Consider the following 225967-nt stretch of genomic DNA (forward strand, 5'->3'; position numbering starts at 1 on the left):
ACGACGGCGCCTGGGTCGAGGCCGAACCGCGCTTCCTGCACCGGGCGTTGCAGAATCTGGTGAGCAACGCGATGCGCCATGCGCGCTCGAAAGTCACGGTGAGTTATCAGGTCGGGCAGTTGCGCTGCCGGGTCGATGTCGAGGATGACGGGCCGGGCGTGCCGGAGGTGGCGTGGGAGCGCATCTTCACGCCGTTTCTGCGTCTGGATGACAGCCGTACCCGTGCGTCGGGCGGGCATGGGCTGGGGCTGTCGATTGTGCGGCGGATCATCCATTGGCATGACGGCCGGGCGCTGATCAATAAGAGCAAGAGTCTGGGCGGGGCCTGCTTCAGTCTGAGTTGGCCGCGGAATCAGGAACGCCGCTGAGTTTTGTGGTGGCAGGGATGATGCCTTCGCGAGCAAGCCCGCTCCCACAGGGGAATGCATTTCAAGGGTGGGAGCGGGCTTGCTCGCGAAGGCGGCGGGACAGGCTGAAAAATCCTCAGGCCGGAATGCTGACCAGACTCAGCAACTGCCCATCCTGCACCCCAAATTGCGCTTCCAGCTCGGTGCCATGACGCCATTCGCCAGACAAGTCAGTCAGCAAACGCAACCGAACCTGCCCTTGCTCTGTCCACTCCAGCACCTCGGCGTGCTCGAAATAAAAGCGCTTCTGCACAATCGGGTACAACGCCTTGAACAGGCTTTCTTTCACCGAAAACGTCAGCGTCACCAGCAACGCCAGTTGTTCCCTCGAACCGGCGGCCATGCGCTGCAGTTCCGCAGGCGTCAGGATCTCCCCGGCCAGGCGTTCGGCGCGGTCGGTGTCGAGCAGGTTTTCCAGGTCCATGCCCAAGCCACGCCAATGCTGCTTGTTGGCGACAATGGCCGCCGCACGCCCGGTGCTGTGGGTGATCGAGCCGCAGATGTGCGCCGGCCACACCGGTGCACGGTCTTCGCCAATCGCCGGAATCACGCTTGAGCCTTCCAGTTGCTGCAACGCCGCCCGGGCGCAAATCCGCCCGGCAAGAAACTCTGCCTGGCGCTTGGCAACCGAACGCTGAATGCTCGGCGGCGGCTCGATGGCGCTGCGCTGGAAGTCATCGCCGAGCAATTGTTTCGGGTCGAAACGGGTGCTCAGCAGGACGGTCTCGCGCAGCACGCTGGGCAACGGCCAGTGAGCGTCGAGCGCGGTGCAGCAGGTGGGGAGGGGCGGGCTGGAATTCATGGCGGGCATTTTGCCGGTTCGCAGGGGCAAGGTCGAGATCGGCGGTGCGGCTTTCGCGAGCAGGCTCGCTCCCACATTTGGAACGCATTCCCATGTGGGAGCGAGCCTGCTCGCGAAGGCCGCGCTGCAATCTATCTGATCAGCCAAAGATTTTCTGGAAGAACGCTTTCATGTCCGCCCAGGATTTTTCATCGGCCGCTTTGTTGTAGCCGATATCCGGGCCACCGTGTTCACCGTGGCTCAAACGATCGGCATCGGGATTGGTGAAACCATGCTTGGCGCCGTCGAGGCTGACGAATGTGTAGTCGGCGCCGGCCTTGTCCATCTCGGATTTGAATGCGGTGACGTTGGCCGGGGTGACCATGCTGTCCAGCGCACCATGCTCGACCAGAATCTTCGCCTTCACACTGCCGGGCGTCGCCGGGGTGGTGGTCGCCAGCGCACCGTGGAAACTCACCACGCCCGCCAGCGGCTCGCCCTGACGCGCCGCGTTGAGCACCACGCCGCCGCCGAAGCAGTAACCGATGGCAGCGATTTTATTCACGTCGGTCTGTGGCTGCTTTTTCAGCAGGTTCAGCCCGGCCTCGAAGCGCTTGCTGGAGGCGGCGGCATCCTGGGTCGCGGCCTGCATGAATGCCATCGCATCCTTGGGGTGCTCGGTGTTCTTGCCTTCGCCGTACATATCGATCGCCAGTGCGCTGTAGCCCAGCTCAGCGAGGTCGCGGGCGCGGCGTTTGGCGTAGTCGTTCAGCCCCCACCATTCATGCACCACGACGATCCCCGGGCGCTTGCCCTTGATCGCGTCGTCGTAGGCGTAGTAGCCGATCAGTCTGGTGCCGTCGGCACTCTGGTAGGGAATCTCCTGGGTCTTGATCGCGGCGTTGGCCAGGCTGCTGGCCGCGAGCAGGGTGAGGGCGAGGAACAGGCGCATGGTCGGTCTCCTTATCGAAAGTGGTCAGGACAGCCTAGTCGATTTGATTCAGTGCAGGTTCAACGAGCGTTCAGGGCAGGTACAGGGGCGGCTTGCTAACCTTGCATCCAGTCGAACAGCAATGAGAAAGTTGTCGCCCGTGCCGTCGCCTTCGCGAGCAGACTCGCTCTCACAGGTATGCTGTTGAAGTTGGAGCTTTTGATTTACCCGGGAGAGCGTTATGAAACTGTTGGTCGTCGAAGATGAAGCGCTGTTGCGCCATCACCTGCAAACCCGTCTGACGGAGAGCGGTCATGTGGTCGAGTCCGTGGCCAATGCCGAAGAGGCGCTGTACCAGACCGGGCAGTTCAACTTCGATCTGGCGGTCATCGACCTCGGTCTGCCGGGCATGGGCGGTCTGGACTTGATCCGGCAGTTGCGCTCGACCGGCAAGACGTTTCCGGTGCTGATCCTCACTGCGCGCGGCAACTGGCAGGACAAGGTCGAAGGCCTGGCCGCCGGTGCCGACGATTACGTGGTCAAGCCGTTCCAGTTCGAAGAACTCGATGCACGACTCAACGCCTTGCTGCGTCGCTCCAGCGGGTTCACCCAGTCGACCATCGTCGCCGGACCGCTGTTGCTGGACCTCAATCGCAAGCAGGCATCGCTGGATGAAGAGCCGCTGGCGCTGACAGCCTACGAATACCGCATCCTCGAATACCTGATGCGCCACCACCAGCAAGTGGTGCCCAAGGATCGTCTGATGGAGCAGCTCTATCCGGACGACGACGAGCGCGATCCGAACGTGATCGAAGTGCTGGTCGGCCGCCTGCGCCGCAAGCTTGAAGGCACGCGCGGGTTCAAGCCGATCGATACCGTGCGCGGTCTCGGCTATCTGTTCAATGAGCCTTGCACTTGATTCGTTCTCTTCGCGTTCGCTTGATGCTCGCCGCCACCACGTTGGCGGTGTTGTTCATGCTCGGCTTGCTCCCCGCCATGCAGGGCGCGTTCAGCCTGGCGTTGCAGGACTCGATCGAGCAGCGGCTGGCCTCGGACGCCACCACGCTGATCTCTGCCGCCCGCATCGAGAACGGCCGCCTGATGATGCCGTCGCAGTTGCCCGATGAGCGTTTCAACCTCACCGACAACCGCTTGCTCGGCTACATCTACGATCGCGAAGGCAAACTGGTCTGGCGCTCGAAAGGCACGCAGGAAGAGCAGATCAACTACAAGCCGCGTTACGACGGCATGGGTAACGAGTTCGCGCGGATCCGCGAGAGCGACGGTCAGGAGTTCTTCGTCTACGACGTCGAAGTCAAACTGCTTGGCGGTAAAAGTGCCGCGTTCAGTATCGTTGCCCTGCAACCGGTGCGCGAATACGAAAACACCCTCGAAGGCCTGCGCGAAAATCTCTATCTGGGCTTCGGTGCCGCATTGCTGGTGTTGCTGGCGCTGTTGTGGATCGGCCTGACCTGGGGCCTCAAGGCGCTGCGCCAGCTCAGCCAGGAACTCGACGAAATCGAAAGCGGCACCCGCGAAAGCCTCACCGAGCAGCACCCGCGCGAACTGCTGCGCCTGACCGGCTCGCTCAACCGTTTGCTGCTCAGCGAACGCCAGCAGCGCAGCCGCTACCGCGACTCCCTCGATGATCTGGCGCACAGCCTGAAAACCCCTCTGGCGGTGTTGCAAGGGGTCAGCGAAGACATGGCGAAACGTCCCGAAGATCGTGATCAAGCCTGGGTGCTGCAAACCCAGATCGAGCGCATGAGTCAGCAGATCAGCTACCAACTGCAACGTGCCAGCCTGCGCAAAAGCGGGCTGGTGCGCCACCAGGTCCGTCTGCAGCCGGTGCTCAAAAGCCTGTGCGACACACTGGACAAGGTCTATCGCGACAAACGTGTGCGTGTGGCCTTCGATCTGCCGGAGCACTGCTATGTGCCGATCGAGCAGGGCGCTTTGCTGGAGATGATGGGCAACCTGCTGGAGAATGCCTATCGCCTGTGTCTGGGCGAAGTGCGCATCAGCGTTCGCGAGAGTCTGGCCGGGACCGAGTTGTGCATCGAAGACGACGGCCCGGGCGTACCGCCGAATCAACGGGCGCGGATTCTCGAGCGTGGCGAGCGTCTGGATCGACAGCACCCGGGGCAGGGCATCGGGCTGGCGGTGGTCAAGGACATTATCGAGAGCTACAACGCCAAACTGATGCTCGGGGATTCGCCGATGGGCGGGGCGGCGTTCAGGATTCAGTTTCCTGCGGTTTAGGTGTTGGCAGTTCTGACGTCATCGCGAGCAGGCTCACTCCTACAAGGGGAATGCATTCAAATGTAGGAGTGAGCCTGCTCGCGATAGCACCGGTCAGTTCACCGCAGGTCTTACTGCTCCTGCGCCCGATACGCCCCCGGTGTCAGCCCCGTCCATTTCTTGAACGCCCGGTGAAACGCCGACGGCTCGGAAAACCCCAACTGCTCGGCAATCTGTTGCAACGACAGATCCGCCCGTCCCAGATGATAAATGGCGATGTCGCGGCGCAACTGATCCTTCAATTCCTGAAAACTGGTGCCTTCCTCACGCAAATGCCGACGCAGGGTTTGCGGGCTGATGTGCAGGTGCGCGGCCACCGCTTCCAGATCCGGCCAGTGCGCGCTGTCGCGGCTGAGCAAGCGGCGCAGGCGGCTGCTGAGACTGTCGCCGTCGTCCGGGCGTGACAGCAGGTCGGCGGGGGAGCGTTCAAGGAAGTGCTTGAGGGTGCGTTCGTCCTGCAACAGCGGCATGTGCAGGTAGCGGCTGTGAAACAGCAGGCTGCTTTGGCCCTCGGCAAACACCAGCGGGCAGGGGAACAGCAGGTCGTACTCGGCACCGTGCGCCGGTTTCGGGTAACTGAAAGTGGCCTGCTCCAGACGAATCCGCTGGCCGATCAGCCAACTGCCGAGCCGATGCCAGATCACCAGCAGGCTCTCGCTGAGAAAGTGATCCGGGTCCCATAGCTGCGAATCATCGAGGCTCAGGCGCACCCATTCGTCTTCGCGGCTCAGGTCCAGGCGCGGGGCCCCCGGGAATAGGCTATAAAACAATAAACCGCGTTGCAGTGCCTTCTCCAGGTTGCGGCAGTGGATCAGGGCGTGGCACATCATCGCGAAGCTGCCGGGTTTGCTCGGTACGTTGCCGAAGCCCAGGTACTCATCATCCAGCGCCAGCCACAGGCTCTGGATCAGTTGGGTGAATTGCTCCGGTGCAATTCGCGCCCGCGGCTCATCCAGCAACTCGGGACTGATGCCCAGTCGCTGCAGCAGTGGCGAATAGTCGAAGCCCGAACGGCGTGCGCCACCGAGGGCGGCACGGGCGAAATGGCTGGCGATGGTGCGTTCGCGCATAAGCGGCAGATCCTTCCTCAGGCGCCGGATGGTAGCCGGGGCATGCGCAGGGCAACAAGGCGGATTTCCGCCAAATTGTAGGACGAGAACCAACGAGTTGGCGGAAATCCGCCACACTTACGTCACCGGGCAGTGACAAAAATTACCCTGCACTCCCTGATATCAAAAGGCTTGTAGCGAATTGCACCAATGTGGCACGGCGTTTGCGATAAGAGCGACAGAAGTGTGCGTCTATCCCGCCGGAGAAGCGCCGCTCGACACAACAAATCCCTCCAGTGCAGGAGGGTTCGCAATTCAGGTTTTGCGCTCGACAGATGGATGTTGCCCGCAGGACGCTTGAGGAAACTTGCAATGACGACTCGTCAGCCACTGTACAAATCCCTGTATTTCCAGGTGATCGTCGCAATCATCATCGGTATTGCACTCGGTCACTACTACCCGCAGTTCGGTGTCGCGGTAAAGCCGCTGGGTGACGGGTTCATCAAACTGATCAAGATGATCATTGCCCCGATCATCTTCTGCACCGTGGTCAGCGGCATCGCCGGCATGCAAAGCATGAAATCGGTCGGCAAGACCGGTGGTTACGCACTCCTGTACTTCGAAATCGTTTCGACCATCGCGCTGCTGGTCGGCCTGATCGTGGTCAACATCGTGCAGCCGGGCAACGGCATGCACATCGACGTCAGCACTCTGGACGCTTCGAAAGTTGCCACCTACGTGGCTCAAGGTGCTGATCAGAGCGTTGTCGGCTTCCTGCTCAACGTGATCCCGACCACCATCGTCGGCGCGTTCGCCACCGGTGACATCCTGCAAGTGCTGATGTTCTCGGTGATCTTCGGTTTCGCCCTGCATCGCCTGGGTGACTACGGCCGTCCGATCCTCGACTTCATCGATCGTTTCGCCCACGTGATGTTCAACATCATCAACATGATCATGAAGCTCGCGCCAATCGGTGCCTTCGGTGCGATGGCATTCACCATCGGTGCCTACGGTGTCGGCTCGCTGGTGCAGCTGGGTCAACTGATGGCCTGCTTCTACATCACTTGCGTGCTGTTCATCCTGATCGTGCTGGGTGCCATCGCCCGCATGCACGGCTTCAGCGTGCTGAAGATGATTCGCTACATCCGTGAAGAGCTGCTGATCGTACTGGGTACTTCTTCGTCGGAATCGGTACTGCCACGCATGCTGATCAAGATGGAGCGTCTGGGCGCGAAGAAATCGGTAGTGGGTCTGGTGATCCCGACCGGTTACTCGTTCAACCTCGACGGTACCGCGATCTACCTGACCATGGCCGCGGTGTTCATTGCTCAGGCCACCGACACGCACATGGACATCACACACCAGATCACCCTGCTGGTGGTGTTGTTGCTGTCCTCCAAAGGCGCAGCCGGTGTGACCGGTTCGGGCTTCATCGTGCTGGCAGCTACCCTGTCGGCGGTCGGTCACCTGCCGGTGGCCGGTCTGGCGCTGATCCTCGGTATCGACCGCTTCATGTCCGAAGCCCGCGCCCTGACCAACCTGGTCGGCAATGCTGTAGCGACCATCGTGGTTGCCAAGTGGGTGAAAGAGCTGGACACCGACGTGCTGCAATCCGAGCTGGCTTCGGGCGGTCGCGGTATCGCGGATACCCGTCCGGAAGATGACCTGGGTGTGGCTGAAGGCGTGGCTCCGAGCAACGTCAAGTAATCTGAATTGGCTCCAGTGTAATGCTGGAGTCTGAGAGCCCTTGTGGTGAGGGGATTCATCCCCGATGGACTGCGCAGCAGGCCCTTTCTATCTAAAGAAGGGGCCGCTGCGCGACCCATCGGGGATAAATCCCCTCGCTACAGGGGTTTTTTATTGCCTGCGATTTGAGCATTACGGTCACTGCCGCTGATGCATCCGGTGATTGCCGTGCGCGGCAGCGCTGCCTAGGCTGGGTGTATCCCCCAAGGAGATCGCCCATGTCTGCGCCGCTGGCCTCACTGAAAATTCTGGATTTCTCGACCCTGCTGCCGGGGCCGTTCGCCTCGCTGTTGCTGGCGGACATGGGCGCCGAGGTGCTGCGCATTGAATCACCGACGCGCATGGATCTGCTGCGGGTGTTGCCGCCGCACGATCAGGGCATGTCGGCCAGTCACGCTTACCTGAACCGCAACAAGCGCAGTCTGGCGCTGGATCTCAAACAGCCGGAAGCGCTAGAGGTGGTCCGGCAGTTGCTGGCCGAATACGACATCGTCCTCGAGCAGTTTCGTCCTGGTGTGATGGAGCGTCTGGGCCTGGGTTACGAGGCACTGAAGGCAATCAACCCGAAGCTGATTTACGTGTCGATCACCGGCTATGGCCAGACCGGCCCGTACAAGGACCGCGCCGGGCATGACATCAACTATCTGGCGCTGGCCGGGCTTGCCAGTTACACCGGCCGCGCCGACAGCGGGCCGTTGCCGCTGGGCATGCAGGTGGCGGATATCGCGGGTGGTTCGCTGCATGGCGTGATCGGCCTGCTGGCGGCGGTTATCGCCCGGCAGCAGACAGGGCAGGGCACGCACCTGGACGTGAGCATGACCGATTGCGCCTTCAGCCTGAACGCCATGGCCGGTGCCGGGTATCTGGCCTGTGGCGAGGAGCCGCATTGGGAAGAGCAGATGCTCAATGGCGGCAGCTTCTATGACTACTACCGCTCGCGCGATGGACGCTGGCTGTCGGTGGGCAGTCTGGAACCTGCGTTCATGCAGCAACTGTGCACGGCGTTGGGCCGGCCGGAGCTGGCGGCGCAGGGCTTGTCGCCGAAACCCGAGCAGCAGCGGTTATTGAAGGAGGCGTTGAAAGTTGAATTCGAGAAGCACGACTTTGCCGAGCTGTGCGAGTTGTTTGCCGGAGTTGATGCCTGTGTCGAGCCGGTATTGAACCTGAGCGAGGCGGTGCAGCATCCGCAGTTGCAGGCGCGTGAATTGGTGACCCAGGTGCCGCGGGGGGACGGTACGACGCAGGCGCAGATTGCCTGTCCGCTGAAGTTCTCCGAGGCGCTGCCGGCGCCGTGGCATGTTGGTGCGGGGTTGGGGCAGCATACGGAACAGGTGTTGGGGGAGTTGGGGTTTAGTGCTGAGCGGATTGCCGAGTTGCGGCGTGCCAAGGTGATTCTCTAGCGTCTGTGCCGCCCCTTTCGCGAGCAAGCCCGCTCCCACATTTTGAAATGCGTTCCCCTGTGGGAGCGGGCTTGCTCGCGAAGGCGTCGGCGGCGACAACACCAAACCGGCTATTCCACCCGCATCTCACCACTGAACACCAAGGTGTTGCGGCATCTACGGCACAAATACCGTCGCCCCTGCCGCACCAGGCTATGGCGCTGCGCCGAAAACGGGAAATCACTGTCGGCGCACGGGCATTTGTAGATATAGCGGGTCACGCTGCGGCGTTTGATTGCGTAGGTGTGGCAGCGATCCGGCGGCAGTTCGTAAACCCCGCGCATGATCAGTTGCCACTCCTCGCCATGCGGCTGGATGCGGTCGCCGAACAGTTGGTGGGCGATCAGGTGCGCGACTTCGTGGGCCACGGTCTGCTTGAGGAAGTGTTCGGTGTTTTCCCGGTACAGCTGCGGATTGAAGCGCAGCAGATTCTCGTGCAGATGCGCGACACCGGCTTTTTGCCCGCGCAGCTTGAGGCTGACGACGGGGCGTTGGAAATGACGTTTGAAAAAGGCTTCAGCGAGTTGGTAACAGTCTTCGACGCGGGTATTGAGTTGCTCGGGCATGCTTGATGGATCTCCAGAGGCGTCGAGTATGCCGCAACCTCCCGGACTTGCGAATCGCTGACCTGCCGAATGGTCATCCGCCATACGAGAAGGCCGCCTTGCGGCGGCCTGTATTGGCAGATCTTGTTGTTCTCGGGGGTGAATCATGTCAGTTGGTATACACCGGCCCCACGCCGAGGCCCCAGACAATCACGGTGAACGCCATGATGGCCACCAGTACCACCAGACCCACCGCCAGCACCGAGCTGGAAAACAGGAAGCCTTCGTCCGATGGAATGTTCATGAACGTCGGCAACCCCACATACAGCAGATAAACCGTGTAGCAGATGGCCGCCGTGCCGACGATCATCCCCAGCCACATATGCGGATACAGTGCCGCCAGTCCGCCGACGAACAACGGTGTCGCGGTGTAGGTGGCGAAGGCCACGCAACGGGCCAGGCTCGGATTGGCGTCATAGGTGCGGGCCATCCAGTGCACGAACGCGCCCATCACCGCGACGCCGCCGAGCATCGCCAGGTACGACATTACGGTCATCCAGATTGCGCTTTCCACGGTGAGCATCACCGGCGCGCGGCTGCCGATCACCCAGCCGACCTGAGTGGTGCCGATAAACGCCGAAACGGCCGGAATCGCCGCCAGGATCAGCGTGTGCGTCAGGTACATGTGGCTGATGCTTTCCTCTTGGTCGCCACGGATTTCCTTCCATTCCTGATCGGGGTGGGTAAAAAGTCCCACTACGTGATGGATCATGCCAGTCACTCCTCTTGTTATTGCCATCGCCCCCCAGCGGAGCGCCTACGGGCCAAGGTGGCCGAGCAAATACAGGTCTTCAGATGTGTGCGACCTTATGTCGCAGTATAGAAAGGACTTAACCGCACAGGTGATAGGGGCTTAGAGCAAATCGCGCTGTAAACACGGGGGGTAATCGCGGCAGGGTCTTGCACGGTTGAGGCCGGATCACCTCTGTGGCGAGGGAGCTTGCTCCCGCTCGGCTGCGCAGCAGTCGCCAATCCTTCCGGTTCGGTGCGTCAGGAAAATAGCGGCTGCAGGTTTGGGGGCGCTTCGCACCGCAGCGGGAGCAAGCTCCCTCGCCACAGGGGATCGGGTGAAAGGGACAGACCCACGGCCCTTCGCCCCCAGCGGGTTTTTTGCGTAAAATGCCCGCCTTTCGTCACACCTCACGGATTTCGCGTCATGGGCACTCTTACGGTCAACCAGAACAAACTGCAAAAGCGCCTGCGCCGCCTGGCCGGCGAAGCGGTCGCCGATTTCAACATGATCGAAGACGGTGACAAGGTCATGGTCTGCCTGTCCGGAGGCAAGGACAGCTACACCATGCTCGACGTACTGCTGCATCTGCAGAAGGTTGCACCGATCAAGTTCGAGATCGTTGCCGTGAACATGGATCAGAAGCAGCCGGGCTTCCCCGAGCATGTGCTGCCGGCCTATCTGAAAGAGCTGGGCGTCGAGTACCACATCGTCGAGAAGGACACCTACTCGGTGGTCAAGGAACTGGTGCCGGAAGGCAAGACCACCTGCTCGCTGTGCTCGCGCCTGCGTCGCGGCACGCTGTACACCTTCGCCGACGAAATCGGCGCGACCAAAATGGCCCTCGGTCACCATCGCGATGACATCGTCGAGACGTTCTTCCTCAACATGTTCTTCAACGGCACCCTCAAGGCGATGCCGCCGAAGCTGCGCGCCGACGACGGCCGTAACGTGGTGATCCGCCCGCTGGCCTACTGCAACGAGAAAGACATCCAGGCCTACTCGGACTTCAAGGAATTCCCGATCATCCCGTGCAACCTCTGCGGTTCGCAGGAAAACCTGCAGCGTCAGGTGGTCAAGGAAATGCTTCAGGACTGGGAGCGCAAGACTCCGGGCCGAACTGAAAGCATCTTCCGCAGTCTGCAGAACGTGGTGCCGTCGCAACTGGCCGACCGCAACCTGTTCGACTTCACCAGCCTGAAGATCGACGAGACGGCGGCTTCGCGCTTCGTCAACGTGGTCAATCTGTAAACCCATTCCAGGTGGGAGCGGGCTTGCTCGCGAAGGCGGTGTATCAGTCGCTATATGCGCCGACTGACACTCAGTCTTCGCGAGCAAGCCCGCTCCCACATGGGTTTCTTCGTTTCATTCAATAGGAGAGGGCATGCGCGATTACAAGTGGCTGCACGAATACTGTCTGAACCGCTTCGGTTCGGCGGCTGAACTGGAAGCCCATCTGCCCGTTCCCAAGACTCCCGCGCAATTGCGCAAGATCAGCGACGATCGTTACCTCTCGACCATGGCCCTGCGGGTATTCCGTGCCGGGCTCAAGCACAGCCTGGTGGATGCCAAGTGGCCGGCCTTCGAAGAAGTGTTCTTCAAGTTCGACCCGGAAAAAGTCGTGCTGATGAGCGCCGAGCACCTCGAACGCCTGATGCAGGACGCGCGAATCATTCGCCACCTGGGCAAGCTCAAGAGCGTGCCGCGCAATGCGCAGTTCATTCTTGATGTGGAGAAAGAGAAGGGCAGTTTCGGCGCACTGATCGCTGACTGGCCGGTGACCGATATCGTCGGTCTGTGGACCTACCTGAAAAAGCACGGCCATCAGTTGGGCGGGCTGTCGGCGCCACGCTTCTTGCGCATGGTTGGCAAGGACACCTTTGTGCCGAGCTATGACGTGGTCGCGGCACTGAATGCGCAGAAGATCGTCGACAAGGTGCCGACCAGTCTGCGCGATCTGGCGATTGTGCAGAACGCGTTCAACCAGTGGCATGAACAGAGTGGTGGACGGCCGATGAGCCAGATTTCGATGATGCTGGCTTACACCGTCAATCATTAAGACCGCATCGCTCCATTCGCGAGCAAGCCCGCTCCCACAGGATCCTTGTTGAAACACAATATTGTGATCGACACAAAAACTGTGGGAGCGGGCTTGCTCGCGAAGGCGTCAGCTCAGGCGACGGAAATCTCGCCCTCGCCAGCCAGCTTGCGATTCAACTGATACCGCCACCGCACATACAGCAACGCCGAGCAGAACAGCGCCAGGCTCGCGACCATCTCCAATACGCCAAACAGCTGCCGGTTCGGGTCATACGCCGCCAGTGCGCCTTTGATGAAATACAGATTCACCACAAAACACATCCACGAATGCCCACGGGCGCTGCCCATGATCATCGCCGGGGCGAGAACGATCCACGGGATCAGCTCGACCAGCAGAATCACCCACGGTCGGGCGCCATGCAGGTCGGCGAATACCAGGTAGTAAGCGGCGAGCAGCCCGGCGAGGCCGAAGAAGCACAGCAGGCTGAGGGCCCGCATCGCCCTGACGCGGGGTTCGAGCCACTCCACCGAGGGCAGGATTTTCGCCTTCTTCGCCACCCTCAGCCCTCCAGTTTTTGCGCGGTTTTCGCCAGGCGGGCGCCGAGTGCGCGACACAGCGCCATCTCGTGCTGATCCAGACCTTTCTTGCCATCGGCGCCAGCGTGATGACTGGCGCCATACGGCGTGCCGCCGCCCTGGGTTTCCAGCAGCGCGGACTCGCTGTACGGCAGGCCGGTGATCAGCATGCCGTGGTGCAACAGCGGCAGCATCATCGACAGCAGGGTGGTTTCCTGGCCGCCGTGCAGGCTGGCGGTGGAGGTGAACACGCCGGCCGGTTTACCGACCAGTGCACCGGTCAGCCAAAGGTTACTGGTGCCGTCGAGGAAGTACTTGAGCGGTGCGGCCATGTTGCCGAAACGCGTCGGGCTGCCGAGTGCGAGGCCAGCGCAGTTCTTCAGATCGTCGAGGGTGGCGTAGAGCGCACCTTCTTCCGGGATCTGTGGGGCGACCGCCTCACATTCGGTGGAAATCGCCGGCACGGTACGCAGGCGCGCTTCGAGGCCGGCCTGCTCGACACCGCGGGCGATCTGCCGGGCCATCTCGTTGGTCGAACCGTTGCGGCTGTAATACAGAACCAGAATGTATGGCGCGCTCACGGCAACAGCTCCAGGATCTGCTCCGGAGGACGGCCGATCACGGCCTTGTCGCCGACTTCGAGAATCGGCCGCTCCATCAGTTTCGGGTGTTCGGCGATGGCGGCGATGAGTTGGGCTTCGCTGAGGCTCGTGTCCGCCAGCTGAAGCATTTTGTATTCATCTTCTCCCGTGCGCAGCAGTTGCCGTGCGCTGATGCCGAGCTTGCCGAGCAAGGCCTTGATCTGCGCGGCGTCCAGCGGCGTTTCCAGGTAACGCACCACGTTCGGGGTCAGGCCACGGGCCTCGAGAAGTTCCAGTGCGCCGCGGGATTTCGAGCAGCGCGGATTGTGATAAAGCGTCAGATCGGTCATGGCGGGTCGCTTCTGGCGTAAAGTGGCGGCTATTCTAACTGTGCAGCGCGCAATCCAGAACCTTCAGAGGCGATGGGTCGCAGGCGCATCCAATTTTTGACCAGGGAACACGACATGACACGGCGATTGGCAGCAGCATTGACGATAATCGGGGCGTTGATGCTGGGGGGCTGCGGGAATGACTACGGCATTGACCAGAATGGTCAGAAGGTGGCGTCCGAGCGTCTGGACAAGCAATGGGTAGTCATCAATTACTGGGCCGAATGGTGTGGCCCGTGCCGCACGGAAATTCCTGAACTCAATCATTTGGCTGATGAGTTGAAAGGCAAGAACATCGGGGTGTTCGGGGTCAACTTCGACAACGTGCAGGGTGAAGACCTGAAGAGCGCCAGCGAGAAGCTGGGCATCAAGTTCACCGTACTGGCGCAGGATCCGGCGGACCTGTTCGACCTGCCGCGCAGTGAGGCCTTGCCGGTGACCTACATCATCGACAACAAGGGCAAGGTGCGTGAGCAACTGATGGGCGAGCAGACGGCGGCGGGGGTGATGGCCAAGCTGGAGGCGTTGCAGGCGACAAAGTGAGTTGAATGGGCTTTTGTGGCGAGGGAGCTTGCTCCCGCTGGGCCGCGAAGCGGCCCCAAAACCTGCTGACTCGGTGTCTCCGGCAACGCGCGGTTAACGGTTTTGCGACTGCTGCGCAGCCGAGCGGGAGCAAGCTCCCTCGCCACAGTAACCTCAGTGTGCGTCTAAGGGGGTTAACCCTCTTCCAGCCACCAGCGCAACGGCTTGCCTTCCGCCGGCCAGAAGCGCATCTGCTCGATCGGCGAGATGTCCCAGCGTTCCACGCCTTGCAGCGCCTGCAGGAAGCGTTGTTCCTGCTCCATCAGCGCCGGGGCGCAGAGTTTGCGGGTCTTGCCGATCGGGCCGAAGCTCAGCTTGTCACCCTCGAGGGTGTACGGTGCGAACCAGTGGTTGCAGCCGCCATTGCCATACGCGCGGCCATCGTCACCGAGGGTCACGGTCAGGTGGCTGTAATCCATCAATGGCCGCTCGCCGATCCACTCCAGAATGTAGCTGCGGTTCTGTTGCAACTGCACTGGCTCTGCGGCGCAGCCCACCAGACCGGCACCGACCAACAGGGGCAGGGCAAGGCGTTTCATCACGCAGGCTCCTGGCATTTCGGGCACAGGTGTTTGTCGCCGACGGCTTTCCAGCCCAGCTCGGCGATGCGCGCCGTGGCGGCCGGTTTCTCGGCAGTCTTGCCCAGCTTGGCGTCCACCGCGAACTCGAAGCTCAGCTCTTTGGCGCAGCTGTCGCAGTTGACCTGCCAGGTGTGGATTGCCAGTTCGCCGAATACCGGGCCCGTGGTCATCGCGGTCCATTGGCCCGGCGGATTGATCAGGTGGCGCACGGAGTCGACGGTCAGGCGCATGGACAAATCCTTGCTGCCTTTGAGGGTGACCAACAGGACGTCACCGTTACGGATCGAGCCACCGTTGCCGGTGACCTGATAGCGGCCCGGTACGAGGGCGCGGCATTCGGTGAGGGTGTGTTGCGGGTTCATCAGGGTGTAGCGGAAATCGTGTTCGACCATGGGTCCTCCAAATCTGCGCGACATGCTAGCACGGGCAGGATTGCAGGATGGCGTACGTGTGCGACCTTCGATCCGGTTCAAATTGCTCGGCGCTCATGGCAAACTGCCGCCCTTCAATCTGAGGGAACGGAACATGGCGCTGATCGAATGTTATGAATGCAAGCGGAGCATCAGCTCTGAAGTCAAGGCGTGCATTCATTGTGGTGCTCCGATGGCGCAGCAACACGGGCACAATCCGCAGCAGGCGACGGTCGCCGCTGCCGCGACGACGATTTCATTTGGCAGTCTGCCGCGCAACAAGTCCGTGCCTGAAGCCTTCGTCCCGCCGCCAGCCCCGGAGCCCGAGCCGAAAGTGACACCGGCAGCAGTCGGTCGCCGTCGTCGGCAGCCCGAGCCAACCCCTCAACTTCAGCCCAACGCCGACGGTTCTCGTCCGGTGGAAGGCTGGTTGAAGATCATGGTGTTTCTGTTGCCGATGGTCTTTGTCTGGTTCCTGCTGCGTAACGGTCATTCGATGAAGCAGCGTTTTTTCGGTTTCGGCTGGCTGGCCCTGCTGATCCTGGCCTCGTCGCTGTCGCCGAAATAAGCCGGTAATCCTCAGCCTTCGACCTGGTTCTGCGGCGCGCCTGCAGCCCAGGTCGCGATGTTGTGCAGGGTGGTCGCGGCAATCGCGCCCAGCGCCTCGTGGGTCAGAAACGCCTGATGCGCGGTGATGATCACATTCGGGAAGGTCAGCAGCCGCGCCAGCACATCATCCTGCAACGGCAAGTCGCTGCGATCCTCGAAAAACAACTGCGCCTCTTCCTCATACACATCCAGTCCCAGATAGCCCAGTTGGCCGTCCTTCAAGGCGTCGATCAGCGCGGGTGTGTCCACCAGACCGCCGCGTCCGGTGTTGATCAGCATCGCCCCCGGTTGCAAATGTGCCAGTGACTCACGGTTGATCAAGTGTTTGCTCTGCGCGTTGAGCGGGCAGTGCAGGCTGATGATCCGCGACTGCGCGAGCAATTCCGGCAGGCTCAGATAACGCGCGCCCAAGGCCACAACCTCGGGGTTTGGATACGGGTCGTACGCCAGCAACTCACAACCGAAGCCGTGCATGATTTTCGCGAAGGTCGCGCCGATCTGCCCGGTGCCGACGATGCCGACGGTCTTGCCCACCAGATCGAAACCGGTCAGGCCGTGCAGCGTGAAGTCGCCTTCGCGGGTGCGGTTGTAGGCACGGTGCAGGCGCCGATTGAGCGCCAGAATCAACGCCACCGCATGTTCGGCCACCGCATGCGGCGAGTAGGCCGGCACCCTCACCACGGACAGCCCGAGGCGTTTCGCCGCGACCAGATCGACATGGTTGTAGCCCGCCGAGCGCAGCGCGATCAGCCGCGTGCCGCCGGCCGCCAGCCGCTCCAGCACCGGCGCACTGAGATCGTCATTGATGAAGGCGCAGACCACCTCGTGCTGTTCGGCCAGGGCGGCGGTGTCGAGACTGAGCCGGGCCGGCTGAAAGTGCAGTTCTATTCCGGCCGGGCAATCGACGGCGAGGAAACTGTCGCGGTCGTAGGTCTGGCTGCTGAAGACGATCGTGCGCATCAATTCCTCCTGGAACGGGGTGGCGAGTCAGCGTTGACGGCCACCACTTTAACGACGAATGCCGCTGCCGGCATTGCCGTGGATCAGGCGCTGATCCTGGCCTGAGTGGCGAGGCGATTGATCGCCCGCTCCAGCTCTTCCAGCGCTGCCACGGCTTTGGGATCGCCCTGTTTGAGCAGGGTTTCACTGCGCTGACAGGCCGCGCGCAATTGCGGCACGCCACAATATCGGGTCGCACCGTGCAGGCGATGCACGCGCTCAATCAATGCGTTCTGATCACGGGCTTCGCTGGCGGCACGAATCGCTTCGCGGTCGGCTTCCAGCGACGCGAGCAGCATTGCCAGCATGTCGGCGGCAAGGTCCGCCTTGCCGGCGGCCAGGCGCAGGCCTTCCTCATGGTCGAGCACCGGCAGCTCATTGCTGCCTGCTGCGCTGTCGCTGGCGCGCTCCGGGCCTTGATTACGCAAGGCCAGACCGGTCCATTTCAGCACCACTTGCGCCAGTTGCCGCTCGCTGATCGGTTTGGTCAGGTAGTCATCCATGCCGCTTTGCAGCAAGGCGCGTTTTTCGTTGGCCATGGCGTGGGCGGTGAGGGCGACGATCGGCAGCGGCGTGCAATGCCGTTCGCTTTCCCATTGGCGGATGGTTTCGGTGGTTTGGCGTCCGTCCATCCCCGGCATCTGCACGTCCATCAGCACCAGATCGAAGGATTCGCTCTGCACCGCTTTGACCGCCGCATAGCCGCTTTCTACGGCTAGAACCTTGGCGCCCATGTCTTCGAGCAGGGTCTGCACCAGCAACAGGTTGGCCGGGTTGTCGTCGACGCACAGTACTTTCGGCGCGCGACTCGACAGCGGTTCGCCCGGTTCGCTACGTGGTTGGCGCGGGTTGGCCAGATCCGCCAGCGCCCGGCGCAGTTTGCGCGTGCAGGCCGGTTTGGCCTGCAACTGGCTATGCGGGTTCGGTACCGAGAGATGGAACAGCGTCTGTTCGGTGGTCGGGCACAGCACCAGTACTTTGCAGCCCAGGTGCTCCAGATCCCAGATGTGCTGGTTCAGACGCTCCGGGAGCATGTCGTTGCTGGTGATGCCGAGCACCGCAAGATCGATGGCCTGATCGGTCTGGTGCGCGCCGGTGACGCCGTTGGTCAGGCTCTCCAGCGTATTGAACGGCGTGACGTCGAGGCCGCAGTCTTCCAGTTGATGCTGTAAGGCCTGGCGCGCCAATTCGTGATTTTCCAGCACCGCCACACGGCGTCCGAGCAGCGGCGGGGCCGGCAGGTCTTCGGTGTCGTCGCGGGCTTTGGGCAGGCTCAGGCTGATCCAGAATTCCGAGCCTTCGCCGGGGGTGCTGTCGACGCCGATTTCGCCGCCCATCTGTTCGATCAGGCGCTTGGAAATCACCAGACCCAGACCGGTACCGCCAGGCTGGCGCGACAACGAGTTGTCGGCCTGACTGAACGCCTGGAACAACGCGCGCACATCCTGACTCGACAGACCGATGCCGGTGTCCTGAATGCTGATGCGCAGTTGCACGCTGTCTTCGTGTTCTTCTTCGAGCATGGCGCGGGCGACGATAGTGCCTTCGCGGGTGAACTTGATCGCATTGCTGACCAGATTGGTGAGGATCTGCTTCAGGCGCAGCGGGTCACCGACCAGCGACAGCGGCGTGTCGCGATAGACCAGACTCACCAGCTCCAATTGCTTGGCGTGGGCTGCCGGCGCCAGGATGGTCAGGGTGTCCTGCAACAGGTCGCGCAGGTTGAACGGAATATGGTCGAGCACCAGTTTGCCGGCCTCGATCTTCGAGAAATCGAGGATCTCGTTGATGATCCCGAGCAGGCTGTCGGCGGACTTTTCGATGGTGCCCAGATAGTCGAGCTGGCGCGGGGTCAGCTCGCTTTTCTGCAACAGATGCGTGAAACCGAGAATGCCGTTGAGCGGCGTGCGGATCTCGTGGCTCATGTTGGCAAGGAACTCGGATTTGATCCGGCTCGCCTCCAGCGCCTCTTTGCGTGCCAGATCCAGTTCGATGTTCTGGATCTCGATGGTTTCCAGATTCTGGCGCACGTCTTCGGTGGCCTGATCGACGCTGTGCTGCAGTTCTTCGCGAGCGTTCTGCAGCGTGCCGGCCATGCGGTTGATGCCCGAGGCGAGCTCGTCCAGTTCCTGACTGCCGAGCGGTGGCAGACGGGTTTCCAGATGACCGTCCTTGAGCTGGGCGACCGCGTGTTTGATCTGGCTCAGCGGGCGGTTGATGGTGCGACCCATGCGCAATGCGAGCAGGGCCGCGCCGGCAAGGCCAGCGGCAATCAACAGCAGGCTGGCAAACAGGCTGCGATAACCGCGCAGCAGCATGCCGTTGTGCGACAGCTCCAGTTCGACCCAGCCGAGCAGACGGTCGGACTCTTGCGGAATCACGTCGCCGGCAAGATTGCGATGCTTGCCGAACACCGGCATCAGGTAACGGGTGGCGTCATTGCCGCTGCGCCGTTGCAGTTGCGCACTGTCGCCGCTGGGCGCCTGATTGAGCATGGTCGGACCGGCGTGCGCCAGCGGTGTGCGGTCGGGGGCGAGGAAGGTGACGGCACGCACGTCGGGTTGTTCGAGAGACTGGGTGGCGATGCGTTCCAGCAGATCGGTGTTGCCGTGGCCCATGGCGGGCGCCACCAGCGGCGCCAGTTGCTCGGCGATCATCTCGCCGCGCTGCATCAATTGGGTCTGCAGGTCGGACTGTTGCATCCAGGTGAAATAACCACCGAGAACCAATGCCATCAGGCTGGTCGGCAACAGGGTCAGCAACAATACGCGACCTTTGATTCCCAGTTTCTTGAGCACACCCATCTCCTGCATCCCGCTGAACTGTTGACTCTTACGTGCATCCGGCACGCGACATTGGCGCAGTGTAGCGATTTGCAGGCAGGCAATCTCCGGAAAAATGATGTCGTCATCGGTCGACGGCGCATGGCGCGTTTGTCCGCCAGGTCAACCTTGGGTTGCCCGATAGCGGGCAATCTTGAATAATCGGCCAACTGAGAATTATTTGCAGATACTCATGACGCTTGCCTCCAACGATTTCCCACGCATTCTTGCCATCGAGGACGACCCGGTTCTGGGCGCCTATGTTCACGAACATCTGGGGCGCAGCGGCTTTAAGGTGACCTGGTGCCAGAACGGTCAGGAAGGGCTGAACATCGCGCGTCGCCAGCCGTTCGATGTGGTGCTGATGGACATACTGTTGCCGGGGCTCGATGGCCTGAATGTGCTGACCCAATTGCGCCAGAGCCATTCGACGCCGGTGCTGCTGATGTCCGCCCTGGGTGCCGAGGCCGATCGCATCAGTGGCTTTCGCCTGGGGGCCGATGATTATCTGCCAAAGCCGTTCAGCATGGCCGAGCTGCATGTGCGCATCGAGGCGATTCTGCGGCGGGTGGCCCTTGATCGGCGCCCGGCGGCAGTTACTCCGGCGATGGCCAGTGGCACGCTGCGCTTTGACGATGAACAGTGCGAGGTTTTCTATAACGCGCAAGCCGCCGGCCTGACCCGCAGCGAATACCGCCTGCTGGAAACCCTCAATCGCAACGATGAAGAAGTGTTGAGCAAGGCCTTCCTTTATCAGCACGTTCTGCAACGCGGTTACGCCGCCCACGACCGCAGCCTTGACATGCACATCAGCCAGATCCGCCGCAAACTCAAGGCCATCGGTTACCTCGAGCGTGAAGTGCGCACGGTGTGGGGCAAGGGCTACGTGCTGAGTGCGCCCGATGAAAATCTCTGACCTGCCGGGCCGGCATTCGCTGTTCTGGAAACTGGCGTGCCTGCTGGTGGCGTTCTGTCTGCTGATGATCTGGCTGAGCTGGTCCTGGGGCCGCTACATGGAGGAGCGCAACCAGTTTCTCTCCGACGAGGCGCGCGGCACGCTGAGCCGTTATGCCGCTGAAGCCGAACGGGCGTGGCAGCGCGGTGAGCGTGACGGGGTCGATAACTGGTTGCAGAGCATGGAGCTGCGCGAGGCGGGTTGGGTCGGAGTGATCGATCGCAATCTGCAGTCGTTGAGCAGCGATCCGCTGAATGAACAGGAAATCCAGCACCTGACTTTTTTGCGCGGGCTCGACTGGCCGATCCACAAGCAGGGCCGGCCGTGGCTGCGGGTGCCGTTTCCCCAGGACCCGTCTGCCGGCAGTCTGGTGATCGAGTTGCCCGAGCGATTCCTGCCGGGTAAATACCGGGTGTTCTGGAGGGTGATCACCAACGGGGTGATTCCGGGATTGTTCACCTTGCTGCTGTGTGTCGGCCTGTATCGCTTGCTGGTGGTGCCGCTGAACAACCTGCGCGAGCAGGCCAACGCCTGGCGCGCCGATCAACTGAATGTGCGCCTGTCGAGCGGCATCACCCAGCGCCCGGACGAACTCGGCGAGCTGGCGCGGGCTTTCGACTCGATGTCCGAGCGCCTGCAATCCACTGTCGCCCTGCAACAGCAACTGCTGCGCGACCTGTCCCATGAGTTGCGTACGCCGCTGAGTCGATTGCGGGTGGCCAGTGAAAGCGAACAGGATCTGCGGCAACTGCGCGAGCGCATCGGCCGTGAAGTCGACGGCATGCAACGCCTGGTCGAGGACACCCTGCAACTGGCCTGGCTCGACACCGAGCGTGCGCCACTGCCGGAGGAGGCGATCCAGATTCAGGCGCTGTGGGAAATGCTCACCGACAACGCCTGTTATGAAAGCGGCTGGCCGAGCCTGCAATTGCAGTGCGCGGTGCCGTCGTCGTGCTGGGTGCGCGGTAATCTCAATAGTTTGGCGCAGGCGCTGGAGAACATTCTGCGCAACGCCATTCGTCATTCGCCCGTGGGCGGCATCGTGTGCCTCGATGGACGGCGTGACGGCGATTACTGGCATCTGTGGCTGGAAGATCAGGGCGGCGGTGTGGCTGAAGCGGATCTGGAACGGATCTTCTCGCCGTTCACCCGCCTCGACGGCTCGCGCCCGGGGGATGGCGGGTTTGGTCTGGGGTTGAGCATTGCGAGGAATGCGGTGCAAAGGCAGGGTGGGATGTTGTGGGCGGAGAATAGTGGGGCGGGGTTGCGCTTGAATTTTCGGCTGATTGCCGATGACGGCGGCGTGACGGCTGACGCCTTCGCGAGCAAGCCCGCTCCCACAGTGGATGTGGGGCGTCCGCAGATTGTATAACCAACATCGTCACCCTCCTGTGGGAGCGGGCTTGCTCGCGAAGGGGACCTTCGATTCAACTAATAGTCTCACCACTGGTGAGACTGTTACTGCTTATTCCCAGAAACCATAAGCACCGCACTTTGCGTGATATGGCCTGCGAACGTTTGCCGGTATGATAGGCGCCCCCGCACGTCTGGATTGCGAATACGCCATGACCCTGCAGTACCCAACCATCGCCGATTGCGTCGGCAACACTCCGCTGGTGCGTTTGCAGCGCCTGCCCGGTGCCACCAGCAACACCCTATTGCTCAAGCTCGAAGGGAACAACCCGGCGGGTTCGGTCAAGGATCGTCCGGCGCTGTCGATGATCACCCGTGCCGAACTGCGCGGGCAGATCCACGCTGGTGACACGCTGATCGAAGCGACCTCGGGCAACACCGGGATTGCGCTGGCCATGGCCGCCGCGATCAAGGGTTACAAGATGATCCTGATCATGCCGGACAACTCCAGCGCCGAGCGCAAGGCGGCGATGACCGCTTACGGTGCCGAGCTGATTCTGGTCAGTCAGGAAGAGGGCATGGAAGGCGCTCGTGATCTCGCCCAGCGCATGGAAGCCGAAGGCCGTGGCAAGGTGCTCGATCAGTTCGCCAACGGCGACAACCCCGAGGCGCACTACACCACCACCGGCCCGGAAATCTGGCGTCAGACCCAGGGCACCATCACCCATTTCGTCAGTTCGATGGGCACCACCGGCACCATCATGGGCGTGTCGCGCTACTTGAAAGAGCAGAGCGACAGCGTGCAGATCATTGGCCTGCAACCGATGGAAGGCTCGGCCATTCCGGGCATCCGCCGCTGGCCGCAGGAATACCTGCCGAAGATCTATCAGGCCGACCGCGTCGACCGCATTGTCGACATGGCGCAAAGCGAGGCCGAAGACGTCACCCGGCGTCTGGCTCGCGAAGAAGGTATCTTCTGTGGCGTGTCCTCGGGCGGTGCGGTGGCAGCGATGCTGCGCCTGTCCAAGGAAGTTGAAAACGCGGTGATCGTCGCGATCATCTGCGACCGTGGCGACCGTTATCTGTCGACCGGCATTTTCGACGCGCCCAACTGATGGCCAAGCACGAGAGAGGTCTGCGCTTCCAGCCCACCGGCGGCAGCAAGGCCGCGCAAATCCCGACCGGCAAAAAACAGCGCTTGAACATCGAGCGCCTGGCCAATGACGGTCGCGGCATCGCGTTTTTCGAAGGCAAAACCTGGTTCGTCCTCGGCGCCCTCGCCGGTGAAGAAGTCGAGGCGCGGGTGCTTGGCGCCCGCGGCAAAGTGGTCGAGGCGCGCACCGAGCGCGTGTTCAAGGCCAGCGAATTGCGTCGTCCGGCAGCGTGTCAGCACGCCGGCCGCTGCGGCGGTTGCAGCGTGCAACACTTGCCCCACGCCGAACAGCTTGCCCTGAAACAGCGCATGCTCGCCGAGCAGCTGTCGAAGGTTGCCGGGGTCGAGCCTGAAGAATGGGCGGCGCCGTTGACCGGCCCGGAGTTCGGCTATCGCCGCCGCGCGCGGATCGCCGTGCGTTGGGACATGAAGGCGAAGAAGCTCGAAGTGGGTTTCCGCGCCGCCGGCAGCCAGGACATCGTCGCCATCAACGAATGCCCGGTGCTGGTACAGCCCTTGCAACCGATCATGACCCGTTTGCCGGAGATGCTCCGTCGTTTGAGCAAACCGCAGGCGCTGGGGCATGTCGAGTTGTTCAGTGGTTCATCGCTGGCGGTATTGCTGCGACACATGGCGCCACTGTCCGAAGCCGACCTGACGATCCTCAAGGATTTCTGCCAGTTCCATGCAGCGCAACTGTGGTTGCATGGCGAAGGCGAGCCACAACCGGTGGATGCCACGCAGGCGCTGGGCTATCGCCTGGAGCAGTGGGATCTGGATCTGGCCTGGCGGCCGGGGGATTTCATCCAGGTCAACGCCGGGGTCAATGAGGCGATGGTCGCGCAGGCGCTGGACTGGCTGAAGCCGACCGGTGACGAGCGCGTGCTCGACCTGTTCTGCGGTCTGGGCAACTTCGCCTTGCCACTGGCCAAAAGCGTGCGTGAAGTGGTGGCGGTGGAGGGCGTGCAGACCATGGTCGACCGTGCCGCTGCGAACGCCGCTAGTAACAATTTGCATAACACAAAGTTTTTTCAAGCCGATTTATCCCAGCCTTTGACCGATGCTCAGTGGATCGGAAACGGCTTTTCTGCGGTACTCTTGGACCCACCGCGTGACGGTGCTTTCGAGGTGGTGCGCAAGCTCGCGACCCTGGGTGCCAAACGGTTGGTGTATGTGTCGTGCAACCCTGCAACTCTGGCGCGCGATACGGTCGAATTGATCAAGCAGGGCTACCGGTTAAAACGTGCCGGGATTCTCGATATGTTTCCTCAGACGGCGCATGTCGAGGCCATGGCGTTATTTGAAGCGAGCCAGGATGGCTCGTCTGAATCCGTCTGACCTGTCCGGGCGGCGCTCGCTTTAGCCCCGCGAGCGCATCCGGGCATTGGGGGTCAGCGATTTGACGCATTGAATCTGCGTCGTAGGGAAGGTAAAGCAGCATGGTACAGGTGAGAGCACACCAGCCGATCAACACTGACGGCAGTATCAATCTCGAGGCTTGGCTCGATCACGCGGTCAGTGTCGACATGGCGCTGGATCGCGAAGCCTTGAAGGAAGCCTGCGAGTTCGCTCGCGAGGCCGAACAGCAGTCCAACGCCGCGAAGAATCTGTGGGCCGAGGGCAGCGGCAGTTTCAGTACGGGACTTGAGATCGCCGAGATCCTCGCCGACCTCAAGCTCGACCAGGACTCGCTGGTCGCGGCGGTGCTGTATCGCGGCGTCCGCGAAGGCCAGATCGAACTCGCGGCGGTCAGCCAGCGCTTCGGTCCCGTGGTGGCCAAACTGATCGACGGCGTGCAGCGCATGGCGGCAATCAGTGCCAGCCTCAGCCCGCGCCAGTCGATGGTGATGGGCACTCAGGGCCAGGTGGAAAACCTGCGCAAGATGCTGGTGGCAATGGTCGACGACGTTCGCGTCGCGCTGATCAAACTGGCCGAACGTACCTGCGCAATCCGCGCGGTGAAAACCGCTGACGACGAAAAGCGCAACCGCGTCGCCCGGGAAGTCTTCGACATCTATGCGCCGCTCGCGCACCGACTCGGCATCGGTCATATCAAGTGGGAGCTGGAGGACTTGTCCTTCCGTTACCTGGAACCCGATCAATACAAACAGATCGCCAAGCTGCTCCACGAGCGGCGGCTGGACCGTGAGCGGTTCATCGCTGACGTGATGACCCAGCTCAAGGACGAATTGCAGGCCACCGGTGTCGACGCCGACATCAGCGGCCGCGCCAAACACATCTATTCGATCTGGCGCAAAATGCAGCGCAAGGGGCTGGAGTTCAGCCAGATCTACGACGTGCGCGCCGTGCGCGTGCTGGTGCCGGAAATGCGCGACTGCTACACCGCGCTCGGCATCGTCCACACCCTGTGGCGGCACATCCCGAAAGAATTCGACGACTACATCGCCAACCCGAAAGAGAACGGCTACCGCTCGCTGCACACGGCGGTAATCGGCCCGGAAGGCAAGGTTCTCGAAGTGCAGATCCGTACGCACTCGATGCACGAAGAGGCCGAGCTCGGCGTCTGCGCGCACTGGCGCTACAAGGGCACTGACGTCAAGTCCGGTTCCAACCACTACGAAGAGAAAATCTCCTGGCTGCGGCAGGTGCTCGAGTGGCACGAAGAGCTGGGCGATATCGGTGGTCTGGCCGAACAGCTGCGGGTCGACATCGAACCGGACCGGGTGTACATCTTCACCCCCGACGGTCACGCCATCGATTTGCCGAAAGGCGCGACGCCGCTGGACTTCGCCTACCGCGTGCACACCGAAATCGGTCACAACTGCCGTGGCGCGAAGATCAACGGGCGGATCGTGCCGCTCAACTACAGCCTGCAGACCGGTGAGCAGGTCGAGATCATCACCAGCAAGCACGGTACGCCGAGCCGCGACTGGCTGAACCCGAACCTGGGCTACGTCACCACCTCGCGGGCGCGGGCGAAGATCGTTCACTGGTTCAAGTTGCAGGCGCGTGACCAGAACGTTGCGGCCGGTAAAACCCTGATCGAACGCGAACTCAATCGCCTCGGTCTGCCGGCGGTGGATTTCGACAAGCTGGCTGAAAAGGCCAACATGAAAACCGCCGAAGACATGTTCGCCGCCCTCGGTGCCGGCGACCTGCGTCTGGCGCAACTGGTCAACCTGGCGCAGCAACTGGTCGAGCCGGAACGCGGCAACGAACAGCTGGAACTGATCCCGCGCAAAGCCACCGGTTACAAACCGGGCAAGCGTGGTGACATTCAGATCCAGGGCGTCGGCAACCTGATGACGCAGATGGCTGGCTGCTGCCAGCCGCTGCCGGGCGACGCGATCGTCGGCTACATCACTCAGGGTCGTGGCGTGAGCATTCACCGTCAGGACTGTGCCTCGGTGCTGCAACTGGCCGGGCGCGAGCCGGAGCGGATCATCCAGGTCAGCTGGGGCCCGGTGCCGGTGCTCACCTATCCGGTGGACATCGTCATCCGCGCCTACGACCGTTCCGGTCTGCTGCGTGACGTCTCGCAGGTGCTGCTCAACGAGCGGATCAACGTGCTGGCGGTCAACACCCGCTCGAACAAGGAAGACAACACCGCGCTGATGTCGCTGACCATCGAGATTCCCGGGCTGGATGCGCTGGGACGCTTGCTGGGGCGGATTTCGCAGTTGCCGAACATCATCGAGACGCGGCGTAACCGTACTCCGTGAAGATGGCTTCGTTCGAATGTGGGAGCGGGCTTGCTCGCGAAGAGGGCGTGTCAGTCGATATTTACGCTGAATGACACACCGCATTCGCGAGCAAGCCCGCTCCCACATTGGTTTTGTGTAGAGGCATGACAGATGTATTCACTTGAAGACCTGCTCCACCTGATGAACCGCCTGCGCGACCCGCAGTTCGGTTGCCCGTGGGACATCAAGCAAACCTACGCGACCATCGTCCCGCATACCCTCGAAGAAGCCTATGAAGTGGCTGACGCCATTGAACGCGGCGACTTCGATCACTTGCAGGGCGAGCTGGGCGATCTGTTGTTCCAGGTGGTCTATTACAGCCAGTTGGCCCGGGAAGAAGGGCGCTTCGAATTTGCCGGAGTGATCGACAGCATCACTCGCAAGCTGATCCGTCGTCATCCGCACGTGTTCCCCACCGGCGATCTGTACGCGCCGCTGGATGTGCCGCGCCTGAGCGAAGAACAGGTCAAGCAGCGTTGGGAAGAGATCAAGGCCGAAGAACGCGCCGAGAAATCCGCCGCGCCCGAGCAGCTGTCACTGCTCGATGATGTACCTGCCGCGCTGCCGGCACTGTCGCGTTCGTCCAAGTTGCAAAAGCGTGCAGCGCAGGTCGGCTTCGACTGGCCGGATGCACTGCCGGTGCTGGACAAGGTGCGCGAAGAGCTCGACGAAGTGCTCGAAGCCATGTCCGAAAACGATCCCGACGCGGTGGCTGACGAGATCGGTGATCTGCTGTTTTCCGTGGTCAATCTGGCCCGGCATCTCAAGGTCGATCCGGAAACCGCACTGCGCGGTGCCAACGGCAAGTTCGAACGACGTTTCCGATTTATCGAACAGGCATTGCGCGACACCCGTCGTCCCATGGAAGATTGCACCCTCGAAGAGTTGGACGCCCTGTGGGGTGAAGCCAAACGCCAGGAAAAGAATGTGCCCAGCTGCGGCTGAGCCGTTGCCCAAGTGAGTAAGCATTAATGAGCCTTTCCCTTCGCGACCAGTTGCTCAAAGCAGGCCTGGTCAACCAAAAGCAGGCCAAGCAGGTCAGCAAAGACAAGCAGAAGCAACAGCGTCTGGCCCACAAGGGGCAGGCCGAGCTGGATGATTCGCAGCAACGCGCCGCTCAGGAAGCCATGGCCGAGAAGGTCAAGCGCGACCAGGAGCTGAACCGTCAGCAGCAGGAGAAGGCCGAGGCCAAGGCCCGTGCCGCGCAGGTCAAGCAGTTGATCGAAGTGACGCGTCTGCCGAAGCTCAATACCGAGGACTACTACAACTTCGTTGACGACAAGAAGGTCAAGCGCATCTGCGTCAACACGCTGATGCGCAACAAGCTCAGCAACGGTTCGCTGGCGATCGTGCACCATGCCGGTGGCTACGAAGTGATCCCCCGTGAAGCGGCCCTGAAGATCCAGGAGCGTGATCCGCAGCGCATTGTGCAGCTCAACGTGCAGACCGAAGAGGTCGCAGCTGAGGATGATCCGTACGCGGCCTACCAGATCCCTGATGACCTGATGTGGTAAACCGATAAAGCTGTAACAACGACAAACTGTGGCGAGGGAGCTTGCTCCCGCTGGACTGCGTAGCAGGCCCCTGCTCTTGAGTTGTAGAACAGGGCCGCTTCGCGCCCCAGCGGGAGCAAGCTCCCTCGCCACAGGTTCAATATTCGCCTAAGCGGATTTCAGATCCCGTTGCTGTTCCTGCAGTTCGAGTTCGGCCTTGTAGTTGTGGGCGTCGATCTCGTTGTGGAACATGCCGACCAGCAAGTCTTGTTGATGCACATCCCAGATCCGTACACCGGCGGCTACGCCTTCATGGGACATGTGTGAATCGTCGCGTTCAGTTACTTTTACAGTCATCTGCTAGCTCCAAATCTCAAGTTATCTGCAGCAAGGCGTGTGCAGGACTCTTTTATATGATTTGTTAGCTTGCTAAGTAAACGCTTGATTTGTGCAAGGTGTTGTTGCGGTTTTTGCAACAGTGCTGCAGCCCGCTAAATCCGCGACATTCGGTCGCAGGGCGGGAAGTTGCATGACAGAAGTTTCATTTTCAGGCGCACTGACATCCTCTGTGGGAGCGGGCTTGCTCGCGAAGGCGGTATATCAGACAGACTGATGTCGACTGACACGACGCTTTCGCGAGCAAGCCCGCTCCCACAGGGTTTTGCGCTGTGGCTGCTGGTTTCAAGCCGGCCAAAAAAAACGCCCCGAACCAGTCGGGGCGTTTTCATGTGGAGCTCAGCAGCGGGGAATTACTTGCCTTCCCAGCGCTTCAGCACCAGCGTGGCGTTGGTGCCGCCGAAGCCGAAGCTGTTGCTCATCACGGTGTTGATGGTGGCGTTCTCGCGGGTCTTGGTCAGCACCGGCAGATCGGCCACTTCAGGGTCCAGCTCGTCGATGTTGGCGGAACCGGCGATGAAGTTGCCTTCCATCATCAGCATGCAGTAGATCGCTTCGTGAACGCCGGCGGCGCCCAGGGAGTGACCGGACAGGCTCTTGGTCGAGCTGATCGCTGGCGCCTTGTCGCCGAACACTTCACGCACACCTTTCATTTCCGCGACGTCGCCGACCGGAGTCGAGGTGCCGTGGGTGTTCAGGTAGTCGATCGGGGTGTCGACGGTGGACATTGCCATCTGCATGCAGCGGATCGCGCCTTCGCCACTTGGGGCAACCATGTCGTAGCCGTCGGACGTTGCGCCGTAGCCAACGATTTCGGCGTAGATCTTGGCGCCACGGGCCAGCGCGTGTTCCAGCTCTTCAACCACGACCATACCGCCACCGCCAGCGATGACGAAACCGTCACGGTCGGCGTCGTAGGCGCGGGAAGCTTGTTCCGGGGTGTCGTTGCGCTTGCTGGACAGGGCGCCCATCGCGTCGAACAGGAACGACTGGCTCCAGTGCTCTTCTTCACCGCCACCGGCGAAGACGATGTCCTGCTTGCCCATCTGGATCTGTTCCATGGCGGTACCGATGCAGTGAGCACTGGTGGCGCAGGCAGAGGCGATGGAGTAGTTCAGGCCCTTGATCTTGAACGGTGTGGCCAGGCACGCGGAAACGGTGCTGCTCATGGTCCGCGTTACACGGTATGGGCCGACGCGCTTCACGCCTTTCTCGCGCAGGATGTCCAGCGCTTCCATCTGGTTCAGGGTCGACGCGCCGCCGGAGCCGGCGATCAGGCCGGTACGCGGGTTGGACACTTGCTCTTCGGTCAGGCCGGAGTCAGCAATGGCGTCTTTCATGGCCAGGTAGGCGTAAGCCGCTGCGTGGCCGACGAAACGATAGATCTTGCGATCGATCAGTTCTTCAAGGTTGAGGTCGATGGAGCCGGAAACCTGGCTACGCAGACCCATTTCAGCATATTCCGGGTTGAACCGGATGCCAGGGCGGCTTGCACGCAGGTTAGCGGAGACGGTCTCTTTGTCATTGCCCAGGCACGAAACAATGCCCAGACCAGTGATAACGACGCGGCGCATGCGAATAACCCTTAGAAGTTGTCAGTGGAGGTGAAAACGCCGACGCGAAGGCCTTCGGCGGTGTAGATTTCGCGACCGTCGACAGTCACCGAACCATCGGCGATGGCCAGGTTCAGCTTGCCCTTGAGGACGCGTTTGATATGGATGTTGTAGGTGACTTTCTTGGCGGTCGGCAGGACCTGGCCGAAGAATTTCACTTCGCCCGAACCCAGCGCACGACCACGGCCCGGCAGGCCTTGCCAGCCGAGGAAGAAGCCGACCAGTTGCCACATGGCGTCCAGACCCAGGCAGCCCGGCATCACCGGATCGCCCTCGAAGTGGCACGCGAAGAACCACAGGTCAGGGTTGATATCCAGCTCGGCGACCAATTCACCTTTGCCGTACTTGCCGCCTTCTTCGCTGATCAGGGTGATGCGATCGACCATCAGCATGTTCGGGGCGGGCAGTTGCGCGTTACCTGGGCCGAACAGCTCACCGCGACTGCAGCGCAGCAGGTCTTCCCGAGTAAAGGCGTTTTGTTTGGTCATGCGAGCTCCTCAATAATCCCATGCGGCAGGTGGGGCAAATCTTCCCGGCCGATCGACGCGTTCATGCCTCGTACCGGCAGCCTACTCATAGACTATTGCGTTGTGGTGAAAGTCACAGCACCAAGGACATGAATGTACACTTGTGCACTGAAATTTTTATTCAAGCCTCTTTTGAGGCTCGTTCGGGTGCCTAAGACTGCCGCACTTTCGCTTTTCACGCCAGTCGCAGATGGTCGAAAAACCGTCACTACTGCACCCAGCGCTGCAGAATCTGTTGTAGGTCATTGCGTTTGAACGGCTTGGCCAGATAATCGTTCATGCCCGCCGAAAGGCAAGTTTCGCGGTCGCCCTGCAACGCGTTGGCGGTCAGCGCGATGATCGGCACCTCGCGGCGTCCGGGCAGTTGGCGGATCTGCCGGGTCGCCTCGTAGCCGTCGATGATCGGCAGCCGGCAATCCATCAGAATCACTTCGAAATCATTGCCTTCAGCACTGCGCACCGCTTGCGCGCCATCGGTGGCGACGCTGACGGTAAAGCCCAGACTGCGCAGCATCGCTTCGATGACGGTCTGGTTGACCGGATTGTCCTCCACCAGCAGCACATTGCGCCCCTCGCCATGCCCGTTGCCATTGGCCGCGCGCGGCGCCGCCAGTGTCGGCAGCGTCTGCTTATATAGCGCCAGCGGGATTTCCAGGGTGAACACCGAACCCAGGCCTTCTTCGCTCTGCGCCCGCAACGTGCCGCCCATGCGTTCGGCCAGGGTGCGGGCGATCGGCAAACCGAGACCGGTGCCGCCATAGCGCCGGGAAATCGAACTGTCGGCCTGCTGGAAGGCGTTGAACATCAATTCCAGACTCTCAGACGAAATGCCGATGCCGCTGTCGCGCACCGAACAGGTGAACCACAGCAATTCGTGATCCAGCGACTGCCACTGTGCCTCGATGCTGACCCGACCACGCTCGGTGAACTTCAAGGCGTTGCCCACCAGATTGACCAGAATCTGCCGGATCCGCGTCGGGTCGCCCTGCACCTGCAAGTCGCGCATGTCCTCGGGAATCTGCAGGTTCAGGGCGAGGCCACGCTGCACCGCGCTGTGCTGGAAGGATTGGGCGCAAGCACCGATCAGGTCGGCGAGGTTGAACGGAATGTGCTCAAGCTCCAGCTCCGAGCGTTCGATCCGCGAGAAGTCGAGAATGTCGTTGATGACTTTCAGCAGGTGTTCGGTGGACTCGGATGCGAGCGCCGCGTACTCGATCTGCTCCTCGGTCATGTCGGTGGTTTCCAGCAACTGCAACATGCCCAGCACGCCGTTCATCGGTGTGCGCAGTTCATGGCTCATCATCGCCAGAAAATCGGATTTGGCGTTGTTGGCCTTTTCCGCTTCTTCACGGGTCTGGATCAGTTGCGCCATCGCCTGATGCTGTTCGCGGCTGGCCTGCTCCAGTGCCTGGGCGAGGTTGTTGATGTGCTGCGACAGGGCGCCCAACTCGGTGTCATCGACGATCGGCAGCGGGGTCTTGTAATCGCCTTGCTGAATCGCCTTGACCGCGTTGCCGATATCGCGGATCGGCGCCGACAGACTGCCGGCCAGACGCCGCGCCAGAACAAAGGTGAAGAGCAGGGCGAACAACGCCAGAATCCCGGCCTTGAGCAGAATTTCCTGTTGGCGCTGACTGAAGGCATCGTTGGACAGACCGACGATCACCCGGCCCAGGTAATCCTCGCTGGTCACGTTGTTGCTGGCTTTGGCGTCGTGGAAAAAATCGCTGTTGAGGGCGATTCGTTGCAGGCGCACCGGGGCCTGGAACACCTCGACCTGATGCGGGCGGTTGTGCGCGTCGGCGGCTTGTTCAACGTAGGCCAGAATCCGGTTGGCGCTGTCCTGCACTTCCAGAAAGCGTACGTTCGGTGTTGCGAGAGTCGCCTTGAGCAGGCTTTCCAGCACTTCGTTGTTGCCGGAAATCACCCCGTACTCGGTGGCGGGCGCCAGTTGATTGGCGATCAGTTGCCCGGTGTGATTGAGCTCCTGACGCAAATCCTGAATCCGCACGAAGGTAAAGAAACTGATCAGCAGCAGCGTGAGCAGCAGGGCCGGGCCGAGGCTGATCAATTGCGTGCGGGTGTTGATGTCCCAGCGGCGACGCAGATTCATGGGTGGCTTTCTCCTTCAGCCAACTGGCGGGCAACAGACGCTTCATCGATTGGCTCGATACCGAGGGAACGAGCGACCTGCACATTACTTGAGACTTTGAAACGATCGGGGTAGAGCGAGCGCGGCCACGTCGCCGGGGGACGATCCAGCAACCGGTCAAGGATCGCCAGCCAGTCGGGCTGATCGCTGTAAGTGCTGGCGAGGCTGCCGGCACGCACGAACGCCGCGTTCGGCCCGATCAGCGCCACTTGCCGGGAGTAGCTGCTGAGCAGCAGGTTTTTCGCGGTTTTCGGGTTGTACAGATCGGGATCGTCGAGGCCCAGCAACACGTCACTGTTTCTCAGCACGGTTTGCAACGGGCGACTGTCCTGGGTGTTGTCCCAACGCTGACTGACGATTTGCAGGTTCAGCGGTGCAGCAGCCTGGTGCAGCTCCTTGAGCAGGAATTCGCTGTGCTGGTCGAACAGCACGCCAACCCGCCGCACCTGCGGCAGAATCCGCCGAATCAATTGCAGTTGGCGGCCCAGCGGCGGGTCGCTCCACAGCAGACTCAAGTGCGGCGGTTGTGCGCCACCCAGGCGTTGCCGCGCTTGCAATCGGCTGATGCGCAACACCAGCGTCGCCGGCCCCTGAGACTCTTTCAGACGCCAGTCGAGGCTGGGCAGGTCGAGCAGAATCATCCGCAGATTGGCCGGCAACTTGCCCGGTGCCGGCAGGCTGGCCAGTGGCTGGAAACGTACGTTGTCGGTGGGGCGCAGCTCGCTCAACGCCTGGACGAAGGCCTGCACACCGGGACTTTCTTCTGCGCCGGTCAACAGAATGTCGGCGGCCTGCACCGCCACCCCGTGCAGCCACGCGGTCAAAAACAGACACGCACCGGCCAGCCAGTGGCCCAGGGTTGGTGTCTTGTTTGCCGTGCCGAAGCGCACCCTAGAACTCCAGCTCGGCGCTGAAGTACAGCACCCGGCGTTCGTCGTAATTGTTGTCGACGAAAGTGGTCGGTTCGTTGTCGAGCCGTTGTTGCAGCACGCCGGCCAGTTGCAGTTGCGCCTTGCCCAGCGGGAGGCGTTTGGCGATGCGCGTGTCGACCCGTTCGAAGCGGTAGCCATTGAGCGCGTTGTCGCCGTAATAGAACAGGGCGCTGTTCCAGCCATGGCCCCAGTCGCGCAGCCAGCCGGCAGAACCGCTGTTGCGCGAGGTGAATTGCTGATCCAGCGGATTGCTCGCTTCGGCGTCGACGAAGGCGTAGGTGAAGCGCAGGCGATCGATCATGCTCAGACGCCAGTCGAGCTGGGTTTCGGTGCCGCGAAAGCGTGAGCTGTTGGCGTTGCTGGCGATGTATTGGTTGTTGCGCAGTGGCTCGCTGATCATCCCGGTGATTTCGTCGTAGAACAGCTTCACGTCCACGGCCAGCCCGAGTTCGGCGAAATAGCCGTTGTAGCCCAGTTCGCGCGAGCGCATGTGTTCCTGATCGAGATCGCCCGGGCCACGGGTCTTGACGAAGTAGCGCGCCGAGGACTGACCGTAGGCCGAGGGCCGCAGGTTGCTCACCTGATAGCTCCAGTTGACGTTGTTCTCGAACATGTCCGGCGAACGGATCGCCTCCGAGTACACCGCGCGCAGGCCATGACGCGGGTTGATCAGATAGTTGACCGCAAATCTGGGCGTCAGCGAACTGCCGATCAGTTGGGTGTTTTCGAACATTGCGCCGCCCTGCAACAGCCAGTGTTCGCTGGCGCGCCACTCCAGTTGGCCGAACGCGCGCCAGGTGGTGTCGTCCAGTGTGCCGTTGAAGTAGGTTTCGGAATCGGCCCGGTCATAACGATAGTTCATGCCGCTGACCAGCCGCAGGCTGTCGGACAGGCTGAGGGTGTCCTGCAATTCCAGGTCGTAGCGCGACTCGCGGGCGCTTTGATCGATGTCGCCACACAGGGTCTGGCTGGCACCGTTGCGCCATTGGTCGAGCACCTGATTGGCCAGGGCCATTTCCTGTGGCGTTCCGGCTTCCGGGCCGGGGCCAGTGAAACGGGTGATGTTGCGCGCGAGGCGTTCGGTGTAGTTCGGGTTGAGCTGCCACAGCTGGGTCAGTTGCGGGCTGAACGACACTTCGGCATCGCAGGCGCGCCACACTTGCTGACGATCCCAGTGCTGGGCCGAACCTTGTATATAAAGGCTGTGTTCGGGATTGATGTCGAGATTCCAGCGCACCGAACCGGCGTAATCCTTGGCGACCACGTCGGAATTGTTCCCGGCAGCGGTAATCCCCGAGAACACCGGGCGGTAGGTGTAGGGCCGCTGATTGCTGCCGTCCTTCGCGTTGATCTGCCAGTCGAGGCTCTGGTTGTCGCTCAGGGTCTGGCTGACGGCGAGGCTGAAGCGGTTCAAGCGGCGGCTGTCACGGTAATCGGCGCCGGTGCGGTCGCTGTCGAAGCCATCGTCTTCCTGGCCGGACAGCGACAGACGCAGGTCGCCGCCATTCCACCCCGTGCCCTGGCTGGCATAGAAGTCGTTGATGCCGCGCTGGCCTCGGGTGACCTTCAGGCGCGTGCCGTGGCTGTCCGCCGGGTTGCGGGTGATGATGTTGACCACCGCCATCAGCGCGTTGGCGCCGTAGCTGACGGTGTTCGGCCCCCGAAAAACCTCGATGCGTTCGATGTCTTCCATGGCCACCGGAATGTCGCTCCAGTCCACCGTGGCCAGGCCTGCGCGGTACACCGAGCGGCCATCGATCAGCACCTGCATGCGCCGCGCTTCGCTGGCGTTGGTCCCGTGATAGTTGACCGCCGCCTGATTGCCGCTGATGTTGCCGACCATCATCCCCGGCACCAGCCGCAGCAACTCGCTGATGTCCCGCGCGCCACTGGCACTGATCAGCTCACTGTCGATGACGGTCATGCTCCCCGGCACTTCCGCCGGCGTCTGTTTCAGGCGCGTGGCCGTCAGCACCTGCGGCAGCGTTTCGCTGTCGACAAACAGGTCGTCCGCCTGCAACACCGGGCTGAACAACAGCGCCAGCAACAGCGACGAACGCGAAGGGGCAGAGGCAAAAGACACAACACAGCCTTGATCACAAAGAATTGGCGCGCATGTTAACCGAGGACAGTGACTTTTCCAGTCACGATGCGGGCATTTTCCTCGGTTTTATTGGTCTTCTTCCTACAAGTGCCGGTAATTGACGCAGGGGCTGGCCGCGCTTCGGTCGCCCCGTATAATGCCGGCATCGTCACTGGTATGGATTAACGGATTGCATATGACTGAACAGCGCCCGATTGCGGTCCTGGGAGGCGGAAGTTTTGGTACCGCCGTGGCTAATCTCTTGGCCGAGAACGGCCATCAAGTCCGGCAGTGGATGCGTGACCCCGAGCAGGCCGAGGCCATCCGGGTCAACCGCGAGAACCCGCGTTACCTCAAGGGCATCAAGATTCTGCCGGGGGTGACTGCCGTCACTGATCTGCAGGAAACCCTCGACGCCTGCGAGCTGTGCTTCGTCGCGCTGCCCTCGAGCGCATTGCGCACGGTGCTGGCCGCCCACGCCGAGCGCCTGAGCGGCAAGATGCTGGTCAGCCTGACCAAGGGTATCGAAGCCCACCCCTTCAAACTGATGAGCCAGATCCTCGAAGAAATCGCCCCGCAGGCGCGCATCGGCGTGCTGTCCGGACCGAACCTGGCGCGGGAGATCGCCGAGCACGCGCTGACCGCCACCGTGGTCGCCAGCGAGGACGAAGATTTGTGCAAACAGGTGCAGGCGGCGCTGCACGGTCGCACCTTCCGTGTTTACGCCAGTGCTGACCGATTCGGCGTCGAGCTGGGCGGCGCACTGAAAAACGTCTACGCAATCATCGCCGGCATGGCGGTGGCGCTGGAGATGGGCGAGAACACCAAGAGCATGCTGATCACCCGCGCACTGGCCGAGATGACCCGGTTTGCAGTGAATCAGGGCGCCAACCCGATGACCTTCCTCGGTCTGGCCGGGGTAGGGGATTTGATCGTGACCTGCTCGTCGCCGAAGAGCCGCAACTATCAGGTCGGGTTTGCCCTCGGTCAGGGCTTGAGCCTCGATGAGGCGGTGTCGCGCCTGGGCGAAGTGGCCGAAGGCGTGAACACCCTGAAGGTGCTCAAGGCCAAGTCCCAGGAGGTGGGCGTGTACATGCCGCTGGTCGCCGGGCTGCATGCGATCCTGTTTGAGGGGCGCACGCTGGAGCAGGTGATCGGTCTACTGATGCGGGCCGAGCCGAAAACCGACGTCGACTTTATTTCCACCAGCGGTTTCAACTGATTCAACAGGAAGCGAGCCATGAACGATCCGAAAACCGAAGCCAAGTACGAATCCATTCTCCTGCGGGTGCTGTGGATGATCGTCTATGTGCTGGTCTGGCAAGTGGCGCAGTTCATCCTCGGCGCCGTGGTGCTGGTGCAGCTGATCTATCGTTTGATTTATGGCGCGCCGAGCGCCGGCCTGATGAATTTCGGCGACAGCCTGAGCCAGTTTTTGGCGCAGATCGGCCGTTTCGGCAGCTTTCACAGCGACCAGAAACCCTGGCCGTTCGCCGACTGGCCAACCCCGCGTACTCCTGAAGGCGAAGCACCGCACGCCGTGCCGCCAGCGCCGCACCCGGCCCGCGATGAGGAACCCAAGCTATGAAACTCTGGGTGTTGCGTCACGGTGAAGCGGTGCCTTATGGCTCGTGCCCTGACTCCGAGCGGGAACTGACCGATCACGGTCGTCAAGAAGCCTTGAAGAGTGCGGCCCGGCTGATTGGTCAGCCGCTCACGGCGATCTACGCCAGTCCTTACCTGCGTGCGCAACAGACCGCACAGATTGTCCGCGAAGCCCTGGGTTTCGAGCCGGAGATTCGCACGGTCGGCTGGCTGACGCCGGAGAACGATCCGGACAAGGTGGCGGATCAACTGGTGTCGGTGAGTGATGTGCTGCTGGTCAGTCACAACCCGTTGGTGGGCAATCTGCTGAGCTATCTGCAGCATGGCGCCGGGTATCCGCCGGAGAAGGTCGGCACTGCCGGTCTGGCTGAGCTGGAAAGCCCTGAACTGCTGATCGGCTCGATGACCCTCAACAGCCTCAAGCATCCCTGACGCTGATTCCTTGTGGGAGCGGGCTTGCTCGCGAATGCGCTGTGTCAGTCACTGTAAATGTCACTGATAGACCGCATTCGCGAGCAAGCCCGCTCCCACAGGGCCCTCATTTTCAGCTGAAATTATTTGTTGGAATTTTCCAACCAAGCACTTGCTTGGTTGACTACGCTTGCTCCAGACCAAAAAAACAGGAGCGAGTCGCATGTCTGCCGCATTCCGTTTGCCGCTGGACGTGTTTTACGAGCGTGAGGCCCGGCACCCGCGCCAGCGTTTTCTGGTGCAGCCCATCGGCGGCGGGCAGGTCGAGACTCTGACCTGGGCCGATGTCGGTCATCAGGCCCGTTGCGCCGCGCACTGGCTGCGCGCGCGGGAACTGCCGCAAGGCAGCCACATCGCACTGATCTCGAAAAACTGCGCGCACTGGATCATTGCCGATCTGGCGATCTGGATGGCCGGGCACGTCTCGGTGCCGCTGTATCCCAACCTCACGGCAGACTCGGTGAATCAGGTCCTGACGCATTCGGAAAGCGTGCTGGCGTTCATCGGCAAACTCGATGACTGGCCGGGCATGTCGGTCGGTGTACCGGCGGATTTGCCAACCATCAGTCTGCCGCTGCATCCTCCGGGCGAGTTCGCTTTCAGTTGGGACGACCTGCAACGCAGCTCGCCGATCCAGGACGATCCGCGCCCGGCTGCCGAGCAACTGGCGACGATCATTTACACCTCCGGCACCACCGGCCAGCCCAAAGGCGTGATGCATAGCTTCGCCAATCTCGGTTTCGCCACGACCCACGGCACCCGGTTGTTCGGGCTCAATGAGCATGACCGGCTGCTGTCCTACCTGCCGCTGTGTCATGTCGCCGAACGGATGTTCGTCGAGCTGGCGTCGATCTACACCGGGCAAACCGTGTTCTTTGCCGAAAGTCTCGACACCTTTATCACCGACCTCAAGCGAGCACGACCTACCGCGATGTTCGGCGTGCCGAGAATCTGGACCAAATTCCAGATGGGGGTGTACGGCAAGATCCCGGCTAAACGCCTGGATTTCCTCCTTGGCCTGCCGTTCATTGGCAAACGGGTCGGGCGCAAGGTGTTGGCGGGGCTGGGGCTGGATGCCTTGCGCGTGGCGCTGTCCGGCGCGGCACCGGTGCCGCAGACCCTGCTCGACTGGTATCAGAAACTCGGCCTCGATGTGCTGGAGGTCTACGGCATGACCGAGAGTTGCGGCTACTCGCACATCTGCCTGCCGGGCCAGTACAAACAGGGCTGGATCGGCAAGCCATGTCCGGAGGTCGAGGTGCGGATCGACGAGTCCGGAGAGGTGCAGGTGCGCAGTCAGGCAAACATGCTCGGCTATTTCAAGGAACCGCAGAAAACCGCCGAAACCCTCACCGAGGACGGCTTTCTGCGTACCGGCGACAAGGGCGAACAGGATGCCGAGGGGCGCTTGCGCCTGACCGGACGACTCAAGGAAATCTTCAAGACCAGCAAAGGCAAATATGTGGCCCCGGCGCCAATTGAAAACCGTTTGGCGGTGCATTCGCGAATCGAGCAGGTCTGCGTGGTTGGCGATGGTCTGAGTGCACCGCTGGGCTTGTGTGTACTGTCGGTGGTCAATCAGGAGGAAGCGCGGGGCAGTCTGCATTCGAGTCTGGAAAAACTGCTGGAAGAGGTCAACGCCGGGCTCGACAAGCACGAGCGTCTGCGGCGGCTGGTGGTGGTCAAGGACAGCTGGGCGGTGGAGAACGGCTTTCTTACACCGACGTTGAAGATCAAGCGCAACGTCATCGAAGACACCTACGGTGCGCGGTTTGAGGAATGGAGCGCGCGCAGCGAGGTGGTGCTGTGGCAGGATTGAGCGACGATCAAAACAACAAAGGAAGCCTGCGATGACCTTGTGGCGCACCACTCCGAACATCGAGCAGTTGAATGCAATCCAGAAAAACACCATCGGCGAAGTGCTGGATATCCGTTTTGAAGCCTTCGACGAAGCGTCGCTGACAGCGAGCATGGTCATCGACCACCGCACCCACCAACCCTACGGTCTGCTGCATGGCGGCGCCTCGGTGGTGCTGGCGGAAACCGTTGGCTCGATGGCCAGTTACCTGTGCATCGATGCGAGCAAGTTCTACTGCGTGGGGCTGGAGATCAACGCCAACCATTTGCGCGGTTTGCGCAGCGGGCGGGTGACCGCCGTGGCCAGGCCAATTCACATCGGTCGCACCACCCACGTCTGGGATATCCGCCTGACCAGTGATGAAGGTAAGGCCAGTTGTGTGTCGCGGTTGACCATGGCGGTGGTGCCATTGGGCGAGCAGCCGCCGGCGCGCTGAGGTTCGATGTGCCCATAGCCATGACCGGACTGTCATCATTCCTGGCAGTTACGGTCATTGCTGCGGGGCGCGGTCTTGCGGACAATCAGCGGCATGTTTTCCGCTCATGGATTTACCGGCATGTCGCAACCGATCTTTTTCGCCCACGCCAACGGGTTTCCCTCGGGCACCTATGGCAAGTTGTTCGCGGCGCTGGCGCCCGAGTATCGGGTCGCGCATCTGGAGCAGCATGCCCATGACCCGCGTTTCCCGGCGGACGACAACTGGTACAACCTGGTCGACGAACTGATCCACCATTTACAGCAGCAGGATCAACCGGTGTGGGGCGTCGGCCATTCGTTTGGTGGTGTGTTGCACCTGCATGCGGCGTTGCGCTGCCCTGAGTTGTATCGCGGTGTGGTCATGCTCGACTCGCCGGTACTGACCCGCACCGATCAGTGGGTGATCCGCGCTGCCAAGCGTTTCGGCTTCATCGACAAACTGACCCCGGCCGGACGTACGTTGGGCCGGCGCGAAGAATTCGCCGACCTCGACAGTGCGCGCAGCTATTTTGCCGGCAAGACGCTGTTTCGCGGTTTCGATCCGGAATGTTTCGATGCCTACCTGCAACACGGGCTGCATGCGGTCGGCGACAAGCTGCGTCTGCGCTTCGACCCCGCCACCGAAATCAGTATCTATCGCGGCGTGCCGCACACCAGTCCGGGCCGCACGCGCCAATTGCAGGTGCCGCTGGCCGTGGTGCGTGGCCACAAGAGCCGCGTGGTCATGCGTCATCACACCCGATTCGTCGGGCGCCTGCCGCAGGGTGAAGCGCTGAGCATGCCCGGCGGGCACATGTTCCCGCTCGAGCGTCCGCAAGACACGGCGCGCCTGCTCAAAGAGCTGTTTACGCGCTGGGAGCGCCGCCAACAGAAGGATTGCGCATGAACCCGACCTTCGAAGAAGTGCGCCTGAGCCTGCCGCATATCGAACTGGCGGCGCACTTGTTCGGTCCCGAGGACGGCCTGCCGGTGATTGCCCTGCATGGCTGGCTCGACAACGCCAACAGCTTCGCGCGCCTGGCGCCCAAGCTCCACGGCTTGCGCATCATCGCGCTGGACATGGCCGGGCATGGGCATTCCGGGCATCGACCGAATGGCGCCGGTTATGCGCTGTGGGATTACGCCCACGACGTGTTGCAGGTCGCCGAGCAACTGGGCTGGAAACGCTTCGGCCTGCTCGGGCATTCGATGGGCGCGATCGTTTCGCTGGTGCTGGCCGGTTCGTTGCCGGAGCGCATCACTCACCTGGCGTTGATCGACGGGGTGATTCCTCCTACGGACAAAGGCGAAAATGCCGCCGAGCGCATGGGCATGGCCCTGCAAGCGCAGCTGGATCTGCGCGAGAAGCGCAAGCCGGTCTACAACACCCTCGATCGTGCCATCGAAGCGCGGATGAAGGGGCTGGTGGCGGTCAGTCGCGAAGCCGCCGAACTGTTGGCGCAACGCGGCCTGATGCCGGTGCCCGGCGGTTATACCTGGCGCACCGACAATCGCCTGACCCTGCCATCACCGCTGCGCCTCACTCAGGAGCAGGCAATGGCCTTCGTCCAGCGCATCACCTGCCCGGCGCAACTGGTGGTGGCCGCCGACGGCATGCTGGCCAAACATCCGGAGTTGCTGGAGCGTCTACCCTTTAGCCAGGAACAGTTGGCGGGCGGGCACCATTTGCACCTGAACGATGAGTCCGGTGCCGACCTTGTCGCAGACTGTTTCAATCGCTTCTTCGCCATTCCTTGACTTGCACCGGGCAACTGTCGAGGCTGGGCGGGTTGAAATGGGAGACAACCACGATGGATTTCTATACCGCTGCGAACCCGACCCGCCAAGCCATGCCGATCCGATGAGCCTGACTATGCGGTCACTCAGTCTGTTGGCGCTGTGCTGCTTCAGTTCCGTTTCGTTCGCCGCCGACGTGCCCGGCAGCCAGGATCTGCAGATCGTGCCGCGTCTGGCCGATGCGCAGATCGTCGACTATCGCCCTCCCGTGGAGCTTGAGCGGATCTATCCGCTGGGTTCGATCCGCAAGATCAGCGGCCAGTTACGCTTTGACGGCCAGGTCACGGCGCGTGGCCAGACCACCTCGGTCACCTATGAGTTACCCCCGGAGCATTCCGCCACCGAAGCCTTCACCGCCGCTCGCGAAGCCCTGCAAAAGCAGGACGCCGAGTTGTTGTTCTGGTGTCAGGCCCGCGACTGCGGCGAAAGCAGCCTGTGGGCCAATGAAGTGTTCGGCAATTCCAAGCTGTACGGCGCCGATGAGCAACAGGCCTATCTGCTGTTGCGTCTGGCCGCGCCGAAGGACAACACCCTGGTGGCGCTCTACAGCATCACCCGCGGCAATCGCAAAGCCTACCTGCATGTCGAACAGTTTGAAGCGGGCGCACCGTTGGGCGAGTTGCTGCCGACGTCGGCCACGCTGTTGCGACAGCTCAAAAGCACCGGTGAGCTGGACTTTCCCAAGCTGACCGGGGATCCGGATGACACCTGGCTACGGCTGATTTCCCGTGGCTTGAACCTCGACACCACCCAGCGCGTGACGATTGCCGGACCCAAGGCCGAGGCCTGGCGGCAGGCGCTGATCGGTCAGGGTGTGCGCGCGGCGCGGATGGAGGCGGGGAGCGCCGACGGCTCTGGCCTGCGCATCGATCTGTTGCGATAAGCTGCACCGGGCGTGCGCGCGTGGCGTGTTCGCCTACTCTTTGACGAACTGAATTCTTCGAGACTTTACATGCTCAATAACGATCGGCTGTTGGTGCAAATCCTCCTGCTGGTGCTGTTCGGTGCCAGCCTGTGGGTGATGGCGCCGTTCTGGTCGGCGCTGTTCTGGGGTGCGGTGCTGGCCTTTGCCAGTTGGCCGCTGATGCGCCTGTTGACCCGTTGGCTCAATGGCCGCGAATCGCTGGCCGCAGCCATTCTGACTCTGGGCTGGATGTTGCTGGTGGCGGCGCCGCTGGTGTGGCTGGGGTTCAACCTGGCCGATCACGTACGCGACGCCACGGTCTTCATCAAGGACGTGCAGGTCGACGGTCTGCCTGAGGCGCCGGTCTGGCTCGGGACTATCCCGTTGGTGGGCGAACGTCTGGTGGGCCTCTGGAACAGCATTGATGAGCAGGGCGCGGCGCTGATGGTATCGATCAAGCCCTATCTGGGGCAGGTGGGTAACTGGTTGCTGGCGCGCAGTGCACAGATCGGTGGCGGCATCCTTGAACTGACCCTGAGCATTGTCTTCGTGTTCTTTTTCTATCGCGACGGGCCGCGATTGGCGGCGTTCGTTCACAGCCTGCTGCAGCGGCTGATCGGTGAGCGTGCCGGGTATTACATCGAACTGGTGGCCGGTACGGTGCAGCGGGTGGTCAACGGGGTGATCGGTACGGCGGCGGCGCAGGCGATTCTGGCGTTGATCGGGTTTCTGATTGCCGGGGTTCCGGGGGCTCTGGTGCTGGGGATCGTGACCTTTCTGTTGAGTCTGATTCCGATGGGGCCACCCTTGGTGTGGATTCCGGCCACAGCCTGGCTGGCGTGGAAGGGTGAGTATGGGATGGCGGTGTTTCTCGGGATCTGGGGGACGTTCATCATCAGTGGCGTGGATAACGTGTTGAAGCCTTATCTGATCAGCCGCGGTGGGAATCTGCCGTTGGTGATTGTGTTGCTTGGGGTGTTTGGCGGGTTGATTGCTTTTGGATTTATCGGGTTGTTTATCGGGCCTACGTTGTTGGCGGTGGCTTATAGTTTGTTGACGGATTGGAGTAAGAGTCAGGCTCGGGTTTAGGCGCCCTGGTTTTTTTGGGGTTGTGGGCATATCCGTTGGTTTGGGTGTGGCGGCTGGCGGTTTCGCCCTTACGGCGAGTCACTTTTTACAAACGCCTAAAAAGTAACCCAAAACGCTTGCCCCGACGTTCGGCCCTCGCCGTGGCTCGGGTTCCTTCGCTCCGTGATTCATCCGGGGGGCATCGCCTCCGGTTTGCTTCGCTGCACCTCCTCTCGATGTGTTTGGCTGCGCCAAACGGTCGCTGCGCTCCCACCCCCCGGATGAACCCCTCCACTCAGCCTGCCGAAGGGGCCGGCACGGCAAGATCAAGAGCTGCAGCCGAGCTTGCGCTCATCCTGTTGAGTGGTGAAAAGCATGTGGTCGGCTTTTGCTTTTCTGTAGGAGCCAGCCTGCTGGCGATGGCGGCCTGACAGCCGACCAATCTGCAACTGAATGGCCTCAATCCCTGTGGGAGCTGGCTTGCCAGCGATGGCGGCCTTACAGCCAGCCAACCTCTAACTGCCTGCGCTTGATCCAATTGTAGGAGTGAGCCTGCTCGCGAAGAGGCATATCAGGCAACCAGCCTCTCACGGCCACACCCAAATGACCGTTCCCACACCGCTGCATGGAAACGATCACCCATCACGACATCATCTCAGGTCGCCACATTCAGGTATTTGCCCACCGGCGCGGCATTGTCGAGCGAGTATTGTTTGCTCAAGTTGGCAATCATCCGGTTCAGCGCTTCGCTGGTGGTCTGGGTGCTGGCGGTCTGCTCTTCGGGCGGGCGTTCCCGACCTGCTTGTAGCGCGGCTTTCAGTTCGTCGCTGCTCACGCCACCGCTGCTGTCGCTGTCCAGTACTTTGAGCAGTGCGGCACTGGTGTCGGTGCTGGTTGTCGAGGTGTTGTCGCTGGTCTGCAGGGCACTGCTCAGTTCGGTAGCGCTGATGTTGCCATCACCATCGGCATCCAGTTGGCTGAACAGTTCGTCGCTGGAGGCTTGTTGCGGGGGCGGAGGTGGGGTCAGGCTGGCGGAGAGTTCGTCCTGGCTGACGGTGCCGTCCTTGTTCTTGTCCAGGGCCGAGAATATTTGGTTGCTGTCGGCGCTGCTGCCTGCGCTGGTCAGGCCGGTGCTCAGTTCGTCGCTGCTGATGGCGCCGTCGCCATCGGTGTCGAGGGCGCTGATCAGGGCGTCGGCGAGGTCGGTGTTCGGTGCTTGATCCTGCGGAGGCGGCGGGGGTGCCATCGCGGTCATTTCTTCGGCGCTGAGGCTGCCGCTGTCGTCGCTGTCCAGATCGCCGAATTGCTTGCTCAGGTTGACCAGCAGGCCATCGTCGGATTTCTGCGACAGAGCACTTTTCAGTTCGTCCTGATCCACCGCGCCGTCGCCGTTGCTGTCGAGTTTGGCGAACAGTTCCTTTTGCAATTGCTGGCTGCGGGCGTTCTGGGTGGTGCTGCTGGTGCTGGTATAGCTCGTGTAGTTGCTGACGCTACCGATCATGGGCTCACTCCTTGGACTGTCAAACCGGTTCGCGTACCGGCTTGTGCAGACTCAAGGGGCAAGTTGTCCTGGGTATTTGGGATTTGTACCGGTGGGTATACACGATGGAGTGAACACCACTGAAACCTGTGGGAGCGGGCTTGCTCGCGAAGGCGGCCGATCATTCAACACAGAAGTCGACTGACACACCGCTTTCGCGAGCAAGCCCGCTCCCACGGGGGATAGGTGTGTTTCTTAAGTGCGCGGCAGGCGGATGATTGCGGTCAGGCCGCCACCCGGGGTTTCTTCCAGATTCAACTGGCCACCCAAACGCTGCGCTGCCTCGCGGGCGATGGTCATGCCCAGGCCGACGCCGCCGGAGTTGCGGTTGCGCGAGCCTTCCAGGCGATAGAACGGTTCGAACACCGCCTCGCGCTTGTCCTCGGCAATCCCCGGGCCGTGGTCGATCACGCGGATCAGCAGTTGCTCGCGTTGATCCTGCAGTTCGATGCGCGCCTGCCCCGCATAGCGCAGGGCGTTGTCCATCAAGTTGTTGATGCACGAGCGCAGCGCCATCGGCTGCACCTGCAGCGGTGCGCAATGGCCGCTGACGTCAACGTCGGCGCCCTGATCCTGAGCGTTTTCGCACAGCGATTCGACCAGCGCCTGTACGTCCATCAACTGCAACGCTTCGCTGGTGCGCTGTTCGTGCAGGTAGGTGAGGGTGGCGTCGAGCATGCCGATCATGTCGTTGAGGTCTTGGCGCATCTGGCCTTGCAGTTTTTCGTCGTCGATCTGTTCCAGGCGCAGCTTCAACCGCGACAGCGGAGTGCGCAGGTCGTGGGAGACGGCGCCGAGCATGCGTGCCCGTTGCTGCACCTGTTCGCGAATGCGTTGTTGCATCAGGTTGAAGGTGTGCGCCGCCTGCCGCGCTTCACGCGGGCCGGATTCGTCCAGCGGCGGGCTGTCGAGATTTTCGCTGAGGCGTTCAGCGGCGTCGCTCAGGCGCTGGATCGGCCGGCTGAGCAGTTTGGCGCCGTACCACGCGGCGATCATCAACGAGATGAACTGGAAGGTCAGCGGCACAAGCGGCCCGCCGAACCACGGACGCGGCGGGCGATGGGCGAAACGTGGATCCGGTGGTGGCCGTTGGCCGTCGACGCCCTCGGCAAACTCCGGCGGGGGCGGCGGTGGGGGTGGGCCATAGTGATGAAACCAGGCAAAGGCCAGCAGGTGCGCCAGGACGATCGCCACGAACAGCATGCCAAACAGGCGGCCGAACAGCGTGTCGAAGCGCCCTCGCATCAGCCGATGTCTCGTGCGTCGAACAGGTAACCTTCACCGCGCACGGTTTTGATCAACTGTGGGGCTTTCGGGTCGTCGCCGAGTTTTTGCCGCAGGCGCGACACCAGCAAATCGATGCTGCGGTCGAACGCTTCGATCGAACGGCCACGGGCGGCGTCCAGCAGTTGTTCGCGGCTGAGAACGCGGCGCGGGCGTTCGATGAAGACCCAGAGCAGGCGGAATTCGGCGTTGGACAGCGGCACCACCAGGCCATCGTCGGCGATCAACTGGCGCAGGACGCTGTTCAGGCGCCAGTTGTCGAAGCGGATGTTGGCCCGCTGTTCGGTGCGATCGTCACGTACCCGGCGCAGGATGGTCTGAATCCGCGCCACCAGTTCCCGAGGTTCGAACGGTTTGGCCATGTAGTCGTCGGCGCCCAGTTCGAGGCCGATGATGCGGTCGGTGGGTTCGCAGCGGGCGGTGAGCATCAGGATCGGGATGTCCGATTCGGCGCGCAGCCAGCGGCACAGCGACAGGCCGTCTTCGCCGGGCAACATCAGGTCGAGGACCACCACGTCGAAATGCTCGGCCTGCATCGCCTGGCGCATGGCCGCGCCGTCGGTGACGCCGCTGGCGTGGATGTTGAAGCGGGCCAGGTAGTCGATCATCAGCTCGCGAATCGGCACATCGTCGTCGACGATCAGCGCGCGGATGCTCCAGCGCTTGTCGTCTTTCTGCTCATCAATCACGGTCGTTTGGGTGTTGTGCATGGGGCTGTTCATCTGCCTGTAGGCCCGCCAACCACAAGATGGGCGCGAGGTGGTGGTTTCAGCATAGGCGTCCGGCCGTAAAGCGGGAAGTGCTGATGTAAGGACGTGTTGCGGCTGGCGAGGCTAGCGCGCACGCTTGTTGGCCGCGTGTCGGTTGTGTATCGCATTCGACACAATAACGCCGCAGGCTAAGCTGATCACGCCAGCGGCGACGATTTACCGATCATCGGGTGCCGCGCCGCCGCCGCTTCCGCTACAATGCGCGCCGATTTCGACTTGCCTGAGAGCCCATCCATGTCCGCCTGCCAGACTCCTATCATCGTCGCCCTGGATTTCCCTACCCGTGACGCCGCACTGAAGCTGGCCGACCAGTTGGACCCGAAACTGTGCCGGGTCAAAGTGGGCAAGGAACTGTTCACCAGTTGCGCCGCGGAAATCGTCGGCACCTTGCGTGACAAAGGCTTCGAGGTGTTCCTCGACCTGAAATTCCATGACATCCCCAACACCACTGCGATGGCCGTGAAAGCTGCTGCCGAGATGGGCGTGTGGATGGTCAACGTGCATTGCTCCGGTGGCCTGCGCATGATGGCGGCCTGTCGTGAAGAGCTGGACAAGCGCAGCGGCCCGCAACCGTTGCTGATCGGCGTGACCGTGCTGACCAGCATGGAACGTGAAGACCTGGCCGGCATCGGTCTGGATATCGAGCCGCAGGAGCAGGTGCTGCGCCTGGCGGCACTGGCCGAGAAGGCCGGGATGGACGGTCTGGTGTGCTCGGCGCTGGAAGCCACCGCATTGAAGTCGGCGCACCCGTCGCTGCAATTGGTGACTCCGGGGATTCGTCCGGCGGGCAGTGCGCAAGATGACCAGCGCCGTATCCTGACGCCACGTCAGGCGCTGGATGCCGGTTCCGATTATCTGGTGATCGGCCGTCCGATCAGCCAGGCGGCAGATCCGGCCAAGGCACTGGCTTCGGTTGTGGCCGAAATCGCCTGATCAAACACGCAAGATCCAACAATGTGGGAGCGGGCTTGCTCGCGAATGCGGTGGTTCAGTCGAAATTGATATCGACTGACACGGCCTCTTCGCGAGCAAGCCCGCTCCCACAGTGGTTTTAGGGTGTTGTCGAGTTAAGTTTCAGACCTTCAGCACCAACTTGCCGAAATTCTCCCCGCTGAACAACTTCATCAGCGTCTCCGGAAAGGTCTGCAGACCTTCGACGATGTCTTCCTTGCTCTTGAGCTGCCCCTTGGCCATCCAGCCGGCCATTTCCTGCGCGGCGCTGGCGTACTGTGCGGCGTAGTCCATCACCACAAAGCCTTCCATACGTGCGCGGTTGACCAGCAATGACAGGTAGTTGGCCGGGCCTTTGACGGCTTCCTTGTTGTTGTATTGGCTGATGGCGCCGCAGATCACCACCCGGGCTTTCGGGGCCAGGCGGCTGAGCACTGCGTCGAGGATGTCGCCACCGACGTTATCGAAGTACACGTCCACCCCTTTCGGGCACTCGCGCTTGAGTCCGGCCAGTACGTCCTCGTGTTTGTAGTCGATGGCGCCGTCGAAGCCCAGTTCATCGATCAGGTATTTGCACTTGTCGGCACCACCGGCGATACCGACGACCCGGCAACCTTTGATCTTCGCGATCTGCCCGGCAATGCTGCCCACCGCACCCGCAGCCCCTGAAAGAACCACGGTGTCGCCAGCCTTCGGTGCGCCCACGTCGAGCAGGGCGAAGTAAGCGGTCATGCCGGTCATGCCAAGGGCGGACAGATACACCGGCAGCGGCGCCAGTTTCGGATCGACTTTGTAGAAACCTCTGGGTTCGCCAAGGAAATAATCCTGCACGCCGAGGGCGCCGTTGACGTAGTCCCCGACGGCAAAGCCCGGATTGTTCGAAGCGATGACCTGGCCTACGCCCAAGGCGCGCATGACCTCGCCAATCGCCACCGGCGGGATGTAGGACTTGCCCTCGTTCATCCAGCCGCGCATGGCCGGGTCGAGGGACAGGTATTGGTTTTTCACCAGTATCTGGCCTGCGCCCGGCTCGCCGACCGGGACTTCCTGATAAGTAAACGTCTCACGGGTCGCCGCGCCCACCGGGCGTTTGGCGAGGAGGAACTGGCGATTGGTCTGGCTGGTCATGGCAGGCACTCGAACTGAATGAAGCCTTGTTGATAGACCCTCGACGCCAATGCTGCAAGGTTGGCTGATGCGGCGAATGCGCAATGATCCAGTGCAGTGATAGTCCCCCGACAGGTTTTATCACTGCGACGGATGAAGGCATAAACAGCCTTCTGATAGTGCTGACGGCGCGCGCGCCCCGGTGGCTATGCTGCGACTCTGCAAATACCTCCTGCATCTCTCCCTTCGAGGACATAACAATGAGCATGACGTTTTCCGGCCAAGTGGTCGTAGTCACCGGAGCGGCCAACGGTATCGGCCGGGCGACCGCCCAGGCATTCGCCGCCGAAGGCTTGAAAGTGGTGGTGGCCGATCTGGACGCGGCAGGGGGCGAGGGGACGGTGGCGCTGATTCGTACAGCCGGTGGCGAAGCGACCTTCGTGCGCTGCAACGTTACCGTCGAAAGCGAAGTGAAGAATCTGATGGACGAGGTGATCAATACTTACGGTCGCCTGGACTACGCCTTCAACAATGCCGGGATCGAAATCGAGCAAGGCAAACTGGCCGACGGCTCGATGGACGAGTTCGACGCGATCATGGGCGTCAATGTCAAAGGCGTGTGGTTGTGCATGAAATATCAGTTGCCGTTGTTGCTCGCTCAGGGCGGCGGAGCGATCGTCAACACCGCGTCGGTGGCGGGGCTTGGTGCGGCGCCGAAGATGAGCATTTATGCGGCGTCGAAACACGCAGTCATCGGCCTGACCAAATCGGCGGCGATCGAATATGCGAAGAAGAAAATTCGCGTCAACGCCGTCTGCCCGGCAGTGATCGATACCGATATGTTCCGTCGCGCCTACGAGGCCGATCCAAAGAAAGGCGAGTTCGCCAATGCGATGCACCCGGTGGGCCGCATCGGCAAAGTCGAGGAAATCGCCAGCGCCGTGCTGTATCTGTGCAGTGATGGCGCGGCGTTCACCACCGGTCATTCCCTGGCCGTGGATGGCGGCGTCACTGCTTTCTGACGTCTTGCCGCAAGTCCCAGGAAAACCCGCCTTCGTGCGGGTTTTCTCGTTGTTGCCTGTCAGTTCCGTGAAACCATTAAACAATTTGTATCAAGCGGTTAGAACGGTCGCTTTTGACGGCGTTGTCGCACAGCCTGCAGGACGTGGCTGTGATTTACTGCCGCCAGCAAAACGGACAGGAGTTTGCGTGCTCATGGAATTGAGAATTGACCGACAGGCAATGGTGCCGGTCGTACAGCAGATTGTTGATGGCATGACCGAGTGGATCTCGCGAAGTGGTGTGGCGCCGAGCACGCGGCTGCCCTCCGTCAGGCAGATTGCGCGCGCCAATCTGCTCAGTCAGTCGTGTGTGGCGGAGGCCTGCGAGCGCTTGGTGGCGCAAGGCATTCTGGCCTCGCGCCAGGGCGCCGGATTCATGGTGGCCGCGCACGGCAGCGGGTTGCTCGGAATTGACTGCGGGCCGGCAGAAAACTGTTTGAAGCTCGGCGAAGGTGGCTTGCCGCAAAGCTGGCGGGAGTCCGATGACCTGAGTTACGCGATCCGTGAGGTGGCCCGTACCGACATGGCGAGCCTGTTCAATTACAGCAGCCCGCTGGGGCTGCCGGCGCTGCGCGAGCAGATCGTCAAGCGCCTCAGGCTGATCGGCGTCCAGGCCCGGGAAGAACAGGTCCTGACGACTTCCGGTGCCAGCCACGCGCTTGATCTGCTGGTACGCACGCTATTCAAGTCCGGGGATTGCGTTGTGGTCGAGAGCCCCGGGTACGCGCCGTTGTTCGAGCTGTTGCGCCTGCATGGCGTGCAATTGCTGGAAGTGCGTCGCACCCCGAGCGGGCCTGATCCTCAGGCGCTGGAGACGCTGTTGAGGCAATTTCGGCCGGTTGCGATGTTCATCAACAGCCACCACCACAATCCCACCGGCTCGTGTCTGACACTGGGCGTGGCGCAACAGATCCTGCAGTTGTGCAACGCCCACGATGTGCGCGTGATCGAAGACGATGTCTACGCCGACCTGCACAATGGTAACGGCACACGCCTGGCGGCACTCGATGAGCGAGTGATCTATGTCGGCAGTTTTTCCAAGACGCTCAGCAGCTCGCTGCGCGTCGGGTTCGTGTACGCCGAACCCTCGCTGATTGCGCGTCTGGCGCGGGTCAAGATGATCAGCAGCATGGGCTCCTCGAGCTTCAACGAGGCGGTGCTGGCCAGTCTCCTGGCCAGTGGCGCGTACCGCAAAATGGTCCAGCGTCAGCGTCAGCGCCTCAATACTGATCGGATTGCCGCATTACAGGCGTTGGAAGATGCCGACTGGGAGGTTTTCGGCAAGCCGTGCGGCGGGCTGTTCATCTGGGCCCGCGCACCGCTGAGCGATTTTGCCCGCTTGCACAGTCAGGCGCAGTGCAGTGGCGTGCGCCTGTGTGCGCCGGGGGCTTTCAGTCCGAGTGGCGAAGTCGGTGAGTGGCAGCGAATCAATGTCGCCTATGCCTGTGATCCGCGCGCCCGACAGTTTTTTCGCAGCACCCGTGTGAATCGACCTCAAGCGTTCTGAAAACGACGCGTGCGTAGCTTTTTGCCATTATTCCGACGCCAGAGACTTGTGCTGCTCCATGGCCGTTGCGAATCTTCGGCAACAGACTTTGGCAGGGGACTAAGCGCAATGATTTCCGCCGTGCAAGGACGTTTTGCCAACCTCGGTATGGCGAAGAAACTGGGTATCGGGTTCGTGCTGGTGCTGCTGTTGACTGCGCTGGTGGCTGCCATGGGTGTCTGGTCTTTGCAGACCATCAGTCATCGTTTCGATGGGCTGAAGCAGATGTCGTCACTCAACAGCGCGTTGCTCAAGGTGCGACTGCTGGAGCAGGACTATGCGCTGCACAGCAACCCGAAAACCGTCGATGCCTTGCACGAAGGCGTCGACGGTTTGCTGGCCCAGGCGGCGCAACTCAAGGCGCAATCCCCGGCCAACGTGGCGGTGATGGGCGATGTCGAGCAGGCATTGGGTGCCTATCGCAAGGCTTTCGATGAGTTCGTCTCGCTGACCCAGGCCAAGGATCTGGCGCTGGAAATGGCCAGTTGGTCGGTGTCCAGCGTGGCCAACAACCTGGATGTGCTGCAAGCCGGGCTGGCCGATGATGGCGCGTATATCTTGAAGGACACCGAAGGCAAGGACGGTGCGCAGTTCATCGAACAGGCCAGTCAGGTCAGCCAGGTGTCGCGGTTGATGCTGCAGGCGATGAACGAGGCGCGGATTCGTCTGGACCAGAGCCGCAAGGGCGATGCCGACAGTGCCGGCAAGGGCAATATCGAGCAGGCCGCTCAGGCCCAGGCTCAGGCCGAGCAGTTGAAGACCACGGTCAAGGATGAGGGCTACCTGACAGTCCTTAATGAGGTGTCCGGGCACATCGCCGGTTTCAACGACAAACTCGCCGAGTACACCGGCCTGCTGGCCCAGGAAAAAACCGTCTACGAACAGCTGCACCAGCGCGCGGCGCAGGTGATGGAGCGCGTGGATCAGGCGTATGGCGCAGAGGATGGCGCGATGCAGGCGGAACTGAAGAAGAACTCGGTGTTGATCATCGGTTCTTCGGCGCTGGCATTGCTGGTCGGGCTGATTGCCGCGTGGGTCATCACTCGATTGATCGTCGCGCCGTTGCGCAGTGTGATGCGGGTTGCACAGCAGATTGCGGCCGGGGATTTGAGTGCGAGGGTAGAAGTTACCCGTCGTGATGAAATTGGCCAGCTGATGCTGGCGATGCAGCAGATGGGCGCCGGGCTGAGCGCGATCGTCAGCGGTTTGCAGGCGGGAATTGAACAGTTGGCCAGTTCAGCGCAATCGCTGTCCGCAGTGACCGAGCAGACCAACCTTGAGGTCAACAGCCAGAAGGAAGAAACCGAGCAGGTGGCCACGGCCATGAACCAGATGACCGCCACCGTGCATGACGTGGCGCGTAACGCCGAGGAGGCGGCGCTGGCCGCGCAAACGGCGGATGGCAAGGTCGAGAGCGGGCAACAGGTGGTGCGCCAGAGCATGGCGCGGATCGAGCAGTTGGCGGATTCGGCGACGTCGGCCAGTTCGAGCATCGAAAGCCTCAGTGCGCAAATTCAGAACATCGGCACGGTGCTGGATGTGATCAAGAGCGTGGCCGAGCAGACCAATCTGCTGGCGCTCAACGCTGCGATCGAGGCGGCGCGGGCTGGGGAGCAGGGCAGGGGGTTTGCAGTGGTGGCTGATGAGGTTCGTGCGTTGGCGCGGCGTACCCAGCAATCGACCGAGGAGATCGAGCGGCTGGTCAGTGCTTTGCGTTCGGCAGCGCATTCGTCGGTGCAGCAGATTCAGAGCAGTGGTGAATTGGTGAAGCTGGCGGTCAGTGATGCGCTGCAGACCGAGAGTGCGCTGGGCAGTATTGCGGCGGCGGTTTCGTTGATTCAGCAGATGAATCAGCAGATTGCGGCGGCGGCGGAGGAGCAGAGTTCGGTGGCTGAGGAGATCAATCGCAGTGTGACGAGTATTCGCGCGAGTGCGGATCAGTCTTCGATTGCGATGCGGGGGAATGCGGTTTCGAGTGTTGAGCTGGCGCGGTTGGGGGGAGCTCAAGGGGATGGTTGGGCATTTTCGGCTTTGACTTGGCGGCCTCTGGGCCGACCATGTTTTGGGGGGATTGGGTTGCTTATCCGTTGCTTCGGGGGTTGCGGCTGGCGGTTTCGCCCTTACGGCGAGTCACTTTTGCAGACGCCCAAAAGTAACCAAAACGCTGGGCCCCGGCGTACGGCCCTCGCTTAGGCTCGGGTTCCTTCGTTGCGGGATTCATCCGGGGGCATCGCCTCCGGTTTGCTTCGCTGCACCTCCTCTCGATGTGTTTGGCTGCGCCAAACGTCGCTGCGCTCCCACCCCCGGATAAACCCCTCCACTCAGCCTGCCGATGGGGCCGGCACGGCAAGATCAAGAGCTGCAGCCGAGCTTGCGCTCATCCTGTGTAGGAGCTGCCGAAGGCTGCGATCTTTTGATCTTGATCTTGATCTTGATCTTGTGGGAGCTGGCTTGCCAGCGATGGCGGCCTGACAGCCGACCAATCTCCAACTTAATACCCTCAATCCCACTGTGGGAGCGGGCTTGCTCGCGAAGGCGGCCTGACTGCCAACCAATCTCTAACTGAGTGTTCGCAATGGCAGTCAGCCCATCACCCACAAAAAAGCCACCTCTCGGTGGCTTTTCTTCAGCTCTCGACAATCAGTCGTAGATCACTTTCTTTTTCCAGTCCGCATCGGCTTCGACTTCCTTGAGGCCTTCGGTCAACTGGTTCACTTCGCCTTCGACTGGAGCAATCTTGTCCATGACCTGGGCGTTGGCGCGGGCCAGCAGTTTTTCCAGGTATTGCAGTTGTTCCGAGTACATCTGCGGGTCTTGCTGTTTGCGCAGGTATTGCACGCCGCGTTCGAAGGCGAGGCGGGCCTGGCCGGGCTGGTTTTGTTGCAGGGATTGTTGGCCGAGGTTGTTGAAGAATTCGATGTGCAGCAGGACCAGGATGTGGCGGACTTCTTTGATCCAGTGTTTGGCTTCGTTTGGTGGCAGGAAGCCGTCGTGGGCGGCGCGGGTGATCTGGCCGTGCAGGGCTTCGAGCAGGAAGCGGACGTCCTTGGCTTTGGCTTCGGTCAGGATCGGTGCCGGTGGGTTGTTGACCGGGATCGATTCGCCCTGGGCCACCAGTGCGCTCAGTTCGGTGATTCGTGCTTTGGTCGTGGCGCTGGTTTTTTCCAGGTTCAGCAGGCGCTGGCAGACGTTCAGTTCCAGACGGGTCAGCAACAGCTTGAGCGCCGGGGTCATGAACTGGCCGGGGAAAGTTTCGGTCAGTTCGCCGCAGCGGCGCAGGCGATCGTTGAGTTCGATCTTGGTGCGGGCCTTCTCCAGTTTGTTGTTTTCCACCACATGGTTCATGTAGCCAATGGCGATCAGAATTGCGATCCCGGCTACGACTAGCAGGGTGATCATGAGTGGTGTCACCGGTAAGACCTCTTTATAGGGTTCGCGTGCGAGTTTAGTGGCTGGGCATTTAGGCGCCTAGCGCCGCTCGACGAGTTGGATCGGCAGCTTCAATCTGTATCGGCTGCGCACTGCTTATATGAATGCTGGCGCTGGAAGTGCAGATTGCCATCACTGAGCGGTGGACTATAGCGTCTTGGCGAGTGGCGGAATATAGGCGTCAATCGTCGGGCGACGGAAAACCCCGAATGCTCCCGTAAAGCAGGTCGAAGTCATTGATTTAAATAAATTTATATTCGGGGGTTGACGACCTCTCAAACCATCCATAGAATGCGCGCCACTTGCAGCGTAAAGCACACAGCGAAACGCCGCAGGGAGTGAATGTTGTAGCGTGTCCCCTTCGTCTAGTGGCCTAGGACACCGCCCTTTCACGGCGGTAACAGGGGTTCGAGTCCCCTAGGGGACGCCAATGCGGGAATAGCTCAGTTGGTAGAGCACGACCTTGCCAAGGTCGGGGTCGCGAGTTCGAGTCTCGTTTCCCGCTCCAATTTTAAACGGCACTGCCTTCGGGCGGGGCTGAGTGAAACCAGAGCCAAGTCTTCGGATGTGGATCTGGACACCGAAACACACACCATGTGTTCCGGGTAGCGTGTCCCCTTCGTCTAGTGGCCTAGGACACCGCCCTTTCACGGCGGTAACAGGGGTTCGAGTCCCCTAGGGGACGCCATTTGCGGGAATAGCTCAGTTGGTAGAGCACGACCTTGCCAAGGTCGGGGTCGCGAGTTCGAGTCTCGTTTCCCGCTCCAAATTCTAAAAGTGCCGCTCAGTGAGCGGCGTTTTTATTAGTGAAAGTTGTAGCCTGTCCCCTTCGTCTAGTGGCCTAGGACACCGCCCTTTCACGGCGGTAACAGGGGTTCGAGTCCCCTAGGGGACGCCATTGCGGGAATAGCTCAGTTGGTAGAGCACGACCTTGCCAAGGTCGGGGTCGCGAGTTCGAGTCTCGTTTCCCGCTCCAATTTCACAAAAACGCCGATCAGTGATGATCGGCGTTTTTGTTTGTGCAGCATTTTGCACGCCACAAAAAAGGACCTTCGGGTCCTTTTTTGTTTTCACGTCAGGCCCGCTAAATCACGGGCCCGTGTCCTATCAGAGCTTCGGCAGTTGCCCGACACGCCCCATCATTTCCGTGACGATCTGCAGGTCCAGCAGGAACTGGTCAACCGTCTTGAACTCGCCATCGGTATGGCCGGTGTATTTGACTTCAGGTCGGGCCAGGCCGAATTGCACGCCGTTCGGCAATTCATGCACCGAGGTTGCGCCGGCAGACGTGCCGAACTCGTGCTTCATGCCCAGGTTTTCAGTGGCAACTGCCAGCAGTGCTTTCACCCATTCGCCTTCCGGATTGCGGTACATCGGTTCGGCGATCGAATAGGTGAAGTCCACGGCGACGTGAGTTTTCTTGCTCCAGGCCGTGAGTTTGTCAGCGATTTCCTTCTTCAGTACCTCCGGTGATTTACCCTTCGGCACGCGCAGGTTGACCGCCAGTTTGAAGGTTTTGTCGTCCACGCCCACATAGGTCAGGGAAGTGGTCAACGGGCCCATGAACGAATCGGAGAAACCCACGCCGAGTTTCTTGCCCAGGTAATCCAGGCCCCAATTGTTGGACGCATAGCGTGCAGCGTCGGTGATCTGGTTGTGCTTGAGCGCCACCTTGCCGTCGAGGCTGTTGATGAAGTCGAGCATCCGCGCGACCGGATTGACGCCGGACTCGGGCTCGGAGGAGTGCGCGGACACACCGGTAATCGTCAGTTTGACGTCTTTGCCGTCAACCTTGGCCGCGACTTCGAAGTTGCCGCCGTGTTTTTTCGCGTACTCGTTGCCGGCCTTTTGCAGGCTCGCCGCCAGTTGGTCAGGCTTGTCGGTGACGAGGGTAGCAACCGAAACCGATGGAATCTGGTTGGTTGCCAGGCCGCCAGTCATCGAGATGATTTCTGCGCCACTGCCTTCAGCCTTGCGCAGCGGGAAGTTGGCCATGACGATGCCGTAGCCTTTTTCGGCGATAACCACCGGATAGCCGCCGTCCAGCGCCATGTTGTAGTTCGGCGTCGGGTTGTGTTCAAAGTAATACGGGATCGCGTCGCCGGAGGTTTCTTCGGTGGTGTCCACCAGCAGTTTGAAGTTGCGTGCCAGCGGCAGCTTTTCTTCCTTGATCACTTTCATCGCGTACATCGCGACGACGATGCCGTTCTTGTCGTCCTCGGTGCCGCGGCCATACATGCGGTCGCCGATCAGCGTGACTTTGAACGGATCGAGTTTGGTGCCGTCCTTCAGCACCCAGTTTTCCGGGGTGACCGGCACCACGTCGGCATGCGCGTGAATGCCCACAACTTCGTCGCCGCTGCCGTCGAGGGAAATTTCATAGACGCGGTTGTCGACGTTGCGGAACTTCAGGTTGAACGATTCGGCCAGGTTCTTGATCTTTTCGGCGATCTTGATGAACTCCGGATTGTCGTGCTGGGCCACGCCTTCTTTCTGGAAGGTCGGGATTTCCACCAGTTCGCGCAGGGTTTCGAGGGCGGCTTTGCCGTACTTCACGCGGGTGTAGATGCCCAGCAGGCGATAGATCTCGTTCTGCTGTTCGGCGGTCAGGGTCTTGTTGTCGAGAAAGCCATTGATCGCCGGGGCGAGGTTGTCGGTCTTGCTCAGATCACTCTTGGCTACGGTACCGAGAAACTGACGAAAATCGCTGACCGTCGTATCGCTGAAGGTCTTGAGGAGCGCAGCGCTTTGCTCGGGGGTGATGTTGGCCTGAGCAGGCAGGGTGAACGACGAGAGACTGGCCAGAACCAGGCTGGCAGCAGCCAGACGCTTGAGGGAAAAATGCATTGCGATGGGCATTCCTTTGCAGGCAGTTGAGTGGGAAGTGTTTGAAAGATGAAACAAATCTTTTCCAAACTAACACCGCGAAGGTGTTGAAGGGGAGCCCCTGAAGTGGGATCCGTCGCACAGAAATGCAAAAGCGGCGCACAAACGAAAAAGGCCCGATCGGCGTTCAACCGATCGGGCCTTTGCTTTGAACGCGGCTTTTACATCGACAGCACCAGCCTGCCGGCGAACAGAATCAGGATCACGCCCATGCTGCGTTCGAACCAATGGCCCATGCGCATGAACAGGGTTCGCACCCGGCTGCTGGAAAAAAACAGCGCGACGATCACAAACCACAGCGCATTCACGAAGCACATCCACACCCCGTACAGCGCCTGGATTTCCAGCGGGGTGCTGGCGCTGATGATGGTGGTGAAGATCGCCAGGAAGAACAGCGTGGCCTTGGGATTGGTGGCATTGGTCAGAAAACCGGTGCTGAACGCCTTGAACAGCGACTGCTCGACCAGTGGTTCGTCCGTGCTTTTCTCGCCCTCAAGCGTGGTTTTCGGTTTACTGCGAATCAGGCTGATGCCGAGGTAAAAGATGTACGCGCCACCGATCACCTTGGCCACCGTCAGCAACCACGGTGTGGTGTGCATCAGAGCGCCAACGCCGAGCAACGTGTAGAGAACGTGCACGGAAATGCCGGCGCCGATCCCCAGTGCGGTGCAGATCCCCACCAGTCGGCCGAAGCGTACGCTCTGGCGGATGGTGACAGCGAAGTCCGGGCCGGGAGCGACCACGGCCAGAAAGTGAATGGTGGCCAGCGCCAGAAACTCGCCCAGGTAGTTCGATAACATCTCAGCTCCAGAAGGTCAGGGGTGAAGCATTGCCGCGATAGCCGACAAAGAACGAAAGGCTCAGTCGCGGATCCGCCACGCCCGGGGTGACCGAGTGCATGCAGCGCGAATTGAACATGATGAAGTCTCCCGGTTGCGGCCGCACTTCAAGGGTCGGTGGGCCAAGCAGCGCCGGGTCGATGCCGTAACTGTCACCGCGCATCTCGTCGAACTGATCCGGGGTGATGTCGTCGTCCCACATCTGCAGCGCGCCGCCTTCGGTCGGCATGTTCAGGTAGACGTTGCAGGCGAACTGCGCCTCCAGGCTGCGGGCCTGAAAGCTGTCCGGGGCGTCTTTGGCGAAAATGTCGTGATGGGCAAGAAAGCACACGCCGGGTTTGACCACCCGTGACAGGCCGACGTACATCTTGCGGCCGTAGAGGTTTTCCAGATGGGCACCGGCCGGCCATGACTCATCGAGCATGCAGCGCAGGGTGTCGACCGGCGAGGAGTAGGGCGCACAACGCTCGCGCAGTTCGGCGATGTTACTGGCGGCGCGTTCGAAGTAGTCCTCGATCAGCAATGGCTGGTTTTCCGCCTCGTAAAACGCCATGCCGATCCGGCCGATGCTCGGCGCGTTGATGTAGCCTTCGAAGCCCGGAGCCAGAATCTTGTCGCCAATCTGGATCGCCAGCGGCTCGGGCAAAAAGCCTTTGACGCGGATGGCGAGGACTTCTTCGTTGGCCAGTTTTTTTATGCACGTCTCATCGAGACGCTCGACGTCTAGCATCATTGTTTTTAGGTCCATCTATCGATAGTCAACGGAACCAGCGAATGCGGTTCCCCCGGCGTCGGACGCTGCGTGGCGCAACGCCCGAGATGCTTAATCCACGCTGTAGTGGACGGATAACGTGCCTTTCTTCTGCGAAAGGGAGGCGATCGTGACTGTGCCCAAATCCTTCAGGCTGCGTACATGGGTGCCACCGCAACCGTAGGCCGGCAGTTCGCCAAAACCGATTTCCCGCGCGCCCTCGCGCAGCGAGGTCAGGCGCGGCAGATCGTGCTCGATCCACTGACTTATTCCGTGTTGAACGGTTGGTGCGTCGACTTCCTGAGCGGCATCGCCCGGCTTGAACTGCACCCGGCCTTCGTCTGGCCAGTGGTGCGCCTTGATCGGTGTCCAGCCCATGGCCTGGACGAAATGCCCGATCAAATGCCCGGCAGAATGCATGCGGGTGTTGTAGCGGCGACGTTGTTCATCGACGTGAATACAGGTCATGCCCAGTTTCACCGGACGATCGACGTAATGCACGATCCGGTCGGGTTCCTGCACCACGCGCAGCACTTGGCTTTCGCCGATCATGCCGGTATCACAAGGCTGGCCACCGCCTTGCGGGTGAAACAGGGTGGCGCGCAGCACCACGGCAAATTCGTTCTCGTGGGGCGTGCAGTCGAGGACTTCCACATTAGCCTTGAGGTCATCACTATGGAAAAAGAGGCGAAGCGTCATATTCCATGCCCTTATTAAAGTTTCTATTTTTATTATATGAATCGTGCAATAACGTGATAATCCGTTCAAACATCAAAGGACTTGTGCGCTGTGAGCATCAATCTACCGCTGCCACTGCTCGGTGAAATGGCGATTTTCGTCAAGGTCGTAGAGACCGGCAGTTTCTCCGAGGCTGCCCGCCAACTCGGTTCGTCGCCGTCCGCGATCAGCCGCAGCATTTCCCGTCTGGAAAAGGCCTTGGCCACGCGTTTGTTGCAGCGCACTACCCGCAAATTGCGCTTGAGTGACGGTGGCGAGGAAGTGTTCAAGCGCTGTCAGGAGATGGTCAGCGCCGCCAAATCGGTGATGGAGATCAGCGGGCAGTTCACCCACGAGGCGGAAGGGCTGGTGCGGGTCAGTGTGCCGAAAGCGGTCGGGCGTTTCGTGATTCATCCGCACATGCCCGAGTTTCTCCGGCGTTATCCCAAGGTCGATGTCGAGTTGCTGTTGGAAGACCGGCAGGTTGATTTGATTGACGATCATGTCGATCTGGCGATTCGCATCACTGATCGACCACCGGCCGGGCTGGTCGGGCGGCAGTTGCTGACCATCGACCATTTGCTCTGCGCCACTCCGCAATACCTGGCCGAACACGGCACCCCGACCCACCCGCATGACCTGCTTGATCACAGTTGCATCTATCTGGGGGAAACCCCGAGCGATGCACGCTGGAAATTCAAGAAGGGCAGTAAAGCGGTGACCGTCGGCGTGCGTGGTCGTTATGCCGCCAACCATACCGGCGTGCGGCTCGGGGCAGTGTTGCAGCACATTGGTATTGGCAGCTTGCCGTATTTCACCGCGCGCTATGCGCTTGAGCAGAAGTTGATTGTGCAGGTGCTGCCGGAGTGGACGTTCCTTGCTTCCTACCACGGTGGTCTGTGGTTACTGCATTCGCCGACGCGTTACCTGCCGCCGAAGCTGCGGGTATTCATCGATTATCTGGTGGAGTGCCTGGAGAAGGAGCCGACGTTGAGCAAGCCGGGGAAGGCGGGGGCGCCGAATAATCTGGCGATGGCGTATGAATTACCGGAGAGCGAGGGGCTGCTTTAAAAGCAAAAGATCGCAGCCTGCGGCAGTTCCTACACAATCCCTGTAGGAGCTGCCGCAGGCTGCGATCTTTTGATCTTCAAACCATTAAATCAGTGCTTGCTGTCCTGAGCAGACATCGCCATCAGCTGTTTTTCCTGATTCCAGTCGAACGGTTCGTCGTTCTGTTCGGCTTCGTAGCGACGTTCTTCCAGTGCCTGATACAGATCGATTTCTTCATCAGACAGATAGTGCAGGCAGTCGCCGGCGAAGAACCAGAGCAGATCCCGTGGAATCAGGTGGGCAATTTGCGGATAACGGGTAATCACTTGGGTCAGGATGTCCTGGCCCAGGTACTGGCTTTCGATCGGGTCGATCGGCAGGGACGCCAGCAGTTCGTCGAAGCGCTCCAGGAACAAGGCATGGCTTTCTTCGGGAACCTGTTCGGCCTCACCTACGGCGACCAGGATACTGCGCAGATGGTCGAGCAAAACAAGATGATCGGCAACGACGTTGGACACGAGATAAGTCCTCAAGAGCAAAACGGGCGCGGGAGTATAAAGCTCTCGCGCCCGTTTTTCATAAATAAACAGCTACACGGTCGTCAGGATCAGCGGACTTTACCCTCAGCCAGCTTCAGCTCTTCCTTGTCGAAATCATCGACGTCGATCACCTTGCGCCGTGCCGCTTCGGCATCGCGCAGGGTCTGCGTTTCCGCCGCTTGCAAAACCCCGGCCTCCAGTGCAGCGTCGATGGCGTGTTCGCCAGCCACCGGTTTGACCTGACCGCTTTTCAGCGCCGTGTGCAGTTTCTTGTGCAGCGGTTGCGCGGCAGTCAGCAGATCGCTGGCGTGTTGCAGAGCACCGACAGCGTCGTCGGCAGACTGCGGGCGATAGCAGCCGGCGAGCAATTCTTCGAGGGTCGGATCGCCTTTGGCGCGACCGATCACAGCTGCCACTTCGGCACCCAGTTTGTCCGAAGGGCCTTTGTGGCGACGACCGAACGGGAACACGATTACCCGCAACAGATAGCCGAACACTTTGTTCGGGAAGTTGCTCAGCAGTTCGTCCAGCGCTCGTTCCGACTGACCGAGGCTTTCTTCCATGGCCCAACGGAACAACGGCTCCATATGCGCCGGCGAATCCAGGTCGTGATAACGCTTGAGCGCGGCGGAGGCCAGATACAGGTTGCTCAGCACATCGCCCAGACGCGCGGACAGGCGTTCGCGACGTTTCAGTTCGCCGCCCAGCAACATCATGCTGAAGTCGGCGAGCATGGCAAATGCTGCGGCCTGACGGTTGAGTGCGCGGAAATAACCTTGGCTGATCCTGTCCCCAGGCGCATGTTCGAAGTGGCCGAAGCCCAGGTTCAGCACCAGGGTGCTGGCCGCGTTGCCAACGGCAAAACCGATGTGCTTGAGCAGCAGGCCATCGAACTCTTTCAGTGCCTGGTCCTTGTCCTCGCGGCCGGCGAGGGCCATTTCCTTGAGGACGAACGGATGGCAGCGGATCGCGCCCTGACCGAAGATCATCAAGTTGCGCGAGAGAATGTTCGCGCCTTCCACGGTGATGAAGATCGGCGCGCCGTTCCAGCTACGACCGAGGTAATTTTTCGGCCCCATGATGATCGCCTTGCCGCCGTGCACATCCATGGCGTGGCTGATGCACTCGCGGCCGCGTTCGGTCAGGTGGTACTTGAGGATCGCCGACAGCACCGACGGTTTCTCACCCAGATCCACCGCGTTGGCAGTCAGCATGCGCGCCGCGTCCATCATCCAGGCGTTGCCGCCGATGCGCGCCATCGCTTCCTGAATGCCTTCGAAAGCCGACAGCGGGACGTTGAACTGTTCACGAATCTGCGCGTACTGACCGGTCACCAGGCTGGTGAACTTGGCCGCGCCAGTGCCGACTGCAGGCAGCGAAATCGAACGCCCGACGGACAGGCAGTTCATCAGCATCATCCAGCCCTTGCCGAGCATTTCCTGGCCGCCGATGAGGAAGTCCAGCGGAATGAACACGTCTTTGCCCGAGTTCGGGCCGTTCATGAAAGCGGCACCCAGTGGCAGGTGACGACGACCGATTTGCACGCCGGCGGTATCGGTAGGGATCAGCGCCAGGCTGATACCGAGGTCTTCCTTGTCGCCCAGCAGATGCTCCGGGTCGTAGGCCTTGAAGGCCAGGCCCAGCAGGGTCGCGACCGGGCCGAGGGTGATGTAGCGTTTTTCCCAGTTCAGGCGCAGGCCGATGACTTCCTGGCCTTCCCATTCACCTTTGCAGATGATCCCGGTGTCCGGCATGGCGCCGGCATCGGAGCCGGCCAGCGGGCCGGTGAGGGCGAAGCACGGAATGTCGTCGCCACGGGCCAGCCGCGGCAGGTAGTGATTGCGTTGTTCGTCGGTGCCGTAATGCAGCAGCAGTTCGGCCGGGCCGAGGGAGTTGGGCACCATCACCGTGGAGGCGAGGTCGCCGCTGCGGGTCGCGAGTTTCATTGCCACTTGCGAGTGGGCGTAGGCGGAAAAGCCCTTGCCGCCGAACTCCTTGGGAATGATCAGGGCGAAGAAGCCGTGTTCCTTGATGTGGCTCCAGGCTTCGGGTGGCAGATCCATCGACTGGCCGATCTGCCAGTCAGTGACCATTGCGCAGAGTTCTTCGGTCGGGCCGTCGATGAAGGCTTGTTCCTCTTCGCTCAGTTGCGCTTTCGGATAGGACAGCAGTTTGTCCCAGTCCGGACGCCCGCTGAACAGTTCACCGTCCCACCAGACGGTACCGGCATCGATCGCGTCGCGCTCGGTCTGCGACATCGGCGGCAGGGTTTTCTGGAACCAGTTGAACAGCGGCGCGGTGAAGTGTTTGCGGCGCAGGTCAGGCAGCAGCAGAGGCGCGGCAACCGCTGCGAGCACGACCCAGAACACCAGCAGCAACCAGCCCGGAGCATGGCTGAAAATGCCCATCGCCAGCAGGTAAATGGCGACGATACCCAACGCGGGCAGGGGGGCGATGCGACGGTGGGCGAGGTACGCCACACCGACGATCAGAACCAGTATCCACAACAACAGCATATGTAATCCTCCGTGAACCAGGGCAAACCGACCCTCCAGAGCTTAGACGGCATCTGTAAAACGGGTTGGTCAGAACATGGTGATTGAACTTGTGGGAAACCCCGGATGGTTTTCGTAGGTTCGGTGGGCAACATCCGTGGGAAATCGTTCGCCGTTCCCGCGTCTTTGCGTCCATGTTTGGCCGAAACGTCGTTATCTCTGTGCTTGAGCTGTCGCTAGACTCGGGACTCACCCAGGAGAACATCGTCATGCGCGAGTATCTGAGTCCCGGCCGCTTCATCGATAGTGACCACCCGGCGGTGGTGGAGTTCGCCGAACAGCACCGGGGTGCCAGCCGCGACCCGCTCGCGCAGGCGATCAGTCTCTATTACGCCGTGCGTGAAGCGGTGCGCTACAACCCGTATACCTTCAGCCTCGACCCGCAGACCTTGTGTGGCAGTTACGCGCTGGGGGCCGGGGAAAGTTATTGCGTGCCCAAGGCCACGTTGCTCGCCGGGTGTGCGCGGCATTGCGGCATTCCCGCGCGCATTGGTCTGGCCGATGTCAGGAATCACCTGTCGACCCCGCGTTTGCTGGAGCTGTTGCGCAGTGATGTGTTCGCCATGCACGGCTACACCGAACTGTTTCTCAACGAGCGCTGGGTCAAGGCCACACCGGCCTTCAACCAGAAGCTCTGCGAATTGTTCAACGTTGCGCCGCTGGAATTCGACGGGATCAACGACAGCGTTTTCCACCCGTACAACCGTGATGGCGCGCTGCTGATGGAATATCTGGTCGATCACGGCCAGTTCGCCGATGTGCCGGAGCGATTCTTTTTCGAACACCTGGAAAAGTGCTACCCGCATCTGTTCGGCGAACACCGGGCGACGGTGCTGGGCGATCTGCAGAGTGATTTGAGCCGTGCCTGATCCGGCGTATGCTGCTTGCCCACGCATTGGAAAAGAGGCGGTCATGCTGAAGATCTGGGGACGGAAAAACTCATCGAATGTCAGGAAACCACTGTGGGCCGCCGAAGAGCTTGGCCTGGCCTACGAGGCGATTGACGCCGGTGGTGCCTTCGGTGTGGTAGACACGCCCGAATATCGGGCGATCAACCCGAACGGTCGGGTACCAGTGATCGAGGACGACGGCTTCGTGCTGTGGGAATCCAACGCCATCGTGCGTTATCTGCTGGCCAAACATGCGCCAGACACTGCGTGGTACTCGGCTGACCCGCAGGCCCGGGCCATCGCGGACAAGTGGATGGACTGGACCACCTCCAGTTTTGCCGGGCCGTTTCGCACGGTGTTCTGGGGCGTATTGCGCACACCGGCAGACAAGCAGGACTGGCCGGCGATCAACGCAGCAATCAAGGAGTGCACAGCGCTGCTGTCCATGGCCGATCAGGCCCTCGCCCGCCAGCCGTATCTGTCCGGCAGCGACATCGGCATGGGCGATATTCCGCTGGGCAGTTTCATTTATGCCTGGTTCGAGATGCCCATCGAGCGTGCCTCGCAGCCGCATCTGGAAGCCTGGTATGCACGGTTGAAGCAGCGTCCGGCGTATCAGAAAGCGGTCATGACCGCGTTGACTTGATAATAACTATCGACACACTTGACTGTACTTGTGTGGCGGCGGCAAGCACCATTGCGTTCACGCGCCGTGGTTGTTTTGTCCGCCGCCCGGCCCAATCTTTCCTCTTCTTCCCTTCTTGGTGCGTAAATCCGATATGAGTTCCGCTCTGTCCATCCGGCAGCTAACCAAAACCTACGGCAACGGGTTCCAGGCCTTGAGTGGTATCGATCTGGACGTCGCCGAAGGTGACTTTTTCGCCTTGCTCGGCCCTAACGGCGCTGGCAAATCCACGACCATCGGCATTCTCTCGACCCTGGTCAACAAGACCAGCGGCACGGTGAATATCTTCGGTCACGACCTGGACAAGAACCCCGCCGCGCTCAAGCGCTCGATCGGCGTGGTGCCCCAGGAATTCAACTTCAACCAGTTCGAAAAGACTTTCGACATCGTCGTGACCCAGGCTGGTTACTACGGCATTCCGGCGAAAATCGCCAAGGAACGCGCCGAACAGTACCTGACCCAGCTCGGCCTGTGGGACAAGCGCGATGTGCCCTCGCGTTCGCTGTCCGGCGGCATGAAGCGCCGACTGATGATCGCCCGCGCCCTGGTGCATGAGCCGCGCCTGCTGATCCTTGATGAGCCGACCGCTGGCGTCGACATCGAACTGCGTCGCTCGATGTGGACGTTCCTCACCGAGCTGAACCAGAAAGGCATCACCATCATCCTCACCACGCACTATCTGGAAGAGGCTGAGCAGCTGTGCCGCAACATCGGCATCATCGACCACGGCACCATTGTCGAGAACACCAGCATGAAACAGCTGCTGGGCCAGTTGCACGTCGAAACCTTCCTGCTGGATCTGAAAAACGACTTGAACGCCGCGCCGCAATTGCTCGGCTATCCCGCCCGGTTGCTCGATGGCCATACCCTGGAAGTCCAGGTCGACAAATCCATGGGTATCACCGCGCTGTTCACCCAGTTGGCGCAGCAGAACATCGAAGTGCTGAGCCTGCGTAACAAAACCAATCGCCTCGAGGAGCTGTTCGTGTCTCTGGTAGAGAAGAATCTGTCGAAGGTGGCGGTATGAGTTCCGAGTTCCGTCCCAACCTCGTCGCCCTCAATACCATCGTGTATCGAGAAGTCCGCCGCTTTACCCGGATCTGGCCGCAGACGCTGCTGCCGCCGGCGATTACCATGGTTTTGTATTTCGTGATCTTCGGTAACCTGATTGGTCGGCAGATCGGCGACATGGGTGGCTTCACCTACATGGAGTACATCGTGCCGGGGCTGATCATGATGTCGGTGATCACCAACTCCTACGGCAACGTGGTGTCGAGCTTCTTCGGCAGCAAGTTCCAGCGTTCCATCGAGGAACTGATGGTCTCGCCGGTGTCGCCGCACACCATCCTGATCGGCTACACCGTTGGCGGCGTGCTGCGTGGCTTGATGGTCGGGGTCATCGTGACGATCCTGTCGCTGTTTTTCACCCATCTGCAGGTGCATCACCTCGGCGTGACCTTGCTGGTGGTGATCCTGACCGCGACGATCTTCTCGCTGCTGGGCTTCATCAACGCGGTGTTTGCGCGCAACTTCGATGACATTTCGATCATCCCGACGTTTGTGCTGACCCCGCTGACCTACCTCGGTGGCGTGTTCTACTCGATCACCTTGCTGCCGCCGTTCTGGCAGACCGTGTCGCTGGCCAACCCGGTGCTGCACATGGTCAACGCGTTCCGTTACGGCATTCTTGGCGTGTCGGATATCCGGATCGGCATCGCGATCACCTTCATGCTGGTGGCGACGGTGGTGTTGTATCTCGGTTGTGCGCGGTTGCTGGTGAGTGGGCGCGGGATGCGGACCTGATCCAATGTGGGAGCGAGCCTGCTCGCGAATGCAGACAACACAAAACTAAACGGCCTCCCACTGCGGAGGCCGTTTTGCATTCAGCGCATGCGGTTTTTCTTGCGCCGCGCCCATTGCCGCGCCACCCACCAGCGCCAATAGAGCATCACCGTGAAGTAGGCGAGGATGCCGAGTAGCAGTCCGCATACCACCGACCCCAGCAAAAACGGCTGCCACATGGTCGAGAGCTCTCCGCTGACCCATTCCCAGGTCAACGAATCGGGCAGGGTACGGGCAGGCACATTCATCAACCAGGCCCCGGCCTGATAAGTGCAGAAAAATACCGCCGGCATGGTGATCGGGTTGGTCAGCCACACGAGGCTGACGGCAATCGGCATATTGCCGCGCACGGTGATTGCCAGTGCGGCGGCTACCAGCATCTGCGCCGGAATCGGCAGGAACGCGGCGAACAGGCCGACGGCCATCGCCCGGGCCACCGAGTGACGATTGAGATGCCAGAGGTTCGGGTCATGCAGCAACTTGCCGAGAAAGCGTAAGGATTTGTGTTCCCTGATGCTCGTCGGGTCGGGCATGTAACGTTTGAATAAGCGCCGGGGCATAAGGCTTCTCGGTCGGTTAAGGCGGCAAGTATGTCTGGATTCTACGAAGCGCCCATTCAGACTTTGTGACAATTGTTGACGACGCTTGTGCTCCACGCCAGCTAAGCATAGTGAGGGGACTCTCAAGGACAGGCTTATGCGCACAGGGATGATGGCGCTGGCAGCCGGTTTGCTGGTTGCAGGTTTTTTGCCGGTTTTACCGCCGGTCGGGTTGATGATGTTGTTGCCCATGGTGGGGCTGATGTTGCTGCCGTTTCGCAGCTATCCCTTGGCGTTTCTGCTGTTCGGTTTCACTTGGGCCTGCGTCAGTGCGCAGTGGGCGCTGGATGAGCGATTACCGGCGCAACTTGACGGTGAAACCCGCTGGGTCGAGGGGCGGGTGGTCGGCTTGCCGCAAACCAGCGAGGGCGTGGTGCGTTTCGAGTTGGCCGATGCCCGCTCGCGCCACGACAGGCTGCCGTCGTTGATGCGTCTGGCGTGGTACGCCGGGCCAGCGGTCAAAAGTGGCGAGCGCTGGCGTCTGGCAGTGAAACTCAAGCGCCCCGGCGGTTTGCTCAATCCCGATGCCTTCGATTACGAAGCCTGGCTGCTGGCGCAACGCATCGGCGCGACAGGTACGATCAAGGATGGTCAGCGCCTTGCCGAGGCAAACTGGGCGTGGCGCGACGGCATTCGCCAGCGCTTGCTGGCAGTCGATGCACAAGGGCGGGCTGGTGCATTGGCGGCGCTGGTGCTGGGTGATGGCTCCGGGCTCAGTCGCGAGGACTGGCAGATCCTGCAGGACACCGGCACCGTGCATCTGCTGGTGATTTCCGGCCAACACATCGGGATGTTGGCGGCGGTGATGTATCTGCTGGTCGCCGGGCTGGCGCGCTACGGCTGGTGGCCGCTGCGTTGGCCCTGGCTGCCATGGGCCTGTGGGCTGGCGTTTGCCGCGGCGCTCGGTTACGGCTTGCTTGCCGGGTTTGATGTGCCGGTGCAACGGGCCTGTGTGATGGTCGGGCTGGTACTGCTGTGGCGTCTGCGATTTCGCCATCTCGGCGCGTGGTGGCCGCTGTTACTGGCGTTGAATGCGGTGCTGTTGCTCGACCCGTTGGCCAGTTTGCGTCCCGGTCTATGGTTGTCGTTCGCCGCTGTGGGGATTTTGATTTTCACCTTCGGTGGTCGACTCGGTGCGTGGAAATGGTGGCAGACCTGGACGCGGGCGCAATGGCTGATCGCGCTGGGTCTGTGCCCGGTGCTGCTGGCGCTGAATCTGCCGGTCAGCCTCAGCGGACCACTGGCGAATCTGCTGGCGGTGCCGTGGGTCAGCCTGTTGGTGCTGCCACCGGCGCTGCTCGGCACGCTGTTGTTGCCGGTGCCTTATGTCGGTGCGGGGTTGTTGTGGCTGGCGGGTGGCTTGATCGACTGGCTGTTTCGCGGCTTGTCGATGATTGCCGGGGCCTGGCCGGCGTGGATCTCGCCGTCGCTGCCGTGGTGGGCGTTGTTGCTCGGCAGTCTCGGCGCCTTTTTGCTGCTGTTGCCGCGCGGAGTGCCATTACGACCGCTGGGCTGGCCGTTGCTGCTGATTCTGGTGGCGCCGCCTCGCGAGCGGGTGGCCGAGGGGCTGGCCGATATCTGGCAGCTCGATGTCGGTCAGGGCCTGGCGATCCTGATCCGTACGCGTCATCACACGTTGCTCTATGACGCCGGTCCACGCTTCGGCGATTTCGATCTGGGTGAGCGAGTGGTGCTGCCGACGCTGCACAAACTCGGGGTCGAGCGCATCGATCTGATGCTGCTCAGTCATGCCGACGCCGACCATGCCGGTGGTGCGCTGGCGGTATCGCGGGGCTTGAAAGTGACTCGGGTGATCAGCGGCGATCCGCCGGGCCTGCCCGCCATACTGCGGGCCGAGGCCTGCGAAACCGGGCGGCAGTGGCAGTGGGACGGGGTCCGTTTTCAGCTGTGGCAATGGTCGGCCGCCAATGACAGCAATCAGCGCTCCTGCGTGTTGCAGATCGAGGCCAATGGCGAGCGTCTGCTGCTGACCGGCGATATCGACATCGCCGCCGAACGGGTTCTGCTCGACAGTCCGCTGGCCGTGCCGACGCACTGGCTGCAGGCGCCGCACCATGGCAGTCGCAGTTCCTCCTCGATGGCGCTGCTTCGGGCATTGAAGCCGCATTCGGTGCTGATCTCCCGGGGCCAGGGTAATTCGTTCGGTCATCCGCACCCGCTGGTGCTCGCGCGTTATCGTCAGCAAGGGCTGCGCATCTACGACAGCGCGCAGCACGGCGCCATTCAACTGCGCCTGGGCAGCTTTCAGGCGCCGTGGCTGATGCGTCAACAACGGCGTTTCTGGCGTTGAAACACCATTGATCGCGGGATCGCCGAATGTGGCATCAGGTCGTCGGGGCAGCGGGTCTTAATCGCGAACCGGTATGGTAAAGTGGCGCACTTTTTCGAGGGGACTGTCACTGTGTGGGAATTGGTCAAATCCGGCGGCTGGATGATGTTGCCGATCATTCTGAGTTCCATCGCGGCCATGGCGATTGTCGCCGAGCGTCTGTGGACCCTGCGCGCCAGCCGCGTCACCCCCGAGCATCTGCTGGGTCAGGTCTGGGTCTGGATCAAGGACAAGCAGCTCAATAAAGAAAAACTCAAGGAACTGCGCGCCAATTCGCCGCTGGGTGAAATCCTCGCCGCGGGCCTGGCCAACTCCAAGCATGGTCGCGAGATCATGAAGGAATGCATCGAAGAAGCCGCCGCGCGGGTGATTCACGAGCTCGAACGCTACGTCAACGCGCTGGGCACGATTGCCGCCATGTCGCCGTTGCTGGGCCTGTTGGGCACGGTACTGGGCATGATCGACATTTTCAGCGCCTTCACCGGTTCCGGCATGACCACTAACGCCTCGGTATTGGCCGGTGGTATCTCCAAGGCGCTGATCACCACGGCGGCGGGCCTGATGGTCGGTATTCCGTCGGTGTTCTTCCACCGTTTCCTGCAGCGCCGCATCGATGAGCTGGTGGTGGGCATGGAGCAGGAGGCGATCAAACTGGTCGAAGTGGTGCAGGGCGACCGTGACGTCGATCTGGCCGGGGACAAAGCGTGAAATTCCGTCGCAAACCCCGGGAAACGATCGACATCAACCTCGCGTCGCTGATCGACGTGGTGTTCATCCTGTTGCTGTTTTTCGTCGTGACCACCACCTTCACCCGCGAGACACAGTTGCGCGTCGATCTGCCGGAATCGGTCAGCGGTTCGCCCGCCGAAGACCAGCAGCTCAAGCAACTGGATGTCGCGATCAGCGCCGAAGGCGTGTTCTCGGTGAACAACAGGATTCTGCCGAAGAACGACCTGGCAACCCTGATGGAAGCCATGCAGAAAGAAGCCAACGGTGACACCAACATGCCGTTGTCGATCAGTGCCGACGGCAAGACCCAACACCAATCGGTGATCACCGCCATGGACGCGGCCGGCAAGCTCGGTTTCAGCCATCTGCGCATGACCACGGTCGAGGCGGCGCCCAAATCCTGATGAGCCTGTCCGATCGTTTGCTCGCCGCGTGGTATCAGGGGCATCCGGCCCTGACGCTGCTGCGGCCGCTGGAAATGCTCTACCGCCGCGTGGTGGTCAACAAGCGTCAGCGTTTTCTCGACGGTGAAGGCCAGATCTATCAGCCACCGGTGCCGTTGATCGTGGTCGGCAACATCACGGTGGGCGGCACCGGCAAGACACCGATGATCCTGTGGCTGATCGAGCATTGCCGACGCGCCGGTCTGCGGGTTGGTGTGGTCAGCCGAGGTTATGGCGCCAAACCGCCGCAACTGCCGTGGCGGGTCACCGCTGAGCAGAGCGCCGAGATCGCGGGCGACGAGCCGCTGTTGATCGTACAGCGCACTGGCGTACCGCTGATGATCGACCCTGATCGCAGCGCGGCGGTCAAAGCCTTGCTCGCCAGTGAACCACTGGACCTGATCCTCTCCGACGATGGCATGCAGCATTACCGCCTGGCGCGGGATCTGGAGCTGGTACTGATCGACGCTGCCCGTGGCTTGGGCAACCAGCGCTGCCTGCCGGCCGGTCCGTTGCGCGAGCCGATCGAGCGCCTGCAAAGCGTCGATGGCGTGCTGTTCAACGGTGCCACTGCGGATCGTGAAGACGGTTTTGCCTTTCACCTGCAACCGACCGCACTGGTCAATCTGCGCAGCGGCGCGCGCAAGCCGCTGGCGCATTTTGCGCCCGGTCAATGGGTGCACGCGGTGGCCGGGATCGGCAATCCGCAACGTTTCTTCAATACCCTCGAAGCGCTAGACTGGCGAGCAGTCCCCCATGCGTTTGCCGACCACGCCGAATACAGCGTGCAGGCCTTGAATTTCACACCGTCATTGCCGTTGGTGATGACCGAAAAGGACGCGGTGAAGTGCCGTGCCTTCGCAGCAGACGACTGGTGGTATCTGGCCGTCGATGCCGTGCCGTCACCGGCCTTCGTGGCCTGGTTCGACACCCAGTTGATGCGCCTGTTGCCCGATCGTCTTTTGCCTTAACTCTTTATCCAGGGAATGTTCATGGACACCAAATTGCTCGACATCCTCGCGTGCCCGGTCTGCAAAGGCCCGCTCAAGCTCAGCGCCGACAAGACCGAATTGATCAGCAAGGGCGCCGGCCTGGCCTATCCGATCCGCGACGGCATCCCGGTGATGCTCGAAAGCGAAGCGCGTACCTTGACCACTGACGAGCGTCTGGATAAATGACCACTGCTTTCACCGTTGTCATCCCGTCGCGTTACGCCTCGACCCGCCTGCCGGGCAAACCGCTGCTGGATATCGCCGGCAAGCCGATGATCCAGCATGTCTGGGAACAGGCGAGCAAAAGCAGCGCCAGCCGTGTGGTGGTCGCGACTGACGATGCGCGCATCGTCGAAGCCTGCAAGGCGTTCGGCGCTGAAGTGGTGCTGACCCGTGAAGATCACAATTCCGGCACCGATCGTCTGGCTGAAGTCGCCGCCAAACTGGGCCTCGAGCCTGACGCGATCGTGGTCAACGTGCAGGGTGACGAGCCGCTGATCCCGCCAAGCGTGATCGATCAGGTTGCCGCCAACCTCGCCGCCCACACCGAAGCGCGCATGGCCACCCTGGCCGAGCCGATCGAAGACGTCGAAACCCTGTTCAACCCGAACGTGGTCAAGGTCGTCAGCGACCTCAATGGTCTGGCGCTGACCTTCAGTCGCGCGACCTTGCCGTGGGCCCGCGATGCGTTCGCCAAAAATCGCCAGCAGTTGCCGGAAGGTGTGCCGTACCGTCGTCACATCGGCATTTATGCCTACCGCGCCGGGTTCCTTCAGGACTTCGTGAGCTGGGGCCCGTGCTGGCTGGAAAACACTGAATCCCTCGAACAACTGCGTGCTCTGTGGCACGGCGTGCGGATTCATGTGGCCGATGCGTTGATCGCGCCGCCGACCGGTGTCGACACCGCTGAAGATCTTGAGCGCGTTCGTCGCCTGCTGGAGGCCTGATGCGCGTCCTGTTCGTGTGCCTGGGCAACATTTGCCGCTCGCCCACCGCTGAAGGCGTGTTGCGCCACAAACTGCGCGAAGCAGGGCTGGCGGATCAGGTCGAAGTGGCCTCCGCCGGCACCGGTGACTGGCATGTCGGCAATCCGCCGGACAAGCGCAGCCAGGCTGCGGCCAAACTGCGTGGTTACGACCTGTCGGCGCAACGTGCGCAGCAGGTCAGCCGTGCCGATTTCGCCAGTTATGACCTGATTCTGGCCATGGACAACAGCAACCTGCGCAACCTCAAGGCGCTGCAACCGTCCACCGGCAAGGCCGAGCTTGACCTGTTCCTGCGCCGTTATGCCGGTGTGGTCGATGAAGTGCCGGATCCATACTACGACGGCGATCAGGGTTTCGAGCAGGTGCTGGATCTGATCGAGGCAGCCTGTGACCAACTGTTGATCGAAGTGAAGGGTCGGTTATGAGTTTGCAGGTGCAACCACAGGTTTCGCTGAAACCGTTCAACAGTTTTGGTGTGGACGTTCGTGCGCAGTTGTTCGCCGAGGCCCACAGCGATGCCGACGTGCGCGAAGCCTTGGCCTATGCGACTGCCCATGACGTGCCATTGCTGGTGATCGGCGGCGGCAGCAACCTGCTGCTGACGGCTGATATCCCGGCGCTGGTGCTGCGCATGGCCAGCCGTGGCATTCGGCTGATCAGCGATGACGGCAGCCGCGTGGTGATCGAGGCTGAAGCCGGCGAACCGTGGCATCCGTTTGTGCAACACACCTTGGCGCTGGGATTTTCCGGTCTGGAAAACCTCAGTCTGATTCCCGGCACCGTTGGCGCGGCGCCGATGCAGAACATCGGTGCCTACGGCGTCGAGATCAAGGATGTGTTCGCCGGGCTGACCGCGCTGGATCGCCAGACCGGCGAGCTGCGCGACTTCAGCCTGGAAGAATGCAACTTCGCCTACCGCGACAGCCTGTTCAAGCAGCAGCCGGGGCGTTGGCTGATCCTGCGGGTGCGCTTCAAGCTTGATCGAGTTGCCCACCTGCATCTGGAGTACGGCCCGGTGCGTCAGCGCCTGACCGAGCAGGGCATCGAGCAACCGACGCCCACCGACGTCAGCCGCGCGATCTGCAGTATCCGCAGCGAAAAATTGCCGGATCCGGCCGTGCTCGGCAATGCCGGCAGTTTCTTCAAGAATCCGCTGGTGTCGGCGGCGCTGGTCGAGCAGATCAAGGCGCAGCACCCGGATCTGGTGGCCTATGCGCAAGCGGACGGGCAAATGAAGCTGGCCGCCGGCTGGTTGATCGAGCGCGCTGGCTGGAAGGGTTTCCGTGAGGCCGATGCTGGCGTGCATAAATTGCAGGCGCTGGTGCTGGTCAACTACGGCTCCGCGACCGGCCTGCAATTGCTCGATCTGGCGCAACGCATCCAGAAAGATATTGCCGAACGTTTCAATGTCGAGCTGGAAATGGAGCCGAACCGTTATTGAGGCTACGCTTTCCAGAAGCCATCCAAAGCCCTGCACTGAGCAAAAAGTGCAGGGCTTTTTTGTTAACGGTGGGTTAACTTAGCCAGCTAACGATAACCGTCATTTGCTCCACCAAAGGCCCGGTGCAGACGTTCGCGTCGGCACAAGAGAGCCTGTGCCAACCACATATCAGTCAGCGATGACCCTGTGGCGAGGGAGCTTGCTCCCGCTGGGGCGCGTAGCGGCCACGCTTTCAAGAAGGGCCTGCTCCGCAATCCAGCGGGAGCAAGCTCCCTCGCCACAGGATCAGTATTCAGCTTCACTGATGTGTATCGGCCGATTAGCCTGAGTCGATCTGCGTGAACCACCGCCAGTTCTGCTCGACCCCATAACCACCAAGAATATGCGGGCGTGCCCATGATTACCCTGAAACTCAATGGCCAGGATCACCCACTGGACGTCACCGAAGACATGCCGCTGCTCTGGGCAATCCGTGACGTCGCCGGATACAACGGCACCAAATTCGGCTGCGGCATGGGCCTGTGCGGCGCCTGTACCATTCACATCGATGGCTTGCCGGCGCGCAGTTGTATCACGCCGATCGGTTCGGTGATCGGGCAGAACGTCACCACCATCGACAACCTGCACGCCGATCCGGTGGGGCAGGTGGTGCAGCAAGCCTGGCTCGACAGCGCCGTGGCGCAATGTGGTTTTTGTCAGGGTGGGCAGATCATGTCCGCCACCGCGTTGCTCAAAACCAATCCGAACCCGAGCGACGAGCAGATCGAAGAGGCAATGGTCGGCAACATTTGCCGTTGCGGCACTTACAACCGGATCAAGACCGCGATCCGCCAGGCCTCCACTCACTTGAAGGAGGCCAAGGCATGAGCCGCTTGCCGAATGATTTCGCCCTGAGCAATCTCAGCCGTCGCGGTTTTCTCAAAGGCGTCGGCGCCACGGGCGCATTGGTGCTGGCCGCGAGCTGGGGCTGGCAGGATGCGTTGGCTGAAGACAAACCGAAGAAGTTCGGTGCCGACGGCATGCCCAATGGCTGGATCGACGATCCCAAGGTCTACGTCAGCATTGCCGCGGATGGCACGGTCACCGTGGTCTGCAACCGCTCGGAAATGGGCCAGGGCGTGCGCACCAGTCTGAGCATGGTGGTCGCTGATGAACTGGACGCCGATTGGGCCAAAGTCAAAGTCCAGCAAGCGCCGGGTGACGAAGTACGTTTCGGCAACCAGGACACTGACGGTTCACGCAGCATGCGTCACTGGTATGAGCCGATGCGTCGTTGCGGCGCGGCGGCCCGGACCATGCTCGAACAAGCCGCCGCCGCGCAGTGGCAGGTGCCGGTGGGCGAGTGCCAGGCGCAGTTGCACAAAGTCTTGCATAAACCGTCCGGTCGCGAGCTGGGTTACGGCGAACTTGCCGCTGCAGCCAGTGCGCTGGCGGTGCCGGCCCGTGACAGCCTGCGCCTCAAGCAGCCGTCAGAGTTTCGCTACATCGGCAAGGAAGGCACCAAAGCCATCGACGGTGCCGACATCGTCAACGGGCGCGCGGTGTACGGCGCCGACGTGCATTTCGACGGCATGCTCTACGCGACCATCGCGCGTCCGGCGGTGTATGGCGGCAAGGTCAAGTCGCTGGATGACAGCGCAGCGCTGAAAGTCCCTGGCGTGCTGAAGGTCATGCAGATCGAAAGCCGCCCACTGCCTTCGGAATTCCAGCCACTGGGCGGTGTAGCGGTGATTGCCAGCAATACCTGGGCAGCGATCAAGGGTCGTGAGGCGCTGAAAATCGAGTGGGACGACGGCCCTAATGCCAGTTATGACTCGATCGCTTATCGCAAGGAACTGGAAGCGGCGTCGCGCAAACCCGGCAAAGTGGTGCGCAACACCGGCGATATCGACAAAGCCCTGAGCGGCGCAGCGAGCAGTCTCGAAGCGTCCTACTATCTGCCGCATCTGGCGCAGGCACCGATGGAGCCGATGGTTGCCATCGCCCGCTACAACAACGGCGTGTGTGAGGCGTGGGCGCCGAGTCAGGCGCCGCAGGTAACTCGCGAGCGCATCGCCGAGCGCCTCGGGCTGCCGTTCGACAATGTCACCTTTAATGTCACGCTGCTCGGTGGCGGTTTCGGCCGTAAATCCAAGCCGGATTTCGTCGTCGAAGCGGCGATCCTCGCCAAAGAGTTCCCCGGCAAAGCGGTGCGGGTGCAATGGACGCGCGAGGATGACATCCACAACTCGTATTTCCACACGGTGTCCGCCGAGTACCTGAAGGCCGCCGTTGGCAAGGACGGCATGCCCTCCGGCTGGCTGCATCGCACGGTGGCGCCGAGTATTACGGCGCTGTTCGCTCCGGGCATGAACCATGAGGCGGCGTTCGAACTGGGCATGGGCTTTACCAACATGGCCTACGCGATTCCCAACGTGCGTCTGGAAAACCCCGAAGCCACGGTGCACACCCGGGTCGGCTGGTATCGCTCGGTGTCGAACATTCCCCACGGTTTTGCGATCCAGAGTTTTGTCGATGAACTGGCGCACAAGGCCGGTGTTGATCCGCTGAAATACCAGATCAGGTTGCTCGGCCCGGATCGGCAGATCGACCCGCGTACCCTGAGCGAGGAGTGGAACTACGGCGAATCACCCGAGCGCTATCCGATCGACACCGGACGCATGCGCACGGTACTGGAGACCGCCGCCAAGGCTGCCGGCTGGGGGCGCCAATTGCCGAAAGGACGCGGCCTCGGCCTGGCGGTGCATTACAGCTTCGTCACCTATGTGGCGGCGGTGATCGAAGTCGAGGTCAAGGACGACGGCACGCTGATCGTGCACAAGGCTGACATCGCCGTCGATTGTGGGCCGCAGATCAATCCTGAACGCATTCGCTCGCAGTTCGAAGGCGCCTGTGTGATGGGCCTGGGTAACGCGGTGCTGGGTGAAATCAGCTTCAAGGACGGCAAGGTCCAACAGGACAACTTCCATATGTACGAAGTGGCGCGCATGTCGCTGGCGCCGAAGGAAGTTGCCGTGCATCTGGTGACGCCGCCGGGCGACGTGCCGCTGGGTGGTGTCGGTGAGCCGGGCGTGCCGCCGATTGCGCCGGCGCTGTGCAACGCGATCTTCGCCGCCACTGGTCAGCGCATCCGCAACTTGCCGGTGCGTTATCAGTTGCAGGGCTGGCAGAAGGCGCACGCGTAATGGACAGCGTCGACCTCAACGTCCTGCGCAGCGTGCTCGAGTGGCGCCGCGCCGGGCAGCGAGTGGTGCTGTTCAGCGTGGTGCAGACCTGGGGCACCGCGCCCCGGGCACCCGGCGCGATGCTCGCGTTGCGCGAGGACGGCGTGGTGATCGGCTCGGTGTCGGGCGGTTGTGTCGAGGATGACCTGATCGCCCGCCTGCACGACGGGCGCATTGCCAGCGACGGCCCGCCGGTACAACTGATTACCTATGGCGTCACTCGCGAGGAGGCGGCGCGTTTCGGCTTGCCCTGTGGCGGCACGCTGCGTCTGACCGAGGAGCGGGTCGGTGATCCGGCGTGGGTCGCGGAGTTGCTGGCGCGTTGTGAAAACCATGAGATTGTCGCCCGTCAGCTGAACATCGAAACCGGTGAGGTTGTGCTGTCGGCGGCGAGCAAATCCGATGTGCTCGAATTCGACGGCAAGACCCTGCGCGCCATTTATGGTCCACGCTGGCGTCTGTTGTTGATCGGCGCCGGACAGCTGTCGCGTTACGTGGCGGACATGGCGCGGCTGCTGGATTTCGAGGTGCTGATCTGCGATCCGCGTACCGAGTTCGTCTACGGTTGGGAAGAGCACCACGGTCGCTTTGTCCCGGGCATGCCGGATGACGCGGTGTTGAGCATTCAGACGGACGAACGCACGGCCATCGTTGCGCTGACCCACGATCCGCGCCTGGACGATATGGCGCTGCTCACCGCACTCGATTCACCCGCGTTTTATGTCGGTGCTCTCGGATCGCGGGTCAACAGTCAGAAGCGCCGGGACAATCTGGCTCAGCTGGGCTTGTCACCCGAGGCGATCAACCGTTTGCACGGGCCGATCGGTTTGCACATCGGCAGCCATTCACCGGCGGAAATTGCCCTGTCGTTGTTGGCGGAGATCGTCGCGATCAAGAACGGCGTCGAGTTGAAACAGAAGTAAGTTGTGGAGGCGTCATGAGTCGATCCATCGCAGTGATTGTGCTGGCGGCGGGCGAGGGCAGTCGCTTTCGTCAGGTTGCGGGTGACGACAAGGACAAGCTGCTGGCCGATTGCACCGGGCGTGATGGTGCGGTGCGTTCGGTGATCGAGCAGGTATTGCTGAATCTGCCGGCCGGTCTCGACAAGCGGGTGCTGGTCACCACCGAAGCGCGGCCGCAGGCGATGCGCATGGCGCAGGCCTATGGCTGTGAGGTGGTCTCGATTGATTCGAGCGGGATGGGTGACAGCATTGCGGCGGGCGTTGCGGCTTGTCCGGAGGCGGATGGCTGGTTGATTGTGCTGGGGGATATGCCGTTTATTTTGCCGTCGAGTATTGAGCGGGTGGTGGCGGCGATTGCCGAGGATGCGGTGAGTGTGCCGGTGCAGGAGGGCGAGTTTGGGCATCCGGTGGGGTTTGGGCGTTCTTTTGGGCCGGCGTTGCAGGCGTTGAGTGGCGATCGCGGGGCCAGACCGTTGTTCAAGCAGGGGCGGGTGGTTGAAGTGGTGGTGGATGATCCCGGGGTGTTGTGGGATATCGATGTGCCTGAGGCGTTGGTGTTCACTCAATCCTGAGCCCTGCATAAATCCTCTGTAGGAGTGAGCCTGCTCGCGATAGCGGTGGGTCAGTGTCATTTGTGGAGGCTGATACACCGCTATCGCGAGCAGGCTCACTCCTACAAGGGGTCGGGGTGATGCTTGAATTGGATGAGATAAAAAAGCCCCGCCTGATTGCTCAGGCGGGGCTTTTTATTGGCTTTCGGAATCAGACGAGCGGTTTAGGCTCGTGTTCTTTTTCCTGGGCCTCTTGGTGATGCTCGGCCGCGTCCTGAACGGAGCGTGGTGCTTCGGCGATCACAGACTCAACCACCGCTTCTTCAGTCACGGAAGCAGCAACCTCTACGACTTCAGCAGCTGGAGCAGCAGCGGCAGCCAGTTCGGCTTCCTTCTGCAGACGCTCGGCTTCACGCTTGCGGCGACGCACTTCACGTGGGTCGTTTGGCGCACGGCCGTTTGGCGTCAGGGCGCTGACCGGAGCGGCTTCAACCACTGGAGCAGGGGCTTCAGCAACCACAGGCGCTTCGACGACCGGTGCTTCAACCACTGGCGCTGGAGCAGGTTCGGCCACTTCAACCACTGGCGCGGCGGCCTTGGCTTCTTCAACCACCGGGGCTTCTGCTACTGGCGCTGGCGTTTCAGCGACGGCAGGCTCGGCAACCCAGTTGAAGGCGGTCTGTTCTTCGCGAACTTCACGCACGGTTTCGGTCACGGTTTCAGCGACGGTTTCAGCAACCGGCTCTGCGACCACAACTGGCGCCTCGACAACCGGAGCAGGCTCGGCAGCGACTTCAGCCTGAGGCTGAGCTTCGCGAACCGGTGCCACTTCGACTTCCGGAGCAGCAACCACTTCCACTGGGGTGGTGGCTTCAACGACCGGCGCTTCCACTGGAGCAGTTTCCAGAGTGGCGGCGGTGGCGCGTTCAGCTTGCTCGTGTGCCTGTGCTTCGGCTGGAGCGCTGATCACGCTGCTGGCAACAGCGGCGGTCACGGCCAGGCCGGCAGCCAGATCGGCAGCGCTTGGTGCTGTTTCAGCGTTTTCGCCGGACTCGGACTCTTCCGAACCTTCGATCACGTTGCCGTTGGCATCACGCTGACGCTCGCGACGGTTGCTGCGACGACGCTGACCACGGGAGCGACGACGTGGACGATCGCCTTCGGCGTTGTCCTGACCATCTTCCGACAGTTGCTCTTCGCCGGTGATGACTTCTTCTTCGGCTACCGCAGCAGTCTGTTCGGCACGTGGTTGACGCTCTTCACGCGGTGGGCGTGGGGCGCGTTCTTCGCGTGGCTGACGGGCTGGACGCTCTTCTGCGACAACAGCGGCAGCGGCAGCAGCTACGGGTGCGGCCGGAGCGGCGTCCAGTGGCTCGCGCAGTTCACGGACACGCTCTTCACGCTCGCCACGTGGCTTGCGGTCTTCACGTGGCGCACGTGGTGCACGTTCTTCACGCGGAGCGCGTGGTGCGCGTTCTTCGCGAGCGGCTGGCGCTTCGGTGCGGGTTTCACGCGGCTCACGGGCTTCACGAGGCTGACGCTCTTCACGCGGCTCACGTGGTGCGCGCTCTTCACGCGGTGCACGTTCTTCGCGCGGCTTGCGCTCTTCATCGCGGCGACCGTTACGGTTGCGGCTCTGCTGACGACCGTTGCGACGCTCTTCGTTGCGGGCCGGACGCTCGGTGGCCGGTTTTTCAACGACGACCGGAGCGGCTGGCTCTTCTTTGGTCGCGAACAGGCTGACCAGCGATTTCACCAGGCCTTTGAACAGACTTGGCTCTGGCGCGGCAACCGGGGCAGGTGCAGCGGCGGCAGGCGCGGCGACTTCGGTCGGCACCGGAGCGTTGGCGCGGGCCGGAGCAGTCTTGACCGCGGCTTCCTGGCGAACCAGGGTACGGGTCGCAGCGGCTGGCTGGACTTCTTCGACTTCGGCAGCGGCAGCAGCGATTTCGTAGCTGGACTGGTTGGTCGCAGCTTCCGGGCTGTCGTCACGCAGACGCTGAACTTCGAAGTGCGGGGTTTCGAGGTGATCGTTCGGCAGAATGACGATACGGGCACGGGTGCGCAGTTCGATCTTGGTGATCGAGTTGCGTTTTTCGTTGAGCAGGAACGCGGCGACCGGGATCGGCACCTGAGCGCGCACTTCGGCAGTGCGGTCTTTCAGGGCTTCTTCTTCGATCAGGCGCAGGATTGCCAGCGACAGCGATTCAACGTCACGGATGATGCCGGTGCCGTTGCAACGCGGGCAGACGATGCCGCTGCTTTCGCCCAGCGATGGACGCAGGCGCTGACGGGACATTTCCAGCAGGCCGAAGCGCGAGATGCGGCCGATCTGCACGCGAGCGCGGTCGGCTTCCAGGCATTCGCGGACTTTCTCTTCCACGGCGCGCTGGTTCTTGGCAGGGGTCATGTCGATGAAGTCGATGACGATCAGGCCGCCGATGTCGCGCAGGCGCAACTGACGGGCGATTTCTTCGGCGGCTTCAAGGTTGGTCTGCAGCGCGGTTTCTTCGATGTCGCTGCCTTTGGTGGCGCGCGCCGAGTTGATGTCGATGGACACCAGGGCTTCGGTCGGATCGATGACGATGGAGCCGCCGGAAGGCAGTTCGACGACGCGCTGGAAAGCGGTCTCGATCTGGCTTTCGATCTGGAAACGGTTGAACAGCGGCACGCTGTCTTCGTACAGCTTGATCTTGCTGGCGTACTGCGGCATCACCTGGCGGATGAAGGTCAGGGCTTCGTCCTGGGCTTCAACGCTGTCGATCAGCACTTCGCCGATGTCCTGGCGCAGGTAATCGCGGATGGCGCGGATGATCACGTTGCTTTCCTGATAGATCAGGAACGGCGCGGAGCGATCCAGCGAGGCTTCTTTGATGGCGGTCCACAGTTGCAGCAGGTAGTCGAGGTCCCACTGCATTTCTTCGCTGCTGCGGCCCAGGCCGGCAGTGCGCACGATCAGACCCATGTCGGCTGGAGCAACCAGACCGTTCAGCGCTTCACGCAGTTCGTTGCGCTCTTCGCCTTCGATGCGACGGGAGATACCGCCGGCACGCGGGTTGTTCGGCATCAGCACGAGGTAACGACCGGCCAGGCTGATGAAAGTGGTCAGGGCGGCGCCCTTGTTGCCACGTTCTTCTTTTTCGACCTGAACGATGACTTCCTGGCCTTCGCTCAGGACGTCCTTGATGTTGACGCGGCCTTCAGGGGCTTTCTTGAAGTATTCGCGGGAGATTTCTTTGAGGGGCAGGAAGCCGTGGCGCTCGGAGCCGAAATCGACAAAGGCAGCCTCAAGGCTTGGTTCGATGCGAGTGATACGGCCTTTGTAGATGTTGGCCTTTTTCTGCTCGCGTGCACCGGATTCGATGTCCAGGTCGTAGAGGCGTTGGCCATCTACCAGTGCAACACGCAACTCTTCGGGTTGAGTTGCGTTAATCAGCATTCTTTTCATGTAGTACCGTCGGTTTCCGGGCTGCCGGAAACGGCGTTCGGCACACACGACTTCTCACGGTCGGTGTCAGGTGCGTCGGGAGTGGTTGGCCATTCCCGTGTCCAGCGATGTCAGGCCAATTGGGCCGATATCGCGACGTACGCGTCCTGCTTGCTGTGGCTACTTAAGCACTCAGTCAGGAGGAGGAATCAACCAGCGGCTGTGGACGAGATGAAGCGTCTTGATAAAGCCTATTGCTACACAGTCCGGCGGTTGTGCATCTCCACCCTACACGTATCCCTGATAATTCGGGTGCTGCCGCGCGCAGAATCCGCAGCGGGTTGGCATTTACCGTGAGCTCCGAAAGGGGAGGTCACGCATCATGGCTAATTCAGGCGATGTTTCCGAAGCCTTCGCTCGGGGTCATCTGCAGCTGACTGCACTTTGTGAACTGGCCTCGAATATTTGCCTGTCAGGCGAGTGAAAACTCTGCTCGACGGTGTAATTCAGGCCTCATGTCACCTGCGCTTGTTACAACTGCAAACTCCACCGTTACGTAGCGAAAGCCCCGTAGGACGGCCTCGCGTCCTGGTGAATTGCGTTGGTCAGGGCCGGTTTTTGACCGTGGTTCCGCTGTCCAGGCCGCTTTTGGCGGCGTTCGCGACTATAGCAGCAATGATTAAGTGCTTCAATTCCATAAAAATTGTTATCATCCGCGACATGACAACTACTGCCCCTTCGACTCCAGGCGTTCAACTGCTTGAAGTCTCGCCGGAGTATGCCGGCCAACGAATCGACAATTTCCTCCTTGCCCGGCTCAAAGGCGTGCCCAAGACCTTGATTTACCGCATTTTGCGTAAAGGCGAAGTGCGTGTGAACAAGGGGCGGATCAAGCCCGAATACAAGCTGCAGGCCGGCGATATCGTGCGCGTGCCGCCGGTTCGCGTGCCTGAGCGCGACGAGCCGGTGCCATTGGCCCAAGGTCTGTTGCAGCGCCTGGAAGCCTCGATTGTCTACGAAGACAAAGCCCTGATCGTGATCAACAAGCCCGCCGGCATTGCGGTTCACGGCGGCAGCGGCTTGAATTACGGTGTCATCGAAGCCTTTCGTCAGTTGCGCCCCGATGCCAAGGAACTGGAGCTGGTTCACCGTCTCGACCGTGATACCTCCGGTCTGTTGATGATCGCCAAGAAGCGCAGCATGTTGCGCCACTTGCACGCCGCATTGCGCGGAGACGGCGTCGACAAGCGCTACATGGCACTGGTTCGCGGCAACTGGGCGACTTCGATCAAGCAAGTCCGTGCGGCGCTCGGCAAGAGCAATCTGCGCTCCGGCGAGCGCATGGTCGAGGTCGACGAGGAGGAGGGCAAGGAGTCGGTGACCGTGTTCAAGGTCCTGCGCCGCTTTGGCGACTTTGCCACCCTGATCGAAGCCAAGCCGATCACCGGCCGTACGCACCAGATCCGCGTCCACACGTTGCACGCCGGGCACTGCATTGCCGGTGACACCAAGTACGGCGATGACGGTTTCAGCAAGGAAATCCGTGATCTGGGCGGCAAGCGCCTGTTCCTGCACGCCTACATGCTGACCGTGCCGCTGCCTGATGGCGGTGAGCTCAAGTTGCAGGCACCGGTCGATGAAATGTGGGCCAAGACCGTGGAGCGATTGAGTGCGCCCATCTGATTACAAGCTGCTGATTTTCGATTGGGACGGCACCCTCGCCGATTCCATTGGTCGGATTGTCGAGGCGATGCATTCTGCGTCCGGGCGTTCCGGTTTCGAGTTGCGCGATGATTTTGCCGTCAAGGGCATCATCGGTCTGGGCTTGCCCGAGGCGATCCGCACCTTGTACCCGGAGATCAGCGATGCCGAGATGACCTTGTTTCGCGAGTACTACGCCGATCACTACATCGCGGCAGAAGCCGTGCCTTCGCCGCTGTTCGAGGGTGTAGTCGAGTCGATGGCGTCCTTTCGTGAGCAGGGTTTTCATCTGGCGGTCGCGACCGGCAAGAATCGTCGCGGACTGGATCGGGTGCTGAAGGCCAATGGCTGGGAAGATTTTTTCGATATCACCCGCGCCGCCGACGAGACGGCGAGCAAGCCGCATCCGTTGATGCTGGAGCAGATTCTCGACCACTGCGGCGTGCATCCCGAGCAGGCGCTGATGGTCGGGGACTCGTCCTTTGATCTGCTGATGGCGCGCAATGCAGGCATGGCCTCTGTGGCGGTCAGCTACGGCGCGCAGTCGATTGACTCGCTGCAGCAGTTCGAGCCGCGCCTGTCGATCGACCATTTTAGTGAGTTGCATGCCTGGCTGGGGCAGCAGGCCAAATAAGTTTTTTCTGGGGTGGACTGGATGACCGACGAATGGAAAGCACCGGCCAAGGCAAGTGCCGACGACGGTGACGCGAAAAGCTGGAAGCTGTTGGAAAAGACCTTGCTCGCCGGTGTGCAGGAGCAGCGTCGCTCGCGGCGCTGGGGGATTTTCTTCAAACTGCTGACTTTTGTTTATCTGTTTATCGCTCTGATTGCGTTCACGCCGCTGATGGACATGGAAAAGAGCGCCACTCGCGGGCCGAACTACACCGCACTGATCGACGTCACTGGTGTGATCGCGGACAAGGAGCCGGCCAGCGCCGACAACATTGTCGGCAGTCTGCGTGCAGCCTTTGAGGACAAGAAGGTCAAAGGTGTAATCCTGCGGATCAACAGTCCTGGCGGCAGCCCGGTGCAGTCGGGTTACGTGTACGACGAAATCAAGCGTCTGCGCGGTCTGCATCCGGACATCAAGGTTTATGCGGTGATTTCCGATCTCGGGGCGTCCGGTGCCTATTACATCGCCAGTGCGGCAGATCAGATCTATGCCGACAAGGCGAGTCTGGTCGGTTCGATTGGTGTGACGGCGGCCGGTTACGGTTTCGTCGGTACCATGGACAAGCTCGGCGTTGAACGTCGCACTTACACGTCTGGCGAGCACAAGTCGTTCCTCGACCCGTTCCAGCCGCAGAAGCCGGATGAAACGGCGTTCTGGCAGACGGTGCTGGATACCACGCACAACCAGTTCATCAATAGCGTCAAGCAGGGGCGTGGCGAGCGTTTGAAGGACAAAGAGCATCCGGAATTGTTTTCCGGTCTTGTCTGGTCAGGTGAGCAGGCTCTGCCGCTGGGTTTGATCGATGGTCTGGGCAATACCAGTTCGGTGGCGCGGGATGTGATTGGCGAGAAGGAGTTGGTGGATTTCACCGTGCAGGAATCGCCGTTCGATCGCTTCTCGAAAAAGCTCGGTGCCAGCGTGGCTGAGCAGTTGGCGATGTGGATGGGTTTCCACGGGCCTTCGTTGCGCTGACAGTTCGTCTGATAAACAAACCGGCCTTGATGGCCGGTTTTTTGTGCGTCACGGAATTTGCACGCCCTCGGCCAGTAGCATGTCAATCAGGCGGATGAGTGGCAGGCCGATCAGGCTGGTGGCGTCAGGCCCTTCGGTGGATTGAAACAGGCTCACACCCAGGCCTTCGGCCTTGAAGCTGCCGGCGCAGTCGTAGGGCTGCTCGAGGCGCAGGTAGCGTTCGATGCGCGCTTCGTCGAGTTGGCGCATGTGTACGGTAAATGGCACGCAGTCGACCTGGCAGAGGCCGGTCTGGCTGTTGAGCAGGGCCAGGCCGGTGAGGAAGGTCACACTGGCGCCGCTGGCCGCCAGCAGTTGCTCGCGAGCCTTGTCGAAGGTGTGTGGCTTGCCGATGATCCGCTCGCCGAGCACGGCAACCTGGTCCGAACCGATAATCAGGTGGGCAGGGTGGCTGGCAGCCAGTGCCCGGGCTTTCTGTTCGGCGAGGCGCTTGACCAGTTCGATGGCGGATTCGCCGTTCTGGTGGCTTTCGTCGATATCTGGCGAGCTGCAGACGAACGGCAGGTGCAGGCGGGCGAGCAATTCCCGGCGATAAGTCGAGCTTGAGGCGAGTAATAAAGGCAGCATTGGCGTCTCCTGAGGCAGGTGCGAATTCTAGCGGAGGCACGCAAGTGACGGACAGGGCACAATTTCCTTTGACATGGGTGGGTGCATCCCTATAATGCTGCGCCTATGTTGAATGACCCGATTCCACCTCACGTTGACCCGCGCAAATTGGCTGACCGTGGCACCACCCTTCAAGGTGAACTGCTGCTGGCCGATTTGAAGAGACTCTGCGACCCGCTTTCCGACGATGTCGGTAAGGTGCAGGCCAAATTCGTTTTTGAACGAGATGAACGTAAATCTGTGGTGATCCACAGCTTTATCGACACCGAAGTCAAAATGGTCTGCCAGCGTTGTCTTGAGCTGGTCACCCTGCCGATCCACAGCGAATGCAGTTACGCTGTAGTGAAGGAGGGTGCGAATACCCAGTCGTTACCGAAAGGTTATGACGTGCTGGAACTGGGCGAAGATCCATTGGATCTGCAGTCACTGATCGAGGAGGAGCTTCTGCTCGCCTTGCCCATTGTGCCTGCTCATCATCCGGAAGAATGCCAGCAGCCGGCGGGAGCAGATGAACCCGAACCGAGCGAGGACGAGGTAACGCGGTCCAACCCGTTCAGTGTATTGGCGCAGTTAAAGCGTGACCCAAACGTTTAGGAGTTAATCAATTATGGCTGTTCAGCAGAACAAAAAATCCCGCTCCGCCCGTGACATGCGCCGTTCGCACGACGCTCTCGAGGCTAGCACCCTGTCTGTAGAAAAAACCACTGGTGAAGTTCACCTGCGTCACCACGTATCGCCAGAAGGCGTATACCGTGGCCGTAAAGTGATCGACAAGGGCGCTGACGAGTAATCACTTGTCCGCTCAAGTCATCGCGATTGACGCAATGGGCGGGGACTTCGGTCCCCGCAGCATTGTTCAGGCCAGCCTTGCTTGCCTTTCTGCTACGCCCTCGCTGCACCTGACCCTCGTCGGTCAATCCTCCCTTCTTGAAGAACTGATCCAGGGCCAGTCGGCTGCCGATCGCGCGCGCCTGACGATTGTTCCGGCGTCTGAAGTCATCACCATGGACGAAAAGCCGACTCAGGCCTTGCGTGGCAAGCCGGATTCGTCGATGCGTGTCGCCCTGGAGCTGGTGCGTGACGGCAAGGCTCAGGCCTGTGTCAGCGCCGGTAATACCGGTGCGTTGATGGCGCTGTCGCGTTTCGTGCTCAAGACCTTGCCGGGGATTGATCGGCCGGCGATGGTGGCGGCGATTCCGACGCAGAAGGGCTATTGCCAGTTGCTCGATCTGGGCGCCAACGTCGATTGCAGCGCCGAGCATCTGTTGCAGTTCGCGGTGATGGGCTCGGTGGCGGCGCAGACGCTGGGCATCGCCCGACCGCGTGTCGCATTACTGAATATCGGCACCGAAGACATCAAGGGCAATCAGCAGGTCAAGCTGGCCGCGACTTTGCTGCAGGCTGCGCGCGGCATCAACTACATCGGTTTTGTCGAGGGCGATGGTCTTTATCGCGGCGAAGCAGATGTGGTGGTCTGTGACGGGTTTGTCGGCAATATCCTGCTCAAGTCCAGCGAGGGCCTGGCGACGATGATCGCTGCGCGCATCGAGGCCTTGTTCAAGAAAAACTTCGCTTCCCGCGTGGTAGGTGCTTTGGCCCTGCCATTGATGAAGCGCTTGCAGGCGGATCTGGCGCCGGCGCGACATAACGGCGCAAGCTTTCTCGGCTTGCAGGGCATTGTGGTGAAAAGTCATGGTTCGGCCGGGGTTCAGGGGTTTCAGAGTGCGATTCAGCGTGCACTGATCGAGATTCAGGAGAATCTGCCCGAACGTCTCCATGGTCGTCTGGAGGATTTGTTGTCTTAGGCGATTTCGTCGGACAATGCTTAAATGTGACCGCCCGGTTCAAAGGGCCATCCAACTGTCAGTTTCTTGCGTCCCTCAGTGGGGCGTCATTTTCCGACGACAAGATCATTAGGGGCTTGTTACATGTCTGCTTCCCTCGCATTCGTCTTTCCAGGACAGGGTTCGCAGTCCCTCGGCATGCTGGCCGAGCTGGGCGCGGAACATCCGCTGATCCTCGAAACCTTCAAAGAAGCATCCGATGCTCTGGGCTATGACCTGTGGGCGCTGACCCAGCAGGGTCCGGAAGAGCTGCTCAATCAAACCGACAAAACCCAACCGGCCATTCTGACTGCTTCGATCGCCCTGTGGCGCCTGTGGCTGGCTCAAGGCGGTGCGCGTCCGGCATTTGTTGCCGGTCACAGCCTGGGCGAATACAGCGCGCTGGTTGCCGCCGGCAGCCTGAGCCTGGCTGACGCGGTGAAACTCGTTGAGCGTCGCGGTCAGTTGATGCAGGAAGCCGTTCCGGCCGGGCAGGGCGGCATGGCTGCCATCCTCGGTCTGGAAGATGCCGACGTGCTGGCAGCCTGTGCCGAAGCGGCGCAAGGCGAAGTGGTCAGCGCGGTCAACTTCAACTCGCCGGGCCAGGTAGTGATTGCCGGTGCCAAGGCGGCCGTTGAGCGCGCCATCGAGGGCTGCAAGGCCCGTGGCGCCAAGCGGGCCATGCCGTTGCCGGTGAGCGTGCCTTCGCACTGCGAGCTGATGCGTCCGGCGGCCGAGCGCTTTGCCGAATCCATTGCCGCCATCGACTGGCAGGCTCCGCAGATCCCGGTGGTCCAGAACGTCAGTGCGCAAGTGCCGGCCGATCTGGAGACCCTCAAGCGTGATCTGCTCGAACAACTGTACAAGCCAGTACGCTGGGTTGAATCGGTCCAGACCCTGGCTGCCAAAGGCGCCACCAGTCTGGTCGAGTGCGGCCCGGGCAAGGTGCTCGCCGGTCTGAACAAACGTTGCGCCGAAGGCGTTTCGACTTCCAACCTCAATACCCCAGACGCTTTCGCTGCCGCCCGTGCAGCGCTGGCCTGAATCAGGAGAAACTTGCATGAGTCTGCAAGGTAAAGTTGCACTGGTCACCGGTGCAAGCCGCGGTATCGGCCAGGCTATCGCACTGGAACTGGGTCGTCAGGGCGCCGTCGTCATCGGCACTGCGACTTCCGCCAAAGGCGCCGAGGCGATTGCTGCCACCCTGAAAGAACACGGCATCCAGGGCACTGGCCTGGAACTCAACGTCACCAGCGATGAATCTGTCAGCAAGGTTCTGGCGAGCATTCAGGAGCAGTTCGGTGCGCCGGCGATTCTGGTCAATAATGCCGGCATCACCCGCGATAACCTGATGATGCGCATGAAAGACGATGAGTGGTACGACGTGATCGATACCAACCTGAACAGTCTGTATCGCTTGTCCAAGGGCGTTTTGCGCGGTATGACCAAGGCGCGCTGGGGCCGAATTATCAGTATTGGCTCGGTGGTGGGTGCCATGGGCAACGCAGGCCAAGTAAACTATGCAGCCGCCAAGGCCGGTCTGGAAGGTTTCAGCCGTGCGATGGCGCGTGAAGTCGGTTCGCGTTCGATTACGGTCAACTCGGTAACCCCAGGGTTCATCGACACTGATATGACTCGCGAACTGCCGGAAGCACAGCGTGAAGCCTTGCAGACGCAGATTCCGCTGGGTCGTCTGGGGCAAGCTCAAGAGATCGCTTCGGTGGTCGCTTTTCTTGCATCCGACGGTGCGGCATACGTCACTGGGGCTACAATCCCGGTGAACGGTGGGATGTACATGTAAGTAAAATGTGACGGATTGCTTCAAAAAAATGTCATACGAGCTGTCTAAAATCCGTTATAAAGCTGCAATCTATTTATAGGCAGAGGGCCGCAGGGTTTGAGGAGTGAAGCTTTCAGTTGAAAAGCTGAAAAGCCTTTCTATACACTTACCCACTGGCCAGCTGCCTGAATTTGTCCATTAGGAGTGAAAACAAGGTATGAGCACCATCGAAGAGCGCGTCAAGAAAATCGTTGCCGAGCAACTGGGTGTTAAACAGGAAGAAGTGGTCAACACTGCTTCCTTCGTTGAAGACCTGGGTGCCGACTCCCTTGACACCGTTGAGCTGGTGATGGCTCTGGAAGAGGAATTCGAGACCGAAATCCCTGATGAAGAAGCTGAAAAGATCACTACTGTACAAGCTGCAATCGACTACGTTACTAGCCACCAGGCGTAATAGTTTGTAATCGTTGTCTGCTGTCATGGAAAAACCGCACTGCCATCATGGCGTGCGGTTTTTTCTTTAGGCCTGATGCAAAGTCGTCATTTGAAAAAGGAGAGTGCTGTGTCGCGTAGACGCGTCGTAGTCACCGGTATGGGTATGTTGTCGCCACTGGGCACGGATGTGCCGAGCAGTTGGCAGGGCATTCTGGCTGGCCGCAGTGGCATTGGTCTGATCGAACACACCGACCTTTCTGCCTATTCCACCCGTTTTGGCGGCTCGGTAAAGGGCTTCAATGTCGAGGAATACCTGTCGGTCAAGGAAGCACGCAAGCTCGACCTGTTCATTCAGTACGGTCTGGCCGCGGGTTTTCAGGCTGTTCGCAACGCCGGTCTGGAAGTCACCGACGCCAACCGTGAGCGCATTGGCGTAGCCATGGGTTCGGGCATCGGCGGTCTGACCAACATCGAAGAAACCAGCCGTACCCTGCATGAGACGGGCCCGCGTCGAATCTCGCCATTCTTCGTGCCAGGCTCGATCATCAATATGATTTCCGGCTTTCTGTCCATCCACCTGGGTGCACAGGGGCCGAACTACGCCATTTCCACTGCCTGTACCACCGGTACGCACTGCATTGGCATGGCCGCGCGCAACATCATGTACGACGAGGCCGACGTGATGATCGCTGGCGGTGCCGAGATGGCCGCGTGCGGTCTGGGCATGGGCGGCTTCGGCGCGTCCCGTGCACTGTCGACCCGCAACGACGAGCCGACCCGCGCCAGTCGTCCGTGGGACAAGGGCCGTGATGGCTTCGTGCTGTCTGACGGTGCCGGTGCTCTGGTGCTCGAAGAACTCGAGCACGCCAAGGCCCGTGGCGCCACGATCTACGCCGAGCTGATCGGCTTCGGTACCAGCGGTGATGCGTTCCACATGACCTCGCCACCTGCGGACGGTGCCGGTGCGGCTCGCTGCATCACCAATGCCCTGCGCGATGCGAAGATCAACATCGACCAGGTGCAGTACATCAACGCCCACGGTACCTCGACCCCGGCCGGCGACCTTGCCGAAGCCAACGCGATCAAGACCGTGTTCGGTGATCACGCCTACAACCTGGCGGTCAGCTCCACCAAGTCCATGACCGGTCACCTGTTGGGTGCGGCGGGCGCGGTCGAGGCGATCTTCAGCGTGCTGGCGATCAATAGCCAGGTGGCACCGCCGACCATCAACCTCGACGAGCCGGATGAAGGCTGCGATCTCGATTTCGTGCCGCATACTGCGCGCAACATGGACATCGACGTCGTACTCTCCAACTCCTTCGGGTTTGGCGGCACCAACGGCACGTTGGCGTTCCGCCGGTTCGCAGGCTGATGGACAGCTGGGTCGACGGTCAGCCGGCTGACGCTCTGTCGCTGAAAGATCGCGGCCTGGCTTACGGCGATGGTCTGTTCGAGACCATCGCTGTGCACGGCGGCCAGCCAGTATTGCTGGATCGTCACCTGACGCGTTTGGCCGAGGGTTGCTCGCGTCTGGCCATCGCGGCGGATATCGAGCTGGTTCGCACCGAGCTGCTGGCCTATGCCGTGGCGATGGGCGAGGGCGTCCTCAAGCTGATCCTCACCCGAGGTGACGGCTTGCGCGGCTATGCGCCCGATCCTGCGGCGCAGGGCCGACGCATTCTGCAAGACAACCCGCCCGCTGCTTATCCTGCTGTGCATGGCGAGCAAGGCGTGCGCCTGTTTCCCTGCGTCACGCGGTTGGCTAACCAGCCCTTGCTGGCTGGTCTCAAACATCTGAATCGTCTGGAGCAAGTGCTCGCCCGTGCCGAATGGCGCGACAGCGAACACGCCGAAGGCTTGATGCTCGATCAGGCCGGGCGCGTCATCGAAGGCGTGTACAGCAACCTGTTTCTGGTGCGCGACGGCGCACTGATCACCCCGGATCTGAAGCGCTGTGGCGTGGCCGGCGTAATGCGTGCGGAAATTTTGTTTCAGGCCGAGTCCCTGGGGATTCACACGCAAATCACCGACATCAGCCTCGAACAGCTGCAATGGGCTGATGAAGTCTTCGTCTGCAACAGTGTGTATGGCGTCTGGCCGGTACGCGCCTACGCTGCACTGAGCTGGCCGGTTGGCAAACTCACCCGTAAACTGCAAACCATTTCCCGCGCCCTACTGGATGCCTGATTCGTGAGACGTAAACTCTTGCTGCTGCTGGAAACCGGACTGGTTCTCGCAGGGCTTTTGCTGGGCGCCAGCGCCTGGAAAATTCATTCCGCGCTGGAACAGCCGCTGAACATCACGCAGGAAGAACTGCTGGATGTGCCAAAAGGCTCGACGCCGACCCGTACCTTTCTTGAACTCGAAACCGATGGCGTCATCAAGGACGCCTTCTGGTTACGCATCTATTGGCGCTTCAACCTGACCGGTACGCCGATCCATAGCGGCGAATACCGTATGCAGCCGGGCATGACCGTCAACGGTCTGATCGACTTGTGGAAGCGTGGTGAAGTGGTGCAATACAGCCTGACGCTGGTCGAGGGCTGGAACTTCCATCAGGTACGCGCCGCGCTGGCAAAAGATGAAAAGATCGAGCAGACCCTCAAGGGCTTGAGCGACAGCGAAGTGATGGAGAAAATCGGCCATCGCGGTCTGTTCCCCGAAGGTCGTTTCTTCCCGGACACCTACCGCTTCGTGCGCGGGGTCTCCGACGTCGAATTGCTGAAGAAGGCCTTTGATCGACTCGACGAGGTATTGGCCAAAGAGTGGGAAAATCGCTCGGCCGACGCTCCGTACAGCGAGCCCTACCAGGCGCTGATCATGGCCTCGCTGGTCGAGAAGGAGACCGGTGTGCCGCAGGAGCGTGGGCAGATTGCCGGCGTGTTCGTGCGCCGCATGGCGCTGGGCATGCAGTTGCAGACCGATCCGACCGTGATCTATGGTCTGGGCGACCGCTACACCGGCAAGCTGACGCGCGCGCATCTCAAAGAGCCGACGCCCTACAACACCTATGTGATTCCGGGGCTGCCGCCGACGCCGATCGCGATGGTCGGCCGCGAAGCGATTCATGCTGCGCTGAACCCGGTGCAAGGCAACAGCCTGTACTTTGTCGCCCGTGGCGATGGCAGCCATGTGTTCTCCGATGACCTGGACGCGCACAACAGCGCGGTGCGTGAATTCCAGCTCAAGCGCCGCGCCGATTACCGCTCCAGCCCGGCACCGGCGGGGACACCGGCTGCCGCGCCAGCCGCCGAAGCGACTCCTGCGGCTTCGCCCGATACTGCACCGCAGGCGCTGCCGGAGGTTCCTCCTCAGGAACCCACACCGACACCGGATGCCGCCGTTCCGCAAAACGCGCAATGACTTTGATTAAGGACTGCCTGTGACTGGCTTGTTTATTACCCTGGAAGGCCCGGAAGGCGCCGGCAAGAGCACCAACCGCGAATACCTCGCCGAGCGCCTGCGCGCCGAAGGTATCGAAGTGCTGCTGACCCGCGAACCCGGCGGTACGCCACTCGCCGAGCGGATCCGCGATGTGCTGCTGGCCCCGGCCGACGAGGTCATGAACCCCGACACCGAGCTGTTGCTGGTGTTCGCCGCGCGCGCCCAGCATCTGGCCGAAGTGATCCGCCCGGCGCTGGCTCGCGGCGCGGTGGTGCTGTGCGATCGTTTCACTGATTCGACATACGCTTATCAGGGTGGCGGTCGCGGTTTGTCGCTGGAACGCATCGCCGCGCTGGAGACTTTCGTCCAGGGCGACCTGCGTCCGGATCTGACGCTGATTTTTGATCTGCCGGTGGAAATCGGCCTGGCCCGCGCCAGCGCCCGTGGCCGTCTGGATCGTTTTGAGCTGGAAGGTCGAGCGTTTTTCGAAGCGGTACGCAATGCGTTTCTCGAACGCGCCGAAGCCGACCCGGCGCGCTATGTGCGCATCGATGCCGGTCAGCCATTGGTCAAGGTTCAGCAATCGCTGGATACCTTGATTCCGAACTTGCTGGAGCTGATTCGTGGCTGAGGCCTATCCATGGCAGGACAGCCTCTGGCAGCAACTGGCCGGACGTAGTCAGCACGCCCACGCGTATCTGCTGCACGGCCCGGCCGGGATCGGCAAACGCGCGCTGGCCGAGCGCCTGATGGCCAGCCTGCTCTGTCAGCGTCCGACGCCCGAGGCGTGCGGCGAGTGCAAGTCCTGTCTGTTGCTCAAGGCTGGCAGCCATCCGGACAATTACATCCTCGAGCCGGAGGAGGCCGACAAGGCGATCAAGGTCGATCAGGTGCGCGATCTGGTCAGTTTCGTGGTGCAGACTGCGCAACTGGGCGGGCGCAAAGTGGTGCTGATCGAACCGGTGGAGTCGATGAACATCAACGCCGCCAACGCACTGCTCAAGAGCCTTGAGGAGCCTTCCGGCGATACTGTGCTGTTGCTGGTCAGCCACCAGCCGAGCCGTTTGCTGCCGACGATCAAGAGCCGCTGTGTGCAGCAGGCGTGTCCGCTGCCCGGTGAGGCCATGAGCCTGCAATGGTTGGCGCAGGCGTTGCCGGAGTGCTCTGAAGAGGAGCGCGTCGAATTGCTGACGCTGGCCGCCGGCTCGCCGCTGGCGGCGGTCAGCCTGCAGTCCCAGGGCGTGCGCGAACAGCGGGCGCAGGTGGTCGAAGGGGTGAAGAAGCTGCTCAAGCAACAGCAGTCGCCGACGCAATTGGCCGAAGAGTGGAAAAACATTCCGATGCTGCGCCTGTTCGACTGGTTCTGCGACTGGTCGAGCCTGATCCTGCGCTATCAACTGACCCAGGATGAAGCCGGCCTCGGTCTGACCGACATGCGCAAAGTCGTGCAGTACCTGGCGCAGAAAAGCGCCCAGGGCAAAGTCCTCGATATTCAGGACTGGATTCTCGCCCAGCGGCAGAAAGTCCTGAGCAAGGCCAACCTCAACCCGGCACTGCTGCTGGAAGCGTTGTTGGTGCAATGGGCGGGATTGCCTGGTCAAAGATAAGAATGTGTACCTAGACTCTGAACATCAGCAGTGGAGGTCAACATGAATGAAGCCATCAGCCCGGGGCCGCGCAACGGCATCCTGTCCCTGACCATCAAGGACAAATCGGTGCTTTACGCCGCCTACATGCCGTTCATCAGGAACGGTGGCCTGTTCATCCCGACCAACAAGAGCTACAAGTTGGGCGACGAGGTGTTCATGCTGCTGAACCTGATGGACGAGGCGGAGAAGATTCCGGTGGCCGGCAAGGTCGCCTGGATCACCCCCAAAGGCGCCCAGGGCAACCGCGCCGCCGGTGTCGGCGTGCAATTCAACGAGGGCGACAACACCGCCCGCAGTCGCATTGAAACCCATCTGGCCGGAGCACTGAAGTCCGACCGTCCCACTCATACGATGTAAGTTGCAGTCTCTTTTATGCTCGTAGATTCCCATTGTCACCTTGATCGCCTCGACCTCGCCGCCCATGACGGTTCGCTGGATGCTGCACTCGATGCTGCGCGCCAGCGCGGGGTAGGGCACTTTCTGTGCATCGGCGTCAGTGCCGACAACGCTGCCGACGTCAAAGCCCTCGCGGATCGTTATGACGACGTCGATTGCTCGGTCGGCGTGCATCCGCTGGATGTGCAACCGGGCGCCGCGCCGGCGCTCGACTGGTTGTTGCACGAACTCAATCACCCGAAAGTGGTGGCGATCGGCGAAACCGGTCTGGATTATCACTACGAACCGGAAGCCGCCGAGCTGCAGCAGGAATCCTTCCGCCTGCACCTGCAAGCCGCCCAGCAGACCGGTAAGCCGGTGATCATCCACACCCGAGGCGCCCGCGCCGATACCCTCGAACTGCTGCGTGAAGCGGCGTTGCCCCAGGCCGGTGTGCTGCATTGTTTCACCGAAGACTGGGACATGGCCAAGGCTGCGCTGGACATGGGTTATTACATTTCCCTGTCGGGCATCGTCACTTTCCGCAATGCCGACGCCCTGCGTGATGTGGCCAGCAAGGTGCCGGCCGATCGCCTGCTGGTGGAGACCGATTCGCCGTATCTGGCGCCGATCCCTTATCGCGGTAAGCCGAACCTGCCGCAGTATGTGCGCGAAGTGGCAGAGTTTCTGGCGATGCTGCGCGGAGAAAGCTATGAGCGGTTTGCCGAGCAGACCACCGAGAACTTCAAGCGGCTGTTCCCGTTGGCTCATGTAAAAGCCTGAATCGCAGGCAAAAAAAACCCGGGTTCTGGGGGGTGAATCCGGGTTAAGACCATTAGGAGTAAAACAAAGGCACGCGGTCCCTTGGTACCTTTATCGGCACGGCACTTGGGGGAGATGCCGTCCGACAGTTCAAGTATTGATCAGTCTGGCGTGCAGTCCAGTTGGCCGGTCGGGGTTTTTAAACAAATTTGGAATACATGCGCTTCAGATGAGTTCTCATTGCGCCACAAACGTTCCCGAAATGAACAACAAACACAGATATGGTCGGATGATCCGTGCATTTTTGCGCAAGTTAGGCATAATACGCGGCTTCGAATTTTGACCCCTACAGACCTTTTCTTATGCACAAAGAACCTCGTAAGGTCCGTGAGTTTCGTCGCCGCGAGCAAGAAATTCTCGATACCGCGCTCAAGCTGTTCCTCGATCAAGGTGAAGACAGTGTCACCGTCGAGATGATTGCTGATGCCGTGGGTATCGGCAAAGGCACGATCTACAAGCACTTCAAGTCCAAGGCCGAGATCTACCTGCGCCTGATGCTCGATTACGAGCGCGATTTGAACGAGCTGCTGCATTCGGCCGATGTCGACAAGGACAAGGAAGCGCTGTCCCGTGCCTACTTCGAATTCCGCATGCGTGACCCGCAGCGCTATCGCCTGTTCGACCGCCTCGAAGAGAAGGTCGTAAAAGGCAATCAGGTGCCGGAAATGGTCGAGGAGCTGCACAAGATCCGTGCCTCGAACTTCGAACGCCTGACCCTGCTGATCAAGGGCCGGATCAGCGAAGGCAAGCTCGAAGACGTGCCGCCGTACTTCCACTACTGCGCATCCTGGGCGCTGGTGCACGGCGCGGTGGCGCTGTATCACTCGCCGTTCTGGAGCAATGTGCTGGAAGATCAGGAAGGTTTCTTCCAGTTCCTGATGGACATCGGCGTGCGCATGGGCAACAAGCGCAAGCGCGATCCGGAAATCCCAAGCAGCTGAGCCATTCAGCTGCCTTATTGCGCCATGATTTCGCTACATGGCGCAGTAGCGCAGGAATATACTCAGGCATAGGGCTTGCTAAAACTTGATTTGTGAGTCAAGTTTTAGCCGCTCGATTTTCTATCGCCGGAGTGATCATGATCGTTGACCGTCAAGGCAGGCGTTTTCGCAATTTGCGCATCAGCCTGACCTCAGCCTGCAATTACGCCTGTACCTACTGCGTGCCCAACGGCAAGCGGTTGGTGGCTGCGCAGGATGAACTGTCGGCCGAGGCCATGGCCCGTGGCGTGGCTTATCTGATCGAAGCCGCCGGCATCGAACGCTTGCGCATCACCGGTGGCGAGCCGCTGGTCAGCCCCAAACTCGAATCTTTCATGAGCGCCGTCGGCAAGATGGGTCTGGAAGACATCAGCCTGACCACCAACGGTCAACTCCTCGCGAAAAAACTGCCGCTGCTGATGGATGCCGGGCTGCGCCGGATCAACGTGTCCCTCGATACCCTGGATGCCGGCGCCTTCCGCAGCATCGCCCGTGGCGGCGATCTGGCGACCGTACTCGATGGCATGGACCAGGCAAAAGCCGCAGGGATGAAGATCAAGGTCAACATGGTGCCGTTGCGCGGGCAGAACCTGGATCAGGTGATGCCGCTGCTCGATTACTGCCTGGAGCGCGGCTACGAGTTGCGCTTCATCGAGTTGATGCGCATGGGTCACCTCGCCACCGACTCCAACGCATTCCTGCAACAGTTCGTCAGCCTGCAGCAACTGCTGAGCCTGATTGGCGAGCGCTACGAGTACGCCCAGGCCGATGCGCCGGTGGATGCCACGGCTGTGCGCTACGCGATCCCGGGGCTGGGCCATTTCGGTGTAATCGCCAACGAAAGCGTGCCGTTCTGCCGCACCTGTTCGCGTCTGCGTCTGTCCTCGACCGGTTGGCTGCATGGCTGCCTGTCGTCGAGCAACCGCCACTATGTCGGCGATCTGCTCGACAAGCCACGTCATCAGGCGTTGCCGGCGTTGCAGCGTCTGCTGGTCAAGGCGTTGGGCGACAAGCAGGAAGTGGCGTTCTCCGGTGGCGCGACCGTCATGAAGATCATCGGCGGCTGATTCCTCTTTTCGCGAGCAGGCTCGCTCCCACAGGGTTTTGCGTAATCCTGTGGGAGCGAGCCTGCTCGCGAAATCGATTCATCATTCGACGAAGATCCTGAGCTGGCGCAAAAGCTGCATCCAACGGCCATTCGCCGGTTTTCCGTCACCGGCTTCTGGAGGATGAGGATGCGTAGCCTGGTTTTGCTGCTGGCCGTTTTGGCGCTTGGCGGCTGTATGACTGTCAGCGATATGGCCGAAGGCACTCGCTATCAGATGAGCGACGCGGGGCTGCTGGATCACAGCGACAGCCGGCGGGTGAACAACTTCCGCATTCAGCCGGACTCATTCATCTACATCGCCCAGGGTGCATTCGCGCCGCCGGGTGGTTCCTACCCGCGGCCGAACGTAGTGGCCGAAGAGGCCTTCAAGGGGTTTGTCGAATACTTCCCGATGGTTCGCCGTGCCCGTGCACCGGAAGGCCTCGATCAGGCGTTGGGCGAAGCTCGCGATGCTGGCGCCCACTACCTGCTGTACACCCGTTTCGCCAGGTCTGACGACCGCATCGGCAACTCCGATGAGTGGCTCGATCAGGAAGCCGTGGATCGCCTGGGCATCGACAGCGGCGTGATTCAGATCATGTTGATCGAGACCAGCACCCAGTATTTGATTGATACTGCACGGATCAAGAGTCGTGGCGGTTTACTGACGTTCCACGACAACAAGCCTGAAGACCTGATCGGCCCGCCGCTGGCGCAATACGCGCGCAGCCTGCTGGGGATCAGCGACCAATAAACCCAAGGAGTACGCCATGAGTGGCCCGCAAAAAGCCAATGACCTGTTGGGACAGATCCCCAAAACCAAAGGCTTGCCGCCGGTGCACTTGTGGAACCCGGACTTCTGCGGCGACATCGACATGCGCATCGCCCGCGACGGCACCTGGTATTACCTGGGCACGCCGATCGGGCGCAAGCCGATGGTCAAGCTGTTCTCCACCATCATCCGCCGCGACGGCGATGATTACTTCCTGATTACCCCAGTCGAAAAGGTCGGGATCAAAGTCGACGATGCGCCGTTCGTGGCGATTGCCGTGGAAGTCGAAGGCGAGGGCGAAGCGCAGGTACTGCGCTTCACCACCAACGTCGAGGAGACCGCCGAGGCCGGGCCGGAACATCCGATCCGCGTCGAGATCGATCCGGCGACTCAAGAGCCCGCGCCTTATGTGCATGTGCGCAGCAACCTCGAAGCGCTGATTCACCGCAATGTGTTTTACCAACTGGTGGAGCTGGCGGTCAGTCGTGAAATCGACGGGCAACGTTGGCTGGGTGTGTGGAGCGGCGGCGAGTTCTTCCGCATCGGCCTCGAACCCTGACAATGAATCGAATGTGGGAGGGGGCTTGCTCCCGAAGGCGGTGTGACAGTCACCCTATGCAGTGACTGATGCATTGCCTTCGGGAGCAAGCCCCCTCCCACATTGATCTATGTACATCCGCAAAATCTGATTTGACTCCCAATCATATGATCATTAGCGTGGACACCCATCGCCACCCGCTTTGAGGTCTCCATGTCCAGCAGCTTTCATGCATCAACGGTCGATTGGCTGGGCAGCTGGATTGCCGCCGGCCAGGTCAAGCCGGGGCAGGCGATCAAGGTCGAGGCAGATCTGGGCGAGCAGCTCGGTGTCAGCCGCACCGTGATCCGCGAAGCGATCAAGACCCTCGTCGCCAAAGGCATGCTCGAAGTCGGGCCGAAAGTCGGTACCCGCGTGTTGCCGGTGCGGCGCTGGAATCTGTTCGATCCGCAAGTCGTCGGCTGGCTGTCGCGCAACGGTCTGCCGGAAAACTTCGTCGATGACCTGCTCGACCTGCGCCGCACCATCGAACCAATGGCCGTGCGCTGGGCCTGCGAGCGCGCCACGCTTGAGCAGATTCAGGCCGTGCAACTGGCCTACAACGCGCTGGAGCGGGCTGTCGACAGCGGCATCGATTACAACCGCGCCGACCAGTCCTTCCACGAATGCATTCTGGCGGCCAGTCACAACCAGTTCATCGAGCAAATGGTCCCGGCCCTCGGCGCCTTGCTCGCCGTGTCGTTTGAAGTCTCCGCTGCCGACCCCGACGAACTGCGCCGCACATTACCGATCCACAAGGACATGGCCGACGCCATCGCCACCCGCGATGCCGCGCGCGGGGTGTGGGCCTGCATGACCCTGATCGACAACGCCGACCTGGCGATCAAACGCTTTTACCCGCAGGTGATGGCCGACAAAAAAGCCAGCTGAAAACACAAATCCCCCTGTAGGAGTGAGCCGGCTCGCGACAACGGTGGGTCAGTCACAATCGTCGTCACTGACCCACCGCTATCGCGAGCAGGCTCACTCCTACAGTTAAAACAACAACATGAAGGATTCAATATGCCGTTGACCGCCGTAACCCAACACCGCGCCAAGCTCGGTGAAGGGCCATTCTGGGACGCTCCCACCCAGGCGCTGTACTGGGTCGATATCGCCGGCCAGCAAGCGCTGCGGCTGATCGGCAACAATGTGCAGATCTGGCAGATGCCCGAGCACGTTTCGGCGTTCATTCCGTGTGCCAGCGGCGATGCGCTGGTGACCCTGAGCAGCGGCGTGTATCGCCTTGATCTCGATTCCCCCGGCCTCGAACCGCGCCTGACGCTGTTCTGCATCGCCGACCCGCAACCGGGCAATCGGGCCAACGAGGCGCGCTGCGATGCACTGGGCCGGCTGTGGCTTGGCACCATGCAGAACAACATCGGCGAAAATGGCGAAGACCTGCCAATCGTGCGTCGCTCCGGTGGCCTGTTTCGTATCGATCCCGATCAGCGCGTCACGCCATTGCTGCGCGGTCTGGGGATTCCCAACACCCTGCTATGGAGCGATGACGGCACCACGCTGCTGTTCGGCGACAGCCTCGACGGGGCGCTCAATCGCTATTTCATTCACACCGACGGCAATCTCGGCAGCCCCGAGGCCTGGTACGGCGCAGACGGGCAGGGCGGCCCGGACGGTTCGGCGATGGACGCCGAAGGTTATGTGTGGAACGCCCGCTGGGATGGCAACTGCCTGCTGCGCCTGAGCCCGGAGGGCAAGGTCGAGCGCACAATCGATCTGCCCGTCAGCCGGCCGACCAGTTGTGTATTCGGCGGTGAAGACCTGAAAACCCTGTACATCACCAGTGCTCAGAGTCCGCACAACCATCCACTGGATGGCGCGGTGCTGTCGATGCGGGTCGACGTGCCGGGCAAACTCTGCACGCGGTTCGCGGGTTAAATCCCATAATATGGGATGCAAAATTATATATTGAGATTATTCGGCGGTCGGGTTTATAGTCGGTTCCAGCAGTAACACGCACTCACACTTAAAAAGAACAAAACAGGTGAAGTGATGCAGCGAATCTCTATCGCACTCCTCAGCGGAGTCAGCGTCTCGCAACGGCCCAGCGTCGCTCGCCGCGCCTGCCTGTTTTGTTTTCACAGTCTTCCAGACCGGACATCGGCAGATGCCCGGTTTTTTTGTGCTGACGAACAGGAGTCATGATCCATGGCTGAACCTCTTTCCTTGCCGCCGGTGGCCGAGCCGCCGAAGGGTGAGCGCCTGAAAAACAAAGTCGTGCTGCTGACCGGCGCCGCTCAAGGCATCGGCGAAGCCATCGTTGCCACCTTCGCCTCGCAGCAGGCCAGACTGGTGATCAGCGATATTCAGGCGGAGAAAGTCGAGAAGGTTGCCGCCCACTGGCGCGACAAGGGCTACGACGTGCAGGCGATCAAGGCCGACGTTTCGCGTCAGCAAGACCTGCACGCCATGGCCAGACTGGCGATCGAGCTGCACGGACGCATCGACGTGCTGGTCAACTGCGCCGGGGTCAACGTGTTCCGCGATCCGCTGCAAATGACCGAAGAAGACTGGCATCGCTGCTTCGCCATCGACCTGGACGGCGCCTGGTACGGTTGCAAAGCCGTGCTGCCGCAGATGATCGAGCAGGGCGTCGGCAGTATCATCAATATTGCCTCGACCCATTCCAGCCACATCATTCCCGGTTGCTTCCCGTACCCGGTGGCCAAGCACGGCTTGCTCGGACTGACCCGGGCGCTGGGCATCGAATACGCGCCGAAGGGCGTTCGGGTCAACGCTATTGCCCCGGGCTACATCGAGACACAACTGAACGTTGATTACTGGAACGGCTTTGCCGATCCGCACGCCGAGCGTCAGCGCGCATTCGATCTGCACCCGCCGAAACGCATCGGCCAGCCAATGGAAGTGGCGATGACCGCCGTGTTCCTGGCCAGCGATGAAGCGCCGTTCATCAACGCCTCGTGCATCACCATCGATGGTGGGCGCTCGGTGATGTACCACGACTGAATGAATTCGGTTTCAGGCGATGAACTCCGTCTGAAATCCAATCATCATACGATATGACTATTTTCAACAGGCTGTGCAGCAGTACGTGTCACGCCACAAACTGTTTAATTTGCTCAAAAAAAATAACAAGGAGTCAGCTTATGAAACGTCGTTTCGGGATTCGTACCCTGTGCAGTGCCGCGCTGGCGGTCACCGCGTTCAGCCTGAGCAGCTCGCTGCTGGCTGCCGACACCGTGAAAATCGGTTTTCTGGTCAAGCAGGCAGAAGAGCCGTGGTTCCAGACCGAGTGGGCCTTCGCTGAAAAAGCCGCCAAGGACAAAGGCTTCGAACTGATCAAGATCGCCGTGCCGGACGGCGAGAAAACCCTCTCGGCCATCGACAGTCTTGCGGCCAACGGCGCGAAAGGCTTCGTGATCTGCCCGCCGGACGTCTCGCTCGGCCCGGCGATCATGGCCAAAGCCAAACTCAATGACCTCAAAGTGATTGCCGTGGACGACCGCTTCGTCGACGCCAACGGCAAGTTCATGGAAGACGTGCCGTACCTCGGCATGGCGGCGTTCGAAGTCGGCCAGAAGCAGGGCAACGCGATGGTCGCCGAGGCGAAGAAGCGCAACTGGGACTGGAAAGACACCTACGCGGTGGTCAATACCTACAACGAACTCGACACCGGCAAGAAGCGCACCGACGGTTCGATGAAGGCGCTTGAAGATGCCGGCCTGCCGAAAGACCACATCCTGACCGCCGCGCTGAAAACTCTCGACGTGCCGGGCAGCATGGACGCCACCAACTCGGCGCTGGTCAAGCTGCCCAGTGCGGCGAAGAACCTGATCATCGGCGGCATGAACGACAACACCGTGCTCGGCGGCGTACGCGCTACCGAAGCCGCCGGGTTCGCTGCGGCCAACGTGATTGGCATCGGCATCAATGGCACCGACGCCATCGGCGAGCTGAAAAAGCCCAACAGCGGTTTCTTCGGTTCGATGCTGCCTAGCCCGCACATCGAAGGCTACAAGACCGCCGAGATGATGTACGAGTGGGTCACCACCGGCAAAGAGCCGCCGAAGTACACGGCGATGGACGACGTCACCCTGATCACCCGCGAGAACTTCAAGCAAGAGCTGGAAAAAATCGGCCTGTGGAATTGATGGCTGCTCGATCGGTGTGAAGAGGTGACTCAGATGCACGCGCAAGTACAGACACATGCAAGCAGCGCCGGCGGCAGCCTGCGCTTCAACGGAATCGGCAAGACCTTCCCCGGGGTCAAGGCGCTGGACGCCATCAGCTTCGTCGCTCACCCGGGGCAGGTGCACGCCTTGATGGGCGAGAACGGTGCCGGCAAATCGACTCTGCTGAAAATCCTTGGCGGCGCCTACATCCCCAGCAGTGGCGAGTTGCAGATCGGCGAGCAGACCATGGCGTTCAAGTCGACGGCCGACAGCATTGGCGGCGGCGTCGCGGTGATCCACCAGGAGCTGCACCTGGTGCCGGAAATGACCGTGGCCGAGAACCTGTTTCTCGGCCATCTACCGGCCAGTTTCGGCCTGATCAATCGCGGCCTGCTGCGCCAGAATGCCCTGGACTGCCTCAAGGGCCTGGCCGATGAAATCGATCCGCAGACCAAGGTTGGGCGCCTGTCGCTCGGTCAGCGGCAATTGGTGGAAATTGCCAAGGCGCTGTCCCGTGGCGCGCATGTGATCGCCTTCGATGAGCCGACCAGCAGCCTCTCGGCGCGCGAAATCGACCGTTTGATGGCGATCATCAGTCGCCTGCGCGATGAGGGCAAAGTGGTGCTCTACGTCTCGCATCGCATGGAAGAAGTGTTCCGCATTTGCGACGCGGTGACGGTGTTCAAGGACGGCCGTTACGTGCGCACCTTCGATGACATGAGCCAGTTGACCCACGATCAACTGGTGACCTGCATGGTCGGCCGCGACATTCAAGACATCTACGATTACCGCAGCCGTCCACGCGGCGCGGTGGCGTTGAAGGTCGATGGTTTGCTCGGCCCGGGGCTGCGTGAGCCGGTGAGTTTCGAGGCGCACAAGGGCGAGATTCTCGGCCTGTTCGGTCTGGTCGGGGCTGGGCGCACCGAGCTGTTTCGCTTGCTCAGCGGGCTGGAGCGCAACACCGCCGGACGCCTCGAATTGCGCGGTCATGAATTGAAATTGCGCTCACCGCGCGACGCGATTGCCGCCGGGATTCTGCTGTGCCCCGAGGACCGCAAAAAGGAGGGGATCATCCCGCTGGCCAGCGTCGCCGAGAACATCAACATCAGCGCGCGCGGCGCCAATGCCAGCCTCGGCTGCCTGCTGCGCGGACTGTGGGAGAAGGGCAACGCCGACAAGCAGATCAAGGCGCTGAAAGTCAAAACCCCGCACGCCGGGCAGCAGATCAAATTCCTGTCCGGCGGCAATCAGCAGAAGGCGATTCTCGGTCGCTGGCTGTCGATGCCGATGAAGGTCCTGCTGCTCGACGAGCCGACTCGCGGCATCGACATCGGCGCCAAGGCCGAGATCTACCAGATCATCCATAACCTGGCCGCCGATGGCATTTCGGTGATCGTGGTGTCCAGCGACCTGATGGAAGTCATGGGCATTTCCGACCGCATTCTGGTGCTCTGCGAAGGCGCGCTGCGCGGCGAAGTCAGCCGCGACCAGGCCAATGAATCCAACCTGCTGCAACTGGCTTTGCCGCGCCATCGCGCTGACGGCGTGGCGAACTGAGAGGTGAACATGATGACCATCCAAAACAAGGCGTTGCCGACCCCCCGCAAACCGCTGGACCTGCGGCGCTTCCTCGATGACTGGGTCATGCTGCTGGCGGCCATCGGCATCTTCCTCGCTTGCACCTTGCTGATCGACAACTTCCTTTCGCCGCTGAACATGCGCGGGCTGGGGCTGGCGATTTCCACCACCGGCATTGCCGCGTGCACCATGCTGTATTGCCTGGCGTCGGGGCATTTCGACCTGTCGGTGGGCTCGGTGATCGCCTGCGCCGGGGTGGTTGCGGCGGTGGTGATGCGCGACACCAACAGCGTGTTCCTCGGCGTCAGCGCAGCGCTGGTGATGGGCCTGATTGTCGGGCTGATTAACGGCATCGTGATTGCCAAGCTGCGGGTCAATGCGCTGATCACCACACTGGCGACCATGCAGATCGTCCGTGGCCTGGCCTACATTTTTGCCAACGGCAAAGCGGTAGGTGTGTCGCAGGAATCGTTCTTCGTGTTCGGCAACGGCCAGTTGTTCGGCGTGCCGGTGCCGATCCTGATCACCATCGTCTGCTTCCTGTTTTTCGGCTGGCTGCTGAACTACACCACCTATGGGCGCAACACCATGGCCATCGGTGGCAACCAGGAAGCGGCGTTGCTCGCCGGCGTCAACGTTGACCGGACAAAGATCATCATCTTCGCCGTGCACGGCGTGATCGGTGCGCTGGCCGGGGTGATTCTGGCGTCGCGCATGACCTCCGGGCAGCCGATGATTGGCCAGGGATTCGAGCTGACGGTGATCTCGGCGTGTGTGCTCGGCGGCGTGTCGCTGAGCGGCGGGATCGGCATGATCCGCCATGTGATTGCCGGGGTGCTGATTCTGGCGATCATCGAGAATGCGATGAACCTGAAGAACATCGATACGTTTTATCAGTATGTGATTCGCGGTTCGATTCTGCTGCTGGCGGTGGTCATCGACCGCCTCAAACAACGGTAATCACAATTCCCCTGTGGGAGCGGGCTTGCTCGCGAATGCGGTGTATCAGTCGCCGAAAATGTTGACTGACACTCCGCATTCGCGAGCAAGCCCGCTCCCACAATGGACTGCGTCATCCCCCGCCTTCTGTCTGCCCCCGCAAATTTCCCTTGCTCGTCCGCGCCCGTTTCGGTTATCACTTTGTACATGATTAGACAGGTACGATTTGACAAGAAACAACGGGTGGTCGACGAACTCGTCCGGCGCATCGAAAGCGGCCTCATGGAGGACGGCTTTCTGTTGCCCGGCGAGCATCAGTTGGCTCAGGAATTCAACGTCAGCCGTGGCACGTTGCGCGAAGCGCTGGCCGAGTTGAAGCGGCGTAATTACATCGCCACGCAAAGCGGGGTCGGCTCGATCGTCACGTTTGACGGTGTGGTGCTCGATCAGCGCAGCGGCTGGGCGCAGGCGCTGGCCGACAGCGGGGCGTTGATCAACACCGAAGTGCTGCGTCTGGAAGCCGTGACCCGGCCCGATCTGCTCTCGCGCTTCGGCACCGAGCAATTCATCACCCTCGACCGCCGCCGTCGTTCCAACGATGGCACGCTGGTGTCCCTCGAACGCTCTTTGATGCCGGCGACCGGAGGCCTGGAAAGCCTGCCGCGCGTTGGTTTGATCGACAACTCGCTGACCATCACCCTGGCCGCCTACGGCTACATCGGCGAACGCGGTGATCAGTGGATCGGCGCCGAACCGCTGAATGCCGAAGACGCCGAACTGCTCGGGCGCCCGGTCGGTACCGTTTTCCTCAAAGCCCTGCGTACCACCTACGACCGGCAGAACCGTTTCATGGAGCAGGTCGAAAGCCTGCTCGACCCGGTGCATTTCCGCCTGCACCTGCAATTTGGAGAATCGAAATGACCGCGCTCAACCGTGCCCTCGGTGCGTTTTATGGCCTGGCCCTCGGTGATGCGCTGGGCATGCCGACGCAATCGCTGAACCGCGAAACGATCAGGACCCGCTTCGGCAAAATCACTGATCTGCAGGACGCCGGTCCTCTGCAACCGATCGCCGCCAACATGCCCAAGGGTTCGATCACCGATGACACCGAACAGGCGATTCTGGTCGGCGAGTTGCTGATTGAAGGCAAGGGCCGGATCGAACCGGCAGTCCTCGCTCAACGATTGATCGAGTGGGAAGCCGAGATGCAGGCCAAGGGTTCGCAGGACCTGCTCGGGCCATCGACCAAACGCGCCATTGAAATGATCCTCGCCGGTCACTCGCCGGAGGAGGCCGGGCGTTACGGCACCACCAACGGCGCGGCCATGCGCATTACTCCGGTGGGCATCGCGGCAGACGTCGCCGATCCCGAGCGTTTCATCGAGGCCGTGGTCCAGGCCTGTCAGGTCACGCACAACACCACACTGGGAATTTCCAGCGCGGCGGCGGTGGCGGCGGTGGTCTCGGCCGGGATCAACGGTATGGACCTGGGCGAGGCGCTGAACCTCGGCCAGCAGATTGCGCAACAGGCCGAGGCACACGGGCACTGGGTCGCCGGTGGACGTATTGCTTCGCGCATCAGTTGGGCGCGAACCATCAGCGTCGACAGTGACAAGGCACTGCTGGCGGATCTGCTGTACGACGTGATCGGCACTTCGGTGGCATCGCAGGAGTCGGTGGTGGTGTCGTTCGCCCTGGCGCAGCAAGTGGCGGTCGGCGAGATGAGCGCATTCGATGCGTTGTGCATGGCCGCCAGTCTTGGCGGCGACACCGACACCATCGGAGCGATTCTTGGCGCCATGCTCGGGGCCTGCCTGGGTCTCGAGAGCTGGCCGGCACCGATGATTGCCACGGTCAAAGCGGTCAATCATCTGGAGCTTGAACCGTTGGTGCAGGGGCTGTTGGCCTTGCGTTGACCACATAACTGTGGCGAGGGAGCTTGCTCCCGCTGGGCTGCGAAGCGGCCCCAAACCCTGCCGACACACTGTGTCAGACATACCCCATTGTTTGGATTTACGACTGCTTCGCAGCCGAGCGGGAGCAAGCTCCCTCGCCACAAAAGCAAGTTTTATTGAGTCATTGCCACAACCACAATAAAGGCAAACAGGAGCACTGTTCATGAGTTCATCAAACGCCGGGCCAAGCGCCGGGCAGCTGGAAACCCGCGGTATCGAGCCGGTACCGGAAGCCGAGTGCAACGGTCATCCGCTGCAACTGTTCTGGGTCTGGTTCGCCGCCAACATTTCCATTCTCGGTCTGCCGCTGGGTGCCACGCTGGTGGCGTTTCGCGGGCTGGCGATCTGGCAGGCGATCATCGTCGCGATTGTCGGCGCCGCCGGTTCATTCGCGGTGGTCGGGATCATCTCGATTGCCGGCCGCCGTGGCCGCGCGCCGAGCCTGACCCTGTCGCGGGCGATCTTCGGCGTACGCGGCAACATCGGTCCGACGCTGGTCTCGCTGATGTCGCGGCTGGGCTGGGAAACCGTCAACACCACCACCGCCGCGTTCGTGTTGCTGTCGTTGTGCTCGATCCTGTTCGGCTCCCCGGTGGAAGCGAAAAGCGCGCCGCTGCTCACGCTGATTTTCATCGCGATTTTCGTGCTGCTGACCCTGTCGGTTTCCGGCCTCGGCCACGCCACCTTGCTGGTGATCCAGAAGTGGGCGACCTACGTGTTCGGTGCGTTGAACATTCTGGTTGGCGGCTTCCTCTGCGCCACCATCGACTGGAGCGCGGTGTTCAACGCCACCCCTGCGCCGATGAGCGCGATGATCATCGGCATCGGCACTATGGCCGCCGGCACCGGGATCGGCTGGGCCAACGCCGGCGCCGACATGTCGCGCTATCAGCACCGCAGCGTCAAGGCTGTGCGGCTGGTCGCTTCGGCGGCGTTCGGCGCGGGGATTCCGCTGGTGTTGCTGATCACCCTCGGCGGCCTGCTGTCGGTGGGCAACAACGATCTCGCCTCGGCGACTGATCCGATCGTGGCCATCCGCGACATGCTGCCGACGTGGATGGCCGTGCCGTACCTGATCACCGCATTCGGTGGCCTGCTGCTGTCGAACAACCTCTCGGTGTACTCCGCCGGTTTGACCACGCTGACCCTCGGCCTGAAGGTCAAACGCGTCTACGCGGTAGTGGTCGACATCGTGGCGATCTTCGCCGGTTCGATCTACTTCATGCTGATTGCCGACAGCTTCTACGGCCCGTTCATCACCTTCATTTCGCTGCTGGCGGTGCCGATCACCGCGTGGGTCGGGATCTTCGTCGTTGACCTGCTTCATCGTCACTACTACAGCCCCAAAGACCTGCTCGACGTCAGCCCGAGCAGCGCCTATTGGTATCGCGGCGGCATCGAGTGGCGCGCGTTCAGCGCGTGGGCGATTGCCATCGTGCTCGGCTTCAGCTTTACCACCATCGGCACCACGGCCGAGAACGTCTGGTTCAAGGGCTTTTTGTCCGACTCGTGGCTGGGCCACAACGGCCTCGGCTGGATCGTGACCTTCGTGGTGGCCGGTGGCATTTACTGGGTTCTTGGCGGGGCAAAAGATCGTCGCGCCGCGCAAGTCGAGAATGCTCATGCCTAAGATGCTGCACACCGGCCAGGTCATCATCGACCTGGTCATGGCCGTGGATCAGTTGCCGCAAATCGGTGGTGATGTGCTGGCGCAATCTGCCGCTTTTGAGGCTGGCGGCGGTTTCAACGTGATGGCCGCAGCCGTGCGCAATGGTTTGCCAGTGGTCTATCTTGGTCGCCACGGCACCGGGCGTTTTGGTGATCTGGCGCGCCAGGCGATGACCGCTGAAGGCATCCACATCGGCATCGAACAAGCTGCGCAGCGCGACACTGGATTGTGTGTGGCGCTGACCGACTCATCGGCCGAACGCAGTTTCATTTCCTACATCGGCGCCGAAGGCGAGGTGACGCAAGACGACCTGAACAGCGTGGCCGCCGAGGCGGGCGATTATGTCTACGTCAGCGGTTACAGCCTGCTGCATGCAGGCAAGGCGCAAGCCCTGCTGGAATGGACGCTGGCGCTGCCGCAGGCGATCAACGTGGTGTTCGATCCGGGGCCGTTGGTCGAGTCGCCGGACTCAGCGTTGATCCAGGCGCTGCTGCCGCGCATCGATGTGTGGACCAGCAACAGCGTCGAAGCGCTGCGCTTTACCGAGGCGACTGACATTGCTCAAGCGCTGGACCGGTTAGCGGATCATCTGCCGAAGGATGTACTGATGGTGGTGCGCGACGGGCCGCAGGGCTGCTGGATTCAGCAGCGTGGCGAGCGTCGGCATGTGCCGGGATTTGCCGTGAAAGCGCTGGACAGCAACGGGGCGGGTGATGCCCATGCCGGGGTGTTTGTCGCCGGATTGGCGCAGGGTTTGAACGCGCACGAGGCGGCGCGGCGGGCGAATGCGGCGGCGGCTTTGGCGGTGACGCGTTGGGGGCCGGCGACAGCGCCAGGGGCTGCCGAGGTGGACGCGTTTATCAGTGAGTCCTGCGGCGATTGATCTACCGCCTTCGCGAGCAAGCTCGCTCCCACATGGGATTCGCGTCGCTCACAAGTCCCCTGTAGGCGCTGCCGCAGGCTGCAATCTGTTGCTCTTGAAAGATCACATCCTGCAGCAGCTCCTACAGCACTCAACTGCTTGCGGATCTACCGTCAGCTTTCGAGCTTTCTCGCCGCTTCAACTCCAGCCGCACTTAGCTTGATCGGCAGATTCAACGAGTGTTCGCCGGCCTCGTTGCAGGTCACATGACCATGGTGGATCAGTCCGCGATCCTGCAGGGAGGCGAGGGCGCTGGCCACGACTTTCTCACCGCGATAGTTGTCCAGCACCTCTTTGCCCAGTCCGCTCGGATGGGCATGCAGCAGACGGGTGAGGACTTCTTTTTCCAGGTTTTTATCGACGTTCATGGTTACCTCTTCATGGATGTGAATAGGACGCTCGCGTCGGCGAACTACTGGCCGGACCCTTCGGAGCCCGATCCACCGGTGGTGGTTTTGGAGCCGATTCCAGCGCCCGAATTGTCAGGCGTAGCAGGGGAATCTGGCGTATTCATGCCGCCCTGGCGACCGGGATCACTGCCTTGGGTGCGCGGATCGGTGCCGGTGGCGGGTGGCTGGTTGATCAACGGCACGCCCGAGCCATCGGTGTTCATGCCGGGGGCACTGTTGATGGCGGGCGCGCGTGGCGGTGGAACCGGGTCGGTGGGGCCTGTGCCCGCTGCGGTGGTGGACGCGGCGAACACCGCTGGGCAGAGCAGGGCGCTGAATACGAGGGCAGTCAACCTTGACGAGATCATAGGGCTTCTCCAGTGATTGGAATCCTTACCTGTTGTTGGTCTGCCCTTGAATCGGATTGGTGCCTGATGAACGACGAACGGTCGAGACACAGGACTGTCAGTCGAGGCCGATTTCTTCCTTGAACTGCTCCATGAAACCCTTCAGGCGCTGATGCCGGACCTGTGCCAGACGCTGACCGGCAGCGGTCTGGAAACCATCGGCCAGGTGCAGCAGTTTGGTCTGGAAGTGGTCGAGGCAAAAGCGCGTGTCGTCGTAGTCGCGTGCTTTGGCTTCGGGGTCGACAGGGTCATACAACGCACTGCCCATGCGCCCGGCGACGTAGAAGGTGCGCGCAACGCCGAGCATGCCCAGCGAGTCGAGACGGTCGGCGTCCTGAACCAGTTTCGCTTCGAGGGTCAGCGGGGTGATGTTGGCGGAAAAACTGTGGGCTTCGATGGCGTGGGTGACGGCGCTGATTTTGCTTTCGGGCCAATCCAGATCGGCCAGCACGTTGGCGGCTTTTTCTGCGGCGAGACGCGAAGCCTGCGAGCGCAGCGGCGAGTTTTTTTCCACGGACACGCAGTCGTGCAGCAGCACGGCGGCGAGCAACACTTCCAGGTCGCCACCTTCCTCAGCCTGCAAGGTGCGCGCGGTGTGCCAGACCCGTTGCAGGTGGGCGAGGTCGTGGGCGCCGTCGTCGCCGGGTTCGAGGGCGTGGGGCAGCAGTGCTGCTGCGAGCGCCTCCACGGGCACAAAAATCTCAGTGTTCATGAGCATCCTTTCAGATTGTCGAAGTTCCCTGTGGGAGCGGGCTTGCTCGCGAAGGCATCAATCCAGTCACCATCATTGTTGTCTGTCAGACCGCTTTCGCGAGCAAGCCCGCTCCAACATTGCATTAGCGGAGCAGGATATTCTCTGTGTTGCCATGTGACGAGCGCCGTCCAGGGCCTTAGTATGGCGTTTTCCATTTCCGACAAGGCCCGTCCATGACGATCGAAATCCGCCCGGCGACCCCCAGCGATGCACCGCAAATCCTCGCCTTCATCACCGAACTGGCAGATTTCGAAAAGGCCCGCCACGAAGTCATTGCGAGTGTCACCGACATCGAGCGCAGCCTGTTCAGCGAGGGCGCTACCGCCCACGGCCTGATCTGCCTGCGTGACGGTGTGCCGATCGGTTTTGCGGTGTTCTTCTTCAGTTACTCGACGTGGCTCGGCAGCAACTGCCTGTACCTCGAAGACCTCTACATCACCCCCGAACAACGCGGCGGCGGCGCCGGCAAAACCCTGCTGCGGCATCTGGCGAAAATCGCCTGTGCCAATGACTGCGGGCGCTTCGAATGGAGCGTGCTGGACTGGAACACCCCGGCCATCGAGTTCTACAAATCCCTCGGCGCGCAACCGCAGGAAGAGTGGGTGCGCTATCGCATGGATGGCAAGGTGTTGCGCGAATTTGCCGAAGGCTGAGGAGATGATGGCAATCCGATGCTGAAGTGATTGCCGCCACCGCTCTAGTCCGGCATTCTACGCGCCATTTTTGCGCGCTCACGGACGACACCTGCAATGCTTCTGGCAAAACTTCTCCACGCCCGTGGAGCCTTCGCTGCGTCTCTGAGTGAGCGGCGATGAGCGGACTGCGGGCGTCAATGCGCCTGTATGGCCTGGTGAAAAACTCAGGCTGCTCTGACAACCCTCAGCGTCAACCGGTAGACATCCTGTGCATCGTCAATCGCACGGGCGGCAAAGCCATTCGTGCGTTTGTGTCGCGGCTCGACGCCGAACTCATGACACGCAGCGCCGGCCTGGGTGACTACCGTGTGATCGCGTTACGCCACTTCGAGCCGAATGCGTTTATCGACGCGCATCAGGGCTGGCTGACGCTGCACATCTGTTGCGGTTTCGTCGCCCCCGCCAGCCATTCGTTGCTCAAGGACGGCGCGTTGATGCCGATGGGCTGGTACGTCTATTCCGAGATCGGCCAGTGGACCGCCGAACATCATCTGGACCTCGGCGTGCAAATGGCCGATCTGCTGCAAACGGCTTACGAGCGTAATCAACTGCGCAATTACAACGCCTGGCTCAACGAGCTCGACGACGCCGCGCCGGCCGAACTGGCCTGGCAAACCGACCAAGCCTGGCGACATCTGCAAACTGCCACATCCCCCGACAGCCGTGAGCACTGCCACGCACTGTTCGACCCTGTCGACAACCGCTGGCGCTTCGCCGCGACCGACATCGACATCCATCAGCCGCACCCGGAACCTCTGAAGCAAGGAGCTTTGAATTGAGTGGTAAACCCGCCGCCCGCGTCACCGACCCGACCGCCTGCCCATTGCCAGGCCATGGCACCAACCCGATCGTTTCCGGCTCGCCCGACGTCTTCTTCGACGGCCTCGCCGCCGCGCGCATGACCGACAAATCAGCCTGTGGCAGCCCGATCACCGGCGCTGTTTCCGGCACCGTATTCATCAACGGCCTGAACGCCGCAACCCTCGACAGCACCGGTGGCCACGGCAATGTCGTGGTCGGTGGTTCGGGCACGGTGATTATTGGACAAAGTGGCGGAGGGGCAGCGTTTAGTGGGTTGTTGCCGATGCCGGTGCATTTCAATGATCGGATGCAGGTCGTTAATGAAGCCACGGGCGAACCTATTCCCGACCACCCTTATGCGATTCAGCGAGGCGATGGGCGTGTTGAGCATGGCATCACCGATGAACAGGGCTTTACCCATATGGTCAGTTCGCATTTGGCCGAAACTATTAAACTGTTCGTAGAGTGATCGAAATGGAAGTCGAAAATCCCGCACTCAACGATTGTAAAACTGAAGTGGCTGGTCATGAGTTGACCTGCAAGACTGATCAGAGCGTAAAACAGGCTGCGGTTAAAGTAAAAAAGGTTGCAGTGTTTTTTATTGGCGGTGCTGGGGATAAGGAAGAGTACTATCAAAATGAGCCGCCGCATCATAATGTGATGAATGCATGGAAGCAGTTAGAGAAGCGTCTTACTAATGAGCAGAAAGTTGAGGTGAATCTGCCATACATAAGTTACAAAGACGTTCGCGGTGAAAAAGATATTAAAAAGTACGTCGAGCGTCCTTTGAAAGGTGATAAGTCGGTCTATATTGTCGTTGTAGGTCATAGTTTGGGTGGTTGGAATGGTGCACATCTGACTTCGATTTTGAAAGAGCGCGGTTACACCGTAAAGGTATTGGTAACGCTTGATCCTGTTGGCGGTGGCACAGGTGTCTGGATGGTGTCTGATATATATTTCACGACACCGAAGCCCTCGGCAGATTATTGGGTCAATGTATTGGCTTCGCCCAAGGTGACGGATTCATCTGATAACGTTGCAAGCATGGGCGAGCGTTGGGTTATGACATCTGGGCCAGCTATCAACGAAGCGGTAGACGCCAACCATCGTCAGGCAGGTGTCATGTTTGGCGCTACGCTACAGGGTGGTAAATCGGCTTGCGATATTGTGTATGAACGTTTGAGTCAATATTTGGAATCTTCGAAATGAAGTCGTTGTTTGTTTTTCTGACACTGCTGCTGTGCAGTTCTTGCACTAAGCAACCGGTTCTTCCGGTCATTGATATTGACTTGATTTCTGTCAGTGGTGGAGATGATCACTCATCTTTAGGTATTAAGTTTGGTTCGAAAACCGATCTGTTGAATTTTTTTCAGGATGTGACCGGGGAAAGTCAGTTGGGCGAGTCTTTGTTCTGCTCGCTGGATAAGGATGTCGAGTTTAAGGATTTTGACAAGTTGACTCAGTATTTGGTGGGGGATTTTGTTGAGCTTGATAGTTCTGGATCTAAAGCGGAGCATATTTATATGGCCAAATTGTCCTCGTTTAAAAAAGAGGATGAGGGCGTATCAAATATTTTTATGCCTGCCAGTGAATTATTGCAGGTATTAGGTCAGCGTAATGTCATCTCTTGTAAGGTGTTCACTTCTGCTTATTCATTCGGTGGATATTATTCGAAGTCAATGCTCATCCCAGCAACTGACATCGTGCGTGCGATTCAAGAGAAGCGCGATTGATGGGGCTGAGAGGATTCCGGCTGCTACTGATTGCTGGTTTTTTAACGTGTCGTCCTGCCTGCACCTAAACGGACGTCGTTCAGCGTTGGACAAAATGGACTTATTTAGTCCCAAAATATGGGATGCAAAATTACATATTGAGATTTCGCGCTTGAAAGGTCTATAGTCCGTCGCACTCACTGCCAAAAACAAAACAGGTGAAGCGATGCAGGCGCAATTGATCGCGCTCGACTGGGGGACGACCTCATTACGTGCTTATAAACTCGCGGCGGGCGGGGTGGTGCTGGAGCAGCGTGCGCTGTCGTCCGGGATCATGCAGTTACCGAAGACGCCGCGAGTCATCCACGGTGGTGAATGCGCCGACGGCTTTGAACTGGCCTTCGAAGAGGCGTGCGGCGACTGGCTCGATGCGCAGCCGGATCTGCCAGTGATCGCCTGCGGGATGGTCGGCAGCGCCCAGGGCTGGCGCGAAGCGGCCTACTGCGAGACGCCGGCGAACGTCGCCAATCTCGGAAATTCCTTACAAACACTGGTCAGTCTGCGCGGCACGCGGGTACATATCGTGCCGGGGGTGATCCAGCGTTCGCGTCTGCCCAATGTGATGCGCGGCGAAGAAACTCAGGTCCTCGGCGTACTGCAGAACCTGCCGGCCGAGGCGGGCGGCGATCTGTTGATCGGTCTGCCGGGTAGCCACTCCAAGTGGGTGGAGGTGGTCGAGGGCCGCATCACTCATTTCGACACCTTCATGACCGGCGAAGTGTTCGCTGTGCTCAGTCATCACAGCATTCTGGGTCGTACCCAACAGCACGGCGCGGCTTTCGATGGCCCGGCGTTTGATCGTGGCGTGCAAGTGGCGCTGTCGGCGGACGGGGAGCTGGGCGTGCTCTCGACGCTGTTCAGTGCCCGCACGCTGGGCCTGACCGGCGAACTCGACGCCAGTGCACAACCTGACTATTTGTCCGGCCTGTTGATCGGCCATGAACTCGCGGCACTCGCCACGGCTCAGCGCCGCCGACGCAACAGCGTGCATCTGCCTTCGATCGTCCTCATCGGCAACGCGCAACTCTGCGCCCGCTACGGCCGGGCCCTCGATGCCTGCGGTTTCGCCCGGGTCACGCTGGCCGAGCAGGCCACCGAGCGCGGTCTGTGGCAACTGGCGCTGGCCGCCGGACTGCTCGATTCCTCATCCCGTTAACCCTGACTGGAGGCCTGACATGCTCAAGCAAGCACTGGCACAAAACGGTCTGATCGCGATCCTCCGTGGCCTGCATCCGCAGGAAGCCGCTGCGGTCGGAGAAGTCCTGTATGCAGCCGGATTTCGCGTCATCGAAGTACCGCTCAATTCCCCGTCGCCGTACGAAAGTATCCGCATCCTGCGTCAGACCTTGCCCGCCGATTGCCTGATCGGTGCCGGCACGGTGCTGACCCCGGAGCAGGTCGAGTTGGTGAAAGAGGCCGGCGGCCAGGTGATCGTCATGCCGCATAGCGACGCCAAGGTGCTGCGTGCGGCGAAAGCGGCGGGGCTGTACCTGTCGCCGGGTGTCGCGACACCGACCGAAGCGTTCGCGGCGCTGGAGGAGGGCGCGGACATTCTCAAGCTGTTCCCGGCCGAGCAGATGAGCCCGGCGGTGGTCAAGGCGTGGCTCGCGGTGTTGCCGTCCGGGACGGTGCTGGCGCCGGTCGGCGGGATCACCCCGGACAACATGCAAGCGTTCATCGACGCTGGCGTGAAAGGTTTCGGCCTCGGTTCCGGACTGTTCAAACCGGGCATGAGCGTTGAGCAAGTTGCCGTCAATGCCAAGGCTTACGTCGCCGCCTGGAAAGCCCTTCGCTAACCTTTCTGGCGCATCTATAAGAGAGACAAGAAGATGAAAATCACCAAACTCACCACCTTCATCGTCCCGCCGCGCTGGTGCTTCCTCAAGGTCGAAACCGATGAGGGTGTGACCGGTTGGGGCGAGCCTGTGGTTGAAGGCCGCGCGCACACCGTCGCCGCTGCCGTTGAAGAATTGTCCGACTACCTGATCGGCAAAGACCCACGCAACATCGAGGACATCTGGACCGTGCTGTACCGCGGCGGCTTCTACCGCGGCGGCGCGATCCACATGAGTGCGCTGGCCGGTATCGATCAGGCGCTGTGGGACATCAAGGGCAAGGCACTCGGCGTGTCGGTCAGCGATCTGCTCGGCGGTCAGGTGCGCGACAAGATTCGTGTGTATTCGTGGATCGGTGGCGACCGTCCGGCCGACACCGCACGCGCCGCGAAAGAGGCGGTGAGCCGCGGTTTTACCGCCGTGAAAATGAACGGCACCGAAGAGCTGCAGTTCCTCGACTCCTTCGAGAAAGTCGATCTGGCCCTGGCCAACGTCGCCGCTGTGCGCGATGCGGTCGGGCCGAACGTCGGTATCGGCGTCGACTTCCATGGCCGGGTGCACAAACCCATGGCCAAGGTGCTGATGAAGGAACTCGATCCGTACAAACTGATGTTCATCGAAGAGCCGGTGCTCAGCGAAAACTACGAAGCGCTGAAAGAGCTGGCACCGTTGACCAGCACGCCGATTGCCCTTGGCGAGCGGCTGTTCTCGCGCTGGGATTTCAAGCGGGTGCTGAGCGAAGGCTACGTCGACATCATCCAGCCGGATGCCTCGCATGCCGGCGGTATCACCGAGACCCGCAAGATCGCCAACATGGCCGAAGCCTACGACGTGGCGCTGGCGCTGCATTGCCCATTGGGGCCGATTGCGCTGGCGGCGTGCCTGCAGCTGGATGCGGTTTGCTACAACGCATTTATTCAGGAGCAGAGCCTGGGCATTCACTACAACGAGAGCAACGACTTGCTCGATTATGTGAAGGATCCACGGGTGTTCGACTACGACCAGGGCTTCGTGAAGATTCCGAACGGGCCGGGGCTGGGCATCGAGATCAATGAGGAATACGTGATCGAACGCGCGGCGGTCGGCCACCGCTGGCGCAACCCGATCTGGCGCCATGCCGATGGCAGTTTTGCCGAGTGGTGAGTCCCTTCTGACTCACCACAAATCCTTGTGGGAGGGGGCTTGCTCCCGAATGCGGCATGTCAGCTGGAGAGATGTCGACTGATACCCCGCATTCGGGAGCAAGCCCCCTCCCACAGTGTTGATCTCCATGGACGGGAGATTTGCGTCAATGACCTCAAATAATCATAAAAAGAGGCACCCCCCCATGCCAACGCAAACCCTCACCGGGCAGGCGTCTTTAGTCACGCCTAGCCGCAAGCGGTTTTTCATCATGGTGTTGCTGTTCATCACCGTGGTCATCAACTACCTCGACCGCAGCAACCTGTCGATTGCCGCGCCCGCGCTGACCAGCGAGCTGGCCATTGATCCGGTTCACGTCGGGCTGATTTTCTCCGCGTTTGGCTGGACCTACGCCGCGATGCAGATCCCCGGTGGCTGGCTGGTGGATCGGGTACCGCCGCGCATTTTGTATAGCGTCGCGCTGCTGCTGTGGTCACTGGCCACGGTGCTGCTCGGTTTTGCCGCGAGTTTCATTGCGCTGTTCGTCTTGCGCATGGCGGTCGGTGCGCTGGAAGCACCGGCCTATCCGATCAACAGCCGCGTGGTGACCACCTGGTTTCCCGAGCGTGAGCGGGCCACGGCGATTGGCTTCTACACCTCCGGGCAGTTTGTCGGCCTGGCGTTTCTGACTCCGGTGCTGGCCTGGCTGCAACATGAGTTCGGCTGGCACATGGTGTTTGTCGCGACCGGTGTGGCGGGCATTATCTGGGCGGCCATCTGGTACGCGGTGTATCGCGAACCGCGTGATTTCAAAGGTGCCAACGACGCGGAAATCGATCTGATCCGCGAGGGCGGCGGACTGGTGGATATTCAAGCGCAAACCGCCAAGGCCTCGTTCAGCTGGACCGATCTCGGCATTGTCCTGAGCAAACGCAAGTTGTGGGGCATCTACCTCGGCCAGTTCTGCCTGAACTCGACGCTGTGGTTCTTCCTGACGTGGTTCCCGACTTATCTGGTGAAATATCGCGGCATGGACTTCATCAAGTCCGGCCTGTTGGCCTCGCTGCCGTTTCTCGCGGCTTTTGTCGGCGTGCTGTGCTCGGGGTTCTTTTCCGACCTGTTGATCCGCCGTGGCTGCAGCGTGGGCTTCGCGCGCAAGTTGCCGATCATTGGCGGACTGTTGATTTCCACTTCGATCATCGGCGCCAATTTCGTTGAATCGACACCGCTGGTGATTGCCTTCCTGGCGCTGGCGTTTTTCGGCAACGGCCTGGCCTCGATCACCTGGTCGCTGGTCTCGACCCTGGCTCCGGCGCGTTTGCTCGGCTTGACCGGTGGGGTGTTCAACTTCATCGGCAACCTGTCGGCGATTGCCACGCCGATTGTCATCGGTTTCCTCGCCAGCGGTGATTCGTTCGCTCCGGCGATCACCTACATCGCGGTTCTGGCGCTGATCGGTGCATTGTCCTACGTGCTGCTGGTAGGCAAGGTCGAGCGTATCGAGTTGTAGTCGTCTGCGTCGGGCGACCATAATGCCGCCCGTTCCCTCGCTCAACGGTAAAGGCTGGATATGCAGGAAGACGCCCCGGAAAAAACCAAGGACGCCGCGCCCACCGGCACCCAGACCCTGCTTCGCGGACTGGGTGTGGTGCAGGCGGTGGCCAGTGGCGCCCGCGATCTGAAAGAGATCGCCCGGCTGATCGGCACCACGCGCAGCACCACCCATCGTCTGGCCAGTTGCCTGGTCGACGAGCGCTACCTGCGCGTGGTGCCGCAAATCGGCTATCTGCTGGGGCCGAAGCTGATCGAGCTGGGGTTTCAGGCGCGCGAAGAGTTGCCGCTGGTGAGTCTGGCCGGACCGTACCTGGACGAGTTGTCGGCGTTGACCGGCGACACCGTGCACCTGGGCATTCGTGAAGGCGATGAGGTGTTGTATCTGCTGAAGAATCCGGGGCGTAACGGCCCGGAAATGCGGTCGCGGGTCGGCCACCGGATGCCGCTGGCGCGCACCGGGATCGGCAAGGCGTTGATGCTCGATGATTCGCCGCAGGATTGGCAGCGGCTGTACGACATCAGCCTGCCGGCGGGTGGGAAAAGTCAGTTCTGGCCGCAGCATCCGCAGCAGTCGTGGGAACAGCTCGAACAGCGCATGACCGAGTACGTGGCCGGTGGCTACGCCTTCGATCTGGAAGACAACGAACCGTCGATCCGCTGCGTGGCGGCGCCGATTCGCGATGCGAGCAAGCGGATTGTGGCGGCGATCAGCATCGCCAGCACCGTGCCGTACATGCCGCTGGAAAAAATGGCCGAGCTGATTCCCCTGATCAAAGGGGTCACAGCCCGGCTCTCGGCAGAACTCGGTCTGAAGGTTTAAAGCTTCAGCGTCGCCATGTCGATCACGAAGCGATACTTCACGTCACCGGCGATCATCCGCGCGTAAGCCTCGTTGATCTGGCGGATGTCGAGCATTTCGATGTCGCAGGTGATGTTGTGTTCGGCGCAGAAATCCAGCACTTCCTGGGTTTCGGCGATGCCGCCGATCAGCGAACCGGCCAGCACGCGGCGGCCCAGCACCAGGTTGGCAGCATGCACCGGCGGGTCGATCGGTTCGATCAGGCCGACCAGGATATGCACGCCATCAAAGCGCAGGGTTTGCAGGTACGGGTTGAGGTCGTGCTGCACCGGAATGGTGTCCAGCAGGAAGTCGAACCGGCCTGCAGCGGCAGCCATCTGTTCGGCATCGGTGGAGACGATCACATGATCGGCGCCCTGCCGACGACCTTCCTCGGCCTTGCTCGCCGAACGGGTGAACAGCGTCACTTCCGCGCCCAGCGCCTTGGCGAACTTGATGCCCATGTGGCCGAGGCCGCCCATGCCGAGAATCCCGACCTTGTCGCCGGCCTTGACCCCGTAGTGCTTGAGCGGCGAGTAGGTGGTGATGCCGGCACAGAGAATCGGCGCAGCGCTGGCCAGATCCAGCTTTTCAGGGATGCGCACGACGAAGTGCTCGCTGACGACGATGCTGTCCGAATAGCCGCCCATGGTGTTGCTGCCATCGACCCGGTCCGGGGTGGCGTAAGTCATGGTCGGGCCCTCGAGACAGTATTGCTCGAGGTTCTGCTGGCAGGCGGCGCAGGTGCGGCACGAGTCGACCATGCAGCCGACACCGACCAGATCGCCGACTTTATGTTGAGTGACGTTCGCACCAACGGCGGTGACTTTGCCGACGATCTCATGGCCAGGCATCAACGGATAAACGGCGATGCCCCATTCGTTGCGGGCCTGGTGGATGTCTGAGTGGCAGACGCCGCAGTAGAGGATCTCGATCGCCACGTCGTCAGCGCGTGGGCTGCGGCGTTCGAATTTCATCGGGGCGAGGGGAGTGGTGGCCGATTGGGCGGCATAACCGATAGCGGTGTACATGAGGAACCTCGCAGAAGCAGTGACAGGTGAGGTGGCGCATTTTGGGCGCCGTCTGCTGCTGCGGCCATGACGATTCCTCCGGGTCTCATGCCTAATCCTCCGGCATGCAGGTCTGGGCAAGCGCATTGGCAAAAGGATCTGCGATGATGCTTGCATGCCTTTTTCCGTGACTTTTTTGAAGATCCCTCCGATGCAGTTGACCCGTCACCTTGATGCCAATGCCACCCTGGTTTCGCTGATCGAGCCGCTGGCGCTTCGCGATGGTTACAGCCAGACCGGGCTGCCCGGCGTGCAGGTGTTGCGCGCCAGTTGCGACGTGGCGCGTGGCCCGCACATTTATGAGCCGAGCCTGATGATCATCGCTCAGGGCAGCAAACTGGCGTTTCTCGGCCCGCGCACCATGGAGTATGGCGCCGGGCATTACCTGATTCAGGCGCTGCCGGTGCCGTTCGAGTGCGAAACCTTTGCCTTGCCGGATGCGCCGTTGCTCGGCGTGTCGGTAGCGATTGACCGGGTGTTGCTCGGCGAGCTGGTGCTGGCCATGGGGCTGGCGCCGGGGCGGCACATTCCGGCACAGACTCCGGAATCGATGACCTCGGTGGTGCTCGACGATGACATGCGCGGCTGTGTCGAACGCTTGCTGCGTTGCCTGCATGATCCGCTGGAGCGGCAGATTCTCGGGCCGGCGCGGGTGCGTGAATTGTTATTCACCGCGCTGCGTGGGCCGCAGGCCGATGTGTTGCGCGCGCTGGTGGAACAGCAGGGGCAGTTTGCCCGGGTGGCGGCGTCGATCAGCCATCTGCATGCGCATTACACCGAACCGCTGAATGTCGAGACATTGGCCGGTTGCGCCAACATGAGTGTTTCGTCGTTCCATGAGCACTTCAAGCGCAGCACGCTGTTGTCGCCAGTGCAGTATCTGAAGCGCTTGCGGTTGCTCAAGGCGCAGACGTTGCTGGTGGCCGAAGGGCTGGGCGTGGCGCAGGTGGCGCATCGGGTGGGGTATCAGAGTACGTCGCAGTTCAGTCGTGAGTACAAGCGCTATTTCGAGCGCAGCCCTGGTGATGAGCGCGTAGCCTGATTCGACGATGATTCCCTGTGGGAGCGGGCTTGCTCGCGAAGGCTGCGTGTCAGGCAACCTATCCGTCAACTGACACACCGCATTCGCGAGCAAGCCCGCTCCCACATGAGTCATGCGCTGTGGAAAAAATCCTGGGCAACAAAAAGGCCCCCATTTCGGGAGCCTTGATGTTCAGCAGTTCAGCTTACATGTTCGGGTAAGTCGGGCCGCCAGCGCCTTCCGGCGTGACCCAGGTGATGTTCTGCGAAGGGTCCTTGATGTCACAGGTCTTGCAGTGCACACAGTTCTGGGCGTTGATCTGGAAGCGTTTTTCGCCGTCTTCCTTGGTGATCACTTCGTACACGCCGGCCGGGCAGTAGCGCTGCGCCGGTTCATCGTACAGCGGCAGGTTCTTGCTGATCGGGATGCTCGGGTCGGTGAGCTTCAGGTGGCACGGCTGTTCTTCTTCGTGGTTGGTACCGGAGATGAACACCGAGCTCAGCTTGTCGAAGCTGAGTTTGCCGTCCGGCTTCGGATAGTCGATCTTCTTGCAGTCGGCCGCGAGCTTCAGGCAGGCGTAGTCCGGCTTGGTGTCGTGCAGGGTGAACGGCAGTTTGCCGCCGAAGATGTTCTGGTCCAGCCAGTTGAAACCACCGCCGACGATCGCGCCGAACTTGTGGATCGCCGGGCCGAAGTTGCGGCTGGCGAACAGTTCGTCGTAGAGCCAGCTCTTCTTGAACGCGTCGACGTAGGAGGTCAGCTCTTCAGTGCCATCCTTCTCGGCGAACAGTGCGTCGGCCACCGATTCAGCGGCGAGCATGCCGGACTTCATCGCGGTGTGGCTGCCTTTGATCTTGGCGAAGTTCAGGGTGCCGAGGTCGCAACCGATCAGCGCGCCGCCCTTGAAGACCATTTTCGGCAGCGAGTTCAGGCCACCCTTGCAGATCGCGCGGGCGCCGTAGCTGACGCGCTTGCCGCCTTCCAGGTACTGAGCCAGCACCGGGTGGTGCTTGAGGCGCTGGAACTCGTCGAACGGCGACAGGTAGGTGTTGCTGTAGGACAGGTCAACGATCAGGCCGACCACCACCTGGTTGTTTTCCAGGTGATAGAGGAACGAGCCACCGGTGTTTTCGGTGCCCATGATGTCCAGCGGCCAACCGGCGGTGTGCACCACCAGGCCTGGCTGGTGTTTGGCCGGGTCGATTTCCCAGATTTCTTTGAGGCCGATGCCGTAGTGCTGGGCGTCGGCATCGCTGTCGAGGTTGTAGCGTTTGATCAGTTGCTTGCCGATATGACCACGGCAGCCTTCGGCGAACAGCGTGTACTTGCCACGCAATTCCATGCCCGGGGTGTACAGGCCTTCTTTCGGGTTGCCTTCGCGGTCGACGCCCAGATCACCGGTGATGATCCCGCGCACGATGCCGTTTTCGTCGATCAGCGCTTCCTGAGCAGCGAAGCCAGGGTAGATTTCCACACCCAGGTTCTCGGCCTGCTGGGCCAGCCAGCGGCACAGGTTGCCGAGGGAAATAATGTAGTTGCCTTCGTTGTGCATGGTCTTGGGCACAAAGAAGTCAGGAATTTTCTGCGCGCTTTCGGCGTTTTTCAGCACGAAAATGTCATCGCGGGTGACCGGGGTGTTCAGCGGGGCGCCGAGTTCTTTCCAGTCCGGGAACAGTTCGCTCAGAGCGCGTGGTTCGAACACGGCACCGGAAAGGATGTGTGCGCCGACTTCGGAGCCTTTTTCGACCACGCAGACGCTGATTTCCTTACCGGCTTCGGCGGCCTTCTGCTTCAGACGGCAGGCGGCGGACAGGCCAGCGGGGCCGGCACCGACGATGACCACGTCGAATTCCATGTATTCGCGTTCCACAGGCTATCTCCTACTCAAGGCTCAACAGTTTTTTTTCTAATTTGGAGGTTCGGTGTCGCATCCGTTATTGCCTTTACGTTAACGTCAAGGGTAATAATGGGAAACCACCTTTCTCTCTAGGCGGCGCATTATATCTACACCACTCTGAGCGTCCAATACAAACGTTTGTTTGAATCGGCTCCAGCCCAGAGAAATCAAAGAAGCGCGGCTTATGAACGACCATTTTGCCGTATTGACCGGAATAGGCGTTCCGGTCAAGATACGGGCGGTTTTGCGCTCGCCGTAGGCAGACTGGCGGTTTCAAGAGCACCTCTAAAGACAGGGCACAGGCAGTACAAGGTGATGCGCAGCGCAAGTCCGGCGCGCAGTTTACACACCGTGCGAATCAATGACCCGTTGGTCACCACTGACGAACGGTCATCGCCCCCAGCCGGCGTTTTTAGAGGTGCCCTTGTGCCCGATGAGCATCAACCGCCAGGTTCGCCTAGGCGACTTTCTTTTCACCGGAGAGTAACGAGGAATCCATGAAGGTTCTTGTAGCTGTCAAACGCGTTGTGGATTACAACGTCAAGGTCCGCGTCAAGGCGGACAATTCCGGCGTAGACCTCGCCAACGTCAAGATGTCGATGAACCCGTTCTGCGAAATCGCAGTGGAAGAAGCCGTACGCCTGAAAGAGAAAGGTGTTGCGACTGAAATCGTCGTCGTCTCCATCGGCCCGTCCACCGCTCAGGAACAGCTGCGTACCGCACTGGCTCTGGGTGCCGACCGCGCCATCCTCGTCGAATCCGCTGAAGACCTGACTTCGCTGGCCGTGGCCAAGCTGCTCAAGGCAGTGGTCGACAAGGAACAGCCTCAACTGGTGATCCTGGGCAAACAGGCGATCGACAGCGACAACAACCAGACCGGCCAGATGCTCGCTGCACTGAGCGGCTACGGTCAGGGCACTTTCGCCTCGAAAGTCGAAGTCTCCGGCGACAGCGTTGCCGTGACCCGCGAAATCGACGGCGGCGCGCAGACCGTTTCCCTGAAACTGCCAGCGATCGTCACCACCGACCTGCGTTTGAACGAGCCGCGTTATGCGTCCCTGCCAAACATCATGAAAGCCAAGAAGAAGCCTCTCGAAGTGCTGACTCCGGACGCTTTGGGCGTTTCCACCGCCTCCACCAACAAGACCCTGAAAGTCGAAGCGCCGGCTGCACGCAGCGCGGGTATCAAGGTCAAGTCGGTGGCTGAACTGGTCGAGAAACTGAAAAACGAAGCGAAGGTAATCTAAATGACTATCTTGGTTATTGCTGAACACGACAACAAAGTGCTGGCCCCGGCCACACTGAACACCGTGGCTGCGGCTGCCAAAATCGGCGGCGACATCCATGTGCTGGTTGCAGGTCAGGGCGCTGGCGCCGTGGCTGAAGCCGCTGCGAAAATCGCTGGCGTGAGCAAAGTCCTGAACGCTGACAATGCCGCTTACGCGCATCAGCTGCCGGAAAACGTCGCTCCTCTGGTTGCAGAGCTGGGCAAGGGCTACAGCCACATCCTGGCTGCCGCCACGTCCAACGGCAAAAACATCCTGCCGCGCGTTGCCGCTGCACTGGACGTTGACCAGATCTCCGAGATCATCTCGGTAGAAAGCGCCGACACCTTCAAGCGTCCGATCTACGCCGGTAACGCCATCGCTACCGTGCAATCGACCGCAGCGATCAAAGTGATCACAGTGCGTGCCACCGGTTTCGACCCGGTTGCCGCTGAAGGTGGTTCGGCGACTGTTGAGGCGGTTGCTGCTGCGCACGACGCTGGCACTTCCAGCTTCGTCAGCGAAGAACTGGCCAAGTCCGATCGTCCTGAGCTGACCGCTGCCAAGATCGTCGTTTCCGGCGGCCGCGGCATGCAGAACGGTGACAACTTCAAACACCTGTACGCCCTGGCCGACAAGCTGGGCGCTGCCGTCGGTGCTTCGCGCGCTGCGGTCGACGCAGGTTTCGTACCGAACGACATGCAGGTCGGTCAGACCGGCAAGATCGTTGCGCCACAGCTGTACATCGCCGTCGGTATCTCCGGCGCGATCCAGCACCTGGCCGGCATGAAAGACTCCAAAGTGATCGTTGCGATCAACAAGGACGAAGAAGCGCCGATCTTCCAGGTGGCCGATTACGGTCTGGTGGCGGATCTGTTCGAAGCGGTACCTGAGCTGGAGAAGCTGGTCTAATCCGGCGGCTTCACTTATAAAGAGCCCGGCCTTCTGGTCGGGCTTTTTTTTGTCTCGGATTTGAGTGGGAGTGTACTGCCATGGATCTGCGCCGCAGGTTGTTATTGGGATTGATCCTCTTGCCGGGGATGGCTGCGGCCGCCGGCAAATGCGAGCGCCTGGTCGTCACCGGCAGCCCGGATGCGCCGCCGTACCTGTGGCAGGACCCGCAGAATCCCAGGCACTTGATCGGCGCCAGTGCCGACCTGTTGCAGCAAGTGGCCAAGGATCTGGGGATCAAGGTCGAATTGCTCTACGCCGGCAAACGCTCGCAGGCCCTCGATGAGGTGCGCAGCGGGCGCATGGACATGCTGGCCGACACGCCGCTGATGTTCAACGAGCTGGAAAACCTCGACTACATCTATCCGCCGTTGCTGGAAAACGACTATCTGGTGTGGACACGCAAGGGCTCGACGCTGGCCTACAGCGAAGCCAAGGATCTGCACGGGCACACCGGCGGGTTGTCGGAAAAGTCTCGTATGACCCAGGCATTCGGCACTTTCGCCGAGCAGAATCTGACCCTGACCCGGACGGCAAACATCACTCAAGCCTTTCAGAAACTTCTGCTGGGTGAAGTCGAATATGTACTCGCCGGGCGCTACTCGGGCATGGCTGCCGCGCAGGCATTGGGCATGGCCAATGATCTGCTGGCCTTCGAGCAACCGATCGACCGACCGGGGCTGTTCCTCGCGGTTTCGCACAACTCGGCCTGCAACGATCCGTGGTTGCGCGGACAGCTCGCTAAAAAGATGACAGAATTGCCCGCGTCCGGACTGACCGAAGCCGCGCTGCAACGCAACGTCGAGCGCTGGAAGGCTCAGCAGCAACAGCCGCAGCCATCTGTCAGTGCCCCAAAACAGTAGGGATTCTTAGTGAGTATTCGACCTCTTTTCGCGGCCATGGCCGTTCTGGCCCTGGCCGGCTGCGCCAACGATCCGGCACCCAATGAGCAAATGCGCCTGACCGAGCAGGCCATCACCCAGGCCAAGGCTGTCGGTGCGACCGCCGAAGAAATGCCGGAAATGAAACTGGCTGAAGACAAGTTCAACCGGGCCAAGGGCAACATGGCCGACGAGTCTTACAAGAACGCCCGCATGCGTTCCGAACAGGCCGAGCTGGACGCACGTCTGGCAGAAGCCAAGGTGCTGACGCAAAAGAGCGAAGAGCAACTGAACGTGCTGAACACCCGCATCATCCGTCTGCGCAAGCAATTGGGAGATGCCCAATGAGCCTCAAGTCCAAAGCCCTTGGCGGGTTGGTTCTGGCTGGCTGCGTGAGCCTTTTCGGGTGTGCCGGTCAGCACAGTGAAAGCGCATTGCAACAAGCCAGCAGCGACTTCCAGAAGGTCAAGGAAGACTCCAATGTGCTGCGCATCGCTCCCAAGGACGTGATCCGTGCCGGTGAGTCCCTGGCCCGTGCCGATCGCCTGTCGACCTATTGGGGCAGTGGCTCCGACGTGGTGCATTACGCCTACCTGAGTCAGCGTTACAGCGAAATCGCTCGCGAACACACCAATCTGGTGCTCAACGAAGAGCGCGCGGCGAAGCTCGAGCTGGAACGCCAGCGTCTGCAACTGGCTCTGCGTGAGTCCAAACTGCTGAGCGTGCAGCAGCAGGGCAAGTGGCTCGAAGAGCAGATCGTCGCGCTGGCCACCACGCAAACCGATCGCGGGCTGGTGATGACCCTCGGTGACGTGCTGTTCGACACTGGCGAGGCGGAGCTGAAGAACTCGGCCAATCGCGTGGTGTTGAAGATCGTGCAGTTCCTGCAGCTCAACCCGAAACGCGTGGTGCGTATCGAGGGCTACACCGACAGCACCGGTGGCAAACAGGAAAACCTCAAGCTGTCGCGTGATCGCGCGCAAGCCGTGGCCGATGTGTTGATGGACCTCGGAATTGAGGACAAGCGCATTCAGGTCGAAGGTTACGGCGACGAGTACCCGGTGGACGCCAACGCTTCCGAGCGCGGGCGGGCACAGAATCGTCGGGTGGAAATTGTGTTTTCCGACGAAAAAGGCCAGCTCGGCGCCGCCCGCTGAGCGCTGCGTCTCTGGAAAGCCCGGCCTGTCATGCAGCGCCGGGCTTTTTTACGTCTGTCGAATAGCGCGCAAATCCGTACAGTTGTAGCTGACACTGCACTGTACGGTCGACTATGGTGGCAACTGTCCCAGTACACTTCTAAACTGTTCCGGTATTGTTTCACACAAGAATAAAATGCCCGTGAAATCGAGTGCTGCGTCATGACCAACCTCTTGCTCTACCAACGTATTGCTCAACAACTGGCGGAAGATATCCGGCGCGGCGTCTATCAGCCCGGCGAACGCGTGCCGTCGGTGCGCAAGATGAGTTCGCAGCTCAATGTCAGTCATGCAACGGTGTTGCAGGCTTACGCCAATCTCGAGGATCAGGGCCTGATCCGCGCACGGCCGCAGTCCGGTTACTACGTGCACCAGACCCCGGCCCTGACGGCGCCGACACCGGATATCGCCCGGGTCGAACGCCCAGGCCTGGTCACCCGCGCCAGCATTATTCAGCAAGTGTTGGTCGAATCGCGGCGCGAGGGGGTTTTCCCGTTGGGCGCGGCGGTGCCGAGTGTCGATTACCTCCCGGTGCGCGCATTGCATCAGCAGTTGGCCAAGGTCACCCGATTCCATAGCCCTCGGGCTTTCAGCTACATGTTCAGCCCCGGTTTCGAACCGCTGCGCCGGCAAGTGGCGATCCGCATGCGCGATGCTGGCGTGGTGGTCGATCCGTCGGAAGTGGTGATCACCCACGGTTGCGTCGATGCGCTGCAGATGTCGCTGCGGGTGTTGACCCGTCCGGGTGATCTGATCGCTGCCGAGTCGCCAACCTATTACGGCCTGCTGCAACTGGCCGACCTGCTGGGCCTGAAAGTGATCGAGATTCCCAGCGACCCGGCCACCGGCATGAGCCTGGAAGCCTTGCAACTGGCCGCCAACCAATGGTCGATCAAGGCGCTGGTGCTGACCACCCGGCTGAGCAATCCACTGGGCGGCACCATGCCGGAAGAACGGCAGAAGCAACTGCTGCGTCTGGCCTCGGACTTCGATATCCAGATTGTCGAAGACGACATCTATGGCGAGTTGATGTTCGAACAGGGTCGCACCAAAGCCCTCAAGGCCTACGATCGACTGGATCGGGTGATCTACTGCTCGAGTTTTTCCAAGACGTTGTCGCCGGGCGTGCGGGTCGGCTGGATGATCGCCGGTAAGTATCAGCAGGAAATCCAGCGTCTGCAGACGTTCACCACGCATTCGGCGTGCAGCGTCACGCAGATGGCGATTGCCGCTTATCTGGAAAATGGCGGTTATGACCGGCATTTACGGTACATCCGCCAGGAATACCGGAAAAACCTCAGCGCGTTCCAGCTGGCGGTGCAGCAGTACTTCCCCGAAGGCACGCAAATGACCCGGCCCACGGGCGGTTTCATCCTCTGGGTGAGCCTGCCGGGCAGGGTCAACACCCAGGAATTGCACGTCCGCGCCTTGCAGCAGGGCATCAGCATTGCACCGGGGCTGATCTTCAGTAATACCGAGCAGTTCAACCACTGCATCCGCCTGAACTGCGGCACGCCGTGGAATCGCGAAGCGGAAAGGGCGCTGATGACCCTCGGCTTGCTGGCGACTCAACTGTGTCAGGAAACGGCTGGCGGATTCTGAACGAGCGGTGCGTCATGCTTGTCTTGTGACGCTCAACAGGCGAGCATATGGCCCTCTGCCGTTAGTGTTGTAGGGCTCATGAAAGCGATTTTGCCTGCTGCCTGGATTTTGTTTGGTGTGTTGACGATGGGCCATGCGCCCGGTGTCATGGCAGCCGCCGTTCAGGAAAAGCCTGCGGCGTCAGCACCGGCGAGCAAAACGGCCAGCAACAAAGCCGTTGCGGATAAGAAAGCTCAAGTTAAAAAAGCCCCGCAAAAGAAGGCTGCCCCGGTGAAGAAACGGCCCCCGGTCGCTTCCAAGTCGAAACCGGCCAGTGAGGTGGCGAAAACCCGATTGCCGCCGGCCAAGCTCGATCTGAGCCTGCCCAAGGACATGGTGCAGCAGCTCAAACCGGCCGGTACCGTCACGTTGCCTAAACACGACGCTATCCTGCCGCAGATGTTCGGCGAGAAGAACAGCGGTTTCCAGCTCAACGGCCGTCTGCTCAGTAACGAAATGCAGCTGCAACTGCGCAACGAAGAGCGTCGTGAAGTCGAAGGCGCGGCGCTGGATTTCGAATTCAAGCAGTAAATCAAATCGATCCGTGACCCGCAGACCAGACGCTTTGTCGGAGACTGGTCAGTCACTTTCGTTTCTGCGTAAAAACCCCGGTTCAGGGAATTTGAAACAACCGTTTTAGCGGTTACTCTGTGGCCGTCCCTTTAACACATTGCCCGTCGCGAGGACTCGTCGTCATGAAATGCCGTGAAGGCTGTGGCGCTTGCTGTATTGCCCCCTCCATCAGTTCTGCCATTCCAGGCATGCCCAATGGCAAACCTGCCGGCGAACGTTGCGTGCAACTCTCGGTCGAAAACCTGTGCAACATTTTCGGTCAGCCGGAACGCCCGGCGGTCTGCTCGGGATTTGCCGCCGATGTCGAAGTCTGTGGCAGCAGCCGGGAAGAGGCGATCAGGTTGATCGGCTGGTGGGAGCAGATGACGGCGGCGTGATGTGTCAAACGAACGGAACTTCAACAATAAGGAATAAGACTATGGGTTCGCTGCATCGTATCGCTGTGTTGTGTGGTTTGACCGCTGTGCTGGCTACTTCGGTTGCTCAGGCTGAGGACTGGAAAGTCGCCAAGGAGCAGGACGGGATCAAGGTCTCGCTGGCCGAAGTGCCGGGTTCGGATTACAAGTCCTATCAGGGTGTTGCCCTGATGAAGACCACCGTTGCCAAACTGCGTGCCTTGCAGGAAGACGTGTCCGGAGCCTGCGCCTGGATTCACGAGTGCAAAACCCAGAAGCTGCTCAAGCACGAGGGCGATCAGAGCTGGACCTACACCCAGTTCAATACGCCGTGGCCAGTGACGCCGCGTGATTCCGTGCTGCACATCACCACCGTCGAAGGCGCTGATGGCAGCCTGACCCGCAACCTTGAAGGCGTGCCGAAGTACATTCCCGAAGAGAAAGGCTTTGTCCGTGTCGCCCAGGTCAAAGGCTTCTGGAGGTTCGTACCGAAAGGCGATCAGGTCGAAGTGACCTATCAAGTACACACCGAGCCAGGCGGCAGCGTGCCGAGCATGATTGCCAACAAGTTCGTGGTCGACGCGCCATTCAACACCCTGAAAGCCCTGAAAGAACGCGCCGAGAAGTAATTCGCGCGCTGACAGCAAAACGCCCCGACTGATTCGGGGCGTTTTGTTTTGTCGTTATATTGTGTTTCCAGATATGCACTGCACGAAATTTTCACAAAGCGTTCCAGACAATTCGCCCGCGCTCTCTGCAGTTGTCCCCGTATCCCCGCGCCTTGAATGAAAGAGTCCGGCGGTGGGACAGTAATCAATGGCAATGCTGCCGTTGATCGTGCAACATTTGCGCACCGCGCACGCCCCGGGGCCTGGAATGGCCAATAGAGGGCATGGCGCCGCCGTATTTTGCAACTTCAACTTCCAATGGGTCCTAAAACGACATGGCAAACCCGGACGCCCTGAATCAGCAGCGATCTTCCACTCGCCTGCTGCAACCGACCGTCAAATCGCATCTGGCCTATACACTGCTGTGTGCCCTGGTCATGATGGTGATGTTTTCCGTGCTGCGCCTCGCGCTGCTGGTCTACAACCGCGAGATGATCCTCGATACCCCGGCTTCGACCTTCCTCGAAGCTTTCGCCAACGGCCTGCGTTTCGACCTGCGCCTGGTGGTCTACATCTGCGTTCCGCTGGTGCTGGCACTGTTCAGTGCCCGGGCGATGGCCGCGCGCGGCTTTTTCCGTCTGTGGCTGACCGTCGCCTCGAGCATCGCGCTGTTCCTCGGCCTGATGGAGATGGACTTCTACCGTGAGTTCCACCAGCGCCTCAACGGCCTGGTGTTCCAGTACGTGAAAGAAGACCCGAAAACCGTGATGAGCATGCTCTGGTACGGTTTCCCGGTGGTGCGTTACCTGCTGGCGTGGGTCGTCGGCACCGTGATCCTGACCCTGGCCTTCAAGGGCGCCGACCGTGCAACCCGTCCACGTGGCCCGTTCAGCGGCGGCAACGTCGGTACGCGTCAGGTGGCGCCGTGGTACACGCGTCTCGCGGTATTCGTGGTCTGCCTGCTGATCTGCGTCGTCGCTGCCCGTGGCACCCTGCGTCAGGGCCCGCCGCTGCGCTGGGGTGACGTCTACACCACCGAATCGAACTTCGCCAACCAGTTGGGTCTTAACGGCACGCTGTCGCTGATCGCCGCCGCCAAGGACCGCATGGGCGAGGATCGCGACAACATCTGGAAAGCCACACTGCCGCAGGAACAGGCGCAGAAAGTGGTGCGCGAGATGCTGGTGATGCCGGACGACAAACTGGTCGATGCCGACATCGCTGCCGTGCGTCGTGACTACACGCCACCGGCCGACAAGACCCTGCCGATCAAGAACGTGGTCGTGATCCTGATGGAAAGCATGGCCGGTCACTCGGTCGGCGCCCTGGGCGCACCGGGCAACATCACGCCGTACCTCGACAAACTGTCGAAGGAAGGCCTGCTGTTCGACCGTTTCTTCTCCAACGGCACCCACACCCACCAGGGCATGTTCGCGACCATGGCGTGCTTCCCGAACCTGCCGGGCTTCGAATACCTGATGCAGACACCGGAAGGCAGCCACAAGCTGTCCGGCCTGCCGCAGTTGCTCAGCGCGCGCAAGTATGACGACGTCTACGTCTACAACGGTGACTTCGCCTGGGACAACCAGTCGGGCTTCTTCAGCAACCAGGGCATGACCAACTTCGTTGGCCGTAACGACTTCGTCAATCCGGTGTTCTCCGATCCGACCTGGGGCGTGTCCGACCAGGACATGTTCGACCGTGGTCTGCAGGAGCTGAAGGCACGGGAAAACGGCAAGCCGTTCTACGCGCTGCTGCAAACCCTGTCCAACCACACGCCGTACGCCTTGCCGACGCCATTGCCGGTGGAGCGCGTGACCGATCGTGGCAGCCTCAACGAACACCTGACCGCCATGCGTTACGCCGACTGGGCACTGGGTCAGTTCTTCGAGAAGGCGCGTAAAGAGCCGTACTTCAAGGAAACCCTGTTCGTGATCGTCGGCGACCACGGTTTCGGCAACGAGCGCCAGATCACCGAAATGGACCTGGGCCGCTTCAACGTGCCGATGCTGATGATTGCACCGGGCATCCAGGAGAAGTTCGGCACCCGTGACCACACCGTGGGCACCCAGATCGACATCGTGCCGACCATCATGGGCCGTCTGGGTGGCGAAGTACGTCATCAGTGCTGGGGCCGCGACCTGCTGAACCTGCCGGCCGGCGACACCGGTTTCGGTGTGATCAAGCCGTCGGGCAGCGAGCAGACCACGGCCATCGTCACCGCCGACCAGATCCTGGTGCTGCCGAAAGAGAAGGAAATGGCGCCGAAGATCTACCAGTACCAACTGGGCGCGAACCCTTCTGCCGAGATCATTCCGGACGCACCGCGTACCGCCGAACTGAAGCTCAAGCTTGAAGCGTTCCTGCAAACAGCGACCAAGAGCCTGATGGACAACACTGCCGGTGTCGTCAACGGCAAGCCTGACTGATAAAACCGCTGCATGAAAAAGAGGCCCCTGAGGGCCTCTTTTTTTTGTCTTGGGGTTTTATATCCTGCCAAGTAACAGCAAGACCAGCAGCACCACCAACACCACGCCGATAATGCCCGAAGGACCATAACCCCAACTTCTGGAGTGCGGGAAGACCGGCAGACCACCGATCAGCAACAGGATCAGGATAATGATAAGAATTGTGCCCATGTCGATTTTCCTTGTTAAAAGTGTTCGAGAAAACTGGGTGTTCAAGGGCGACTGGAGGCTAACTAATTCCAGACGGCTTACAAATTCCGACCGGTGCGAATGAAAGAAAATTCAATGTTTTTTTAATGTATTTGGGCCGCAGACTTATTTCCTTTAAGCGCAAGATCTTTTGATCCTGTATTCAGCATTCTGATGGAGCGTGGGATACCCAGGTTCCTTCGCTACACTCCGCGTATCTCCTACGAAACAACAAGGCTGTCGGCTATGCAAAATCGCATGATGATCACTGGCGCGGGTTCAGGTTTGGGTCGCGAAATCGCGCTGCGCTGGGCGCGTGAAGGCTGGCAGTTGGCTTTGTCGGATGTCAGCGAGCCCGGCCTGCTGGAAACCCTGAAACGGGTGCGTGAGGCCGGTGGCGACGGTTTCACCCAGCGTTGCGATGTGCGTGACTACAGCCAGCTCACCGCGTTTGCCCAGGCTTGCGAAGTGAAGCTCGGCGGTATCGATGTCATCGTCAACAATGCCGGTGTGGCGTCCGGCGGGTTCTTCAGCGAACTGTCGTTGGAGGATTGGGACTGGCAGATCGCGATCAACCTGATGGGCGTGGTCAAGGGCTGCAAGGCGTTCCTGCCGCTGCTGGAACAGAGCAAAGGCAAGATCATCAACATCGCCTCGATGGCGGCCTTGATGCAAGGCCCGGCGATGAGCAACTACAACGTGGCCAAGGCCGGTGTGGTGGCGTTGTCGGAAAGTTTGCTGATCGAACTGGCGCAGCAGGAAGTCAGCGTGCATGTGGTTTGCCCGTCGTTCTTTCAGACCAACTTGCTCGATTCGTTCCGTGGCCCGACGCCGGCGATGAAAGCCCAGGTCGGCAAGTTGCTGGAAAGTTCGCCGATCACTGCTGCTGACATCGCTGACTATATCTATCAGCAAGTATCCGCGGGCGAGTTCATGATTCTGCCGCACGAGCAAGGGCGCATGGCCTGGGCGATCAAGCAGAAGAACCCGCAACTGATCTACAACGAAATGACCACCATGGCCGATAAAATGCGCGCCAAGGCCAAACAAACCAACGGTTGAACTTGCCCGGCGGGTATCGCGTCGTTAGGGTGGCCGCATTGGTCACCCTGTCGAGACGCATCAATGCTCAATTACCTGTGGTTCTTCCTCGCGGCGCTGTTTGAAATCGCCGGTTGTTTCGCCTTTTTCATGTGGCTGCGTCAGGGCAAAAGTGCCTTGTGGGTGATCCCGGCACTGCTCAGCCTGACCCTGTTCGCGCTGTTGTTGACCCGAGTCGAAGCGGCTTACGCCGGGCGCGCCTATGCCGCGTATGGCGGAATCTACATCGTTGCGTCGATCGGCTGGCTGGCGGTGGTCGAGCGCGTGCGCCCGCTGGGTTCGGACTGGATCGGCGTGGCGTTATGCGTGATCGGTGCCAGTGTGATTCTGTTCGGGCCGCGATTTTCCGCCGCTTGAGGCGAGACTGTTTAGCCATTTGCAGGAAACGTCTGAAGGGCGCAGCGACTCACGGTGTAGGGCAAGACTGAATTGCTCGCGACCCATTGTAGAGCGCCCGTCCGCCGCGCATCTTCAGGGCTGGCTAACCCTGAAGGACGAACTCCATGCTTGTACTCAGCCGTGTTGTGGGCGAGTTGATTTCCATCGGTGACGATATTTCCGTGCGCGTATTGTCAGTCAACGGTTCCAGCGTGCGCTTCGGCGTCGAGGCGCCGCAGAAGGTCAATGTGCACCGCTCTGAAGTTTACGAGCGGATCCAGCGCAAACAGATCAGCGAAAAGGCTCGCTGAGGTTTTCAGTCGAACAGATGCTTGGGCACATCGTGCTTGAGCATCAACTGGCATTGCTCGCTTTCCGGGTCGAAAACAATCAGCGCCTGGCCTTTGGTCAGTGCTTGGCGGACGCGCAGTACACGGGTTTCCAATGGGGTGTCATCACCGTTGTCGGTACCGTCGCGAGTGACGAAATCCTCGATCAGGCGGGTGAGGGTGTCGACTTCAAGAGCGTCGTAGGGAATCAGCATGGGCACCTCGGCTAAATCAATGGCGGGATGCTACGGCGATTGAGGGTTGGCTGCCAGTTTTGTGTAGGCGGGTCTGGCCCCATCGCTGGCAAGCCAGCTCCCACAGAGTTTGTTGATGTACACAAACAGGTGATCCACCTCGAAAACTGTGGGAGCTGGCTTGCCAGCGATGGGGCCAGTCCAGCCACCACAGAACCCCGGATCAGCTGTCCGAGCGCTGCCCCACCAGACTGTCCACCGACGGCACCCGCGTATCGCTCTCCATCTGCGTCTCATGCTCGATCTGATGACTGAAGCGATCCAGCGAAGCATTGGCCGGCGCCGCATCGCTGGCGAATACCGGCGGACTCAGAATGTACGCCCCAAGCAAACGACTGAGCGCCGCCAGACTGTCGATGTGCGTACGCTCGTAACCATGGGTCGCGTCGCAGCCAAAGGCGAGCAGGGCGGTGCGGATATCGTGCCCGGCAGTCACCGCCGAATGCGCATCGCTGAAGTAATAGCGGAACAGGTCGCGCCTTACCGGCAGTTCGTTTTCGCTGGCCAGACGCAGCAAATGCCGCGACAGGTGATAGTCATAAGGGCCACCGGAATCCTGCATCGCCACGCTCACCGCGTGTTCGCTGGAATGCTGGCCCGGCGCAACCGGCGCAATATCGATGCCGACGAATTCGCTGACATCCCACGGCAATGCCGCCGCCGCGCCGCTGCCGGTTTCCTCGGTAATGGTGAACAGCGGGTGACAGTCGATCATCAACTCTTGACCGCTGTCGACGATGGCCTTGAGCGAGGCCAGCAACGCGGCAACGCCAGCCTTGTCATCGAGGTGACGGGCGCTGATATGGCCGCTCTCGGTGAACTCCGGCAGCGGGTCGAACGCCACCACGTCGCCGACGCTGATGCCCAGCGATTCGCAATCGGCCTTGGTCGCGCAGTAGGCATCCAGACGCAGTTCGACGTGATCCCAACTGATCGGCATCTCGTCCACCGCGGTGTTGAACGCGTGCCCGGACGCCATCAGCGGCAGCACGCTGCCACGAATCACGCCGTTGTCGGTGAACAGGCTGACCCGGCTGCCCTCGGCAAACCGGCTCGACCAGCAACCGACCGGGGCCAGGGTCAGACGGCCGTTGTCTTTCACCGCACGCACGGCGGCACCGATGGTATCTAGGTGCGCGGAGACAGCGCGGTCGGGGCTGTTTTTCTTGCCCTTGAGCGTGGCGCGGATCGTGCCGCGACGGGTCATCTCGAAAGGGATGCCAAGTTCTTCCAGACGCTCGGCGACGTAACGCACGATGGTGTCGGTGAACCCGGTAGGGCTGGGAATGGCGAGCATTTCCAGCAGGACTTTTTGCAGGTAGTTGAGATCCGGTTCAGGGATTTGAGTGGTCATGGAAACTCCTGATGAGTTGAGGCGCATCGATGGTTTCGATGAGGGGTGATTTAGGGTGTCTGTTGCGGCCCCTTCGCGAGCAAGCCCGCTCCCACATTTGGAATGCGTTCAACCTGTGGGAGCGGGCTTGCTCGCGAAGGCGTCAGTCCAGACGCCTCGGAATCAAGAAACAGCCGGCTGACTGTGCGGAAACAACAAATCGACAAAGCGCTCCGCCGTCGGCTGCGGCTCATGATTGGCCAGCCCCGCGCGTTCGTTGGCTTCGATAAACACGTACTCCGGTTGGTCCGCCGCCGGCACCATCAGGTCGAGGCCGACCATCGGAATATCCAGCGCTCGCGCCGCACGGACGGCGGCATCGACCAAGGTCGGATGCAGAATCGCCGTAACGTCTTCCAGCGTGCCACCGGTGTGCAAATTGGCGGTGCGGCGCACGAACAGATGTTCGCCCGCCGGCAGGATGCTGCTGTAGTCATAACCGGCCGCATGCAGGGTGCGTTGGGTTTCATGATCCAGCGGAATCTTGCTCTCGCCACTGGTGGCGGCTTGCCGACGGCGGCTCTGGGCCTCGATCAATGCACCGATCGAATGATGGCCGTCACCGACCACTTCCGCGGGACGGCGAATCGCTGCGGCCACCACTTCAAAACCGATCACCAGAATCCGCAGGTCGAGACCTTCGTGGAAGCTTTCGAGCAGCACACGGCTGTCAAAATGTTTGGCGGCTTCGATGGCCTGCTGCACCTCTTCGATGCTCTGCAGATCGACCGCCACACCCTGGCCCTGTTCGCCGTCGAGCGGCTTGACCACCACTCGCTGATGCTCATCGAGAAACGCCAGGTTGTCGTCGGCGTTGCCCGCCAGTTGCTGCGAAGGCAGCTTCAGCCCAGCGGCCTTCAACACCTTGTGGGTCAGGCTCTTGTCCTGGCACAGGCTCATGCTGATTGCGCTGGTCAGGTCGTTCAGCGATTCGCGGCAACGCACCCGGCGCCCACCGTGGCTGAGGGTGAACAGCCCGGCTTCGGCATCATCCACTTGCACGTCGATGCCGCGCCGATGCGCTTCTTCGACGATGATCCGCGCATAAGGATTGAAGTTGGCTTCCGGGCCGGGACCGAGGAACAGCGTCTGGTTGATGCCGTTCTTGCGCTTGATCGCGAAGGTCGAGAGGTTGCGAAAACCGAGTTTGGCGTAGAGGTTCTTCGCCTGGCGGTTGTCGTGCAGCACCGACAGATCCAGATAGCTCAGGCCGCGACTCATGAAGTGCTCGATCAAATGCCGCACCAGCACTTCACCGACGCCGGGCCGCGAGCACTGCGGATCCACCGCCAGGCACCACAGGCTGCTGCCGTGTTCCGGATCGTTGAAGGCTTTCTGGTGATTGAGGCCCATGACGCTGCCGATCACCGCGCCGCTGTCTTCGTCTTCGGCGAGCCAATAAACCGGGCCGCCCTGATGATGCGGAGTCAGCCGCGTGGCATCGATCGGCAGCATGCCGCGTGCCTGATACAGCAGATTGATCGCCTGCCAGTCGGCTTCGCTCTGTGCCCGGCGAATGCGAAATCCGCGAAACACGCGGGTGGCCTGGCGGTAATCGCTGAACCACAGGCGCAGGGTGTCGGACGGGTCGAGAAACAGTTGGGTCGGTTCCAGACCGAGAATCTGCTGCGGCGCGGCGACGTACAGGGCGATATCGCGCTCGCCGGGTTGTTCGTTGAGCAGTTCCTGCGCCAGCGTCGCCGGGTCAGGAAAGGTGTGACCGATCAGCAGTCGGCCCCAGCCGCAATGCACGGCAATGGGGTCGGCGCCGAGTTCGCTGCCGTCTTCGGCCAGACGCGCCTGCAAGCGTTCATACGACGGTGTCTGACCGCGTAACAGACGTTGGTTGATCGCCGTGGCGTGAGGTTTCATCAATCAGATTCCTTGTTCACTGAGCCACAGGTTCAGGGCCGCCAGTTGCCACAGTTTCGAGCCGCGCAATGGCGTCAGTTGGCCTTGCGGGTCAGTCAGCAGTTTGTCGAGCATGGCCGGGTTGAACAGGCCGCGATCCTGACTCGGATCCAGCAGCAGTTCGCGCACCCAGTTCAGCGTGTCACCCTGCAAATGCTTGAGGCCCGGTACCGGGAAGTAACCTTTCTTGCGGTCGATCACTTCGCTCGGAATCACCAGGCGCGCGGCTTCTTTCAACACTTGTTTGCCGCCATCGGGCAGCTTGAACTGGCCGGGAATTCGCGCTGACAGCTCAACCAGTCGATAGTCGAGAAACGGCGTGCGCGCTTCCAGGCCCCAGGCCATGGTCATGTTGTCGACGCGTTTGACCGGGTCGTCCACCAGCATCACCGTGCTGTCCAGACGCAGGGCTTTATCCACCGCCGCATCAGCGCCGGGCTGGGCGAAATGCTCTTTCACGAAGTCGCCGGCCGCGTCATTCGCGGTCAGCCATTTCGGCTGTACGGTGGCCGCGTAGTCGTCGTAGCTGCGGTCGAAAAACGCCGCGCGATAGGCTGCATACGGATCCGCTGCGCCGTCGACTTGCGGATACCAGTGATAACCGGCGAACAACTCATCCGCGCCCTGGCCGCTCTGCACCACTTTGCAGTGCTTGGCCACTTCGCGGGACAACAGGTAGAAGGCGATGCAGTCGTGGCTGACCATCGGCTCGCTCATCGCGCGGAACGCGGCGGGCAATTGCTCGATGATCTCTTTTTCGTCGATGCGCAATTGATGGTGCTGCGTGCCGTAGTGCTTGGCGATCAGATCGGAATACTGGAATTCATCGCCACGCTCGCCGCCGGCATCCTGGAAGCCGATGGAAAAGGTCGACAGGTTCTCCACGCCGACTTCGCGCAGCAGGCCAACGAGCATGCTCGAATCGACACCGCCGGAAAGCAGCACACCGACATCCACCGCCGCCCGTTGCCGAATCGCTACCGCTTCACGGGTGCTGTCGAGCACACGGTCGCGCCAGTCTTCGAGCGTCAGGTTTTTCTCATCGTCGTGTGGGCCGTAGGGCAGGGTCCACCAGGTTTTCTGCTCGGTGCGGCCATCGGCTTCGACGCGCATCCAAGTCGCTGGCGGCAGCTTTTCGATGCCTGCGAGCAAGGTGCGTGGAGCCGGCACCACCGCATGGAAATTCAGATAGTGATTGAGCGCCACCGGATCGAGGATCGGGTTGATGTCGCCGCCCTTGAGCAGCGCCGGCAGGGCCGAAGCAAAGCGCAAACGCTGGCCGGTACGCGACAGGTACAAAGGCTTCACGCCGAGACGGTCGCGAGCGATGAACAGGCGTTGGGCGTCACGCTCCCAGATGGCGAACGCGAACATGCCGTTGAGTTTCGGCAGCAGCGCTTCGCCCCAGGCGTGGTAGCCCTTGAGCAGCACTTCGGTGTCGCCACCGGAATAGAAGGCGTAACCGAGGGCTTCTAGCTCTGCGCGCAGTTCCGGGAAGTTGTAGATCGCGCCGTTGAAGGCCAGCGACAAGCCCAATTGGCTGTCGATCATCGGCTGCGCCGAGCCGTCCGACAGGTCCATGATTTTCAGGCGACGATGGCCCAGGGCAATCGGCCCTTGAGCATGGAAGCCCCACGCGTCGGGGCCGCGAGGGGCCAGGTGATGGGTGATTCGCTCAACCGCTGCAAGGTCTGCAGGTTGATGATCAAAACGTAACTCGCCAGCTAATCCGCACATAAAGTCCTTACCGGTTTTTCCGTTGGGGAGGGGTGATTCAAGTCTGGCCAAAATGGCCGCTACTCAGAAACTGACCCGCTGCAGATGTGGGAGTTTTAGAACGATGAGTTATAAGAGGGCGCGACTGACCAGCGGCCAGTCGCGATTTTTCATTTGCCGCGAATCAACGTGCGCAAGGCGAAACGGTTGGGGTGGCAGGCTTCGGCGACGCTTCTGGGCAGTGGCAGCGGCTCAGTGTCCAGCCATGCCGCGAGCAGTTCGCCAGACAGCGGCGCGGTGATCAGCCCGCGTGAACCGTGGCCGCTGTTGACGTACAGGCCATCGAGCCACGGGCAGGCGATGTCCGGCACTTGTCGTGCATCCTTGCTCAACGCGGCATAGGCCTGAACGAAAGCTGCGCGGTCGGCAAGCGGGCCGACGATCGGCAGGTAGTCGGGGCTGGTGCAGCGGAACGCGGCGCGTCCCTCCAGTGTTTCCGGGGGCAGTTCATCGATGTGCAGGCGCGCCACCAGATCGCTGGAAATCTCTTCGAGCATCGCCAGATTGCCCAGATGCTCGGCGGTGGTCGGGGTCAAGTCGTCACTGTTGAAGTCGAAACTCGCGCCGAGTGTGTGTTCGCCCAAGCGTGCCGGCGCGACATAACCTTCGGCGCAGACCACGGTGCGCAGCGCCTGACTCTCGGCAGTTTGCGGCAGGCGCGTGATCTGCCCGCGAATGCGTTTGAGCGGCAGCTCGGCACTTTGCGCAAAGCGTTTTATTTCCGCAGCACCGGCCAATACCACGACCGGGGCGCTGGCGAGCAGGCGGTCGCCGTCGAAGGCTTGCCATTGATCATCGACCCTGCGCAGTTCCAGCACGTCGTGATGCTTGAGCAGTTCGATGTTCGCTTGCGCGGCTTGTGCCTGGCACAGCGCCGGCGGATGCACCCAGCCGCCTTCGGGGTAGAACAAGCCGCCGTGCGCCACAGCAATCCCGGCTTGAATTTCGGCTTGCGGCTGATCGAGCCAATGCACCAGATCTTCCGGGAACGCCGCGGCCAGTTGCGCCTGACGCTCGGCTTCCTTGGCATTGAAGGCCAATTGCAGCACACCGCAATCGTCCCAGTCCGTGCCGCGTTGCAGGGTTTCCAGCAGACGGCGGGTGTAGCCGAAGCCGCTGACGATCAGTTGCGACAACGCGGTGCCGTGGGCCGACAACTTCAGGTACAGCACGCCCTGCGGATTGCCCGACGCCTCCTGTGCCACGGCCTCGTGACGCTCCAGCAGACTGACTTGCCAGCCGCGTGCGGCGAGGCTGGCAGCGCTCGCACAACCAGCCAGCCCGGCGCCGATCACCAGCGCCCGACGCTCGGCGGTCAGCGGGGCAGGGCGGGCGAACCACGGTTTGTCCGGTGCCGGTGGCGCAACGTCGTGTGGCCAGCCAAGAAACTCGCCGCGCAGGATCTCCCACTTGTGGCCGATGCCCGGGGTGCGTTTCATCTTGAACCCGGCGGCGTTGAGCAGGCGTCGCACCCAACCGGTGCTGGTGAAGGTGCTGATGGTCGAGCCGGGCGCAGCCAGTCGCGCGAGTTCGGCGAACAGTTCGGCGGTCCACATGTCGGGGTTTTTCGCCGGGGCGAAACCGTCGAGAAACCACGCGTCGATCTGCGCATCGAGTTGCGGCAGTTGCTCCAGCGCATCGCCGATCAGCAGCGTCAGCGTCACCCGGCCATTGCCGAGAATGATCCGCTGAAAGCCCTGATGGATCGCCACGTAATGCGCCAGCAACTGATTGGCCAGCGGCTTGAGATCCGGCCACAAGGCCAGTGCCCGTTGCAGGTCGGCCGGACTCAGCGGGTACTTTTCGACGCTGACAAAATGCAGCCGCGCACCGGCCACCGCATGCTGCTCGAACAACTGCCAGGCGCAGAGAAAATTCAGCCCGGTGCCGAAGCCGGTTTCGCCGATCACCAGTCGCCCATTGGCCGGCAGCACGGCAAAACGCTCGGCCAGACGGTTTTGCTCGAGGAACACGTAGCGGGTTTCATCCAGCCCCGACTGGTCGGAAAAATACACATCATCGAACACCCGCGAGCGCGGACGTCCGTGGTCATCCCAGTCGAGTTGGGCGTGGGGCAATACAGGTTTCATGGCAGGCTCGGCAACGACAAGGCGGCCATTCTAGCTGATCGGGCGGCGGGTGCTTGATCCATGGCAAGTGACCCTTGGGTCGAATGCAGGATCATCACCGGCTTTTGTGGCGAGGGAGCTTGCTCCCGCCGGGGTGCGAAGCAGCCCCGAAACCTGCGACCGCAATTTGTCTGGAGGACCGTGGTTGCAGGTCTTGCGACTGCTGCGCAGCCGAGCGGGAGCAAGCTCCCTCGCCACAGTTTGTTCATTCATCCCACTTGCCATGGTGAGCGGAATTTCTCCGCCGCGCCCATGCCCAATCCGCTAGTCTTGCTGAATCCTGGAAGGAGCCGTCCCCATGTTTGAATCCGCCGAAATCGGCCATGCCATCGACAAAGAGACTTACGACGCGGCGGTGCCTGCGCTGCGTGAAGCACTGCTGGAAGCGCAGTTCGAGTTGCAGCAGCAGAAACGTTTTCCGGTGATCGTGTTGATCAACGGCATCGAGGGCGCCGGCAAGGGCGAGACCGTCAAGTTGCTCAACGAGTGGATGGACCCGCGCCTGATCGAGGTGCGCACCTTCGATCAGCAGACTGACGAAGAACTGGCGCGGCCACCCGCGTGGCGTTACTGGCGGATGCTGCCGGCCAAGGGCCGGATGGGGATTTTCTTCGGCAACTGGTACAGCCAGATGCTCCAGGGCCGGGTCCACGGTTTGTTCAAGGATCCCCGGCTGGATCAGGCGATCAACGCCGCCGAACGTCTGGAAAAGATGCTTTGCGATGAAGGCGCGTTGATCTTCAAGTTCTGGTTTCACCTGTCGAAGAAACAGATGAAGGCGCGGCTCAAGGCGCTGGCCGATGATCCACTGCACAGTTGGCGCATCAGCCCGCTGGACTGGCAGCAATCGCAGACTTACGACAAGGTCGTCAAATACGGCGAGCGCGTGTTGCGCCGTACCAGTCGCGACTATGCACCGTGGCACATCATCGAAGGGATGGACGCCAATTACCGCAGCCTCGCGGTCGGCAAGATTCTGCTCGAAGGTCTGCAAAACGCCCTCAAGCGTCCGCAAGTAGAGGCCGATGAGGTCAATGCCGCGCCGCTGAGCACGGCTGTCGATCAGTTGAACCTGCTCGACAGTCTTGACCTGACCCAGCGTCTGGAAAAGAAAGACTACGAAGAACAACTGATCACTGAGCAGGCGCGGCTGTCGGGGCTGATGCGCGATAAACGCATGCGCCGTCATGCCTTGGTGGCGGTGTTCGAAGGCAACGACGCGGCGGGCAAGGGCGGGGCGATCCGACGGGTGGCGGCGGCGCTCGATCCGCGTCAGTACAACATCGTGCCGATTGCTGCGCCGACCGAAGAGGAGCGCGCGCAACCGTATCTGTGGCGCTTCTGGCGACACCTGCCGGCGCGGGGCAAGTTCACCGTGTTCGACCGCTCCTGGTATGGCCGGGTGCTGGTCGAGCGGATCGAGGGCTTTTGCAGTCCGGCCGACTGGCTGCGGGCTTACAGCGAGATCAACGATTTCGAAGAGCAGATCGCCGATGCGGGGGTGATCGTGGTCAAGTTCTGGCTGGCGATCGACAAGGAGACGCAGATGGAGCGTTTTCAGGCCCGGGAGCAGATCCCCTTCAAGCGCTTCAAGATTACCGAGGACGACTGGCGCAATCGCGAAAAGTGGGATGCCTACCGCGCCGCCGTGGGCGACATGGTCGACCGCACCAGCACCGAGATCTCGCCGTGGACGCTGGTCGAGGCCAATGACAAGCGCTGGGCCCGGGTCAAGGTGCTGCGTACGATCAACCGGGCGCTCGAAGAGGCGTTCGCGAAGTCCGACAAGCACGCGAAAAAACACAAGGACTGAAGCGATGGACGCGCATACGCGGGGTGAATGATTGTCGCGGTCGGCGGCGGGCTGGACTTATGCTCGGTTGACTCTCTCCGACAACAACAATTGAGGTATGCCATGCGTGAAGTGGTGATCGTCGACAGCGTGCGGACCGGCCTGGCCAAGTCCTTTCGCGGCAAGTTCAACCAGACCCGTCCCGACGACATGGCGGCCCATTGCGTCAACGCGCTGCTGTCGCGCAACGACGTCGATCCGGCCAGCGTCGAGGATTGCATCGTCGGTGCCGGCTCCAACGAGGGTGCGCAGGGTTACAACATCGGGCGCAACGTCGCGGTGTTGTCGCGTCTGGGCACTGGTGTTGCCGGCATGACCCTTAATCGCTTTTGCTCCTCGGGGTTGCAGGCGATCGCGATTGCCGCCAACCAGATCGCTTCCGGTTGCAGCGACATCATTGTTGCCGGTGGCGTCGAGTCGATCAGCCTGACCCTCAAGAGCGTCAACACCGATCACCTGATCAACCCGCTGCTCAAGCAGCAGGTGCCGGGCATTTACTACACGATGGGCCAGACCGCCGAAGTGGTGGCGCGCCGTTATGGCGTCAGCCGCGAGGCACAGGATCGTTACGCGCTGCAAAGCCAGCTGCGCACCGCCCAGGCGCAGGCGGCCGGGCTGTTCGATGATGAAATCGTGCCGATGGCGGTCAAGTATCGGGTCGAGGACAAGAACAGTGGCGATGTACAGATCCTCGACGGCATCGTCGATCGCGACGACTGCAACCGCCCGGATACCACTTATGAAAGCCTCGCCGCGCTGAAACCGGTATTTGCCGAGGACGGCTCGGTGACGGCGGGCAACTCGTCGCAGCTGTCGGACGGCGCGTCGATGACCCTGGTGATGAGCCTGGAAAAAGCCCTGCAACTGGGACTGAAACCGAAGGCGTTTTTCCGTGGCTTCACCGTGGCCGGTTGCGAGCCGGACGAAATGGGCATCGGCCCGGTGTTCTCGGTGCCGAAACTGCTCAAGGCCAAGGGCTTGCAAGTGGCGGATATTGATCTGTGGGAGCTGAACGAGGCGTTTGCTTCGCAATGCCTGTATGCCCGCGATCGTCTGGAGATCGATAACGGCAAGTACAACGTCAATGGCGGCTCGATTTCCATCGGCCACCCGTTCGGCATGACCGGGTCGCGGCAGGTCGGGCATCTGGTGCGTGAGTTGCAGCGGCGTGATTTGCGTTACGGCATTGTGACCATGTGCGTGGGAGGCGGGATGGGGGCGACGGGGTTGTTTGAGGCGGTGCGCTGACCCTGCAGATTTGTATTGCCTGTCAGGATGCCTTCGCGAGCAAGCCCGCTCCCACATTGGTACGGTGTACACCGATCAAAATGTGGGAGCGGGCTTGCTCGCGAAGGCTTCAACTCGGTTCATCGGTTGGAGTCCACACCCTGCATCCGCGCGATATACGCCTGAATTTCCTGCTCAGCCTTCTCGGCGCTGTCGAACGGCCCCTCAAGGGTGTTCTCCCGCGTGCAGAAAAACAGCTCTCCATTGACCCGACACATCCGCTCGCTGCGAAAGTGTGTGGCGGGGGCGCTGTCCTGGGCGCGCATTCCGTACATGATCCGGCTCCTTGAGTGATCCGTTGCAGGGATCCAATCAGCTTATGCCTGAAGCACTTGGCGCGCCTCACCAGCCGATCAACGGCAAAGCGTCAATTTAATGCTGCGACCTGCACAGTTTCATTAGCGGCCTGGCCCGAACTGTCCCTGTGTTGCATCTGGCGCCGGGCCTAGAATGATCGCTCTCGTCAGCAGGCATTGGGGTTCGCATGCACATTTCATCCGGTCGCTGGGTCTACGGTCTGTTCCTGGCACTGCTGACGGCGGTTTTGTGGGGCATCCTGCCGATCAAACTCAAGCAGGTGCTGCTGGTGATGGACCCGATCACGGTGACCTGGTTTCGCCTGTTGGTCTCCGGCGGCTGCCTGTTCATCTACCTGGCGGCCACGCGCCGCCTGCCGAGCCGCAAAGTGCTCGGTCCCCGAGGCGGCTGGCTGGTGTTGATGGCGGTGCTCGGGCTGGTAGGCAACTACGTGCTGTACCTGATGGGCCTCAATCTGCTCAGCCCCGGCACCGCGCAACTGGTGGTGCAGATGGGACCGATCATGTTGCTGATTGCCAGTCTGTTCGTATTCAAGGAGCGCTTCAGCATCGGTCAGGGCATCGGGCTGGCGGTGTTGCTGATCGGCTTCGTGCTGTTCTTCAACCAACGGCTGGCCGAATTGCTCACCTCGTTGTCGGACTACACCGCCGGCGTATTGCTGGTGCTGTTGGCCTCGACGGTCTGGACCTTCTATGCGCTGGGCCAGAAGCAATTGCTCACGGTGTGGAATTCGTTGCAGGTGATGATGGTGATTTACCTGTTCTGCGCGCTGTTGCTGACACCGTGGGTGCATCCGCTCGAAGCGCTGGAACTGAGCCCGGTGCAGGGCTGGCTGCTGCTGGCGTGCTGCATGAATACCCTGATTGCCTATGGCGCATTTGCCGAGGCGCTGGCGCACTGGGAGGCTTCACGGGTCAGTGCGACGCTGGCGATCACGCCGCTGGTGACCTTTGGCGCGGTAGCGATTGCCGCCGGGGTGTGGCCGGAATATGTGCATGCCGAGCAGATCAATGGACTGGGTTATGGCGGGGCGGTGCTGGTGGTGCTGGGGTCGGCGCTGGTGGCGTTGGGGCCGTCGTTGATTGCCGGGTTGAAGGCGCGGCGGATGAAGATGGCTGCCAGTTAAACCGCGTTGGCCTTATTCGCGAGCAAGCTCGCTCCCACAATTGACCGCGATCCCATGTCAGGAATGCGATCGAATGTGGGAGCGGGCTTGCTCGCGAAGGCGGCCTGTCAGGCGCTACAGGACTCAGCCCTTGGCGCCAGCCTCGATCATGTTCTCCGGCCGCACCCAGGCATCGAACTCTTCACTGGTCAGATACCCGAGCTGCAGCGCCGCCTCGCGCAAGGTCAGGCCTTCACCGTAAGCCTTCTTGGCGATTTCCGCCGACTTGTCGTAACCGATGTGCGGATTCAGCGCGGTCACCAGCATCAGACCGCGTTCCAGGTGCTGGGCCATGACCTGCGCGTCCGGTTCAAGACCGGCGATGCAGTGCTGCTGGAAGTTGCTGCAGCCGTCGGCGAGCAGGCGGATCGATTGCAGCACATTGTGGATGATCACCGGTTTGTACACGTTCAGTTGCAGGTGACCCTGACTCGCCGCGATGCCGATGGTGACATCGTTGCCCAACACCTGACAGGCCAGCATCGACAGCGCTTCGCACTGGGTCGGGTTGACCTTGCCGGGCATGATCGAACTGCCCGGCTCGTTGGCCGGCAGCCTCACTTCGGCCAAACCTGCGCGAGGACCGGAGCCGAGCAGACGCAGGTCGTTGGCGATTTTCATCAGCGCCACGGCGAGGGTCTTCAGGGCGCCGGACAGGCTGGTCAGCGGCTCATGCCCGGCCAGCGCGGCAAACTTGTTCGGCGCGGTGACGAACGGCAGACCGGACAGCGCGGCGAGTTCCGCGGCAATCGCTTCGCCAAAGCCGTGCGGCGAATTCAGACCGGTGCCGACGGCAGTGCCGCCCTGCGCCAGTTCACACACCGCCGGCAGTGCGGCGCGAATCGCCCGTTCGGCGTAATCCAGCTGCGCGATGAACCCTGACAGCTCCTGACCGAAGGTGATCGGCGTCGCATCCATCATGTGCGTGCGGCCGGTCTTCACCAGTTTCATATGACGTGCGGCCAGTTCGGCCAGACCGCCGGACAGCTCGGCGATCGCCGGCAGCAATTGCTCCTGCACGGCTTTGGCGGTGGCGATGCTCATGGCGGTGGGGAAGCAGTCGTTGGAGCTTTGCGAACGGTTGACGTGATCGTTCGGGTGCACCGGCGACTTGCCGCCGCGCGGGTTGCCGGCCAGTTCGTTGGCACGGCCGGCGATCACTTCGTTGACGTTCATGTTGCTCTGGGTGCCGCTGCCGGTCTGCCAGACCACCAGCGGAAACTGGTCGTCATGCTGACCGTCGAGCACTTCGTCGGCGGCTTGTTCGATCAGGCGGGCAATGTCGGCTGGCAAATCGCCGTTGCGGTCGTTGACCCGGGCAGCGGCTTTCTTGATCAGGGCCAGGGCGTGCAGGACCGGCAGCGGCATGCGTTCCTGACCGATGGCGAAGTTGATCAGCGAGCGTTGCGTCTGAGCACCCCAGTAGGCGTCGTCCGGGACTTCGATCTGGCCCAGGCTGTCGGTTTCGATACGGCTCATCGTGCACACTCCTGTTGGTCTGTTTGCGCAGTTTAGGCCCGGTCGGGGCCAGGTGGTTCCATCGAGCCGATTGTTGACCGCTGCGGCATGGCCAATCAAGCGCGGCAAGGCTCGGGGGTTGAGCCGTGGCGTTATTCAGGCGCAGAATGGGCGCCCTTGGGGTTTTACCTCGCCTGCTAGAAAAGGAAACTCGATGACTCGTCTTCGTGCCATCTGTACCGCGGTTGCACTGGTTTGCGCCAGCGGCCAGGTGCTTGCCGATACCGCCAGCCACAACGCCAGTGCCGAAGCTTTCCTGACCCTGGCGCACGCGGACAAACTGGGTACGCCGGTTTACATGCAAGTGCAGCAAATGTTCGCCCAGCGCTTTGAACAGACCAAAGCCCCGGAATCCAAGAAAGCCGTACTGGAAACCTACCAGGCCAAGGCCAATGCCGCTCTGGACCAGGCCATCGGCTGGAACAAGCTCAAGCCTGACATGGTCAAGCTCTACACCAGCAACTTCAGCGAATCCGAGCTGAAAGATCTGGTCGCGTTCTACCAGTCGCCACTGGGTAAGAAAGTCCTGGAAAAAATGCCGCAGCTGACCCAGCAATCGGCCCAGATGACCCAGGCCAAGCTGGAAAGCGCCGTGCCGGTGGTCAACAAGCTGCTCGACGACATGACCAACGAGCTGGCACCGAAAGGCGCAGCCCCGGCCAAGAAGAAGTAAGCGGAGTTCGTGATGACCATGCAACAACGCATCGAATCGACGCTGGGCCTGCTGCAGCCTGAGCATCTGCAAGTGCTGGACGAAAGCCACATGCACAGTCGCGGGTTACAGACGCACTTCAAGGCAGTGGTGGTCAGCGCGCAGTTCGAAGGCCTGAACCGGGTCAAGCGCCACCAGAAAGTCTACGGCACGCTCGGCGAGCTGATGGGCGAGTTCCATGCGTTGGCGCTGCACACCTACACCCCGCAGGAATGGGCAGAAGTCGGCGCCGCCCCGGCGTCGCCGACCTGTGCCGGCGGTAGCAAACACTGATCCTGGATGAGGCGGGATTTTGTGGCGAGGGGATTTATCCCCGATGGGCTGCGAAGCAGCCCTAAAACCACAGAACTCGATATACCTGGAAAAACGCATTCTAAGGGTTTGGGGCCGCTTCGCAGCCCATCGGGGATAAATCCCCTCACCACAGGTTTTGTGTTGTCACAGAAACTCGGTAAATCCAAAATCCACCGTGTTTTTGCTAGAATCCGCAACGCGCCGCTCAGCCGGCGCGTTTTTTTTGAATCCGGTTCACCCTTTGCGAGGGTAGCCACCTGGAGAATTACCCATGACACAACCGATTGTCGTGGCGGCACTGTATAAGTTCGTCACCCTCGAAGATTACGTTGACCTGCGCGAGCCACTGCTGCAAGCGATGGTCGACAACGGTATCAAAGGCACCCTGTTGATCGCCGAAGAAGGCATCAACGGCACGGTGTCCGGCAGCCGCGAAGGCATCGATGGCCTGCTCGCCTGGCTGAAGAACGACCCACGCATGATCGACATCGATCACAAAGAGTCGTACTGCGACGAGCAGCCGTTCTACCGCACCAAGGTCAAGCTGAAGAAAGAGATCGTCACCCTCGGCGTCGAAGGCGTGGACCCGAACAAAAAGGTCGGCACCTACGTCGAGCCGCAGGACTGGAACGCGCTGATCAGCGACCCGGAAGTGCTGCTGATCGACACCCGTAACGACTACGAGGTGGCGATCGGTACCTTCGAAGGCGCCATCGATCCGAAAACCACCAGTTTTCGCGAATTCCCTGATTACATCAAAGAACACTTCGACCCGGCCGTGCATAAGAAGGTCGCGATGTTCTGCACCGGCGGCATTCGCTGCGAGAAAGCCTCCAGCTACATGCTGGGCGAGGGTTTCGAAGAGGTTTACCACCTCAAGGGTGGCATCCTGAAGTACCTCGAAGAAGTGCCGCAGGAAGAAACCAAGTGGCAGGGCGACTGCTTCGTGTTCGACAACCGGGTGACCGTGCGTCACGACCTCAGCGAAGGCGACTACGATCAATGTCATGCCTGCCGCACACCGGTCAGTGTTGAGGATCGCGCTTCCGAACATTACGTGGCCGGCATCAGCTGCCCGCATTGCTGGGACAAGCTGAGCGAGAAAACTCGCCGCAGCGCCATCGATCGGCAGAAGCAGATCGAACTGGCCAAGGCGCGCAACATGCCGCACCCGATCGGCTACAACTATAAACAAGCATCCACCGAGGCTTAATCATGTCTGCGCGCCTGCTCTATGTGATGGATCCGATGTGTTCCTGGTGCTGGGGGTTCGCCCCGGTCGCCAAGGCATTGGTCGAGCAGGCGCAGGCAGCTGGCGTCGAGCTGCACCTGGTGGTCGGCGGGCTGCGCACCGGCAGCGGTGCGGCGCTGGAACCGACCACGCGGCGCTACATCCTCGAGCACTGGCAAGCGGTCACCGAGGCCACCGGCCAGCCGTTCAAATTCGACGGCGCGTTGCCCGACGGTTTCGTCTACGAAACCGAGCCAGCCTGCCGGGCGATCGTCACCGCGCGCAGTCTGGCGCCGGATTGTGCGTGGACACTGGTCGGCCTGATCCAGCAGGCGTTTTACGCTGAAGGCCGCGATGTCACCCAGGCCAGCGTGTTGGTCGAGCTGGCGGAGCAGGCCGGCGTGCCGCGTATCGAGTTTGCCGCGCTGTTCGATCATGCCGATCAGCACAAAGCGACTCAGGCTGATTTCAGCTGGGTGCAGGATCTGGGCATCGCCGGGTTCCCGACCCTGCTCGCCGAGCGCAATGGCCAACTGGCGCTGCTGACCAACGGCTATCAACCGCTCAGCGAACTCTCGCCGCTGCTTGGTCGCTGGCTGGAGCGCGCCGCCTGTGCCTGACCTGGCCGATGACACGCCAGCCGTAAAGCGTGTCGACCGGCTGAGCTGGGCAGAAGTCCGGCGTCTGGCACTGCATCACAAGAAATCCCTGTGGATCGCCAACGGCGTGGCCGTGCTGGCGACGCTGTGCAGCGTGCCGATTCCGTTGCTGCTGCCATTGCTGGTGGACGAAGTCCTGCTTGGCCATGGCGACGCTGCGTTGAAAGTCATGAACCATGTGTTGCCGTCGATGTGGCAACAGGCGGCGGGCTACATCGGCCTGATGCTGGTGGTCACTCTGACCCTGCGTTGCAGTGCCCTGTGCTTTGGCGTGTTGCAGGCGCGGCTGTTTGCGCGGCTGGCCAAGGACATCGTCTACCGCATTCGTGTGCGGCTGATCGAGCGCCTGAAAAGGATTTCCCTCGGCGAATACGAAAGCCTCGGCAGCGGCACCGTGACCACGCATCTGGTCACTGACCTCGACACTCTCGACAAGTTTGTCGGCGAAACCCTCAGTCGTTTTCTGGTGGCGATGCTGACCCTGGTCGGCACCGCCAGCATTCTGATGTGGATGCACTGGAAACTGGCGCTGCTGATCCTGTTGTTCAATCCGCTGGTGATCTACGCCACGGTGCAGTTGGGCAAGCGGGTCAAGCACCTGAAGAAACTCGAGAACGACAGCACCTCGCGTTTCACTCAGGCCCTGAGCGAAACCCTCGATGCCATCCAGGAAGTGCGCGCCGGCAACCGTCAGGGTTTCTTCCTCGGCCGCCTCGGTCTGCGCGCGCAGGAAGTGCGCAACTACGCGGTCAATTCGCAGTGGAAAACCGACGCTTCGAACCGTGCCAGCGGTCTGCTGTTCCAGTTCGGTATCGACATCTTTCGCGCGGCGGCGATGCTCACCGTGCTGTTCTCCGACCTGTCGATCGGCCAGATGCTCGCGGTGTTCAGTTACCTGTGGTTCATGATCGGTCCGGTCGAACAACTGCTCAATCTGCAATACGCCTACTACGCGGCGGGCGGGGCGCTGGCACGGATCAACGAACTGCTGGCGCGGGCCGACGAGCCGCAGTACCCCGGTGGCGTCGATCCGTTCAAGGGTCGGGAAACCGTGGGTATCGAGGTGCAGGGGCTGAGCTTCGGTTACGGCGATGAGTTGGTGGTGGATCAGATGAACCTGTCCATCGCCCCCGGCGAGAAAGTCGCGATTGTCGGTGCCAGTGGCGGCGGCAAAAGCACTTTGGTGCAACTGTTGTTGGGGTTGTACACGCCGTTGTCCGGGACCATTCGTTTCGGTGGTTCTACCCAACAGGAAATCGGCCTGGAGCTGATTCGTGAGAACGTCGCGGTGGTGCTGCAACACCCGGCGCTGTTCAACGACAGCGTGCGCGCCAACCTGACCATGGGCCGTGATCGCAGCGACGAAGCCTGCTGGCAGGCGCTGGAAATCGCCCAACTGGAAGCGACGATCCGCGCCTTGCCCGACGGTCTGGACAGCATCGTCGGACGTTCCGGCGTACGCCTCTCCGGTGGTCAGCGCCAGCGTCTGGCGATTGCGCGGATGATCCTCGCCGAACCGAAAGTGGTGATTCTCGACGAGGCTACTTCGGCCCTCGACGCCGCCACCGAATACAACCTGCATCAGGCCATGGCGCGCTTCCTCAGCGGCCGCACCACGCTGATCATTGCCCATCGCCTGTCAGCGGTGAAGCAGGCAGACCGCGTGCTGGTGTTCGACGGCGGGCAGGTGGCCGAGGATGGCGACCACCAGCAACTGATCGCCGATGGCGGTCTCTACGCCAAGCTTTACGGCCACTTGCAGCGCCTGTAATCAGGCCCAGAGCACTTGCAATGCGGCATCCCCGCCGTCGTGGGCGAACTGTTTCATAACGACCGAACAGGATTCGCACGGGGGCATGGTCGTTGCGATGTCGACCGAGCGGATTTCTTTCCGGTCGGGATACTTATCGCGCAATACGCTGATCAATTTGCTTTCGCTGTCCAGCGAAGTCGGGCGGCTGGTCTGCGTCGGCTGGTAAGTTTTCAGATCCTTGATGGTCAGCGGCACAGCCAGCAGTTGCCCTTGTTCAGTCACCTCCAGTGAGGTGCGCGGGAAGGCCGGATCGTAGTCGATGTTGATGTAGGTGGTCTGGCCGATACGCACGTGATCGGACCCCATGTGTCGAAACAATGGCAGGCGCTGGGTGCTGCCCTGAGCCCCGGAAACGCTGATGTAGATTTCCCGCTGGCCGCTGGTGGTGACGACTTCGGCATAGGCAATGTTGCGTGCGTTGGACGGGCGTTCGCGCACCGGCAGCAGGTTCTGCAGTTTCTGCATGGCGCCGTTGATGCGCAGCGCGGCATTGTTGCTGGCGGGGTTGATCGTCGGTGACAGGAAGAGAGTGTCGAAAATCTCTGCGGTCTTCTGCCGAAAGGCTTCCGGCGCCTCTTTGCTGCGTGCCCAGGTCGCGGCCCCCTCGGGCAGGCGGGTGACGATCATCCGGGTTGAATGATCGTACATCAGTGCCTCACCCGGGCTGGTGTCGAGCTTTATCCATTTCATGTTGGCTGGAGGATTGGCGGTGCTGCCGATGGGAATCGCAATCTCTTCCATAGTGCGCACCGCACGCTGCACTTTTTCCAGGCCGTGCAGGCGCACCATGGTGTTGGCATGCAGCGAGCCGGAGTAGGCCCTCACCAGTTCCGAGCCGCATGTGCCCTCGGCCAGCTCTTGCTCGGAGAGACGATTAAAGGTCAATCGATTGGGCGGTACTTCGCCTTTGGCGATGGTGGCCTGGTAGTTCTCCATGCGATTGACCCGGAAGAATACGTAGTCGGCCGAGTCGTCGATGGCCGGCACCAGGATTGCGCCGACCTGATGCGAATCATCGATCCCCTCATACGTGCCGCCAGTCTTGATCCGGGCAAAAATCCCTTTGCGAAACTGCTGCGTCGCTTGAATCTGCTGCCTCGGTACCAGACTGCTACTACCGAACCCAAGGTGCTTGAGGTCGCCAGTGAGCAGTTTCGGTCTGTTGTCGATGATCTGGTAAAGCTTGGCATCGACCGCGAGGAATGTGCCTCGTTGTCCGGACAAGTCGCCAGGCTCCGAGATTCGCTCGCCGAACCATGGCGCGTAGCCTTTTTCCTTGTCGATGAAGCCGAGCGGTGGCACAGGTGCCGGCTCGCCGGTGATGTAACTGACGCGGCAATCACCCCCGCTACCCGGCGCACGGCGGATTCGGCAGGGCAGTGCGGTCCAGTGCGCACTTTCGTCGAGCAGATCGACCCGGCGCAGTTCATCGCCGTCGAGTCGGTAGGGCACGTCGTCGATCAGCAACGTGGTACGCCCGTCGACCTCAGGCAGGTGCTCTATTCGGGAGTTTTGCGGCAGTTCGATGACGATCTGCTCATCGCCTTTGCGGGTGCCACTGTAGTGCGAGCGACCCAGCGACAGGTCGTGGTCCTGCACGGTCAGCCGGGGGCCGTAGGGCTGGCCAGAGAACGGATCCAGTACGTGATGGCGCGTGCCGTCCACCGCCACATTGCGCACCGGTACGTCATCAATGCCCTTGACCACCGCGAGTTGGTCGGCCTGACTCAGCGGTTTCCAGTGTCCCGCCTCAAGCGTCTGCGGCAACCCCTGCAAAAGATCATAGCTGCCGCTCCTGCCGGCGAGTCTTTTCAGGCGCGACACGGCGAGGCGTTCGGCATGCGCCACGGCCCGCACCGCACCGTGGGTGCCGCGCAACGCGAGCTTGAGCAGGGCGGGGGCGGCGTCCAGTGGATTGAGGTTGCGCAGGCTGGAAACCAGCAGGGTTTTGCTCAGTTGCGCCATGCTCGGCAGCGCCGCGCGAATCGCCAGTTTGCCGGCCGAGACCGCCAGGCGAATACTGCCGGCGACGAATTTGCCCAGGGGAATCGCGAACGAAACGATGTCGAGCAGCAAGCCGATGGCCCCCAGCAGGCGTGTGCCGGGCTTGTCCGATTGCAGATCGTCGAGGCTGCCCCAGAACGGAATGAAGGCTTTGAGTACGTGGATCCAGTGTTGCTTTTTGTCCTCTCGCTCGAAGCGGGTTTCTCCCCATGCTTCGCGGCGCAGTGCCTGCTCGTCGATGTAGAGCAACCGGGTGGCGATGAAACGGCTGATCTGTGCGGTCCGGGCCGAGGTGAAGGTCAGACTCGGCAGGCTTTCGTGATGGACGGGAGGCAGCGCTGACGCTTTGAGGGCGTCGCCCAGCGGCTCAAGAATCGCCGTGCATTTGGCGCCGGTTTTGGGGGGCGCGCCGTCCTTGTGCGCATTGCGATCGAACGGCAGCGTGCGTGCGACGATGCGGGTGATGCTCTGGCCTTTGGTTCTGCCGCGTTTTGGCGGCAGGGGCGGTATGCGTTGACCACCGATATGCCACGTCGTCACGTCCCCGCGCTTGCGGATGATGCCGGCGCGAGGCAGGCATTCGTAGAAATGTGAGACTGTCTGATAAGTCGCCTGCAGCACGAAGCCCATGCGCATGCGCAGCGGCAGGTGAATCTCGGCGGTTTCGAGGTCGGCATGCAGGTGCCGGGTCTCGTTCCTGAGGCTGAGAATCCGTACTTCGCCGTGCTCCAGGGCGCGTCGGTCGGCCGAGGGCAGGGTGACCAGCAGGCTTTTGATCAGGTATTCATAAGCGGCTCGGGTATCGCTCAGGTATTTGTCGAACTGCTCGTCGAATGCTTTTTTGACATCGGGCAATTTGCGCTTGCGTGGAAATCGCGACAGCGGCCGCCCCGGGCCTTTGCTGGCGACGAAACCGCTGTCGAGTGTGCGTTCGGCGCTCAGGCTGATCCATTCCTGGGCGGTCTTGCCGTCGTCGCTGACATACCACTTCATGTCGGGCTCGAACCCGCCGCTGGCATAGACCTCCAGCAGCGGCCAGGCGGGCTGCCTCACGTCTGGGGTGTCGATAATGCTGCGGCGCACGCGCCTGGTGTCTTGATGAGGGTGACGCTTGAGCTGAATGGTGCTGTGTTCGTACAGGTCGTTGGCCAGCGCGCGTTCCAGCATTTGTTTCGCCAGGGGCAGGCGTTGCGGTGGTTCGACATCCAGTTGCAGGATCGCCGTGTTCATCTGCTTGCGGTGATCCTCCAGCGCTTGCAGGGCGAGGGTCGCGGTGGGTGCTTCCTCTGAAGGTGCCAATGCGCCGGTGGCCAGGGCCCAGGTCTGCGCAGCCGCCACGCGTGAGACGGCGATCAGGGCTTGCAGGTCGTGGCTGGCGTGTTCGCTTTTCTTCAGCGGCAGGCCGACCAGTTGTTCAAAGTTCAGAAAGTGCAGCAGCTCTGGATCAAGGGCATGGGCGAGGTGGACGCCATGCACGAAATTGACCCAGACCGCCGAGCTGGCGTAGGGCAAGTCGTCCGGAATGTCGCGCACCTGAAACTCCAGCGGAAACCGCGTCAGGCAAAGCCATCCCAACAGGTGTTGCTCGGTTTCTGTCGAAGTCCGCTTTGAGGTATCGAGATGGAACAAAAAATCCCTGCGGATGGCTGCGTAGCTTTTCCCGTATTGCTCGCGAGATTGCGGGGCGAAACCGGCGACTTGGGGCGAGCCGCGCTCTTCGGGCACCTCGTACCACAGGCACAGCGCTTCGAGCAGCAGGCGCGCGCCGATGTCCGGAACGGTCTGTTCATCGGCTCGGGCGCCGTACCACTGCAGTTTTTGCAGCAGGCGCTGGCCCAGATCCCGGGCCTGGGCGCTGTCGAGCAGGCGTTCCAGGCAAGTGGCGGGATGCCTGGCAATCTGCATGCGCGTCAGCGAGGGGGTTGTCGCATCGGCCAGGCAATCGAGGGCCGACAGGGTTTTACCGTTGAGCCAATCGCCGATTACATCGTGGATCGCCGCTTTATCGTCCGCACTCATCAATATTGCGAGCGCAGGGGCCTGGCGCAGATTCAGGCGGTGGCTGGCGCGCTGTTCTTCCACGGCGTCGATCAGACTGGTCAGCGCCAGGGCATCCACGGTGCCCGGCAAGGTGAACCCGGACTCGCGCAACAGCTGCGACAGCGGCAGCAGCCTGTCGGAACGCAGGTGTGCGCCTATACTCAGCAACGCTTGGTGGAAGCGGCGAATCGCCGCCGATGCCTTGGCCATGTCCTTGAGGGTGTGGCTGGCAATGCTTTGATCGCGACGGGTGAAGGTAAAGCTGCATTGATCGGCCACGGCGCTGACTTGCAGCAGTGAGCCTTTGGACGCTTGCAGATGCGCGGTCAAGGCGGGTTCGCCGCTGTCTGCGAACAGTGCTTGCAGCAGGTTTTGCGCCTGGTCATGGGCTGTACCCAGGCGTGAATGGGTCTGGGGCGCGAGGTAATAGGTCTCCAATGAACTCGAAGCGCTGAGCACGGCGCGCAGGGCGCTGGTCATTGCGCGGTATTCGCTCTGTTGGGCAGTATGGCGTTGCAGCGCGGAAGCAGGTGACGGCATGGGAAACGGCTCTTGAATGATTGAAAGCCGTCAGTGTCGAAGTATCGCTGACCCGGGGTGCGGTACATATGTATCGTCGCTTGAAAGTGTTCCGGCTTGCCGGAAGGGGGATCGCCCCCTAGTCTGGCTCTAGCGGTCTCCTCTTGATGATGGCAGTGCATGTGCAAAGGACCTCATGAAGCAAAAAAGGACTCTCGGAACGCCACGGTTGTTGGGCATCGTCTGGCCATTTATTGCCGTCGTGTTATTTCAGGCTTTATTGGGGGGCGTGAGTCTTTACGTCCTGTCGGCCGTTCGCGGCTATGTCGCCGGTGAAAGTCTTTGGTCCAAGGGCCAGAAGGACGCCATCTATTATCTGAACCTCTACGCCGACAGCCGTGACGAGGCGATCTTCCTCAAGTACAAGGAAGCGATTGCCGTGCCGCAGGGTGGTCACCAGTTGCGCCTGGCGCTCGATCGTCAACCGCCGGATTTGCAGGCAGCGCGCGAAGGGATTCTCAAGGGCGGCAACCACCCCGACGACGTCTCGAGCCTGATCTGGCTGTACCTCAATTTCCGTCATTTCAGTTATCTGGAAACCGCGATCGAGCGTTGGACGATTGGCGATGCCTATCTGGTCGAGCTGGACAATGTCGCTCGCGAGATGCATCAGCGCATCAGCGACAACGCTGCGACGCCGGCTGACATTCAGCGCTGGAAGGCGCGGATTTTCGCCATCAATGACGGTGTGACACCGGCGGCCAGAGCGTTCAGCGATGCCTTGGGCGAAGGCTCGCGGATGATCCTGCGCCTGCTGTTGTTCACCAACCTGGCCACAGCGCTGGGGTTGATCGTGCTGGCATTGTTGCGCACCCACAAACTGCTCAAGCAGCGCCATGCCTTTGCCCAGGCGCTGCAGTTGGAGAAGGATCGGGCGCACATCACTCTGCAATCGATTGGCGACGGGGTGATCACCACCGATGTCAACGGCGCGATCGATTACATGAACCCTGCGGCCGAAGCCATGACGCACTGGAAGTCCGAGCACGCAGCGGGACTGCCGCTGGCCGCGTTGTTCAATCTCCTGGACGACAACGCGCAGGCCGAAGGGCTGACGCTGATCGAGCATATTCTCAGCGGACAACTGGTCGGCGGCAGCGAGCACTCCAAGCTGATCCAGCGCCTGGACGGCAGTACGGTTTCGGTGACGCTGGTGGGCGCGCCGATCCGCAATGCCGAGAAAGTCAGTGGCACGGTGCTGGTGCTGCATGACATGACTCAGGAACGGCAGTACATCGCCAACCTGTCGTGGCAGGCGACCCACGATGCCCTGACCGGTCTGGCCAACCGCCGCGAATTCGAGTATCGCCTGGAGCAGGCCCTGCACAACCTGACGCGCCAGCCCGGTCGGCATGCGCTGATGTTCCTTGATCTGGACCAGTTCAAACTGGTCAACGACACCTGTGGTCACGCCGCCGGCGATGAGCTGCTGCGGCATATCTGCACGCTGTTGCAATCGGGCTTGCGCGAGAGCGACACCCTGGCGCGGCTCGGCGGTGACGAGTTCGGTATTCTGCTGGAGAACTGCGCCCCGGAAGCCGCCGAGAAAATTGCCGAGAGCCTGCGCCAGACCGTGCAGAACCTGCACTTCGTATGGAAGGGGCGGCCGTTCCTCACCACCGTGAGTCTCGGTCTGGTGCACATCGCCCAGACCCCGACCACCCTCGAAGCGTCATTGCGCGCGGCCGACATGGCTTGCTACATGGCCAAGGAAAAGGGCCGCAACCGGGTGCAGGTCTATCACGCCGATGATTCCGAACTGTCCCTGCGTTTCGGCGAAATGGCCTGGGTGCAGCGCCTGCACATGGCACTGGAAGAAAACCGCTTCTGCCTTTATGCCCAGGAAATCGCTCCGCTGGGTTCCACGGCGGAGGGCGGCGGGCACATCGAAATCCTCTTGCGTCTGCATGACGAGGCCGGGCGGATGATCCTGCCGGACAGTTTCATCCCGGCGGCCGAACGATATGGCCTGATGAGTCAACTGGACCGTTGGGTCGTCGAGAATGTTTTTAAAGTCATTGCCCAATGTATTGCCGAACAACATGAAGGTCCGTTGGCAATGTGTGCGATTAATCTTTCAGGCATTACTATCGGAGATGACGCGTTCTTGCACTTCCTGCGTGAACAGTTTGTTGTTTACGCCATACCACCTGAAATGATTTGTTTTGAAATTACTGAAACCAGTGCAATTGCAAATCTCGGGAGTGCAATTCGATTTATTAATGAACTCAAAGGCTTAGGTTGTTACTTCTCCCTTGATGACTTTTGTGCCGGAATGTCTTCATTCGCTTATTTGAAACATTTGCCTGTAGACTTCCTGAAGATCGACGGGAGTTTCGTAAAGGATATGCTGGACGACCCGATTAACCGCGCTATGGTCGAAGTGATCAATCACATCGGGCATGTCATGGGTAAGCAGACAATTGCCGAGTTTGTCGAGACAACCCAGATCGAGCAGGCATTGCTTGAAATCGGGGTGGATTACGCTCAGGGTTATGTCATCGAACGCCCGCAGTTGTTTACCTGCGACAGTTTGCAAAGTCGGCCCGCCAGACCGCAGCCGTTGTTGTTCAAGGCGCCTGGCACGTTCCGTTGAAAGCTCTTGCCGATCCTTACAATCACAAATCAAAAGGAGCCGAACAGTGATCGACACATTCAACCGAACCGGACCACTCATGGAAGCTGCAAGTTATCCTGCCTGGGCACAACAGCTCATTACGGATTGCAGCGAGAGCAAGCGCCGGGTTGTCGAACATGAACTGTACATGCGCATGCGCGATAACAAGCTCAGCGCGAAAACCATGCGCCAGTACCTGATCGGGGGCTGGCCAGTTGTTGAACAGTTTGCGTTGTATATGGCACAGAACCTGACCAAGACCAAGTTTGCCCGTCATCCTGGGGAGGATATGGCGCGCCGCTGGCTGATGCGCAACATCCGCGTCGAACTCAATCATGCCGACTACTGGCTGAACTGGAGTCGCGCGCATGGCGTCAGCCTGGAGGATCTGCAGGCCCAGCAAGTCCCGCCGGAACTGCACGCCCTGAGTCACTGGTGCTGGCATACGAGCTCGGCCGATTCGCTGATCGTCGCCATCGCCGCCACCAACTACGCCATCGAGGGTGCGACCGGGGAGTGGTCGGCGCTGGTCTGCTCTACCGGGGTGTACGCCGCGGCGTTCCCGGAAGAAGACCGCAAGCGTGCGATGAAGTGGCTGAAGATGCATGCCCAGTACGACGACGCCCACCCATGGGAAGCGCTGGAAATCATCTGCACGCTGGCAGGCATGAACCCGAGCAAGGCGTTGCAGACCGAACTGCGTCAGGCGGTGTGCAAGAGTTACGACTACATGTACCTGTTCCTTGAGCGCTGCATGCAACTGGAAACCGCCGAGCGGGCGTTGCATGGACGTGAGCGTCGGGCGCTCGTAGAGAGCTGATCCAAGGTCTTACCCAAAGCAAAAATGTGGGAGCGGGCTTGCTCGCGAAAGCGCTGTGTCAGTCAGCAATTGTTTGACTGACACAGCGCTTTCGCGAGCAAGCCCGCTCCCACAGTGGTTTTTGGGTGTCTGGAAGAACTCAGCCAGCCATCGCCAGGCGGTTACGCCCCTCGCGCTTGGCCACATACAGCGCACTGTCGGCCCGGCGCAGCAGGCTGTCGGCCGATTCCCCGGGCAGCAGCGTCGAGCAGCCAATGCTCACGGTCAGGTCGATCAACTGGCCGTCCGCGAAGTATTCCGCAGCCTGTGCGGCATTGCGCAGACGTTCGCCCACCATGGCCGCCGCATCCCGGCCGGTGTTGGACAGCAGGATCACAAACTCTTCCCCGCCATAGCGAAACACCATGTCGACGTTACGCAACTGACCCTTGATCGACGCCGCCACCGCTTTGAGTACGCTATCCCCGGCGCTGTGCCCGTGGCTGTCGTTGACCCGTTTGAAGTGGTCGATGTCGAGCATCAGCACCGACAACGGTTGCAGGTGTCGACGTGACATGTCGATCTCGCGTTGCAGGGTCTGCTCCATGGCGATGCGGTTGCCGGTTCCGGTCAACGGGTCGCGTAGCGCACTTTGCGTCGCGGCGCGATAGAGCAGGGCATTGCGCATCGGGAACAACAGCGACGACAGCAGGGACTCGAGGTTACCCTGGTCCTGCTCGCTGAAACGCTGGTTGCGGCGAAACACCAGTTCGCCCAAGTGCTCGCCTTCGTGGCTGAGGCTGTAGCTGACCGAATGGTGACCGCGCGCACCGAATTCCAGGCGCAGATCACTGGCCGAATGCACATACACCAAGGCATCCAGCGGCACCAGGCGTTGAACTTCGCGAAAAAACAGACCGAGTATTCGTTGCGGCTCAAGACTGGTTTGCAGTTGCAGGCTCATTTGCTGACGCAATTGCGCCAGACTGGCCGGGCGATCCAGAAGCGGAGGCAGCTGACCAAAGCCCAGGCGTTGCAATTTGGCACTGTCAAAGTCAATTGCATTGGTCTGGGAAGGTGATTTCATATGGCGTGAGCCCCTAAGCAGTAAGTCTGTCTTACAGGCTGGGTGAGAGCGGCTATGGGCTGCGCGTCATACTGATCCATCAGTCCCGTAGGACATTTGGCGTAAGTTTAGTCTGCCTGATGACGATTAGTCAGCTATCGAAATCGGCCTTGCCCCAGTGCCTTCACACGGCATGCTTTGAGGAAAATTAGAGCGAAAGTCGTGCCATTCGGTTCATCTAAATTAAAACCGTTATGAATCAACAGGATGGCGTTTTTCTTTGGGGTTGAGTGGCGGATATTTGACTGGAATGTGACGCTGGCAGGCGGCAAATGTATGCCGCGACGAGAATCCGCCACGGCAACAAAAGCGACGTATGGCAGTTATTGCGCGTTGAACGCCTGGCCGTTGATGCCCGTGCTGTCCGGGCCCATCAGGTACAGATACACCGGCATGATCTCTTCCGGGGTCGGATTGTTCAGCGGATTTTCCCCTGGGTAGGCTTGAGCGCGCATGCTCGTACGAGTGCCGCCCGGGTTGATGCTGTTGGAGCGTACCGGTGCCACGCCGTCGACTTCGTCGGCCAAGGTCTGCATCAGGCCTTCGGTGGCGAACTTCGACACACCGTAGGCGCCCCAGTAAGCGCGACCCTTACGCCCGACGCTGCTGGAAGTGAACACCACCGAGGCATCCTGCGACAGTTTGAGCAGCGGCAGCAGAGTACTGGTCAGCATGAACATGGCGTTGACGTTGACCTGCATGACGCGCATGAAGTTTTCGCCCGACAGCTGTTCGATCGGCGTGCGTGGACCAATGATCGAGGCATTGTGCAGCAGGCCGTCGAGGTGGCCGAACTCGGTTTCGATCATCGCCGCCAGTTCATCGTACTGATGGGGCAGGGCGGTCTCGAGGTTGAACGGGATCACCGCTGGTTGCGGATGGCCCGCGGCTTCGATCTCGTCGTAGACCTGAGTCAGATTGGCCTCGGTCTTGCCCAGCAGCAGCACGGTGGCGCCATGGGCGGCGTAGGTTTTGGCGGCAGCCGCACCGATGCCACGACCGGCACCGGTGACCAGAATGACCCGATCCTTGAGCAATTCGGGACGGGCGGTGTAATCAAACATAAAAACCTCACAATCCATTCATGAAGACCTGCTTCCCTGTGGTGAGGGGATTTATCCCCGACCGGCTGCGAAGCAGTCGTAAACCTGCATGGCGAATCGACCTGAAAGAATGCGGGGGCTGCTTCGCAACCCATCGGGGATGAATCCCCTCGCCACAGGGGCCGTTTTCAGCAGCTGCACAGCGCGCTGTCGAGTACCTTGCGCAATTCCAGCGGATGATCCACCACCACGTCCGCGCCCCAGTGCCGCGGGTTGTCGTCCGGGTGGATATAGCCGTAGGTCACGGCGCAGGTCTTGGTGCCGGCATCGCGGCCCGATTCGATATCGCGCAGATCATCGCCCACAAACAAAACCGTCGATGGATCCAGATCAAGCATCTTGCACGCGAGGATCAGCGGCTCCGGATCCGGCTTGCTGTTCTTCACGTGATCCGGGCAGATCAGCAGCGCCGAGCGCTCGGCCAGCCCCAGTTGCTGCATGATCGGCTCGGCAAACCGTACCGGTTTGTTGGTGACCACGCCCCAGATCAGGTTGGCCCGCTCAATGTCGGCCAGCAGTTCGCCCATGCCGTCGAACAGCTTGCTGTGTACGGCGCAACCGGCCAGGTAGCGTTCGAGGAATTCCTGGCGCAGTTCTTCGAAGCCCGGCGATTCCGGGTCCATCGAGAACGTCACCGCGACCATGGCTTTGGCGCCGCCGGAGATCTCGTCGCGGATGTGCTTGTCGTTCATCGGCGGCAAACCGCGATCCGCGCGCATCGCCTGACAGATGGCGATGAAGTCCGGCGCGGTGTCGAGCAGGGTGCCGTCCATGTCGAAAAGGACTGCTCTGATGGCCATCGGCTTACTCCTCGCGCAGGGTCTGGATCATGTAGTTGACGTCAACGTCGCTGGCCAGCTTGTAGTGCTTGGTCAGCGGGTTGTAGGTCAGGCCGATGATGTCTTTGACGGTCAGGCCGGCGACGCGGCTCCAGGCGCCCAGCTCGGACGGACGAATGAATTTCTTGAAGTCGTGGGTGCCGCGCGGCAGCAGCTTCATGATGTATTCGGCGCCGATGATGGCGAACAGGTACGCCTTCGGGTTGCGGTTGATGGTCGAGAAGAACACCTGGCCGCCCGGCTTGACCATGCGGTAGCAGGCGCGAATCACTGAGGATGGGTCCGGTACGTGCTCGAGCATTTCCAGGCAAGTGACCACGTCGAACTGCTCGGGCATTTCCTCGGCCAGGGCTTCGGCGGTGATCTGTCGGTATTCGACGCTGACGCCGGATTCCAGCTGATGCAGTTGCGCGACCGCCAGTGGCGCTTCGCCCATGTCGATGCCCATGACCGTGGCGCCGCGCTGGGCCATGGCTTCGCTGAGAATGCCGCCGCCGCAACCGACGTCGAGGACTTTCTTGTCGGCCAGGTTGACCCGCTCGTCAATCCAGTTGACCCGCAACGGGTTGATGTCGTGCAGCGGTTTGAATTCGCTTTCACGATCCCACCAGCGATGGGCCAGGGCTTCGAATTTGGCGATTTCGGCGTGGTCGACGTTGCTCATGATCTATTCCTCGAAAAACTTGAAAAGGGCTGTAGCCGCGGAGTCTGCTCCGCGGTGTTTACGATTCGGTGTGGCCGCTGATGCGCTGGCCCCAGGCCCGGGCAGTGACGCCCAGCTGTTGTTCGTCCAGGCGGGTCAGGCGCCGGTCGTCGAGTAACTGTTTGCCGGCGACCCACAGGTGTTTCACGCAGTCGCGGCCGGTGGCATAGATAAGCTGCGACACCGGGTCGTAGACCGGTTGCTGGGCCAGGCCGGACAGGTCGAACGCGACGATGTCCGCAGCCTTGCCGATCTCCAGCGAGCCGACCTGCGCCTCGATGCCCAGGGCACGGGCGCCGTTGAGCGTGGCCATGCGCAGCGCGCGATGGGCGTCCAGCGCGGTGGCCGAGCCAGCGACGGCTTTGGCCAGCAGCGCGGCGGTGCGGGTTTCGCCGAGCAGATCGAGGTCGTTGTTACTGGCGGCGCCATCGGTGCCGACGGCGACGTTCACGCCAGCCTGCCACAGACGCTCGACCGGGCAGAAACCGCTGGCCAGCTTCAGGTTCGATTCCGGGCAGTGGATCACGCTGGTGTTGCTTTCTACCAGCAATGCCAGATCGTCATCGCTGATCTGAGTCATGTGTACGGCCTGGAAGCGCGGGCCGAGCAGGCCGAGACGACCGAGACGGGCCAGTGGCCGCTCGCCGCGATGTTCCAGCGATTGCTGGACTTCGAAGGCAGTTTCGTGGACGTGCATGTGGATCGACGCGTCCAGCTCTTCGGCGATCACACGGATTTTTTCCAGGTTCTCGTCGCCCACGGTGTAGGGTGCATGTGGGCCGAAGGTGATCTTGATCCGTTCGTGATGCTTCAGATCGCCGAACAGCTCGACGCCCTGACGAATGGCCTCGTCGGCACTGGCGGCGCCGGGGATCGGGAAATCGAGGATCGGAATCGCGATCTGCGCGCGAATGCCGCTGTTGTGCACGCGCTCGCTGGCGACTTTGGGGAAGAAATACATGTCGGAAAAGCAGGTGATGCCACCCTTGATCTGCTCGGCAATCGCCAGATCGGTGCCATCACGGACGAACTCTTCATCGACCCATTTGGCCTCGGCCGGCCAGATGTGATTTTCCAGCCAGGTCATCAGCGGCAGATCGTCGGCCAGGCCACGGAACAATGTCATCGCCGCGTGGCCGTGGGCGTTGATCAGGCCCGGGCTGAGCAGCACGTCCGGCAACTCGCGGATTTCCGTGGCGTTACACTTCAATGCTTCGGCGCGCGGGCCGATAAACACGATGCGACCGTCGCGGATGCCCAGGCCATGCTCCTTGAGCACAACGCCTGCGGGTTCGACGGGTACCAGCCAGGTCGGCAGCAATAATAAGTCGAGCGCAATGGCAGGTTTCGGCATCGAGGGTCGGTTCCAGTGCTTTTGTAAAGGATGGCGAAGTATACCCGAGCGTCTTCGCGGGGGGATCGCTATAATCGGCGGCTTTTGTTCATGAGTGCGGGGTGAGGGATGCGCGATCGACTGTTGGCTGCGGAGAAAGTAAAGGCCATCGATTGGCGTGACGGCGCGCTTTACCTGCTGGATCAGCGTATTTTGCCGTTCGAGGAAACCTGGATTGCCTACACCAGCGCCGCCGGCGTGGCTGAGGCCATTCGCTCGATGGTGGTGCGTGGCGCGCCGGCCATCGGCATCAGTGCGGCTTATGGCATTGTGCTGGCGGCCCGTGCCCGGGTGGCCGAGGGCGGTGACTGGTACGCGGCGCTGGAGGAGGATTTCGCGCTGCTGGCCGATTCCCGCCCGACGGCGGTCAATCTGTTCTGGGCGCTCAATCGCATGCACGATCGACTGGATCGCCTGAAGGACAATGCCGATCCGCTGGCGGCGCTGGAAGCCGAGGCCATCGCCATTCATGAAAGTGATCGCGAAGCCAACCTGACCATGGCTCAGCTCGGCGTCGACCTGATCCGCAAACACCAGGGCAATGCCCAGGCGATTCTCACCCACTGCAATACCGGCGCCCTGGCCACTGGCGGTTTCGGTACTGCGCTGGGAGTGATTCGTGCGGCGTACCTGGAAGGCATGGTCGAGCGGGTTTATGCCGATGAAACACGGCCATGGCTGCAGGGCTCGCGTCTGACCGCGTGGGAGTTGGCGAACGAAGGCATCCCGGTAACGCTCAATGCCGATTCGGCTGCTGCGCACATCATGAAAACCAAGGGCGTGACCTGGGTGATCGTCGGCGCTGACCGCATCACCGCCAATGGCGACGTGGCGAACAAGATCGGCACCTATCAACTGGCGGTCAACGCCATGCACCACGGCGTGCGTTTCATGGTGGTGGCGCCGAGTTCGACCATCGACATGCATCTGGCCAGTGGCGACGACATCCCGATCGAGGAGCGTGACGGCGCCGAGCTGCTGGAAGTCGGTGGTAAGCGCGTGGGGGCGGACGTCGAGGCGTTCAACCCGGTGTTCGACGTGACGCCGGCGGATCTGATCGATGCGATCGTTACCGAGAAGGGCATCGTCGAGCGACCGGATACGGCGAAGATGGCCCAGTTGATGTGCCGCAAGCGCCTGCATTGATGGGCTGTGGCGTCTGAAAGGACGCCATCGCCAGCAGGCTGGCTCCTACATTGATTGGTGTCGAACGCAAACCCTGTAGGAGTGAGCCTGCTCGCGATAGGGCCATCAAAGTCAATAAACATCTCCAAATCAAGCCCCAAATCTGCATTCAAAGAAGCTCTGAGCCTCTCTCGTCCCCTTTACGCCTGTCATCGGTCAACTAACTATGCTCCATGCGCATCTGGGGGATAGGTGCGTGGCGGCTCTTGTGATAACATCCGGCGTTTTCCGAGGCAGCTTCACGGAGCTGTCTTTACTGCGCAAATCCACGGTCCGAATTGTTGATTTGTCGTAAGTCGGCGCATGGCACTCAGCCTGCCCCGACGAGCTTCGTACATCCCATATGGATATGACGAAGTTTCACCAGAAAAAGGAATCAGGCTTCTCATGGGCGAACTGGCCAAAGAAATCCTCCCGGTCAATATCGAAGACGAGCTGAAACAGTCCTATCTCGACTACGCGATGAGCGTAATCGTCGGCCGTGCACTGCCGGATGCGCGCGATGGCCTCAAGCCCGTGCACCGTCGCGTACTGTTCGCGATGAGCGAGCTGGGCAACGACTTCAACAAGCCGTACAAGAAATCTGCCCGTGTTGTCGGTGACGTAATCGGTAAGTATCACCCGCACGGTGATACCGCGGTGTACGACACCATCGTCCGCATGGCTCAGCCTTTCTCCCTGCGCTACCTGCTGGTTGACGGTCAGGGCAACTTCGGTTCGGTCGACGGCGACAACGCTGCCGCCATGCGATACACCGAAGTGCGCATGACCAAGCTGGCGCACGAGTTGCTGGCCGACCTGCACAAGGAAACCGTGGACTGGGTGCCGAACTACGACGGCACCGAAATGATCCCGGCGGTGATGCCGACGCGCATCCCCAACCTGCTGGTCAACGGCTCCAGCGGTATCGCCGTGGGCATGGCGACCAACATTCCGCCGCACAACCTCGGTGAAGTCATCGACGGTTGCCTGGCCCTCATCGACAACCCTGAGCTGACCGTCGATGAGCTGATGCAGTACATCCCCGGTCCGGACTTCCCGACTGCCGCGATCATCAACGGTCGCGCCGGCATCATCGAAGCCTATCGCACCGGTCGCGGCCGCATTTACATGCGTGCCCGCTCGATCATCGAAGACATCGACAAGGTCGGTGGCCGTCAGCAGATCGTCATTACCGAACTCCCTTACCAGCTGAACAAGGCGCGTCTGATCGAGAAGATCGCCGAACTGGTAAAAGAGAAGAAACTCGAAGGCATCACCGAGCTGCGCGACGAGTCCGACAAGGACGGTATGCGCGTCGTGATCGAACTGCGTCGCGGCGAAGTGCCTGAGGTGATCCTCAACAACCTTTACGCCCAGACCCAGCTGCAATCGGTATTCGGCATCAACATCGTCGCGCTGATCGACGGTCGTCCACGTATCCTGAACCTCAAGGATCTGCTGGAAGCCTTCGTGCGTCACCGTCGCGAAGTCGTCACCCGTCGTACCGTGTTCGAGCTGCGCAAGGCCCGCGAGCGTGGTCACATCCTCGAAGGTCAGGCCGTTGCCCTGTCGAACATCGACCCGGTGATCGCCCTGATCAAGGCGTCTCCGACCCCGTCGGAAGCCAAGGAAGCGCTGGTCAGCACGCCTTGGGAATCTTCGGCGGTGGTGGCGATGGTGGAGCGTGCCGGTGCCGATTCGTGCCGACCGGAAAACCTCGATCCGCAATACGGTCTGCGCGAAGGCAAGTACTTCCTGTCGCCAGAACAGGCGCAAGCCATTCTGGAACTGCGTCTGCACCGTCTGACCGGTCTGGAACACGAGAAGCTGCTGGCCGAGTATCAAGAGATCCTCAACCAGATCGGCGAGCTGATCCGCATCCTCAACAGCGCCGTGCGCCTGATGGAAGTGATCCGCGAAGAGCTGGAAGTGATCCGCGCCGAATACGGCGACGTGCGCCGCACCGAGATTCTCGATGCGCGCCTCGATCTGACTCTGGGTGACATGATCCCGGAAGAAGAGCGCGTCGTGACCATCTCCCACGGTGGCTACGCCAAGACCCAGCCGCTGGCTGCGTACCAGGCTCAGCGTCGTGGCGGTAAAGGCAAGTCGGCGACCGGCGTCAAGGATGAGGACTACATCGCTCACCTGCTGGTCGCCAACAGCCACACCACGCTGCTGCTGTTCTCCAGCAAGGGCAAGGTGTACTGGCTGAAGACTTACGAAATTCCGGAAGCGTCCCGCGCCGCCCGTGGTCGTCCGCTGGTCAACCTGCTGCCGCTGGATGACGGTGAATACATCACCACCATGCTGCCGGTCGAGGAATACACCGAAGGTCACTTCATCTTCATGGCGACCGCCAACGGCACCGTCAAGAAGACCCCGCTGGAATCCTTCAGTCGTCAGCGCAGCGTCGGTCTGATCGCGCTGGAGCTGGACGAAGGCGACGTGCTGATCTCCGCGGCCATCACCGATGGCGAGCGCGAAGTGATGCTGTTCTCCGACGGCGGCAAAGTGACGCGCTTCAAAGAGTCCGATGTACGTGCCATGGGCCGTACCGCCCGCGGTGTGCGCGGCATGCGTCTGCCGGAAGGGCAGAAGCTGATTTCGATGCTGATCCCGGAAGAAGGCAGCCAGATCCTCACCGCTTCCGAGCGTGGTTATGGCAAGCGCACCGCGATCACCGAGTTCCCTGAGTACAAGCGTGGCGGCCAGGGCGTGATCGCCATGGTCAGCAACGAGCGTAACGGCCGTCTGGTCGGTGCGGTGCAGGTGCTCGACGGCGAAGAAATCATGCTGATCTCCGATCAGGGCACTCTGGTGCGTACCCGTGTCGACGAAGTGTCGAGCCTGGGTCGTAACACCCAGGGCGTGACCCTGATCAAACTGGCCAAGGATGAAACCCTGGTCGGTCTGGAGCGGGTTCAGGAGCCATCGGAAGTCGAAGGCGAAGAGCTGGAAGGTGAAGAGGGTGCCGGGTTCGAGGGGGATGTCGTGATCGACGACGTTGCCGAGGACCAGCAACTCGACGCCGCAGCTGACGAAGAGCCGCAGGAATAAGCGGACAAGCGAGGGGGCGGATGAAAATTCGCCCCCTTGTTATTTGTCCGGTATGAAACATCGGAGATCTCTTGTAGGAGTGAGCCTGCTCGCGATGCAGGCGCCGCGGTGCATCTGAACTACCGCAGTGATGCAATCGCGAGCAGGCTCACTCCTACAGGGTGATGCGCTTCCGGGCCGTTCCGGTGTCGACGATTAATGCGATTTAATGCGTGATATCAAATCAGAGCGAGATTGGATGTGAGCAAGCGAGCCTATAACTTCTGTGCCGGTCCTGCGGCGCTTCCTGAAGCTGTACTGCAACGTGCCCAGGGTGAACTCCTTGATTGGCACGGCAAGGGGCTGTCGGTCATGGAAATGAGCCATCGCAGTGATGAGTTCGTGTCCATTGCCACCCAGGCCGAGCAGGACCTGCGTGACCTGCTGAATATCCCGTCGAACTATAAAGTGCTGTTTCTGCAGGGTGGCGCCAGCCAGCAGTTTGCGCAGATCCCGCTGAATCTGTTGCCGGAAAACGGCAGCGCCGACTATATCGACACCGGTATCTGGTCGCAGAAAGCCATCGAAGAGGCCTCGCGCTACGGCCACGTCAACGTTGCCGCCACCGCCAAGCCTTATGACTATTTCGCCATTCCGGGCCAGAACGAGTGGAGCCTGTCGAAAGACGCCGCTTACGTTCACTACGCGCCGAACGAAACCATCGGTGGTCTGGAATTCCAGTGGATCCCGGAAACCGGCGACGTACCGCTGGTGGCCGACATGTCGTCGGACATTCTCTCGCGTCCGGTCGATATCTCGCGATTCGGCATGATCTACGCCGGCGCGCAGAAGAACATCGGCCCGAGCGGCATCGTCGTCAACATCATCCGCGAAGACCTGCTGGGCAAGGCGCGTTCGCTGTGCCCGACCATGCTCAACTACAAGGTCGCGGCCGATAACGGCTCGATGTACAACACGCCGCCGACCCTGGCCTGGTACCTCTCCGGCCTGGTGTTCCAGTGGCTGAAGGAGCAGGGCGGCGTCGAAGCGATCGCTAAACTCAATGACGTCAAGCAGCGCACGCTGTACGACTTCATCGACGCCAGTGGTCTCTACAGCAACCCGATCAACAAGTCGGACCGCTCGTGGATGAACGTGCCGTTCCGTCTGGCTGACGATCGTCTGGACAAGCCGTTCCTGGCCGGTGCCGACGCGCGCGGCTTGCTCAACCTCAAGGGCCACCGCTCCGTAGGCGGCATGCGCGCCTCCATCTACAACGCCGTCGACATCACCGCCGTCAATGCGCTGGTGGCGTACATGGCTGAATTCGAGAAGGAACACGGCTGATGTCCGAGCAAGAACTCAAGGCACTGCGCGTTCGCATCGATGCTCTGGACAGCAAGGTCCTCGAGCTGATCAGCGAGCGTGCCCGCTGCGCCCAGGAAGTCGCGCGAGTAAAGATGGCCTCGCTGGCCGAAGGCGAAGTGCCGGTGTTCTATCGTCCCGAGCGTGAAGCTCAGGTGCTCAAGCGGGTGATGGAGCGCAATCAGGGGCCGCTGGGTAACGAAGAGATGGCGCGGTTGTTCCGCGAAATCATGTCCTCGTGCCTGGCGCTCGAGCAGCCGCTGAAAGTGGCTTACCTCGGCCCTGAAGGCACCTTTACCCAAGCGGCGGCCATGAAGCACTTCGGTCACGCGGTGATCAGCAAGCCGATGGCGGCGATCGACGAAGTGTTCCGTGAAGTGGCGGCGGGGGCGGTGAACTTTGGTGTGGTGCCGGTGGAAAACTCCACCGAAGGCGCGGTCAACCACACCCTCGACAGCTTCCTTGAACACGACATGGTGATCTGCGGCGAAGTCGAGCTGCGCATTCACCATCATTTGCTGGTCGGTGAAAACACCAAGACTGACAGCATCAGTCGCATCTATTCCCATGCGCAATCGCTGGCCCAGTGCCGCAAATGGCTGGACGCGCATTACCCGAATGTCGAGCGCGTGGCGGTATCGAGCAACGCCGAAGCGGCCAAGCGGGTCAAGGGTGAGTGGAACTCGGCGGCGATTGCCGGCGACATGGCGGCAGGCCTGTATGGCCTGACCCGTCTGGCCGAGAAGATCGAAGACCGTCCGGACAACTCGACGCGCTTCCTGATGATCGGTAACCAGGAAGTGCCGCCGACCGGCGACGACAAGACCTCGATCATCGTTTCGATGAGCAACAAGCCCGGTGCGCTGCATGAGCTGCTGGTGCCGTTCCATGACAACGGGATCGACCTGACCCGGATCGAAACCCGTCCGTCGCGCAGCGGCAAATGGACTTACGTGTTCTTCATCGACTTCGTCGGCCACCACCGTGATCCGTTGATCAAGGGCGTGCTGGAAAAGATCAGTCAGGAAGCAGTAGCACTCAAAGTGCTGGGTTCCTACCCGAAAGCAGTTCTCTAAGGGCGGTAGCAAATGAGTGGCAACTTCCTCGCTCTGGCACAGCCGGGCGTGCAACAACTTTCGCCGTACGTTCCGGGCAAGCCTGTGGACGAACTGGCGCGCGAGCTGGATCTGGATCCGGCGAAAATCGTCAAACTGGCGAGCAATGAAAACCCGTTGGGCGCCAGCCCGAAAGCGCTGGCAGCGATTCGCGAAGAGCTGGCCGAGCTGACCCGTTATCCGGACGGCAACGGCTTTGCGCTGAAATCGCTGCTGGCCGAGCAGTGCCGTGTCGAGCTGAATCAGGTGACCCTGGGCAACGGCTCCAATGACATTCTTGAGCTGGTAGCGCGCGCCTATCTGGCGCCGGGCCTCAACGCCGTGTTCAGTGAGCACGCGTTCGCTGTCTACCCGATCGCCACCCAGGCTGTCGGTGCGCAGGCCAAAGTGGTTCCGGCCAAGGATTGGGGGCATGACCTGCCTGCGATGCTCGCGGCCATCGACGCCAACACTCGCGTGGTGTTTATCGCCAACCCGAACAACCCGACCGGCACCTGGTTCGGCGCCGAAGCGCTGGACGAGTTCCTGCAGGACGTGCCGGAGCACGTGCTGGTGGTGCTGGACGAGGCGTACATCGAATACGCCGAAGGCAGCGATCTGCCAGACGGTCTGGACTTCCTCGCGGCGTACCCGAATCTGCTGGTATCGCGCACGTTCTCCAAGGCCTACGGTCTGGCGGCGCTGCGCGTAGGTTATGGCCTGTCCACTGCGGTGGTGGCGGACGTGCTGAACCGCGTGCGTCAGCCGTTCAACGTCAACAGTCTGGCCCTGGCCGCGGCCTGTGCGGCGTTGAAGGACGAGGAGTATCTGGCGCAAAGCCGTCAGCTCAACGAATCCGGCATGCAGCAGTTGCAGGATGGTTTCCGTGAGTTGGGTCTGAGCTGGATCGAGTCCAAAGGCAACTTTATTTGCGTCGACCTCGGTCAGGTGGCAGCGCCGATTTTCCAGGGCCTGCTGCGTGAAGGCGTAATCGTGCGTCCGGTGGCCAACTACGGCATGCCGAACCACCTGCGGGTGACCATCGGTCTGCCGGCGGAAAACAGCCGCTTCCTCGAAGCGCTGCGTAAGGTTCTGGCTCGTGGGTGATGTCACTGCTCTGCAATCTGCTGCACCTATGATCGGTCGCCTTGTGGTCGTCGGTCTGGGATTGATCGGTGGTTCGTTTGCCAAAGGCTTGCGTGAAAGCGGTATCTGCCGTGAGGTGGTCGGGGTCGATCTCGACCCGCAATCGCGCAAGCTGGCGGTCGAGTTGGGCGTGGTGGATCGTTGCGAGGATGACCTGATCGCTGCGTGTCAGGGCGCCGACGTGATTCAACTGGCGGTGCCGATTCTGGCCATGGAGAAGGTGCTGGCCCGTCTGGCGAGCGTCGATCTGGGTCAGGCGATTCTGACCGATGTCGGCAGCGCCAAGGGCAATGTGGTGCGCGCGGCGACCGAGGCGTTCGGTGGCATGCCGGCGCGTTTCGTCCCGGGGCATCCGATTGCCGGTTCCGAGCAGAGTGGGGTGGAAGCTTCCAATGCCGAGCTGTTCCGGCGGCACAAAGTGATTCTGACGCCGCTCGAGCAAACCGACCCGGCCGCACTGGCGGTGGTCGATCGCTTGTGGCGCGAACTGGGTGCCGACGTCGAGCACATGCAGGTCGAGCGCCACGATGAAGTGTTGGCGGCGACCAGTCATCTGCCGCACCTGCTGGCCTTCGGTCTGGTCGACTCGTTGGCCAAACGCAATGAAAACCTTGAGATCTTCCGTTACGCTGCGGGCGGTTTCCGCGATTTCACAAGAATCGCCGGAAGCGACCCGGTGATGTGGCACGACATCTTCCTCGCCAACCGCGAGGCTGTCCTGCGCACACTCGATACATTTCGCAGCGACCTCGACGCCTTGCGCGACGCGGTCGATGCAGGGGATGGGCACCAATTGTTGGGCGTCTTCACGCGCGCCCGGGTTGCCCGCGAGCATTTCAGTAAAATCCTGGCCCGCAGGGCCTATGTGGACGCTATGAATTCCAACGATCTGATTTTCCTGGCTCAACCTGGTGGCCGCCTGTCCGGTCGGATTCGCGTACCAGGTGACAAATCGATTTCCCACCGTTCGATCATGCTCGGCTCGCTGGCCGAAGGCGTGACCGAGGTTGAAGGGTTCCTCGAGGGCGAAGATGCCCTGGCGACCTTGCAGGCTTTTCGCGACATGGGCGTGGTCATCGAAGGCCCGCACCACGGTCGTGTGACCATTCACGGCGTCGGCCTGCATGGCTTGAAGCCGGCGCCGGGTCCGATCTATCTGGGCAACTCCGGCACTTCGATGCGTCTGTTGTCCGGCCTGCTGGCGGCGCAGAACTTCGACAGCACCCTGACCGGTGATGCGTCGCTGTCCAAGCGTCCGATGAATCGCGTGGCCAACCCGCTGCGTGAAATGGGCGCCGTGATCGAAACCGCTGCCGAAGGTCGTCCGCCGATGACCATTCGTGGCGGTCACAAGCTCAAGGGGCTGACCTACACCATGCCGATGGCCAGTGCTCAGGTGAAGTCCTGTCTGCTGCTGGCGGGTCTGTACGCCGAAGGCAAGACCACCGTCACTGAACCGGCGCCGACCCGCGACCACACCGAGCGCATGCTGCGTGGTTTCGGCTATCCAGTAAGCGTCGATGGCGCCACGGCGTCGGTCGAATCCGGCGGCAAGCTGACCGCGACCCACATCGAAGTGCCGGGCGACATCTCGTCGTCGGCGTTCTTTCTGGTGGCGGCCTCGATCGCTGAAGGCTCCGAGCTGGTGCTGGAACACGTCGGCATCAACCCGACGCGTACCGGTGTGATCGACATCCTGCGCCTGATGGGCGCTGATATCACCCTGGAAAACCAGCGTGAAGTCGGCGGCGAACCTGTAGCTGACCTGCGCGTGCGAGCGGCTAAACTGAAAGGTATCGAGATTCCGGAAGCGCTGGTGCCACTGGCCATCGACGAATTTCCGGTGCTGTTCGTGGCGGCGGCCTGCGCCGAAGGCCGTACCGTGCTGACCGGTGCCGAAGAGCTGCGCGTCAAGGAATCGGATCGTATTCAAGTCATGGCGGACGGCTTGCTGGCGCTGGGCGTCAAGTGCCAGCCGACCCCGGACGGCATCATCATCGATGGCGGCCAGATCGGTGGTGGCGAAGTGCATGGTCACGGTGATCACCGTATCGCCATGGCTTTCAGCGTCGCTTCGCTGCGCGCCACTGCCCCGATCCGCATCCATGATTGCGCCAACGTCGCGACGTCGTTCCCGAACTTCCTCGCGCTGTGCGCGCAGGTCGGCATTCGTGTGGTTCAAGAGGCTCAGTCGTGAAAAACATTGCACCGGTCATCACCATCGATGGGCCAAGCGGTTCGGGCAAGGGCACGGTCGCCGGGATTCTGGCCAAGCGTCTGGGCTGGAACCTGCTGGATTCCGGTGCGCTGTATCGCCTGCTGGCGTTCGCTGCGCACAATCATGGTGTCGACCTGACCAATGAAGAGCTGTTGAAGAAACTGGCCGCTCATCTGGATGTGCAGTTCATCGCGGCGACCGACGGTCAGCTGCAGCGCATCATTCTGGAAGGTGATGAAGTCAGCGATGTCATCCGCACTGAAAGCGTCGGTTCCGGTGCTTCTCAGGTGGCTGCATTGCCGGCAGTCCGCGAGGCGCTGCTGCAGCGCCAGCGTGCTTTTCAGGAGGTACCGGGCCTGGTGGCCGATGGTCGTGACATGGGTACTGTGGTTTTTCCTGATGCGCCGCTGAAGATTTTCCTCACCGCCAGTGCCGAGGAACGGGCGCGCCGCCGATATTTGCAGTTGAAGGGCAAAGTCGAGGGTGTTAGTCTGTCGAGTCTGCTAGATGAGATCCGTGCACGCGACGAGCGTGATACCCAGCGCGCAGTAGCCCCGCTCAAACCGGCGGCAGATGCGATACAGCTGGATTCCACGGAGTTGTCCATCGATCAGGTGCTTGAACGCATCATGAGCGAGATCGCCATTCGCGATATCGCCGGGTGACCAAGAAGGCCGCAGGGGACCAGTCATAGTCCTGCAGCGCTTCTTTTAAATGAAACTAACCCACGCCGTCTGGGGTGTGGAGATGGGCGTATTCTTCGCCCTCATCTACAGGAATTAAAATGAGCGAAAGCTTTGCGGAACTCTTTGAAGAAAGCCTAAAGACCCTGAACCTTCAGGCAGGCTCCATCATCACCGGTGTTATCGTTGATATCGATTACCAGGCTCGCTGGGTAACCGTTCACGCTGGTCTGAAGTCTGAAGCACTCATCCCGCTGGAACAGTTCTACAACGATGCTGGTGACCTGACTATCAATGTCGGTGACGAAGTTCACGTTGCTCTGGATTCGGTTGAAGACGGTTTCGGTGAAACCAAGCTGTCCCGTGAAAAAGCCAAGCGCGCTGAATGCTGGATCGTTCTGGAAGCAGCCTTCGCAGCTGAGGAAGTGGTCAAGGGCGTTATCAACGGTAAGGTTAAAGGCGGCTTCACTGTCGACGTTAACGGCATCCGTGCGTTCCTGCCAGGTTCCCTGGTTGACGTCCGTCCAGTGCGCGACACCGCGCACCTGGAAGGCAAAGAGCTGGAATTCAAGGTCATCAAGCTGGACCAGAAGCGCAACAACGTTGTCGTTTCCCGTCGCAGCGTCCTGGAAGCCGAGAACTCCGCCGAGCGTGAAGCTCTGCTGGAATCCCTGCAGGAAGGCCAGCAAGTCAAAGGTATCGTCAAAAACCTCACCGATTACGGCGCATTCGTCGATCTGGGTGGCGTGGACGGCCTGCTGCACATCACCGACATGGCCTGGAAGCGCATCAAGCATCCTTCCGAGATCGTCAACGTTGGTGACGAAATCGACGTCAAGGTTCTGAAATACGATCGCGAACGCAACCGTGTTTCCCTGGGCCTCAAGCAACTGGGCGAAGATCCATGGGTTGCTATCAAAGCCCGTTACCCAGAAAGCACTCGCGTTACCGCTCGTGTAACCAACCTGACCGACTACGGCTGCTTCGCTGAGCTGGAAGAAGGCGTTGAAGGTCTGGTACACGTTTCGGAAATGGACTGGACCAACAAGAACATCCACCCTTCGAAAGTCGTACAAGTCGGCGACGAAGTGGAAGTCATGGTTCTGGACATCGACGAAGAGCGTCGTCGTATCTCCCTGGGCATCAAGCAGTGCAAGTCGAACCCTTGGGAAGACTTCTCTGGCCAGTTCAACAAGGGCGACAAGATCTCCGGCACCATCAAGTCGATCACCGATTTCGGTATCTTCATTGGTCTGGACGGCGGCATCGACGGTCTGGTTCACCTGTCCGACATCTCCTGGAACGAAGTGGGCGAAGAAGCCGTACGTCGTTTCAAGAAGGGCGACGAGCTGGACACCGTCATCCTGTCGGTTGACCCAGAGCGCGAGCGCATCTCCCTGGGCATCAAGCAACTGGAAAGCGATCCGTTCTCCGAGTACGTCTCGGTTAACGACAAAGGCGCTATCGTTACTGGCACCGTGAAAGAAGTTGACGCCAAAGGCGCCATCATCGTTCTGGCTGACGACATCGAAGCGACCCTGAAAGCCTCCGAAATCAGCCGTGACCGCGTTGAAGACGCGCGCAACGTTCTGAAAGAAGGCCAGGAAGTTGAAGCCAAGATCATCAGCGTTGATCGCAAGAGCCGCGTAATCCAGCTCTCGATCAAGTCGAAAGACGATGCTGAAGAGAAAGAAGCTATCCAGAGCCTGAAATCGGCTCCGGCAGCTGAAGGCGAAGCAGACACCACTATGGCTGCACTGCTGCGTCAAGCAATGGCCAAACAGAACTAAGTTCTGCTTGATCATGAAAAGGGCGACTTCGGTCGCCCTTTTTTGTGCCTGCGATTTGGTGGAGAAGGGTGCTTGAGATGTATCCGGTTTGTTGTGAAACCAATCCTTCTGCCTGGTTGTCTGTTTCTTTAATCGGATCAATCGCCTATTCGCGACTAAGCTGGGTATTAGTCGTGCAGTAGTCGGGCATTGCCTGGCATAAGGAAGTGGATGAACAGATTTATTGTCTTGATGGCGTTGTTGGTATTGGCTGGCTGTACCACGAGTGCCAAGACTCATGCTGTGCGAGGTGCCAGTGGTATAGAAATTGACTGCTCTGGTCTGGGGTCAGGGTGGGAAAAATGTCAAAGGCGCGCGGCGAAGGAGTGCAAGGGGGCGGGTTACAGGGTGATCACCCGATCTGATCAGGCGAAGGATGAAGATGAGTATCCGTTCGGCTTCAATCCCGCAGGCTACGTCACTCGAACCATGCTCGTGATGTGTCGCTGAATGCGCTCTGACCCGGTTTGGTGCTTTTTTGAGTAATGAAAACGGGTGTAACGATGCCGAGAAAGATATGTCAATCCCTGGGCTGTTCAAAATCTTCCGGGCGTGCTAAAACCTTTCAAGCGCTGATCTAGCTGCTTGAAAAAGAAGGGAAAAATATGACGAAGTCGGAGTTGATCGAACGAATTGTCACCCATCAAGGGCTACTCTCATCCAAGGATGTGGAGCTGGCCATCAAGACCATGCTTGAACAAATGTCCCAGTGCCTGGCTACCGGTGATCGCATCGAGATCCGTGGGTTTGGCAGCTTTTCTCTGCACTATCGTGCGCCGCGCGTCGGTCGCAATCCAAAGACCGGTCAGTCTGTCAGCCTTGACGGCAAGTTCGTTCCGCATTTCAAGCCGGGCAAGGAATTGCGTGACCGGGTGAATGAGGAAGAGGAGGAGGGGGTTTGACCCGCGCTGCTTATTATCAGGGGGGGGGTGTAGATGCGTAATCTCAAACGTATATTTCTTGGTGTTTTCGTTCTTTTGTTGGTGCTGGTGATCCTGGCGTTCGTGCTGGAAAATCAGCAGTCAGTGTCGTTGTTGTTTCTCGGATGGTCGGTGCCTCAGCTGCCTGTCTCCCTCGTTGTGATCGTGGCATTGCTGATCGGAATGATTGTGGGGCCGATGCTCGCCTGGTTTCTGGGGCGTTTTGCTAAAGGGGCGCGCAAGCGTTTTGTTTAAATTGTGACAATGCACTGAGGGCTGACTAAGCTCGAGGTGTGAATGATTGCTTAACGGTTGAGGCGCTCCTCTGAGTTGGTTTTAGTGGTCGTGATCTCCCGTTACGATGGCTCCGTTTTTGATCAACTGCAAGTCAGCGTTTTACGTTCTTCTATGCTAGCGGTATTGAGGCTCGCTGCTGTGTGCACGCTATGCGCATTTAAATCTTCGGAAAGTTCCTGTGCGGGCTTGTTGTCTGAGGTTTTCAGTTTTCAAGTTTAACGTTACAAGTGGGATGGCATGTCAGGAAAATTACCAAAAGTTGCGGTTTTGTTGGCCGCTTACAATGGCATGCAGTGGATTGAAGAGCAAATGGCTTCAATTTTTGCTCAGTCAGGGGTGGATGTTACCGTATATATCAGTGTCGATCCTTCCATTGATGGTACGGAAGTTTGGTGTGCGGCGTTGGCAACGAAAGTATCGAATGTCATTGTACTGCCCGAAGCTGGAAAGTTTGGGGGGGCGTCGCGCAATTTTTTTCGACTGATTCGTGATGTTGAATTCGACGGGTTTGATTTTATTGCTTTTGCTGATCAGGATGATATCTGGTGCGTAGATAAGTTGCAGCGTGCTGTGGCTGGTCTTGAGCAGCAGGAGGCTGATGCATATTCCAGTAACGTCACTGCTTTCTGGTTAGATGGTAAGACGTGTTTATTAGATAAGGCTCAGCCTCAAGCTAAATGGGATTATCTGTTTGAAGCGGCTGGTCCGGGTTGTACCTATGTCTTTAGCAACAGGTTGTCACAGTCCATTAAATCTTCGGTGCTTGCCAACTGGGAAGTTTTGCAGGGGGTGACTCTGCATGATTGGTTTTTCTACGCATACGCACGGAGCTGTGGATATCGTTGGTATATCGATCCAGTGCCCTCTATGCTGTATCGTCAGCACGATCGTAATCAAGTAGGTGCCAATACGGGGCTTCGGTCTTTAATTTCTCGATACAAAACTATCCATGATGGTTGGTGGTTCAGTCAGGTGCAATTCATTGCTCGACTAACGGGGCAGGAGTTTGATCCTTTTGTAGCGAGTTGGCTCCCACTGCATGGTATGCAACTGTTCAGGCTGTCGTTCAGTGCGTGGAGTTGCCGGCGTCGGATGCGCGACAAAGTATTATTCTTTTTTGTTTGCTGGTTAAAGATACTGGTAAAAAATAAAGGTTGAAAGTTTAAAAATCATTGTGAGCTCAGTGATGGCCTCCAAGGTGATCCGTGGTGGTGGCTCCCTTTAATTGTGCGGTGTACGTGACAGAGATGATTTATGCCTCCGCGTCCCGTGCGGCCTGTCTTTTTTGCTATCCCTGAAAGCTGTCGGATTCTCGTGGCGGGATGCGGGATTGCTTTTGTGAGCATGGCGTGCGGGGAGGGGCCGGGCTCGATACGGCTCGTTGCGATAAAGCTGCTTTAGTCTTCGCTTGCACTGCTGAGTGGAGGGGCGAGGTAAGCGCTGATGGTGGTGGCTGTCGTCGCTTTTTTAAGTGTGCGTTGCATCAATTGATGTAGAATGTAGCATTGCTTGGTAAGAACAAAAGCAAATATTGACTGGCTTTTTTATATGTGATGGCGCTCTTTGCGGAGCGACGGTTCGTGCAAAGAGGGATTTTGTGACGGTTTCCAGCCAGAGTTTTGGTACAGATAATGCCGCCCAGGTAGCTGGTGAGCGTGTTGCGGACGTCGCAATCCTTATGTGTACATACAACGGTGCATCATTTCTCGCTGAGCAACTCGACTCACTCGAACGTCAGACGTATCGCAATTGGAAGCTATATGTTTCCGACGATGGCTCTCAGGACGAGACACTGACAATCCTGCAAGCATTCCGAGTAAAGATGGGCGCAGAGCGCGTCCACATCGCGGCAGGCCCCAAGAGAGGGTTTGTAGCCAATTTCCTGTCTCTCGCCTGCCGAGCTGATATCGATGCGGACTTCTTTGCCTGGTCTGATCAAGACGACATCTGGAGGGATTTCAAGCTCCAGAAGGCGCTTGAATCGCTGCAGGGTATCCCCGGTGATGTCCCTGCACTGTACTGTGGTCGCACAGAACTGATCGGTGAATCAGGTCATTCGTTTGGGTATTCGCCCCGGTTTAACCTTCCACCAAGTTTCTCGAACGCTCTCGTTCAAAGCATTGGTGGCGGTAACACCATGGTATTTAACAGGGCGACCCAAAAGCTTTTGCTTGAGGCAGGCTATGACTTGGATGTTCCATGTCACGATTGGTGGGCTTATTTGCTTGTTTCCGGTGCGGGGGGCGAGGTTCACTACGATCCTGAACCGACGTTGTTGTATCGCCAGCACGACGAAAACCTGATTGGTGGAAACTCCGGTTGGTCTGCGCGTCTCAAGCGCATACCGCTGATTTACCAGGGCCGGTTCAGCAAGTGGAATGATCAGATCATCAAAGCGCTCGAAGCAATGCATCATCGTCTGAGCCCTGAGCACCAGGTGACGTTGGATCGCTTCAAAAAAGCACGCAAGCAGAAACTCTTCTCAAGAATCCTGGGATTCCAGCGGGCTGGTATTTACCGGCAGACACTGCTTGGAAATCTGGGGCTTATTCTCGTAGTTCTACTGAAAAAGATCTAAATTTATGACCATCTTAGTCACCGGCGGAGCCGGTTTTATCGGGGCGAACTTTGTACTGGACTGGCTGGCGCAGTCGGATGAACAGGTGATCAACCTGGACAAACTGACCTATGCCGGCAACCTGGAAAGCCTGGCCAGTCTGGACAAAGATGCGCGCCACGTATTTGTGCAAGGCGATATCGGTGACGGTGCGCTGATAGCTCGCCTGTTAAACGAGCATAAGCCTCGTGCGATCCTGAATTTTGCTGCTGAATCGCACGTTGACCGCTCTATTCATGGTCCTGAAGATTTCATCGAAACGAACATCGTCGGCACCTTCCGTCTTCTGGAAGCAGTACGTGCCTATTGGGGCGGACTCGAGTCAGGCGCCAAAGAAGCGTTCCGCTTCTTGCACGTTTCCACCGATGAGGTCTATGGCTCGCTGGCTAAAGATGATCCGGCGTTCACCGAAACTCATCAGTACGAACCGAATAGCCCCTATTCTGCAAGTAAGGCTGCTAGTGATCACTTGGTGCGAGCCTACCACCACACCTATGGTTTGCCTGTACTGACTACCAACTGCTCGAATAACTACGGGCCTTATCATTTCCCGGAAAAACTTATTCCGTTGATGATCGTCAACGCGCTCGCCGGTAAATCATTGCCTGTTTATGGCGACGGCCAACAAATTCGCGATTGGCTCTATGTCAAAGACCATTGCAGCGCTATTCGTCGCGTATTGGAAGCAGGGGTGGTTGGCGAAACCTACAACGTTGGCGGATGGAACGAGAAGCCAAACCTCGAGATCGTACACACTGTTTGCAGTTTGCTCGACGAGTTGCGTCCGCGTGCCGATGGCCAGCCATATAACCAGCAGATCGCGTATGTGACAGACCGTCCAGGCCACGATCGCCGCTACGCAATTGACGCTCGGAAGCTTGAGCGTGAATTGGGCTGGAAGCCAGCGGAGACGTTCGAGACGGGTATTCGAAAGACTGTCGAATGGTACCTCGACAATCAGGTGTGGGTAGGTAACGTCACGAGCGGTGCTTATCGAGAGTGGGTAAGCAGGCAGTACGTATGAGAAAAATTGTGCTGCTTGGAAGTAATGGACAAGTAGGTTGGGAGTTACAACGCTCTCTGTCCCCACTTGGAAACGTAGTGCCTTGTGATCGCAGCAAAGTTGACTTGACTGATCTAGAAGCCTTGTCAACTTATCTGGAGCATGAGCGCCCTGATGTTATTGTCAACGCAGCGGCCTACAATGCGGTCGACTTGGCTGAGTCTTTCGAAGATGAAGCCCAGAAAATCAATTTTGATTTAGTTAAAGTGTTAGCGGAGTATGCTTCGCTTAATAACGTTTGGCTGGTTCATTACTCAACGGATTATGTCTTTGATGGTGTGGCGGTGCTTCCGTATTCTGAGGAGGATGTTCCTAATCCTCTGAGTGCCTATGGAAGATCAAAGGCCAATGGTGAGTATGCAGTTATTACAAGTGGGTGTAATTATCTGCTGTTGAGGACGAGTTGGATTCACTCTTCGCGGGGAAGTAATTTTGCAAAAACAATACTGCGTCTAGCGGAGACCAAAGACAGTTTCTCAGTGGTGGATGATCAAACTGGTGCGCCAACAAGTGCCTCGCTCGTTGCTGATGTTACTGCACTTTGTCTTTATCGAATTGTAAATGGTACAAGCTCTGAAGATCTGAGTGGAGTTTATCACTTGGTGGCGTCGGGATTTGCAAGTTGGTATGAATATGCTTGTTATTTAGTGTCTGAAGCAATTGGATTGGGCGTTAAGTTGAGTTGTTCTGAACTCGATATCCGTGCAGTTAGCAGTTCTGAGTATCCCACTAAAGCAATTAGACCCAAAAATTCGCGACTCGATAATAGTAAAATTCAAGATGTGTTCAATATAAGTATTCCGGACTGGAAGATTTGTGTGAAAAGAACGCTTTCTGATATAGCTAGGCAGGGATGATTATGTATCGTAAAGGTATAATTCTAGCGGGTGGCTCTGGTACGCGTTTGCATCCAGCAACCCTCGCAATTTCAAAGCAGCTCCTTCCGGTTTTCGATAAGCCGATGATTTATTACCCCCTCAGCACATTAATGCTGGCGGGGATCAGAGATATATTGATTATTTCCACGCCACAGGATACGCCTCGTTTCGAGCAGCTTCTTGGCGACGGCGCAAAGTGGGGTATCAATTTAAGCTACGCTGTCCAGCCCTCTCCGGACGGGCTGGCACAAGCTTTCATTATCGGCGAGGAGTTTCTCGACGGTAGTGCATGTGCGTTGGTGCTTGGCGATAATATTTATCATGGGCATGATTTCCAGGAACTTCTGGCAAATGCCATGCAGCGTGATAGCGGAGCCAGTGTCTTTGCATATCATGTAAACGACCCTGAGCGCTACGGCGTTGTTGAGTTTGATAAGTCAGGCAAGGCTATCAGCCTGGAAGAAAAGCCAACAGTGCCCAAATCCAGCTACGCTGTGACTGGTCTGTATTTCTATGATGCCGATGTTGTGGAAATCGCTAAAAGCATCAAGCCTTCTGAGCGTGGCGAACTGGAAATCACGGATGTGAACCGCGTCTATCTAGAGCGCAACAGTCTCTCGGTAGAAATCATGGGAAGGGGCTATGCCTGGTTGGATACGGGAACTCATGAGTCTCTTCTTGAGGCGAGTCATTTCATTGCAACGCTGGAAAACCGACAAGGCCTTAAAGTCGCTTGCCCTGAAGAACTGGCATGGCGCAAGGGGTGGATTTCGGACGAGCAATTACTCGCGTTGGCGGCTCCATTGATCAAAAACGGATATGGAAAGTATCTGAAGCGTCTCTTGGAACACGAGAGTCACTGATTTGCAAACAGCAGAACAGACCAGATTTCGGCCCGTTCTGTGAAAAATATACCTGAACCAAAACTTAAAATCGCACAGCACTTGTAATTCGAGGCTAAATACATGTCAATTCAACTGTTTGTACCTAACTTTCGTGTCGACGAATGCCTTGAAGGTATTCGTGAATGTCTTGAGAAAGGCTGGACTGGATTAGGTTTTAAAACTGTTGAGATGGAAGAAGCATGGAAGTCCTACACCGGACTGCCGCACGCACATTTTCTTTCGTCGAATACTGTGGGTCTTGAATTGGCTTTCAGACTATTCAAGACAAAGAACGGCTGGGACGATGATGCAGAGGTCATTACTACTCCTCTGACTTTCGTATCCACTAACCACGCGATTCTCTGCGCAGGTCTGAAGCCTGTATTCGCGGATGTTGATGACTCGCTGTGTCTGGATCCTGCAAGCGTCGAGCAGCGTATTACTGACAAGACCAAAGCACTGATCTTTGTAGGTATTGGCGGCAATGTCGGTCAGTACCAGAAAATTGTTGAAATTTGCAAGGCGCGCAACATCGCTTTGATTCTCGATGCTGCCCACATGTCCGGTACCCGTATTAACGGACGTCACGTATGTCCGGAAGCAGACGTTGTGGTGTTCAGCTTCCAGGCTGTAAAAAATCTGGCAACCGCTGACTCCGGCATGATCTGCTTCAAAAACGCGGAAGATGACGAGCGTGTTCGCAAGATGAGCTGGCTGGGCATCAACAAGGATACTTATGCACGTACCGCCGCTCAGGGCGCGTATAAGTGGATGTATGATGTTGAAGAAGTAGGCTTCAAGTACCACGGCAACTCGATCATGGCAGTAATGGGTCTGGTGGCATTGAAGTATTTGGATCGTGATAACGCCTACCGCCGCCAAATCGCTAACTGGTACCGCGAAAACCTGGCTGGTAACGCCAAGGTACGGTTTATCGACATTAATCCAGAATGTGAATCGTCGACTCACCTGGTGCAAATTCGTGTCAAAAACCGTGAAGAGCTGATGCTCGCACTCAATGAACATCAAGTGTACCCAGGCGTGCATTACCGTGATAACACGGAATACCGCATGTACGCGCATGGTAATGGCTCTTGCCCTAAAGCAGCGCTTGCCTCTCAGGAAATCATTTCGTTGCCGGTGCATATGGGTCTAAGCAAAGCCGATGTTGACACCGTTTCTCAATTGGTAGCCAAGTACGTAAAATGAAACCTACCCTCCGCTCAACATCTGATGCAGTCGTCGGGATCCGTCTACTAGAAGTGGCTGATTTACAAGCCACTCTGGCTTGGAGAAACAGGGACGAAAACCGCCGATGGTTTATTAACTCGAACATCATTGAATGGGACAGCCACGTAAAATGGTTCGAGTCCTATCAAAAAAAGTCTGACGATTTTGTGTTTGTTATCGAGGCAGATGGTGAGTTGGTAGGGCAATGTGCTGTCTATGGCGTGGATTTGGAGAGAAAGCGAGCCGAAGTCGGCCGCTTTCTAGCTGCGCCGGACAATGCAGGTAAAGGCTATGTCAAGCGAGGGTGCCAACTGTTGATTGAAACATGTTGGCAGCAGTTGTCGCTTGAGAGTGTATTTCTAGAAGTTCTGGATGAAAACGTCAGGGCGATTAAGTTATACGAAAAGCTGGGCTTCAACGAAGTTACCCGTAACGGTAAATTAATAGTGCTTGAGCTAAATAGGCTTTAGATGATCAGTCAGAATAGTTTTATATCCGGTGCAATAAAATCGCTTCTTGAGTGGCGTGTATGGCTATACATGGGACTTCAGGATATTAAGGCTCGTTTTCGCAGATCGGCGATCGGCCCACTTTGGATTCTGATAAACCTGGCAATGATGGTTTTAGGTGCTGGTGTAGTTTATGGCGTTTTGCTAAAGCAACCTATGGAGGAATTTCTTCCTTACCTCACATGCGGCCTGATTATTTGGGGGTTTTTAGTTGCCTCGTTTGTTGAAGGTGGCTATGCGTTTGTGGGGTCTGAAGGCTATATAAAGCAGTTTTCGTTTCCAAAACAAATTTATCTGCTCCGTGTGTTGGTCGCGCTGTTCGCGGTTATGTTGGTTGGTGTTGTCGCGCTGGCGGGTACGTTATTAGTCTTTGAACGTTTCAAGCCCATAGGCTGGTTATATGCGTTGCCGGGTCTCGGAATTCTTTTGGCCGCAGGCCTGGGGCACATTACTCTCAGTGCGTATTTGTCTGCTCGTTTTAGGGATCTGCCTCATGCTTTAACTGGGATTTTTCAGGTGTTATTTTTTGTTACGCCGATTATGTTTCCTGTGACGATGCTTAAAGATCGTGGTTTGGATTTTGTTTATAAATATAATCCGCTGTATTATTTAGTGGATGTTATTAGATTTCCAATTTTAGAAGGTACATTTGCAGTCAAGCAAGACTATATTTTTTGTGCCGCTTATTTGTCGCTTCTGTGGGTCGTCTGCATTTTGCTTGCATCTAAAATGGATAAAAAAGTGGTTTACATGTTATGAGCGATATTTCTATAGATTTGCGAGATGCAAGTGTGGTGTTCACTGGTCGGACAGATTTCCTCGGACGAATGAAAAATGCAGTATTGCGTCGTCCAGGAACGGCTAATACTCAAGAATATACAATTAACGCTCTTTCAAATGTGAATCTTTCAGTAGCGCGAGGGGAGCGTGTAGGCCTGATTGGCTTGAATGGTGCGGGTAAAAGCACCTTGTTGAAGGTGATGGCTAGAATTTATCCAACTACCAGCGGCACTGCTCAAACACTTGGTCATGTATGCCCAATGTTTGAGTTCGCTACAGGCTTTGAGATGAATCAGTCTGGTTGGGATAATATAAAAATCCGGGCGCTCTTATTAGGTCTGAAACCCAAAGAAATTAAAGCCAAAATGCAAGAAATTGCGGAATTTTCGGAATTGGGTGAGTTTTTAAATTATCCAGTTCGTACCTATTCTGCAGGTATGTTTATACGTTTGGCGTTTTCTGTGTCGACAGCTATTAACCCCGAAGTCCTGTTGCTTGATGAAGTTATGGGTGCTGGTGACATAAACTTTGCTCACAAAGCCCAAGAGCGCATGAAGAAATTTATGACTCAAGGTAAAATTCTTGTTTTTTCGAGTCATTCGCCTGATTTGGTAAGTGATTTTTGTGAGCGAACAATCTGGCTGGAAAAAGGAAAAATACGCATGGATGGTGAAACTCAAAAAGTGCTAAAAGCTTATTCAGAAAATTATTCGGCAACTGTCTAAGGTTTCGAACATGAAAGTCAAAGATCTCATTCGCGAAACTCAGTGGTTGCCTGGTAGTTCTTATGTTGACGGTCCGCTCCCAATTGTCTCCGTTTTTCTTCCCACCTTTCGGCGCGCGAAGAGTGGTAAGTTTCGTAAGGCGATAGAGTCAGTATTAAGTCAAACGCTGACTGAGCTTGAGTTGATCATCGTTGATGATGCCAGTACAGACGGTAGTGCTGACATTATTGCGGAGTTCATGGAAAAAGATGGGCGTGTGAGCTGTCTTCGCCATGTAGTAAACATTGGTCTACCTGCGATTTCTGAGTATGAGGCGTATTCAAAGTCTCGCGGTCGCTACATCGCATTTGCGTTTGATGATGACGAATTCTTTCCTGATGCTCTGGAAGAGCTTTACAAGCATGCTCAAATGACGCCAGACCAAGTAGTCTATGGGTCTGTCGGTATGAGAGTAAGGGAGTTGGGCTCTGGTACTGAGCAGTTTGTGCACTTGGGCGAAAGTATTTCATCGCACAATATAAATAGCTGGAATTGCATCTCAAATAACGCAGTCTTAGTACCACGTTTCATCCTTGATGATATAGGTCTATACGATCCGCACATACTCATGACGCGCCTTTGCGATTGGGATCTGTGGAGAAGGATTTCCAGAAAGTATATTTTGCGTTATGTAGATGTTTGCGTTGGCGAAGTCGGTGGCCCTGCAACTGACGATAGTTTAGGAAAAACGTACGCGCTGGATACTTGGGCCTCGGAAGAGCAAATGAGGCAAGAGCGTGATTGGTCTCTCCGTCCAGAGAACTTTGAGGAGTATGATATCTTCGCATTGCCGGATTCAGCGGCGCATTGTACAGCTATCGCCGTGAGAGAAATGGCAGCTGCGCACGGACGAACGAGAGAAAATTTTGATATCAGTAGCTCTTTGTCCCGCTCAGATGATAATCGAAAGGTATTGGTTCTTACAGGCAATCACGATGCATGCACCAGTATATACTTCGACTTTTTGCCTGATGAATGGAAAAGCCGTGTAAGAGTTATTCGATACCCAGGTGGTTGGCCGATTTCCGAAATTGCACATGCTAGCTGTATTGTATTTGTCCGGCAACTGGATCCGTTCTTCGAATGGATTGCTGCTGCACAGAAGATGCAAATTCCTTGCTATTATTTCACCGACGATAATCTCACTCTGCTTCAAGAAAATAAGGAGATGAATTTTTTTGAGGACTTAAGCAAGAAGACGTTACGTAATAAACTGAAAGATTTTTCAGGAGTCTTGACCAGCACTCTTGAACTGCAAGAATACTTTAAAGAGCATCTTATTCATTCGAATGTAGATTTTTTTCCGCCTACATTCTGTGATCTGAAAATCACTACCAGCAAGGTTGTTCCGGTACGTGACCGGTTGGTTATCGCTTTCGCGGGAGGCAGTCATCGGCTGTCCGCTCTCCGTGATGTCATGTTGCCCGCTTTTCTCAAGTACACCGAGTCGGGTAAAACTATTCAGCTAATTGTTGGTGGAGCAGGCTCGGATTTTTCGGACGAATTCAAAAAGCATGATTTTCTTGAATTGGTAACGCTACCCTTTGAGCTGAACTGGGAAACTGCGTTATTGCAGATCTCGCGATATAGTCCAGATATTCTTATTCATGCTCCGAGCGAGTCGGCCAATAATAAGTATAAAACAACAAATGTCGCTTTGTCTGCAGATGTATTAGATGCCTTACTTGTTGTTCCAGATTACATGCCTTACTCCGACTTTAAAGAACTGAATAACGCTTATGTAGTCTCATCGCCGTTTAGCGCTCGCTCATGGCTTGAAGTTCTTGAAGGTTTGGACTTTTCCAAGTTTTCAGAAATGAAGAAAAATAACAAAAAATATTGTAATGAACACTTCTCTGGAGTTTTAACTTGCAAAGTTCTGGCGTCCATTTCTAAGCCTACTACGTTTAACGGTTTTACCACCGTAGAAGGTAGGTTGAAATTAATGTCTAAGAGCCATGGCAGCCATATATCTATTGCGGGTGGTGATGTAATAAAAGATCCACAAAAATTGCTTGAGAGTCTTGAGGAGTTAGCTCGGCTACGGCAGGCGGCTTCTAGATCTAAGCGTCTAGGGTTTTTGTCTCGTAAGCACGATTTGTGGGACAACTTGATGCCACAATTCGCAAAGTTGAAGGAGTTTTCTCAACAAGCCAAGAGCGGAAGCTCAGAGATTAAGCTGGAGCTATCCAAGTCGCTGCACGATGTTCCATATGTTGAGTACTCAATTAATTTTCCTGCGGCAATAAAGTCCGTTTTAATAGCTTTTGCCACTGATGGGATTCAGGATGGTTTAGTTGGTATTGAACTTGTTGGGGCAACCGGATCCATTGTTTTCAATGGAGTTGCATCGTTAAGCGGAGTGGATCTGTCTTTGCCTGTTGAATTCGTGGTCGATCAGGCGGCAGTTTCTTTGTCGGCTGATTATCGATTGCGAGTTTTTGCGCGTACGTCTCACCCTGTATATATGTTTGAACTGGTTAAATATCGTTATGCAGGCTTGAAGCGTTTCCCTGTGTATCCGTTCGTGGAAATATCGACTGTATAGGTATTGCCGATGAAATTAGATATAGGCTGTGGGCCAAAATGCCTTCCGGGATTTATCGGTGTCGATAGGTTTCCACTACCAGGTGTCCAAGTGATAGCGGATCTTGATAAACCGCTCCCATTTGAAGATGACTCTGTAGAGCTAGTGCATGCAGCGCACAGCTTGGAACACGTCTCAGATCTAATGTTTACAATGAGGGAGCTTTATCGTGTATGTAAACATAAAGCTCAGATCTGTATTGTCGCTCCCTATTATGAACAGAAGCTTAACGTAGCTAATCCTTATCATCTTCAGGTATTCAACGAGCACACGCCAAGATTTTGGTCTAGCTGTTCTTGGGCACCCATTGATAAAAAGGAGTATTTCCATCCCCATGCAGTCACGTGGGGATTGTCGCAGTCTGATAATTCGGATCCGGGTTTAGAAATACGACTGCTGCGGATGGAGTTTTTCTATTTTCCACGATTCAATCAGATGGAACCATCTTGTCAGCGAGAGTTGCGACAGCACTTAACTGATGTTTGCCATCAGGTTGTTTATCATCTTGTTGTTTGGAAGGATGATGATGAGAATGACTACGTTGAGCTAACAGAAAATCTGGAATCTTACCCATTTTTGGACACTCCTGCGCTGCAGGAGTCTAGGGCTGATGCAGAAGAGTATGAAGTAGAGAGTTTTTCTACCTTGTCTTTTGCTGAGGAGCGTCTAAGCGAGAGGTTGAAAGAGCAACATCATTATGTTGTTGAGTGTGAAAAAAAGCTTTTTAGAAACGAGAGGCTGATTAACTTACTTACCGCTGGGCCAGATCTGCCCGAATCTGATTCGAAGCTTTTTGATGAATATTTTTCCAAAAAATACAACACCCGCGAACCAAGGGGCTATCGGCTTGGTAAAGAAATACCGGGTACTGGATATGTTGAGTATCCAATAAGAGGGGGCGGCGAGTTCAATTCGATTTCTGTGTGTATTTACTTGGCTGCAGATACCACAGATGCTCTGTTGGGCTTGGAACTGGTCGATAAAGGCAACAATATTGTATTCAGCTCAACTGAAAGTCTGTCCGAAATAAATATTATAGGAGTTGTACGCTTTTCTATCGGAGAACCGCTTAGACAAGAAAATTTGGCCTATATTCGTTTTTTCGGTCGAAACTTGAATATCTGCGCCAAGGTTGTAGAGTGTTCGGTTGCATCTCGTTGGCCTTTACGCCCCAGCAAATTGGTTCCATACGCATGTTTTTCAAATGATGAGTGATGTTGGTTCGAGTATTGAAGTTCTACTGATTGTCGAAGCGGATATCGCGACAACGCAGTTGACTGAGCAGTTGTTGTCTGAGTGTTCTTGCCTCGGTATTAGATACAAGAAAGTATATCTTACTGAGCTCGACCAGCATGTTTTTTCAGAGTCTGCGTTACCTTTATTTGTGAGAACGGCCGATCCAGTGGCTATATCATGGATGCAATCTTTAAAGCGTAGCAATATTCCTTATTTTTACTATATTGATGATAATTTCTGGCTGATAGATGGTGATACTGCTCTGGCAAAGTATTATCAACACCCAATTATACGTCGGTCGCTAAAGTTTGCAGTTGAAAAAGCTAATGTCGTTATTACCAATTCGGTTGCTCTAAGAGAGTTCATCCTTCCGAAAAACCGCAATACCGTGCTCCTACCGGCTTTTTTTGACTTCTCGTTGCTGCCAACAGGCGACGTCAAAACTGTCTCTGAGTACCGTATCGGTTTCGCGGGTAGTGCCTCGCGTGAGGCTGATCTGGAAGTGCTCAAGGACGTCATTCCCTATTTTCTCGCACAAAGAGACGATGTGGTCTTTGAGTTCGTCGGCTGTCTGCCCAAATGGTTGGAGCAGGGCCCCAGGGTACGTTTTTTTGGGCATATGAACAGCTATGCTGACTATATAGCGTTTCAGGTGCAGCGCGGTTGGAAGATTGGTTTGGCGCCTTTGGATAACAAGACATCCAATAGATATAAGACGAATAATAAGTATCGCGAATATTCGGCGTTCCGTTGTGCGGGGATTTATACAGATTCCGAAAGCTATGTGGATTCTGTTGTAGATGGCAAAACTGGTTTGCTCATCAAGAATAATACAGCTGCATGCTGGATAGCCGCAATCGAGCGCTACTTGGATGATGAAAAGTTCAGAACTTCCATTGCTGAACGGGCGTACAGTGATGTCTACCAAAAATTTGATATCGTTGCTGTTGCAGCTCAGTGGGCCGAACTTTTCCAGCAGGGTGCGCGTGAGCTGAGTAATAGTAAAACGCTACCAGTTCGTAGTTCATTTTGGGGCGGTATTTCCAGAAAACTGACGCATTATTGGTTGTTGGTTGAGATCTCCATGTACGAGGGTGGTTGGAGACTTACATTTTCCAGAGCGTTTAGAAAATTATTGCGTCATTTTAGTCAACGAGAGAAACGCTAATCCGAAAGGTAAAATAACGATCTCCTTAACCTGGCGAGCTAGCAAGGCACGTAGTCAGCGCATATTTGTTTCTGCGCTGGATACGTGCCTTGGCATGTTCCTAGGCAACGAAGTGAAATAAATCCTCGCATTCTGCTCGCCGGTGAAGGCAATTCTGCTTGAATGATTCCCTGAGAGGACCGTGGAGCAATGTCTCCCGCCGGTTTTTCATGATAAATTGCAGTCTTGCTTTCTACAGTCTAAATTGGTTTAACATGCCAAAAAAAATACTTGTCACCGGTGCGACAGGATTTCTTGGGAGGTCCTTGGTTCGGCATTTTTGCAATTTTCCGGAGATATCTATTGTTGCTCCAATACGTAATGTAGGTGCGAGGCTATCCGAAAGAGTTGTAGTTACACATTTGTCGGATATCAATGAAAAAACAGACTGGCGCGAATCACTTGTGGGTGTAGATGTTGTTGTACACGCAGCAGCGCGAGTGCATGTCATGCAAGAGGAATCGGCGCAAGCCATTGCGAAGTTTCGGGCTGTAAATGTAAAAGGAACGCTTTGCCTTGCAAACCAGGCCGTTCAGGCCGGAGTTAAAAGATTTATCTACATCAGTTCCATCAAGGTTAATGGTGAAAGCACTCTGGTAGGTCACCCGTTCACCGCAAGCGACACGCCGCACCCTTCGGATGCTTATGGGATCTCCAAGTACGAAGCAGAGCAACAACTCATGCAGCTTGCCCAGACAGGCGCGATAGAGGTTGTCATTATTCGACCTGTACTTATTTATGGTCCTGGAGTTCGAGCGAATTTCCAGCAAATGATGCACTGGCTGGTGAAAGGGATTCCCTTGCCATTCGGGGCAATTAGTAATTCAAGAAGCCTTGTTTACGTAGACAATGTCGTCGATCTGGTGGCTACTTGTATCGATCATCCTGGTGCCGCGAACCAGGTGTTTTTGGTCAGTGATGGCGAAGACGTTTCCACGACGCAGTTAATGAGCCGTCTCCTGATTTCGCTCGGCGTGAAGACATGGCTCATCCCTATTCCTGTCGCAGTGCTGAAGCTCCTTGCCCTCTCGGTCGGACGAAGCGCTGTCGCACAGCGTCTTTTCGGGTCGTTGCAAGTCGATATCAAGAAAAATCGTGAGTTGCTTGGCTGGCGGCCACCGTTCAGTCTTAACGATGGTTTGAAAGCAACAGCGGAACATTTTTTGGAGTCTCGAAAAAGATGAGTTACGCGTGGGTCATACCTGTGGTTTTCGGTATTTCTTTTGTGATGACTGCAGTATTGCGTCGTTATGCAATATCCCGAAGTCTGATGGATGTTCCAAATGCGCGCAGTTCACATGTCGTTGCGACGCCTCGTGGCGGCGGCGTTGCAATTGCCCTGGCTTTTTTCGTATCCCTGGGTTTACTGCTTTTTACAGGCTTGATTTCTGTCGACCTGTTTTTCGCTCTGGCAGGTGGTGGCGGCACGATTGCCCTGATCGGGTTCATGGACGACCACGGTCACATCGCCGCACGCTGGCGGTTATTGGGTCATTTCGGTTCAGCTTTCTGGGTGCTGGGATGGATCGGGGGCTTGCCGCCAATCGCGGTGTTCGGTGTTTCCATCGATTTAGGCTGGACAGGTTATTTGTTGGCAGCTTTCTACCTGGTTTGGCTGCTCAACCTCTACAACTTCATGGACGGCATTGATGGTATCGCCAGCGTAGAAGCGATTTGTGCTTGTCTGGGGGCTTGTCTGCTTTACTGGTTATCGGGAATGGAAAGCCTGATTTGGGCGCCATTGTTGCTGGCTGCTTGCGTTGCGGGTTTTTTCTACTGGAATTTTCCTCCGGCAAGGATATTCATGGGCGATGCTGGCAGCGGATTTCTCGGTATGGTTTTGGGAGCCTTGTCTCTACAGGCTGCATGGATAAGTGCACCAATGCTCTGGGCCTGGTTGATTCTGCTTGGAGTATTCATTGTCGACGCGACCTTTACGTTGTTGCGCCGCATGTTTCGAGGGGAAAAGGTCTACGAGGCTCACCGAAGCCATGCTTACCAGTTCGCGTCGCGTCGATTTGGCAGGCACTTGCCGGTAACAGCGGCGGTCGGTTTGATCAATCTGTTCTGGCTGTTGCCCATAGCGTTGTGCGTCACACGCCTGGATCTGGACGGTGCCTGGGGAGTAGTTCTGGCTTACACACCGCTGATCGTATTGGCGATAAAGTTTCGTGCTGGAGATCTGGAGACTCCGGCAGTCAAGAACTAAGCAGCAATCATTGGGTCATTTAGGTTTAGAGTGATCACCGAGCGCGCCGCAAGCTGCCACCATGGTGCGTGCCGCTGAGCAGAGTGATCAAGGTAATTGAAGGGTTTATGGATAAAATCAGAGAGTACCTGGTAAGCCTGCCTCGGCGCCGCAAGAGGTTGATTCAGGTCACCACAGACATGGTGCTTGTCTGGGCCGCCCTGTGGCTGGCCTTTATCGTCCGCCTCGGCCTGGACGATATGTATAATCCCTTCAAGGTGCATTTGTGGCTTTTCGTGTGCGCACCTATCATCGCAATTCCCTTGTTTATTCGTTTTGGCATGTATCGTGCGGTCATGCGCTATTTCGGCAACGATGCGCTCATTGCAATTATAAAAGCGGTCAGTCTGTCTGCGCTGATTTTGGCGCTTGTGGTTTATTGGTACAGCAATCACGAGGCTGTCGTTCCACGCTCGATTGTCTTCAACTATTGGTGGCTGAGTCTCGTCATTCTTGGCGGATTACGGCTTTGTATGCGGCAGTATTTCATGGGCGACTGGTTCGCCGGCGCTCAACACGTGCCTTTTACAAACCGCGATGACGGCCTGGTCAAAGTCGCGATCTACGGTGCCGGTGTTGCTGGCAATCAGCTGGTGGCGGCCTTGCGCATGGGGCGAGCCATGCGCCCTGTGGCATTTATCGATGATGATCCAAGTATCTCGGATCGGGTGATAGCAGGCCTGCAGGTTTACAAACCAAAACACATTCAACAAATGATCGATGAAACCGGGGCTCAGGAAATTCTTCTGGCTCTTCCTTCATCAACCCGTGCACGCCGCCGGGAAATTCTCACACTTCTAGAGAGCTTTCCTCTCCACATCAGGAGCGTGCCCAACTTCACTGATCTGGCCAGCGGCCGTGTGAAAGTTGAAGATATTCAAGAGGTAGACATCGCTGATCTGCTTGGACGCGATTCCGTACCTGCGCAGGCGGATTTGCTTGAACGTTGTATCAAAGGCAAAACGGTTTTGGTCACTGGCGCGGGTGGCTCGATTGGGGCGGAACTGTGCAGGCAGATTTTCGCACTCGGTCCGACGACTCTATTGCTGTTCGATCACAGTGAATTCAATCTCTACAGCATTCTTTCGGAGTTGGAGAAGAGAGTGTGTCGAGAGTCGGTAGCGGTCAGGTTGTTGCCGATACTTGGCTCTATTCGTCATCCACACAAGCTATTGGATGTGATGAAAACCTGGAACGTTGAAACGGTCTATCATGCCGCTGCATACAAGCACGTACCCATGGTCGAGCACAACATTGCCGAAGGGGTGTTGAACAACGTCATTGGTACTCTCAACACTGCTCAGGCTGCGTTACAGTCGGGGGTGGAAAATTTTGTGTTGATCTCCACTGACAAGGCTGTTCGCCCGACAAATGTCATGGGCAGTACAAAACGCCTTGCCGAGCTCACGCTGCAAGCGCTGAGTCGGGAGATTGCGCCGGTACTATTCGGCGACAAATCCAATATCTCCAGAGTCAACAAGACTCGCTTCACAATGGTACGTTTCGGCAATGTTCTGGGGTCTTCCGGTTCAGTGATTCCGCTGTTTCACAGTCAGATCAAATCCGGGGGACCTTTAACCGTTACTCATCCCAAAATAACCCGTTATTTCATGACTATTCCTGAAGCTGCGCAACTGGTGATTCAGGCTGGCTCCATGGGGCAGGGCGGCGATGTATTTGTGCTCGACATGGGAGAACCGGTGAAAATTGTCGAGTTGGCGGAGAAGATGATTCATCTGTCCGGGTTGAGTGTACGCTCTGAAAAGAACCTGCAGGGCGACATATCGATCGAGTTCACTGGATTGCGCCCTGGCGAGAAACTCTACGAGGAATTGCTGATTGGCGATAACGTATCGGCGACTGAGCATCCGATGATTATGAGTGCAAAGGAAGATCATCTTTCCTGGGACTCACTCAAACTGCGTTTGACGGAATTGATGGCTGCCGTCGAGCAGGACGATTATTCCCGCGTCCGCCAGCTCTTGCGCGAAACCGTCAGCGGCTACACCCCCGAAGGCGAAATCGTCGACTGGATCTATCAGCAACGCCGTCTCGAACCCTGATTGTTTCACATCCTGTAATAGACGAATTTTTGACACCCGCCAACCATCGCCTAAGTTTGGAGAGCAGCTTCGGAAAAGCTGCTTTCTCAATCGATGTCATGGAGCGTCTATTATGCGTACCGGTTTCTTCAGTTCTCTTGTTTTTGCCCTGCTCACCAGCGCCTCAATTGCAGCTATTGCGGCACCTGCCAACGTACCTCAGGCCGACAAGGCCGTGATGGTGACGGAGAGCATCGCCCCATCTGCGAGCGAGAAAGTCGATCTCAACGGCGCCGACGCAGCAACTCTGCAAAAACAGTTGTCCGGAGTAGGCGAGGCGAAAGCCAAAGCGATTGTTGCGTATCGTGATACTAATGGGCCATTCGCCTCGGTGGATGAGCTGCTGGAAGTGAAGGGCATCGGCAAGGCGATCCTGGATCGCAATCGCGACAAGCTGGAAGTGAACTAAGCTGATAATTCAACGCCAAGGGGCCGGTCATTGACCGGCCTTTCTGCTTTCTAGTGGCAGAGATGCGACAGAGGGAGCGGCGTCGCGTTTGTCGGTGAGCTGAAAATTATGGGTATCATATTGTCGTTAGATTATGCCTATAATAATTTCCGCCGCCTTCATGCAAACAGCGCTGAGGGCCAATCCAAAAGTATTTCAGGAGCGCTCTCATGAGTTCAGTCCAGTCTCAAGGTACGGCCGTCGTCACCGGGGCATCATCAGGTATCGGTGCCATCTACGCGCAGCGGTTGGCAGCACGTGGTTTTGATTTGCTGTTGGTCGCTCGCGATCAGCAGCGTCTGGAAAACGCTGCGAGCCAGTTGCGCGAGGTCCATGGTGTTCAGGTCGAAGTGCTTAAAGCCGATCTGACACAAAAGGACGATGTCCTCAAACTCCAGCAACGCCTGCGCAGTGATTCAAGTATCACCCTGTTGGTGAATAACGCAGGGGTCGCAGCCGATGGCTTGCTGGCCAATTCCGACGCCGAGCAACTGGAGCGTCTGATCCAGTTGAACGTCACCGCCGTTACGTTGCTGGCCTCAGCAGCAGCCGCCAGTTTCGCCAAGGCCGGACGCGGCACGATCATCAACATCGCCTCGGTGGTGGCGCTGTTTCCGGAGCGCTTCAACGCGACCTATAGCGCGAGCAAAGCCTACGTGTTGAGCCTGACTCAATCGCTCAACGCCGAACTCGAAGGTACTGGCGTGAAGGTGCAAGCGGTGTTGCCCGGCGTTACCCGTACTGAAATCTGGGAGCGCTCGGGCATCGACGCCAGCGGCATTCCGGCGGAGATGGTGATGGAGGCCGGTGAGATGGTGGATGCGGCGCTGGCCGGTCTGGATCAGGGTGAGTTGATCACCATCCCGTCGCTGCCTGACGAGGGTGAATGGCAGGCATTTGTACGTGCACGGCATGTCATGGCGCCGAATCTGTCGCGCAGTTCGGCGGCTGAACGCTACAAAAATTGATCAGAGGTAACTGCGGTATGAGTCAGCGTCGAATTGTTGTCACCGGTATGGGCCTGGTTTCTCCTTTGGGCAGTGACGTCGAGGTTGTCTGGCAGCGCTTACTGGACGGGCGCTCCGGCTTGCGCAATTTGCCGGACGCGGTGAGTGCAGATCTGCCGACCCGGGTCGCCGGGATGGTGCCAACGGCGGCAGAGGACGTCGAGGCCGGTTTCGATCCGGACCTTGCCACGCCACCCAAAGAGCAGAAGAAGATGGATCGCTTCATCCTGTTCGCCATGGAAGCGGCGCGCCAGGCGTTGGCGCAGGCCGAATGGCAGCCGTCCGAGGCCAGGGATCAGGAGCGCACCGCAACGATCATCGGCTCCGGTGTTGGCGGGTTCGGTGCAATAGCCGACGCTGTACGCACCACCGACAGTCGTGGCCCGCGTCGTCTGTCGCCGTTCACCATCCCATCGTTTCTGGTCAATCTGGCGGCCGGACACGTATCGATCCAGCATGCTTTGAAAGGCCCGTTGGGTGCACCGGTGACTGCTTGTGCTGCCGGCGTCCAGGCGATCGGCGATGCTGCACGGATGATTCGTGCCGGTGAAGCGGATATCGCGGTTTGCGGTGGAGCGGAAGCCTGCATCGATCGGGTCAGCCTGGCCGGTTTTGCCGCCGCGCGAGCGTTGTCCAGCGGCTATAACGACACTCCCGAGCGCGCTTCGCGGCCCTTTGACAGCGGTCGCGATGGCTTTGTGATGGGGGAGGGCGCGGGTTTGCTGGTGATCGAGTCGCTTGAGCATGCGCTGGCACGTGGTGCACAGCCATTGGCCGAGTTGGTGGGTTATGGCACCAGTGCCGACGCCTATCATCTGACCGCCGGTCCGGAGGACGGCAGTGGTGCACGACGGGCGATGCAGTTGGCGCTGGCTCAGGCTGGTATCGCGCCGGATCAGGTGCAACATCTCAACGCACATGCCACCTCCACCCCGGTCGGCGATCTGGGAGAGTTGGCGGCGATCAAAAGTGTGTTTGGCGAGCAGAACAAAATCGCCGTCACTTCTACCAAGTCCGCTACCGGGCATTTGCTCGGCGCGGCCGGCGGGCTGGAGGCGATCTTCACGTTACTGGCCATCCGCGATCAGGTGGTGCCGCCGACGCTCAATCTGGAAAACCCTGACCCGGCAAGTGCTGGTGTGGACATCGTTCACGGCCAGGCGCGGTCGATGCCGATTGAGTATGCGTTGTCCAACGGCTTCGGTTTTGGCGGGGTGAATGCCAGCGTGCTGTTCAAGCGCTGGGAAGGCTAGTCCTGATCTTTCTTCAGGGCGTCACGTGTGACGTCGAGAATCCGTTGGGCCAACTGCGGATTTTCGACGCTGCGTGCGAGCACCAGTGCACCAACCAGTGTGGCCATGATGACAATGCTGCGATCAGCGGCGGATGGGCCTTCCAGCGTGTTTTGCACTTGTTCCAGTCGACTGTTGAGCACCGCGTCGGTGGTCGGGCTGGGCTGACCGCGCAGACCCATTTCCGAGGACATGGTCGGCAACGGGCAGCCTTCGTGCGCAGAGCTGTAGTGCCATTCGGAGAGGTAACTGTCGATGAACGCCTCCAGCGGGCGTTCCTCGGAGAACAGCATGGCGCAATGCGCGTCCAGCTGCGCGCCAGCCTCCTGCAAGGCTTTTTCCACCAATTCGTCCTTAGACTTGAAATGTGAATAGAACCCGCCATGGGTCAGCCCGAGCGCTTTCATCAATGGTTGCAAACCGGTGGCGCCGATACCGTCCTGGCGAAAGCGTGCCGAGGCTTCCTTGATGATGCGCTGATGGGTCTGGGCTTTGTGATCCTGCGAGTAACGCATTTCGACTCTCCGCGACAAGGCCACCATCTTAACCACGGAAAATTAAATGGTGACTGTACTTCTACTTCTAAAAAGCGTGCGGATAAGTCCAAAGCCATAAAAAACAAACCCCGCCGATTCAGGCGGGGTTTTTCATTCAGCGATCCTGCGCGTCCTTGATGTCCGCTTCGGCGTTGCGCTGCGCAACGCGTTTGCGTTCTTCATCGGTCAGTTCAACCTTGTTGGCGGTGTCGCGCAACATCATCAATCCGCCAACGATCGAGCCGATTGCAACGACCAGAATCAACCAGGCATACCAGGGCATAACGGCTCTCCTTAAGGGCAGTTCGACGGGCGAGGATTTCGCCGTGCGACGCTGCATACCACTTTGAGCGAAGTGAGTTCGCAGTGGTTCCATTCTAGGCTGGTTATGCCCGGTGTATCTGAAATCCCTCAGCGGCCGGTCAGCATCGCATCGGCCGGAGCGTCAGCGCGCAACTGCCCGGTGAGCAAGAAGTAGCCGAAGCCGACCGCCATGAAACCGAGGAAAATCAGCCCGATCAGTGCGTTGAACCAGGCCATGGCGATCAGGCACACCACTGCCAGCACCAGTGCGATCAGCGGAATCAGCGGGTAGCACGGCGCACGGAAAGTACGCTCGAGATTCGGTTCGGATTTGCGCAGTTTGAACAGGCTGAGCATGCTCATGATGTACATCACGATCGCGCCGAACACCGCCATGGTGATCATCGCCGCAGTGAGGGTCATGCCGCCGAGATTGATCAAGCCGTCGCTGTAAATCGCGGCGATGCCGATGATGCCGCCGGCGATGATCGCCCGGTGTGGAGTCTGGAAGCGCGAGAGTTTCGCCAGCGACGCCGGCAGGTAACCGGCGCGGGCGAGGGCGAAGAACTGCCGCGAGTAGCCGAGGATGATCCCGTGGAAACTCGCCACCAGACCGAACAGGCCGATCCACACCAGCATGTGCAGCCAGCCGGAGTTGTCGCCGACCACGGTTTTCATCGCCTGTGGCAACGGGTCGTTGATGTTCGCCAGGGTGCGCCAGTCGCCGACACCACCCGCGAAGAACATCACGCCCATTGCCAGCAACACCAGGGTCAGGATCCCGCTGATGTAGGCCTTGGGAATCGTGCGCTTGGGATCCTTGGCCTCTTCGGCGGCCATTGCTGCGCCTTCGATGGCGAGGAAAAACCAGATCGCAAACGGAATCGCGGCGAACATCCCGGCAATCGCCGGCACACCGAACACATCGGAACCGGCCCAGCCATTCAGGGCAAAACTGCTGAAGCTGAACGCTGGTGCGACCACGCCCATGAACACCAGCAATTCGATCACCGCCAGCACGCAGACGATCAGCTCGAACGTCGCGGCCAGTTTCACACCAAGAATGTTCAAACCCATAAAGACGATATATGCGCCGACCGCTGCATGTTTCGGATCGAGCGCCGGAAACTGCACATTCAGGTAGGCGCCAATCGCCAGGGCGATTGCCGGCGGCGCGAAGACGAATTCGATCAGCGTGGCCAGCCCGGCAATCAGTCCGCCTTTTTCACCGAAGGCTCGGCGACTGTAGGCGAACGGCCCACCCGCATGCGGAATCGCGGTGGTCAGTTCGGTGAAGCTGAAGATGAAGCAGGTGTACATGGTCGCGACCATGAACGAGGTCACCAGAAAGCCCAGTGTACCGGCCACGCCCCAGCCGTAACTCCAGCCGAAATACTCGCCGGAAATCACCAGCCCGACGGCGATGCCCCACAGGTGCAAGGTGCCCAGCGTGGGTTTGAGTTGTGTGTTCATGCGCATGCTCCCTGAACGGTTTGGAAAGCTCGGGGGAGGGCGTGTGCAGTGGGCGTGCCATTGCTGTGAGTCAGGTCGTAATGTGAAGAAAGCTGTCGTATCGGGGATGTTCGCGGTGGGATAGCGGCTTGCAGTGCGCCAGTTGGGTGCGATGTTGTCGGTTATGCCGTCTTCGCGAGCAGGCTCGCTCCCACAGGGGAATGCATTTCAAATTGTGGGAGCGAGCCTGCTCGCGAAGAGGCCAGCCCATACGGCGCAAAACCCACCTGTAACGCCAGCATAAACCCACTCTTTACGCTTTCTTTATGCCCAGCCGACCCCCTCGGTCTCGCGCCTTTACAGCCTCCTTTCCGACAATGCCCCGACAAGCGGCAATACGCCGTAACACGGAGATCTTCCATGAGCGTTCTGGACGGGGTGTCCCTGCTGTTGGCAGCCGGGCTGTTCATTTATCTGTTGGTTGCGCTATTGCGCGCGGATCGGGGCTAGGAGCGGCTATGCACAGTTATGACTATTGGCTGATCCTCGCGTTTTTTGCGGTGGTGTTGTTGCCGGCGCCGTTCCTCGGGCGCTTTTACTACAAGGTGATGGAAGGTCAGCGCACCTGGCTGACGCCGATTCTGGGCCCGGTCGAACGTGGCTGTTATCGCATTTCCGGGGTTGATCCGCAGGCTGAACAGAGCTGGCAGAAGTACACGCTGGCCTTGCTGGCGTTCAACCTCGCCGGTTTCCTGCTGCTGTTTGCGATCCTGTTGTTCCAGGATCACCTGCCGCTGAACCCGCAAAACCTGCCGGGCCAGGAATGGACTCAGGCGTTCAACACCGCGGTCAGTTTCATGACCAACACCAACTGGCAGTCCTACAGCGGTGAAGCGACCCTCAGCTACCTGAGCCAGATGGTCGGCCTTACCGTGCAGAACTTCGTCAGCGCCGCTACCGGCCTCGCCGTGCTGGTTGCACTGTGCCGTGGCATCGGTCGCAAGTCGGCGAAGACCCTGGGCAACTTCTGGGTCGACATGACCCGCGCCACCCTCTACGGCCTGCTGCCCCTGTGCCTGCTGCTGGCGCTGTACCTGGTGTGGCAGGGCGTACCGCAGACCTTCGCGCAATATGTGAACGCGGTGACGATGCAGGGCGTTGATCAAGTGATCCCGCTCGGCCCGGCGGCCAGTCAGATTGCGATCAAGCAATTGGGCACCAACGGCGGTGGCTTCTTCGGTGTCAACTCGGCGCACCCGTTCGAGAACCCGACCGCGTGGAGCAACCTGTTCGAAGTCACTTCTATCATCCTGATCCCGGTGGCGCTGGTGTTCACCTTCGGCCACTACGTCAAGGACCTGCGTCAGAGCCGCGCGATCATCGCCTGCATGCTCGCACTGTTCCTGATCGGTGGCGCGACTTCGCTGTGGGCCGAATATCAGCCTAACCCTGCGCTGAACAACGTTGCCGTCGAGCAGACTGCACCGCTGGAAGGCAAGGAAGCACGCTTCGGCACCACCGCCACCGTGCTGTGGTCGGTGACCACCACCGCGGCGTCGAACGGTTCGGTCAACGGCATGCACGACAGCCTCAATCCGCTCAGCGGCATGGTCGCGCTGGTCAACATGATGGTCGGCGAAGTGATCTTCGGCGGCGTCGGTGCCGGGCTCTACGGCATGTTGCTCAACGTGCTCATCGCGGTGTTCCTCGCCGGCCTGATGATTGGCCGCACCCCGGAATACCTCGGCAAGAAACTGCAGGCGCGGGAAGTGCAATTGCTGGTCGTCACCCTGCTGGTGATGCCGGTCGGCGTGCTGGTGCTCGGTGCGATTGCGGCCACTCTGCCTGGCCCGGCGGCGACCATCAGTAACCCCGGCCCGCACGGTTTCAGCCAGTTGCTCTATGCCTACACCTCGGCCAGCGCGAACAACGGTTCGGCCTTCGGTGGCCTGAGCGCCAACACGCCGTTCCACAACCTGATGCTCGGTCTGGGCATGTTGATCGGTCGCTTCGGTTACATCCTTCCGGTACTGGCTTTGGCCGGCAGCCTGGCGATGAAGAAAACCGCACCCATCGGCCAGAACAGCTTTCCGACCCATGGCCCGCTGTTCGTGACTCTGTTGACCGTGACCATTTTGCTGGTGGGCGGCCTGACGTTCTTGCCGACGCTGGCGCTGGGTCCGATTGCTGAACACCTGAGCATGGGTTTCTAAGGAATAGATCATGAATATGCCTGCAATCAAACCCGCTGCCGTCAAGGCACCGGAACAAGCGAAAACCGCGATCTCGGCCCTGTGGCGTCCGGCGCTGCTGCAAGCCTTCGTCAAGCTCGACCCGCGCCAGCTGGTGCGTTCGCCGGTGATGCTGGTGGTCGAACTGACGGCGATCTTCACCACCGTGCTGTGCTTCATCCCGGACAACGTCGTGCCGACGTTCGTCGCCGCGCAGATTGCCCTGTGGCTGTGGTTCACCGTGCTGTTCGCCAACTTCGCCGAAGCCTTGGCCGAAGGTCGCGGCAAGGCCCGCGCCGACAGCCTCAAGGCTGGCAGCGAAGGCCTCAGCGCACGACGCAAGATGGCCAATGGCAGCTTCCAGGTGGTGCCCGCCGCCAACCTGCGCAAAGGCGATGTGGTGCGCGTCGAAGCGGGGGAGATGATCCCCGGTGACGGCGAAGTCATCGAAGGCATCGCCGCGGTCAACGAAGCGGCGATCACCGGTGAATCGGCGCCGGTGATTCGCGAGTCCGGCGGCGACCGCTCGGCGGTCACCGGCAACACGCGCCTGGTGTCCGATTGGCTGCTGCTGAAGATCACCGCCAACCCCGGTGAATCGACCCTCGACCGCATGATCGCGCTGGTCGAAGGCGCCAAACGTCAGAAAACACCGAACGAAATCGCGCTGGATATCCTGCTGATCGGCCTGACCCTGATCTTCCTGCTGGTGGTGGTGACCCTGCAACCGTTCGCCCACTTCGCCAACGGCAGCCTGCCGCTGGTGTTCCTGGTGGCGCTGTTGGTCACGCTGATTCCGACCACCATCGGTGGCCTGTTGTCGGCTATCGGTATCGCCGGGATGGATCGACTGGTACGGCTGAACGTGATTGCCAAATCCGGGCGTGCAGTGGAAGCGGCCGGTGACGTGCACGTGCTGCTGCTGGACAAGACCGGCACCATCACCTTCGGTAACCGCCGTTGCAGCGCGGTGTATGCCGCGCCGGGCGTGAGTGGTCGCGAGTTGGCCGAAGGCGCGTTGTTCGCCTCGCTGGCGGACGAAACCGCCGAAGGCAAATCCATCGTCGAATACCTGCGCGGTCTGCACCCGCAAACCGAGCCGGCGCTGGATAGCCTGACAGCGGTGCCGTTCAGCGCGGAAACCCGCTTGTCCGGTATCGACTATCAGGGCCGCGTGTACCGCAAGGGCGCAGTCGATTCGCTGCTGGCGTTCCTCGGTCAACAACGCTCCGATCTGGCTCCGGCGCTGTCGCGGGAAATCGACAAGATCGCGCAGAGCGGCGGTACGCCGTTGCTGGTTTGCGCCGACGGCAAACTGCTGGGTGCGATCCACCTCAAGGACGTGGTCAAGCCAGGCATTCGTGAGCGTTTCGCCGAGCTGCGCAAACTGGGGATTCGCACGGTGATGGTCACCGGTGACAACCCGTTGACCGCTGCGGCCATTGCGGCAGAAGCGGGCGTCGATGACGTACTCGCCGAAGCCACCCCGGAGAAGAAACTCGCACGCATCCGTCATGAGCAGAACGATGGTCGTCTGGTAGCGATGTGTGGCGACGGCGCCAACGATGCTCCGGCGCTGGCCCAGGCTGACGTCGGCATGGCGATGAACGACGGCACGCAAGCCGCACGCGAAGCCGCAAACATGGTCGACCTCGACAGCGACCCGACCAAGCTGCTGGACGTGGTGCAGATCGGCAAGGAATTGCTGGTGACCCGTGGCGCGCTGACGACTTTCTCCATCGCCAACGACGTCGCCAAGTATTTCGCGATTCTGCCGGCGCTGTTTGCCGCGATCTATCCGCAACTGGGCGTGCTGAACATCATGCACCTGACCAGTCCGCAGAGCGCGATCCTTTCGGCCATCGTCTTCAACGCCCTGATCATCGTGGTGCTGATTCCACTGGCATTGCGTGGCGTGCGCGTACAGGCAGCGAGTGCCGCGGCACTGCTGCGGCGCAATCTGCTGATCTACGGACTGGGCGGGATTCTGGTGCCGTTCGTGGGGATCAAGGCGATCGACATGCTGCTCACGGCTTTGCATTTGGTTTGAGGTTGGAAGAGCCCCTCACCCTAACCCTCTCCCGGAGGGAGAGGGGACTGATCGAGGTGTTTGTAAGAGGCGTACCGACCTGGGATAGCGAGCCGAACTCAGGTCTGGAAAAGCGCAGAGATCGGCTCCCTTTCCCCTCGCCCCCTTGGGGGAGAGGGCTGGGGTGAGGGGGAAAAGATCTCCCTGGCACCCCGCAAAAGTTTGCCCAACGAATTCGAGGATTTTGCAATGTCCACAATGATACGTCCGGCCCTGAGCCTGCTGGTGCTGATGACCCTGATCACCGGCGTGGCCTACCCACTGTTGGTGACCGGCGTTGCGCAGGTCGCTTTCCCTGAACAGGCCAATGGCAGCCTGGTGCACGATGCCGACGGCAAGGTGCGCGGCTCGTCCCTGATCGCTCAGGATTTCGTCGGTGATGCGTGGTTCCATCCACGTCCTTCGGCGGGCGCCTTCGCGACCGTTTCCAGCAGCGCCAGCAACCTGGCGCCGAGCAATCCGGCACTCGCCACACGAGTGATCGACGATGCCAACAAGTTGCAGATGCCCGGCCAGGGGCCGGTGCCATTGGCGCTGCTGACCACCTCCGGCAGCGGCCTCGATCCGCACTTGCCACCGGCGGCAATTGCCTATCAACTGGCGCGTGTCGCGCAAGCGCGCAATCTCCCGGTGTCGACCTTGCAGCAACTGCTCGATGCGCACATCGAACAGCCGCTGGTGGGGCCACCGGTGGTGAATGTGCTGGAGCTGAACATGGCGCTGGAAAAACTGTAATTCTGCGGCGCTGCCATTCGCGAGCAAGCTCGCTCCCACAAGAGCAACACTGAACCTGTGGGAGCGAGCTTGCTCGCGAAGAGGCCATAACTGGCAACACATCAACATCTGACTGAAGAGATCAAGCATGAGCGACGCCGGCCGCGCCGACGCACTGTTAGCAGAACTGCCCCGTGACGGCCGTGGCCGACTCAAGGTTTTCCTTGGCGCCGCCCCCGGTGTCGGCAAGACCTACGCCATGCTCCAGGCGGCGCACACGCAATTGCGTCAGGGCGTGAAAATCATTGCCGGCGTCGTCGAAACCCATGGCCGAGCGGAAACCGAAGCGCTGCTCGGTGGTTTGCCGCAGCAGCCGCTGGTGCGCTCGGAATACCGTGGCGTGATGCTCGAAGAAATGGACCTCGACGGCTTGCTCGCGGCCAAACCGAAACTGGTGCTGGTGGATGAACTGGCGCATACCAACGCCCCCGGCAGTCGCCACGCCAAGCGCTGGCAGGATATTCAGGAACTGCTCGCCGCCGGAATCGACGTGTACACCACGGTCAACGTCCAGCACCTGGAAAGTCTCAACGATCAGGTGCGCGGGATCACCGGTGTGCAGGTGCGCGAAACCCTGCCGGACTGGGTGTTGCAGGAAGCCTACGAACTGCTGCTGATCGACCTGCCACCGCGTGAATTGCTGGAGCGTCTGCGCGAAGGCAAGGTCTACGTGCCGGAACAGGCGCGGGCGGCGATCGATGCGTTTTTCACCCAGACCAACCTCACCGCGCTGCGTGAACTGGCGATGCAAACGGCGGCCGCGCAGGTCGATAACGATCTCGCTCAAGGCTATCGCCAACTCGGTCAGGCGGCGCCGGCGGTGCGCGGGCGTTTGCTGGTCGGCGTCGATGGCGATGCGCATGCCGAACGCCTGGTGCGCCACGCCAGCCGGGTGGCCCAGCGTCGGCATCTGCCGTGGAGTCTGGTGCATGTCGACAACGGCACGGTGCGCGACGAGCAATCGCGCCTGCGCCTGCAAAATGCCCAGCAACTGGCCGAACGCCTCGGCGGCGAAGTGGTGTTGTTGCGCGCCGGCGAAGTGGCGAAAACCCTGATCCAGCATGCCGCCGAACGCCGGGCAAGTCTGGTGCTGGTCGGCCAGTCGCGGCCGAGTCTGCGCCGTCGCCTGTTCGGTGGTGGTCTGGCGGCGCGTTTGCTGCGTCAGGCCCACGGTCTGGAAATCAACGTGCTCGACAATGATCGCGAGCAGCCTGCGCCGCGCCTTCGCGTCACGCCGACGCTGGTGTGGTTCGATTACGCGCTGGCATTGGTCGCTACGGTATTGGCCAGTGCGCTGGCGTGGGCGGTGTCGAGTATTTTGCCGCTGCCGAATATCTCACTGGTGTTCCTCGCAGCGGTGTTGCTGGTGGCGGTGCGCAGCAGCCTGGGGCCAGCGCTGGCGTGCGCGGCGCTGTCGTTTCTGACCTACGATTTCCTGTTCATTCCGCCGAATTTTTCCTTCGCCATCCAGCGCGAAGAAGACGTTCTGACCTTGCTGTTCTTCCTGCTGATGGCGGCGCTCACCGGTAATCTCGCGGCGCGCCAGCGCCGCCAGTTGCAGGCCCTGCGCGACACACAGGAGGAAACCAGCGAACTGCTCGACCTGTCACGCAAACTGACTGCCGCGACGGATCGTCAGGCGGTGATCAGCGCTGCGGCGCAGCACCTCAATGGCTGGAGCGATTTGCAGTTGTGCCTGCTCAATCGGGACGGGCAGGGCGGCTGGAAAGTCGAGACCGGCGGGCCGCTGGAGTTCACCGAGTCGGAACGGGCTGCGGCCGATTGGGCCTGGCAGCACGATCAACCGGCCGGCATGGGCACCGGCACGCTGCCGTTCGGTCGCTGGTGGTGGTGGCCGCTGTCGGTGGAGGACGGGCCGCTGGCGCTGCTCGGGGTCTGCGCCAAAGAGGGCCAGACCTTGAGCGGCCAGCGCCGACGCCTGCTCACCGCGTTGAGTCAGCCACTGGCTCAGGCATTGTCCCGGGCGCAACTGGCCGATGATCTGGAGGCCGCGCGCCTGCACGGCGAAACCGAACAACTGCGCAGTGCGCTGCTGGCTTCGGTGTCCCACGATCTGCGTACACCGCTGACGTCCATGCGCGGCAGTATCGACAGCCTGTTGGCCCTCGGCGAAGCCATTCCGCTGGAGGATCGCCGCGAGTTGCTCGAAGGCACCCGCGATGAAGCCGAACGCCTTGATCGCTATATCCAGAATCTGCTCGACATGACGCGCCTCGGCCACGGTGCGTTGAAGCTGGCGCGGGACTGGGTGTCGCCGGCAGACATCGTCGGCAGTTCGCTCAATCGCCTGCGTGCGGTGCTGGCGCCGCTGCAGGTCAGCACCGACGTGCCCGCCGAGCTGCCGCTGCTGTTCGTGCACGCGGCGCTGATCGAACAGGCGCTGGTCAATGTGCTGGAAAACGCTGCGCGGTTCTCGCCGGCCCATGGGCGTTTGCAACTGCGTGCCGGCGCCAGTGACGAAGAGATTTTCTTCTCGGTCAGCGACGAAGGCCCGGGGATTCCCGAGGACGAGCGGGCGAAGATTTTCGACATGTTCTACACCGCCGCGCGGGGTGATCGCGGAGGGCAGGGCACGGGGCTGGGGCTGGCGATCTGTCAGGGCATGGTCGGCGCGCATGGCGGGCGGATCAGCGTGGCCGACGGCATCGACGGCCGCGGCACTTGCATCACCCTGCACCTGCCGTTGCAGACGCAACCGGGGATGGACAATGAAGCCTGATCGCGACTGCGCTACTCTCTTTCAATCTTTTGTGTCGATGTGAATTCATGAGCCAGACCGCGACCATTTTGGTCATTGATGACGAACCACAGATCCGTAAATTCCTGCGCATCAGCCTCGCCTCGCAAGGCTACAAAGTGCTGGAGGCCGGCACCGGCGCCGAGGGCCTCGCGCAGGCGGCGCTGAACAAACCCGACCTGCTGGTGCTCGACCTCGGCTTGCCGGACATGGACGGCCAGCAGGTGCTGCGCGAGTTTCGCGAGTGGGCCACCGCGCCCGTGCTGGTGCTCTCGGTGCGCGCCAGTGAGGGGCAGAAAGTCCAGGCGCTGGATGGCGGTGCCAACGATTACGTGACCAAGCCGTTCGGCATTCAGGAATTTCTCGCCCGGATCCGCGCGTTGTTGCGTCAGGCGCCGGCCGGCGAGGCCCAGCAAGCGGCGCTGACGTTCGGCCCGCTGACCGTGGATCTGGCTTATCGGCGGGTGCTGCTAGACGGTGTCGAAGTGGCGCTGACCCGCAAGGAATACGCGGTGCTGGCGCAACTGGCGCGGCATCCGGGACGGGTGATCACCCAGCAGCAATTGCTCAAGGATATCTGGGGGCCGACGCATACCGAGGACAGTCATTACCTGCGGATTGTGGTCGGGCATTTGCGTCAGAAGCTGGCGGATGATCCGACCCGGCCGCGGTTTATTGTGACGGAGGCGGGGGTTGGGTATCGGCTGTTGAGTGAGAACAGTCTGTAGGTTTTGTGTGGTCTGGTCTGGCCCCTTCGCGAGCAAGCCCGCTCCCACAGTGGTCGGTGTGATACACAAATTTCAATAACACCCCAGAACCCTGTGGGAGCGGGCTTGCCCGCGAAGAGGCCCTGACAGGCAACCGAGAACTTCAAGGCTCTCTGCTCTGCTCACTTTCATACCGATCCAGCGTATCCCGCGCAATCTCCCGTCCCAGTGCGATCAACTCCGGCGCCTTGTAGAACTCGAAAAACCGGCACACGCGCTTCGGCACGTTGATCAGGATGTCCGGCGGATAGCCGGCGATCTTGTATTGCGCCAGCGAGGTCTGCATCACCTCGAAACTCTGGTTGATCAGGTCCAGCAGTGACGCCGGTCCGACGTTGTCGATGATGAACGAGCCGGTGGCGGATTTCGGCGCGCCTTCGCGTTCGGGAGCCGCTGCCGGTTGCTGGCTCTCCGGTTCGCTGCCTTCCAGCCACGGGTTGATCTCGCCCGCTTCGGCGCGCAGCGCTTCCTGCTCCAGTAACAACAACTGCTCGGCCTGTTTGCGGCGGAACGGCATTTTCGAACCCAGCGAACTGAGCAGGCTGTCGAAGCGCGAACGAAAGGCTGGCGGGCGCTGGATTACCGGCAATTTGTAATGCCGCTGGTTGGTCGCGTTGAGGTTGACCGCGATGATCAGATCACAGTGGCTGGAGACCACCGGCACGATCGGCAACGGGTTGAGAATGCCGCCATCCACCAGCATCCGGTTACCCTGCATCACCGGGGTGAACAGGCTGGGAATCGCCGCCGAGGCGCGCATCGCCTGATGCAGGCAGCCTTCCTGGAACCAGATTTCCTGCTGGTTGGTGAGGTCGGCGGCGACGGCGGTGTAGGGAATGCGCAGGTCTTCGATATTGATCTCGCCGACGATCTTGCGGATCTGCCCGAAGACTTTCTCACCGCGAATCGCCCCAAGGCGAAAGCTCACGTCCACCAGACGCAGCACATCCAGATAATCGAGCGTTTCGATCCAGGTGCGGTACTCGTCGAGTTTGCCCGCCGCATAGATCCCGCCGACCACTGCGCCCATCGAACAACCGGCAATGCAGGCAATGTCGTAACCGCGTCTTTCGATCTCCTCAATGACCCCGATATGGGCGTAGCCCCGGGCGCCTCCGGAGCCCAGCACCAGTGCGACACGCTTTTTCATCAAACTTCCTCCCCCGACAAGGCACCACAATGCACCCATCCATGGGCGGGCGACAATCGCCAGAGTCGTTCGGGGCGGCAGCAGAGTCGTTTTCCGATACTGTGTGACCCGTCGGGGTTATCTTTTCGTCACCGCAGATTCACCGGGCGCCAAGGCACTTTTTTCGCGCCGTAACGTCTTACCTGCACGACTGTTGACCTATTTGAGGAGTTAGTGATGAAAGCCTGTATCTGTGTGCCGTTGATCGCGCTGGCATTGGCCGGTTGCGCTGGCAAGACTGCTTATCGCGACAGCTGCGGCAGTCAACTCGATGCGGCGTGGCATGAACTGGATCTGGCCAAGGCCGAAGGTTTCGCCGGCACGGTCAGTTACTCCAAGGCGCTGTCGTTGCTGACGGCGGCCAAGACCCAACAGCAATTCGAAGGTTTCGAGGGCTGCAGCAACAAAGCCGAGAAGGCACGTTTCTATATTCGCGAATCCCGCGCCGGGCGCTAAGCTGCTGACTTGACGCAAGGATGCGCCTGCCTTCTCACGGCAGACTCATCCTTCAAGCCATGTGAATCAGGAGCAAGCGATGTCTGCGTTGGTGGATCGGTTGGTGGCTCATGTCCTGAGCCTGGAAGTGCGACTGCTGGCCTGTCAGGCGCGCCTGACTGCGCGGACCGACCCCGAGGCGCTGCACGACTTGCGCACCACGGTACGGCGCTTGCGCAGCCTGTTGCGACCCTTGCGTGGTTTGCCGGGTGTGGAACAACTGGAGGGCGCGGCGTCGGCAGTTGGTCAATTGACCACACCGTGGCGTGATCGCGAGGTGTTGGGGGCGTATCTGCTCAAGCATGATCAACCGCAAGCGGCGCAGCGCCGCATGGCGCAGATGGCGGAAGCGTATCCGACGCTGGCGGCGAGTGCCGAGGTGGCTTCGCTGCTGATCATCCTCGACGCTTTCCCGCGATTCCTGCGCGCCTCCGAGCGCCAGGGATTGCTCAAGGGCCTGGCCAAACGCATCGAAAAACGCCTGCACAAACAATGGAAAAAACTCGACCAGGCCCTGCACGATCCTGCCCACGATCGGCATCGCCTGCGCTTGCTGATCAAGCGAGTGCGCTATGGCATCGAAGCCTATCCGGAACTGGATCGCCTGCCTGAAGCGGCGCTGGCACGGCTGAAGTCGGCGCAGGGCGCGCTGGGCGACTGGCACGATTGCTGGCAGTGGCTGGCGCGGGCCGAGCTGGAAAGCGATCTGCAACCGTGCGTCGCGACTTGGCAGGCGGGACTGATCAAGGCTGAAGCCAAGGCGGATCGGGTGCTCGACAAACTCAGCACTGCCTGCTTCAAATCCTGAATTCTCCATAGACCCTTTGTGGGAGCGGGCTTGCTCGCGAAAGCGCTGTATCACTAGACACATCGGTGACTGACACAGCGCTTTCGCGAGCAAGCCCGCTCCCACATTCGAATATCTTCCTGACCTTAAGGCCTTTCTGTCAGTCCATTTGACCGGAATAGACGCTGCGGCGCTCTCTCATGCTGGTTAAGATCGCAGCATTCAATTTTCGCTTGCTGAGGTTGTCATGCGCTTTTCCGATCTGCTCGATGCGGTCCGTCGCGATCCAGAACTGACCATTCCCGCCGAGTGGGGCCAGGGTCGGGCCAGTTTTGGTGGCCTGGTCGCGGCGCTGCAATACGAAGCCATGCGCGCGAAAGTGCCAGCCGAGCGCCCGGTGCGTTCGCTGGCGATCACCTTTGTCGGCCCGGTCGAGCCGGAAGTACCGGTGAGTTTCGAGGTCGATGTGTTGCGCGAAGGCAAAGCAGTCAGCCAGGTGTTGGGGCGGGCCATGCAGAACGGTCAGGTGGTAACGATCGTGCAGGGCAGTTTCGGCGCTTCGCGGCCCTCGGAAGTGGCGGTTGAGGCCTATCCCGCTGCCGAAATGAAACACTGGGATGAATGCCAGGAGTTGCCCTATATCAAAGGCGTGACCCCGGAGTTCATGCGGCATCTGTCGATGCGCTGGAGTGTCGGCGGCATGCCGTTCACCGGCAATAAATCGCGGCAGATGGGCGGTTGGGTGCGTTTGCGTGGCGATGTGAAGGAAGAGCCGGTCAATGAGGCGCATCTGTTGGCACTGGTGGATGCATGGCCACCGGCATTGTTGCCGTATCTGAAGAAACCGGCACCGGGCAGTACGCTGACCTGGACCATTGAATTCGTGCAGCCGCTACGCGACTTGAGCACCCTGGACTGGTGCAAATATCTGGCAGACATCGAGTACGCCGCCGACGGTTACGGCCATGTCGCCGCCAAGCTGTGGAGTGCGGAGGGGGAGTTGATCGCCATGAGTCGTCAGACCGTAACGATTTTTGCCTAAATCAATGCCGACGGTGCCGCTCCCGCCAGGCGCGCCACCAGCCACCGCTGAGCAAGAACCGCGGAAAGGTCAGGAACTGCTCGACCAGCAAGCGTGACACTGCATCCTGGCGGTCGCTGAACGGCTCGGAGGCTTGCGCCTCCAGACTGTGGCCGTGGCGCTGCAAAACCAGCGCCGCGACAATACCAATCACGCCGATGGCGACACTGGCCAGACTCAGGCTGAACACGCCAGAGACGATCAACAGAAACGCGACGATGAACAACGGTACGGCAATCAGGTGCAACACCAGATTGGTCGGGTGCTGGTGATTGTTCGGGTACGCGCGCCATTGCCACGCGGGAAGGTTGGGGTGACGTTTGCCCATGTTGGCTACTCCTCGATCCATGTTGAACACATGGTTGGAGAATAGGCCGGGGCGGGTGGGGCGGCGAATCAAGGTTGGCTATGGCGGTGATAGGCGTCATCGCCGAATTCGATGTTGACCCGGTTGACGCCTTCGCGAGCAAGCTCGCTCCCACAGGGGATTGGTGTACGCCACAGATTCCCTGTGGGAGCGAGCTTGCTCGCGAAGGCGTCGTCAGAGTTTCAACTGACCAATAGCCTTGTTGAGCTCCCCGGCCAACGTCGCCAACTCATTACTGGTGGTCGCCGAATCCACTGTCTGCTGCACGGTATTCTCGGTCACATCACGAATGCTCACCACCGCCCGATTCATCTCTTCCGCGACCTGACTCTGCTGCTCCGCCGCCACCGCAATCTGCGTGTTGCTCTCGCGTATCTGCGCCACGGCGCCAGTGATTTCCGCCAGCGCCTCGCCAGCCTCCTGCGCCTGCTGCACGCAATCGTCGGCCTTGTACGAACTCTCCTGCATGAAGTCCACCGCATCGCGCGTGCCGGCCTGCAGTGCCGAGACCATGGTGGTGATTTCATCGGTGGAGGTCTGCACACGCTTGGCGAGGTTGCGCACCTCATCGGCGACCACCGCAAAGCCACGGCCCATCTCGCCGGCGCGGGCCGCTTCGATGGCGGCGTTCAGCGCCAACAGATTGGTCTGCTCGGCGATGCTGTGAATCACGCTGACCACACCGTTGATTTTCTGGCTGTCCTCGGCCAGACGCTGAATCATCTCGGCGGTTTGCTGCACGCCGCTGGAGAGTCCGGCAATCGACTGCTGCACGCGGCTGACCACTTGCTGGCCGCTGCCGGCCAGACTGTCGGCGGTTTGCGACAGGTCGCGAGTGGCACCGGCGTGCTGCGCGATGTGATAAACCGTGGCGGTCATTTCGTTGATCGCGGTGGCGGCCTGATCGGTCTCGCTCTGTTGACCGAGCATGCCGTGGCGCACGTCGTTCATGCTCGCCGCCAGACGTGCGGCACCGACGTCCAGTTGCCGCGCGGTGTTGGCGACGGTGGTGACCACGCGTTGATAACCGGCCTGCATCGCGTTGAACGCATTGGCCATCTGCCCGACTTCGTCCTTGCAGGCCAGAGGTACGCGGGCCGAGAGGTCACCGCTTTTCTCGACGTGCAGCATCACGTCTTTCAGCGTGTTGAGCTGACTGAGCAGGAAACGGATCAGCAGCTGTGAGGCGCAAAGCATGGCGAACATCAGGATGAACACCGCCACGGCGTAGTTGGCAAAACGCTCGCTGAACACTTGCGCCAGGCTTGGGCCATAGGCAATGACCGCGACTTGCTGGCCGTCGGCGCGACTGAACACTTCGGCACCCATCAGCGGGTTGTTGCCGAACAGCGGCAGGTGATTGATCTCGTTCCAGCCGTTACTTTCGCTGATCTCCAGCACAGGTTGGTCGTTGAGGCGCGGCGCTTCACCGCGTTTGAACGTCAGCACCTGGTCAGCCTTGGGCAACGCCTGCCCGGCCGGCCAGGCCTTGAGCAATTGCGCCTGAGCCTGAGCAGACGCTTGTGAGGCTTGGCTGCGGGCTTGCTGCTCGAGTTGCACGGCGTACAGCACCAGCAGCAGGGTGGTGACGAAAGCGACCGCATTGACCGCCCAGAATTTGTATTTCAGCGAGATATTGCTAAGCCAGGCACCCATGGAGGTCTTCTCTGATAGCGGAAACAGTTTTGGCAAGGTGCCAGTATTGTGCCGCTATGCAGATATCGGGATGTTGATATGGGTCAACAGGTTCTACGCTGATCCCCTGTGGGAGCGGGCTTGCTCGCGAATGCGGTGTGTCATTCAGCTCATTTCTGCCTGACACACTGCTTTCGCGAGCAAGCCCGCTCCCACAATGGGATGTGTGGTGTGTCAGGGCAGGGTGGGCAGGTTGAAGAATGCGCGGGCGCACGCTGTGGTATGTGCTGCCAGATCTTCCTCTGTCTCGCCGCGATGCAGCGCCACTTCGCGCAGCACTTCGGTCAGATACGCTGGTTCATTGCGGCCGTTCTTCGGCTTTGGGCGCAAGGTGCGGGGCAGCAGGTACGGCGCGTCGCTTTCGAGCATCAGCCGTCCGCGCTTGATCTCCTTGACCAGCGGATGCAGGTGCGTGCCCCGGCGCTCGTCGCAGATCCAGCCGGTGATGCCGATGTGCAGGTCCAGATCCAGGTAACTGAACAAGGCTTTTTGCTCGCCGGTAAAGCAGTGCACCACGGCGGCGGGCAATTGATCGCGAAAGTCCCTGAGGATTTCCAGCAGACGCTGACTGGCGTCACGCTCGTGCAGGAACACCGGCAACTGCAGTTCTGCGGCCAGCGCCAGATGTTCTTCGAGGACTTTTTCCTGCTGCGGGCGCGGCGAGAAATCCCGGTTGAAATCCAGCCCGCATTCGCCCACGGCGACCACGTTTGCTTCTTGCAGCAGACTGCGCAAACGGCGTGCGCTGTCAGCGTTCCAGTCACTGGCCGAATGCGGGTGAATGCCGGCGGTGGCGAACAGTCGTTGGCCGCTTTGATCCAGTTGCTGGCACAGCTCCAGCGCCTGTTCGCTGCCCTCGACGCTGGTGCCGGTCAGCACCAGTTGGCAGACCCCGGCAGCGTAGGCGCGGTCGAGCACGGCCTGATGTTTTTCGGCGAAACTTGGGTTGGTCAGGTTGACGCCGATATCGATGAGTTGCATGGTTGCTACCTCGGGCCGAAGGCCGGAAAGCATACCAGAGCTGTAGATTCATAAGAAAAGCCAAGAACTACAACGAGTTATAGCTGTCTTTTGATGCCGCGAGACTGCTCGGGTTGGCGCAAATGCCATCCTCGTGCCAGTCTCTTGCACTTTGTCAGCGCTCCAGGCGCTCTGTTTTCGTCGGCGATTTCAACCGTTCAGCGGTTAGAAAACGCCCCCGTATTCTTTCCGGAGAGTGGATGCATCGTCCCTCGGTTTTGCTCCTGTTGTGTGCGTCGCTGCTGCTGCCGATAACGGCGGTTGCGCGCTTGCCCGGGCCTCTGCAAGCCGTGCCGGCCGCCAAGGTCCGCGACTTGTCGGAGATACGCAGCAGTCGCGTGTTGCGCGTGCTGGTCAACCAGAGTCGCAACAGCTCCGGTGAAGTCCAGGGCCAGGCCATCGGTGTCGAATACCATCGCCTGCGCGCCTTCGAGCAATACCTCAATGGCCACGCCCGCGATGGCCAGGAAATCACCCTCAAGATCATTCCCAAAGCCAAGGATCAACTGCTCGGCGCGTTGCAGCGCGGCGAAGGTGATCTGGTCGCGCCCGGCGAACTGCTCGATCTGCAACCCGGCCACGCGGTGGCCAGCAGCGAGCCGATCGCCAGCAACGTGCCGCTGGTGCTGGTCGGCATCAAGGGCGAGCGTCGCTACACCAAGGTCGAACAGCTTTCCGGCAAGACCCTGGCCTTGCCGACCGGCAGTGCGGCGGGGGAGGCGGTCAGCCAGCTCAATCAGAAACTGGCGCTGCGCAAACTGGCACCGATCAAGATCGAATGGGTCGATCCGACCCTGGCGGTCGAGGACGTGCTGGAGATGGTGCAGGGCGGGATTTTTCATCTGACCATCGTCGAGCAACCGATCGCCGAACGCTGGGGCAAGATCCTGCCCAAGCTGCGTTTCGATCGGCAATTGATGATCAGCGAGCCGGGTGAGGAATACTGGTTTGTGCGCCGTGATGCCTCGATGCTGCGGGCAAGCATTGATCGCTTCCTGGTCGGCTACAAGAAACCGGCGAACGAGGATGCCGAGTTTCTGCGGATCTATCGGCGCCTTTACCAAGTGCACTATCCATTGGCCAAGGCTGATCGTCAGCGTCTGGAAAAACTGCGCCCGACCCTGCAAAAACACGCCGACGCGCAAAGCATGGACTGGCTGAATCTGGCGGCGCTGGCCTTCAAGGAATCGGCCCTGCAACCCAGCGCCCGCAGCGGCAGTGGGCCGACCGGGCTGATGCAGATCACCCCGTCCGCCGCGCAGCGGGTCGGGGTGAACAACATCCAGAATCTTGATGCGAATGTGCAGGCCGGGGCCAAGTACCTGGCGATGATCCGGCGCAAGTTCTTCAACAGTCCGAAGCTCAATGAGCGTGAGCGCATGGCGTTCACCCTGGCGGCCTACAACATCGGCCCGGAGCGTGTGCAAGGCATGCGCGCCGAGGCACGGCGGCGCGGGCTGAATCCGAACCAGTGGTTCTTTCAGGTCGAGCGCATCGCCATGGAGCAGGTGGGCATGGGGCCGGTCAGCTATGTTAATAGCGTGAACAAGTATTACCTGGCGTTCGACCGGGAGCGGGAGTCGTTGGAGCCCCGGGGACAGAAAGTAGCCTCACGCAAATAATCAAATAAATCGATTGGTATGGTGGAATATTTCCGCTTTTAACATGAAATTAACTGATTAATATGGCGGCCAACCAACACACTTCTCCAAAAGGAATGACCCACATGAGCTCTCTGATCAACAAGGTACTGTTCACCCGCGCCGGTTACGGCCTGACCATTCTGCGTATCGCTGTTGGCGTGATCTTCGCCGCCCACGGTTCGCAAAAGCTGTTTGGCCTGTTTGGTGGTTACGGTCTGGCGGGGACTGCGCAGTACATGGACAGCCTCGGTCTGCACCCGGGTTACCTGATGGCCACGCTGGCCGGCGGCACCGAGTTCTTTGCCGGTCTGGCGCTGATCATCGGCCTGCTGGTGCGTCCGGCGGCGCTGGGTCTGACCTTCCTGTCGCTGGTGGCGATCTTCACCGTTCACATCAGCAACGGTCTGTTCATGGCCAACAACGGTTACGAATTTGCTCTGGCGCTGCTGGGTGGCAGTCTTGCGGTGATGATCGAAGGCGCCGGCAAACTGTCGGTGGATCGCGCCATCGCCGGTTGAGCGCTCTGGCTCAAGCAAAAGGCCCGCATTGTGCGGGCCTTTTTTGTTGCGGCCGATTCTTGACACTCATCGGTCACGTTATCTAGGATGTTGCTCATGCGCCGATTTAAACAGCTACTTGCGGGGCGCCAGGTGACTTCTACAGTTGCCGTCAGAAGCCGGAACAGGGCTTCGAAATACCGCTAAAGCGCTGGTTCGGTGTTGCCTCTCACCTGCCATGCAGACTTTTGAGGCAGAGACACGACACGATGAATGCACTACGCCCTCCAGCACGTCCCGCGCCGATCACGGCTCATATCACCCAGCGCAACCCAAAAATCCTGCTTGGCGGCAAACACCAGCCGACGCTGTTGCGTTATCTCGATGGCTGGCCACGTCGCAGCGGCGGTCCTGCCGCGTTCCTGATCCAGTTCGTTGAAGACGGCGAGTCGCTGGCGCGGTTTGCCAGTGACAGTTTTGATCTGGCAGTGATTCAGGCACCGACCCAGGAAGACGCCCCGGAAATGATCAAGCAACTGGTCCGCGTTGCGCGGCAGGGTTTGATCACCCGCCGCTGAAACGCTCAGGGATAGTCGATCGCCACGATATAGACAAATTGCTCACCGGTGGGCGTCTGCACCCGGACTTCAGCGTCCAGCGCTTTGCCGATCAAGGCGCGGGCCAGCGGTGAGTCGATGCTGATCAGGCCGAGTTTCAGATCCAGTTCATCCGGGCCGACGATGCGGTAGCGCGACTGCTTGCCGTCTTCGTCCTCGATGGTCACCCAGGCGCCAAAGTAGACCTTGTTCGGATCGCTGGGTTTTTCGCTGACGACCTTCAAGGCTTCGAGCCGCTTGGTGAGAAAACGCAC

General features: G+C 59.9%; 210 protein-coding genes, 6 tRNA genes and 1 pseudogene (2 of these 217 cut by a window edge). 158 read left to right on the forward strand and 59 right to left on the reverse strand.

All coding sequences use genetic code 11. The annotated features are described in order from the left end of the window. Positions 1 to 368: the end of an ATP-binding protein gene (locus JFU48_RS15000; RefSeq protein WP_003227208.1), read on the forward strand. 1243 nt of this gene lie to the left of the window's left edge; 368 of the gene's 1611 nt are visible here — the last part of the coding sequence; its start codon lies off the left edge, out of view; its stop codon occupies positions 366 to 368. A gap of 115 nt (positions 369 to 483) precedes the next feature. On the opposite strand, the gene JFU48_RS15005 is transcribed toward JFU48_RS15000, so the two are convergent. Then, a complete protein-coding gene (locus tag JFU48_RS15005; protein WP_201136846.1) occupies positions 484 to 1209 on the reverse strand; it encodes a 4'-phosphopantetheinyl transferase family protein in 726 nt (241 codons plus the stop codon). 139 nt (positions 1210 to 1348) lie between these two features. After that, entirely contained in the window at positions 1349 to 2140 is a 792-nt protein-coding gene (locus tag JFU48_RS15010) for a dienelactone hydrolase family protein (protein ID WP_201136847.1), read from the reverse strand. Positions 2141 to 2360: 220 nt separating this feature from the next. Here JFU48_RS15010 and JFU48_RS15015 point away from each other — a divergent pair, with 220 nt between their 5' ends. Next, positions 2361 to 3038 (forward strand): response regulator transcription factor, encoded by a 678-nt coding sequence (locus JFU48_RS15015; RefSeq protein ID WP_103485452.1) that lies wholly within the window; start codon positions 2361 to 2363, stop codon positions 3036 to 3038. Continuing rightward, entirely contained in the window at positions 3035 to 4381 is a 1347-nt protein-coding gene (locus JFU48_RS15020) for an ATP-binding protein (protein WP_201136848.1), read from the forward strand. Before JFU48_RS15015 ends, JFU48_RS15020 begins: the two co-directional genes overlap by 4 nt. Before the next feature lie 110 nt (positions 4382 to 4491). Here JFU48_RS15020 and JFU48_RS15025 read toward each other — a convergent pair whose 3' ends face one another. Beyond that, a complete protein-coding gene (locus JFU48_RS15025) occupies positions 4492 to 5490 on the reverse strand; it encodes an AraC family transcriptional regulator (RefSeq protein WP_103485453.1) in 999 nt (332 codons plus the stop codon). Between the two features lie 351 nt (positions 5491 to 5841). Here JFU48_RS15025 and JFU48_RS15030 point away from each other — a divergent pair, with 351 nt between their 5' ends. Together JFU48_RS15030 and JFU48_RS15035 are read left to right on the forward strand one after the other, a co-directional pair. Then, positions 5842 to 7176: a dicarboxylate/amino acid:cation symporter gene (locus tag JFU48_RS15030; protein WP_103485454.1), complete on the forward strand. Its 1335-nt coding sequence runs from the start codon at positions 5842 to 5844 to the stop codon at positions 7174 to 7176. Between the two features lie 257 nt (positions 7177 to 7433). After that, positions 7434 to 8615, forward strand: coding sequence for a CaiB/BaiF CoA transferase family protein (locus tag JFU48_RS15035; protein ID WP_201136849.1), 1182 nt, complete (start codon positions 7434 to 7436; stop codon positions 8613 to 8615). A 110-nt stretch (positions 8616 to 8725) separates the two neighbouring features. On the opposite strand, the gene JFU48_RS15040 is transcribed toward JFU48_RS15035, so the two are convergent. After that, entirely contained in the window at positions 8726 to 9220 is a 495-nt protein-coding gene (locus JFU48_RS15040) for a SprT family zinc-dependent metalloprotease (RefSeq protein ID WP_003227192.1), read from the reverse strand. Between the two features lie 148 nt (positions 9221 to 9368). Further along, complete coding sequence (locus tag JFU48_RS15045; RefSeq protein WP_003227189.1) at positions 9369 to 9971, reverse strand: Yip1 family protein; 603 nt, start codon at positions 9969 to 9971, stop codon at positions 9369 to 9371. A gap of 444 nt (positions 9972 to 10415) precedes the next feature. On the opposite strand from JFU48_RS15045, the gene ttcA reads away from it, so the two are divergent. Both ttcA and JFU48_RS15055 read left to right on the forward strand, forming a co-directional pair. Next, positions 10416 to 11240 carry a tRNA 2-thiocytidine(32) synthetase TtcA gene (gene ttcA / locus JFU48_RS15050; RefSeq protein ID WP_007968702.1) on the forward strand — a complete coding sequence of 275 codons (825 nt, stop codon included), beginning with the start codon at positions 10416 to 10418 and terminating at the stop codon, positions 11238 to 11240. A 133-nt stretch (positions 11241 to 11373) separates the two neighbouring features. Further along, complete coding sequence (locus JFU48_RS15055; RefSeq protein ID WP_003227185.1) at positions 11374 to 12048, forward strand: DNA-3-methyladenine glycosylase I; 675 nt, start codon at positions 11374 to 11376, stop codon at positions 12046 to 12048. A gap of 113 nt (positions 12049 to 12161) precedes the next feature. On the opposite strand, the gene JFU48_RS15060 is transcribed toward JFU48_RS15055, so the two are convergent. From JFU48_RS15060 to arsC, 3 genes are read right to left on the reverse strand one after another with little or no spacing between them, the layout of a single operon-like run. Further along, positions 12162 to 12587 (reverse strand): DUF2069 domain-containing protein, encoded by a 426-nt coding sequence (locus tag JFU48_RS15060; protein WP_201136850.1) that lies wholly within the window; start codon positions 12585 to 12587, stop codon positions 12162 to 12164. A 2-nt stretch (positions 12588 to 12589) separates the two neighbouring features. Next, the gene (wrbA, locus tag JFU48_RS15065) at positions 12590 to 13186 is read right to left on the reverse strand and encodes an NAD(P)H:quinone oxidoreductase (protein ID WP_003227181.1); all 597 of its coding nucleotides are present in this window, start codon (positions 13184 to 13186) and stop codon (positions 12590 to 12592) included. After that, positions 13183 to 13536, reverse strand: coding sequence for an arsenate reductase (glutaredoxin) (gene arsC / locus JFU48_RS15070; protein WP_201136851.1), 354 nt, complete (start codon positions 13534 to 13536; stop codon positions 13183 to 13185). The genes wrbA and arsC overlap by 4 nt, the downstream gene beginning before the upstream one ends. 114 nt (positions 13537 to 13650) lie before the next feature. Here arsC and JFU48_RS15075 point away from each other — a divergent pair, with 114 nt between their 5' ends. Further along, a complete protein-coding gene (locus JFU48_RS15075; RefSeq protein ID WP_103521843.1) occupies positions 13651 to 14118 on the forward strand; it encodes a TlpA family protein disulfide reductase in 468 nt (155 codons plus the stop codon). Positions 14119 to 14291: 173 nt separating this feature from the next. Here the strand turns inward: JFU48_RS15075 and JFU48_RS15080 are convergent, their stop codons facing one another. After that, positions 14292 to 14696, reverse strand: a complete 405-nt coding sequence (locus JFU48_RS15080; RefSeq protein WP_003227175.1) for an META domain-containing protein — start codon at positions 14694 to 14696, stop codon at positions 14292 to 14294. Continuing rightward, positions 14696 to 15130, reverse strand: coding sequence for a hypothetical protein (locus tag JFU48_RS15085; protein WP_103485460.1), 435 nt, complete (start codon positions 15128 to 15130; stop codon positions 14696 to 14698). Before JFU48_RS15085 ends, JFU48_RS15080 begins: the two co-directional genes overlap by 1 nt. A gap of 133 nt (positions 15131 to 15263) precedes the next feature. Between JFU48_RS15085 and JFU48_RS15090 the strand changes: the two genes are divergently transcribed. Next, entirely contained in the window at positions 15264 to 15716 is a 453-nt protein-coding gene (locus JFU48_RS15090; RefSeq protein WP_201136852.1) for a hypothetical protein, read from the forward strand. Positions 15717 to 15727: 11 nt separating this feature from the next. On the opposite strand, the gene JFU48_RS15095 is transcribed toward JFU48_RS15090, so the two are convergent. Next, entirely contained in the window at positions 15728 to 16717 is a 990-nt protein-coding gene (locus JFU48_RS15095; protein WP_201136853.1) for a 2-hydroxyacid dehydrogenase, read from the reverse strand. Between the two features lie 83 nt (positions 16718 to 16800). Continuing rightward, positions 16801 to 19554, reverse strand: coding sequence for a response regulator (locus tag JFU48_RS15100; protein ID WP_003227166.1), 2754 nt, complete (start codon positions 19552 to 19554; stop codon positions 16801 to 16803). A 217-nt stretch (positions 19555 to 19771) separates the two neighbouring features. Here JFU48_RS15100 and JFU48_RS15105 point away from each other — a divergent pair, with 217 nt between their 5' ends. The 7 genes from JFU48_RS15105 to JFU48_RS15135 all read left to right on the forward strand — a co-directional run bounded on the left by JFU48_RS15105 (position 19772) and on the right by JFU48_RS15135 (position 28257). Continuing rightward, on the forward strand, positions 19772 to 20494 hold the full coding sequence (locus tag JFU48_RS15105; RefSeq protein WP_003227164.1) for a response regulator transcription factor: 723 nt from the start codon (positions 19772 to 19774) through the stop codon (positions 20492 to 20494). Continuing rightward, positions 20481 to 21905 (forward strand): sensor histidine kinase, encoded by a 1425-nt coding sequence (locus JFU48_RS15110; protein ID WP_201136854.1) that lies wholly within the window; start codon positions 20481 to 20483, stop codon positions 21903 to 21905. Before JFU48_RS15105 ends, JFU48_RS15110 begins: the two co-directional genes overlap by 14 nt. A gap of 193 nt (positions 21906 to 22098) precedes the next feature. After that, complete coding sequence (cysM, locus tag JFU48_RS15115) at positions 22099 to 23001, forward strand: cysteine synthase CysM (protein ID WP_027612303.1); 903 nt, start codon at positions 22099 to 22101, stop codon at positions 22999 to 23001. Then, the gene (rlmD, locus tag JFU48_RS15120; protein ID WP_201136855.1) at positions 23001 to 24377 is read left to right on the forward strand and encodes a 23S rRNA (uracil(1939)-C(5))-methyltransferase RlmD; all 1377 of its coding nucleotides are present in this window, start codon (positions 23001 to 23003) and stop codon (positions 24375 to 24377) included. Before cysM ends, rlmD begins: the two co-directional genes overlap by 1 nt. Positions 24378 to 24478: 101 nt before the next feature. After that, positions 24479 to 26722 carry a GTP diphosphokinase gene (gene relA / locus JFU48_RS15125; RefSeq protein WP_003227159.1) on the forward strand — a complete coding sequence of 748 codons (2244 nt, stop codon included), beginning with the start codon at positions 24479 to 24481 and terminating at the stop codon, positions 26720 to 26722. Between the two features lie 132 nt (positions 26723 to 26854). After that, positions 26855 to 27688 carry a nucleoside triphosphate pyrophosphohydrolase gene (gene mazG, locus JFU48_RS15130; RefSeq protein ID WP_201136856.1) on the forward strand — a complete coding sequence of 278 codons (834 nt, stop codon included), beginning with the start codon at positions 26855 to 26857 and terminating at the stop codon, positions 27686 to 27688. A 26-nt stretch (positions 27689 to 27714) separates the two neighbouring features. Next, positions 27715 to 28257: a DUF2058 domain-containing protein gene (locus tag JFU48_RS15135; protein WP_003227155.1), complete on the forward strand. Its 543-nt coding sequence runs from the start codon at positions 27715 to 27717 to the stop codon at positions 28255 to 28257. Between the two features lie 147 nt (positions 28258 to 28404). Here the strand turns inward: JFU48_RS15135 and JFU48_RS15140 are convergent, their stop codons facing one another. The 6 genes from JFU48_RS15140 to JFU48_RS15165 all read right to left on the reverse strand — a co-directional run bounded on the left by JFU48_RS15140 (position 28405) and on the right by JFU48_RS15165 (position 35939). Then, positions 28405 to 28593, reverse strand: a complete 189-nt coding sequence (locus JFU48_RS15140) for a hypothetical protein (RefSeq protein WP_003227153.1) — start codon at positions 28591 to 28593, stop codon at positions 28405 to 28407. A 392-nt stretch (positions 28594 to 28985) separates the two neighbouring features. Next, entirely contained in the window at positions 28986 to 30206 is a 1221-nt protein-coding gene (fabB, locus tag JFU48_RS15145; RefSeq protein ID WP_003227152.1) for a beta-ketoacyl-ACP synthase I, read from the reverse strand. A gap of 11 nt (positions 30207 to 30217) precedes the next feature. Next, a complete protein-coding gene (gene fabA, locus JFU48_RS15150; protein ID WP_003227150.1) occupies positions 30218 to 30733 on the reverse strand; it encodes a 3-hydroxyacyl-[acyl-carrier-protein] dehydratase FabA in 516 nt (171 codons plus the stop codon). Between the two features lie 247 nt (positions 30734 to 30980). Next, positions 30981 to 32885 carry a response regulator gene (locus JFU48_RS15155; protein ID WP_003227145.1) on the reverse strand — a complete coding sequence of 635 codons (1905 nt, stop codon included), beginning with the start codon at positions 32883 to 32885 and terminating at the stop codon, positions 30981 to 30983. After that, positions 32882 to 33814, reverse strand: a complete 933-nt coding sequence (locus tag JFU48_RS15160; protein ID WP_003227144.1) for a hypothetical protein — start codon at positions 33812 to 33814, stop codon at positions 32882 to 32884. Before JFU48_RS15160 ends, JFU48_RS15155 begins: the two co-directional genes overlap by 4 nt. Position 33815: 1 nt before the next feature. After that, a complete protein-coding gene (locus JFU48_RS15165) occupies positions 33816 to 35939 on the reverse strand; it encodes a TonB-dependent receptor domain-containing protein (RefSeq protein WP_201136857.1) in 2124 nt (707 codons plus the stop codon). A gap of 196 nt (positions 35940 to 36135) precedes the next feature. On the opposite strand from JFU48_RS15165, the gene JFU48_RS15170 reads away from it, so the two are divergent. The 9 genes from JFU48_RS15170 (at position 36136) to JFU48_RS15210 (ending at position 44119) form a co-directional block, all read left to right on the forward strand. Continuing rightward, positions 36136 to 37161 carry an NAD(P)H-dependent glycerol-3-phosphate dehydrogenase gene (locus JFU48_RS15170; RefSeq protein ID WP_201136858.1) on the forward strand — a complete coding sequence of 342 codons (1026 nt, stop codon included), beginning with the start codon at positions 36136 to 36138 and terminating at the stop codon, positions 37159 to 37161. A gap of 18 nt (positions 37162 to 37179) precedes the next feature. Further along, complete coding sequence (locus tag JFU48_RS15175) at positions 37180 to 37527, forward strand: DUF4389 domain-containing protein (RefSeq protein WP_003227139.1); 348 nt, start codon at positions 37180 to 37182, stop codon at positions 37525 to 37527. Then, positions 37524 to 37976 (forward strand): phosphohistidine phosphatase SixA, encoded by a 453-nt coding sequence (sixA, locus tag JFU48_RS15180; protein ID WP_103522003.1) that lies wholly within the window; start codon positions 37524 to 37526, stop codon positions 37974 to 37976. The genes JFU48_RS15175 and sixA overlap by 4 nt, the downstream gene beginning before the upstream one ends. A gap of 202 nt (positions 37977 to 38178) precedes the next feature. Further along, a complete protein-coding gene (locus tag JFU48_RS15185; protein ID WP_201136859.1) occupies positions 38179 to 39834 on the forward strand; it encodes an AMP-binding protein in 1656 nt (551 codons plus the stop codon). 31 nt (positions 39835 to 39865) lie between these two features. After that, the gene (locus JFU48_RS15190) at positions 39866 to 40309 is read left to right on the forward strand and encodes a hotdog fold thioesterase (protein WP_103522001.1); all 444 of its coding nucleotides are present in this window, start codon (positions 39866 to 39868) and stop codon (positions 40307 to 40309) included. 120 nt (positions 40310 to 40429) lie between these two features. Continuing rightward, the gene (locus tag JFU48_RS15195) at positions 40430 to 41236 is read left to right on the forward strand and encodes an alpha/beta fold hydrolase (RefSeq protein ID WP_003227131.1); all 807 of its coding nucleotides are present in this window, start codon (positions 40430 to 40432) and stop codon (positions 41234 to 41236) included. Then, positions 41233 to 42087, forward strand: coding sequence for an alpha/beta hydrolase (locus JFU48_RS15200; RefSeq protein WP_103485471.1), 855 nt, complete (start codon positions 41233 to 41235; stop codon positions 42085 to 42087). Before JFU48_RS15195 ends, JFU48_RS15200 begins: the two co-directional genes overlap by 4 nt. Before the next feature lie 115 nt (positions 42088 to 42202). After that, positions 42203 to 43009, forward strand: a complete 807-nt coding sequence (locus tag JFU48_RS15205) for a DUF4892 domain-containing protein (RefSeq protein WP_103485472.1) — start codon at positions 42203 to 42205, stop codon at positions 43007 to 43009. Between the two features lie 69 nt (positions 43010 to 43078). Beyond that, complete coding sequence (locus JFU48_RS15210) at positions 43079 to 44119, forward strand: AI-2E family transporter (protein WP_103485473.1); 1041 nt, start codon at positions 43079 to 43081, stop codon at positions 44117 to 44119. 634 nt (positions 44120 to 44753) lie between these two features. Here JFU48_RS15210 and xopAW read toward each other — a convergent pair. From xopAW to JFU48_RS15225, 3 genes are all read right to left on the reverse strand, one after another. Continuing rightward, complete coding sequence (gene xopAW / locus JFU48_RS15215) at positions 44754 to 45599, reverse strand: EF-hand domain-containing protein (RefSeq protein WP_201136860.1); 846 nt, start codon at positions 45597 to 45599, stop codon at positions 44754 to 44756. 234 nt (positions 45600 to 45833) lie between these two features. Then, entirely contained in the window at positions 45834 to 46883 is a 1050-nt protein-coding gene (locus tag JFU48_RS15220; protein WP_201136861.1) for a sensor histidine kinase, read from the reverse strand. Beyond that, entirely contained in the window at positions 46883 to 47632 is a 750-nt protein-coding gene (locus JFU48_RS15225) for a response regulator (protein ID WP_003227123.1), read from the reverse strand. The genes JFU48_RS15220 and JFU48_RS15225 overlap by 1 nt, the downstream gene beginning before the upstream one ends. Before the next feature lie 294 nt (positions 47633 to 47926). Here JFU48_RS15225 and pyrF point away from each other — a divergent pair, with 294 nt between their 5' ends. Next, a complete protein-coding gene (pyrF, locus tag JFU48_RS15230; protein ID WP_003227121.1) occupies positions 47927 to 48625 on the forward strand; it encodes an orotidine-5'-phosphate decarboxylase in 699 nt (232 codons plus the stop codon). Between the two features lie 141 nt (positions 48626 to 48766). On the opposite strand, the gene JFU48_RS15235 is transcribed toward pyrF, so the two are convergent. Beyond that, a complete protein-coding gene (locus JFU48_RS15235) occupies positions 48767 to 49771 on the reverse strand; it encodes an NADP-dependent oxidoreductase (protein WP_003227119.1) in 1005 nt (334 codons plus the stop codon). A 239-nt stretch (positions 49772 to 50010) separates the two neighbouring features. On the opposite strand from JFU48_RS15235, the gene JFU48_RS15240 reads away from it, so the two are divergent. The 4 genes and pseudogenes from JFU48_RS15240 to JFU48_RS30605 all read left to right on the forward strand — a co-directional run bounded on the left by JFU48_RS15240 (position 50011) and on the right by JFU48_RS30605 (position 54550). Next, positions 50011 to 50772 carry an SDR family oxidoreductase gene (locus tag JFU48_RS15240; RefSeq protein WP_003227117.1) on the forward strand — a complete coding sequence of 254 codons (762 nt, stop codon included), beginning with the start codon at positions 50011 to 50013 and terminating at the stop codon, positions 50770 to 50772. A 193-nt stretch (positions 50773 to 50965) separates the two neighbouring features. Further along, a complete protein-coding gene (locus tag JFU48_RS15245) occupies positions 50966 to 52318 on the forward strand; it encodes an aminotransferase-like domain-containing protein (protein ID WP_201136862.1) in 1353 nt (450 codons plus the stop codon). Positions 52319 to 53431: 1113 nt separating this feature from the next. Continuing rightward, positions 53432 to 53485, forward strand: a pseudogene (locus tag JFU48_RS30600) (hypothetical protein); the annotation flags it as partial. Between the two features lie 204 nt (positions 53486 to 53689). Beyond that, positions 53690 to 54550: a methyl-accepting chemotaxis protein gene (locus tag JFU48_RS30605; RefSeq protein WP_446739777.1), complete on the forward strand. Its 861-nt coding sequence runs from the start codon at positions 53690 to 53692 to the stop codon at positions 54548 to 54550. Between the two features lie 447 nt (positions 54551 to 54997). On the opposite strand, the gene JFU48_RS15255 is transcribed toward JFU48_RS30605, so the two are convergent. Continuing rightward, positions 54998 to 55756 (reverse strand): hypothetical protein, encoded by a 759-nt coding sequence (locus JFU48_RS15255; RefSeq protein WP_177434685.1) that lies wholly within the window; start codon positions 55754 to 55756, stop codon positions 54998 to 55000. Between the two features lie 384 nt (positions 55757 to 56140). Between JFU48_RS15255 and JFU48_RS15260 the strand changes: the two genes are divergently transcribed. The 6 genes from JFU48_RS15260 (at position 56141) to JFU48_RS15285 (ending at position 56762) form a co-directional block, all read left to right on the forward strand. After that, a tRNA-Glu gene (locus tag JFU48_RS15260) sits at positions 56141 to 56216 on the forward strand. A gap of 2 nt (positions 56217 to 56218) precedes the next feature. Beyond that, positions 56219 to 56294: transfer RNA gene (locus JFU48_RS15265), tRNA-Gly, on the forward strand. A gap of 104 nt (positions 56295 to 56398) precedes the next feature. Beyond that, a tRNA-Glu gene (locus JFU48_RS15270) sits at positions 56399 to 56474 on the forward strand. A 3-nt stretch (positions 56475 to 56477) separates the two neighbouring features. Beyond that, positions 56478 to 56553 (forward strand) — tRNA-Gly (locus JFU48_RS15275). A gap of 55 nt (positions 56554 to 56608) precedes the next feature. Further along, positions 56609 to 56684: transfer RNA gene (locus JFU48_RS15280), tRNA-Glu, on the forward strand. Between the two features lie 2 nt (positions 56685 to 56686). Then, positions 56687 to 56762 (forward strand) — tRNA-Gly (locus tag JFU48_RS15285). A gap of 131 nt (positions 56763 to 56893) precedes the next feature. Here the strand turns inward: JFU48_RS15285 and JFU48_RS15290 are convergent. From JFU48_RS15290 to JFU48_RS15305, 4 genes are all read right to left on the reverse strand, one after another. Beyond that, a complete protein-coding gene (locus JFU48_RS15290; protein WP_201136863.1) occupies positions 56894 to 58633 on the reverse strand; it encodes a dipeptidase in 1740 nt (579 codons plus the stop codon). A 200-nt stretch (positions 58634 to 58833) separates the two neighbouring features. Beyond that, positions 58834 to 59472: a LysE family translocator gene (locus JFU48_RS15295; protein ID WP_003227106.1), complete on the reverse strand. Its 639-nt coding sequence runs from the start codon at positions 59470 to 59472 to the stop codon at positions 58834 to 58836. A gap of 1 nt (position 59473) precedes the next feature. Continuing rightward, complete coding sequence (locus JFU48_RS15300) at positions 59474 to 60244, reverse strand: 2OG-Fe(II) oxygenase (protein WP_201136864.1); 771 nt, start codon at positions 60242 to 60244, stop codon at positions 59474 to 59476. Positions 60245 to 60334: 90 nt separating this feature from the next. Further along, positions 60335 to 60961, reverse strand: coding sequence for an alanyl-tRNA editing protein (locus tag JFU48_RS15305; protein ID WP_201136865.1), 627 nt, complete (start codon positions 60959 to 60961; stop codon positions 60335 to 60337). A 90-nt stretch (positions 60962 to 61051) separates the two neighbouring features. Between JFU48_RS15305 and JFU48_RS15310 the strand changes: the two genes are divergently transcribed. Next, the gene (locus JFU48_RS15310; protein ID WP_045122588.1) at positions 61052 to 62050 is read left to right on the forward strand and encodes a LysR family transcriptional regulator; all 999 of its coding nucleotides are present in this window, start codon (positions 61052 to 61054) and stop codon (positions 62048 to 62050) included. A gap of 89 nt (positions 62051 to 62139) precedes the next feature. Here JFU48_RS15310 and JFU48_RS15315 read toward each other — a convergent pair whose 3' ends face one another. Next, a complete protein-coding gene (locus tag JFU48_RS15315) occupies positions 62140 to 62547 on the reverse strand; it encodes a PA2817 family protein (protein ID WP_003227100.1) in 408 nt (135 codons plus the stop codon). 89 nt (positions 62548 to 62636) lie between these two features. After that, on the reverse strand, positions 62637 to 65084 hold the full coding sequence (locus JFU48_RS15320) for an acyl-CoA dehydrogenase (protein WP_201136866.1): 2448 nt from the start codon (positions 65082 to 65084) through the stop codon (positions 62637 to 62639). A 248-nt stretch (positions 65085 to 65332) separates the two neighbouring features. Between JFU48_RS15320 and JFU48_RS15325 the strand changes: the two genes are divergently transcribed. The 4 genes from JFU48_RS15325 (at position 65333) to JFU48_RS15340 (ending at position 68501) form a co-directional block, all read left to right on the forward strand. Further along, positions 65333 to 65992 (forward strand): transglutaminase-like domain-containing protein, encoded by a 660-nt coding sequence (locus JFU48_RS15325; protein WP_201136867.1) that lies wholly within the window; start codon positions 65333 to 65335, stop codon positions 65990 to 65992. A 43-nt stretch (positions 65993 to 66035) separates the two neighbouring features. After that, a complete protein-coding gene (locus JFU48_RS15330) occupies positions 66036 to 66659 on the forward strand; it encodes a glutathione S-transferase family protein (protein WP_201136868.1) in 624 nt (207 codons plus the stop codon). A gap of 133 nt (positions 66660 to 66792) precedes the next feature. After that, on the forward strand, positions 66793 to 67725 hold the full coding sequence (locus JFU48_RS15335; protein ID WP_003227092.1) for an ABC transporter ATP-binding protein: 933 nt from the start codon (positions 66793 to 66795) through the stop codon (positions 67723 to 67725). Further along, positions 67722 to 68501, forward strand: coding sequence for an ABC transporter permease (locus JFU48_RS15340; RefSeq protein ID WP_003227090.1), 780 nt, complete (start codon positions 67722 to 67724; stop codon positions 68499 to 68501). Before JFU48_RS15335 ends, JFU48_RS15340 begins: the two co-directional genes overlap by 4 nt. Positions 68502 to 68581: 80 nt before the next feature. Here JFU48_RS15340 and JFU48_RS15345 read toward each other — a convergent pair whose 3' ends face one another. Next, positions 68582 to 69100 (reverse strand): DUF2062 domain-containing protein, encoded by a 519-nt coding sequence (locus JFU48_RS15345; RefSeq protein WP_003227088.1) that lies wholly within the window; start codon positions 69098 to 69100, stop codon positions 68582 to 68584. A 136-nt stretch (positions 69101 to 69236) separates the two neighbouring features. Between JFU48_RS15345 and JFU48_RS15350 the strand changes: the two genes are divergently transcribed. The 12 genes from JFU48_RS15350 (at position 69237) to JFU48_RS15405 (ending at position 80838) form a co-directional block, all read left to right on the forward strand. Further along, entirely contained in the window at positions 69237 to 71450 is a 2214-nt protein-coding gene (locus JFU48_RS15350; RefSeq protein WP_201136869.1) for a DNA internalization-related competence protein ComEC/Rec2, read from the forward strand. Between the two features lie 111 nt (positions 71451 to 71561). Further along, the gene (locus tag JFU48_RS15355) at positions 71562 to 72197 is read left to right on the forward strand and encodes a MotA/TolQ/ExbB proton channel family protein (RefSeq protein WP_003227083.1); all 636 of its coding nucleotides are present in this window, start codon (positions 71562 to 71564) and stop codon (positions 72195 to 72197) included. Next, a complete protein-coding gene (locus JFU48_RS15360) occupies positions 72194 to 72622 on the forward strand; it encodes an ExbD/TolR family protein (protein ID WP_025112998.1) in 429 nt (142 codons plus the stop codon). Before JFU48_RS15355 ends, JFU48_RS15360 begins: the two co-directional genes overlap by 4 nt. Then, positions 72622 to 73632 carry a tetraacyldisaccharide 4'-kinase gene (gene lpxK / locus JFU48_RS15365; protein ID WP_201136870.1) on the forward strand — a complete coding sequence of 337 codons (1011 nt, stop codon included), beginning with the start codon at positions 72622 to 72624 and terminating at the stop codon, positions 73630 to 73632. Before JFU48_RS15360 ends, lpxK begins: the two co-directional genes overlap by 1 nt. Positions 73633 to 73653: 21 nt before the next feature. Continuing rightward, a complete protein-coding gene (locus JFU48_RS15370) occupies positions 73654 to 73839 on the forward strand; it encodes a Trm112 family protein (protein WP_003179363.1) in 186 nt (61 codons plus the stop codon). After that, positions 73836 to 74600, forward strand: a complete 765-nt coding sequence (gene kdsB, locus JFU48_RS15375) for a 3-deoxy-manno-octulosonate cytidylyltransferase (protein WP_103522244.1) — start codon at positions 73836 to 73838, stop codon at positions 74598 to 74600. The genes JFU48_RS15370 and kdsB overlap by 4 nt, the downstream gene beginning before the upstream one ends. Further along, positions 74600 to 75064, forward strand: a complete 465-nt coding sequence (locus JFU48_RS15380) for a low molecular weight protein-tyrosine-phosphatase (RefSeq protein WP_003227075.1) — start codon at positions 74600 to 74602, stop codon at positions 75062 to 75064. The genes kdsB and JFU48_RS15380 overlap by 1 nt, the downstream gene beginning before the upstream one ends. Continuing rightward, positions 75061 to 76080 carry a UDP-N-acetylmuramate dehydrogenase gene (gene murB, locus JFU48_RS15385; RefSeq protein WP_201136871.1) on the forward strand — a complete coding sequence of 340 codons (1020 nt, stop codon included), beginning with the start codon at positions 75061 to 75063 and terminating at the stop codon, positions 76078 to 76080. The genes JFU48_RS15380 and murB overlap by 4 nt, the downstream gene beginning before the upstream one ends. Before the next feature lie 396 nt (positions 76081 to 76476). Then, positions 76477 to 76947, forward strand: coding sequence for a (2Fe-2S)-binding protein (locus tag JFU48_RS15390; RefSeq protein ID WP_003227073.1), 471 nt, complete (start codon positions 76477 to 76479; stop codon positions 76945 to 76947). After that, positions 76944 to 79265 carry a xanthine dehydrogenase family protein molybdopterin-binding subunit gene (locus tag JFU48_RS15395; RefSeq protein ID WP_201136872.1) on the forward strand — a complete coding sequence of 774 codons (2322 nt, stop codon included), beginning with the start codon at positions 76944 to 76946 and terminating at the stop codon, positions 79263 to 79265. The genes JFU48_RS15390 and JFU48_RS15395 overlap by 4 nt, the downstream gene beginning before the upstream one ends. Then, on the forward strand, positions 79265 to 80227 hold the full coding sequence (locus JFU48_RS15400; RefSeq protein ID WP_201136873.1) for an XdhC family protein: 963 nt from the start codon (positions 79265 to 79267) through the stop codon (positions 80225 to 80227). Before JFU48_RS15395 ends, JFU48_RS15400 begins: the two co-directional genes overlap by 1 nt. Before the next feature lie 14 nt (positions 80228 to 80241). Further along, positions 80242 to 80838, forward strand: coding sequence for a nucleotidyltransferase family protein (locus JFU48_RS15405; RefSeq protein ID WP_103484739.1), 597 nt, complete (start codon positions 80242 to 80244; stop codon positions 80836 to 80838). Positions 80839 to 81028: 190 nt separating this feature from the next. Here the strand turns inward: JFU48_RS15405 and rne are convergent, their stop codons facing one another. After that, positions 81029 to 84265 (reverse strand): ribonuclease E, encoded by a 3237-nt coding sequence (gene rne, locus JFU48_RS15410; protein ID WP_201136874.1) that lies wholly within the window; start codon positions 84263 to 84265, stop codon positions 81029 to 81031. A 699-nt stretch (positions 84266 to 84964) separates the two neighbouring features. On the opposite strand from rne, the gene rluC reads away from it, so the two are divergent. The 3 genes from rluC to sppA are packed head-to-tail and all read left to right on the forward strand — an operon-like array spanning position 84965 to position 87590. Further along, positions 84965 to 85927: a 23S rRNA pseudouridine(955/2504/2580) synthase RluC gene (gene rluC, locus JFU48_RS15415; protein WP_007950779.1), complete on the forward strand. Its 963-nt coding sequence runs from the start codon at positions 84965 to 84967 to the stop codon at positions 85925 to 85927. Next, a complete protein-coding gene (locus tag JFU48_RS15420) occupies positions 85914 to 86579 on the forward strand; it encodes an HAD-IA family hydrolase (protein ID WP_201136875.1) in 666 nt (221 codons plus the stop codon). Before rluC ends, JFU48_RS15420 begins: the two co-directional genes overlap by 14 nt. Positions 86580 to 86600: 21 nt before the next feature. After that, on the forward strand, positions 86601 to 87590 hold the full coding sequence (sppA, locus tag JFU48_RS15425) for a signal peptide peptidase SppA (protein ID WP_103484736.1): 990 nt from the start codon (positions 86601 to 86603) through the stop codon (positions 87588 to 87590). Positions 87591 to 87638: 48 nt separating this feature from the next. On the opposite strand, the gene JFU48_RS15430 is transcribed toward sppA, so the two are convergent. Further along, positions 87639 to 88217 (reverse strand): Maf family protein, encoded by a 579-nt coding sequence (locus JFU48_RS15430; RefSeq protein WP_103484735.1) that lies wholly within the window; start codon positions 88215 to 88217, stop codon positions 87639 to 87641. Between the two features lie 105 nt (positions 88218 to 88322). Here JFU48_RS15430 and JFU48_RS15435 point away from each other — a divergent pair, with 105 nt between their 5' ends. The 27 genes from JFU48_RS15435 to JFU48_RS15565 all read left to right on the forward strand — a co-directional run bounded on the left by JFU48_RS15435 (position 88323) and on the right by JFU48_RS15565 (position 113118). Then, a complete protein-coding gene (locus tag JFU48_RS15435; RefSeq protein ID WP_003227058.1) occupies positions 88323 to 88850 on the forward strand; it encodes a YceD family protein in 528 nt (175 codons plus the stop codon). Between the two features lie 13 nt (positions 88851 to 88863). Further along, positions 88864 to 89046 (forward strand): 50S ribosomal protein L32, encoded by a 183-nt coding sequence (gene rpmF / locus JFU48_RS15440; protein WP_003179396.1) that lies wholly within the window; start codon positions 88864 to 88866, stop codon positions 89044 to 89046. Between the two features lie 4 nt (positions 89047 to 89050). Then, entirely contained in the window at positions 89051 to 90061 is a 1011-nt protein-coding gene (gene plsX / locus JFU48_RS15445; protein ID WP_201136876.1) for a phosphate acyltransferase PlsX, read from the forward strand. 123 nt (positions 90062 to 90184) lie between these two features. After that, positions 90185 to 91123, forward strand: coding sequence for an ACP S-malonyltransferase (fabD, locus tag JFU48_RS15450; RefSeq protein ID WP_003227054.1), 939 nt, complete (start codon positions 90185 to 90187; stop codon positions 91121 to 91123). 16 nt (positions 91124 to 91139) lie between these two features. Further along, positions 91140 to 91880 carry a 3-oxoacyl-ACP reductase FabG gene (gene fabG, locus JFU48_RS15455; RefSeq protein WP_003227053.1) on the forward strand — a complete coding sequence of 247 codons (741 nt, stop codon included), beginning with the start codon at positions 91140 to 91142 and terminating at the stop codon, positions 91878 to 91880. A 196-nt stretch (positions 91881 to 92076) separates the two neighbouring features. Further along, positions 92077 to 92313, forward strand: a complete 237-nt coding sequence (acpP, locus tag JFU48_RS15460) for an acyl carrier protein (protein ID WP_003227051.1) — start codon at positions 92077 to 92079, stop codon at positions 92311 to 92313. Between the two features lie 108 nt (positions 92314 to 92421). Further along, on the forward strand, positions 92422 to 93666 hold the full coding sequence (gene fabF / locus JFU48_RS15465) for a beta-ketoacyl-ACP synthase II (RefSeq protein ID WP_003227039.1): 1245 nt from the start codon (positions 92422 to 92424) through the stop codon (positions 93664 to 93666). Continuing rightward, positions 93666 to 94481 carry an aminodeoxychorismate lyase gene (gene pabC, locus JFU48_RS15470; protein ID WP_201136877.1) on the forward strand — a complete coding sequence of 272 codons (816 nt, stop codon included), beginning with the start codon at positions 93666 to 93668 and terminating at the stop codon, positions 94479 to 94481. Before fabF (JFU48_RS15465) ends, pabC begins: the two co-directional genes overlap by 1 nt. A 3-nt stretch (positions 94482 to 94484) precedes the next feature. Next, positions 94485 to 95657 carry an endolytic transglycosylase MltG gene (gene mltG, locus JFU48_RS15475; protein ID WP_003227036.1) on the forward strand — a complete coding sequence of 391 codons (1173 nt, stop codon included), beginning with the start codon at positions 94485 to 94487 and terminating at the stop codon, positions 95655 to 95657. 19 nt (positions 95658 to 95676) lie between these two features. Next, a complete protein-coding gene (tmk, locus tag JFU48_RS15480) occupies positions 95677 to 96309 on the forward strand; it encodes a dTMP kinase (RefSeq protein WP_201136878.1) in 633 nt (210 codons plus the stop codon). Further along, complete coding sequence (locus JFU48_RS15485; RefSeq protein WP_201136879.1) at positions 96302 to 97285, forward strand: DNA polymerase III subunit delta'; 984 nt, start codon at positions 96302 to 96304, stop codon at positions 97283 to 97285. Before tmk ends, JFU48_RS15485 begins: the two co-directional genes overlap by 8 nt. Positions 97286 to 97327: 42 nt before the next feature. Continuing rightward, positions 97328 to 97684, forward strand: coding sequence for a PilZ domain-containing protein (locus JFU48_RS15490; RefSeq protein WP_003227030.1), 357 nt, complete (start codon positions 97328 to 97330; stop codon positions 97682 to 97684). Between the two features lie 15 nt (positions 97685 to 97699). After that, entirely contained in the window at positions 97700 to 98485 is a 786-nt protein-coding gene (locus tag JFU48_RS15495) for a TatD family hydrolase (protein WP_103484730.1), read from the forward strand. A gap of 341 nt (positions 98486 to 98826) precedes the next feature. Beyond that, a complete protein-coding gene (locus JFU48_RS15500) occupies positions 98827 to 99465 on the forward strand; it encodes a TetR/AcrR family transcriptional regulator (protein WP_045122584.1) in 639 nt (212 codons plus the stop codon). 137 nt (positions 99466 to 99602) lie between these two features. After that, the gene (locus JFU48_RS15505; protein ID WP_201136880.1) at positions 99603 to 100571 is read left to right on the forward strand and encodes a GTP 3',8-cyclase MoaA; all 969 of its coding nucleotides are present in this window, start codon (positions 99603 to 99605) and stop codon (positions 100569 to 100571) included. Between the two features lie 168 nt (positions 100572 to 100739). Beyond that, complete coding sequence (locus tag JFU48_RS15510) at positions 100740 to 101345, forward strand: DUF4823 domain-containing protein (RefSeq protein WP_003227024.1); 606 nt, start codon at positions 100740 to 100742, stop codon at positions 101343 to 101345. A gap of 16 nt (positions 101346 to 101361) precedes the next feature. Then, complete coding sequence (locus JFU48_RS15515) at positions 101362 to 101922, forward strand: DUF1285 domain-containing protein (protein WP_003227023.1); 561 nt, start codon at positions 101362 to 101364, stop codon at positions 101920 to 101922. Between the two features lie 192 nt (positions 101923 to 102114). Beyond that, a complete protein-coding gene (locus JFU48_RS15520; RefSeq protein WP_103484726.1) occupies positions 102115 to 102831 on the forward strand; it encodes a FadR/GntR family transcriptional regulator in 717 nt (238 codons plus the stop codon). 132 nt (positions 102832 to 102963) lie between these two features. Further along, on the forward strand, positions 102964 to 103839 hold the full coding sequence (locus JFU48_RS15525) for an SMP-30/gluconolactonase/LRE family protein (protein WP_201136881.1): 876 nt from the start codon (positions 102964 to 102966) through the stop codon (positions 103837 to 103839). 270 nt (positions 103840 to 104109) lie between these two features. Beyond that, entirely contained in the window at positions 104110 to 104928 is an 819-nt protein-coding gene (locus JFU48_RS15530; RefSeq protein ID WP_201136882.1) for an SDR family oxidoreductase, read from the forward strand. Positions 104929 to 105068: 140 nt separating this feature from the next. Next, complete coding sequence (locus JFU48_RS15535) at positions 105069 to 106073, forward strand: substrate-binding domain-containing protein (protein ID WP_103520734.1); 1005 nt, start codon at positions 105069 to 105071, stop codon at positions 106071 to 106073. Positions 106074 to 106106: 33 nt separating this feature from the next. Then, positions 106107 to 107651 carry an L-arabinose ABC transporter ATP-binding protein AraG gene (araG, locus tag JFU48_RS15540; RefSeq protein WP_201136883.1) on the forward strand — a complete coding sequence of 515 codons (1545 nt, stop codon included), beginning with the start codon at positions 106107 to 106109 and terminating at the stop codon, positions 107649 to 107651. A gap of 12 nt (positions 107652 to 107663) precedes the next feature. Next, positions 107664 to 108632, forward strand: coding sequence for an L-arabinose ABC transporter permease AraH (gene araH, locus JFU48_RS15545; protein WP_045122821.1), 969 nt, complete (start codon positions 107664 to 107666; stop codon positions 108630 to 108632). A 186-nt stretch (positions 108633 to 108818) separates the two neighbouring features. Continuing rightward, a complete protein-coding gene (locus tag JFU48_RS15550; protein ID WP_045122582.1) occupies positions 108819 to 109532 on the forward strand; it encodes a GntR family transcriptional regulator in 714 nt (237 codons plus the stop codon). Beyond that, the gene (locus JFU48_RS15555) at positions 109529 to 110527 is read left to right on the forward strand and encodes an ADP-ribosylglycohydrolase family protein (RefSeq protein WP_201136884.1); all 999 of its coding nucleotides are present in this window, start codon (positions 109529 to 109531) and stop codon (positions 110525 to 110527) included. The genes JFU48_RS15550 and JFU48_RS15555 overlap by 4 nt, the downstream gene beginning before the upstream one ends. A gap of 202 nt (positions 110528 to 110729) precedes the next feature. Then, positions 110730 to 112196, forward strand: coding sequence for a purine-cytosine permease family protein (locus tag JFU48_RS15560; RefSeq protein ID WP_201136885.1), 1467 nt, complete (start codon positions 110730 to 110732; stop codon positions 112194 to 112196). Beyond that, entirely contained in the window at positions 112189 to 113118 is a 930-nt protein-coding gene (locus tag JFU48_RS15565; RefSeq protein ID WP_201136886.1) for a PfkB family carbohydrate kinase, read from the forward strand. Before JFU48_RS15560 ends, JFU48_RS15565 begins: the two co-directional genes overlap by 8 nt. A gap of 152 nt (positions 113119 to 113270) precedes the next feature. On the opposite strand, the gene JFU48_RS15570 is transcribed toward JFU48_RS15565, so the two are convergent. The 3 genes from JFU48_RS15570 to JFU48_RS15580 form a co-directional block, all read right to left on the reverse strand. Beyond that, entirely contained in the window at positions 113271 to 113525 is a 255-nt protein-coding gene (locus tag JFU48_RS15570; protein WP_103484720.1) for a hypothetical protein, read from the reverse strand. A gap of 44 nt (positions 113526 to 113569) precedes the next feature. Further along, positions 113570 to 113914 carry a hypothetical protein gene (locus JFU48_RS15575; protein WP_003227000.1) on the reverse strand — a complete coding sequence of 115 codons (345 nt, stop codon included), beginning with the start codon at positions 113912 to 113914 and terminating at the stop codon, positions 113570 to 113572. A 97-nt stretch (positions 113915 to 114011) separates the two neighbouring features. After that, entirely contained in the window at positions 114012 to 114665 is a 654-nt protein-coding gene (locus JFU48_RS15580; protein WP_201136887.1) for an HD domain-containing protein, read from the reverse strand. Between the two features lie 215 nt (positions 114666 to 114880). Here JFU48_RS15580 and JFU48_RS15585 point away from each other — a divergent pair, with 215 nt between their 5' ends. From JFU48_RS15585 to JFU48_RS15630, 10 genes are all read left to right on the forward strand, one after another. Then, positions 114881 to 115360, forward strand: coding sequence for a GNAT family N-acetyltransferase (locus JFU48_RS15585; RefSeq protein WP_003226995.1), 480 nt, complete (start codon positions 114881 to 114883; stop codon positions 115358 to 115360). 158 nt (positions 115361 to 115518) lie between these two features. Further along, positions 115519 to 116181 carry a hypothetical protein gene (locus JFU48_RS15590; protein WP_098965004.1) on the forward strand — a complete coding sequence of 221 codons (663 nt, stop codon included), beginning with the start codon at positions 115519 to 115521 and terminating at the stop codon, positions 116179 to 116181. Beyond that, a complete protein-coding gene (locus JFU48_RS15595; protein WP_103484718.1) occupies positions 116178 to 116672 on the forward strand; it encodes a PAAR domain-containing protein in 495 nt (164 codons plus the stop codon). The genes JFU48_RS15590 and JFU48_RS15595 overlap by 4 nt, the downstream gene beginning before the upstream one ends. Positions 116673 to 116677: 5 nt before the next feature. Beyond that, positions 116678 to 117412, forward strand: a complete 735-nt coding sequence (locus JFU48_RS15600; protein ID WP_098965002.1) for a hypothetical protein — start codon at positions 116678 to 116680, stop codon at positions 117410 to 117412. Then, entirely contained in the window at positions 117409 to 117936 is a 528-nt protein-coding gene (locus JFU48_RS15605) for a hypothetical protein (protein ID WP_098965000.1), read from the forward strand. Before JFU48_RS15600 ends, JFU48_RS15605 begins: the two co-directional genes overlap by 4 nt. A gap of 205 nt (positions 117937 to 118141) precedes the next feature. Further along, positions 118142 to 119131 carry a 2-dehydro-3-deoxygalactonokinase gene (locus JFU48_RS15610; RefSeq protein ID WP_201136888.1) on the forward strand — a complete coding sequence of 330 codons (990 nt, stop codon included), beginning with the start codon at positions 118142 to 118144 and terminating at the stop codon, positions 119129 to 119131. Positions 119132 to 119150: 19 nt separating this feature from the next. Next, on the forward strand, positions 119151 to 119771 hold the full coding sequence (locus JFU48_RS15615) for a 2-dehydro-3-deoxy-6-phosphogalactonate aldolase (RefSeq protein ID WP_003226992.1): 621 nt from the start codon (positions 119151 to 119153) through the stop codon (positions 119769 to 119771). A gap of 33 nt (positions 119772 to 119804) precedes the next feature. Beyond that, entirely contained in the window at positions 119805 to 120953 is a 1149-nt protein-coding gene (gene dgoD, locus JFU48_RS15620; RefSeq protein ID WP_003226991.1) for a galactonate dehydratase, read from the forward strand. Between the two features lie 184 nt (positions 120954 to 121137). Next, positions 121138 to 122442 (forward strand): MFS transporter, encoded by a 1305-nt coding sequence (locus JFU48_RS15625; protein ID WP_201136889.1) that lies wholly within the window; start codon positions 121138 to 121140, stop codon positions 122440 to 122442. Between the two features lie 60 nt (positions 122443 to 122502). Then, positions 122503 to 123306: an IclR family transcriptional regulator gene (locus tag JFU48_RS15630; RefSeq protein ID WP_045122581.1), complete on the forward strand. Its 804-nt coding sequence runs from the start codon at positions 122503 to 122505 to the stop codon at positions 123304 to 123306. On the opposite strand, the gene JFU48_RS15635 is transcribed toward JFU48_RS15630, so the two are convergent. After that, the gene (locus JFU48_RS15635) at positions 123303 to 124355 is read right to left on the reverse strand and encodes an NAD(P)-dependent alcohol dehydrogenase (RefSeq protein WP_103484714.1); all 1053 of its coding nucleotides are present in this window, start codon (positions 124353 to 124355) and stop codon (positions 123303 to 123305) included. The two genes, JFU48_RS15630 and JFU48_RS15635, sit on opposite strands and share 4 nt — an antisense overlap. Before the next feature lie 190 nt (positions 124356 to 124545). Between JFU48_RS15635 and JFU48_RS15640 the strand changes: the two genes are divergently transcribed. After that, positions 124546 to 125436, forward strand: a complete 891-nt coding sequence (locus JFU48_RS15640) for an AraC family transcriptional regulator (RefSeq protein ID WP_003226986.1) — start codon at positions 124546 to 124548, stop codon at positions 125434 to 125436. A gap of 184 nt (positions 125437 to 125620) precedes the next feature. Here JFU48_RS15640 and JFU48_RS15645 read toward each other — a convergent pair whose 3' ends face one another. Continuing rightward, entirely contained in the window at positions 125621 to 127285 is a 1665-nt protein-coding gene (locus tag JFU48_RS15645; protein WP_201136890.1) for a 4Fe-4S dicluster domain-containing protein, read from the reverse strand. Positions 127286 to 127809: 524 nt separating this feature from the next. Between JFU48_RS15645 and JFU48_RS15650 the strand changes: the two genes are divergently transcribed. The 10 genes from JFU48_RS15650 (at position 127810) to JFU48_RS15695 (ending at position 137251) form a co-directional block, all read left to right on the forward strand. Further along, the gene (locus JFU48_RS15650) at positions 127810 to 128559 is read left to right on the forward strand and encodes an electron transfer flavoprotein subunit beta/FixA family protein (protein WP_003226982.1); all 750 of its coding nucleotides are present in this window, start codon (positions 127810 to 127812) and stop codon (positions 128557 to 128559) included. Continuing rightward, complete coding sequence (locus JFU48_RS15655; protein WP_103484712.1) at positions 128560 to 129489, forward strand: electron transfer flavoprotein subunit alpha/FixB family protein; 930 nt, start codon at positions 128560 to 128562, stop codon at positions 129487 to 129489. A gap of 80 nt (positions 129490 to 129569) precedes the next feature. After that, complete coding sequence (locus tag JFU48_RS15660; protein ID WP_201136891.1) at positions 129570 to 130391, forward strand: substrate-binding periplasmic protein; 822 nt, start codon at positions 129570 to 129572, stop codon at positions 130389 to 130391. A 9-nt stretch (positions 130392 to 130400) separates the two neighbouring features. Continuing rightward, the gene (locus JFU48_RS15665; protein ID WP_201136892.1) at positions 130401 to 130757 is read left to right on the forward strand and encodes a DUF4398 domain-containing protein; all 357 of its coding nucleotides are present in this window, start codon (positions 130401 to 130403) and stop codon (positions 130755 to 130757) included. Beyond that, positions 130754 to 131566 carry an OmpA family protein gene (locus tag JFU48_RS15670; protein WP_103484710.1) on the forward strand — a complete coding sequence of 271 codons (813 nt, stop codon included), beginning with the start codon at positions 130754 to 130756 and terminating at the stop codon, positions 131564 to 131566. Before JFU48_RS15665 ends, JFU48_RS15670 begins: the two co-directional genes overlap by 4 nt. 201 nt (positions 131567 to 131767) lie before the next feature. Continuing rightward, the gene (locus JFU48_RS15675; RefSeq protein WP_003226969.1) at positions 131768 to 133207 is read left to right on the forward strand and encodes an aminotransferase-like domain-containing protein; all 1440 of its coding nucleotides are present in this window, start codon (positions 131768 to 131770) and stop codon (positions 133205 to 133207) included. Positions 133208 to 133285: 78 nt separating this feature from the next. After that, entirely contained in the window at positions 133286 to 133777 is a 492-nt protein-coding gene (locus tag JFU48_RS15680; RefSeq protein WP_201136893.1) for a translation initiation factor 2, read from the forward strand. A gap of 164 nt (positions 133778 to 133941) precedes the next feature. Further along, positions 133942 to 134196 carry a YkgJ family cysteine cluster protein gene (locus JFU48_RS15685; protein ID WP_045122579.1) on the forward strand — a complete coding sequence of 85 codons (255 nt, stop codon included), beginning with the start codon at positions 133942 to 133944 and terminating at the stop codon, positions 134194 to 134196. Between the two features lie 41 nt (positions 134197 to 134237). After that, complete coding sequence (locus JFU48_RS15690; RefSeq protein ID WP_201136894.1) at positions 134238 to 134843, forward strand: START domain-containing protein; 606 nt, start codon at positions 134238 to 134240, stop codon at positions 134841 to 134843. Between the two features lie 314 nt (positions 134844 to 135157). Next, positions 135158 to 137251 (forward strand): LTA synthase family protein, encoded by a 2094-nt coding sequence (locus JFU48_RS15695; protein WP_103521835.1) that lies wholly within the window; start codon positions 135158 to 135160, stop codon positions 137249 to 137251. Positions 137252 to 137308: 57 nt separating this feature from the next. On the opposite strand, the gene JFU48_RS15700 is transcribed toward JFU48_RS15695, so the two are convergent. Further along, positions 137309 to 137467, reverse strand: a complete 159-nt coding sequence (locus JFU48_RS15700; protein ID WP_169432680.1) for a DUF3309 family protein — start codon at positions 137465 to 137467, stop codon at positions 137309 to 137311. A 258-nt stretch (positions 137468 to 137725) separates the two neighbouring features. Between JFU48_RS15700 and JFU48_RS15705 the strand changes: the two genes are divergently transcribed. From JFU48_RS15705 to csrA, 3 genes are all read left to right on the forward strand, one after another. Then, on the forward strand, positions 137726 to 138541 hold the full coding sequence (locus JFU48_RS15705; RefSeq protein WP_003226958.1) for an SDR family oxidoreductase: 816 nt from the start codon (positions 137726 to 137728) through the stop codon (positions 138539 to 138541). 63 nt (positions 138542 to 138604) lie between these two features. Beyond that, positions 138605 to 138937, forward strand: a complete 333-nt coding sequence (locus JFU48_RS15710) for a YnfA family protein (protein ID WP_003226957.1) — start codon at positions 138605 to 138607, stop codon at positions 138935 to 138937. A 146-nt stretch (positions 138938 to 139083) separates the two neighbouring features. Next, positions 139084 to 139269: a carbon storage regulator CsrA gene (csrA, locus tag JFU48_RS15715; protein WP_003226955.1), complete on the forward strand. Its 186-nt coding sequence runs from the start codon at positions 139084 to 139086 to the stop codon at positions 139267 to 139269. 5 nt (positions 139270 to 139274) lie between these two features. On the opposite strand, the gene JFU48_RS15720 is transcribed toward csrA, so the two are convergent. The 5 genes from JFU48_RS15720 to mnmC all read right to left on the reverse strand — a co-directional run bounded on the left by JFU48_RS15720 (position 139275) and on the right by mnmC (position 146711). Next, complete coding sequence (locus JFU48_RS15720) at positions 139275 to 139502, reverse strand: YheU family protein (RefSeq protein WP_003192759.1); 228 nt, start codon at positions 139500 to 139502, stop codon at positions 139275 to 139277. 202 nt (positions 139503 to 139704) lie between these two features. After that, positions 139705 to 140895 carry an osmoprotectant NAGGN system M42 family peptidase gene (locus JFU48_RS15725; RefSeq protein WP_003226953.1) on the reverse strand — a complete coding sequence of 397 codons (1191 nt, stop codon included), beginning with the start codon at positions 140893 to 140895 and terminating at the stop codon, positions 139705 to 139707. Positions 140896 to 141057: 162 nt separating this feature from the next. Further along, positions 141058 to 142806, reverse strand: a complete 1749-nt coding sequence (ngg, locus tag JFU48_RS15730) for an N-acetylglutaminylglutamine synthetase (RefSeq protein WP_201136895.1) — start codon at positions 142804 to 142806, stop codon at positions 141058 to 141060. 3 nt (positions 142807 to 142809) lie between these two features. Continuing rightward, the gene (locus JFU48_RS15735) at positions 142810 to 144582 is read right to left on the reverse strand and encodes an N-acetylglutaminylglutamine amidotransferase (RefSeq protein WP_047598738.1); all 1773 of its coding nucleotides are present in this window, start codon (positions 144580 to 144582) and stop codon (positions 142810 to 142812) included. 149 nt (positions 144583 to 144731) lie between these two features. Beyond that, positions 144732 to 146711, reverse strand: a complete 1980-nt coding sequence (gene mnmC, locus JFU48_RS15740; RefSeq protein WP_201136896.1) for a bifunctional tRNA (5-methylaminomethyl-2-thiouridine)(34)-methyltransferase MnmD/FAD-dependent 5-carboxymethylaminomethyl-2-thiouridine(34) oxidoreductase MnmC — start codon at positions 146709 to 146711, stop codon at positions 144732 to 144734. Positions 146712 to 147048: 337 nt separating this feature from the next. Here mnmC and pap point away from each other — a divergent pair, with 337 nt between their 5' ends. Beyond that, positions 147049 to 148563 (forward strand): polyphosphate:AMP phosphotransferase, encoded by a 1515-nt coding sequence (gene pap / locus JFU48_RS15745; RefSeq protein WP_201136897.1) that lies wholly within the window; start codon positions 147049 to 147051, stop codon positions 148561 to 148563. 102 nt (positions 148564 to 148665) lie between these two features. Further along, entirely contained in the window at positions 148666 to 149850 is a 1185-nt protein-coding gene (locus JFU48_RS15750) for a thiolase family protein (protein WP_201136898.1), read from the forward strand. Positions 149851 to 149969: 119 nt separating this feature from the next. On the opposite strand, the gene JFU48_RS15755 is transcribed toward JFU48_RS15750, so the two are convergent. Continuing rightward, positions 149970 to 150164, reverse strand: a complete 195-nt coding sequence (locus tag JFU48_RS15755; RefSeq protein ID WP_003226944.1) for a DUF6316 family protein — start codon at positions 150162 to 150164, stop codon at positions 149970 to 149972. Between the two features lie 209 nt (positions 150165 to 150373). Between JFU48_RS15755 and JFU48_RS15760 the strand changes: the two genes are divergently transcribed. After that, a complete protein-coding gene (locus JFU48_RS15760; protein WP_201136899.1) occupies positions 150374 to 151333 on the forward strand; it encodes a DMT family transporter in 960 nt (319 codons plus the stop codon). Between the two features lie 123 nt (positions 151334 to 151456). On the opposite strand, the gene JFU48_RS15765 is transcribed toward JFU48_RS15760, so the two are convergent. Next, on the reverse strand, positions 151457 to 152851 hold the full coding sequence (locus JFU48_RS15765; RefSeq protein ID WP_003226940.1) for a class II fumarate hydratase: 1395 nt from the start codon (positions 152849 to 152851) through the stop codon (positions 151457 to 151459). 193 nt (positions 152852 to 153044) lie between these two features. Between JFU48_RS15765 and JFU48_RS15770 the strand changes: the two genes are divergently transcribed. The 5 genes from JFU48_RS15770 to JFU48_RS15790 all read left to right on the forward strand — a co-directional run bounded on the left by JFU48_RS15770 (position 153045) and on the right by JFU48_RS15790 (position 157557). Beyond that, entirely contained in the window at positions 153045 to 153563 is a 519-nt protein-coding gene (locus JFU48_RS15770) for a DUF2059 domain-containing protein (RefSeq protein WP_003226938.1), read from the forward strand. A gap of 12 nt (positions 153564 to 153575) precedes the next feature. Further along, entirely contained in the window at positions 153576 to 153875 is a 300-nt protein-coding gene (locus JFU48_RS15775) for a BolA family protein (RefSeq protein ID WP_003226935.1), read from the forward strand. Positions 153876 to 154167: 292 nt separating this feature from the next. Then, positions 154168 to 155109: an oxygen-dependent tRNA uridine(34) hydroxylase TrhO gene (gene trhO, locus JFU48_RS15780; RefSeq protein WP_027612407.1), complete on the forward strand. Its 942-nt coding sequence runs from the start codon at positions 154168 to 154170 to the stop codon at positions 155107 to 155109. Between the two features lie 35 nt (positions 155110 to 155144). Then, positions 155145 to 155747 (forward strand): DsbA family protein, encoded by a 603-nt coding sequence (locus JFU48_RS15785; protein ID WP_201137093.1) that lies wholly within the window; start codon positions 155145 to 155147, stop codon positions 155745 to 155747. After that, positions 155740 to 157557 carry an ABC transporter ATP-binding protein gene (locus tag JFU48_RS15790; RefSeq protein WP_003226931.1) on the forward strand — a complete coding sequence of 606 codons (1818 nt, stop codon included), beginning with the start codon at positions 155740 to 155742 and terminating at the stop codon, positions 157555 to 157557. The genes JFU48_RS15785 and JFU48_RS15790 overlap by 8 nt, the downstream gene beginning before the upstream one ends. Here the strand turns inward: JFU48_RS15790 and JFU48_RS15795 are convergent, their stop codons facing one another. After that, positions 157558 to 162183: a deaminase domain-containing protein gene (locus JFU48_RS15795; protein WP_201136900.1), complete on the reverse strand. Its 4626-nt coding sequence runs from the start codon at positions 162181 to 162183 to the stop codon at positions 157558 to 157560. A 175-nt stretch (positions 162184 to 162358) separates the two neighbouring features. Between JFU48_RS15795 and JFU48_RS15800 the strand changes: the two genes are divergently transcribed. Both JFU48_RS15800 and JFU48_RS15805 read left to right on the forward strand, forming a co-directional pair. Further along, positions 162359 to 164818 carry an EAL domain-containing protein gene (locus tag JFU48_RS15800; protein WP_201136901.1) on the forward strand — a complete coding sequence of 820 codons (2460 nt, stop codon included), beginning with the start codon at positions 162359 to 162361 and terminating at the stop codon, positions 164816 to 164818. Positions 164819 to 164897: 79 nt separating this feature from the next. Then, entirely contained in the window at positions 164898 to 165659 is a 762-nt protein-coding gene (locus JFU48_RS15805; RefSeq protein WP_207199023.1) for a TenA family transcriptional regulator, read from the forward strand. A 139-nt stretch (positions 165660 to 165798) separates the two neighbouring features. Here the strand turns inward: JFU48_RS15805 and JFU48_RS15810 are convergent, their stop codons facing one another. From JFU48_RS15810 to JFU48_RS15830, 5 genes are all read right to left on the reverse strand, one after another. Then, the gene (locus JFU48_RS15810; protein WP_201136902.1) at positions 165799 to 166725 is read right to left on the reverse strand and encodes a GGDEF domain-containing protein; all 927 of its coding nucleotides are present in this window, start codon (positions 166723 to 166725) and stop codon (positions 165799 to 165801) included. 362 nt (positions 166726 to 167087) lie between these two features. Then, positions 167088 to 167828 (reverse strand): YciK family oxidoreductase, encoded by a 741-nt coding sequence (locus JFU48_RS15815; protein ID WP_003226924.1) that lies wholly within the window; start codon positions 167826 to 167828, stop codon positions 167088 to 167090. Between the two features lie 167 nt (positions 167829 to 167995). Next, positions 167996 to 168667 (reverse strand): N-acetylmuramic acid 6-phosphate phosphatase MupP, encoded by a 672-nt coding sequence (mupP, locus tag JFU48_RS15820; protein WP_003226921.1) that lies wholly within the window; start codon positions 168665 to 168667, stop codon positions 167996 to 167998. Positions 168668 to 168671: 4 nt separating this feature from the next. Beyond that, positions 168672 to 169370, reverse strand: a complete 699-nt coding sequence (gene ubiG, locus JFU48_RS15825; protein ID WP_201136903.1) for a bifunctional 2-polyprenyl-6-hydroxyphenol methylase/3-demethylubiquinol 3-O-methyltransferase UbiG — start codon at positions 169368 to 169370, stop codon at positions 168672 to 168674. 58 nt (positions 169371 to 169428) lie between these two features. Next, positions 169429 to 170763, reverse strand: coding sequence for a TRZ/ATZ family hydrolase (locus JFU48_RS15830; protein ID WP_103484387.1), 1335 nt, complete (start codon positions 170761 to 170763; stop codon positions 169429 to 169431). A gap of 108 nt (positions 170764 to 170871) precedes the next feature. On the opposite strand from JFU48_RS15830, the gene mtnA reads away from it, so the two are divergent. The 29 genes from mtnA to fabF (JFU48_RS15970) all read left to right on the forward strand — a co-directional run bounded on the left by mtnA (position 170872) and on the right by fabF (JFU48_RS15970) (position 205373). Then, positions 170872 to 171948, forward strand: a complete 1077-nt coding sequence (mtnA, locus tag JFU48_RS15835; RefSeq protein WP_003226912.1) for an S-methyl-5-thioribose-1-phosphate isomerase — start codon at positions 170872 to 170874, stop codon at positions 171946 to 171948. Between the two features lie 426 nt (positions 171949 to 172374). Continuing rightward, positions 172375 to 175029 (forward strand): DNA gyrase subunit A, encoded by a 2655-nt coding sequence (gene gyrA / locus JFU48_RS15840; RefSeq protein ID WP_003226910.1) that lies wholly within the window; start codon positions 172375 to 172377, stop codon positions 175027 to 175029. A 240-nt stretch (positions 175030 to 175269) separates the two neighbouring features. Beyond that, positions 175270 to 176355, forward strand: a complete 1086-nt coding sequence (gene serC, locus JFU48_RS15845) for a 3-phosphoserine/phosphohydroxythreonine transaminase (protein WP_103484384.1) — start codon at positions 175270 to 175272, stop codon at positions 176353 to 176355. Next, positions 176355 to 177449 (forward strand): prephenate dehydratase, encoded by a 1095-nt coding sequence (gene pheA, locus JFU48_RS15850; RefSeq protein ID WP_003226907.1) that lies wholly within the window; start codon positions 176355 to 176357, stop codon positions 177447 to 177449. Before serC ends, pheA begins: the two co-directional genes overlap by 1 nt. Before the next feature lie 12 nt (positions 177450 to 177461). Continuing rightward, the gene (gene hisC / locus JFU48_RS15855) at positions 177462 to 178574 is read left to right on the forward strand and encodes a histidinol-phosphate transaminase (protein WP_003226905.1); all 1113 of its coding nucleotides are present in this window, start codon (positions 177462 to 177464) and stop codon (positions 178572 to 178574) included. Between the two features lie 28 nt (positions 178575 to 178602). Continuing rightward, entirely contained in the window at positions 178603 to 180810 is a 2208-nt protein-coding gene (locus tag JFU48_RS15860; protein ID WP_242486643.1) for a bifunctional prephenate dehydrogenase/3-phosphoshikimate 1-carboxyvinyltransferase, read from the forward strand. Continuing rightward, entirely contained in the window at positions 180807 to 181496 is a 690-nt protein-coding gene (gene cmk / locus JFU48_RS15865) for a (d)CMP kinase (protein WP_003226900.1), read from the forward strand. Before JFU48_RS15860 ends, cmk begins: the two co-directional genes overlap by 4 nt. Positions 181497 to 181615: 119 nt before the next feature. Beyond that, entirely contained in the window at positions 181616 to 183304 is a 1689-nt protein-coding gene (gene rpsA / locus JFU48_RS15870; protein WP_201136905.1) for a 30S ribosomal protein S1, read from the forward strand. Positions 183305 to 183514: 210 nt separating this feature from the next. Further along, positions 183515 to 183793, forward strand: coding sequence for a hypothetical protein (locus tag JFU48_RS29960; RefSeq protein WP_003226896.1), 279 nt, complete (start codon positions 183515 to 183517; stop codon positions 183791 to 183793). A gap of 155 nt (positions 183794 to 183948) precedes the next feature. Continuing rightward, positions 183949 to 184245 (forward strand): integration host factor subunit beta, encoded by a 297-nt coding sequence (gene ihfB, locus JFU48_RS15875; protein WP_003189779.1) that lies wholly within the window; start codon positions 183949 to 183951, stop codon positions 184243 to 184245. Positions 184246 to 184278: 33 nt separating this feature from the next. After that, complete coding sequence (locus tag JFU48_RS15880; RefSeq protein ID WP_201136906.1) at positions 184279 to 184518, forward strand: LapA family protein; 240 nt, start codon at positions 184279 to 184281, stop codon at positions 184516 to 184518. A gap of 279 nt (positions 184519 to 184797) precedes the next feature. Continuing rightward, positions 184798 to 185718 (forward strand): glycosyltransferase, encoded by a 921-nt coding sequence (locus JFU48_RS15885; RefSeq protein ID WP_201136907.1) that lies wholly within the window; start codon positions 184798 to 184800, stop codon positions 185716 to 185718. Positions 185719 to 186157: 439 nt separating this feature from the next. After that, positions 186158 to 187138, forward strand: a complete 981-nt coding sequence (locus tag JFU48_RS15890; RefSeq protein ID WP_342216038.1) for a glycosyltransferase family 2 protein — start codon at positions 186158 to 186160, stop codon at positions 187136 to 187138. Positions 187139 to 187142: 4 nt separating this feature from the next. Beyond that, positions 187143 to 188201, forward strand: coding sequence for a dTDP-glucose 4,6-dehydratase (gene rfbB, locus JFU48_RS15895; RefSeq protein ID WP_201136908.1), 1059 nt, complete (start codon positions 187143 to 187145; stop codon positions 188199 to 188201). Further along, on the forward strand, positions 188198 to 189097 hold the full coding sequence (gene rfbD, locus JFU48_RS15900; RefSeq protein WP_201136909.1) for a dTDP-4-dehydrorhamnose reductase: 900 nt from the start codon (positions 188198 to 188200) through the stop codon (positions 189095 to 189097). The genes rfbB and rfbD overlap by 4 nt, the downstream gene beginning before the upstream one ends. A gap of 2 nt (positions 189098 to 189099) precedes the next feature. Further along, positions 189100 to 189981, forward strand: a complete 882-nt coding sequence (rfbA, locus tag JFU48_RS15905; RefSeq protein WP_123587539.1) for a glucose-1-phosphate thymidylyltransferase RfbA — start codon at positions 189100 to 189102, stop codon at positions 189979 to 189981. Positions 189982 to 190083: 102 nt separating this feature from the next. Then, positions 190084 to 191211 carry a DegT/DnrJ/EryC1/StrS family aminotransferase gene (locus JFU48_RS15910; protein WP_201136910.1) on the forward strand — a complete coding sequence of 376 codons (1128 nt, stop codon included), beginning with the start codon at positions 190084 to 190086 and terminating at the stop codon, positions 191209 to 191211. Next, positions 191208 to 191702 (forward strand): GNAT family N-acetyltransferase, encoded by a 495-nt coding sequence (locus JFU48_RS15915; RefSeq protein WP_201136911.1) that lies wholly within the window; start codon positions 191208 to 191210, stop codon positions 191700 to 191702. Before JFU48_RS15910 ends, JFU48_RS15915 begins: the two co-directional genes overlap by 4 nt. Then, a complete protein-coding gene (locus JFU48_RS15920) occupies positions 191703 to 192500 on the forward strand; it encodes an ABC transporter permease (protein WP_134787039.1) in 798 nt (265 codons plus the stop codon). After that, entirely contained in the window at positions 192497 to 193246 is a 750-nt protein-coding gene (locus JFU48_RS15925; protein ID WP_167734166.1) for an ABC transporter ATP-binding protein, read from the forward strand. The genes JFU48_RS15920 and JFU48_RS15925 overlap by 4 nt, the downstream gene beginning before the upstream one ends. 10 nt (positions 193247 to 193256) lie before the next feature. After that, the gene (locus tag JFU48_RS15930) at positions 193257 to 195833 is read left to right on the forward strand and encodes a glycosyltransferase family 2 protein (protein ID WP_201136912.1); all 2577 of its coding nucleotides are present in this window, start codon (positions 193257 to 193259) and stop codon (positions 195831 to 195833) included. Between the two features lie 9 nt (positions 195834 to 195842). Next, entirely contained in the window at positions 195843 to 197087 is a 1245-nt protein-coding gene (locus JFU48_RS15935; protein ID WP_201136913.1) for a class I SAM-dependent methyltransferase, read from the forward strand. Continuing rightward, positions 197077 to 198276 (forward strand): glycosyltransferase, encoded by a 1200-nt coding sequence (locus JFU48_RS15940; RefSeq protein WP_201136914.1) that lies wholly within the window; start codon positions 197077 to 197079, stop codon positions 198274 to 198276. Before JFU48_RS15935 ends, JFU48_RS15940 begins: the two co-directional genes overlap by 11 nt. A gap of 254 nt (positions 198277 to 198530) precedes the next feature. Then, on the forward strand, positions 198531 to 199499 hold the full coding sequence (locus JFU48_RS15945; RefSeq protein WP_201137095.1) for a UDP-glucose 4-epimerase family protein: 969 nt from the start codon (positions 198531 to 198533) through the stop codon (positions 199497 to 199499). Continuing rightward, the gene (locus tag JFU48_RS15950; protein WP_201136915.1) at positions 199496 to 200524 is read left to right on the forward strand and encodes an MraY family glycosyltransferase; all 1029 of its coding nucleotides are present in this window, start codon (positions 199496 to 199498) and stop codon (positions 200522 to 200524) included. Before JFU48_RS15945 ends, JFU48_RS15950 begins: the two co-directional genes overlap by 4 nt. Before the next feature lie 107 nt (positions 200525 to 200631). Further along, positions 200632 to 202626 carry a polysaccharide biosynthesis protein gene (locus JFU48_RS15955; RefSeq protein ID WP_201136916.1) on the forward strand — a complete coding sequence of 665 codons (1995 nt, stop codon included), beginning with the start codon at positions 200632 to 200634 and terminating at the stop codon, positions 202624 to 202626. A gap of 112 nt (positions 202627 to 202738) precedes the next feature. After that, positions 202739 to 203074, forward strand: a complete 336-nt coding sequence (locus JFU48_RS15960; RefSeq protein WP_201136917.1) for a ComEA family DNA-binding protein — start codon at positions 202739 to 202741, stop codon at positions 203072 to 203074. A gap of 209 nt (positions 203075 to 203283) precedes the next feature. Then, a complete protein-coding gene (locus tag JFU48_RS15965; protein WP_201136918.1) occupies positions 203284 to 204081 on the forward strand; it encodes an SDR family NAD(P)-dependent oxidoreductase in 798 nt (265 codons plus the stop codon). A gap of 17 nt (positions 204082 to 204098) precedes the next feature. Next, the gene (gene fabF, locus JFU48_RS15970; RefSeq protein WP_103484361.1) at positions 204099 to 205373 is read left to right on the forward strand and encodes a beta-ketoacyl-ACP synthase II; all 1275 of its coding nucleotides are present in this window, start codon (positions 204099 to 204101) and stop codon (positions 205371 to 205373) included. On the opposite strand, the gene JFU48_RS15975 is transcribed toward fabF (JFU48_RS15970), so the two are convergent. The 3 genes from JFU48_RS15975 to eat form a co-directional block, all read right to left on the reverse strand. After that, complete coding sequence (locus tag JFU48_RS15975) at positions 205370 to 205927, reverse strand: TetR/AcrR family transcriptional regulator (protein WP_103519766.1); 558 nt, start codon at positions 205925 to 205927, stop codon at positions 205370 to 205372. The two genes, fabF (JFU48_RS15970) and JFU48_RS15975, sit on opposite strands and share 4 nt — an antisense overlap. Positions 205928 to 206063: 136 nt before the next feature. Then, positions 206064 to 206231 carry a DUF2897 family protein gene (locus tag JFU48_RS15980; protein WP_003226857.1) on the reverse strand — a complete coding sequence of 56 codons (168 nt, stop codon included), beginning with the start codon at positions 206229 to 206231 and terminating at the stop codon, positions 206064 to 206066. 128 nt (positions 206232 to 206359) lie between these two features. Next, positions 206360 to 207724: an ethanolamine permease gene (gene eat / locus JFU48_RS15985; RefSeq protein WP_003226855.1), complete on the reverse strand. Its 1365-nt coding sequence runs from the start codon at positions 207722 to 207724 to the stop codon at positions 206360 to 206362. A gap of 399 nt (positions 207725 to 208123) precedes the next feature. On the opposite strand from eat, the gene kdpF reads away from it, so the two are divergent. From kdpF to JFU48_RS16015, 6 genes are all read left to right on the forward strand, one after another. Further along, complete coding sequence (gene kdpF / locus JFU48_RS15990) at positions 208124 to 208213, forward strand: K(+)-transporting ATPase subunit F (RefSeq protein ID WP_003226853.1); 90 nt, start codon at positions 208124 to 208126, stop codon at positions 208211 to 208213. A gap of 8 nt (positions 208214 to 208221) precedes the next feature. Next, positions 208222 to 209916 carry a potassium-transporting ATPase subunit KdpA gene (kdpA, locus tag JFU48_RS15995; RefSeq protein ID WP_003226852.1) on the forward strand — a complete coding sequence of 565 codons (1695 nt, stop codon included), beginning with the start codon at positions 208222 to 208224 and terminating at the stop codon, positions 209914 to 209916. 10 nt (positions 209917 to 209926) lie between these two features. Next, a complete protein-coding gene (gene kdpB, locus JFU48_RS16000; protein ID WP_201136919.1) occupies positions 209927 to 211984 on the forward strand; it encodes a potassium-transporting ATPase subunit KdpB in 2058 nt (685 codons plus the stop codon). A gap of 228 nt (positions 211985 to 212212) precedes the next feature. Continuing rightward, entirely contained in the window at positions 212213 to 212758 is a 546-nt protein-coding gene (gene kdpC, locus JFU48_RS16005; protein ID WP_201136920.1) for a potassium-transporting ATPase subunit KdpC, read from the forward strand. 127 nt (positions 212759 to 212885) lie between these two features. Beyond that, positions 212886 to 215537, forward strand: a complete 2652-nt coding sequence (locus JFU48_RS16010; protein WP_201136921.1) for a sensor histidine kinase — start codon at positions 212886 to 212888, stop codon at positions 215535 to 215537. Positions 215538 to 215584: 47 nt separating this feature from the next. Further along, on the forward strand, positions 215585 to 216283 hold the full coding sequence (locus JFU48_RS16015) for a response regulator (RefSeq protein WP_201136922.1): 699 nt from the start codon (positions 215585 to 215587) through the stop codon (positions 216281 to 216283). 142 nt (positions 216284 to 216425) lie between these two features. Here the strand turns inward: JFU48_RS16015 and JFU48_RS16020 are convergent, their stop codons facing one another. Further along, a complete protein-coding gene (locus JFU48_RS16020; protein WP_003226842.1) occupies positions 216426 to 217472 on the reverse strand; it encodes a patatin-like phospholipase family protein in 1047 nt (348 codons plus the stop codon). 216 nt (positions 217473 to 217688) lie between these two features. Between JFU48_RS16020 and JFU48_RS16025 the strand changes: the two genes are divergently transcribed. From JFU48_RS16025 to JFU48_RS16035, 3 genes are all read left to right on the forward strand, one after another. After that, positions 217689 to 217967 carry a hypothetical protein gene (locus JFU48_RS16025; protein ID WP_201136923.1) on the forward strand — a complete coding sequence of 93 codons (279 nt, stop codon included), beginning with the start codon at positions 217689 to 217691 and terminating at the stop codon, positions 217965 to 217967. A gap of 79 nt (positions 217968 to 218046) precedes the next feature. Next, on the forward strand, positions 218047 to 218814 hold the full coding sequence (locus tag JFU48_RS16030; RefSeq protein ID WP_201136924.1) for a CHAD domain-containing protein: 768 nt from the start codon (positions 218047 to 218049) through the stop codon (positions 218812 to 218814). A 226-nt stretch (positions 218815 to 219040) separates the two neighbouring features. Beyond that, positions 219041 to 219835, forward strand: coding sequence for an acyl-CoA thioesterase (locus tag JFU48_RS16035; protein WP_201136925.1), 795 nt, complete (start codon positions 219041 to 219043; stop codon positions 219833 to 219835). Between the two features lies 1 nt (position 219836). On the opposite strand, the gene JFU48_RS16040 is transcribed toward JFU48_RS16035, so the two are convergent. The 3 genes from JFU48_RS16040 to JFU48_RS16050 all read right to left on the reverse strand — a co-directional run bounded on the left by JFU48_RS16040 (position 219837) and on the right by JFU48_RS16050 (position 222917). Next, entirely contained in the window at positions 219837 to 220202 is a 366-nt protein-coding gene (locus tag JFU48_RS16040; protein ID WP_201136926.1) for an Mpo1-like protein, read from the reverse strand. A gap of 213 nt (positions 220203 to 220415) precedes the next feature. After that, a complete protein-coding gene (locus JFU48_RS16045) occupies positions 220416 to 221897 on the reverse strand; it encodes a methyl-accepting chemotaxis protein (RefSeq protein WP_201136927.1) in 1482 nt (493 codons plus the stop codon). A 213-nt stretch (positions 221898 to 222110) separates the two neighbouring features. After that, positions 222111 to 222917 carry a TatD family hydrolase gene (locus tag JFU48_RS16050; RefSeq protein WP_103483843.1) on the reverse strand — a complete coding sequence of 269 codons (807 nt, stop codon included), beginning with the start codon at positions 222915 to 222917 and terminating at the stop codon, positions 222111 to 222113. 239 nt (positions 222918 to 223156) lie between these two features. Here JFU48_RS16050 and JFU48_RS16055 point away from each other — a divergent pair, with 239 nt between their 5' ends. The 3 genes from JFU48_RS16055 (at position 223157) to JFU48_RS16065 (ending at position 225674) form a co-directional block, all read left to right on the forward strand. Beyond that, positions 223157 to 224578: a transglycosylase SLT domain-containing protein gene (locus JFU48_RS16055; RefSeq protein ID WP_103483842.1), complete on the forward strand. Its 1422-nt coding sequence runs from the start codon at positions 223157 to 223159 to the stop codon at positions 224576 to 224578. Between the two features lie 104 nt (positions 224579 to 224682). After that, positions 224683 to 225117 (forward strand): DoxX family protein, encoded by a 435-nt coding sequence (locus JFU48_RS16060; protein WP_003226822.1) that lies wholly within the window; start codon positions 224683 to 224685, stop codon positions 225115 to 225117. Positions 225118 to 225365: 248 nt separating this feature from the next. Beyond that, the gene (locus tag JFU48_RS16065) at positions 225366 to 225674 is read left to right on the forward strand and encodes a hypothetical protein (protein ID WP_103483841.1); all 309 of its coding nucleotides are present in this window, start codon (positions 225366 to 225368) and stop codon (positions 225672 to 225674) included. Between the two features lie 5 nt (positions 225675 to 225679). Here the strand turns inward: JFU48_RS16065 and greB are convergent, their stop codons facing one another. Further along, on the reverse strand, positions 225680 to 225967 hold the 3' portion of the coding sequence (gene greB / locus JFU48_RS16070) for a transcription elongation factor GreB (RefSeq protein WP_003226818.1). 210 nt of this gene lie beyond the right edge of the window; only the last 288 of its 498 coding nucleotides appear in the window; the start codon falls outside the window, past its right edge; its stop codon occupies positions 225680 to 225682.

The organism is Pseudomonas sp. TH49, assembly GCF_016650625.1.
Taxonomy (GTDB): domain Bacteria; phylum Pseudomonadota; class Gammaproteobacteria; order Pseudomonadales; family Pseudomonadaceae; genus Aquipseudomonas; species Aquipseudomonas fluorescens_H.

What these genes read in the sequence shown, in the direction of transcription:
- JFU48_RS15380 (WP_003227075.1), top strand. Translation starts at nt 74,600, where the DNA reads ATGCGCGTCCTGTTCGTGTGCCTGGGCAACATTTGCCGCTCGCCCACC.
- JFU48_RS15040 (WP_003227192.1), bottom strand. Translation starts at nt 9,220, where the DNA reads ATGCCCGAGCAACTCAATACCCGCGTCGAAGACTGTTACCAACTCGCT.
- JFU48_RS15170 (WP_201136858.1), top strand. Translation starts at nt 36,136, where the DNA reads ATGACTGAACAGCGCCCGATTGCGGTCCTGGGAGGCGGAAGTTTTGGT.
- JFU48_RS15750 (WP_201136898.1), top strand. Translation starts at nt 148,666, where the DNA reads ATGCGTGAAGTGGTGATCGTCGACAGCGTGCGGACCGGCCTGGCCAAG.
- JFU48_RS15500 (WP_045122584.1), top strand. Translation starts at nt 98,827, where the DNA reads ATGCACAAAGAACCTCGTAAGGTCCGTGAGTTTCGTCGCCGCGAGCAA.
- rne (WP_201136874.1), bottom strand. Translation starts at nt 84,265, where the DNA reads ATGAAAAGAATGCTGATTAACGCAACTCAACCCGAAGAGTTGCGTGTT.
- JFU48_RS15650 (WP_003226982.1), top strand. Translation starts at nt 127,810, where the DNA reads ATGAAGGTTCTTGTAGCTGTCAAACGCGTTGTGGATTACAACGTCAAG.
- JFU48_RS15965 (WP_201136918.1), top strand. Translation starts at nt 203,284, where the DNA reads ATGAGTTCAGTCCAGTCTCAAGGTACGGCCGTCGTCACCGGGGCATCA.
- mtnA (WP_003226912.1), top strand. Translation starts at nt 170,872, where the DNA reads ATGCGCGATCGACTGTTGGCTGCGGAGAAAGTAAAGGCCATCGATTGG.
- JFU48_RS15635 (WP_103484714.1), bottom strand. Translation starts at nt 124,355, where the DNA reads ATGTACACCGCTATCGGTTATGCCGCCCAATCGGCCACCACTCCCCTC.
- pheA (WP_003226907.1), top strand. Translation starts at nt 176,355, where the DNA reads ATGTCCGAGCAAGAACTCAAGGCACTGCGCGTTCGCATCGATGCTCTG.
- JFU48_RS15245 (WP_201136862.1), top strand. Translation starts at nt 50,966, where the DNA reads ATGGAATTGAGAATTGACCGACAGGCAATGGTGCCGGTCGTACAGCAG.
- JFU48_RS15080 (WP_003227175.1), bottom strand. Translation starts at nt 14,696, where the DNA reads ATGAAACGCCTTGCCCTGCCCCTGTTGGTCGGTGCCGGTCTGGTGGGC.
- JFU48_RS15585 (WP_003226995.1), top strand. Translation starts at nt 114,881, where the DNA reads ATGACGATCGAAATCCGCCCGGCGACCCCCAGCGATGCACCGCAAATC.
- JFU48_RS16055 (WP_103483842.1), top strand. Translation starts at nt 223,157, where the DNA reads ATGCATCGTCCCTCGGTTTTGCTCCTGTTGTGTGCGTCGCTGCTGCTG.
- JFU48_RS15710 (WP_003226957.1), top strand. Translation starts at nt 138,605, where the DNA reads ATGCTCAATTACCTGTGGTTCTTCCTCGCGGCGCTGTTTGAAATCGCC.
- ubiG (WP_201136903.1), bottom strand. Translation starts at nt 169,370, where the DNA reads ATGAGCAACGTCGACCACGCCGAAATCGCCAAATTCGAAGCCCTGGCC.
- ihfB (WP_003189779.1), top strand. Translation starts at nt 183,949, where the DNA reads ATGACGAAGTCGGAGTTGATCGAACGAATTGTCACCCATCAAGGGCTA.
- ttcA (WP_007968702.1), top strand. Translation starts at nt 10,416, where the DNA reads ATGGGCACTCTTACGGTCAACCAGAACAAACTGCAAAAGCGCCTGCGC.
- JFU48_RS15140 (WP_003227153.1), bottom strand. Translation starts at nt 28,593, where the DNA reads ATGACTGTAAAAGTAACTGAACGCGACGATTCACACATGTCCCATGAA.
- JFU48_RS15885 (WP_201136907.1), top strand. Translation starts at nt 184,798, where the DNA reads ATGTCAGGAAAATTACCAAAAGTTGCGGTTTTGTTGGCCGCTTACAAT.
- JFU48_RS15705 (WP_003226958.1), top strand. Translation starts at nt 137,726, where the DNA reads ATGCAAAATCGCATGATGATCACTGGCGCGGGTTCAGGTTTGGGTCGC.
- sixA (WP_103522003.1), top strand. Translation starts at nt 37,524, where the DNA reads ATGAAACTCTGGGTGTTGCGTCACGGTGAAGCGGTGCCTTATGGCTCG.
- JFU48_RS15525 (WP_201136881.1), top strand. Translation starts at nt 102,964, where the DNA reads ATGCCGTTGACCGCCGTAACCCAACACCGCGCCAAGCTCGGTGAAGGG.
- JFU48_RS29960 (WP_003226896.1), top strand. Translation starts at nt 183,515, where the DNA reads ATGAACAGATTTATTGTCTTGATGGCGTTGTTGGTATTGGCTGGCTGT.
- JFU48_RS15235 (WP_003227119.1), bottom strand. Translation starts at nt 49,771, where the DNA reads ATGACCAGCCAGACCAATCGCCAGTTCCTCCTCGCCAAACGCCCGGTG.
- sppA (WP_103484736.1), top strand. Translation starts at nt 86,601, where the DNA reads ATGACCGACGAATGGAAAGCACCGGCCAAGGCAAGTGCCGACGACGGT.
- JFU48_RS15025 (WP_103485453.1), bottom strand. Translation starts at nt 5,490, where the DNA reads ATGCGCGAACGCACCATCGCCAGCCATTTCGCCCGTGCCGCCCTCGGT.
- JFU48_RS15925 (WP_167734166.1), top strand. Translation starts at nt 192,497, where the DNA reads ATGAGCGATATTTCTATAGATTTGCGAGATGCAAGTGTGGTGTTCACT.
- JFU48_RS15520 (WP_103484726.1), top strand. Translation starts at nt 102,115, where the DNA reads ATGTCCAGCAGCTTTCATGCATCAACGGTCGATTGGCTGGGCAGCTGG.
- JFU48_RS15655 (WP_103484712.1), top strand. Translation starts at nt 128,560, where the DNA reads ATGACTATCTTGGTTATTGCTGAACACGACAACAAAGTGCTGGCCCCG.
- JFU48_RS15590 (WP_098965004.1), top strand. Translation starts at nt 115,519, where the DNA reads ATGAGCGGACTGCGGGCGTCAATGCGCCTGTATGGCCTGGTGAAAAAC.
- araH (WP_045122821.1), top strand. Translation starts at nt 107,664, where the DNA reads ATGACCATCCAAAACAAGGCGTTGCCGACCCCCCGCAAACCGCTGGAC.
- JFU48_RS15350 (WP_201136869.1), top strand. Translation starts at nt 69,237, where the DNA reads ATGCGCACAGGGATGATGGCGCTGGCAGCCGGTTTGCTGGTTGCAGGT.
- JFU48_RS15430 (WP_103484735.1), bottom strand. Translation starts at nt 88,217, where the DNA reads ATGCTGCCTTTATTACTCGCCTCAAGCTCGACTTATCGCCGGGAATTG.
- JFU48_RS15615 (WP_003226992.1), top strand. Translation starts at nt 119,151, where the DNA reads ATGCTCAAGCAAGCACTGGCACAAAACGGTCTGATCGCGATCCTCCGT.
- JFU48_RS15055 (WP_003227185.1), top strand. Translation starts at nt 11,374, where the DNA reads ATGCGCGATTACAAGTGGCTGCACGAATACTGTCTGAACCGCTTCGGT.
- JFU48_RS15570 (WP_103484720.1), bottom strand. Translation starts at nt 113,525, where the DNA reads ATGAACGTCGATAAAAACCTGGAAAAAGAAGTCCTCACCCGTCTGCTG.
- JFU48_RS15295 (WP_003227106.1), bottom strand. Translation starts at nt 59,472, where the DNA reads ATGTTATCGAACTACCTGGGCGAGTTTCTGGCGCTGGCCACCATTCAC.
- fabF (WP_103484361.1), top strand. Translation starts at nt 204,099, where the DNA reads ATGAGTCAGCGTCGAATTGTTGTCACCGGTATGGGCCTGGTTTCTCCT.
- mazG (WP_201136856.1), top strand. Translation starts at nt 26,855, where the DNA reads ATGTATTCACTTGAAGACCTGCTCCACCTGATGAACCGCCTGCGCGAC.
- JFU48_RS15105 (WP_003227164.1), top strand. Translation starts at nt 19,772, where the DNA reads ATGACGCTTGCCTCCAACGATTTCCCACGCATTCTTGCCATCGAGGAC.
- rpmF (WP_003179396.1), top strand. Translation starts at nt 88,864, where the DNA reads ATGGCTGTTCAGCAGAACAAAAAATCCCGCTCCGCCCGTGACATGCGC.
- JFU48_RS15185 (WP_201136859.1), top strand. Translation starts at nt 38,179, where the DNA reads ATGTCTGCCGCATTCCGTTTGCCGCTGGACGTGTTTTACGAGCGTGAG.
- JFU48_RS15535 (WP_103520734.1), top strand. Translation starts at nt 105,069, where the DNA reads ATGAAACGTCGTTTCGGGATTCGTACCCTGTGCAGTGCCGCGCTGGCG.
- JFU48_RS15640 (WP_003226986.1), top strand. Translation starts at nt 124,546, where the DNA reads ATGCAGTTGACCCGTCACCTTGATGCCAATGCCACCCTGGTTTCGCTG.
- JFU48_RS15200 (WP_103485471.1), top strand. Translation starts at nt 41,233, where the DNA reads ATGAACCCGACCTTCGAAGAAGTGCGCCTGAGCCTGCCGCATATCGAA.
- murB (WP_201136871.1), top strand. Translation starts at nt 75,061, where the DNA reads ATGAGTTTGCAGGTGCAACCACAGGTTTCGCTGAAACCGTTCAACAGT.
- JFU48_RS15335 (WP_003227092.1), top strand. Translation starts at nt 66,793, where the DNA reads ATGAGTTCCGCTCTGTCCATCCGGCAGCTAACCAAAACCTACGGCAAC.
- pap (WP_201136897.1), top strand. Translation starts at nt 147,049, where the DNA reads ATGTTTGAATCCGCCGAAATCGGCCATGCCATCGACAAAGAGACTTAC.
- JFU48_RS15320 (WP_201136866.1), bottom strand. Translation starts at nt 65,084, where the DNA reads ATGCTGTTGTTGTGGATACTGGTTCTGATCGTCGGTGTGGCGTACCTC.
- gyrA (WP_003226910.1), top strand. Translation starts at nt 172,375, where the DNA reads ATGGGCGAACTGGCCAAAGAAATCCTCCCGGTCAATATCGAAGACGAG.
- JFU48_RS16065 (WP_103483841.1), top strand. Translation starts at nt 225,366, where the DNA reads ATGAATGCACTACGCCCTCCAGCACGTCCCGCGCCGATCACGGCTCAT.
- JFU48_RS16015 (WP_201136922.1), top strand. Translation starts at nt 215,585, where the DNA reads ATGAGCCAGACCGCGACCATTTTGGTCATTGATGACGAACCACAGATC.
- JFU48_RS15975 (WP_103519766.1), bottom strand. Translation starts at nt 205,927, where the DNA reads ATGCGTTACTCGCAGGATCACAAAGCCCAGACCCATCAGCGCATCATC.
- JFU48_RS15805 (WP_207199023.1), top strand. Translation starts at nt 164,898, where the DNA reads ATGGAAGCTGCAAGTTATCCTGCCTGGGCACAACAGCTCATTACGGAT.
- JFU48_RS15810 (WP_201136902.1), bottom strand. Translation starts at nt 166,725, where the DNA reads ATGAAATCACCTTCCCAGACCAATGCAATTGACTTTGACAGTGCCAAA.
- arsC (WP_201136851.1), bottom strand. Translation starts at nt 13,536, where the DNA reads ATGACCGATCTGACGCTTTATCACAATCCGCGCTGCTCGAAATCCCGC.
- JFU48_RS15085 (WP_103485460.1), bottom strand. Translation starts at nt 15,130, where the DNA reads ATGGTCGAACACGATTTCCGCTACACCCTGATGAACCCGCAACACACC.
- JFU48_RS15935 (WP_201136913.1), top strand. Translation starts at nt 195,843, where the DNA reads ATGAAATTAGATATAGGCTGTGGGCCAAAATGCCTTCCGGGATTTATC.
- JFU48_RS15625 (WP_201136889.1), top strand. Translation starts at nt 121,138, where the DNA reads ATGCCAACGCAAACCCTCACCGGGCAGGCGTCTTTAGTCACGCCTAGC.
- JFU48_RS15950 (WP_201136915.1), top strand. Translation starts at nt 199,496, where the DNA reads ATGAGTTACGCGTGGGTCATACCTGTGGTTTTCGGTATTTCTTTTGTG.
- JFU48_RS15770 (WP_003226938.1), top strand. Translation starts at nt 153,045, where the DNA reads ATGACTCGTCTTCGTGCCATCTGTACCGCGGTTGCACTGGTTTGCGCC.
- JFU48_RS15010 (WP_201136847.1), bottom strand. Translation starts at nt 2,140, where the DNA reads ATGCGCCTGTTCCTCGCCCTCACCCTGCTCGCGGCCAGCAGCCTGGCC.
- JFU48_RS15980 (WP_003226857.1), bottom strand. Translation starts at nt 206,231, where the DNA reads ATGCCCTGGTATGCCTGGTTGATTCTGGTCGTTGCAATCGGCTCGATC.
- JFU48_RS15220 (WP_201136861.1), bottom strand. Translation starts at nt 46,883, where the DNA reads ATGCGAGGGCGCTTCGACACGCTGTTCGGCCGCCTGTTTGGCATGCTG.
- JFU48_RS15775 (WP_003226935.1), top strand. Translation starts at nt 153,576, where the DNA reads ATGACCATGCAACAACGCATCGAATCGACGCTGGGCCTGCTGCAGCCT.
- JFU48_RS15210 (WP_103485473.1), top strand. Translation starts at nt 43,079, where the DNA reads ATGCTCAATAACGATCGGCTGTTGGTGCAAATCCTCCTGCTGGTGCTG.
- JFU48_RS15370 (WP_003179363.1), top strand. Translation starts at nt 73,654, where the DNA reads ATGGACACCAAATTGCTCGACATCCTCGCGTGCCCGGTCTGCAAAGGC.
- eat (WP_003226855.1), bottom strand. Translation starts at nt 207,724, where the DNA reads ATGAACACACAACTCAAACCCACGCTGGGCACCTTGCACCTGTGGGGC.
- JFU48_RS15550 (WP_045122582.1), top strand. Translation starts at nt 108,819, where the DNA reads ATGATTAGACAGGTACGATTTGACAAGAAACAACGGGTGGTCGACGAA.
- JFU48_RS15030 (WP_103485454.1), top strand. Translation starts at nt 5,842, where the DNA reads ATGACGACTCGTCAGCCACTGTACAAATCCCTGTATTTCCAGGTGATC.
- JFU48_RS15090 (WP_201136852.1), top strand. Translation starts at nt 15,264, where the DNA reads ATGGCGCTGATCGAATGTTATGAATGCAAGCGGAGCATCAGCTCTGAA.
- lpxK (WP_201136870.1), top strand. Translation starts at nt 72,622, where the DNA reads ATGAGCCTGTCCGATCGTTTGCTCGCCGCGTGGTATCAGGGGCATCCG.
- JFU48_RS15960 (WP_201136917.1), top strand. Translation starts at nt 202,739, where the DNA reads ATGCGTACCGGTTTCTTCAGTTCTCTTGTTTTTGCCCTGCTCACCAGC.
- cysM (WP_027612303.1), top strand. Translation starts at nt 22,099, where the DNA reads ATGACCCTGCAGTACCCAACCATCGCCGATTGCGTCGGCAACACTCCG.
- JFU48_RS15155 (WP_003227145.1), bottom strand. Translation starts at nt 32,885, where the DNA reads ATGAATCTGCGTCGCCGCTGGGACATCAACACCCGCACGCAATTGATC.
- JFU48_RS15505 (WP_201136880.1), top strand. Translation starts at nt 99,603, where the DNA reads ATGATCGTTGACCGTCAAGGCAGGCGTTTTCGCAATTTGCGCATCAGC.
- JFU48_RS15720 (WP_003192759.1), bottom strand. Translation starts at nt 139,502, where the DNA reads ATGCTGATTCCCTACGACGCTCTTGAAGTCGACACCCTCACCCGCCTG.
- JFU48_RS16050 (WP_103483843.1), bottom strand. Translation starts at nt 222,917, where the DNA reads ATGCAACTCATCGATATCGGCGTCAACCTGACCAACCCAAGTTTCGCC.
- mupP (WP_003226921.1), bottom strand. Translation starts at nt 168,667, where the DNA reads ATGGCCATCAGAGCAGTCCTTTTCGACATGGACGGCACCCTGCTCGAC.
- JFU48_RS15940 (WP_201136914.1), top strand. Translation starts at nt 197,077, where the DNA reads ATGATGAGTGATGTTGGTTCGAGTATTGAAGTTCTACTGATTGTCGAA.
- acpP (WP_003227051.1), top strand. Translation starts at nt 92,077, where the DNA reads ATGAGCACCATCGAAGAGCGCGTCAAGAAAATCGTTGCCGAGCAACTG.
- JFU48_RS15300 (WP_201136864.1), bottom strand. Translation starts at nt 60,244, where the DNA reads ATGATGCTAGACGTCGAGCGTCTCGATGAGACGTGCATAAAAAAACTG.
- JFU48_RS16060 (WP_003226822.1), top strand. Translation starts at nt 224,683, where the DNA reads ATGAGCTCTCTGATCAACAAGGTACTGTTCACCCGCGCCGGTTACGGC.
- JFU48_RS15580 (WP_201136887.1), bottom strand. Translation starts at nt 114,665, where the DNA reads ATGAACACTGAGATTTTTGTGCCCGTGGAGGCGCTCGCAGCAGCACTG.
- JFU48_RS15915 (WP_201136911.1), top strand. Translation starts at nt 191,208, where the DNA reads ATGAAACCTACCCTCCGCTCAACATCTGATGCAGTCGTCGGGATCCGT.
- JFU48_RS15800 (WP_201136901.1), top strand. Translation starts at nt 162,359, where the DNA reads ATGAAGCAAAAAAGGACTCTCGGAACGCCACGGTTGTTGGGCATCGTC.
- JFU48_RS15135 (WP_003227155.1), top strand. Translation starts at nt 27,715, where the DNA reads ATGAGCCTTTCCCTTCGCGACCAGTTGCTCAAAGCAGGCCTGGTCAAC.
- JFU48_RS15945 (WP_201137095.1), top strand. Translation starts at nt 198,531, where the DNA reads ATGCCAAAAAAAATACTTGTCACCGGTGCGACAGGATTTCTTGGGAGG.
- JFU48_RS15330 (WP_201136868.1), top strand. Translation starts at nt 66,036, where the DNA reads ATGCTGAAGATCTGGGGACGGAAAAACTCATCGAATGTCAGGAAACCA.
- JFU48_RS15605 (WP_098965000.1), top strand. Translation starts at nt 117,409, where the DNA reads ATGAAGTCGTTGTTTGTTTTTCTGACACTGCTGCTGTGCAGTTCTTGC.
- JFU48_RS16035 (WP_201136925.1), top strand. Translation starts at nt 219,041, where the DNA reads ATGCGCTTTTCCGATCTGCTCGATGCGGTCCGTCGCGATCCAGAACTG.
- JFU48_RS16025 (WP_201136923.1), top strand. Translation starts at nt 217,689, where the DNA reads ATGAAAGCCTGTATCTGTGTGCCGTTGATCGCGCTGGCATTGGCCGGT.
- fabD (WP_003227054.1), top strand. Translation starts at nt 90,185, where the DNA reads ATGTCTGCTTCCCTCGCATTCGTCTTTCCAGGACAGGGTTCGCAGTCC.
- JFU48_RS15560 (WP_201136885.1), top strand. Translation starts at nt 110,730, where the DNA reads ATGAGTTCATCAAACGCCGGGCCAAGCGCCGGGCAGCTGGAAACCCGC.
- JFU48_RS15340 (WP_003227090.1), top strand. Translation starts at nt 67,722, where the DNA reads ATGAGTTCCGAGTTCCGTCCCAACCTCGTCGCCCTCAATACCATCGTG.
- JFU48_RS15910 (WP_201136910.1), top strand. Translation starts at nt 190,084, where the DNA reads ATGTCAATTCAACTGTTTGTACCTAACTTTCGTGTCGACGAATGCCTT.
- csrA (WP_003226955.1), top strand. Translation starts at nt 139,084, where the DNA reads ATGCTTGTACTCAGCCGTGTTGTGGGCGAGTTGATTTCCATCGGTGAC.
- ngg (WP_201136895.1), bottom strand. Translation starts at nt 142,806, where the DNA reads ATGAAACCTCACGCCACGGCGATCAACCAACGTCTGTTACGCGGTCAG.
- pyrF (WP_003227121.1), top strand. Translation starts at nt 47,927, where the DNA reads ATGTCCGCCTGCCAGACTCCTATCATCGTCGCCCTGGATTTCCCTACC.
- JFU48_RS15075 (WP_103521843.1), top strand. Translation starts at nt 13,651, where the DNA reads ATGACACGGCGATTGGCAGCAGCATTGACGATAATCGGGGCGTTGATG.
- JFU48_RS15045 (WP_003227189.1), bottom strand. Translation starts at nt 9,971, where the DNA reads ATGATCCATCACGTAGTGGGACTTTTTACCCACCCCGATCAGGAATGG.
- JFU48_RS15405 (WP_103484739.1), top strand. Translation starts at nt 80,242, where the DNA reads ATGAGTCGATCCATCGCAGTGATTGTGCTGGCGGCGGGCGAGGGCAGT.
- JFU48_RS15390 (WP_003227073.1), top strand. Translation starts at nt 76,477, where the DNA reads ATGATTACCCTGAAACTCAATGGCCAGGATCACCCACTGGACGTCACC.
- rpsA (WP_201136905.1), top strand. Translation starts at nt 181,616, where the DNA reads ATGAGCGAAAGCTTTGCGGAACTCTTTGAAGAAAGCCTAAAGACCCTG.
- JFU48_RS15325 (WP_201136867.1), top strand. Translation starts at nt 65,333, where the DNA reads ATGCGCGAGTATCTGAGTCCCGGCCGCTTCATCGATAGTGACCACCCG.
- JFU48_RS15920 (WP_134787039.1), top strand. Translation starts at nt 191,703, where the DNA reads ATGATCAGTCAGAATAGTTTTATATCCGGTGCAATAAAATCGCTTCTT.
- JFU48_RS15225 (WP_003227123.1), bottom strand. Translation starts at nt 47,632, where the DNA reads ATGCACAACACCCAAACGACCGTGATTGATGAGCAGAAAGACGACAAG.
- kdpF (WP_003226853.1), top strand. Translation starts at nt 208,124, where the DNA reads ATGAGCGTTCTGGACGGGGTGTCCCTGCTGTTGGCAGCCGGGCTGTTC.
- JFU48_RS15755 (WP_003226944.1), bottom strand. Translation starts at nt 150,164, where the DNA reads ATGTACGGAATGCGCGCCCAGGACAGCGCCCCCGCCACACACTTTCGC.
- JFU48_RS15760 (WP_201136899.1), top strand. Translation starts at nt 150,374, where the DNA reads ATGCACATTTCATCCGGTCGCTGGGTCTACGGTCTGTTCCTGGCACTG.
- JFU48_RS15095 (WP_201136853.1), bottom strand. Translation starts at nt 16,717, where the DNA reads ATGCGCACGATCGTCTTCAGCAGCCAGACCTACGACCGCGACAGTTTC.
- JFU48_RS15610 (WP_201136888.1), top strand. Translation starts at nt 118,142, where the DNA reads ATGCAGGCGCAATTGATCGCGCTCGACTGGGGGACGACCTCATTACGT.
- fabA (WP_003227150.1), bottom strand. Translation starts at nt 30,733, where the DNA reads ATGACCAAACAAAACGCCTTTACTCGGGAAGACCTGCTGCGCTGCAGT.
- JFU48_RS15675 (WP_003226969.1), top strand. Translation starts at nt 131,768, where the DNA reads ATGACCAACCTCTTGCTCTACCAACGTATTGCTCAACAACTGGCGGAA.
- dgoD (WP_003226991.1), top strand. Translation starts at nt 119,805, where the DNA reads ATGAAAATCACCAAACTCACCACCTTCATCGTCCCGCCGCGCTGGTGC.
- JFU48_RS15680 (WP_201136893.1), top strand. Translation starts at nt 133,286, where the DNA reads ATGAAAGCGATTTTGCCTGCTGCCTGGATTTTGTTTGGTGTGTTGACG.
- JFU48_RS16020 (WP_003226842.1), bottom strand. Translation starts at nt 217,472, where the DNA reads ATGAAAAAGCGTGTCGCACTGGTGCTGGGCTCCGGAGGCGCCCGGGGC.
- kdpB (WP_201136919.1), top strand. Translation starts at nt 209,927, where the DNA reads ATGAATATGCCTGCAATCAAACCCGCTGCCGTCAAGGCACCGGAACAA.
- JFU48_RS15860 (WP_242486643.1), top strand. Translation starts at nt 178,603, where the DNA reads ATGATCGGTCGCCTTGTGGTCGTCGGTCTGGGATTGATCGGTGGTTCG.
- JFU48_RS15600 (WP_098965002.1), top strand. Translation starts at nt 116,678, where the DNA reads ATGGAAGTCGAAAATCCCGCACTCAACGATTGTAAAACTGAAGTGGCT.
- JFU48_RS15240 (WP_003227117.1), top strand. Translation starts at nt 50,011, where the DNA reads ATGAGCATGACGTTTTCCGGCCAAGTGGTCGTAGTCACCGGAGCGGCC.
- xopAW (WP_201136860.1), bottom strand. Translation starts at nt 45,599, where the DNA reads ATGATCGGTAGCGTCAGCAACTACACGAGCTATACCAGCACCAGCAGC.
- JFU48_RS15695 (WP_103521835.1), top strand. Translation starts at nt 135,158, where the DNA reads ATGGCAAACCCGGACGCCCTGAATCAGCAGCGATCTTCCACTCGCCTG.
- fabG (WP_003227053.1), top strand. Translation starts at nt 91,140, where the DNA reads ATGAGTCTGCAAGGTAAAGTTGCACTGGTCACCGGTGCAAGCCGCGGT.
- kdpC (WP_201136920.1), top strand. Translation starts at nt 212,213, where the DNA reads ATGTCCACAATGATACGTCCGGCCCTGAGCCTGCTGGTGCTGATGACC.
- JFU48_RS15555 (WP_201136884.1), top strand. Translation starts at nt 109,529, where the DNA reads ATGACCGCGCTCAACCGTGCCCTCGGTGCGTTTTATGGCCTGGCCCTC.
- JFU48_RS15490 (WP_003227030.1), top strand. Translation starts at nt 97,328, where the DNA reads ATGAATGAAGCCATCAGCCCGGGGCCGCGCAACGGCATCCTGTCCCTG.
- JFU48_RS15035 (WP_201136849.1), top strand. Translation starts at nt 7,434, where the DNA reads ATGTCTGCGCCGCTGGCCTCACTGAAAATTCTGGATTTCTCGACCCTG.
- JFU48_RS30605 (WP_446739777.1), top strand. Translation starts at nt 53,690, where the DNA reads ATGACCGCCACCGTGCATGACGTGGCGCGTAACGCCGAGGAGGCGGCG.
- relA (WP_003227159.1), top strand. Translation starts at nt 24,479, where the DNA reads ATGGTACAGGTGAGAGCACACCAGCCGATCAACACTGACGGCAGTATC.
- JFU48_RS15015 (WP_103485452.1), top strand. Translation starts at nt 2,361, where the DNA reads ATGAAACTGTTGGTCGTCGAAGATGAAGCGCTGTTGCGCCATCACCTG.
- JFU48_RS15510 (WP_003227024.1), top strand. Translation starts at nt 100,740, where the DNA reads ATGCGTAGCCTGGTTTTGCTGCTGGCCGTTTTGGCGCTTGGCGGCTGT.
- mnmC (WP_201136896.1), bottom strand. Translation starts at nt 146,711, where the DNA reads ATGAAACCTGTATTGCCCCACGCCCAACTCGACTGGGATGACCACGGA.
- JFU48_RS15345 (WP_003227088.1), bottom strand. Translation starts at nt 69,100, where the DNA reads ATGCCCCGGCGCTTATTCAAACGTTACATGCCCGACCCGACGAGCATC.
- JFU48_RS15575 (WP_003227000.1), bottom strand. Translation starts at nt 113,914, where the DNA reads ATGATCTCGTCAAGGTTGACTGCCCTCGTATTCAGCGCCCTGCTCTGC.
- JFU48_RS15685 (WP_045122579.1), top strand. Translation starts at nt 133,942, where the DNA reads ATGAAATGCCGTGAAGGCTGTGGCGCTTGCTGTATTGCCCCCTCCATC.
- araG (WP_201136883.1), top strand. Translation starts at nt 106,107, where the DNA reads ATGCACGCGCAAGTACAGACACATGCAAGCAGCGCCGGCGGCAGCCTG.
- rfbA (WP_123587539.1), top strand. Translation starts at nt 189,100, where the DNA reads ATGTATCGTAAAGGTATAATTCTAGCGGGTGGCTCTGGTACGCGTTTG.
- JFU48_RS15735 (WP_047598738.1), bottom strand. Translation starts at nt 144,582, where the DNA reads ATGTGCGGATTAGCTGGCGAGTTACGTTTTGATCATCAACCTGCAGAC.
- JFU48_RS15395 (WP_201136872.1), top strand. Translation starts at nt 76,944, where the DNA reads ATGAGCCGCTTGCCGAATGATTTCGCCCTGAGCAATCTCAGCCGTCGC.
- JFU48_RS15495 (WP_103484730.1), top strand. Translation starts at nt 97,700, where the DNA reads ATGCTCGTAGATTCCCATTGTCACCTTGATCGCCTCGACCTCGCCGCC.
- JFU48_RS16030 (WP_201136924.1), top strand. Translation starts at nt 218,047, where the DNA reads ATGTCTGCGTTGGTGGATCGGTTGGTGGCTCATGTCCTGAGCCTGGAA.
- JFU48_RS15175 (WP_003227139.1), top strand. Translation starts at nt 37,180, where the DNA reads ATGAACGATCCGAAAACCGAAGCCAAGTACGAATCCATTCTCCTGCGG.
- JFU48_RS15255 (WP_177434685.1), bottom strand. Translation starts at nt 55,756, where the DNA reads ATGATCACCCTGCTAGTCGTAGCCGGGATCGCAATTCTGATCGCCATT.
- JFU48_RS15815 (WP_003226924.1), bottom strand. Translation starts at nt 167,828, where the DNA reads ATGTTTGATTACACCGCCCGTCCCGAATTGCTCAAGGATCGGGTCATT.
- JFU48_RS15005 (WP_201136846.1), bottom strand. Translation starts at nt 1,209, where the DNA reads ATGAATTCCAGCCCGCCCCTCCCCACCTGCTGCACCGCGCTCGACGCT.
- JFU48_RS15830 (WP_103484387.1), bottom strand. Translation starts at nt 170,763, where the DNA reads ATGCCGAAACCTGCCATTGCGCTCGACTTATTATTGCTGCCGACCTGG.
- JFU48_RS15290 (WP_201136863.1), bottom strand. Translation starts at nt 58,633, where the DNA reads ATGCATTTTTCCCTCAAGCGTCTGGCTGCTGCCAGCCTGGTTCTGGCC.
- trhO (WP_027612407.1), top strand. Translation starts at nt 154,168, where the DNA reads ATGACACAACCGATTGTCGTGGCGGCACTGTATAAGTTCGTCACCCTC.
- JFU48_RS15565 (WP_201136886.1), top strand. Translation starts at nt 112,189, where the DNA reads ATGCCTAAGATGCTGCACACCGGCCAGGTCATCATCGACCTGGTCATG.
- JFU48_RS15190 (WP_103522001.1), top strand. Translation starts at nt 39,866, where the DNA reads ATGACCTTGTGGCGCACCACTCCGAACATCGAGCAGTTGAATGCAATC.
- JFU48_RS15795 (WP_201136900.1), bottom strand. Translation starts at nt 162,183, where the DNA reads ATGCCGTCACCTGCTTCCGCGCTGCAACGCCATACTGCCCAACAGAGC.
- JFU48_RS15670 (WP_103484710.1), top strand. Translation starts at nt 130,754, where the DNA reads ATGAGCCTCAAGTCCAAAGCCCTTGGCGGGTTGGTTCTGGCTGGCTGC.
- JFU48_RS15880 (WP_201136906.1), top strand. Translation starts at nt 184,279, where the DNA reads ATGCGTAATCTCAAACGTATATTTCTTGGTGTTTTCGTTCTTTTGTTG.
- JFU48_RS15305 (WP_201136865.1), bottom strand. Translation starts at nt 60,961, where the DNA reads ATGACGCTTCGCCTCTTTTTCCATAGTGATGACCTCAAGGCTAATGTG.
- fabB (WP_003227152.1), bottom strand. Translation starts at nt 30,206, where the DNA reads ATGCGCCGCGTCGTTATCACTGGTCTGGGCATTGTTTCGTGCCTGGGC.
- JFU48_RS15630 (WP_045122581.1), top strand. Translation starts at nt 122,503, where the DNA reads ATGCAGGAAGACGCCCCGGAAAAAACCAAGGACGCCGCGCCCACCGGC.
- JFU48_RS15205 (WP_103485472.1), top strand. Translation starts at nt 42,203, where the DNA reads ATGCGGTCACTCAGTCTGTTGGCGCTGTGCTGCTTCAGTTCCGTTTCG.
- JFU48_RS15785 (WP_201137093.1), top strand. Translation starts at nt 155,145, where the DNA reads ATGTGTTCCTGGTGCTGGGGGTTCGCCCCGGTCGCCAAGGCATTGGTC.
- JFU48_RS16040 (WP_201136926.1), bottom strand. Translation starts at nt 220,202, where the DNA reads ATGGGCAAACGTCACCCCAACCTTCCCGCGTGGCAATGGCGCGCGTAC.
- JFU48_RS15930 (WP_201136912.1), top strand. Translation starts at nt 193,257, where the DNA reads ATGAAAGTCAAAGATCTCATTCGCGAAACTCAGTGGTTGCCTGGTAGT.
- JFU48_RS15660 (WP_201136891.1), top strand. Translation starts at nt 129,570, where the DNA reads ATGGATCTGCGCCGCAGGTTGTTATTGGGATTGATCCTCTTGCCGGGG.
- JFU48_RS15435 (WP_003227058.1), top strand. Translation starts at nt 88,323, where the DNA reads ATGTTGAATGACCCGATTCCACCTCACGTTGACCCGCGCAAATTGGCT.
- JFU48_RS16010 (WP_201136921.1), top strand. Translation starts at nt 212,886, where the DNA reads ATGAGCGACGCCGGCCGCGCCGACGCACTGTTAGCAGAACTGCCCCGT.
- rluC (WP_007950779.1), top strand. Translation starts at nt 84,965, where the DNA reads ATGACAACTACTGCCCCTTCGACTCCAGGCGTTCAACTGCTTGAAGTC.
- JFU48_RS15400 (WP_201136873.1), top strand. Translation starts at nt 79,265, where the DNA reads ATGGACAGCGTCGACCTCAACGTCCTGCGCAGCGTGCTCGAGTGGCGC.
- JFU48_RS15515 (WP_003227023.1), top strand. Translation starts at nt 101,362, where the DNA reads ATGAGTGGCCCGCAAAAAGCCAATGACCTGTTGGGACAGATCCCCAAA.
- JFU48_RS15690 (WP_201136894.1), top strand. Translation starts at nt 134,238, where the DNA reads ATGGGTTCGCTGCATCGTATCGCTGTGTTGTGTGGTTTGACCGCTGTG.
- JFU48_RS16045 (WP_201136927.1), bottom strand. Translation starts at nt 221,897, where the DNA reads ATGGGTGCCTGGCTTAGCAATATCTCGCTGAAATACAAATTCTGGGCG.
- kdsB (WP_103522244.1), top strand. Translation starts at nt 73,836, where the DNA reads ATGACCACTGCTTTCACCGTTGTCATCCCGTCGCGTTACGCCTCGACC.
- hisC (WP_003226905.1), top strand. Translation starts at nt 177,462, where the DNA reads ATGAGTGGCAACTTCCTCGCTCTGGCACAGCCGGGCGTGCAACAACTT.
- JFU48_RS15195 (WP_003227131.1), top strand. Translation starts at nt 40,430, where the DNA reads ATGTCGCAACCGATCTTTTTCGCCCACGCCAACGGGTTTCCCTCGGGC.
- JFU48_RS15725 (WP_003226953.1), bottom strand. Translation starts at nt 140,895, where the DNA reads ATGACCACTCAAATCCCTGAACCGGATCTCAACTACCTGCAAAAAGTC.
- kdpA (WP_003226852.1), top strand. Translation starts at nt 208,222, where the DNA reads ATGCACAGTTATGACTATTGGCTGATCCTCGCGTTTTTTGCGGTGGTG.
- JFU48_RS15110 (WP_201136854.1), top strand. Translation starts at nt 20,481, where the DNA reads ATGAAAATCTCTGACCTGCCGGGCCGGCATTCGCTGTTCTGGAAACTG.
- JFU48_RS15955 (WP_201136916.1), top strand. Translation starts at nt 200,632, where the DNA reads ATGGATAAAATCAGAGAGTACCTGGTAAGCCTGCCTCGGCGCCGCAAG.
- JFU48_RS15765 (WP_003226940.1), bottom strand. Translation starts at nt 152,851, where the DNA reads ATGAGCCGTATCGAAACCGACAGCCTGGGCCAGATCGAAGTCCCGGAC.
- pabC (WP_201136877.1), top strand. Translation starts at nt 93,666, where the DNA reads ATGGACAGCTGGGTCGACGGTCAGCCGGCTGACGCTCTGTCGCTGAAA.
- JFU48_RS15530 (WP_201136882.1), top strand. Translation starts at nt 104,110, where the DNA reads ATGGCTGAACCTCTTTCCTTGCCGCCGGTGGCCGAGCCGCCGAAGGGT.
- rlmD (WP_201136855.1), top strand. Translation starts at nt 23,001, where the DNA reads ATGGCCAAGCACGAGAGAGGTCTGCGCTTCCAGCCCACCGGCGGCAGC.
- rfbB (WP_201136908.1), top strand. Translation starts at nt 187,143, where the DNA reads ATGACCATCTTAGTCACCGGCGGAGCCGGTTTTATCGGGGCGAACTTT.
- rfbD (WP_201136909.1), top strand. Translation starts at nt 188,198, where the DNA reads ATGAGAAAAATTGTGCTGCTTGGAAGTAATGGACAAGTAGGTTGGGAG.